This window comes from Paenibacillus sp. FSL H3-0286, assembly GCF_045040705.1.
In the GTDB taxonomy this organism is placed as follows: domain Bacteria; phylum Bacillota; class Bacilli; order Paenibacillales; family Paenibacillaceae; genus Paenibacillus_AQ; species Paenibacillus_AQ odorifer.
In genome coordinates this window covers 5988449-6219134 of record NZ_CP150285.1, presented here as the reverse complement: position 1 = coordinate 6219134, position 230686 = coordinate 5988449, and the positions used below count along the sequence as shown (strand labels likewise).

General features: G+C 44.6%; 183 protein-coding genes, 16 tRNA genes, 2 rRNA genes, 1 pseudogene, 1 riboswitch and 1 other annotated feature (2 of these 204 cut by a window edge). Of the genes and pseudogenes, 149 read left to right on the top strand and 53 right to left on the bottom strand.

Annotated elements, in window-relative coordinates:
* Window positions 1–110 carry the 5' portion of a hypothetical protein gene (locus MHB37_RS27730; RefSeq protein WP_076128684.1) on the bottom strand. The gene continues 268 nt to the left of window position 1, outside the view, so 110 of the gene's 378 nt are visible here — the first part of the coding sequence; it begins with the start codon at window positions 108–110; its stop codon lies off the left edge, out of view.
* 219 nt (window positions 111–329) lie between these two features.
* Window positions 330–497, bottom strand: coding sequence for a DUF1328 domain-containing protein (locus MHB37_RS27725; RefSeq protein WP_036680225.1), 168 nt, complete (start codon window positions 495–497; stop codon window positions 330–332).
* Window positions 498–686: 189 nt separating this feature from the next.
* Between MHB37_RS27725 and MHB37_RS27720 the strand changes: the two genes are divergently transcribed.
* The 9 genes from MHB37_RS27720 (at window position 687) to MHB37_RS27680 (ending at window position 11166) form a co-directional block, all read left to right on the top strand.
* On the top strand, window positions 687–1193 hold the full coding sequence (locus MHB37_RS27720) for a DUF948 domain-containing protein (protein WP_405168722.1): 507 nt from the start codon (window positions 687–689) through the stop codon (window positions 1191–1193).
* A gap of 59 nt (window positions 1194–1252) precedes the next feature.
* Window positions 1253–1777: a hypothetical protein gene (locus MHB37_RS27715; protein WP_076128682.1), complete on the top strand. Its 525-nt coding sequence runs from the start codon at window positions 1253–1255 to the stop codon at window positions 1775–1777.
* A 237-nt stretch (window positions 1778–2014) separates the two neighbouring features.
* Window positions 2015–3181 carry a SpoIIE family protein phosphatase gene (locus MHB37_RS27710; protein WP_076128679.1) on the top strand — a complete coding sequence of 389 codons (1167 nt, stop codon included), beginning with the start codon at window positions 2015–2017 and terminating at the stop codon, window positions 3179–3181.
* 2 nt (window positions 3182–3183) lie between these two features.
* On the top strand, window positions 3184–6852 hold the full coding sequence (locus MHB37_RS27705) for a response regulator (RefSeq protein ID WP_076304797.1): 3669 nt from the start codon (window positions 3184–3186) through the stop codon (window positions 6850–6852).
* Window positions 6853–6931: 79 nt separating this feature from the next.
* A complete protein-coding gene (locus MHB37_RS27700; RefSeq protein WP_051491113.1) occupies window positions 6932–7798 on the top strand; it encodes a protein-glutamate O-methyltransferase CheR in 867 nt (288 codons plus the stop codon).
* Window positions 7799–7819: 21 nt separating this feature from the next.
* Window positions 7820–9490, top strand: coding sequence for a response regulator (locus tag MHB37_RS27695; protein WP_076224272.1), 1671 nt, complete (start codon window positions 7820–7822; stop codon window positions 9488–9490).
* A gap of 96 nt (window positions 9491–9586) precedes the next feature.
* Window positions 9587–9925 carry an STAS domain-containing protein gene (locus tag MHB37_RS27690; protein WP_076128675.1) on the top strand — a complete coding sequence of 113 codons (339 nt, stop codon included), beginning with the start codon at window positions 9587–9589 and terminating at the stop codon, window positions 9923–9925.
* Window positions 9926–9943: 18 nt separating this feature from the next.
* Window positions 9944–10399, top strand: coding sequence for an anti-sigma B factor RsbW (gene rsbW, locus MHB37_RS27685; protein ID WP_036680217.1), 456 nt, complete (start codon window positions 9944–9946; stop codon window positions 10397–10399).
* Window positions 10396–11166: a sigma-70 family RNA polymerase sigma factor gene (locus MHB37_RS27680; protein ID WP_076128673.1), complete on the top strand. Its 771-nt coding sequence runs from the start codon at window positions 10396–10398 to the stop codon at window positions 11164–11166. Before rsbW ends, MHB37_RS27680 begins: the two co-directional genes overlap by 4 nt.
* 189 nt (window positions 11167–11355) lie before the next feature.
* Here the strand turns inward: MHB37_RS27680 and MHB37_RS27675 are convergent, their stop codons facing one another.
* The 3 genes from MHB37_RS27675 to MHB37_RS27665 form a co-directional block, all read right to left on the bottom strand.
* Window positions 11356–11688, bottom strand: a complete 333-nt coding sequence (locus MHB37_RS27675; RefSeq protein WP_036680215.1) for a DUF5665 domain-containing protein — start codon at window positions 11686–11688, stop codon at window positions 11356–11358.
* Between the two features lie 148 nt (window positions 11689–11836).
* Window positions 11837–12334, bottom strand: a complete 498-nt coding sequence (locus MHB37_RS27670) for a YtxH domain-containing protein (RefSeq protein WP_076128671.1) — start codon at window positions 12332–12334, stop codon at window positions 11837–11839.
* Window positions 12335–12587: 253 nt separating this feature from the next.
* Window positions 12588–14354 (bottom strand): glycoside hydrolase family 13 protein, encoded by a 1767-nt coding sequence (locus MHB37_RS27665; RefSeq protein ID WP_305953701.1) that lies wholly within the window; start codon window positions 14352–14354, stop codon window positions 12588–12590.
* A gap of 446 nt (window positions 14355–14800) precedes the next feature.
* Between MHB37_RS27665 and MHB37_RS27660 the strand changes: the two genes are divergently transcribed.
* From MHB37_RS27660 to MHB37_RS27645, 4 genes are all read left to right on the top strand, one after another.
* Window positions 14801–16150 carry a maltose ABC transporter substrate-binding protein gene (locus MHB37_RS27660; protein WP_256716551.1) on the top strand — a complete coding sequence of 450 codons (1350 nt, stop codon included), beginning with the start codon at window positions 14801–14803 and terminating at the stop codon, window positions 16148–16150.
* An 18-nt stretch (window positions 16151–16168) separates the two neighbouring features.
* Window positions 16169–17476, top strand: coding sequence for a carbohydrate ABC transporter permease (locus MHB37_RS27655; RefSeq protein WP_076128669.1), 1308 nt, complete (start codon window positions 16169–16171; stop codon window positions 17474–17476).
* Window positions 17473–18309, top strand: a complete 837-nt coding sequence (locus MHB37_RS27650; protein ID WP_076128667.1) for a sugar ABC transporter permease — start codon at window positions 17473–17475, stop codon at window positions 18307–18309. Before MHB37_RS27655 ends, MHB37_RS27650 begins: the two co-directional genes overlap by 4 nt.
* Before the next feature lie 306 nt (window positions 18310–18615).
* Window positions 18616–19620, top strand: a complete 1005-nt coding sequence (locus MHB37_RS27645) for an asparaginase (protein WP_341143556.1) — start codon at window positions 18616–18618, stop codon at window positions 19618–19620.
* Between the two features lie 131 nt (window positions 19621–19751).
* Here the strand turns inward: MHB37_RS27645 and MHB37_RS27640 are convergent, their stop codons facing one another.
* The gene (locus MHB37_RS27640) at window positions 19752–19976 is read right to left on the bottom strand and encodes a DUF1128 domain-containing protein (protein ID WP_036680203.1); all 225 of its coding nucleotides are present in this window, start codon (window positions 19974–19976) and stop codon (window positions 19752–19754) included.
* 143 nt (window positions 19977–20119) lie between these two features.
* Here MHB37_RS27640 and yyaC point away from each other — a divergent pair, with 143 nt between their 5' ends.
* From yyaC to MHB37_RS27605, 7 genes are all read left to right on the top strand, one after another.
* Window positions 20120–20644: a spore protease YyaC gene (yyaC, locus tag MHB37_RS27635; RefSeq protein ID WP_248549634.1), complete on the top strand. Its 525-nt coding sequence runs from the start codon at window positions 20120–20122 to the stop codon at window positions 20642–20644.
* 106 nt (window positions 20645–20750) lie between these two features.
* A complete protein-coding gene (locus tag MHB37_RS27630) occupies window positions 20751–21557 on the top strand; it encodes an alpha/beta fold hydrolase (protein ID WP_076220034.1) in 807 nt (268 codons plus the stop codon).
* A gap of 194 nt (window positions 21558–21751) precedes the next feature.
* Window positions 21752–22423: a DUF6483 family protein gene (locus MHB37_RS27625; protein WP_076282738.1), complete on the top strand. Its 672-nt coding sequence runs from the start codon at window positions 21752–21754 to the stop codon at window positions 22421–22423.
* On the top strand, window positions 22423–23241 hold the full coding sequence (locus MHB37_RS27620; RefSeq protein WP_256717064.1) for a PhzF family phenazine biosynthesis protein: 819 nt from the start codon (window positions 22423–22425) through the stop codon (window positions 23239–23241). The genes MHB37_RS27625 and MHB37_RS27620 overlap by 1 nt, the downstream gene beginning before the upstream one ends.
* An 88-nt stretch (window positions 23242–23329) precedes the next feature.
* Entirely contained in the window at window positions 23330–24520 is a 1191-nt protein-coding gene (locus MHB37_RS27615; RefSeq protein ID WP_076303094.1) for an SAM-dependent methyltransferase, read from the top strand.
* A 961-nt stretch (window positions 24521–25481) separates the two neighbouring features.
* Complete coding sequence (locus MHB37_RS27610) at window positions 25482–26054, top strand: hypothetical protein (protein ID WP_405168721.1); 573 nt, start codon at window positions 25482–25484, stop codon at window positions 26052–26054.
* A 29-nt stretch (window positions 26055–26083) separates the two neighbouring features.
* The gene (locus MHB37_RS27605) at window positions 26084–28063 is read left to right on the top strand and encodes an O-antigen ligase family protein (RefSeq protein ID WP_405168720.1); all 1980 of its coding nucleotides are present in this window, start codon (window positions 26084–26086) and stop codon (window positions 28061–28063) included.
* Here the strand turns inward: MHB37_RS27605 and MHB37_RS27600 are convergent.
* Both MHB37_RS27600 and MHB37_RS27595 read right to left on the bottom strand, forming a co-directional pair.
* Complete coding sequence (locus tag MHB37_RS27600) at window positions 28052–28708, bottom strand: SdpI family protein (RefSeq protein ID WP_052097330.1); 657 nt, start codon at window positions 28706–28708, stop codon at window positions 28052–28054. The genes MHB37_RS27605 and MHB37_RS27600 overlap by 12 nt on opposite strands.
* A complete protein-coding gene (locus tag MHB37_RS27595) occupies window positions 28708–29046 on the bottom strand; it encodes an autorepressor SdpR family transcription factor (RefSeq protein WP_076179758.1) in 339 nt (112 codons plus the stop codon). The genes MHB37_RS27600 and MHB37_RS27595 overlap by 1 nt, the downstream gene beginning before the upstream one ends.
* A 216-nt stretch (window positions 29047–29262) precedes the next feature.
* Here MHB37_RS27595 and MHB37_RS27590 point away from each other — a divergent pair, with 216 nt between their 5' ends.
* The 18 genes from MHB37_RS27590 (at window position 29263) to MHB37_RS27505 (ending at window position 44767) form a co-directional block, all read left to right on the top strand.
* Window positions 29263–30021 carry a glucose 1-dehydrogenase gene (locus MHB37_RS27590; protein ID WP_076128654.1) on the top strand — a complete coding sequence of 253 codons (759 nt, stop codon included), beginning with the start codon at window positions 29263–29265 and terminating at the stop codon, window positions 30019–30021.
* Window positions 30022–30371: 350 nt separating this feature from the next.
* Window positions 30372–30986 (top strand): DedA family protein, encoded by a 615-nt coding sequence (locus tag MHB37_RS27585; protein WP_036680184.1) that lies wholly within the window; start codon window positions 30372–30374, stop codon window positions 30984–30986.
* On the top strand, window positions 30983–31549 hold the full coding sequence (locus tag MHB37_RS27580) for a thioredoxin family protein (RefSeq protein WP_076128653.1): 567 nt from the start codon (window positions 30983–30985) through the stop codon (window positions 31547–31549). The genes MHB37_RS27585 and MHB37_RS27580 overlap by 4 nt, the downstream gene beginning before the upstream one ends.
* Before the next feature lie 4 nt (window positions 31550–31553).
* Window positions 31554–32183, top strand: coding sequence for an MBL fold metallo-hydrolase (locus MHB37_RS27575; protein WP_076128651.1), 630 nt, complete (start codon window positions 31554–31556; stop codon window positions 32181–32183).
* A gap of 546 nt (window positions 32184–32729) precedes the next feature.
* A complete protein-coding gene (gene sigY, locus MHB37_RS27570; protein WP_076179762.1) occupies window positions 32730–33275 on the top strand; it encodes an RNA polymerase sigma factor SigY in 546 nt (181 codons plus the stop codon).
* Complete coding sequence (locus tag MHB37_RS27565; RefSeq protein ID WP_076136947.1) at window positions 33262–33591, top strand: YxlC family protein; 330 nt, start codon at window positions 33262–33264, stop codon at window positions 33589–33591. Before sigY ends, MHB37_RS27565 begins: the two co-directional genes overlap by 14 nt.
* Window positions 33588–33803, top strand: a complete 216-nt coding sequence (locus MHB37_RS27560; protein WP_036680176.1) for a hypothetical protein — start codon at window positions 33588–33590, stop codon at window positions 33801–33803. The genes MHB37_RS27565 and MHB37_RS27560 overlap by 4 nt, the downstream gene beginning before the upstream one ends.
* A gap of 52 nt (window positions 33804–33855) precedes the next feature.
* The gene (locus MHB37_RS27555) at window positions 33856–34047 is read left to right on the top strand and encodes a PLDc N-terminal domain-containing protein (protein WP_036680175.1); all 192 of its coding nucleotides are present in this window, start codon (window positions 33856–33858) and stop codon (window positions 34045–34047) included.
* Complete coding sequence (locus MHB37_RS27550; RefSeq protein ID WP_076128642.1) at window positions 34047–34961, top strand: ABC transporter ATP-binding protein; 915 nt, start codon at window positions 34047–34049, stop codon at window positions 34959–34961. Before MHB37_RS27555 ends, MHB37_RS27550 begins: the two co-directional genes overlap by 1 nt.
* Window positions 34958–35728, top strand: a complete 771-nt coding sequence (locus tag MHB37_RS27545) for an ABC transporter permease subunit (RefSeq protein ID WP_076128640.1) — start codon at window positions 34958–34960, stop codon at window positions 35726–35728. The genes MHB37_RS27550 and MHB37_RS27545 overlap by 4 nt, the downstream gene beginning before the upstream one ends.
* 147 nt (window positions 35729–35875) lie before the next feature.
* Window positions 35876–36259, top strand: a complete 384-nt coding sequence (locus MHB37_RS27540; protein ID WP_036680170.1) for a hypothetical protein — start codon at window positions 35876–35878, stop codon at window positions 36257–36259.
* A 249-nt stretch (window positions 36260–36508) separates the two neighbouring features.
* Window positions 36509–36796 carry an Asp-tRNA(Asn)/Glu-tRNA(Gln) amidotransferase subunit GatC gene (gene gatC, locus MHB37_RS27535; protein WP_036680166.1) on the top strand — a complete coding sequence of 96 codons (288 nt, stop codon included), beginning with the start codon at window positions 36509–36511 and terminating at the stop codon, window positions 36794–36796.
* 27 nt (window positions 36797–36823) lie between these two features.
* Window positions 36824–38281: an Asp-tRNA(Asn)/Glu-tRNA(Gln) amidotransferase subunit GatA gene (gatA, locus tag MHB37_RS27530; protein ID WP_076128638.1), complete on the top strand. Its 1458-nt coding sequence runs from the start codon at window positions 36824–36826 to the stop codon at window positions 38279–38281.
* 11 nt (window positions 38282–38292) lie between these two features.
* Entirely contained in the window at window positions 38293–39738 is a 1446-nt protein-coding gene (gene gatB / locus MHB37_RS27525) for an Asp-tRNA(Asn)/Glu-tRNA(Gln) amidotransferase subunit GatB (protein WP_076179766.1), read from the top strand.
* A 122-nt stretch (window positions 39739–39860) separates the two neighbouring features.
* On the top strand, window positions 39861–40331 hold the full coding sequence (locus MHB37_RS27520; protein ID WP_076146333.1) for an N-acetyltransferase: 471 nt from the start codon (window positions 39861–39863) through the stop codon (window positions 40329–40331).
* A gap of 45 nt (window positions 40332–40376) precedes the next feature.
* The gene (locus MHB37_RS27515; protein ID WP_248549640.1) at window positions 40377–42278 is read left to right on the top strand and encodes a DUF4097 family beta strand repeat-containing protein; all 1902 of its coding nucleotides are present in this window, start codon (window positions 40377–40379) and stop codon (window positions 42276–42278) included.
* A gap of 126 nt (window positions 42279–42404) precedes the next feature.
* The gene (gene perR / locus MHB37_RS27510; protein ID WP_036680160.1) at window positions 42405–42836 is read left to right on the top strand and encodes a peroxide-responsive transcriptional repressor PerR; all 432 of its coding nucleotides are present in this window, start codon (window positions 42405–42407) and stop codon (window positions 42834–42836) included.
* A 209-nt stretch (window positions 42837–43045) separates the two neighbouring features.
* On the top strand, window positions 43046–44767 hold the full coding sequence (locus MHB37_RS27505; protein ID WP_076193678.1) for a glycosyl hydrolase family 18 protein: 1722 nt from the start codon (window positions 43046–43048) through the stop codon (window positions 44765–44767).
* A gap of 117 nt (window positions 44768–44884) precedes the next feature.
* Here MHB37_RS27505 and MHB37_RS27500 read toward each other — a convergent pair whose 3' ends face one another.
* Entirely contained in the window at window positions 44885–45250 is a 366-nt protein-coding gene (locus MHB37_RS27500) for a DUF2614 family zinc ribbon-containing protein (RefSeq protein ID WP_036680151.1), read from the bottom strand.
* Between the two features lie 127 nt (window positions 45251–45377).
* Here MHB37_RS27500 and MHB37_RS27495 point away from each other — a divergent pair, with 127 nt between their 5' ends.
* From MHB37_RS27495 to MHB37_RS27405, 19 genes are all read left to right on the top strand, one after another.
* Window positions 45378–46256 (top strand): nucleotidyltransferase-like protein, encoded by an 879-nt coding sequence (locus MHB37_RS27495; RefSeq protein ID WP_076128632.1) that lies wholly within the window; start codon window positions 45378–45380, stop codon window positions 46254–46256.
* A gap of 425 nt (window positions 46257–46681) precedes the next feature.
* Window positions 46682–48239 (top strand): 16S ribosomal RNA (locus MHB37_RS27490).
* 262 nt (window positions 48240–48501) lie between these two features.
* Window positions 48502–51428: ribosomal RNA gene (locus MHB37_RS27485) — 23S ribosomal RNA — on the top strand.
* Together the 16S and 23S rRNA genes with 16 tRNA genes alongside form the textbook arrangement of a ribosomal RNA operon.
* A gap of 60 nt (window positions 51429–51488) precedes the next feature.
* Window positions 51489–51564, top strand: a tRNA-Asn gene (locus MHB37_RS27480).
* Window positions 51565–51567: 3 nt separating this feature from the next.
* Window positions 51568–51660 (top strand) — tRNA-Ser (locus MHB37_RS27475).
* An 18-nt stretch (window positions 51661–51678) separates the two neighbouring features.
* Window positions 51679–51753 (top strand) — tRNA-Glu (locus MHB37_RS27470).
* A 55-nt stretch (window positions 51754–51808) separates the two neighbouring features.
* A tRNA-Val gene (locus tag MHB37_RS27465) sits at window positions 51809–51884 on the top strand.
* A 17-nt stretch (window positions 51885–51901) separates the two neighbouring features.
* A tRNA-Met gene (locus MHB37_RS27460) sits at window positions 51902–51978 on the top strand.
* A 25-nt stretch (window positions 51979–52003) separates the two neighbouring features.
* Window positions 52004–52081, top strand: a tRNA-Asp gene (locus tag MHB37_RS27455).
* A gap of 10 nt (window positions 52082–52091) precedes the next feature.
* Window positions 52092–52167: transfer RNA gene (locus tag MHB37_RS27450), tRNA-Phe, on the top strand.
* Between the two features lie 28 nt (window positions 52168–52195).
* Window positions 52196–52271: transfer RNA gene (locus MHB37_RS27445), tRNA-Thr, on the top strand.
* Window positions 52272–52276: 5 nt separating this feature from the next.
* Window positions 52277–52362 (top strand) — tRNA-Tyr (locus MHB37_RS27440).
* A gap of 6 nt (window positions 52363–52368) precedes the next feature.
* Window positions 52369–52442: transfer RNA gene (locus tag MHB37_RS27435), tRNA-Trp, on the top strand.
* Window positions 52443–52465: 23 nt separating this feature from the next.
* Window positions 52466–52541, top strand: a tRNA-His gene (locus tag MHB37_RS27430).
* 43 nt (window positions 52542–52584) lie between these two features.
* Window positions 52585–52660, top strand: a tRNA-His gene (locus MHB37_RS27425).
* A 19-nt stretch (window positions 52661–52679) separates the two neighbouring features.
* Window positions 52680–52754, top strand: a tRNA-Gln gene (locus tag MHB37_RS27420).
* Window positions 52755–52760: 6 nt separating this feature from the next.
* Window positions 52761–52835, top strand: a tRNA-Gly gene (locus tag MHB37_RS27415).
* Window positions 52836–52844: 9 nt separating this feature from the next.
* Window positions 52845–52918, top strand: a tRNA-Cys gene (locus MHB37_RS27410).
* Window positions 52919–52932: 14 nt separating this feature from the next.
* A tRNA-Leu gene (locus tag MHB37_RS27405) sits at window positions 52933–53011 on the top strand.
* Between the two features lie 135 nt (window positions 53012–53146).
* On the opposite strand, the gene MHB37_RS27400 is transcribed toward MHB37_RS27405, so the two are convergent.
* Entirely contained in the window at window positions 53147–53902 is a 756-nt protein-coding gene (locus tag MHB37_RS27400; RefSeq protein ID WP_076130295.1) for an AraC family transcriptional regulator, read from the bottom strand.
* A gap of 327 nt (window positions 53903–54229) precedes the next feature.
* On the opposite strand from MHB37_RS27400, the gene MHB37_RS27395 reads away from it, so the two are divergent.
* The 9 genes from MHB37_RS27395 (at window position 54230) to MHB37_RS27355 (ending at window position 64203) form a co-directional block, all read left to right on the top strand.
* Complete coding sequence (locus tag MHB37_RS27395) at window positions 54230–55369, top strand: BMP family ABC transporter substrate-binding protein (RefSeq protein ID WP_076184828.1); 1140 nt, start codon at window positions 54230–54232, stop codon at window positions 55367–55369.
* A 124-nt stretch (window positions 55370–55493) separates the two neighbouring features.
* A complete protein-coding gene (locus MHB37_RS27390; RefSeq protein WP_076130297.1) occupies window positions 55494–57056 on the top strand; it encodes an ABC transporter ATP-binding protein in 1563 nt (520 codons plus the stop codon).
* A complete protein-coding gene (locus MHB37_RS27385) occupies window positions 57049–58095 on the top strand; it encodes an ABC transporter permease (protein ID WP_405168719.1) in 1047 nt (348 codons plus the stop codon). Before MHB37_RS27390 ends, MHB37_RS27385 begins: the two co-directional genes overlap by 8 nt.
* On the top strand, window positions 58092–59030 hold the full coding sequence (locus tag MHB37_RS27380) for an ABC transporter permease (protein WP_036685567.1): 939 nt from the start codon (window positions 58092–58094) through the stop codon (window positions 59028–59030). The genes MHB37_RS27385 and MHB37_RS27380 overlap by 4 nt, the downstream gene beginning before the upstream one ends.
* 40 nt (window positions 59031–59070) lie before the next feature.
* Window positions 59071–60027, top strand: coding sequence for a nucleoside hydrolase (locus MHB37_RS27375; RefSeq protein ID WP_076184827.1), 957 nt, complete (start codon window positions 59071–59073; stop codon window positions 60025–60027).
* 3 nt (window positions 60028–60030) lie between these two features.
* Window positions 60031–61428 carry an ADP-ribosylglycohydrolase family protein gene (locus MHB37_RS27370; RefSeq protein ID WP_339244969.1) on the top strand — a complete coding sequence of 466 codons (1398 nt, stop codon included), beginning with the start codon at window positions 60031–60033 and terminating at the stop codon, window positions 61426–61428.
* Window positions 61429–61913: 485 nt separating this feature from the next.
* Entirely contained in the window at window positions 61914–62675 is a 762-nt protein-coding gene (locus tag MHB37_RS27365; RefSeq protein WP_405169626.1) for a methionine ABC transporter ATP-binding protein, read from the top strand.
* On the top strand, window positions 62668–63330 hold the full coding sequence (locus MHB37_RS27360) for a methionine ABC transporter permease (protein WP_036685560.1): 663 nt from the start codon (window positions 62668–62670) through the stop codon (window positions 63328–63330). Before MHB37_RS27365 ends, MHB37_RS27360 begins: the two co-directional genes overlap by 8 nt.
* Window positions 63331–63372: 42 nt before the next feature.
* Complete coding sequence (locus MHB37_RS27355) at window positions 63373–64203, top strand: MetQ/NlpA family ABC transporter substrate-binding protein (protein ID WP_076308850.1); 831 nt, start codon at window positions 63373–63375, stop codon at window positions 64201–64203.
* Between the two features lie 88 nt (window positions 64204–64291).
* On the opposite strand, the gene MHB37_RS27350 is transcribed toward MHB37_RS27355, so the two are convergent.
* From MHB37_RS27350 to MHB37_RS27335, 4 genes are all read right to left on the bottom strand, one after another.
* Window positions 64292–66826 (bottom strand): ABC transporter permease, encoded by a 2535-nt coding sequence (locus MHB37_RS27350; protein ID WP_248549725.1) that lies wholly within the window; start codon window positions 66824–66826, stop codon window positions 64292–64294.
* Window positions 66823–67521 (bottom strand): ABC transporter ATP-binding protein, encoded by a 699-nt coding sequence (locus MHB37_RS27345; RefSeq protein WP_248549724.1) that lies wholly within the window; start codon window positions 67519–67521, stop codon window positions 66823–66825. The genes MHB37_RS27350 and MHB37_RS27345 overlap by 4 nt, the downstream gene beginning before the upstream one ends.
* Window positions 67522–67623: 102 nt before the next feature.
* Window positions 67624–68661, bottom strand: coding sequence for a sensor histidine kinase KdpD (locus MHB37_RS27340; protein ID WP_076130303.1), 1038 nt, complete (start codon window positions 68659–68661; stop codon window positions 67624–67626).
* Complete coding sequence (locus MHB37_RS27335; RefSeq protein WP_076130304.1) at window positions 68658–69341, bottom strand: response regulator transcription factor; 684 nt, start codon at window positions 69339–69341, stop codon at window positions 68658–68660. The genes MHB37_RS27340 and MHB37_RS27335 overlap by 4 nt, the downstream gene beginning before the upstream one ends.
* A 348-nt stretch (window positions 69342–69689) precedes the next feature.
* Between MHB37_RS27335 and MHB37_RS27330 the strand changes: the two genes are divergently transcribed.
* The 13 genes from MHB37_RS27330 to MHB37_RS27270 all read left to right on the top strand — a co-directional run bounded on the left by MHB37_RS27330 (window position 69690) and on the right by MHB37_RS27270 (window position 85384).
* Window positions 69690–70355 (top strand): ABC transporter ATP-binding protein, encoded by a 666-nt coding sequence (locus tag MHB37_RS27330; protein WP_076130305.1) that lies wholly within the window; start codon window positions 69690–69692, stop codon window positions 70353–70355.
* 11 nt (window positions 70356–70366) lie between these two features.
* On the top strand, window positions 70367–72868 hold the full coding sequence (locus MHB37_RS27325; RefSeq protein WP_405168718.1) for an ABC transporter permease: 2502 nt from the start codon (window positions 70367–70369) through the stop codon (window positions 72866–72868).
* Between the two features lie 22 nt (window positions 72869–72890).
* The gene (locus MHB37_RS27320; protein WP_405168717.1) at window positions 72891–75404 is read left to right on the top strand and encodes an ABC transporter permease; all 2514 of its coding nucleotides are present in this window, start codon (window positions 72891–72893) and stop codon (window positions 75402–75404) included.
* A gap of 269 nt (window positions 75405–75673) precedes the next feature.
* Window positions 75674–75979, top strand: coding sequence for a LiaF transmembrane domain-containing protein (locus MHB37_RS27315; RefSeq protein ID WP_076130307.1), 306 nt, complete (start codon window positions 75674–75676; stop codon window positions 75977–75979).
* A 44-nt stretch (window positions 75980–76023) separates the two neighbouring features.
* Window positions 76024–76701, top strand: coding sequence for a PspA/IM30 family protein (locus tag MHB37_RS27310; RefSeq protein ID WP_036685541.1), 678 nt, complete (start codon window positions 76024–76026; stop codon window positions 76699–76701).
* Window positions 76702–76705: 4 nt separating this feature from the next.
* The gene (locus MHB37_RS27305) at window positions 76706–77173 is read left to right on the top strand and encodes a PspC domain-containing protein (RefSeq protein WP_036685653.1); all 468 of its coding nucleotides are present in this window, start codon (window positions 76706–76708) and stop codon (window positions 77171–77173) included.
* 3 nt (window positions 77174–77176) lie between these two features.
* Window positions 77177–77881 (top strand): PspA/IM30 family protein, encoded by a 705-nt coding sequence (locus MHB37_RS27300; protein WP_036685540.1) that lies wholly within the window; start codon window positions 77177–77179, stop codon window positions 77879–77881.
* Window positions 77882–78078: 197 nt separating this feature from the next.
* On the top strand, window positions 78079–78726 hold the full coding sequence (gene liaF, locus MHB37_RS27295; RefSeq protein WP_036685537.1) for a cell wall-active antibiotics response protein LiaF: 648 nt from the start codon (window positions 78079–78081) through the stop codon (window positions 78724–78726).
* Window positions 78727–78757: 31 nt separating this feature from the next.
* Complete coding sequence (locus MHB37_RS27290; RefSeq protein ID WP_076130326.1) at window positions 78758–79792, top strand: sensor histidine kinase; 1035 nt, start codon at window positions 78758–78760, stop codon at window positions 79790–79792.
* An 18-nt stretch (window positions 79793–79810) separates the two neighbouring features.
* A complete protein-coding gene (locus MHB37_RS27285; RefSeq protein ID WP_036685532.1) occupies window positions 79811–80464 on the top strand; it encodes a response regulator transcription factor in 654 nt (217 codons plus the stop codon).
* Between the two features lie 193 nt (window positions 80465–80657).
* Window positions 80658–81473, top strand: coding sequence for a YwmB family TATA-box binding protein (locus MHB37_RS27280; RefSeq protein WP_405168716.1), 816 nt, complete (start codon window positions 80658–80660; stop codon window positions 81471–81473).
* Window positions 81474–81678: 205 nt separating this feature from the next.
* Window positions 81679–83229, top strand: coding sequence for a glucose-6-phosphate dehydrogenase (zwf, locus tag MHB37_RS27275; RefSeq protein WP_036685526.1), 1551 nt, complete (start codon window positions 81679–81681; stop codon window positions 83227–83229).
* 556 nt (window positions 83230–83785) lie between these two features.
* Window positions 83786–85384 carry a peptide chain release factor 3 gene (locus MHB37_RS27270; RefSeq protein WP_076184819.1) on the top strand — a complete coding sequence of 533 codons (1599 nt, stop codon included), beginning with the start codon at window positions 83786–83788 and terminating at the stop codon, window positions 85382–85384.
* Window positions 85385–85484: 100 nt separating this feature from the next.
* On the opposite strand, the gene MHB37_RS27265 is transcribed toward MHB37_RS27270, so the two are convergent.
* Window positions 85485–85721, bottom strand: coding sequence for a small acid-soluble spore protein SspI (locus MHB37_RS27265; RefSeq protein ID WP_076130310.1), 237 nt, complete (start codon window positions 85719–85721; stop codon window positions 85485–85487).
* A 234-nt stretch (window positions 85722–85955) separates the two neighbouring features.
* Here MHB37_RS27265 and MHB37_RS27260 point away from each other — a divergent pair, with 234 nt between their 5' ends.
* Both MHB37_RS27260 and MHB37_RS27255 read left to right on the top strand, forming a co-directional pair.
* The gene (locus MHB37_RS27260; RefSeq protein ID WP_036685517.1) at window positions 85956–86615 is read left to right on the top strand and encodes a TrkA family potassium uptake protein; all 660 of its coding nucleotides are present in this window, start codon (window positions 85956–85958) and stop codon (window positions 86613–86615) included.
* A gap of 41 nt (window positions 86616–86656) precedes the next feature.
* Window positions 86657–87442: an RNA methyltransferase gene (locus MHB37_RS27255; RefSeq protein ID WP_076184818.1), complete on the top strand. Its 786-nt coding sequence runs from the start codon at window positions 86657–86659 to the stop codon at window positions 87440–87442.
* A gap of 220 nt (window positions 87443–87662) precedes the next feature.
* Here MHB37_RS27255 and MHB37_RS27250 read toward each other — a convergent pair whose 3' ends face one another.
* The 7 genes from MHB37_RS27250 to MHB37_RS27220 form a co-directional block, all read right to left on the bottom strand.
* On the bottom strand, window positions 87663–88217 hold the full coding sequence (locus MHB37_RS27250; RefSeq protein WP_081383349.1) for a class I SAM-dependent methyltransferase: 555 nt from the start codon (window positions 88215–88217) through the stop codon (window positions 87663–87665).
* Between the two features lie 6 nt (window positions 88218–88223).
* Window positions 88224–89321, bottom strand: a complete 1098-nt coding sequence (locus tag MHB37_RS27245) for a sensor histidine kinase (protein ID WP_405168715.1) — start codon at window positions 89319–89321, stop codon at window positions 88224–88226.
* Window positions 89314–89994 (bottom strand): response regulator transcription factor, encoded by a 681-nt coding sequence (locus MHB37_RS27240; protein ID WP_339244948.1) that lies wholly within the window; start codon window positions 89992–89994, stop codon window positions 89314–89316. Before MHB37_RS27240 ends, MHB37_RS27245 begins: the two co-directional genes overlap by 8 nt.
* A gap of 31 nt (window positions 89995–90025) precedes the next feature.
* On the bottom strand, window positions 90026–90589 hold the full coding sequence (locus MHB37_RS27235; protein WP_076194087.1) for a class I SAM-dependent methyltransferase: 564 nt from the start codon (window positions 90587–90589) through the stop codon (window positions 90026–90028).
* Between the two features lie 30 nt (window positions 90590–90619).
* Window positions 90620–91117 (bottom strand): DedA family protein, encoded by a 498-nt coding sequence (locus MHB37_RS27230; RefSeq protein ID WP_076130315.1) that lies wholly within the window; start codon window positions 91115–91117, stop codon window positions 90620–90622.
* Window positions 91118–91396: 279 nt separating this feature from the next.
* Window positions 91397–92194 (bottom strand): sulfite exporter TauE/SafE family protein, encoded by a 798-nt coding sequence (locus MHB37_RS27225; RefSeq protein WP_076194090.1) that lies wholly within the window; start codon window positions 92192–92194, stop codon window positions 91397–91399.
* 44 nt (window positions 92195–92238) lie between these two features.
* Window positions 92239–93852, bottom strand: a complete 1614-nt coding sequence (locus MHB37_RS27220) for a carboxylesterase family protein (RefSeq protein ID WP_076194093.1) — start codon at window positions 93850–93852, stop codon at window positions 92239–92241.
* Between the two features lie 135 nt (window positions 93853–93987).
* Between MHB37_RS27220 and MHB37_RS27215 the strand changes: the two genes are divergently transcribed.
* Window positions 93988–94899: a LysR family transcriptional regulator gene (locus MHB37_RS27215; RefSeq protein WP_076194098.1), complete on the top strand. Its 912-nt coding sequence runs from the start codon at window positions 93988–93990 to the stop codon at window positions 94897–94899.
* Window positions 94900–94919: 20 nt separating this feature from the next.
* Here the strand turns inward: MHB37_RS27215 and MHB37_RS27210 are convergent, their stop codons facing one another.
* Together MHB37_RS27210 and MHB37_RS27205 are read right to left on the bottom strand one after the other, a co-directional pair.
* The gene (locus tag MHB37_RS27210) at window positions 94920–95513 is read right to left on the bottom strand and encodes a YdeI family protein (protein WP_076098816.1); all 594 of its coding nucleotides are present in this window, start codon (window positions 95511–95513) and stop codon (window positions 94920–94922) included.
* Between the two features lie 88 nt (window positions 95514–95601).
* A complete protein-coding gene (locus MHB37_RS27205; protein WP_076184812.1) occupies window positions 95602–96570 on the bottom strand; it encodes a LacI family DNA-binding transcriptional regulator in 969 nt (322 codons plus the stop codon).
* 112 nt (window positions 96571–96682) lie between these two features.
* Between MHB37_RS27205 and MHB37_RS27200 the strand changes: the two genes are divergently transcribed.
* The 8 genes from MHB37_RS27200 (at window position 96683) to MHB37_RS27165 (ending at window position 112339) form a co-directional block, all read left to right on the top strand.
* Window positions 96683–98095 (top strand): glycoside hydrolase family 1 protein, encoded by a 1413-nt coding sequence (locus MHB37_RS27200; RefSeq protein ID WP_076281970.1) that lies wholly within the window; start codon window positions 96683–96685, stop codon window positions 98093–98095.
* 281 nt (window positions 98096–98376) lie between these two features.
* Window positions 98377–100221, top strand: coding sequence for a beta-glucoside-specific PTS transporter subunit IIABC (locus MHB37_RS27195; RefSeq protein ID WP_405168714.1), 1845 nt, complete (start codon window positions 98377–98379; stop codon window positions 100219–100221).
* Between the two features lie 129 nt (window positions 100222–100350).
* Entirely contained in the window at window positions 100351–101190 is an 840-nt protein-coding gene (gene licT, locus MHB37_RS27190; protein ID WP_341164371.1) for a BglG family transcription antiterminator LicT, read from the top strand.
* A gap of 149 nt (window positions 101191–101339) precedes the next feature.
* Window positions 101340–102362 (top strand): ABC transporter substrate-binding protein, encoded by a 1023-nt coding sequence (locus MHB37_RS27185; protein ID WP_076277177.1) that lies wholly within the window; start codon window positions 101340–101342, stop codon window positions 102360–102362.
* A gap of 8 nt (window positions 102363–102370) precedes the next feature.
* Window positions 102371–104428 (top strand): iron ABC transporter permease, encoded by a 2058-nt coding sequence (locus tag MHB37_RS27180; protein WP_405168713.1) that lies wholly within the window; start codon window positions 102371–102373, stop codon window positions 104426–104428.
* Window positions 104429–104973: 545 nt separating this feature from the next.
* A complete protein-coding gene (locus tag MHB37_RS27175; protein WP_405168712.1) occupies window positions 104974–107046 on the top strand; it encodes a peptidoglycan D,D-transpeptidase FtsI family protein in 2073 nt (690 codons plus the stop codon).
* Between the two features lie 179 nt (window positions 107047–107225).
* Window positions 107226–109895: a copper amine oxidase N-terminal domain-containing protein gene (locus tag MHB37_RS27170; RefSeq protein ID WP_405168711.1), complete on the top strand. Its 2670-nt coding sequence runs from the start codon at window positions 107226–107228 to the stop codon at window positions 109893–109895.
* Between the two features lie 197 nt (window positions 109896–110092).
* Window positions 110093–112339 carry an AraC family transcriptional regulator gene (locus tag MHB37_RS27165; protein ID WP_076130455.1) on the top strand — a complete coding sequence of 749 codons (2247 nt, stop codon included), beginning with the start codon at window positions 110093–110095 and terminating at the stop codon, window positions 112337–112339.
* A gap of 64 nt (window positions 112340–112403) precedes the next feature.
* On the opposite strand, the gene MHB37_RS27160 is transcribed toward MHB37_RS27165, so the two are convergent.
* The gene (locus MHB37_RS27160) at window positions 112404–113288 is read right to left on the bottom strand and encodes a carbohydrate ABC transporter permease (RefSeq protein WP_076130456.1); all 885 of its coding nucleotides are present in this window, start codon (window positions 113286–113288) and stop codon (window positions 112404–112406) included.
* A 383-nt stretch (window positions 113289–113671) separates the two neighbouring features.
* Here MHB37_RS27160 and MHB37_RS27155 point away from each other — a divergent pair, with 383 nt between their 5' ends.
* The 9 genes from MHB37_RS27155 to MHB37_RS27115 all read left to right on the top strand — a co-directional run bounded on the left by MHB37_RS27155 (window position 113672) and on the right by MHB37_RS27115 (window position 131084).
* Window positions 113672–114529: an ABC transporter permease gene (locus MHB37_RS27155; RefSeq protein ID WP_370511181.1), complete on the top strand. Its 858-nt coding sequence runs from the start codon at window positions 113672–113674 to the stop codon at window positions 114527–114529.
* 88 nt (window positions 114530–114617) lie between these two features.
* Window positions 114618–116174, top strand: coding sequence for an extracellular solute-binding protein (locus MHB37_RS27150; RefSeq protein ID WP_076130457.1), 1557 nt, complete (start codon window positions 114618–114620; stop codon window positions 116172–116174).
* A gap of 94 nt (window positions 116175–116268) precedes the next feature.
* Window positions 116269–117426, top strand: a complete 1158-nt coding sequence (locus tag MHB37_RS27145) for a glycoside hydrolase family 88 protein (RefSeq protein WP_340392820.1) — start codon at window positions 116269–116271, stop codon at window positions 117424–117426.
* Between the two features lie 5 nt (window positions 117427–117431).
* Complete coding sequence (locus MHB37_RS27140; protein ID WP_076130458.1) at window positions 117432–118802, top strand: glycoside hydrolase family 28 protein; 1371 nt, start codon at window positions 117432–117434, stop codon at window positions 118800–118802.
* A 74-nt stretch (window positions 118803–118876) separates the two neighbouring features.
* Window positions 118877–120463, top strand: a complete 1587-nt coding sequence (locus MHB37_RS27135; RefSeq protein ID WP_339244935.1) for a glycoside hydrolase family 43 protein — start codon at window positions 118877–118879, stop codon at window positions 120461–120463.
* A gap of 80 nt (window positions 120464–120543) precedes the next feature.
* Window positions 120544–127920 carry a pectinesterase family protein gene (locus MHB37_RS27130; RefSeq protein WP_405168710.1) on the top strand — a complete coding sequence of 2459 codons (7377 nt, stop codon included), beginning with the start codon at window positions 120544–120546 and terminating at the stop codon, window positions 127918–127920.
* A 208-nt stretch (window positions 127921–128128) separates the two neighbouring features.
* On the top strand, window positions 128129–129055 hold the full coding sequence (locus MHB37_RS27125; RefSeq protein ID WP_076130480.1) for an EamA family transporter: 927 nt from the start codon (window positions 128129–128131) through the stop codon (window positions 129053–129055).
* A gap of 162 nt (window positions 129056–129217) precedes the next feature.
* On the top strand, window positions 129218–130006 hold the full coding sequence (locus MHB37_RS27120) for an isocitrate lyase/phosphoenolpyruvate mutase family protein (protein WP_076130461.1): 789 nt from the start codon (window positions 129218–129220) through the stop codon (window positions 130004–130006).
* Window positions 130007–130013: 7 nt separating this feature from the next.
* Window positions 130014–131084 (top strand): bifunctional transcriptional activator/DNA repair enzyme AdaA, encoded by a 1071-nt coding sequence (locus MHB37_RS27115; RefSeq protein ID WP_076130462.1) that lies wholly within the window; start codon window positions 130014–130016, stop codon window positions 131082–131084.
* Window positions 131085–131121: 37 nt separating this feature from the next.
* On the opposite strand, the gene MHB37_RS27110 is transcribed toward MHB37_RS27115, so the two are convergent.
* Together MHB37_RS27110 and MHB37_RS27105 are read right to left on the bottom strand one after the other, a co-directional pair.
* A complete protein-coding gene (locus tag MHB37_RS27110) occupies window positions 131122–131787 on the bottom strand; it encodes a TetR/AcrR family transcriptional regulator (protein WP_076194117.1) in 666 nt (221 codons plus the stop codon).
* The gene (locus tag MHB37_RS27105) at window positions 131780–132982 is read right to left on the bottom strand and encodes an MFS transporter (RefSeq protein ID WP_339244927.1); all 1203 of its coding nucleotides are present in this window, start codon (window positions 132980–132982) and stop codon (window positions 131780–131782) included. Before MHB37_RS27105 ends, MHB37_RS27110 begins: the two co-directional genes overlap by 8 nt.
* 261 nt (window positions 132983–133243) lie before the next feature.
* Here MHB37_RS27105 and MHB37_RS27100 point away from each other — a divergent pair, with 261 nt between their 5' ends.
* From MHB37_RS27100 to MHB37_RS27050, 11 genes are all read left to right on the top strand, one after another.
* Window positions 133244–134782, top strand: a complete 1539-nt coding sequence (locus tag MHB37_RS27100; RefSeq protein ID WP_076194119.1) for a response regulator — start codon at window positions 133244–133246, stop codon at window positions 134780–134782.
* Window positions 134783–134801: 19 nt separating this feature from the next.
* A complete protein-coding gene (locus tag MHB37_RS27095; protein ID WP_405168709.1) occupies window positions 134802–136604 on the top strand; it encodes a sensor histidine kinase in 1803 nt (600 codons plus the stop codon).
* Window positions 136605–136621: 17 nt separating this feature from the next.
* Window positions 136622–138157, top strand: a complete 1536-nt coding sequence (locus MHB37_RS27090; protein ID WP_076194120.1) for a response regulator — start codon at window positions 136622–136624, stop codon at window positions 138155–138157.
* Between the two features lie 115 nt (window positions 138158–138272).
* On the top strand, window positions 138273–139979 hold the full coding sequence (locus MHB37_RS27085; protein WP_405168708.1) for a sugar ABC transporter substrate-binding protein: 1707 nt from the start codon (window positions 138273–138275) through the stop codon (window positions 139977–139979).
* A gap of 87 nt (window positions 139980–140066) precedes the next feature.
* Window positions 140067–141035, top strand: a complete 969-nt coding sequence (locus tag MHB37_RS27080) for a sugar ABC transporter permease (RefSeq protein WP_076130468.1) — start codon at window positions 140067–140069, stop codon at window positions 141033–141035.
* Window positions 141036–141094: 59 nt separating this feature from the next.
* Window positions 141095–141997: a carbohydrate ABC transporter permease gene (locus MHB37_RS27075; RefSeq protein ID WP_139329891.1), complete on the top strand. Its 903-nt coding sequence runs from the start codon at window positions 141095–141097 to the stop codon at window positions 141995–141997.
* Window positions 141998–142044: 47 nt separating this feature from the next.
* Window positions 142045–143577 (top strand): glycoside hydrolase family 43 protein, encoded by a 1533-nt coding sequence (locus tag MHB37_RS27070; protein WP_339244919.1) that lies wholly within the window; start codon window positions 142045–142047, stop codon window positions 143575–143577.
* A 44-nt stretch (window positions 143578–143621) separates the two neighbouring features.
* Window positions 143622–144641 (top strand): endo-1,4-beta-xylanase, encoded by a 1020-nt coding sequence (locus MHB37_RS27065; RefSeq protein ID WP_254848999.1) that lies wholly within the window; start codon window positions 143622–143624, stop codon window positions 144639–144641.
* Window positions 144642–144723: 82 nt separating this feature from the next.
* A complete protein-coding gene (locus MHB37_RS27060) occupies window positions 144724–146778 on the top strand; it encodes an alpha-glucuronidase family glycosyl hydrolase (RefSeq protein WP_340033651.1) in 2055 nt (684 codons plus the stop codon).
* A 24-nt stretch (window positions 146779–146802) separates the two neighbouring features.
* Window positions 146803–147597: a Nif3-like dinuclear metal center hexameric protein gene (locus MHB37_RS27055; RefSeq protein WP_370510796.1), complete on the top strand. Its 795-nt coding sequence runs from the start codon at window positions 146803–146805 to the stop codon at window positions 147595–147597.
* A gap of 84 nt (window positions 147598–147681) precedes the next feature.
* Entirely contained in the window at window positions 147682–147855 is a 174-nt protein-coding gene (locus MHB37_RS27050) for a hypothetical protein (protein WP_169744809.1), read from the top strand.
* A 77-nt stretch (window positions 147856–147932) separates the two neighbouring features.
* Here MHB37_RS27050 and MHB37_RS27045 read toward each other — a convergent pair.
* Window positions 147933–148043 (bottom strand): annotated as a pseudogene (locus tag MHB37_RS27045) (glyoxalase); the annotation flags it as partial.
* A gap of 246 nt (window positions 148044–148289) precedes the next feature.
* A riboswitch (cyclic di-AMP (ydaO/yuaA leader) is annotated at window positions 148290–148476 on the top strand.
* 105 nt (window positions 148477–148581) lie between these two features.
* Between MHB37_RS27045 and MHB37_RS27040 the strand changes: the two are divergent.
* The 4 genes from MHB37_RS27040 (at window position 148582) to MHB37_RS27025 (ending at window position 153214) form a co-directional block, all read left to right on the top strand.
* Window positions 148582–149391 carry an alpha/beta fold hydrolase gene (locus MHB37_RS27040; protein WP_076130474.1) on the top strand — a complete coding sequence of 270 codons (810 nt, stop codon included), beginning with the start codon at window positions 148582–148584 and terminating at the stop codon, window positions 149389–149391.
* Between the two features lie 514 nt (window positions 149392–149905).
* Window positions 149906–150970 (top strand): selenide, water dikinase SelD, encoded by a 1065-nt coding sequence (selD, locus tag MHB37_RS27035; protein ID WP_405168707.1) that lies wholly within the window; start codon window positions 149906–149908, stop codon window positions 150968–150970.
* A 58-nt stretch (window positions 150971–151028) separates the two neighbouring features.
* Complete coding sequence (mnmH, locus tag MHB37_RS27030; RefSeq protein WP_340392805.1) at window positions 151029–152066, top strand: tRNA 2-selenouridine(34) synthase MnmH; 1038 nt, start codon at window positions 151029–151031, stop codon at window positions 152064–152066.
* Between the two features lie 35 nt (window positions 152067–152101).
* The gene (locus MHB37_RS27025) at window positions 152102–153214 is read left to right on the top strand and encodes a cysteine desulfurase family protein (protein WP_076221014.1); all 1113 of its coding nucleotides are present in this window, start codon (window positions 152102–152104) and stop codon (window positions 153212–153214) included.
* 559 nt (window positions 153215–153773) lie between these two features.
* Here MHB37_RS27025 and MHB37_RS27020 read toward each other — a convergent pair.
* Complete coding sequence (locus MHB37_RS27020; RefSeq protein WP_405168706.1) at window positions 153774–155705, bottom strand: exosporium glycoprotein BclB-related protein; 1932 nt, start codon at window positions 155703–155705, stop codon at window positions 153774–153776.
* Between the two features lie 200 nt (window positions 155706–155905).
* On the bottom strand, window positions 155906–156898 hold the full coding sequence (locus tag MHB37_RS27015) for a LacI family DNA-binding transcriptional regulator (protein ID WP_076128039.1): 993 nt from the start codon (window positions 156896–156898) through the stop codon (window positions 155906–155908).
* A gap of 372 nt (window positions 156899–157270) precedes the next feature.
* On the opposite strand from MHB37_RS27015, the gene gtfA reads away from it, so the two are divergent.
* Entirely contained in the window at window positions 157271–158713 is a 1443-nt protein-coding gene (gene gtfA / locus MHB37_RS27010; RefSeq protein WP_405168705.1) for a sucrose phosphorylase, read from the top strand.
* Window positions 158714–158799: 86 nt separating this feature from the next.
* Here the strand turns inward: gtfA and MHB37_RS27005 are convergent, their stop codons facing one another.
* Window positions 158800–161034 (bottom strand): AraC family transcriptional regulator, encoded by a 2235-nt coding sequence (locus MHB37_RS27005; protein WP_076128035.1) that lies wholly within the window; start codon window positions 161032–161034, stop codon window positions 158800–158802.
* Between the two features lie 503 nt (window positions 161035–161537).
* Here MHB37_RS27005 and MHB37_RS27000 point away from each other — a divergent pair.
* The 3 genes from MHB37_RS27000 (at window position 161538) to MHB37_RS26990 (ending at window position 164997) form a co-directional block, all read left to right on the top strand.
* The gene (locus tag MHB37_RS27000; RefSeq protein ID WP_094903677.1) at window positions 161538–162413 is read left to right on the top strand and encodes a sugar ABC transporter permease; all 876 of its coding nucleotides are present in this window, start codon (window positions 161538–161540) and stop codon (window positions 162411–162413) included.
* Window positions 162414–162424: 11 nt separating this feature from the next.
* Window positions 162425–163318 (top strand): carbohydrate ABC transporter permease, encoded by an 894-nt coding sequence (locus MHB37_RS26995; protein ID WP_036685379.1) that lies wholly within the window; start codon window positions 162425–162427, stop codon window positions 163316–163318.
* A gap of 68 nt (window positions 163319–163386) precedes the next feature.
* Window positions 163387–164997, top strand: a complete 1611-nt coding sequence (locus tag MHB37_RS26990; RefSeq protein ID WP_341088817.1) for an extracellular solute-binding protein — start codon at window positions 163387–163389, stop codon at window positions 164995–164997.
* Between the two features lie 77 nt (window positions 164998–165074).
* Here the strand turns inward: MHB37_RS26990 and MHB37_RS26985 are convergent, their stop codons facing one another.
* Complete coding sequence (locus MHB37_RS26985; RefSeq protein ID WP_076194140.1) at window positions 165075–165956, bottom strand: AraC family transcriptional regulator; 882 nt, start codon at window positions 165954–165956, stop codon at window positions 165075–165077.
* 159 nt (window positions 165957–166115) lie between these two features.
* Here MHB37_RS26985 and MHB37_RS26980 point away from each other — a divergent pair, with 159 nt between their 5' ends.
* The 3 genes from MHB37_RS26980 (at window position 166116) to MHB37_RS26970 (ending at window position 171046) form a co-directional block, all read left to right on the top strand.
* Complete coding sequence (locus tag MHB37_RS26980; RefSeq protein WP_405169625.1) at window positions 166116–167516, top strand: MATE family efflux transporter; 1401 nt, start codon at window positions 166116–166118, stop codon at window positions 167514–167516.
* 1671 nt (window positions 167517–169187) lie between these two features.
* The gene (locus tag MHB37_RS26975; RefSeq protein ID WP_175619988.1) at window positions 169188–169904 is read left to right on the top strand and encodes a hypothetical protein; all 717 of its coding nucleotides are present in this window, start codon (window positions 169188–169190) and stop codon (window positions 169902–169904) included.
* A 131-nt stretch (window positions 169905–170035) separates the two neighbouring features.
* Window positions 170036–171046 (top strand): ketoacyl-ACP synthase III, encoded by a 1011-nt coding sequence (locus MHB37_RS26970; RefSeq protein WP_076128027.1) that lies wholly within the window; start codon window positions 170036–170038, stop codon window positions 171044–171046.
* Window positions 171047–171165: 119 nt separating this feature from the next.
* Here MHB37_RS26970 and MHB37_RS26965 read toward each other — a convergent pair whose 3' ends face one another.
* Window positions 171166–172185 (bottom strand): LacI family DNA-binding transcriptional regulator, encoded by a 1020-nt coding sequence (locus MHB37_RS26965; RefSeq protein ID WP_076128026.1) that lies wholly within the window; start codon window positions 172183–172185, stop codon window positions 171166–171168.
* A 306-nt stretch (window positions 172186–172491) separates the two neighbouring features.
* On the opposite strand from MHB37_RS26965, the gene MHB37_RS26960 reads away from it, so the two are divergent.
* Together MHB37_RS26960 and MHB37_RS26955 are read left to right on the top strand one after the other, a co-directional pair.
* On the top strand, window positions 172492–173850 hold the full coding sequence (locus MHB37_RS26960; RefSeq protein ID WP_405168704.1) for an S-layer homology domain-containing protein: 1359 nt from the start codon (window positions 172492–172494) through the stop codon (window positions 173848–173850).
* Entirely contained in the window at window positions 173841–177692 is a 3852-nt protein-coding gene (locus MHB37_RS26955; protein WP_405168703.1) for a carbohydrate binding domain-containing protein, read from the top strand. The genes MHB37_RS26960 and MHB37_RS26955 overlap by 10 nt, the downstream gene beginning before the upstream one ends.
* A 74-nt stretch (window positions 177693–177766) precedes the next feature.
* On the opposite strand, the gene MHB37_RS26950 is transcribed toward MHB37_RS26955, so the two are convergent.
* Window positions 177767–178324, bottom strand: a complete 558-nt coding sequence (locus tag MHB37_RS26950; RefSeq protein WP_036685364.1) for a GbsR/MarR family transcriptional regulator — start codon at window positions 178322–178324, stop codon at window positions 177767–177769.
* A 256-nt stretch (window positions 178325–178580) separates the two neighbouring features.
* Here MHB37_RS26950 and MHB37_RS26945 point away from each other — a divergent pair, with 256 nt between their 5' ends.
* The 8 genes from MHB37_RS26945 to MHB37_RS26910 all read left to right on the top strand — a co-directional run bounded on the left by MHB37_RS26945 (window position 178581) and on the right by MHB37_RS26910 (window position 187109).
* Entirely contained in the window at window positions 178581–179774 is a 1194-nt protein-coding gene (locus MHB37_RS26945) for a glycine betaine/L-proline ABC transporter ATP-binding protein (protein ID WP_405168702.1), read from the top strand.
* Window positions 179774–180607 carry a proline/glycine betaine ABC transporter permease gene (locus tag MHB37_RS26940; RefSeq protein ID WP_076099393.1) on the top strand — a complete coding sequence of 278 codons (834 nt, stop codon included), beginning with the start codon at window positions 179774–179776 and terminating at the stop codon, window positions 180605–180607. The genes MHB37_RS26945 and MHB37_RS26940 overlap by 1 nt, the downstream gene beginning before the upstream one ends.
* A gap of 13 nt (window positions 180608–180620) precedes the next feature.
* Complete coding sequence (locus MHB37_RS26935) at window positions 180621–181490, top strand: glycine betaine ABC transporter substrate-binding protein (RefSeq protein ID WP_038573223.1); 870 nt, start codon at window positions 180621–180623, stop codon at window positions 181488–181490.
* A 287-nt stretch (window positions 181491–181777) separates the two neighbouring features.
* Window positions 181778–182389 (top strand): TVP38/TMEM64 family protein, encoded by a 612-nt coding sequence (locus MHB37_RS26930; RefSeq protein WP_076099392.1) that lies wholly within the window; start codon window positions 181778–181780, stop codon window positions 182387–182389.
* A gap of 154 nt (window positions 182390–182543) precedes the next feature.
* Window positions 182544–183623 (top strand): sporulation protein YunB, encoded by a 1080-nt coding sequence (gene yunB, locus MHB37_RS26925; protein ID WP_076184782.1) that lies wholly within the window; start codon window positions 182544–182546, stop codon window positions 183621–183623.
* A gap of 69 nt (window positions 183624–183692) precedes the next feature.
* Window positions 183693–185177, top strand: a complete 1485-nt coding sequence (locus tag MHB37_RS26920; RefSeq protein ID WP_405168701.1) for a hypothetical protein — start codon at window positions 183693–183695, stop codon at window positions 185175–185177.
* A complete protein-coding gene (locus MHB37_RS26915; protein WP_076184780.1) occupies window positions 185174–186379 on the top strand; it encodes a hypothetical protein in 1206 nt (401 codons plus the stop codon). The genes MHB37_RS26920 and MHB37_RS26915 overlap by 4 nt, the downstream gene beginning before the upstream one ends.
* Window positions 186372–187109: a glycosyltransferase gene (locus MHB37_RS26910; RefSeq protein ID WP_076193397.1), complete on the top strand. Its 738-nt coding sequence runs from the start codon at window positions 186372–186374 to the stop codon at window positions 187107–187109. The genes MHB37_RS26915 and MHB37_RS26910 overlap by 8 nt, the downstream gene beginning before the upstream one ends.
* 25 nt (window positions 187110–187134) lie before the next feature.
* Here the strand turns inward: MHB37_RS26910 and MHB37_RS26905 are convergent, their stop codons facing one another.
* The 5 genes from MHB37_RS26905 to MHB37_RS26885 all read right to left on the bottom strand — a co-directional run bounded on the left by MHB37_RS26905 (window position 187135) and on the right by MHB37_RS26885 (window position 194501).
* A complete protein-coding gene (locus MHB37_RS26905) occupies window positions 187135–189084 on the bottom strand; it encodes a glycosyltransferase (RefSeq protein WP_405168700.1) in 1950 nt (649 codons plus the stop codon).
* A 15-nt stretch (window positions 189085–189099) separates the two neighbouring features.
* Window positions 189100–190521: a glycosyltransferase gene (locus tag MHB37_RS26900; protein ID WP_076184777.1), complete on the bottom strand. Its 1422-nt coding sequence runs from the start codon at window positions 190519–190521 to the stop codon at window positions 189100–189102.
* A complete protein-coding gene (locus MHB37_RS26895; protein WP_076184776.1) occupies window positions 190518–192563 on the bottom strand; it encodes a TPR domain-containing glycosyltransferase in 2046 nt (681 codons plus the stop codon). The genes MHB37_RS26900 and MHB37_RS26895 overlap by 4 nt, the downstream gene beginning before the upstream one ends.
* Before the next feature lie 113 nt (window positions 192564–192676).
* Complete coding sequence (locus MHB37_RS26890) at window positions 192677–194134, bottom strand: DUF6385 domain-containing protein (RefSeq protein WP_280753715.1); 1458 nt, start codon at window positions 194132–194134, stop codon at window positions 192677–192679.
* A 28-nt stretch (window positions 194135–194162) separates the two neighbouring features.
* Window positions 194163–194501 carry a DUF6385 domain-containing protein gene (locus MHB37_RS26885; RefSeq protein ID WP_076128014.1) on the bottom strand — a complete coding sequence of 113 codons (339 nt, stop codon included), beginning with the start codon at window positions 194499–194501 and terminating at the stop codon, window positions 194163–194165.
* 383 nt (window positions 194502–194884) lie between these two features.
* Between MHB37_RS26885 and MHB37_RS26880 the strand changes: the two genes are divergently transcribed.
* The 4 genes from MHB37_RS26880 (at window position 194885) to MHB37_RS26865 (ending at window position 200094) form a co-directional block, all read left to right on the top strand.
* Complete coding sequence (locus tag MHB37_RS26880) at window positions 194885–195421, top strand: hypothetical protein (RefSeq protein ID WP_036685336.1); 537 nt, start codon at window positions 194885–194887, stop codon at window positions 195419–195421.
* A gap of 18 nt (window positions 195422–195439) precedes the next feature.
* Window positions 195440–196021, top strand: a complete 582-nt coding sequence (locus MHB37_RS26875) for a hypothetical protein (protein ID WP_036685335.1) — start codon at window positions 195440–195442, stop codon at window positions 196019–196021.
* 155 nt (window positions 196022–196176) lie between these two features.
* Window positions 196177–196845 (top strand): alpha/beta hydrolase, encoded by a 669-nt coding sequence (locus MHB37_RS26870; protein WP_405168699.1) that lies wholly within the window; start codon window positions 196177–196179, stop codon window positions 196843–196845.
* A gap of 243 nt (window positions 196846–197088) precedes the next feature.
* Window positions 197089–200094 (top strand): carbohydrate binding domain-containing protein, encoded by a 3006-nt coding sequence (locus MHB37_RS26865; RefSeq protein ID WP_076099382.1) that lies wholly within the window; start codon window positions 197089–197091, stop codon window positions 200092–200094.
* A 484-nt stretch (window positions 200095–200578) separates the two neighbouring features.
* Here MHB37_RS26865 and MHB37_RS26860 read toward each other — a convergent pair whose 3' ends face one another.
* The gene (locus MHB37_RS26860) at window positions 200579–201607 is read right to left on the bottom strand and encodes a LacI family DNA-binding transcriptional regulator (RefSeq protein ID WP_076099381.1); all 1029 of its coding nucleotides are present in this window, start codon (window positions 201605–201607) and stop codon (window positions 200579–200581) included.
* 122 nt (window positions 201608–201729) lie between these two features.
* Here MHB37_RS26860 and MHB37_RS26855 point away from each other — a divergent pair, with 122 nt between their 5' ends.
* A complete protein-coding gene (locus tag MHB37_RS26855) occupies window positions 201730–203430 on the top strand; it encodes a glycoside hydrolase family 13 protein (protein WP_340033640.1) in 1701 nt (566 codons plus the stop codon).
* Window positions 203431–203468: 38 nt separating this feature from the next.
* Here MHB37_RS26855 and MHB37_RS26850 read toward each other — a convergent pair whose 3' ends face one another.
* Window positions 203469–204569 carry a M23 family metallopeptidase gene (locus MHB37_RS26850; protein WP_076220521.1) on the bottom strand — a complete coding sequence of 367 codons (1101 nt, stop codon included), beginning with the start codon at window positions 204567–204569 and terminating at the stop codon, window positions 203469–203471.
* A gap of 254 nt (window positions 204570–204823) precedes the next feature.
* On the opposite strand from MHB37_RS26850, the gene lipA reads away from it, so the two are divergent.
* Both lipA and MHB37_RS26840 read left to right on the top strand, forming a co-directional pair.
* Window positions 204824–205729 (top strand): lipoyl synthase, encoded by a 906-nt coding sequence (lipA, locus tag MHB37_RS26845; RefSeq protein WP_036685320.1) that lies wholly within the window; start codon window positions 204824–204826, stop codon window positions 205727–205729.
* Window positions 205730–205965: 236 nt separating this feature from the next.
* Complete coding sequence (locus MHB37_RS26840) at window positions 205966–206658, top strand: YutD family protein (RefSeq protein ID WP_405168698.1); 693 nt, start codon at window positions 205966–205968, stop codon at window positions 206656–206658.
* A 763-nt stretch (window positions 206659–207421) separates the two neighbouring features.
* On the opposite strand, the gene MHB37_RS26835 is transcribed toward MHB37_RS26840, so the two are convergent.
* From MHB37_RS26835 to ylbJ, 4 genes are all read right to left on the bottom strand, one after another.
* Window positions 207422–208861: a S41 family peptidase gene (locus tag MHB37_RS26835; protein ID WP_076128004.1), complete on the bottom strand. Its 1440-nt coding sequence runs from the start codon at window positions 208859–208861 to the stop codon at window positions 207422–207424.
* 81 nt (window positions 208862–208942) lie between these two features.
* Window positions 208943–210127, bottom strand: a complete 1185-nt coding sequence (locus MHB37_RS26830; protein ID WP_076279682.1) for a copper amine oxidase N-terminal domain-containing protein — start codon at window positions 210125–210127, stop codon at window positions 208943–208945.
* Between the two features lie 146 nt (window positions 210128–210273).
* The gene (locus MHB37_RS26825; RefSeq protein ID WP_036685317.1) at window positions 210274–211077 is read right to left on the bottom strand and encodes an NAD kinase; all 804 of its coding nucleotides are present in this window, start codon (window positions 211075–211077) and stop codon (window positions 210274–210276) included.
* A 74-nt stretch (window positions 211078–211151) separates the two neighbouring features.
* The gene (gene ylbJ, locus MHB37_RS26820) at window positions 211152–212414 is read right to left on the bottom strand and encodes a sporulation integral membrane protein YlbJ (RefSeq protein WP_036685315.1); all 1263 of its coding nucleotides are present in this window, start codon (window positions 212412–212414) and stop codon (window positions 211152–211154) included.
* A gap of 412 nt (window positions 212415–212826) precedes the next feature.
* Between ylbJ and MHB37_RS26815 the strand changes: the two genes are divergently transcribed.
* Together MHB37_RS26815 and MHB37_RS26810 are read left to right on the top strand one after the other, a co-directional pair.
* Complete coding sequence (locus MHB37_RS26815) at window positions 212827–213210, top strand: globin (protein WP_076134176.1); 384 nt, start codon at window positions 212827–212829, stop codon at window positions 213208–213210.
* Between the two features lie 36 nt (window positions 213211–213246).
* The gene (locus MHB37_RS26810; RefSeq protein ID WP_036685310.1) at window positions 213247–213963 is read left to right on the top strand and encodes a DUF2225 domain-containing protein; all 717 of its coding nucleotides are present in this window, start codon (window positions 213247–213249) and stop codon (window positions 213961–213963) included.
* 78 nt (window positions 213964–214041) lie between these two features.
* Here MHB37_RS26810 and MHB37_RS26805 read toward each other — a convergent pair whose 3' ends face one another.
* Together MHB37_RS26805 and MHB37_RS26800 are read right to left on the bottom strand one after the other, a co-directional pair.
* Window positions 214042–214272, bottom strand: coding sequence for a hypothetical protein (locus MHB37_RS26805; RefSeq protein ID WP_036685307.1), 231 nt, complete (start codon window positions 214270–214272; stop codon window positions 214042–214044).
* Entirely contained in the window at window positions 214269–214460 is a 192-nt protein-coding gene (locus MHB37_RS26800; RefSeq protein WP_036685305.1) for a YycC family protein, read from the bottom strand. Before MHB37_RS26800 ends, MHB37_RS26805 begins: the two co-directional genes overlap by 4 nt.
* Window positions 214461–214578: 118 nt before the next feature.
* On the opposite strand from MHB37_RS26800, the gene MHB37_RS26795 reads away from it, so the two are divergent.
* Both MHB37_RS26795 and MHB37_RS26790 read left to right on the top strand, forming a co-directional pair.
* Window positions 214579–216378 (top strand): M3 family oligoendopeptidase, encoded by a 1800-nt coding sequence (locus tag MHB37_RS26795; RefSeq protein ID WP_036685300.1) that lies wholly within the window; start codon window positions 214579–214581, stop codon window positions 216376–216378.
* A gap of 361 nt (window positions 216379–216739) precedes the next feature.
* The gene (locus MHB37_RS26790) at window positions 216740–217150 is read left to right on the top strand and encodes an O-methyltransferase (protein WP_405168697.1); all 411 of its coding nucleotides are present in this window, start codon (window positions 216740–216742) and stop codon (window positions 217148–217150) included.
* A 153-nt stretch (window positions 217151–217303) separates the two neighbouring features.
* Here the strand turns inward: MHB37_RS26790 and MHB37_RS26785 are convergent, their stop codons facing one another.
* A complete protein-coding gene (locus MHB37_RS26785; protein WP_036685295.1) occupies window positions 217304–217534 on the bottom strand; it encodes an alpha/beta-type small acid-soluble spore protein in 231 nt (76 codons plus the stop codon).
* Between the two features lie 201 nt (window positions 217535–217735).
* Window positions 217736–218710, bottom strand: coding sequence for an aldose 1-epimerase (locus MHB37_RS26780; protein WP_076184767.1), 975 nt, complete (start codon window positions 218708–218710; stop codon window positions 217736–217738).
* 134 nt (window positions 218711–218844) lie between these two features.
* Window positions 218845–219084 (top strand) — a binding site (T-box leader).
* A 63-nt stretch (window positions 219085–219147) separates the two neighbouring features.
* Between MHB37_RS26780 and trpS the strand changes: the two genes are divergently transcribed.
* The gene (gene trpS / locus MHB37_RS26775) at window positions 219148–220134 is read left to right on the top strand and encodes a tryptophan--tRNA ligase (RefSeq protein ID WP_036685592.1); all 987 of its coding nucleotides are present in this window, start codon (window positions 219148–219150) and stop codon (window positions 220132–220134) included.
* 2 nt (window positions 220135–220136) lie between these two features.
* On the opposite strand, the gene MHB37_RS26770 is transcribed toward trpS, so the two are convergent.
* Together MHB37_RS26770 and MHB37_RS26765 are read right to left on the bottom strand one after the other, a co-directional pair.
* On the bottom strand, window positions 220137–220325 hold the full coding sequence (locus MHB37_RS26770) for a hypothetical protein (protein WP_036685291.1): 189 nt from the start codon (window positions 220323–220325) through the stop codon (window positions 220137–220139).
* 105 nt (window positions 220326–220430) lie between these two features.
* Window positions 220431–221432, bottom strand: coding sequence for a metal-dependent hydrolase (locus MHB37_RS26765; protein ID WP_036685288.1), 1002 nt, complete (start codon window positions 221430–221432; stop codon window positions 220431–220433).
* A 232-nt stretch (window positions 221433–221664) separates the two neighbouring features.
* Between MHB37_RS26765 and cyoE the strand changes: the two genes are divergently transcribed.
* Window positions 221665–222597: a heme o synthase gene (gene cyoE / locus MHB37_RS26760; RefSeq protein ID WP_036685285.1), complete on the top strand. Its 933-nt coding sequence runs from the start codon at window positions 221665–221667 to the stop codon at window positions 222595–222597.
* A gap of 23 nt (window positions 222598–222620) precedes the next feature.
* A complete protein-coding gene (locus MHB37_RS26755; protein ID WP_036685589.1) occupies window positions 222621–223238 on the top strand; it encodes an SCO family protein in 618 nt (205 codons plus the stop codon).
* 95 nt (window positions 223239–223333) lie between these two features.
* On the opposite strand, the gene MHB37_RS26750 is transcribed toward MHB37_RS26755, so the two are convergent.
* Window positions 223334–223681 (bottom strand): DNA primase, encoded by a 348-nt coding sequence (locus tag MHB37_RS26750; protein ID WP_036685586.1) that lies wholly within the window; start codon window positions 223679–223681, stop codon window positions 223334–223336.
* Window positions 223682–223814: 133 nt separating this feature from the next.
* Window positions 223815–225002: an MFS transporter gene (locus tag MHB37_RS26745; protein WP_076127992.1), complete on the bottom strand. Its 1188-nt coding sequence runs from the start codon at window positions 225000–225002 to the stop codon at window positions 223815–223817.
* Between the two features lie 270 nt (window positions 225003–225272).
* On the opposite strand from MHB37_RS26745, the gene MHB37_RS26740 reads away from it, so the two are divergent.
* The 4 genes from MHB37_RS26740 to MHB37_RS26725 all read left to right on the top strand — a co-directional run.
* On the top strand, window positions 225273–225710 hold the full coding sequence (locus tag MHB37_RS26740; RefSeq protein ID WP_076127990.1) for a hypothetical protein: 438 nt from the start codon (window positions 225273–225275) through the stop codon (window positions 225708–225710).
* A gap of 63 nt (window positions 225711–225773) precedes the next feature.
* Window positions 225774–226919 (top strand): transglutaminase domain-containing protein, encoded by a 1146-nt coding sequence (locus MHB37_RS26735; RefSeq protein ID WP_076281937.1) that lies wholly within the window; start codon window positions 225774–225776, stop codon window positions 226917–226919.
* Between the two features lie 173 nt (window positions 226920–227092).
* Window positions 227093–229168 (top strand): penicillin-binding protein 2, encoded by a 2076-nt coding sequence (locus MHB37_RS26730; RefSeq protein WP_254848804.1) that lies wholly within the window; start codon window positions 227093–227095, stop codon window positions 229166–229168.
* A 31-nt stretch (window positions 229169–229199) separates the two neighbouring features.
* Window positions 229200–230686 carry the 5' portion of a penicillin-binding protein 2 gene (locus tag MHB37_RS26725; protein ID WP_076308837.1) on the top strand. Its footprint extends 619 nt past the window's final position, so 1487 of the gene's 2106 nt are visible here — the first part of the coding sequence; the start codon lies at window positions 229200–229202; its stop codon lies beyond the right edge, outside the window.

The window sequence follows — 230686 nt, the reverse complement described above, 5'->3', positions numbered from 1 at the left end:
GTTACGGTTGCAGGAGCCGTAGTAGTTCCTGTTACTTCAGCTGCTGAAGCTGTAGCTGCAATGGAAGCCATAAGTCCTAAGGCTACTGTAAGGCTGGCGATTTTTTTCATGTTTGGTTCCTCCTGTGGGGGTTGGATGTATTTTTTTCCAAAAGCGCTGTTTGTTAATAAGCTAGTAAACGTAATTGATGCGTGATGAACCACCCATTCAACATTTCTTATTTTCTCAAGTGACATCTGTGCAGGAATGACCTATACTTTCTGCATGATGAATAAGATATATGGATAGATATGGGAGGGATACAACAGTCACACCATTAATAAGAGGGGCTACATAGATCTGCCTCTGCGTCCCGTGAAGAGAGAAATTACAAACAGAACCAGGAAGACGAAGAACAGGATCTTAGCAAGACCAGCAGCGGCAGCTACTAGGTTGAAGAAACCAAAGATTCCGGCGATTACTGCGACTACAAGTAGTATTGCGGACCATTTTAACATTACATATCACCTATCCTTTTTTGATTAATGTAGTCATTGTATAAACGGGGACTTTGATTTTGAAACAAAAGGGAAGAGGGACTCTTGACAACGCTCGACAAGATGTTTCGGCTTATGGGACCAGGGGTAACTATGCAGTATACAAGGCTGATTAGCCGATATTTATGAGATATGGAAGGGGTTATGAATATGATCATTGAACTTAGTGTAGCACTCGTCGCAATTGCATTCGCAGTACTTGTTTTCTTTTTAATTAAAACTTTAAAGTCGGCAAAGGATTCACTCGACAAAGTCAGCCAAACCTTGGTGGAAGTACAGAAGACGATGGATGAGCTTACTTATGAAGTGAAAACGACGGTCAGACACGCAAATGAAATCACTGCCGATGTACAGCATAAGATTCAGAAGATTGACCCAGTCATCGATTCTGTCAAGAATCTGGGTGATGTTATGAATGAGCTAACCTTAACAGTCAAACAAGTGTCAGTCACAGTGATCGAGAAATATCGTAAATCGCGTGAGCTGAAGGAGAGAAGTAAGGAAGTCTCTATTAAAGAAGCTCCGCTAACTCCTGCTGAAGAACGTACTGTTAACTCCTATGATGCCATTTATGCTGAGAAGTCACCGGGAAAAATAGCTACAGTGCTAAAAGGTGTAGACGTAGCTGCAACTCTTTGGAAGAAATTTCGTCATTAAGCATAAGATAGTAAGGCTTCTGTAATCGGTGGCTGCAGATAAGAAAGGTGGGACACAACATGAACATGATGATCCTTTTATTTGGTCTTCTTTTCCCATACTTTGATGCGTCTCCACAGTTGGTGCCTATCTCTACTTTTATTGAACAACCTAAGTCGGTTCTCGCATTTGAACATGCTTCAGAATCCAGCCCATATATAAATCGCTTTGATTCTCTGCAAGGTGTCGCTTTATACACCACAAAGGAAGAACTGCTTCTGACCAAAGGCAATCCGCTTGCGGTGACAAATGATCCATTGCTAGAGACAGTGGAGTACCATTACGCAGATGTGACAGTGGGTGTGGGCGAGGGTGTTGTACTTTATGTACATGTTGCACCTCCGCAAGCACAGCAGTTCGGTTTACATGTAGATGGCGTAGAAATCGATCCTTTAACAGATAATCTGCAAGATACTCTGGGCAAACCGTATTTTATAGCCGAAGATGGGGATGTATACCTGAGAGGGAATAACGCACTCAAAATATATCGAAATTTGGCGGGTGAATTTGAAGGAATTGATTTATTTGATAGTATTTCTTCCTAATCTGTTTCATATTTGAGCAAATTGGTTAATAAACATAGGCTGTCTTTAGAATAGAGTAACCTCCAGCCCCACTAGGTATAGTGGGGCTGGAGGTTACTTTGCTGAATACGTAAATTGATCCTATGACTATATTTACATATTATGAAAATAGAAATAACACTGTGAAATAGCGTATGATATAGTTAGTAGGTTTGCAGAATTTTACGGTCGTAATACTAATCGTGTGAGGTGAAGATGATGAGAATCTTAATCGTGGATGACAATCCGACTAATGTTATCATTATCCGTGAAATCCTGAAAAAAGAAGATTACCGAAATTTCGTAACCGCATCCTCAGCCAAAGAGATGCTGGAACGGCTTGGAATCGGTTCGGGGAGTGAAGATGGACGTCCCCGGATGTCAGATATTGATCTGATTTTACTGGATATGATGATGCCAGAAATGGATGGGATCGAAGCATGTCGTGTTGTGCAGCAATACGAACATCTTAAGGATATTCCAATAATAATGGTTACAGCTGTAGGCGATTCTAAGAAATTGGCCGAAGCGCTGGATGCAGGTGCAGTAGATTATGTTACGAAACCTATTAATAAAGTGGAGCTAATGGCCCGGATTCGGCTTGCTCTGCGGTTAAAACGTGAGAAAGATTGGCATAAGGAACGGGATCAGCGGATTCAGGAGGAATTGAGACTGGCTGCACTCGTGCAGAATGCTGTACTCAGCCTACCCCTGCAGGAAGAGAATTTCGAGGTGCATGCTATCTATCAGCCTTCCTCTGAATTGGCGGGTGATTTATATGCCTGGTATCCCCTTGGAGATGGCCGATATGGCGTAATCCTCCTGGACATTATGGGACACGGTATATCGTCCTCTCTTTTTTGCATGTTCCTTGCGTCAGTATTAAAGGATACGGTAACTACCTATGTAGAGCCGGAAAAGGTAATTCAGGAACTCAATCGAAGGTTTAACCAACTTTATATTGAGAAAAAGCTGATTCAATATTATTTTACGACGATTTATCTTGTGATCGACACTCGTATAAAGCGTATTGACTACGTTAACGCCGGGCATCCACCTGCGCTATTTTTTGAGGGCGCAGCTAAGACTCCGGTCTTGCTGGAAAGTAATTGTCACCCTGTAGGCCTGTTTGAACGGATTGATATTCAGCCTCAGAGCTTGACCTACGAAGATGAAGGGCATTTGGTTCTCTATACAGATGGTCTGCTGGAGCTGGTTGAGGGTGAACAGGAAGAGCAGCTGAAGTTTATGATTAAGCATTTAAATGTTGAGCATGAATGGAAGGAAGAAACTATACGGGCTGCTTTTTTCAATGCTGATGTTCCTAAAGAGCGTGACGATGACAAATGTATAGTGTGGATCTCACTGAAGAAGGGAACAGAATGAGGATGAAAATAAAGGCTAAACTCTTAATTGGTTTTAGTGCGATGCTGGCGATTATGCTGGCACTTACTATGATTGGATACGATCGTTTGGATTATATGAATGGTCAGCTTGAGGGTTACCAGGATAGATATATGAAGGGGCGCTCTTCTTCAGGTATGCGTGGAGAAGTGAATGATATGGCGCGCATATTAACGACGACCATGTTAAGTGCGGATACATCAACGGTAGAATCACAAAAAAAAGAGATTGATAAAAAAATAGCTAAGGCGAATGAGCACTACGACAAAATAAAAGAATCAATGACTAGCGCTGAAGAGATGCAGATCGTTAATCAAATTGATGATTCTTATACGATCTATCTAAATTATCAGGAAAAAATATTGAAGCTGCTATCAGCTGGTTATTTCCAGAATGCCAGCACGTATTCTAACACAGAGGGACAAGCGATTCAGAATGCCGTGTTAAACGCTCTGAACAGTCTCTCTGATTATAATGCCTTTATCATGAATGAAGAGAGCGCGAAAGCCAAAGAATCCTATCAAAGTTCTACCCAGATGGTCATCTTAATGATGATTGTAGGTCTATTACTTGGACTTGGAGTTGTTCTATGGATCATTCCAAGCATTACGCGGGGACTTAATGTCGTTTCGATGATGATTACCAGCTTTGGCAACGGCAGAATCCGGGCCATAAGGCGCATAAAGGTTACTTCGAAAGATGAGATTGGTGAGGTTGCCCTTGTCTTTAAGAAAATGGCGTTAGATCTTGAAGAGAAACAGCAAATGGAACAGGCTTATGCACAGGCACAGAATGATCAATCCTGGCTGAATGCAAATGTTGCTCAGGTGACAGAACTTCTCCGGGGGGTTAGCTCATTGGATCAGGTCTCACAGACCTTTATCAACGAGTTCACCCCTGTGCTCGGAGCCCAGTTTGGAGCTGTGTATTTGAAGGATGCTAACCGTCCCGATTTTTTACGAAGCAGTGGTTATTATGCAGTAGATAACGATAAGAAACCAAAGGAAGGTTTTTTGATTGGAGAAGGGCTTGTAGGACAAAGTGCGCTTGATATGCACCCAATCAGATTGGAGCGGGCTCCTGAAGATTATATCTCCGTGAAATCCGGCTTTGTGGATTCACAGCCAGGATATATTTCCATTCATCCGCTTATTTTTGAAGACGAGCTGCTCGGTGTAGTAGAATTCGCTTCATTCCAGCCATTTAGCAGTCTGAAAAATGATTTGCTGCAACAACTTGCGAATAATTTAAGCATTATTTTCAATAATATTAGTCGTCGTCTGATTGTAGAGAAATTACTGCGTGAGTCACAAGCACTTACGGAAGAACTGCAATGTCAGTCAGAGGAGCTGCAGACTCAGCAAGAAGAACTGCGTCGTTCCAATGAGAACTTGGAAGAGCAGACGGACGCACTTAAGCGTTCAGAAGAACTGCTGCAACGTCAACAGGAGGAATTGGAACATTACAATACGGAACTCGTCGCCAAGACTCGTGCACTAGAGGAACAAGTGCAGGAGGTCGAGGAGAAAAAAGATGAAATTGAGCATGCTAAGGTTCAGCTAGAGAAACAGGCTATGCAATTATCCGTGACTAGTAAGTATAAATCGGAATTTATGGCGAACATGTCCCATGAATTGCGGACGCCGCTCAACAGTCTGCTGATCTTGTCCCAGCTGCTTACCGAGAACAAGGATGGTAATTTAACGGAGAAGCAGGTTGAATTTGCCCATACGATTTATATGTCAGGTGCTGACCTGCTTAAGATGATTGATGAAATTTTAGACCTGTCCAAGGTTGATGCAGGAAAAATGGAACTGAATCATGAAGAAATTAAACTGACTGAGCTGAAAAGTTTTGTGAAGCAGAATTTTGCTCCGCAGGCGATCAAAAAAGGACTCTCCTTACGGATAGCCTTTAACGAGCCGCTGCCAGATAGCGTAATTGCCGATAGTCACCGGTTGAAGCAGGTTTTAAGAAACCTGCTTTCCAATGCCTTTAAATTTACAACCGAAGGTTTTATCGAGTTTTCAGTTAGCCCGGCAGATAGTAATCTCTTGCCACTAAATCTGCCGAGTGATAATGAATATATTGCTATTGCTGTGAAGGACAGTGGCATTGGTATTCCGGCTGACAAAACAGATATTGTATTCGAAGCCTTCCAGCAAGTAGATGGAACTACCAGCCGTAAATATGGAGGCACGGGCCTGGGATTGTCGATCAGCCGTGAATTGGTTCGTATAATGGGTGGAGCTATTGTGCTCGAATCCCGTGAGGGACAAGGCAGTACCTTCACTTTGTATTTGCCGGTGAAGGCAAATTACAGTAAACAACCTGCAGAAATAGAAGCTGCTGTGTCCAAAGAGGATTCAACATATGATGAATATATTGGAGACATGCTTCCAACCTTAGTGCCAGCAGCCGTTAATGTACCCCTTCCACAACTGACGATTGAGGATGACCGTGACAATTTGACGGCGAATGACAAAGTCCTGCTTATTATTGAAGATGATGAAAGCTTTGCGAAAATCTTGCTAGACATGGCTCGTGGTCGCAGATTTAAAGGCTTAGTAGCCCTTCAAGGCGATATTGGACTACAGATGGCAAAAACTTATTTGCCAGATGCGATCATTCTCGATATACAGCTGCCCGTAATGGACGGCTGGACCATCCTTAGAGAGCTGAAAAGTGCATCTCAGACCCGTCATATTCCTGTTCATGTTATCTCTGTGAACGATGAAGTGAAGCAAGGGTTGATGATGGGAGCTATGGCGTATCTTAGAAAACCATCTTCAAGAGAAGCATTGGAGCGGGCTTTCTCACAAATTGAGAACTATACGTCCAGCACAGTGAAGTACCTTCTGATTGTTGAAGATGATGAGATTCAACGTCGTTCCATTATGGAATTGATCGGTCACGATGATGTAGCTATCACCGCGGTATCAACCGGCAATGAGGCACTGATGGAGCTGCGCAAGCAGAGATATGATTGTATGGTTCTGGATCTTATGCTTGGGGATATGAACGGCTTTGAATTGCTGGATCAGATTCGTGATGATGAAGAATTAAATGATCTTCCTATTATTATTTATACAGGTAAGGATTTAGATAGCAAAGAGGAGACACAGCTCCGCAAGTATGCTGAATCCATAATTATTAAGGATGTTCGTTCTCCGGAACGACTACTGGATGAGACAACGTTGTTTTTGCACCGGGTAGAAGCCAATCTTCCGGAAGATAAACGTAAAATTTTGCAGAAGCTGCATAACAAAGAAGAGTTATTCGAAGGGAAGAAAATACTGCTCGTCGATGATGATATTCGTAATGTTTTTGCACTCTCTAGTGTACTGGAAGAATACCACATGGAAGTGAAGTTTGCGGAGAATGGACGTGAAGCGCTGGAAATGCTGGTAGAGCAAGAAGATTTTGATCTCGTGCTTATGGATATGATGATGCCGGAAATGGACGGATATGAAGCTATGCGCCGAATCCGTGAAATGCCGCAATATCAGAAACTGCCTATTATTGCGCTTACCGCCAAAGCAATGAAAGAGGATCGCGCCAAATGTATTGAAGCGGGAGCTTCTGATTATATGAAGAAACCGATCGCAACAGGTCAACTTCTTTCGTTAATGCGTGTCTGGTTGTATTCGTAAACTCAAATTTGGGGTAATACCTTTTTAAGAACTAACATGACTAGAATTACGGTGTGTTAATAAGGGAGTCGGGATAACAATGAAAGCGATAGAACACGGATATGAGGAGCAGCCCGTTATGGTAGGAAGTGACGAGTTGGAGCAAATTGAGATCGAGCTGCTCCTTGATGGAGTACACCGTTTATATGGATATGATTTCCGGAATTATGCGTTGCCTTCTTTGAAGCGACGTATCTGGCATCATGTGCATGCGGAGAATGTACACAGCATATCCGCGCTGCAAGAAAAGGTGCTGCATGATCGTGCCTGTTTTGAACGATTTGTCTATAGTCTCTCCATTCCGGTTACCGAAATGTTTAGGGACCCGGGGTTATTTTTAACGTTTCGCCAGAAGGTAGTTCCGTTGTTGAGGACTTATCCCTATATTCGTATCTGGCATGCTGGATGCTCCACTGGTGAAGAAGTATACTCTATGGCCATCCTGCTTCATGAAGAAGGGCTTTACGATAAGGCTCGGATTTATGCCACAGATATGAATGAGCGTTCTTTACAGCAGGCTAAGGAAGGCGTCTATGATATTAGCAGAATGAAGCAATACACTAAGAATTATTTGGAGGCGGGAGGTACCCGGGCATTCTCTGAATACTATACAGCGAAGTATAACTCGGTTATTTTACAGCCATATTTACGCAAAAACATTATATTCGCTGAGCATAACTTGGCTACAGATACTTCTTTTAATGAGTTTAATGTTATTTTCTGCCGCAATGTGATGATCTATTTCAATGATGAGCTGCGGGATCATGTTCACGGCTTGTTTCATGAAAGTTTAAGTCGTTTTGGAATACTTGTTCTAGGCTCTAAAGAATCCATTCACTTTACGAAGTACAGCGATTGTTATGAGTCTTTGGACAGAGTAGAAAAAATATACCGTAACATAAAATAACGCATGAAGGAGGGTGGTCCTATGGGGTTTCAAGAACCAATTCATATACTACTAGTAGATGACCGTCCTGAAAATCTGCTGGCGCTGGAGGCGGTACTTGAAAGCCAGCATTATGAGCTAGTCAAAGCCACCTCCGGCGAAGAAGCGCTGCGGTGTTTGTTAAGGTATGATTTTGCTGTCATCGTACTGGACGTGCAGATGCCAGGTATGGATGGGATCGAGACCGCAAAGTTGATTAAAGCCAGAGAAAAAACAAAGGAAATTCCGATTATCTTTATCTCTGCGAATAGTAAGGAAGCGGAGCATTTATTCGCGGGCTATTCTGCAGGGGCTATTGATTATATGGTCAAGCCCTTCATTCCACAAATTCTGAAGTCTAAGATACAAGGTTTTGTCGAGATGTATATTACGAGCAAGAAGCATCAGACTCAGACCATGCTGCTGCAGCAAAAGACGAAAGAACTGGAAATCATAAATAGTGAGCTCGTAAAGGCTAAGGAAGAGGCGGAGATCGCCTCCAAAGCGAAGTCGGAATTTCTGGCTATGATGAGTCATGAGATTCGTACACCAATGAATGGCGTAGTGGGTATGATTGATTTATTAATGGAGACTGACCTTGCTCCTGAGCAGAAGGAGTATTCCGAGATCATTCGGAAAAGTGCAGACACGTTGATTACGGTGATAAACGATATTCTTGATTTCACCAAAATGGAATCCGGTAAAATGGAAATCGAAGAGCAGCTGTTCGAACTTCGCACATGTATTCAAGAGGTGTTCAGCCTCTTTTCGGTGGAAGCGGGAAAAAAGAACTTGGAGCTCGCTTATTTTATCGATCAGAAGTTGCCTAGACTTTTATATGGAGATATGGCCCGTTTACGCCAAGTATTAATTAATCTGATTGCTAACGCAGTTAAATTTACGAATCAAGGCGGTGTCTATTTAGTCGCTTCCATCAAAGAAACATCTGGGAACAAGGTAGAAGTCGAGTTCACGATCATGGATACTGGGATTGGTATTTCTCCAGAGAAATGCGACCGATTGTTCCAACCGTTCTCACAGCTGGATTCTTCAATGACACGGAAATACGGTGGGACAGGGCTTGGTTTAGCCATATGTAAATCCCTTGTAGGCATGATGGGCGGAGAAATACGGGTAGAATCCATGGAGCAAAAAGGAGCTACCTTTATTTTTACGATACAAGCATCCGTACCTGGAGAAGATTTGACAGGAGGTTATCAAGAAGAGGAATCGCCTCATCTTCTTCTTAATCAGGAGAGCAGAAGCCGAATCCTTGTTGTAGATGACCATCCTATCAATCAGCGTCTGATGGTTAGCATGCTAGATAAGCTTGGCTATGAAGCTGATATGGCTGAGGACGGGAAACAGGCTGTGCAAATGGCGCTTAAGCAGCCCTATGATTTTATCTTTATGGATCTCCAAATGCCAGTAATGGATGGCCTGGAGGCAACCGCTCAAATCCGTCGAGAAGGCGGTCCGGCGGCTGAGAAGACTATTATTATTGCAATGACTGCGAATGTCATGGATGGCATCCAGAATCGCTGTAAAGCCTCAGGAATGGATGACTATATCAGCAAGCCACTTAAGATGAGTAGTATTAAGCAGATTATCTCTCGGTATTCTAGCAGCGATAATCGGATGGTTGAACCAGATACATCTATTTTTCAGGCGTAACCCAAGATTTACTAGTTTATATTTTAATGTTATTTGTTTCAAAGGTAGGACTATGAGGTTATTAATATAGAAAATATTTATCAGGAGAGATCGTCTATGAACACGCATAAAAGTAATAAGTTTCACGCTAAGACAGAGACAAAAGAAAGTGTATGTACGGTTTTCCTGAATGGTGAACTTGATCTATCCGTGGCTTCCGATTTCCGTTTGGTAATGGAGCCGCTTGTAGGTGATACGAAGCATGATTTAGTAATAAATCTTAAAGAATTAAAATACATCGATAGCACGGGTATTGGTATTCTACTTTCGATCCTGAAATCAAGACAAGGTATGGACGTTAAGTTTATGGTTGAGGATGTTCCTCCCCAAATTCAGAAGCTGTTTGACATGACTGGTATTACCAAGTTTTTTGCCTCCCAAGAGAATTCCCACTAGGAAAGGATAGAACAAAGAATGAGTGATGATGTGCAAAAAGTAATTCTTCAGCTGCCGGCTAGCGCAGAGTATGTGGATATTGTTAGGTTGAATTTATATGGTATTGCTTCAAAAATGGGCTTCACCTACGAAGATATTGAAGATATGAAGGTAGCTGTATCAGAGGCGTGTAACAACTCAGTATTGTACGCCTATGGACAACAAGACGGAATGGTTGATGTAATCTTTGAGGTGGGTGAAAGTGCCCTATCCATTACAGTCAAAGACGAGGGGGAGAGCTTTGACGGTTTGGAAGACTCGTCCAGTGAGCGTATGACACTGCATGATAAAGAGTTAAGTGACGTTCAGGTCGGCGGTTTAGGGTTCTACTTAATGCAAGCGTTGATGGATGACGTGAGCGTCGTAAGTGAGGCCGGAAGAGGGACGGTAGTAACTTTGAAGAAGCACCTTAACTTTAGCGAGGAAAAGGTATGAGTGATAAGGTGACTCCCCCCGAGTCCATGAATGAAGCAGTCACCCAAATTTGGGAATATCAGCAGACTAAGGATAATGAACGCGCAACAGTGCTGATTAAGAAATATGAGCCTATGGTAAAAATGGCTGCTGGAAAAATTTCTCGCAACCGCCCCGACTTGTATGAGGATTTATATCAGGTCGGGCAAATGGCGCTCATCCGGTTATTACAGCAATATGATATTAGCCTTGGAATCCCTTTTGAGCCCTATGCGATGAAAAGCATGATTGGACATATGAAGAATTTCCTACGTGATAAATCTTGGTACATACAGGTACCTAGACGGATTAAAGAAAAGGGAGCACTTGTTCAACACGCGATTGACGAACTAACAGTGAAGCTGGAACGTTCGCCTGCGGTGGATGAGATTGCTCATTATCTTGATTTGTCTGTTGAAGAAACTGTAGAAGTACTGGCGGGCAGAGAATGTTATCATTACGTCTCCCTAGACTCGCCCCTTTCTCAAGAGGAGACAGGAGCCACACTAGGCGAGCTGATCAGCTCTGACGCAAATGATTACGAGACCGTAGAGAAACGTATGGATTTGCAACAAGCACTAGGTCAATTGAAGGAACAGGAGCAGCAGGTGCTGCTGTTAGCGTTCCAAGATGGACAATCCCAGCGGGCGATCGCCCAGAAGCTGGGGGTATCACAGATGAGCGTTTCACGCATACAGAAGCGGGCCACTGAGAAGTTAAAGCAGATTATGGCCAACTCTTCCTATTGAGTTCCTGTATGGGTAATATACATTTTCGACGATAAGGACATGCCTCTCTCCGCTGACTGGAGACCCGCATGTCCTTTATTTGTATACTGTTGTAGACTTATTCCCCCGCTTGTCCGTCCAACCTAGAGGATTAGACGGACAAGCGGGGGAAGCGGTCGATAGTTGGGGAATAGATTGATAGTCTTGCGGTTAGCTATTAGCATCAATGTATTTTTTAATTTCGCCAAGATACTCTCCGATTACTGGAACATTAAGAAAAAGACTAAGAATGTAGCCTAATAAACCAAGGACTACAAATGTTCCGAGAGACAGTCCAAGTCCCCGAGATATACCGGCCATCAGGTTTGTGATGATTCTTTTTTTCGGATCTGAATAGTTGTCGAGAATGTCTTTGAATTCTGATTTTTCCAGTGAGTGAGCGATCTTATCAAGACGACTGTTTAAGCGTTTCACTTCATGTCGCAACTCGAAAGGATGTTCATCAATTTCATAAGGTTTTGTTTGGTTATTTGAATCTGCCATGCGCCATCCCTGCTTTCTATAGCCCGAACGGGCATTAATTAAATGTCTAGTTGTATCTGCTGATGTGAATAAAGGTGTAACTAAACAACAGCCAGCTGCGGTCAGCTGGCTGTTGTTTGTTAAAGTGATAGCTGTATGATGCCGCAGATTAGTAATTGGATTTATAGGAGGATTTTACATCCTCTTTCGCATCCTTAGCCTGATTGGCAACCTCTTTAGAGGATGCTTTAGCTTCATCAGCTACGTCTTTAGAGGCGTCTTTAACATCCGAGCTTACATTGCTTGAGGCTTCACTTACAGTGTCACCAATTTTACTTCCAGCCTCTTGAAGAGTGGCGGCAATTTGTTGTTTGCTGTCACTGACAGTGGTATAGATATCAGAAGCTTTATCTGACACCGTACTAGCCAAATCGGTTGCTTTTTCGCCAACTGTTGTCGCAATAGCTTTGGTTTTGTCAGTTACGGCACCAGCAACTTCTTTGGTCTTGTCTGTAGCTTGAGAAAGTTTATCTGACAGATCACTGCGCATTTCACGACCAGGCTTTGGTGCAAATAGCAGGGCTGCTGCGGCACCAATTAAGCTACCAATAAAGATACCTTTTAATAAGCTGCTTCCGTTCTCTACTTCATGTTCTACGTTACTCATCACCAATCACTCCTTATAATTTATCTTACTTCGTATATAAACTTTGGCGTATGGGCTGAAACAGTTGAAGAGCAAGGGAGAGATTACGGGAGTTTAAGGGAGGATACGGTAACCTAGAGGGCTTTAGGTCATATAAACCGCCTTTTTAAGGCTTTATCAAGATTTGTTTATGCGCAAAAAGAAGGGCGAAGACAGGCTGTGATATGCAGCATATGTCTCCATCCTTCCACGATTGAATTTATAATGTTACGGATTAATCATTAACGGCTTGGAGTACCGCATAGCCGAATTCAGGCAGATTCAGATGCAGCTGGGATGTGGAGGTTTCAGTCCGCTTCTGCGTCTTTAGATTTACCCATATCGTGTCTGCTCCGGTTACAGGAATGATGACTTCGGCCATAACATCTTCATTGTTCAATACGATTATGAACCGGCTTTGTTTGTCCCACCGCTCATATACAAGCAGCTTTGGATAACCCGGAATCTCCAGCGCTTTAAATCCACTGCTCCGGAATGCGGGATGAGATTTACGAAGGCTGATCGTCCAGCGATAGTATTCGAACAATTCTTGATTCTGTTTCTGGGAGTCCCACTCCATACATTTTCGGTTGTCCGGATCGTATCCGCCATCCATGCCGATTTCATCGCCATAATAAACACAGGGTGCTCCTTGAAAGGTCATCTGGAACAAAACGGCCAGCTTTAACTTCCTGATGTCACCGCCACAAAGTGTCAGGAAACGAACTGTATCATGGCTGTCTAGCAGATTAAAGGCGGCTTCCGTAATTTGCTGCGGATAATTCGCTAGCATAGTAGCAACCGACTGAGAGAATTGTGCAGCATTGATCTGTCCGTGAGCGAAAAAATTAATTTGAATATTCGTTAACGGGTAATTCATAACGGCGTCAAATTGATCGCCAAGCAGCCACGGCAAGGAATCATGCATGATTTCTCCTACGAGATAGGCTTCTGGATTAATGCTTTTGATCGTACTGCAGAATTGCCGCCAGAACGAATGGGAGACTTCATTTGCGACATCAAGCCGCCAGCCGTCTATACCGATTTCCTCGATCCAATAGCGGCCTGCATTCAGTAGATATTCTATGACTTCAGGATTCTCAGTGTTGAATTTAGGCATGATAGGCTCAAATGCAAAGGTGTCATAGGTGGGAATTCCGTCGATGACCTGTGGCGGCCACTCGCGTACATGGAACCAATCCGCATAACGCGAAGATTGCCCGTTCGCGAGCAGATCAACAAATGGCGGGAAGGTATGGCCGCAATGATTAAAGACACCGTCCAGGATGACACGGATGCCTTTAGAATGACAGGAGTCCACAAGCTCTTTCAGCAATGTATTAGTGCCAAAATGAGGATCGACCAAGTAATAATCTTTTGTATCGTATTTATGATTGGTGGTTGCCGCAAATAAAGGATTAAAATATATAGCATTGATGCCCAATTCACAGAGATAATCCAAATGATCTAGTACACCCTGTAAGTCTCCTCCGAAGAAATTCCGAGGACTCGGCGTGCCGCCCCATTCTAGTACATCTGTCGGATCGTTGGTGGGATCCCCATTTGCGAAACGCTCCGGGAATATTTGATAAAATACTGCATCTTTCACCCATGATGGAGGAGAGTGCACATCTTCACGATTCAAAAATGGAAAGTCGAACAAGCCCTCATATACAACAGCAGGTGGCTCTGGATAAAAACCTTTTTCCAAAAAATAAAGAACTTCGTCTTTGTCATAAAGCGCAAAGTAATACGCGAGTCTGCGGTAAACGGGACGGACGGAGGCTTGCCAGTAATCGAACAAGCCGTCAGAAGCGAGGCGCTGCATTGGAATGACCTCATGCGTTGTGTCCCAGCCAAATTTATCTCCACAGAAAAGATCGATCTGTGATACGTTGTCCCGCTTAGTTCTTATGCGAATATGAAGTGTAGACTCATCGTAGGCATATGACCAATTTTGTCCCATACGGTGATAAACGGCTTCCGGTTGAATCATACTCATTTTCCATCCTTTCGGGCATGTAAACGCAAAAAAGGGCCAACCTCATGATTTTCAGAGGTTGAACCCTTGGCGGTTTCATTGCCTTTAAATTTGTCTGCATCTTACCATAACCCTCAAGAGTAAAGCAAGAGGTTATTTCACAATAATTTACAATATGGAATATTTAGTATGTGGTAGGGATAAAGAGAAAATAAAAGAAAAGATAAGATAAACTTTGTTAAACCGTATTTTTTGGACTTATACTCTGATTGCAATCAAAATTATGGATATTATAGAATGAGGGCGAACGAACTTGATTTTTCATAACACGCATTCAAATTAAAGGCACTGTTACCTGGAAAGGTACAACCTCGGCACTTTGTGCAAATGAGGTTGTACCTTTTTTATATGCTTTTTTTCAATGCGGGTTAGGTTTAATCACTCATGAACGAAGGGGAGATGAGCAAATGAAGAAGAGTAAACGTTCCAAAATGCAAGCGGTAACATTTAGTTTAGTCCTATGCCTGCTGTTAACTTTGACGGTCACCGCATGCGGTTCAGGCAATGGGAACTCCGCATCAAAGCCGAATTCGAGTCCAAATTCCGCAGTGAACGAGCCGGGGGGAACCACAAATGAGACAAATACTTCCGGAGAGAATACCAACGATGAGGAAATGAAACCAGAAGCAGGGGCCAAACTGATGGTCTGGGAAGCCAAGGAGCAGCTTGAGTACATGAAGCAGGTTGCTGCTGATTTCGAAAAAGAATATGGTGTTCCCGTCACAGTTGAGGAAATGGCAGGTGGTGATCAAGGCGCAAGACTGGCGACGGATGGTCCGTCTAAACTTGCTGCAGATGTGTTGACTCTGCCCCATGACCAGATCGGGCAAGCCGTAAAAGCAGGGCTGCTTTTGCCAAATGATGTTTTTGAGGAAGAAACCAAATCAACGATGGTGGCAACAGCCGTTCAGGCGTCGTCTTATGATGGCATTCTTTACGGTTATCCTAAATCGGTAGAAACCTATGCGCTGTTCTACAACAAGGACCTGATTCCTGACGCTCCTAAAACGTGGGATGATGTGATTGCTTTTGCAGATACGTATAACAATCCGAAGGAAAACAAATTTGCAATCATGTGGGAATTCGTCGGATATTACAGCTATCCGTTTATTGGCAGCTTCGGCGGATATATTTACGGAGACAACAATACGAATTTCAAGGATATTGGATTGAACAATGAAGGCACTATCAAAGGGTTTACGTTTCTGCAGAGCCTCAAAAAAATTCTGCCTTTGAATGCAGGAGATATCACTTATGACGTGAAAACACAGTTGTTCCAAGAAGGTAAGCTGGCGATGAATATCGACGGGCCGTGGTCCATAGCGGCGTTTAAGGAAAATGTTAACCTGGGTGTGGCGCCTCTTCCAAAGGGACCTGACGGTCAAGACAGTCTTTCTTTCTCCGGGGTCAAATCGTATTATGTCAACTCATATACGGAATATCCGGTCGCAGGCCGTTTGTTCGCACATTTTGCAAGCAATAAGGAGAATCAGCTTAAGAATTTTGAGATGACGGGAGCGATTCCTGCGAGTATAGAGGCTGGAGAAGCGCCGGAAATCAAAGATGACCCTATTATTGGCGGATTCTTCGAGCAATTCCAAAATTCCGTTCCAATGCCTTCCGTTTCAGAAATTAAATCGGTCTGGGAACCCCTAAAAGCAGCGTTTGTGTCCCTGTGGAACGACTCAAATCTTGATGTTAAACAGACGCTGGATCAGACTGTAACCACGATTCAGGCCGATCTGGAGTCGAAGTAAAGGGCAGGTGATTTAACCATGAGGAAAAAAACAGGCGCAGCGCTACTCTCGGCTATTATTCCGGGACTGGGCCAGTTCTACAACCGGCAGTGGCTGAAAGGATTGGTATTCCTGCTGGTGGGGTCTGCTGGAATCTACTATATTGCTCATGATCTGATGGGACATTTGCATGGCTTAATTACGCTTGGTGAATTTCCAAGCCGTATGGTCAAGGTAGGCAAATTAACCCGGATGGTGGAAGGCGACCACTCCATTTTTATGATGATCAATGGTCTAATGGCATTGCTGGCGCTGCTCTTTTATACAGCATTTCATTTACTGAACATCAGAGATGCATTCCTAGTTGGAGCTGCACGGGACCGGAAAGAGCCCATTCATTCATTCGCTGAATCGCTCAGAGCTATGGGGCGGAGGAATTTTGCCTATCTTGTCCTCGCGATTCCCTTTGTGGCCGTGGTTTTTCTGACGATATTACCACTTGTTTTTTCGGTGCTACTAGCGTTTACAAACTATGCCGACCCGATTTTACCGCCAGCACATCTGGTAGACTGGGTGGGTTTCGGTAATTTTAATAAAATGCTTAGTCTGGATGTCTGGAGTTCCACCTTTGGTGGAGTGCTGACTTGGACCTTGATCTGGGCGGTTATTGCTACTGCGACGACTTACATTGGAGGTGTGCTTATTGCAGTACTTATTCACCAGCCCCGTGTCCGCTGCAAAAAGCTTTGGCGCACACTTCTGATCGTTCCTTTCGCTATTCCCAATATGATTTCTCTGCTCGTCATGCGCAATATGTTCAATAATCAATTCGGACCGATCAATAGTTATTTAAGAGCCTTGGGACTGGAGGGTGTGGCCTGGCTAACCAATCCTTTCTGGGCTAAGGTCACTGTAATCCTGGCTAATATGTGGATCGGCATTCCGGTGACCATGATTCTGGCCTTTGGGGTGCTGACAACAATTCCGAAGGATATGTATGAAGCGGCAGAAGTAGACGGTGCTGGGTCATTTTATAAATTCCGCATGATTACGCTGCCCATGGTATTGTTCGCAACCGCACCTATCCTGATTATGCAGTTTGCCGGCAACATTAACAGCTTTAATGTCATTTATCTAATGACTAACGGAGAACCGGTTAATCCTAACTACCAGTACGCGGGCCACACTGACCTGCTGGTGACTTGGCTTTATAAACTGGCGCTGAACCAGTCACAGTACAGCTTTGCTTCTGTCATCGGGATTGTCATCTTCCTGATGGTCGCGACATTCTCCATCTGGAGCTACCGGCGGACGCGATCCTTTAAAGAGGAGGATATGATTGCATGAAGCTAAGACTGACGGAAGCGTTAAAAACGTTTGGAAGCCATTTATTGCTGATTGTGCTCAGTTTTATTAGTCTTTTCCCAGCTTTCTGGATTATTATGTCTTCTTTCAAAACAGGAAACAGTTTGTTCAGTGACTCATTGATTCCTAAGAATTTCACCTTTGTTCATTACAAGGAACTGTTTGAGCAAACTAAATATTTGCTATGGTTCATGAATACGCTAAAGATTGCGGCGTTGTCTACGCTGCTCGGCACCTTTTTGCTGCTGCTGACTTCGTACGCCATTTCTCGTTATCGATTTACGGGCAGAAAAACTACACTAACCACGCTCCTAGTTCTGCAGATGTTTCCGGGATTTATGGCTATGATTGCAGTTTACGTGCTGCTGAACACACTTGGGCTACTGAATTCTCATTGGGCACTTGTGCTCGTGTACAGCAGCGGTGCTATTATCACGAATGTTTTTGTGGCTAAAGGTTTTTTTGATACGATTCCTAAAAGCTTGGAAGATGCTGCGCGAATGGATGGGGCGAGTCATATGAAAGTATTTCTTTCTATCATGATCCCGTTATCTAAGCCGATGCTCACCTATGCCAGCCTTATGATTTTCAACGGCTGCTTTGTGGATTTTATATTCGCCGACCTTGTATTGCGCACGGAGGATACAAGAACGCTCGCCGTTGGGCTTTACCGGATGGTGAACCAAAGTAACTCAACCGAGTTTACGTTGTTCGCTGCCGGAGCGGTATTGGTCGCTCTCCCAGTCACGCTGCTGTTCATTTTCCTACAGCGTTTCTTGGTGGATGGCCTGACCGCAGGTGCAAGCAAAGGATAAGACGAACTGCGCTACCCTTGTGAGGCTACGCTGAATTCCATAAAAACCGCTTTCTACTCAGAGATCAAGGTTCTGAGAAGGAAGCGGTTTTTTATATTTTATCCGGTTTCTAAAATCTTCTTGGTGGGGACAGGATTGAAGAATAATGAAAATAGGAGTAGAATTCCTCATGGAACCAACACTTAAGGGAGTTTGTGGAGTACTCAAAAATCCCGGAGCACGGGGTTATTTTCTAGCATTTATTAAATGTGAATACTAATAAGTCCTTGTGAGTTATAGAGCATCTAGTTAAAGAGGAGAGAAATCATGGAAACCGTATTAGTACGAGAGTATCGGGCGGATTTGCTGGAATGTGTCCATAGTGGGCATATTGCCATCGTAGGAGAGAACGGAAATTTAAAGGGGTATGCAGGTGATCCGGAATTTGTATCGTTCACCCGTTCAGCTGCTAAACCCCTTCAGGCTATTCCAGGCGTACGTGGGGGGATTGTGGAGCATTACGGCTTTACACCCGCAGAGGTTGCCCTGATGACCGCCTCTCATCGGGGAGAGAGCTACCATGTAGCTGCGCTAGAGAGCATATCCTCCAAGATTGGCATCGATGAGCAACAAATGATCTGTGCAACGAGTTACCCGCTGGATTATTCCAGTAGGGAGAACGCCATTCGTGGTGCGGGCAAAAGAAAGTTCTATCATAACTGTGCGGGCAAGCACATGGGTATCTTATCTTACAGTAAGCTCAAAGGTTTGCCGCTTGAAGAATACTCACAGCCGGAGCAAACGGTGCAGCGTGAGATTATCGACACCATTGCTTATATGGCCGGTGTGGCCCCAGACAGTATCGGTTTAGGTACGGACGGATGCGGGCTGCCGGTATTTGCTCTGCCTCTGACCGCCTTGGCGACGGCCTATTTGAAATTAGCCAATCCGGATTTGATTGCAGATGAAGCTACTCGCAAAGCGGTTACTACTATTACAACGGCAATGAATGCTTATCCGGAGATGGTTTCTGGATCTGGTCGCCTTGATTCTATTCTTTTGGAAGATGATAATATTATTGCTAAGGGTGGATTTAAGGGTGTCTATTGCTTTGGCTTACGCCATGAGCGACTGGGGATTGCCTTCAAGATTCTGGACGGATCGGAAGAAGAGTGGGGACTTATTGTACAGGGAATTTTAAATCAAATTGGTTATAGTCAGAAAAATACCTTGGAAAAGCTGCGCAATGCATTTTCAGGCGTGATTTACAATGACGGGGGTACACGAGTAGGCCATGCGGATACCGAGTTCAAGCTTAATTTCATAAAGTAGGATCATATAAAAAGAGCCCTTCGACTACGAATCCATCTTCTGGATACGCAGCAAAGGGCTTTTTTCTACGAGAAGCGGTAGTCATCTTTAAAGGACGGCAACATCGGTTCTTCTTGTAATAGGGAGACCTATTATTTATGACGTAGACGGCCGAGTTCGGAGACGAGTGCTTCCACCTGAGAAATACTTAGTCTGTCGCTGCCCATGGCTACCTCATAAACATCATAGATATCTTCATAATGATCTACTGAAAAAGCGGAGGCTTGCATCGCCGCGGCACTGGCCATTTTTAATTTGTTTTTGATAGCCTCGATCATATACTCAACATTTTCCTGACTAGGCTTTGTTAAATCCATTAGGTTAAAACATCCTCTCTGTATACTGATTCATGTATTTTACCATGTTTGGCAGCTTGACCACCATTTTTTTGTCGGGTTCCCTGAAATCATGTTAAATTAAAGGCATGAGATCAAAAATATCATCGAAGGGAGGAAATGTATTGGCAATCAGAGAACAGGGAAGCGGAAAACGCATTAAAATGGACGATGCTGGATTAGTGTCCTTTTTCATGGAAATAGCTGCTCTGCATTCCGCCGAGGAAGTCACGTTCCTGTGCATTGGAACAGATCGATCTACAGGAGATGCACTCGGTCCGCTGACGGGCAGCAAACTTGTGGAACATGGCTTCCGACATGTAATCGGTACGTTGCCGTCTCCTTGCGATGCAGATAACTTGGTGGCCAGAGTGGCTGAGATTCCCTCCGGGCATATTGTAGTTGCGGTAGATGCTTGTCTGGGTCCTCCGATCGCGCTTGGATATTACTTCGTTTCGAGTGAGCCACTGCAGCCTGCACAATCGGTGGGGGCAAATCTTCCAGCCGTAGGTCACTATAGTTTGGCGGCCGTTGTAGATATGAATGGCCCGAAACCCTATAGAACGTTGCAGACCACTCCACTGCATAGAGTGATGGTTATGGCAGAACATATCGCTATAGCGGCAGCAAAAGGATTCGGACTCCAGTAGTACCCATTGGGCACTTAAAAATAAGTTGTCCGTTTCAAGGCGGGCTGTTTTGCTTAATAATAGATATTAGACATTATCTTAGTATTCTAGAAAGAGGGAAGCAGCCATGGAAAGAGTTCGTTGTGACGGAAGCAATATATGCTACAGTGATCAGGGGAAAGGCGAAGTTATTGTATTGCTGCATGGCTTTTGTGGAAGCGCTGAATATTGGGAACAAGTCATTCCTGTCTTAAGCAGCGGCTACCGAGTGATTGCTCCCGATTTACGTGGTCACGGAGCTTCGGAAGCTCCATTAGGACCTTATAGTATTGAACAAATGGCAGATGATGTTCTGGGTCTGTTAGATTCGCTGGAGATTGCTGAATGCATCATGCTTGGTCATTCGCTTGGCGGATATATTACGCTATCGTTTGCTCAGCGTTATGCTTCTCGATTGAAAGGCTTTGGATTAATTCATTCTACTGCTTATCCAGATAGTGAAGAAGCTAAGGAAAAACGACTGAAGAGTGTCAGCGCGATTCAAAATGAAGGGATTACTCCTTTCGTAGACAGCTTCGTACCAGGATTGTTTGCTGAAGCAACCGCTTCTGTATCCCCACAGTTGCTGGAGCGCGCTAAAGAAATCGGCTACAAAACGCCTCCACAAGGAGCGGCAGGAGCTGCACTGGCGATGCGTGAGCGTCCAGATCGACGGGATGTAATTACGGCCACTACGTTGCCGGTATTGCTTGTTGCTGGCGAGCAGGATGGATTGATTCCTGCTGAACGAACTTTTACTGCGGATAAACCGAATATAACGCAAGCAACGATATCGGGTGCAGGCCACATGAGTCTTTTTGAAGCTCCTGAACGATTAGCCGAGATCATAAAGGATTTTGTTCAGGCTTCCGTTTTAGACAATAGCCGCGTATAAAAAATCATCTACAAAGAGGCAGCACGGCGCCATTATGGCGTGTGCTGCCTCTTTTTTTAAGGGCTATCTAATGATCTGGTATTTTCCTTAACTGGCATAGAATTCGGCAATGGTTTAAGATAAATCAATAGAATAACTTAAGTGGTCTGAGTCCTGAATTTTTTGCTACCACAGTACGGAAAAGGAGGAATTGCATGTTTCGAAGAGACTATATTGTCCGGATGATCGAAGATATGACGGCGATGGTTGCCAAGGTATTTTCTCTAAAGCAGGAACGGAAGACGACAGAAGCTTTATGGGAAATCGATGAGCTGTTGAACCGGCATTTTCCGCTGAATTCACGTCTTTTAAATTCACTATCTGTAGAAGATATCATAGATATGTTTCGTTTCGGCGGTGTGGTTGAGTCCGATAAGCTTCAAGGTCTGGCCAAACTGCTGAAGGAAGAAGGCAGCATTTATGCGGCAAATGGCGATAAGGATGCAGCATTATTTAGAAGTATGAGAGCTTTACACTTATATTTGTACGCGGATCTTCATGGAGCAGACAGGGAGCTGCTGCATATGACTCAGGAAATTGATGAACTCTTGCAGGATGTGCAGGCCTATCGTCTCCCGTCTAAAACGGAGCGGCTACTGTTGGAGTATATGGAGTCGGTAGGACGATATAGTAAAGCGGAGGACAGCCTCTACCGGCTGTGGGAGCAAGGAGAAGATGTTGTAATAGAAGGGGATAAGCTGTACAATCGGCTGCTGCTCAAATCATCTGCAGAATTGGAACAAGGTGCCCTTCCTCTGGAGGAAGTAGAGCAGGGGTTAAAAGAGTGGGGCAGGGTAACAGGGATACGAAAGGAAGCAGGAACCTGATGAATACGATGAATATCCCTTTATATATTATCGATGCTTTTGCAGAACAGGCTTATTCAGGCAATCCTGCGGCGGTATGTTTACTGGAGCATCCCGTCGATGAAGGTTATATGCAGAAGACAGCAGCGGAAATGAACTTGTCAGAGACAGCTTTTCTCTGGCCAGAGGAAGATGGATATCGCTTGCGATGGTTTACACCTAAAGTTGAGGTCAAGCTGTGTGGGCATGGGACTCTAGCAAGTGCGCATGTACTATGGGAGAGCGGATTGCTAGCGCCTGACATGGAAGCAAGGTTCTATACACGCAGTGGGTTGCTCAGAGCTTCTCGTTCAGGAGATTTGATCTCACTGTACTTCCCGCCTTATCAGCTTCAACCCTCTCCTGTAATTTCAGGTCTCGCAGCAGCGCTTGGTATTGCAGAAGCCAATGTGGTGGAAACTATGCGATATGCTGACAATGTACTTGTACGACTGGATCAGGAAGCCCGGGTTCGCGAACTCAGCCCTGACTTCGGAGCTTTATCCGGGCTTGAAGGGAGAGGTTTCGCGGTTACCGCAGAAAGCTCTATCGAAGGTATTGATTGTATATCACGTTTTTTTGCGCCGAAGGTAGGAGTGAATGAGGATCCGGTAACAGGCTCAGCGCATACTGCACTGGCACCCTTTTGGGCGGATAGACTCAATCGTACGCAGTTGACCGCTTATCAAGCTTCGAAACGTGGAGGTTTGCTTCAGTTAGAGGTAAGTAAAGACGAGATTAAGTTGTCTGGGCGAGCATTAACTATAGTTAGTGGTGAGCTGCATGTTAAGCCCTGCTAGAACAAGGAACGCCCCTTGTTAACACGTGATATAATGAACGATGATGGTTAGGAGACATAGATTCTCCATTTTTAATCCCGAAAGTGAGATGTGCGTTGTGGAATCTTTAACAGCTCTAATTGAACAACTAATTAATGACCGTACTTTGATTACGGCTACCCTAAGTCAAGTACGTTATAAAGGCGAAAATTGTACCAAAGTGCAGGTTAAACCTGTTGAACTAAAGGGGAAGCTGCATTATCAGTTTGCGTCCTATATTGGTACAAAGGTAGAACATCGCAACGTACCCGCTGAGTTAGCGGCGGAAGAAATATCTCTTTTATTTAGAGAAACGTATCGGCAAGGTTTGTTGTGTACAGTAGAAGCCGATTATCAGGTGCTTATTAGTAAGAAATTCAAAGTATCAATCCTAACCAAGTCTCCAAGTAAAAAGGAAGAGCCGGATCTAGCTCACAACCGTCGCAAACGTTATGTGCTGGAGGATGGAGAGCCTGTGCCATTTCTGGTGGAGCTTGGAATCATGAATAAAGAAGGTAAAGTGCTGGCCAAAAGATATGATAAGTTTCGGCAGATCAATCGTTTTCTGGAGATGGTAGAGGACGTGCTTGCCGATCTGCCAACAGGCCGACCGTTGACGATTGTGGATTTTGGCTGTGGAAAATCATATTTGACCTTTGCGCTGTATCACTATCTGACCGTTCGCAAGAAGCGGGAGCTTAATATCATTGGGTTAGATTTAAAAGCAGATGTGATTGAGCATTGTAACGAACTTGCTGCCAAAATCGGTTATGATCACTTGAAGTTCTTCGTGGGTGACATTGCCGAGTATAATGAGCTGGAGCAGGTGGACATGGTGATCACACTTCATGCTTGTGACACAGCTACCGATGCTGCCCTTGAAAAAGCAGTACGTTGGGGAGCGTCTGTTATTTTGTCCGTGCCTTGCTGCCAGCATGAATTATTCGCACAAATCGAAAATGAAGTAATGAGCCCTATGCTTTCGCATGGCATATTGAAAGAGCGTTTTTCCGCCTTGGCTACAGACGCCATTCGCGCCAAATTGCTCGACATGATGGGTTATAGCAGCCAGCTGCTGGAATTCATCGATCTGGAGAATACACCGAAGAACATTTTGATTCGTGCCGTTAAGAGCTCAGCCGGGGACAACTCCGTCAAATGGCGCGAATACACCGCATTCCGCGATTTTCTGGGAGCAAAACCCTACCTCGAACGCGTATGCGCGGATCTGCTTCCTACTGAGAGTTCGGTAGAAGGGTAGAGGATATTAAGGTAGAAAGCGTAGGACGTTGCAGTGAGTGCGATCTAATGGCGAGTTGGTTTAGTTGTACTTTGTGCAATTAAATATGCTCTGAAGCTGCGTTTTAGTGATTTAGTTGCACTTTGTACACTTAAAAACGAACAATACTCCGCATATGGCGGGATTCTCGAAAAACAGTTGCACAAAGTACAATTAAAGTGGAAGTAAGCAGCGAGAGCACGGGAATAGCTGCACTTTTTACAATTATATAGCTTTTTTGGATGGGAATTCAGATAGTACAGCTAGTGCGATCTAATGGTTAGGATGGTGCAGTGAGTGCGATCTAATGACGAGTTGGTTTAGTTGTACTTTGTGCAACTGGATATGCTCTGAAGCTGCGTTTTAGTGATTTAGTTGCACTTTGTACACTTAAAAACGAACAATACCCCGCATATGGCGGGATTCTTGAAAAACAGTTGCACAAAGTACAATTAAAGTGGAAGTAAGCAGCGAGAGCACGGGAATAGCTGCACTTTTTACAACTATATAGTTTTTTTGATTAGAATTCGGATAGTGCAGCTAGTGCGATCTAATGGTTAGGATGTTGCAGTGAGTGCGATCTAAAGGTTAGGACGGTACGGCTAGTGCGGTCTAATGGTGAGTTGATTTAGTTGTACTTTGTGCAACTGGATATGCTCTGAAGCTGCGTTTTAGTGATTTAGTTGCACTTTGTACACTTAAAAACGAACAATACCCCGCATATGGCGGGATTCTTGAAAAACAGTTGCACAAAATACAATTAAAGTGGAAGTAAGCGGCGAGAGCACGGGAATAGCTGCACTTTTTACAATTATATAGCTTTTTATGGGAATTAGGGCGGTACGGCTCCTTTGTGGAGAGGTATCGTCTTTTTGCGTTCTAGTCTTGTATAAGGGAAATGTGGAAAGGATAGAGATAAATTAACGAATACAGGGGTATCTAAATGTGGCGTTTTAAAAAAGACCGGAGTCTGGAATCATCAATCGCATATATGTGTGGAGCCTTAGTGATAGCGGCTGGGGTGGGTGCTTGTTTGTTGCGGGGATTGTTTTTTACTGAGGAGATGTATCCCTTTCTAACTTTATGGTTTGTATTGTGTTGTACGTGCTCGCTTTATTATCTTGTTGGGGTTGGCGCATGGAGAAAAAGTGGGGGAGGTGCAGTAAGTGGTATTACGGGAGTCAATGGAGTTAGTGAAGGTAGTGAAGGTAGCGGAGAAAATAAAGCGTTAAGAATATTATTAAGCGTCCCTTTAATTATTCTATCACTTTATGTGATTCATTGGTTGCGCGGGCCGCTTTCCTCCCAGGGAACTATGAATGAAACGCTGCGGTGGGGCTTGTATGCTAGCTTTGCATTATTGGTTTGTTTTTGTGCGGTGAACCGGGTGGGGCGGCGGATTGTAAATGTAACTTGGTCTATGGCGGGTATGTTTTTGAGCATGAGCGCTTTGTTGGCTGTTTGTGGAGTGGTAAAGTTGCCTTTCGCTGTGGCCACAGCAATTCATCGGAAGTGAGTGCCACAGGGGTTAGGTTAGCAGGATTGATGGAATATCCGAATGCTTTTGGTGCTGTTATGGCTGTTTTTCTTCTGCTGGAACGGCTATTTGCTGTTGCTGTTTATTACGGGGAGCCAAAAAAGAGCGTGAATATGTTGGGAGCAAGAAGTGTTGGGCTGGGGATGGAGTGCGCAGAAGCAGAACGGAGGAGCAAAGGGGCAGGAGGCGTGGAAGCGAAGCAGGGAAAAGCGGGAAGCACGACCGCCGCGCTGCTGCGCTTGCTGCCGCTGTTCCCGTACACCGCCGCGCTGCTCCTCAGCGAGTCGCGCGGCGCATGGCTGACGGCGGCTTGCGCCTGCGCCGCCGTCTTGCTCTGGAAGCGGCAGCTAATCGCGCCGCTTCTTGCTGCTGGCGCCGCGCCCGTGGCCGCCGCGGCGCTACTCTACCGCCAACTGGCCCGTGCCGGGTTGGCGGTAGAGCCTGTGCCCGGCCTGCTGTTGCTGGCCGGGCTTTGGGCCGGCGCGCTGCTAGCCGGCCTGTGGCTGTGCCGCCGCCAGCGCAGCGCGGCGGGCACTGCCCGAGCCGCTATGCTGGCATTGGCGGCGGCGGGTTGGACGGCGGCGGGGATCGCCGTCCTCCTGCACGTGCGCGAGCGGATTACCGGACCGTCATCGACGGTATCCGCGCGCGGGCTGTTCTACCGCGACGCCTGGCGGCTAGCGGCAGAGGCACCTTGGCTGGGACGTGGGGGTGAGACTTGGCGGCATGCCTACCTTGCCGCCCAATCTCGCCCTTATGTAGGCAGCCAGGTGCATAATGGATACCTTGACATCCTGTTGAACTTAGGATTCGTTGGTCTTGCAGCCATACTCCTTATGCTGTTGGCAACAGGCTGGCTGCTGGCTACTAAATCGCCGCGGTTGCTGCCGCCGTTTCTGGTCATCGTCTTACACAGCGTCGTCGATTTTGACTGGAGCTACGGATTATTTTGGCTGCTGCTATTCTGGCTGCCAGCGCTTGCTCTGGCTGAGGATAAGCAGAAACATCAATCTGCGCCAACCCACCCTCAGTCTGAGACCAAGCTGCCAATTCAATCCACATCTACGAATCCGCTCACCAATGTCTCTACACCAGCGAATCCGCTAATTGCTCAATCTTCATCTACGAACCCGCTCACCAATGTCTCTACACTAGCGAATCCGCTAATTGCTCAATCTTCATCTACGAATCCGCTCACCAATGTCTCTGCACCAGCGAATCCGCTAATTGTTCAATCTTCATCTACGAATCCGCTCACCAATGTCACTACACCAGCGAATCCGCTAATCGCTAACTCCACACCAGCGAATCCGCTGATCACTCACTCTACACCTACGAATCCGCTAATCGCTTACCCCACACCCAAGAAATCGCCCCAAATCCGCCTTCGCCAACTAATCGGAACTACGGTATGTTGTTTTTCGCTTCTGCTGGGGGTGCTATCTTTTCACGCCGCTCAAGGAGAGAAGTTCTATCGACAAGCGATTATGTCGGTGGATCCTTCGGTGAAGGTAGAGTTGCTACAGCAATCGCTGGGTTGGAATCCCCGGTCACCTCGAACGGTTATAGCATTATCTAGGCTGCTCTCGGGTGAACAGAGCGTGAGTCTGCTTCGGCAGAGTTTGTTGTATTCTCCCGAGAATGCCAGCTTAAGCTGGGAGCTGGCTGAACGATGGATGAGCAGTGACCATCCGGGGGCAGCGTTATATTGGATAGACCAGAGCTTTAGGCTGGATAAGTACAACAATGCCAAGTGGGTGAAGGCGATTGAAGGGATGCTTCTTATGGGGCAAAAAAAGCTTGCAGAAGGAAATCGAAAGGAAGGCCTAGTCTGCGTCGCCTCTGGGAATGAACTTCTTCTGGAATATAGAAGGTTGGCAGAAGAGGAGGCTAATAAAGGAGGGCAACATAATGATCGTGAGTTCCAAATGACAGAACAAGCCGACGACTTGAGTCGACGGCTTAGTATGCTGGCTTTACGATTTTAGCGGACGTGAAATCATCCAGGAGTAGAGAATGGGCACGATAATTGCAAGTACGAGTGCCGTAATAATAAGAAGCTGAGACAAGGCTCCGCTCAAAAAGGCTCCTGCAAAAATAAGTAGGCCACCGATCATCCACATTATCCCGGATAGACGATGTGTTTTTCGCCATACCTCAGGGTTGGCGAGCGTCCAGGCTGTACGAACCCCAAACAAGTAATTATCTTTTACCTGTGGCATGTAGTTGCCAAGAGCAATAAACATTATTCCAACAGCGCCTATGGCGATCTTCCCAACATTTATATCTTTACCTAGACCGTAAGCAATCGACAGCACCAGCATTAGATTAAAAAGCATCCCAATAGCAAGTCTGCTCATGGCATAGGCATTTTCGAATTTTTTGTAATTGTCCCGCTTAGGGTCGATGCTGCGTGTGAACTGCATGATCAGCGGGAGCACAATGCCTAAGATTCCGAACACAAAAATAGCTATATTTTTGTCCCAGTATCTGTTGACCTTACCCGTAATTCCAAATTGTGCCGGTAACTCCTGCGGAAGCTTGCTGTAATTGATCAGAGCGTAGGCTAATGTAGCTAAACCTAATATTACGATGAGGGTATCCTGCCATCTCCATTTGAAATCTTTCATCATTAATCCGCCTCCTTTTTGGAATCGATATCCTGATGTTGCTGCTTTCCGTCCAGTGATTTACTCTCCGTCTCCGTTTGCTTACCTGTCCCAGTGAGCTCCAATAACCAACCGAGAACCTCTTCGAGGACTGTTGTGTTTAGCGAGTACATAATAAATTGTCCTTTTCGCTCATCCTGTACAAGATCGGCATGCTTCAGCGCATTCAGATGGTGAGAAATGCTTGGCTTAGACATGTTGAAAAAATCTGCGATTTCACCTGCGGTTCGATCTTTCTCCCTTAGTAACCGAATGATTTGGCGACGGGTAGGGTCAGCTAGTGCTTTGAAGGATTCATTCATATTCCACCCTGCCTTTCGATATTTAAATAATTATCTAAATATATAATAACTCTTTGTTTTAATAGCTGTCAATGCAGTATTCACTTAGCAATAGCGTGTGTAAAAGTGTCACCGAATCTTTAAAATTAAGGACCGTTCAAAGCCTCCTCCTGTTCATACTAACGAAGGGCATGCATTCCTTGATGCACCGAACATACGATGCAGAGGAGCGGATATATGATACTAACCAATAAAGTAGCAGTAGTTACGGGTGCAGGATCGGGGATTGGAGAAGCGATTGCTCTGCTTTTTGCCCGACAGGGTGCTAAAGTGATTGCTGCGGACATCCATCTGGCGAATGTAGAAGCGGTAGCCAAAAAGGCGGAAAAGGGTGAGGGACACGGAGTCGTCTACCCTGTAAAGGCCGATGTCTCGAAGGAAGAGGACACACAGCGAATGATTGATGCCGCAACCACACAGTTCGGAGGCCTTCATATCCTTGTTAATAATGCCGGAATTATGGATAAAATGACGCCAGCGCACGAGATCACTGATGACTTATGGGAGCAGGTGCTTGCGGTCAACGTAACCGGTCCGATGAGAGCCATTCGTAAGGTTTTGCCGATTTTTATGGCGCAGGAAAGCGGATGTATCATCAATGTAGCCTCTATTGGCGGCTTAGCGGGCTCGCGGGCGGGAGTGGCTTATACTTCCTCTAAGCATGCTGTAATCGGGATGACCAAAAATATAGGATTTCAATACGCTAAGCTTGGAATTCGCTGTAATGCCATAGCGCCGGGCGGGGTAAAGACAAATATTGATCTGTCTGATCCAAGTCCTTTTGGGAGTCAAAAAGCGGGCGAAGGTATGGCGTCGATGCCACGGACAGGGGAGAGCAGTGAGATTGCTTCAGTAGCTTTATTTTTAGCTTCAGATGCTGCAAGCTTTTTGAATGGATCGGTGATAACGGCGGATGCCGGCTGGATGGCTTATTGATTGAGCGCAGATAAAAAGGTGTTCATTTTCCCTTTATTGGTGGAATTTGTTCACCTTTTTTGTTTATGCCTATTACTCAAACTCTTTTTAAGTATGGATTGGAAGATGGAAGCTGCTTGCCGCGTAAGTAGAAGTGATAAGGTTGCTTGTGCTAGAATAGGCTAAGAGAAACTGGAAAATATAGCAGAGCGGCAAAGCTTTTAAAAATATAAGAAAGTATAAGATTAGTATCTATGCTTTTATGTTCTTATATTTCACTCGCTTAAACGCTTAGTGTCTTATAAAGATGCCAAAGGCGATTAGCTTGATACATGTAGCCATATTCTGCGGAAAAGGGAGGAGGAGCACGTTTGCATTTTATTTCTGATCTGATCTCGACATTATTTGAATGGATTCAGAGTCTTGGTTATTTTGGGATTATGATCGGACTGATGATTGAAGTTATTCCTAGTGAAATTGTATTGGCTTTCGGTGGTTTCTTGGTATGGAGTGGAGATATTAATTTTTTCGGCGCAGTATTGTTTGGTACGATAGGCGGAGTGATTGCCCAGATCTTTGTATATTGGATTGGCCGTTATGGGGGCAGGCCTGTACTGGAGAAATACGGGAAATATATTCTTATCCAAAAAAAGCATATTGATCATTCGGAAGAGTGGTTCAATAAATATGGGACAGGCGTAATCTTTACGGCACGCTTTATTCCCGTTGTTCGCCATGCCATTTCCGTTCCAGCGGGGATTTCTCGTATGCCTTTAGGTAAGTTCACTTTATTGACTACACTTGCTGTTATTCCATGGAGTGCTTTGTTCGTATATCTCGGTATGACATTGGGGAATAAGTGGGAAGATATTGACGAGGTAGCAGCTAAGTATACCAACGAAATTATTCTCGTAGCGTTAGCACTAATCATCATTTATTTTGTGTATAAGTGGTTTAAATCCAAGAAGAGGGGGACTGCAAAATGAAACCGAATGTAGCTCATAAATTTGGAAAAGGTCTTACACCGCGCCAATTTGTAGAAAGCATGACGAAGAACCAGCAGGCTTTTGAATCCTGGTATGAGAAGTTTTCTTGGGAAGATGAGAGTGACAAGGAATTTTTTGAAAGCCTGAACCATCGTGATGATTTGCGGGTACTTATCCTTGCCGCTGATTGGTGTGGAGATGTAGTTCGTAATGTCCCTGCGGTATTCCGTATTTTGGAGACTGCCGGAATGAAGACAGAGGTATTCATTTTGGAGGAGAACCAGGAGCTTATGGATGAATTCTTGACCATGGGCGGAAGATCTGTTCCGATTGTGATCTTTGCAGATACCGGCGGATATGTGCTTGGACATTGGGGTCCTCGTCCAGAGCATGTGCAGAGCCTAATGAGAGAGTTCAAACGTGAGAATCCTGATCGCGAGGCCGCTGATTACGACAGCAAAATCGCAGAAGTACGTAAGGCTATGGGGCAAGCTTATGGGGAAGGAACGGAATCACAGGCAGTTATCGCAAAAGAGCTGCGTAGTCTGATTTCCGGATTCTAGACCAATGCTAAATATACGTTCGTTTAATTTAGGTCCTCTTCAGACCAATGCCTACTTGCTGACAGGTGCAGATCCAACGAAGGGTATCATTATTGATCCCGGTATGAATCCTGCGGCATTAGTGCGGAGTATTGAAGGGATGGAGATCGAGGCTATTTTGCTGACGCATGCGCACTTTGACCATATGGGCGGCGTAGACGAAATTCGTAAAGCTAAGAAATGCCCTGTTTATTTACATCCACTAGAGAGTGAATGGCTCAGCAGCCCTAAGCTAAATGGTTCATTGATGTGGCCTGATGTTTCATCTCCTTTAACTACAGATCCTGCAGAATATGATCTGGCAGAAGGACAAGTTCTGCAATTCATCGGACATACCTTCCGCGTGTACCATACACCTGGGCACTCTCCGGGCAGTGTCAGCTTCCTATGCGGGAATGATTTATTCTCTGGAGATGTGCTGTTTAAGATGGGAGTTGGGCGCACCGATTTGCCTGGTGGCAGGGAACGTGATTTGTTCGATTCTATTCGTGGCAAGCTGTACAAAATGGATGATGAAGTGAAGGTTTATCCAGGTCATGGCTCCCGAACAACCATCGGTTTTGAAAAAGTTCGTAACCCTTATATCCCTCAATAAACAATCATTCTAGTAGAACTGACAAGAATCGAGGAATTTTTGATAGACAAAGGGATACAAAAGGACTACAATATTGTTAATTAAATGTAACATTAACCTCGCGAAGCACGCAGACTGCGGAATTAATCCCGGTTTGCGTTCTTTTTTTTGTCTACATATAGGTTTAAAAGCATGGGGGGAAATAGATTGGAGAAGAATATATATTACCCGTTGGATTACGGATGGTATGACTCCAAGGAGAAATGGACTAGTTTTTGCAGCAGTAAATGCCGATGTTTTTCAGAATGTTCTGGAAAGGGCGGTTTTTGTACTTCCATAGAACGCAGGGACATACAATCTGAGAATAAGGATGGGAGAATACCAGTGAATTCAGGAGACGAGCCTAGAAGAAAGCCTCTTTTTTGGCATTTCCCTGCTGAAGCAGGATTGCTTCAGCCATGGCGGCGTAAGCTCTGGGAGCTCAAAAAATAAAATTAAAGCGCATTGAACGAATCACTATACATAATCGTATTACAAATAAGAACGAAATCCTGAATGGAGGGGCAGATGAGCGATCAGGCGCTGGAGAAAATCAGACGGGCACAGCAGGGAGATACTTCAGCACTGTCTTCACTGCTGCGAGAACATTATACTTTTCTGTTCAAATATCTACTCAAAGTGACTATGGATCCGTTGCTGGCAGAGGATCTTGTACAGGACACGATGGTCAGATGTATGGAAAAAATCAATACCTATAACGGTTCTTCTTCGTTCTCCTCTTGGTTAATTACGATAGCCACCAGAATATTTATCGATCGAAAGCGGCGCTGGAAACGTGAGGCAGAATGGAAGAAACGGGAACAGCAGGCGCAGGGCACCCGTTCGATTCGTTGGCGGTTTGAGAGCAGGGGGGAAGAATGGAGTGAAGTACTTGATTCCATTTCCAAGCTACCCTCTGCTCAGAGGGTAGCTGTGCTGCTGAAGCATTATTATGGCTATAGCTATGAAGAAATCGGTGTGATCATGCAAATTCCTTCTGGCACGGTCAAATCGCGTGTGTCCCTTGGTCTTAACCAATTGCGAAAGGAGCTGAATGAGGATGGAGAAGGATAAGGAGCCAGAACTGTATTTGCACAAGCTTACTGAAGAGCTTGAACGTTTGGATGCGCAATATGATGACATCACCCCACCTTCGTTACAGGAACTGGAGTGGTTAATGGCTGATGCAGCTGTGCAGAGAAAGAGAAGGGAACGCAAAGAACTACTGTTATTCTGGGGGGTCTCATTGATCCTGATCTGCGCATTTTTATCCATTCTCACTTCTGCGCCAATGATCTATTGGATTATTCAGGCGATCATTCCTATTGTAGGACTGGGTGGCTTAGGGATCGCCAGGATCAGAAGAAATAGAGAAGGTGTACAAGAATGAATGAGCTGCAGGATGTGCCTCTTTGGTTGTGGTTTGGCATAGCAGTAGCGTTAATGCTGCAGGGGACCTTACTGTTCCGGGACGCAAGACGGCGAGGGAAAAAAGCTTGGTTCTGGGGATTATGGGCGATTACTACAGTTCCGTCACCCGCATTAGTCTACTTACTTGTTGTTATTCTTCCTGATCGACGTAGACGGAAGAAGCAGTTGTGAAGCTTTAGTAAAAAGCTCGTTCCTTTCATCTTATTACAAGGAGTGGTACTTCATGGAAGAGGTAAAATGGGGTTTAATCATGCCGTTAATTATTCTGCAGGCTTTGCTTGCTATTATTGGTCTGATATCTCTGGCCAAAGCGGATAACGTTCGTGGTCCAAAATGGATGTGGATTATTATCATTATTTGCGGAAATATATTAGGCAGCGTAGCTTATTTCACAATAGGAAGGAAAGATGTCTGATGTCACTCCTTCAAGTTAAGAATTTGCGCAAAAGCTATGGGGCGCATATTTCCGTAAATGATATAAGCTTTGAAATTGAGAAAGAACGGTGCGTCGCTTTACTGGGGCCTAACGGTGCTGGGAAAACGACCACACTTCGTATGCTGGCAGGGCTGCTAGAACCCACCTCTGGAATGATTTCATTTGAGGGGAGCCGTCCTGGAGCCGAATATCGCAGAGGATTAGGATATGTGCCACAGTCCCCAGCTTTTTATGGTTGGATGACTGGACATGAATATGTTGTTTTCGCTGCAAAGCTTAGTGGAATGGGAACTAAAGACGCAACCAGCAGGGCATTGGAATCGCTCGAGCGTGTAGGGCTTAAAGGTGATGCTCGTCGCCGGATTGGTGGATACTCCGGTGGGATGAAGCAGCGGCTGGGTCTGGCTCAGGCGCTTGTGCACCGGCCTCGTCTGCTGTTGCTTGATGAGCCTGTATCTGCACTTGATCCGATTGGCCGCAGAGAAGTAATGGGACTGCTGCGGGAGATACGTGAAGAGACAACTGTAGTTTTTTCTACACATGTGCTGCATGATGCAGAAGAAATTTGCGATGATATTATTTTAATGAATCAGGGCTTGATTGCTGAGAAGGGGTCTTTATCACAGCTGCGTACACAATACAGCCTTCCTGTTATTCGTTTACGTACAGAGAAGCAAGAAAAAGCTATTCAGTGGCTGGAGTCTCTTGCTGCCAAACCGTTTGTACTAGAGACTCAGTTGTTCGGAGATCAGGCAATTTTTAATGTGAACGATGTAGACATGGCCCGATGGACGATTCTGCAAGAAGCGGCGCAGCTCGAAATTCCATTACTGCAATTTGAAGCGGGTTCTTCCACGTTAGAGGATTTATTTATGAAGGTGGTGGGAGTATGAGAAGCGCCTGGGTCCTTTATCGCAAAGAAATGCTCGAAATGGCTCGCAGTTATAAGTTAATCTGGATACCTGTCGTTTTTATCCTATTAGGTATTATGCAGCCGTTAACTACTTATTATTTGCCGGAAATATTAAAAGCTTCAGGTGATGTTCCCCCAGGTCTGCTAGAGGGGTATGAAATACCGAGTGCCGCAGCTGTGATGGCGCAATCTCTGGGACAGTACGGAACGATCGGAATGTTAGTATTGGCGCTTGGCGCGATGAATGTTTTAGCCGGTGAGCGCTATAGCGGAACTATGGAATTAATTCTGGTAAGGCCGGTTTCTCCAGCCGCAATAGTGTTCGCTAAATGGGCAGCGCAGCTGACCCTGTTGATCGTTGCTCTAGGATTAGGTGCAGCGGGGGCGGCTTACTACACGGAGCAGTTGATTGGTTCACTATCTTGGGGAGATGTCATCGCAGCTTCTGGAGTATATGGATTGTGGCTGTTATGTGCTGTCTCAGCTACGTTGTTGTTTAGTGGATTTTTAAAATCTCCAGTTGCCGCCTTTTTAGCATTGGCGCTAATGGCAGGATTATCATTAGGCCAAAGCTTATTACCTTCATGGTTTGAATGGGCACCTGCGGGGCTTTCCGGGTTATCGGCTGGAATTCTTATGGCTGGAGAAGGCTTCAGGGTTGGACCCTATCTTTCAGCAGCTATTTTGATCTTGATTTGTTTAGTGGGTGCTGCACTTTTGACAAGGAAGAATAACTTACCCGCTTGAACCATAAGTTATATTTTTATTAAATATAGTATATTTTCATAGAATTTGTAGGATCGGCCAGCCTTCAACTAGACAGTTCTATCTTTTTTTAGTAGACTGTTGAAACAAGCAAAATCTTGAAAGATTTTGGGGTTAGGAGGTAGGGCGATGCTGCGTTTAGGAGAGAAGATTGTCATTGTTGCGGACGCTTTCGAGCAGAGTCTTCCTATCGGGGAATACGGCTACCTAATTGCTTACGACCGCAATCCCGATAATGCGTTTGACTATGTTATTCGTGTACCAGAGGCTAATAGGAACTTTTATGTTCCGGCTGAGGACATTGAGGCGGAAGAACATTTATTAGTAGCTGAGGCTGAGAGAGCAACGCATGAAGCGTTGATTGATTATGCTTTGTCCACGTACAATGAGAAGCTGTTCCATCATTTGATGAACGGTGAAGATATGGATATAGAAGAGACGGAATCAACGTCAAGCGAAAGCATGTCCCAAGCGGATTTCATCAAACAAGTGAATCTTCGAGCTTGGATTTAAGGAAGGCCGGCGCAAGCCGGCTTTTTTGTTTTGTCATACCGCTGCTAAATGCTGTGAAATCACTGACTGTCAAAACCCTTCTCTATGAATATACTAACGATACGCTCCTTTAAAATGTGTAGGAATCCCCTTCACTTTGATAAAGGAGCGTTTGTTTTACAGCCCATCATTGAATTGTCCAAGCTTCTACAATATAATTAAAAACGTTATCCGGGCGCTTTAGCCCTTTAAACAGGAGGGATTTTTCTTATGAGCATTACCGTTAAAGATGTGCAGCATGTGGCCAAGCTGGCTCGTCTGCAGCTGAGCCCGGAAGAAGAGGCAACCTTTACAGAACAAATGAATGCTATTTTACAATATGCCGAGAAATTAAATGAGCTAGATACGGAGAATGTAAAGCCGACCACGCATGTGCTGCAAGTCAGCAATGTAATGCGGGAGGATGTTGTGAAGGATAGCCTTACGCAAGAGGAAGCACTTCTTAACGCTCCAGATGATGAAGACGGACATTTCAAGGTTCCAGCTGTTTTGGAATAACTACATAATTAGAAAGGGGGAAGAATCTTGAGCCTGTTTCAAAATCGATTGCCTGAAGTACACCGCATGTTAACTGCTAAAGAGGTATCGGTCAGTGAACTGACTGAAGAATCGCTGGCGATTATCGCTGAGCGGGATAAGAACGTAAATGCATTTTTGACCTTGAATGAGGAGGGCGCTCGTAGCACTGCACGCGCTTTGGACGACAAACTGGCATCCGGAGCAGCACGTGGGTTGCTGTTTGGTCTTCCTGCCGGAATCAAGGATAATATTGTAACTAAAGGCCTGCGCACAACTTGTGCCAGCCAATTTTTGAGCGACTTCCAGCCGATTTATAACGCTACTGTAGCTTCTAAACTGCAGCAGGCAGATGCCGTAACGATCGGTAAATTAAATATGGATGAATTCGCAATGGGCGGATCTAATGAGAACTCAAGCTTTGGTCCTGTACGCAATCCTTGGGATTTAGAGCGTGTGCCCGGCGGTTCCAGTGGCGGATCTGCAGCAGCAGTAGCTGCGGGCGAAGTGTTCTTCTCACTAGGTTCGGATACTGGGGGTTCCATCCGCCAGCCAGCTTCCTATTGTGGTGTTGTAGGTCTCAAACCTACTTACGGTCTTGTATCACGTTACGGGCTGGTAGCCTTTGCCTCCTCACTAGATCAGATTGGACCATTAACACGTAATGTAGAGGATTCTGCCTATGTGCTTCAAGCAATTGCTGGTTATGATGCCCAAGACTCTACTTCGGCTAAAGTAGAAATTCCTGATTATTTGAGTTCACTTACTGGTGATGTTTCCGGACTTCGCATTGCTGTTCCTAAGGAATACCTGGGAGCAGGTGTCGATGCTTCTGTGCGTGAGACAGTTTTGTCTGCACTTAAAGTGCTGGAAGGAATGGGTGCTGTCTGGGAGGAAGTTTCATTACCACATACGGAATACGCAGTAGCAGCTTATTATTTGCTGTCCTCTTCGGAAGCTTCATCTAACCTCGCGCGTTTTGACGGTGTGCGTTATGGCGCACGTGTAGATGAAGGCGGAGGATTGCTTGATCTATATCTTAATTCCCGCAGCCGCGGCTTTGGCCCTGAGGTTAAACGTCGTATTATGTTGGGTACTTATGCACTCAGCTCCGGGTATTACGATGCTTACTATTTAAAAGCACAAAAGGTGCGTACTTTGATTAAACAGGACTTCGACGACATTTTTAAAAAATATGATGTGGTCATCGGCCCAACAGCACCAACGACAGCATTCAAATTGGGTTCACAGACTGAAGATCCGCTGACCATGTATCTGAACGATATTCTCACGATTCCTGTAAGCTTGGCGGGTATTCCGGCCGTGAGTGTTCCTTGTGGTTTTGCGGAAGGCATGCCTGTAGGTCTGCAAATTATCGGTAAGGAATTTGACGAGAGCACGATTCTGCGTGTCGCTCATGCTTTTGAACAAAATACAGATCATCACAAGCAGCGTCCACAGCTGTAGTAAAGGAGGGAATGGGATTACTTATGTCTAAATACGAAACGGTCATCGGCTTGGAAGTTCACGTAGAGCTTCATACCAACTCCAAAATCTTTTGCGGATGCTCCACTGAATTTGGAGCCCCACCTAACACTCATACCTGTCCTGTCTGCTTGGGTCACCCCGGCGTATTGCCAGTGCTCAACAAACAAGCGGTAGAATACGCTATGAAAGCAGCGATGGCGCTGAATTGCACCATTGGTGATGTTAGCAAATTCGACCGCAAAAACTATTTTTACCCGGATTCACCAAAAGCTTATCAGATTTCACAATTTGATCAGCCTATCGGCCTGAACGGTTGGATCGACATTGAAGTTAACGGAGAGACCAAACGGATCGGCATTACTCGTCTTCATTTGGAAGAGGATGCAGGTAAGCTTACGCACGTAGATGGCGGTTTTGCCTCGTTAGTCGATTTTAACCGGGTGGGAACACCGCTTATCGAAATCGTATCCGAACCTGATCTGCGCTCCCCTGAGGAAGCTCGTGCTTATCTGGAGAAAATCCGTGCGATTATGCAGTATTGTGACGTATCCGATGTCAAGATGGAAGAAGGATCGATGCGCTGTGACGCGAACATCAGTCTACGCCCAGAAGGACAAGAGGAATTCGGCATTAGAGCAGAGCTTAAGAACATGAACTCCTTCCGCGGTGTATTGCGTGGACTGGAGTATGAACAATATCGTCAGGCTGAGATCCTGGATGATGGTGGAGTTGTTGTGCAGGAGACTCGCCGCTGGGATGAAGCACAAGGGAAAACATTATCGATGCGCGGGAAAGAAGAAGCGCATGATTATCGTTACTTCCCGGACCCGGACTTGATCGTTCTGCATATTGATGATGCTTGGAAAGAATCCATTCGTTCAACGATTCCAGAACTTCCGGATGCTCGGAAAGCACGTTATAGCGGGGAACTGGGCCTGACAGCTTATGATGCAGGCGTCATTACATCCTCTAAACTGTTAGCGGACTTTTTCGAAGGGTGTCTTGCCTATACGCAGGATGCCAAGGCTGTAGCTAACTGGATTATGGGTGACTTGCTTGCCTATTTGAATGGTAATAATCTGGAGTTGTCGCAGGTACAAATTACACCACAAGGGCTAGGCGAGATGATCGGGCTGATTGCAGCCGGAACCATCAGCAGCAAAATCGCTAAAACAGTATTTAAAGAAATGCTAGAGAGCGGTAAACTGCCAGCTGTTATCGTTGAGGAAAAAGGTCTGGTGCAGATCAGCGATGAAGGTGCCATTAAAGGGATAGTGGAAGCAGTCGTAGCCGCCAATCCGCAATCAGTGGAAGATTATAAAGCGGGTAAACAGAAAGCAATCGGCTTCCTGGTCGGACAAGTCATGAAAGAAAGTAAAGGTAAGGCGAATCCGGGTCTTGCTAATAAACTTCTCATCGAGGTATTGAGCAGCTAAACGCTTGTCGTCTGTAAAAGGACGCCAGCGGCGTTTATAATTGGGGTAATATACTTATGTAATAAGCTAAGGGCTTGTCGGCAACGGCAGGCCCTTAGCGGCATATAAGGGGACTGGTTAGGATGAATACAATTAACAAGCTAAATCTGCAGGATGAAAGCACCGTTAATGAATTATGGAGTCTTCAGCATAAGGCCTATAGACTGGAAGCTGAACTTATAGGCTTTCGTGAAATACCACCTCTGATGGAGACGAGAGAAATGCTCAGCAGCTCTAAAGAGGGTTTTTATGGCTGCTTCGATAAAGATGAGGAACTAATGGGTGCTGTTGCTGTAGAGGAAGAATCTCCTGGAAAATTGACGATTACACGAATGATGGTGGGGCCGGACTTTTTTCGTAGAGGTATCGCTAGCCATCTTTTGGAATATGTATTTGAGCATTTTGCAGGGATGGAGCAATTCATTGTGTCGACAGGCAAAAAGAATACACCTGCCGTTTCGTTGTACAGTAAACATGGTTTTCTGCCTACCGGTGTGGAGGAAGTCGCTCCAGGAGTTGAATTGATTGAATTTCATCGGAGTGGTTCTCTTTGAAAAAAGATATTCATAGACAACTATTTACGAAAGGAGGAGTCCAAAATGAAACATGACTCTGCAATGCTCCCAGAGCAGGAAGAACTGCAAGGTTCTGTTGATATAGAGACTAAGGAAAATGAGATACAGAAGAGGATTATTCCTCCGCGTCCGAAGCGGCGCCACCGCAAACGTAAATTTATTGCTGGACTGCTGGCAGCACTCATCCCTGGGACGGGGCATTTGTATTTTGGGCTTCTCCGAAAAGGGATCACCTTCATCTTTCTAATTCTTTTGGATATCTCAGCTTTATTGTATTTCTCATCCATCGGGATGCAGATCAATGTTCCACTGCTTATTTTACTTGCGCTCATTATTCCAGTGATCTATTTTTATAACGTGTATGACGTATTGCAATCAGCGGACAGGCTTCTTCGCTTCCCAGAGGATCATGATCTTGATATTTCTGTGACCAAAGCAAACGAGGCTCCTAAACGTCGTAGTATCGTCAGCGAGCCTGGGATATCCTTTGGACTCTTATTGCTCTTAGGGGGCGCCCTGCTTATTCTGTTCCGGCAGAAACCAACATGGCTCCAGTTCTTTATTGAACATTATGCCGAAATGGCCGTGTCTGTCATTTTAGTATGCGGTGGCTTATTTATAGGAGCTAGAGAAATTGCCAGAGCAGTTGTGCAGCGTAAAGACAATGAACCTCGCAAGCGGCGCGTGGGAAGATATACGGCTTCTGTATTACTGATAGCTATTTCTGTTCCTTTGTTTTTGGATTGGAGAGAGGGAACTGACTATATGCTTCTGCTCTTGAAGTGGTGGCCAGTCATCCCGGTGTTATGGGGGATTGAGTTCCTGCTGATGTTTATCTTCTCTAACCGTTCAGCTAAGGGAACCAGAATCAGATTGGATTTACGTGGGCTTTTATCTGCTATATTGCTAGCTGCGAGTGTATTTATTGTTGCAGAGCAAGAACATTATTTATATCTATGGAAAAATGTCAGTCTAAACCTGACGGCAGCAGCAGTGGACTATGGTGAGGCTAAAGGCAGCAAATATCAGAAAGCCCCGCTAATTGTTCCGGTGGAATTAAATACAGCAAAAATATCTATTGATAGTATTAATGGTGATATTTTATTACACCGTGCTCCAGTGGATGATATTCAAATTACAACGACAGTTTGGGTAGATCAGTTGGATGGGCCGATGGCTGAAGCTATATCAGAACAGTCCTTTGTGGACGTTGTTGAAGGGCCCAACATAAAAATCACCTCGAATAGCAAGGCCTATGGAGAATCTGGTAAACGCCAGCCACGCATGGATCTAGACATTTACTTGCCGGAGGATCGCCGCTTTAACCTCGATGTTCGCACTATGAATGGCGGGATCACGTTGCAGAATGTAGAAGCCATTGAAGACATTTCTCTGGAAACGGGGAATGGAGAGCTGATCCTTCATCGTATCTTTGGTAATGTTAAGGGAAAAACACTGAATGGAGCTGTCCGTGCCAGATCTGTTCAAGGTAGCGTTGATTTAACAACGAGCGGAGGCAATATGAATGCTTGGGATGTTACCGGTGCTTTGAAATTATCGACGGCTGTCGGCAATATTAGTGCGATCGGAAATAGCAATGATATCGATATTACTACCAAAAACGGTAATTTAGAGGTGGATGGAGCCAGATCCAAGCTACATGCCGAATCTCTAAATGGTACCATTGATGTTCGCTCTTCTGATGTCGCTGGAGATTGGGACATTTATAGCGCAGTTGGTGACATTCAATTGTATTTACCGATGTTAAGCAACTATACAGTGAATGGTTCCAGTGGATATGGTGATATTACTTCAGATTTGCCTGAACTTACAATTGATAAGAAAAAAGTATCAGGTGAAGTGGGAACCGGCGAGTTCAAGCTTCATGTTGAAGGAAATAGCAATCTAAATGTTAGGAAATATTGAAAAAAGTAATTTTTCTTATATAATAATAAATATAATGTATAGACTTCGTTGACAATATTGAAAAATCGGTCTTACAATCTTAAGAAGTATTTCTTTTATTTTTAAATTCAAAAGGCGGTGACAGTAATGGGGAGTGGAGTACAACATGCACTGGAACAATTAAAGACAACAGGTGTCCGTATAACGCCCCAGCGTCATGCGATTCTTACGTATTTGATGGAAGCAATGAATCATCCTACAGCTGACGATATATACCGGGCGCTAGAGCCGAAATTTCCGAGCATGAGCGTAGCAACTGTATATAATAATCTCAAGATGTTTATGGAAGCCGGCATGGTTCGCGAGTTGACCTACGGAGATAGTTCCAGTCGTTTTGATGCCAATGTATCTGATCATTATCATGTCATCTGTCAGCTATGCGGTAAGATTGAAGATTTTAGTTATCCTTCGCTTCATGATGTAGAGATACATGCAGAGCAGGAAACGGGCTTCAAAATTACGGGTTTGCGTATGGAATTGCATGGAGTTTGCAAATGTTGCAGAGAGAAGCAACAATAAGACAGAATACTACTGACTTAAGGGCGTATAGCCAAGCTACACAATAAACGTGTGAAATCCGAAAGCGGAGGACTCACGTTTTTATTTTTTTCAAAATAACAAAATATAGTGAAAATGACTAACTTATACTGGTTATCCGGAACCAAGTGGATGTTATAATCGTATTGTTAGACTTAACTTAAAATCATCTAATATTTGGAGGATATATTTTGGACAGAAGATATAGACAGAAACGCGTCAAAAAGCGCGGAGGTCTTTTCCGACGCTTTTTTGGACTTTTGCTCATTGCGGCAGCAGCTTATTGGGTTGTGTTTTTTGTATTGCCAAATCGCCAGCACATCGATCCAGACTGGAAAGGCCTAGAACATCCTATCTTCGTAAAAGGAGAGCTAACAGGATATTCCGCCTCAGGGACCGGTGATAGCATGCTTTTACCTCTACCATTACTGCAGGAACATGTGGACTCATCTATTCGTTATGAAGAAAAGACTAAATCGGTCATCCTATCAACGGAAAGTGAACTTCTATATATGCAAGAGGATAAAACCGATGCTAGTCTGAACAATCGTCCGCTGCAGCTGCGGCTGGCACCTGAAGTTAAGGAAAAGATAACTTATCTTCCTGCGGATGTTTTAGAAGACCTGTATGGGTTTGAGATTCAAGAGGATACGACTACCGGGGCTGTGCTGTTAATGACAGCAGGGGAGACTGTACCGCTGGGGAAAGTGAAAGGTGAAGCAGGTGATAAGACAGTCGCTCTTCGCAGCGAAGCGTCGATTCACGCACCCATCGTGGCCGATATGTCCCCAGGTGCCATCGTGAGTATTTGGAATAAGGAAAATGAGGACTGGCTGTATGTGCAGTTAAGCAGCGGTTATGCGGGTTATACCAAGGCCAGTGATATTATCTCAGACGGTCAAAAGACAGTGGAACCCAAAAGCACCACTCCCTCACGGGCAGAACGAAGCTGGAAAGGGAAGTCAGTGAATTTGTATTGGGAAGCTGTTTATCAACGCAAACCTGACCCAAGTACATTCGGTGAGCTTCCGGGCGTTAACGTGGCTAGCCCGACTTGGTTCAGTATCATAGATGGTGACGGGAATGTGCGCAGTCAGGCTGATAGTGCGTATGTGCAGTGGGCCCATGAGCGCGGTTTGGAAGTATGGGGGCTGCTCAGCAATAGCTTTGAACCAGACATAACCACTGAGGCATTGTCGAGCTATGAGAAGCGGATGAACGCGATCGTACAGATCCTCGAGTATTCAGATTTATACAAGCTGGATGGAATTAATATTGACTTTGAGAATGTATATACGAAAGACGGGGAGAATGTTACACAATTTATGCGAGAGCTAAAACCTATGGCTCAAGCCAAAAACTTAATCGTCTCCATAGACGTAACCCCTAAATCTAACAGTGAGATGTGGTCAGCATTCCTTGATCGTAGAGCTCTTAATTCAGTAGTTGATTATCTTATTGTTATGGCTTATGACGAGCATTGGGCTGCTAGTCCTGTTGCGGGCTCTGTTGCGTCTCTGCCGTGGGTAGAAAGCTCGTTAAGCCGGATTATAGAGGAAGACGATGTGCCGCCTGAGAAGCTGATTCTAGGGATTCCACTGTACACTAGAATCTGGACTGAGGCCCAGGTGGATGGCAAGACCAAAGTAAGCTCTAAATCGGTTAGTATGAATGCCGTTGAAAAAATTATTAAAGAGAAGAAGCTGACCCCAACCTTTGATAAGGCAGCAGGGCAGAATTACGTTGAGTATAAGGAAGATGGCGCTCTTAAAAAAATATGGATCGAAGACAAAGTTTCTTTAAAAGCTAGAGTTGAGCTTGCTAAGTCTTTAGGGCTTGGTGGCATTGGTTCATGGAATCGCAGCTTTAGTAATCCGTCTGCGTGGGAGGCATTACAAGGGATTCATAAGTAATTATTATTTCATTCATAATAAACAAAGGGGCTCCCAATATAGGGGCCCCTTTGTTGTATTAAGCAAATGTTTGATTGCATTATAAATCGCTAGTAATAAGCTTCTGTAAGATGTGTTTTATTGATTAAGCTGCTGACTCTTAAGTTGTTCCGCAGTAATATTGGCCTCAGCTGGATCCATAGTAAGGATGGTATGGCAGAACATACAGCGGTCTGTTTTGCCCAGCATTTTGGTCAGCTTGTGACATTCAGGGCATTCCAGTTGGACTGCGCTAGTTGACAGCATCCCAGCCCAGAAATAGATTGCAAGACTTGCCATCATTGAGATTAAACCGATTACAAGACCGATTCCAGCGAATACTTTTCCAGTTGAGCCCCAAAACACGATGCCCGCTGTACCCAAAACCATAAGTCCCATTCCGAGCATTGTGAGCAGTAATCCCCATGTGCGAAAAGCGTTGATCTTAGCCGTTTTAAACTTCATGAGTGTTTGCTCCTAACTAAATATAGTTGGGTTGTCCAGAAGGAACTGTCTTTCATATGTAGAATAATAATTATAACTGAATTATAACTGACTGGACGCAAAATCGCCAAATTTAATGGAGGGAAGCATGGAACTGTCCAATGTAACTTTGTTGAGTGGAGAAACGTTTGATGAGAATGTTTTAGGAGCGGTCGTTTTGCGGCAGAATGGGGATATTCCGTTTCAAAGCGCACTTCTTCAAGATTTTGATATGGTAGTGTTAGTATTGCATGAAGAACAGGATAGAGAGCATATTGTTCGCCATACCATTGCCGGTGACCAACGGACCCAGTCAGTCCATATTGGCCTTTTTGCTTTGGAGCAGGCTGTTATGGCAGGGGATAATAACGAACTTCTTATCAGTTTGATGAGGGGGGAAGTGATCTGGGACCCCAAGGGAATACTAGAGGAAATGCGACGTGAGATACTGCAATTTGAAGGACCGATCAAGGAACGGGTCGCATTTATGGAGTTTGCTCGCTTTTTGCATATGTATGTGAAATCCAAGCGCTATATAGAGGCTGGCTTTATTATGGATGCTTACAACTGTGTATTGATAGCCTTATACCATTGGGCAAGAATAGAAGTGAGTGAAGTGGGTGCTTTCCCCGAGCCAGCTATTTGGGAGCAGGTTAAAAGCATGAATACCTCTGTTCATAAACTTTATGAGGAGTTAACGGTCAGTACTGAGACCTTAGAGCAACGTGTGGAGCTTGTGCTTCTTGCATGTGAATTTGGGATTATGTCCAAAATGACGGACTGTTGTCTATTGCTCTTTAATATTTTGAATAGCCGTAAGGAAGCATGGAGCATTAAAGAATTACTGCAGCATTCAGGTCTGAGTCAATTAGAGTCTGAACTACCCCTTGTTTTACGAAAGCTGGTTTCTCGTTCGCTAATCCGAGAGATTACATCTTGGGCTGATGTTCACGAGGGAGAAGGGCATGCGATCCGCTATACATTATAGAGATAAATTAGATACAGTAGAAGATGTTTAATTATAGAGAGATGAGCAAGGATAGGGAGAGGCTGAGCACTCTCTTTTTTGTTTGTTTACTAATATGAAACGCTCATATTTATTCGGAAAAATTAATGGTTGACTCTTTCCTTGTTCATGTGTTAAATTATAACTCGTCCCTCTGACACAGAGATGTGCTTTCGAAAACATTCGAAAGACAACCGAAAAAAGAAATTAAAAAAAAGGTTGACTAAAACGAGGACGCTGTGATATATTATAAAGGTCGCTGCTGAACAACACATCGACGAAATAACAGCTTGATCTTTGAAAACTGAACAACGAGTGAGTAGGAAATCACGTAAGTGAAATCCAAAATTAGAGAATTAATTTTCTCGTCAGATGTTTCAAAATGAGCATATCGCTCTTTTCAATACTAATTGGAGAGTTTGATCCTGGCTCAGGACGAACGCTGGCGGCGTGCCTAATACATGCAAGTCGAGCGGAGTCACTTTGAAAGCTTGCTTTCAAAGTGACTTAGCGGCGGACGGGTGAGTAACACGTAGGCAACCTGCCCTTCAGACTGGGATAACTACCGGAAACGGTAGCTAATACCGGATAATTTCTTTTTTCTCCTGAGAGAAGAATGAAAGACGGAGCAATCTGTCACTGAGGGATGGGCCTGCGGCGCATTAGCTAGTTGGTGGGGTAACGGCCCACCAAGGCGACGATGCGTAGCCGACCTGAGAGGGTGAACGGCCACACTGGGACTGAGACACGGCCCAGACTCCTACGGGAGGCAGCAGTAGGGAATCTTCCGCAATGGGCGAAAGCCTGACGGAGCAACGCCGCGTGAGTGATGAAGGTTTTCGGATCGTAAAGCTCTGTTGCCAGGGAAGAACGTCCGGTAGAGTAACTGCTACCGGAGTGACGGTACCTGAGAAGAAAGCCCCGGCTAACTACGTGCCAGCAGCCGCGGTAATACGTAGGGGGCAAGCGTTGTCCGGAATTATTGGGCGTAAAGCGCGCGCAGGCGGCTATTTAAGTCTGGTGTTTAAACCTTGGGCTCAACCTGAGGTCGCACTGGAAACTGGGTGGCTTGAGTACAGAAGAGGAAAGTGGAATTCCACGTGTAGCGGTGAAATGCGTAGATATGTGGAGGAACACCAGTGGCGAAGGCGACTTTCTGGGCTGTAACTGACGCTGAGGCGCGAAAGCGTGGGGAGCAAACAGGATTAGATACCCTGGTAGTCCACGCCGTAAACGATGAGTGCTAGGTGTTAGGGGTTTCGATACCCTTGGTGCCGAAGTTAACACAGTAAGCACTCCGCCTGGGGAGTACGGTCGCAAGACTGAAACTCAAAGGAATTGACGGGGACCCGCACAAGCAGTGGAGTATGTGGTTTAATTCGAAGCAACGCGAAGAACCTTACCAGGTCTTGACATCCCTCTGAATCTGCTAGAGATAGCAGCGGCCTTCGGGACAGAGGAGACAGGTGGTGCATGGTTGTCGTCAGCTCGTGTCGTGAGATGTTGGGTTAAGTCCCGCAACGAGCGCAACCCTTAACTTTAGTTGCCAGCAAGTAATGTTGGGCACTCTAGAGTGACTGCCGGTGACAAACCGGAGGAAGGTGGGGATGACGTCAAATCATCATGCCCCTTATGACCTGGGCTACACACGTACTACAATGGCCGGTACAACGGGAAGCGAAGCCGCGAGGTGGAGCCAATCCCATCAAAGCCGGTCTCAGTTCGGATTGCAGGCTGCAACTCGCCTGCATGAAGTCGGAATTGCTAGTAATCGCGGATCAGCATGCCGCGGTGAATACGTTCCCGGGTCTTGTACACACCGCCCGTCACACCACGAGAGTTTACAACACCCGAAGTCGGTGGGGTAACCCGCAAGGGAGCCAGCCGCCGAAGGTGGGGTAGATGATTGGGGTGAAGTCGTAACAAGGTAGCCGTATCGGAAGGTGCGGCTGGATCACCTCCTTTCTATGGAGAATCGTTCTCTGCAATGAGGACATTCAAATCGGAAGTTTAACTTCCAAAACTCAGGTTTAGGCCTGTTACTCACTCGTTGCTCAGTTTTGAGAGTTTAAGCTCTCAAGTAAGACTTGATCCTTGAAAACTGGATACCGAAACGAATTTGCGTTTTAGAACATCTTTTAGCAACTTGTGCAAACAAGTAAATGTTATTAGTGAGATGATTCCAAAGAGAATGTCATCGTATGATATTTTCCTGCGGAAAAATCAAGGTTAAGCTAATAAGAGCACACGGAGGATGCCTAGGCGCCAGGAGCCGACGAAGGACGTGGCGAACAACGAAACTGCCTCGGGGAGCTGTAAGCAAGCTTTGATCCGGGGGTGTCCGAATGGGGAAACCCAGCTGTGGTAATTCGCAGTTACTCATTTCTGAATACATAGGAAATGTAGAGGCAGACCAGGGGAACTGAAACATCTAAGTACCCTGAGGAAGAGAAAACAATAGTGATTCCGTCAGTAGCGGCGAGCGAACGCGGAACAGCCTAAACCTAAGAGCTTGCTCTTAGGGGTTGTGGGACGTCTCACATGGAGTTACAAAGGAATATGGTAGGTGAAGAGGTCTGGAAAGGCCCGCGATAGAGGTAAAAGCCCTGTAACCTAAACTGTGTTCTCTCCGAGACGGATCCCGAGTAGTGCGGGGCACGTGAAACCCCGTATGAATCCAGCAGGACCATCTGCTAAGGCTAAATACTACCTGGCGACCGATAGTGAAACAGTACCGTGAGGGAAAGGTGAAAAGCACCCCGGAAGGGGAGTGAAATAGAACCTGAAACCGTGTGCTTACAAAAAGTCAGAGCCCTATTAATGGGTGATGGCGTGCCTTTTGTAGAATGAACCGGCGAGTTACGTTTAACATGCAAGGTTAAGCCGAGAAGGTGGAGCCGCAGCGAAAGCGAGTCTGAATAGGGCGAATTAGTATGTGGACGTAGACCCGAAACCGTGTGATCTACCCCTGTCCAGGGTGAAGGTGCGGTAACACGCACTGGAGGCCCGAACCCACGTACGTTGAAAAGTGCGGGGATGAGGTGGGGGTAGCGGAGAAATTCCAATCGAACTCGGAGATAGCTGGTTCTCCCCGAAATAGCTTTAGGGCTAGCCTCGGTATAAGAGTAGTGGAGGTAGAGCACTGATTGGGTGCGGGGTCCGCAAGGATTACCAAGCTCAGTCAAACTCCGAATGCCATATACTTATTGCCGGGAGTCAGACAGTGAGTGCTAAGATCCATTGTCAAAAGGGAAACAGCCCAGACCATCAGCTAAGGTCCCCAAGTGTGTGTTAAGTGGGAAAGGATGTGGAGTTGCACAGACAACCAGGATGTTGGCTTAGAAGCAGCCACCATTGAAAGAGTGCGTAATAGCTCACTGGTCGAGTGACTCTGCGCCGAAAATGTAACGGGGCTAAACACACCACCGAAGCTATGGCTAGATACGTATGTATCTGGGGTAGGGGAGCGTTGTGTAGGGGTTGAAGGTGTACTGAAAAGAGCGCTGGACACTACACAAGTGAGAATGCCGGTATGAGTAACGAAAAGATCAGTGAGAATCTGATCCGCCGAAAGCCCAAGGTTTCCTGAGGAAGGCTCGTCCGCTCAGGGTAAGTCGGGACCTAAGGCGAGGCCGAAAGGCGTAGTCGAAGGACAACAGTTTGAAATTACTGTACCACCGTAATCCGCTATGAGCGATGGGGTGACGCAGGAGGGTAGTGACGCGGACTGATGGATGTCCGTCTAAGCAGTGAGGCTGATGTGTAGGCAAATCCGCACATCGATAAGGCTGGGCTGTGATGGGGAGCGAAAATTGTAGTAGCGAAGGTCATGATCTCACACTGCCAAGAAAAGCCTCTAGCCAGGAGAAGGTGCCCGTACCGCAAACCGACACAGGTAGGCGAGAAGAGAATTCTAAGGCGCGCGGAAGAACTCTCGTTAAGGAACTCGGCAAAATGACCCCGTAACTTCGGGAGAAGGGGTGCCCCGGTAGTGTGAATAGCACGAGGGGGCCGCAGTGAAAAGGCCCAAGCGACTGTTTAGCAAAAACACAGGTCTGTGCGAAGCCGCAAGGCGAAGTATACGGGCTGACGCCTGCCCGGTGCTGGAAGGTTAAGGGGAGTGGTTAGGGGTAACCCGAAGCTATGAACCGAAGCCCCAGTAAACGGCGGCCGTAACTATAACGGTCCTAAGGTAGCGAAATTCCTTGTCAGGTAAATTCTGACCCGCACGAATGGCGTAACGACTTGGGCGCTGTCTCAACGAGAGATCCGGTGAAATTTTAATACCTGTGAAGATGCAGGTTACCCGCGACAAGACGGAAAGACCCCATGGAGCTTTACTGCAGCTTGATATTGAATTTGGGTACGATCTGTACAGGATAGGTGGGAGCCGTAGAAATCGGAGCGCAAGCTTCGGTGGAGGCGCCGTTGGGATACCACCCTGATCGTATCTAGGTTCTAACCTAGTGCCCTTATCGGGTACGGGGACCGTGTCAGGCGGGCAGTTTGACTGGGGCGGTCGCCTCCTAAAGAGTAACGGAGGCGTTCCAAGGTTCCCTCAGAATGGTTGGAAATCATTCGCAGAGTGCAAAGGCATAAGGGAGCTTGACTGCGAGACCTACAAGTCGAGCAGGGACGAAAGTCGGACTTAGTGATCCGGTGGTACCGCATGGAAGGGCCATCGCTCAACGGATAAAAGCTACCCTGGGGATAACAGGCTTATCTCCCCCAAGAGTCCACATCGACGGGGAGGTTTGGCACCTCGATGTCGGCTCATCGCATCCTGGGGCTGAAGTAGGTCCCAAGGGTTGGGCTGTTCGCCCATTAAAGCGGTACGCGAGCTGGGTTCAGAACGTCGTGAGACAGTTCGGTCCCTATCTGTCGTGGGCGCAGGAAATTTGAGAGGAGCTGTCCTTAGTACGAGAGGACCGGGATGGACGTACCGCTGGTGCACCAGTTGTTCCGCCAGGAGCATGGCTGGGTAGCTACGTACGGACGGGATAAGCGCTGAAAGCATCTAAGCGTGAAGCCCCCCTCAAGATGAGATTTCCCAATTAGTAAGACCCCTTGAAGACGACGAGGTAGATAGGTTGGAGGTGGAAGTGCAGCAATGCATGGAGCTGACCAATACTAATCGGTCGAGGGCTTATCCTATACTTAGAATGCAAATTCGTTTCGGATTCAGTTTTCAGGCATCAAGCCTGGTATGAATATTCCCTGATAGCTCAGTTGGTAGAGCACTCGACTGTTAATCGAGTTGTCACAGGTTCGAGTCCTGTTCGGGGAGCCATATGGAGAGGTGTCCGAGTTTGGCCGAAGGAGCACGATTGGAAATCGTGTAGGCGCCACAAGCGTCTCGAGGGTTCGAATCCCTCTCTCTCCGCCACAAATTTTTAATTAGTATGGCCCGTTGGTCAAGGGGTTAAGACACCTCCCTTTCACGGAGGTAACATGGGTTCGAATCCCATACGGGTCACCAAATTTTCACTTGATTTATCCTAGTGGACTTTGGTACAATAACAATTGTTGTTTATGGAGGCTTAGCTCAGCTGGGAGAGCATCTGCCTTACAAGCAGAGGGTCGGGGGTTCGATCCCCTCAGCCTCCACCATAACACTTTCTTACTGACGCGGGGTGGAGCAGCCCGGTAGCTCGTCGGGCTCATAACCCGAAGGCCGCAGGTTCAAATCCTGCCCCCGCAACCAATTAACTTAAGCAATTATATCTTTTGGAACCGTGGTGTAGTTGGCCTAACATGCCTGCCTGTCACGCAGGAGATCGCGGGTTCGAATCCCGTCGGTTCCGCCATTTTCATCATGGCTCGGTAGCTCAGTCGGTAGAGCAGAGGACTGAAAATCCTCGTGTCGGCGGTTCGATTCCGTCCCGAGCCACCATTTATCATCACAAAAGAATGAGTGCCATGCCGGTGTAGCTCAATTGGTAGAGCAACTGACTTGTAATCAGTAGGTTGGGGGTTCAAGTCCTCTCGCCGGCACCATCCTTGGAGGATTAGCGAAGTGGCCAAACGCATCAGACTGTAAATCTGCTCACGTGAGTGTTCGGTGGTTCGAATCCATCATCCTCCACCAGTTTTTAGGGGCATAGTTTAAAGGTAGAACAACGGTCTCCAAAACCGTTGGTGTGGGTTCAATTCCTGCTGCCCCTGCCAAGTTCTTTCTAAAGTTTAATATGGCGGCCGTGGCGAAGGGGTTAACGCACCGGATTGTGGTTCCGGCATTCGTGGGTTCGAGACCCATCGGCCGCCCCATTTACTTTAAAATGAATAATGGCAACAATATCAACTTAATATGGCGACTGTGGCGAAGGGGTTAACGCACCGGATTGTGGTTCCGGCATTCGTGGGTTCGAGACCCATCAGTCGCCCCATTTTACTTTAAAATGTTATTGGGGATTAGCCAAGCGGTAAGGCAACGGACTTTGACTCCGTCACTCATAGGTTCGAATCCTATATCCCCAGCCATTTTATGCGGACGTGGCTCAGCGGTAGAGCATCGCCTTGCCAAGGCGAGGGTCGCGGGTTCGATTCCCGTCGTCCGCTCCAAGTTTTCATGGCGCCATAGCCAAGTGGTAAGGCAAAGCTCTGCAAAAGCTTTATCCCCAGTTCAAATCTGGGTGGCGCCTCCATTTAGTTCATATGTGCCGGCGTGGCGGAATGGCAGACGCGCTCGACTCAAAATCGAGTGGGAAACCGTGGAGGTTCGAGTCCTCTCGCCGGTATCTTAAAAAGGTTTGTAAGATTGCTTATAAAAGCATTCTTACAAACCTTTTTTCTTTATGTTCTTGGGTTTACAGCATTAAGCCGTTGAAATAGAGAAACTCTCTATTCAACGGCTTTTTTAATCTGATTAGTGATTAACCTGATTGATTATTAATGCGGAATGCTCGCGGAGTAAGACCTATTTCTCGTTTGAACATATTGCAGAATTGGGCATCGTTCACAAAACCTGCAGCAGCGGATACTTCAGAGATTTGCATCTGAGTATGACGTAATAGAGATTTTGCATAATCCAGGCGTTTTAACAGCAAATACCGCAGGGGTGAAGACCCGAAACGTTCTTTAAATAGATGGCGAAAACGATCGTAACTATATCCGGACATTTCTGATAGTGTTTCGACGGACAATTTATGGCGATAATGCTCATTCATATAATTAAGGACATATTGTACTCGATCTTCTGTTGGGGATTGATATCCAGAGGCACTAAGAAGCCTCATAAGATGGACGGTAATCTCGCTCATTTGTAGGTTTAGAAGCTCAGAGAATCCGTCTTGCTTGCGTGTAAACTCTGCTTTCATTCGCAGCAGGATTTGAAGAACGGTCTGATCTTTATCATCTTCATATACGCCGAGCAGATTACTCATATTAGGGTGTTCCGAGTGGAAGCCTACAAATAATACATTTGCATCCTCACGGTGGTGCTCGTCATGTTTATGATTGGGTGGCACAAGCGCGAAAGAAGAGGAGCGAAAATGGTAACTTCGTGGGCCAACATTGGTTGTCCCTACCCCCTGTAAATAATAGACTAGTTCGTAGCATTCATGCTGGTGTGGAGGGATATAAGTATTTAGCTCATGTGTGGCACTTACAATATATAGAACACGATCCATGATGATCCTCCAATACTTATGTTTTAGCCGAATCGTACAAAACTATGACCGAAATCATATAATTATTTTTAATAATATTTGTTATGATCGTATCAATAAATCCGAAAGTTCGCAACCTGACTGGCCATCTCGTTCGGAAATAAAGCGGATTATTAATAATAATGGTATTTTTATTGCTATTTTTGAGCCTAAACGTTAAATTTATTACTTTTAATGATACTTTATTTGGAAAAAAGAGAATTTCCATTTAAACCGTGAATTATACAATGGGTGAAGATGGGATTCTGCGGATTACTAACCAACTAAAATTAGGGGTGGAATAGAGTAATGAATAAAAAAGTTCTTTCTTTGTTGTTATTAATGGTGATGGTTCTGGTCACAGCATGTGGGAATAACACGTCCAATAACGGTTCTTCTGCGAATACTGGATCAAACGCTGCTGAGGGTGGAGAAACAGGTGCAGGGGATAAACTCAAGGTTGTATTGCTGATTCCGGGGACACTTGGGGATAAATCATTTTTTGATTCCGCTAATAACGGCTTGCAAAAGGTTAAGGATGAACTTGGTGCAGTAACAAAGGTTGTTGAAATGGGCGTTGATAAAACGAAATGGGAGCCTACATTTAACGATATCGCTTCCGAGGATTGGGATGTAATTATTTCTGGCGGTTCTGAAATTACAGAGATGTTTAATGCAACGGCAGAATTGTATCCAGACAAAAAATTCATTAATTATGATACCGACATCGATGAAGCACCAGATAACATGTACAACATGTCTTATGCGACAAATGAAGTATCTTTCTTGGCAGGTGCCGTAGCAGCATTAGCTACACAATCGGATATGCCGAATGCTACCCCTGAGAATGTGATTGGGTTTGTGGGCGGTATGGATATTCCGGGGATTAATGCTTTCTTGGTCGGTTACATTCAAGGTGCTCAGTACGTTGATCCTGATGTAAAAGTGGCTGTGTCGTACGCTGGTGATTTTGTTAACCCGGCAAAAGGTAAGGAGCTGTCTCTAATTCAATATAACTCCGGTGTGGATGTTATTTTTAACGTGGCTGGGGGTACAGGTCTTGGGATCTTTGACGCAGCTAAAGAGAAGAAAAAATATGCAATCGGTGTAGACTCCGATCAGGCAATGTTGATTAACGATACAGATAGTGAAAAAGCAAATCTAATCGTTACTTCATCTATTAAAAAGATTGATACGGCTATTCTAGGTGCAGTGAAGAGATTGCAAGAGGGTACGCTAGAAATGGGCAAACGTGATGTATTGAGCTTTGTAGATGATGGTGTAGGTATTGCTGAGAATGATATTTATAAAAATGTATTCCCGGCTGATCTTCAGGCCAAGGTTGAAGAAGTGAAGCAAAAGCTGATCAATAAAGAAATTAAAGTGGATAATGCGATGGGGATGGAAACCGCAGAGGTAGAAGCTATTCGTAACGCAGTTAAGCCTTAAGCCTTAAGCTTTAAACCTTAAGATCAGCTCTATAGAGATAAACCTACAGTTGGAGATTCTTCTAGTCAGGGGAATTCCAGCTGTATATTTTTGCAGACCTCCAAGTTGAAAGGCGTTGAGACCTATGTACACAGCTCTGCTGGAAATGCGGGGAATTACCAAGGTATATCCCAATGGCGTCGTTGCAAATAAAGACGTGCATTTTTCTTTACGTGAGGGAGAAATACATGCGATTGCAGGTGAGAACGGTGCAGGTAAATCGACTTTAATGAAGATTATGTTCGGCATGGAAGAGCCAAGTGAAGGCGAGATCTATATCAAGGGTGAAAAAGTAAAGCTGCAATCCGCTCAGGACGCCATTGATAGAGGCATCGGCATGGTCCACCAGCATTTCATGTTGGTACCTTCTTTTACGGTGGCAGAGAATATGGTGCTGGGTATGGAGCCGCGCAGAGGAGTTGGCATCAATTATGCCGAGGCTGTGCGCATGACGGAAGAGACCGCAAGGAAATACAATCTGGCCGTGGATCCAAAGGCAAAAGTAGAGGATCTTACAGTTGGGATGAAGCAAAAGGTTGAGATTCTTAAGGCGCTGCTGCGTGGTGCGAAAATTCTGGTGCTTGATGAGCCAACTGCGGTGTTGACTCCACAGGAAACAGAGGAATTGTTCCGCGAGCTTAAGCAATTAAGGGAACAGGGCCATACGATAGTTTTTATTTCGCACAAATTAAAGGAAGTCAAAGCGATTTGCGACAGAATTACGATTATGCGCAGCGGCCGTAGTGAAGGTGTTTTTCAAACACAGGATGTGACAGAACAGGAAATCTCGCGGTTAATGGTCGGCAGAGATGTCGTGCTGAAATATGACAAAGAGATTCTGGCTGTTAGTGAGCCAGTACTAACGGTGCAGGGACTCGGTGTGAATGATGCAGATGGCAAAGCATTATTGTCGGATATCAATTTTGCGGTACGTGGTGGGCAGATCGTTGGGATTGCTGGTGTAGAAGGCAACGGGCAGACACAGCTCATTGAAGCTCTTACAGGTAGCTTGAGAGGTGTCTCAAGTCAGGGTTCTGTACTAGTGAAGGGAAAGGATATCCGTGAATCGGATATTTTGGATATTCGTAAGCTAGGCGTTTCCTATATACCGGAGGATCGGATGCGGCAAGGGATCGCTAGTGAGGCAAGCATAGCTGATAATCTGCTATCTACTCAGTATCGTACAAAAGCAATGAATAAAGGTCTTTTTTTGAATGGCTCACGAATTGCCAAGCTAGCAGTATCCCTTGTAGAGGAATTTAAAGTCCGCTGTTCAGGACCTTCTCAGCCCATAGGAATGTTGTCAGGTGGTAACATGCAGAAGGTAGTCGTAGCTAGAGAGTGTTCGACTGAACCGCAGCTGCTTATTGCAGAACAGCCGACACGGGGTGTGGATATAGGCGCAGCCCAGTTCATACATCAAAAGTTGTTGGAATTACGTTCAGACGATTGCGCGATTTTGCTAGTGTCGGCAGATTTGAATGAGATCTTGGAGATCAGCGATAGTCTGTTAGTAATGTACGAGGGTAAGATTGTTGCCTTTTTCGAGGAGCCATCTAAGGTTAGTGAGGAAGAATTAGGTCTTTATATGCTGGGGATTCATCGACAGGACGAGGAGCACATCGGGAGGGCCGTAAATCATGTTTAAAGTTAAATATTTTGAGTACATTCGGACATCGGCGGTAATCGTTATTGCACTCGCTATTGCCTTTCTGATCATCTCTTTGGTCAGTAATCAGCCTGTGAAGACGATTGGTATATTCCTATTAGAGCCGTTATCCAGTAAAGGTCATATTGGTAATGTGATTGAGATGGCGATTCCGCTCATGTTCACTGGGTTGGCAGTATCCTTGTTGTTTCGAGCCAATATGTTCAACCTGGGAGGTGAAGGGATTTTCTATTTCTCCGGTGTTGTAACTTCCGTATTGGCTATTCATTTAACGCTGGACGGCTGGCTGCATCCGATGGTAGCTATTGCTGCAGGTTCAATTGTAGGAGCGTTGCTCTCGGCAATACCTGGTATTCTGAAGGCAAAATGGAATGCTAATGAGTTGGTTACATCCTTAATGTTCAATAATATTTTGTTCGGAGTAGGGCTATACCTACTGAACTATCATCTGCGTGATGCTAAAGCTTTTGCCAATGTATCCTACAAATTCGAGAAAACGGCACTGCTGAGTAAAATGGTCTCGGGCACCCGTATTCATACCGGTCTTATTATCGTTATCGTGCTTATTATTGCAGCTCATCTATTCCTATACAAAACGAAATGGGGATATGAGCTGCGCATGACAGGCATCAACCGGGACTTTGCCCGTTATTCCGGTATGAAGACAGCCAAGGTTATTATTCTCGTCCACTTGATTGCAGGTTTTATCGCAGGTATGGGGGGTTCCGTAGAAGTGCTGGGGATGTATAACCGTTTCCAATGGACGTCACTGCCTGGTTATGGTTTGGATGGTGCCCTTGTAGCGATGTTAGCCAAAAATAATCCGCTGTCCGTAATCGGCTCTGCATTGTTCCTAGCGTACATTCGAATTGGGGCTGACATGATGGCGCGTCTGTCTGATGTACCTTCAGAGATGATCTCAATCATACAGGCAATTATCATTCTTCTGATTTCGGCTGAGCAATTTCTGAAATTCTGGAAAAATCGGATGCTCTTGAAGGAGGCGAAGGAAGCGTGAATAGTTTGTTTGATGTGATTTTTACAACTGACTTTGCGTTCTCTGTCCTTCGCGTGACGACTCCGATTCTGTTCGCCGCGCTCGGCGCACTCATCTCCAACCGTGCAGGGATCATTAACATTGGGATGGAGGGCATCATGCTTGTTGCCGCTTTAGCGGGTGTCATCATAAGCAGCTATACACATAGCGCATGGGTAGGTCTGCTTGGGGCGGTGCTGTCTGGAACATTGATCGCTGGAATATTAGCTTTTTTCACCCTGAAATTCAAAACACATATCATTCTCGGGGGTGTGGCCATTAATATGTTCGCTTCGGGAGGCACTGTGTTTATCCTCTATCTGCTTAGTGGCGACAAGGGTTCTTCCACTTCTCTGGCGAGTAAAGTTCTGCCTAGTGTCCAGATTCCTTTGTTGAAGGATATCCCGGTGCTTGGACCTATTTTATCGGGGCATCACATTCTGACGTATGTTTCTATATTGGCTGTGTTTGTTGTCTACTATCTATTAAACCGTACACCGCTTGGACTGCGCATTCGTTCAGTGGGTGAAAATCCACATGCGGCTCAATCCGTGGGTGTAAGTGTTGTGAAAATACAGTATATGGCTTTGCTGCTTAGCGGATTTTTTGCCGGTTTAGGCGGTGCTTATATGTCGATGGGGTATTTGTCACTGTTTACCCGCGATATGATCGCTGGCCGGGGCTGGATTGCCATTGCCGCTGAGTCGATGGGAAGAAGTACGACCGTAGGCACGGCGCTGACCTCTTTATTATTTGGTACTGCAGATGCATTGTCGAATGCGCTACAGGTGTTAAAGATTCCTGCGGAGCTAATCGCCACTCTTCCTTATGTAGCCACAGTAATTGGACTTGTGATCTACGCAGTATCTGAGACACGAAAAAAGAATAAAAAACTTAAAAGTCCGCTAGTTAAATAGCGATTGAAATGATTGATACACAGACAAGGAGTGAGTAACTATGCCAACACCTATTATTATTGACTGCGATCCAGGGCATGATGACGCAATAGCGATACTGCTTGCCATAGCAAATTCGGAGAAGTTAGATCTGCGCGGGATTACAACGGTTGGTGGAAACCAAATTTTAGATAAAATCACGGAAAACGCCCTGAAGGTGATCAGCTTCGTGAATGCTGACATTCCTGTAGCTAAAGGGGCTGCTGGCCCACTGTTCGGCAAGCTTGTTACAGGTGAGGAAGCGCATGGAGAATCGGGCATGGATGGGCCGCTTTTGCCTCCAAGTAAATTCCGCCCTGTAGAGCAGGGTGCTGTGGAGTTTATGCTGAATATCATCCGTTCTTCAGAGGAGAAGATTACGCTCGTGCCGATGGCTCCTTTAACAAATATCGCACTGCTAATCACGGCTTATCCAGAGATTAAAGACAGAATTGAAAAAATCTCACTGATGGGGGGAGGTATCTCTTATGGGAATGTCACCTCTACTGCGGAGTTTAATATCTATGTAGATCCTGAAGCAGCCCGTATTGTGTTTGAGTCGGGGATTCCGATCACAATGAGTGGTCTGGATGTGACCGATAAGGCTGCTATTTTTGAAGATGAGATCCTAGCATTGAAAGAGCGGGGACCAGTGTCTACAATGGTCGGAGAATTGCTGGATTTCTATTCGATTTACGGTAAAAAAATGGGCTATGTCGGCAGTGCGCTGCATGATCCATGTGCTGTTGCCTGGCTGCTGCATCCGGAACTATTTGAATCTGAGCATCTATATGTAACGGTGGAGACCGAAGGCAAGCTGACGCGGGGAATGACAGTTGCAGACAGACGGAAAAAGACGGATCGTCCAGCGAATGTACAAGTATTGGTGGGCGTTGACCGGGAAGCATTTATGAAGCTGATCTTTGATTCACTGGAAAAGCTTGATCAAGAGCTGCTGCTAGCGGCTGAAGGGAAGTAGCCTATGGCAGGATGGGAGAGACTTCAAGAGACCGTGCAGTTTGAAATTGCTCAGCGTGGAGAAGAAGGTTGCGAGATTGATGGGTTCGCGGATAAGCTAGCGGCTGCTGGTGCCGATGAGCTCAAGCTGATGCAGGTATACAATGAGCTAATGGAGCTTACGATTAGTGAGGATTTTCCGTATCAAGAGCCATCCTCTCTGGAGGAGATTCGTCAACTACGTCCAGAAGGTCCACGTAAGCTTGAGGCGGACTGGAGCGAGGCAGAATGGAGAGATAAGTTCTATGGAGCCTGGCTCGGTAGAAGTGTCGGCTGCGCACTCGGGAAACCGCTGGAGTATTGGGACTATCTCTATGGGAAAGATGGCCGTTCGGGCTGGGAGAATATTGAGCTATGGTTTCAGGGTGCGGACGCCTGGCCAATTACTGGCTATACGCCTGGGCATTCACGGGCAGAGGCTGAATATGGTCTTGGCTTAAGTGAATGGACATATGCGAGTACCCGCGAGACGATCAAGTATATGGAAAGCGATGACGATATTCGCTACACTGTCCTGGGTCTTATGCTGCTGGAGCAGAAGGGTCTGAACTGGGATTCTTGGGATATCGGAAAGCTGTGGCATACACATTTAACATATAGTCAGGTGTGCACGGCGGAGACACAGTCATATATGAATTTTGCGCAGGAGACCTCTCATCTGCATGGCGAGAAGCCTGCGGATTGGCTGGTGCGGCAGGAAAGAGTGCGGATGCACTTAAACCCTTACCGCGAGTGGATTGGTGCCGCTATACGCGCAGATGGACTGGCTTATGGCGCAGCAGGTTATCCTGAGCTTGCGGCAGAACTAGGCTGGCGCGACGCTTCATTTTCACATGTGAAAAATGGTATCTACGGTGAGATGTTGAATGCGGCGATGATATCGGCAGCTTTTGCAGAGAAGGATAATGAACGGATCCTAGAGATAGGCCTTAGTGAGATTCCGCGTACCAGTCGTTTGGCCAGTGATGTTTTGCGGGGGATAGATATTGCGCAGAAGGCCAAAAGTGAGCGGGAGTTGGTTCGTAACATTTGGGATACTTTTAGCCACTATGATGCAGTCCATACAAATAATAATGCTGCTCTTGTAGCTGCGTCGCTTGTTTATGGCGGGAATGACTTTGAAAAAACAGTTGTCACTTCCGTATATGGTGGAATGGATACAGACTGTAACGGGGCTACTGTGGGCTCAATTATGGGAGCGAAGCTTGGAGCAAGTAAGTTGCCGGCTTCATGGATCGAACCGCTTCACGATAAGTTATATGCCGATCTGCCCGGATTTCATCCGATAGCGATTTCGGAATGTGCGGAACGCAGCTACCAAGTGTTCTTGAAGATTCGCAGAGAGCTTGGCGAAAAGGCATAAAAGATTTAGCGAGTATGGGACTCGATAGATCAGGGATTCAGGGATTACTATATGAATTATGGGATGTCTTAAGCTATTGGCTTAGACATCTTTTTTTGTGTAACAGCAGGTCTTTAATCACACTCCAACGAACCAAATGTAGCTTTAACTGCATTTCATACACTTAAAAAAACCAAATATGGCTATATTAACAGTGGAGCGTTTAGTGGTGGGGCAATAGGAGAATCATGATTTCAAGAGGGAAGGATTATCTTTGCTAACCCTTTTTATTTTATTAATAAATGTGTAAAAAGAGCCCGGTATAAAGGGGTTTTAGGTTTTCATCAACCTTCCTGGTATATCATTTAAAGAAAAATGATGACACAGCAGAAGAAATGTCTTATTATTTAAGGAGATTTTTAATAAAACAGATTTTAGAAAATTGTAATACAATGTCTCACTTGATGGAGGTTCATTATATAAGGGAAAGGAAGGGGGAGCTTCTAATACTGTCGCTGAGTCGGGTAAGTAAAGGGTACAAGCTGAAGGAAGGCATCTATCAGGCTGTAGATGAGGTATCGCTGGAGGTAAAGCAGGGATCCATTCATGGGATCATTGGTGAGAGTGGTGCGGGGAAATCTACGCTGCTGCGACTGATGAATCTTCTGGAACAGCCGGATGAGGGAACGGTTACCGTAGATGGCCACAACCTGACCGAAATGCCTAGTAAAGCACTGCGTAAAGCAAGGCAAAAGATTGGAATGATCTTTCAACAATTTAATCTTGTTTATAACGTCACTGTAGAGCGGAATGTTTCGATCCCGCTGGAGCTGGCAGATGTCCCAAAGCATGAACGAATGAAGCGTGTGAAGGAGTGTCTGGATTTTGTTGGACTGGCAGATAAGGCAAAACAATATCCGGCACAGCTCAGCGGAGGACAACGTCAGCGTGTTGCGATTGCCCGCGCGCTAGCGAACAGTCCGGGAATATTACTGTGTGACGAGCCAACGTCCTCCCTGGACCCTGGAACCACTACAGATATCTTGAACGTGCTGAAGCATGTGAATTCAAGTCTTGGAGTAACGGTTGTCATTGTTACGCATGAGATGGATGTTGTCAAAAGCATATGTACTCATGTATCGGTGATGGAAAAAGGGCGCATTGTAGATTCGTTCTCTCGTAAAGACGGTGAATTCCGTCCAGCGGCAGCCAGTACCGGGACATACCGCGATCAGATTCTTGGTAAAGCGGGGGAAGATCATGTTTGATAGTGTACTTCAATATCAGGCACAGATGTGGGATTCGATTGGTGAAACCTTTGTGATGGTTGGTATTTCTGTTGGAGCGGCAGTGCTGCTGGGGCTTCCACTGGGTACCTTGTTGTTTTTTTTCCGAAAAGGGCAGCTTTATGAGAATACAACATTGTCTCTGGTGCTCAACAGTATCGTTAATATTATCCGCTCTTTTCCGTTCCTGCTGCTGGTCGTTGCGCTAATTCCAGTCACTCGTTTCCTGGTCGGGACCGCCATTGGTACGATTGCAGCAGCGGTTCCATTATCTATAATCGCTATTGCCTATTATGCTCGGTTAGTGGAGCAGTCGTTGCTGGAGGTTCCTAAAGGGGTCATTGAAGCAGCATTATCGATGGGAGCCTCGAAGCTGGGCTTGATCTTTAAATTTCTGTATGTGGAAGCTCGTTCGGGTCTAGTCCTTGGACTTACTACTTCTACAATTAGCTTTATCTCCTTCTCGACCGTGATGGGAGTTGTTGGTGGGGGAGGGGTTGGTGATTTCGCTATCCGTTATGGTTATCAGCGTTTTGAGACGGAAGTGATGATCTATGCCATTCTAGTGATGATTGTATTAGTCCAATTGGTTCAGTTCACCGGGGGGACTATCGCAAGGCTGTTGGATAAGCGGTAATACAAAATAGTTCAATATATAAACTGGGGGTTAGTAGTACTAATGAAAAAATCAATGATACTTGTGCTTACATTAATGGTATTGGTCGTAGCGGGTTGTGGCTCTAATAAAGCAGCCGAGAACAATACTGCAAAAGGTAGTAATGATGAGTTAACCAAATTAAAGATCGCTACACTGATCCCACCTATGACAGAAATTCTGGATATTGTGAAGCCGCTCCTGAAGGAAGATGGCATTGATCTGGAGATCGTTGTTCTCTCTGATAATGTGCAGCCTAATGAGGCGTTGGCTAATAAAGAAGTAGACGCTAACTTTTTCCAACACGTTCCTTATATGAAGCAATATAATGAAAGCAAAGGCTCTAATCTGGTAGAGGTACAGCCTGTTTATGACGCTATTTATGGCGGATACTCCAAACGTTATAAGACTATAGCTGATCTTCCTGAAGGGGCTACGCTTGTAATGGCTAATGATCCATCTAACATCGGCCGTTCATTGCAAATGTTCGCTGCAGCTGATCTTATTAAGCTAAAAGAAGGCGTAGGCATTCAAGCCACACAAGCAGACATTACTGAAAATCCAAAAAAATTCAAGTTTGAAGAAGTCGATCTCTTAATGCTGGCCCGTATGCTTGATGATGGCGATCTGGTAGCCATGACTCCGGCTTATGCGAGCCCACTAGGATTGACACCGAAGAAAGATGCACTGATTACGGAAGGCGAAGATTCCGAATTCACAATTACTTTGGTGGCACGTGAAGATAACAAGGACTCTGACGCCATTCAAAAGCTGGCTAAACGGATCAGCGGTCCTGAAGTGAAAAAGTTCCTTGAGGATAATTACGCGGATATTGCGTTGCCTGCGTTTAAATAAGCTGAATATGGATCTATAAAAAAGGGCAGCCCGGCGATATTTACCGGGCTGCCCTTTTTGTAATAGGAGTATTTAGGTGTGTCTTACATTACTCGGCTTCTCTCAGCCGTTCCACAATGGATGCTTGGGATAACGTTTTATAGGCTCTCAGTGTCACTGTGTAAGCGAGAATTAACAAAATAGGAACGGTGAGGATAAACGGCAGCCAACTCATCTGAAATACCATAAAGGCCATATTATCCGTGATGTTTTTGGAAAGGTTATAGGTCAGCAATACACCTAATGTTGAGGTTATGAGGACGGTTAGCAAAACGGTGTAGAATCCTTCAAGGATCAGCATACGTTTTAGCTGCTTTTTGGTCATGCCAATACTCTCCAGCATGGCAAGTTCATTCCGGCGGGAGACTACCCCGGTGAGTACAGTGTTGATATAATTCAGCACCCCGATTAGAGCAATGACCAGGCTAAGCCCATACCCGACGGTTTGAAAAATGCGAATGAATCCACCGAGCTCATCCTTGTAATCCTCCCTTGATTTTAAAGTTAATTCATCAGTTGAATCTGTTAAAGCTTTGACCACTTGTTCTACCTGGTCCAGCTTAGTCGGATCGACATGTAGTGTGGCTGAAACGATATTGGCTGGATCTGTACCCTTCGGCATTTCCTTCTGCAGCTCCGAAGCAGGGAGGAAGATGTTGTAACCTAACATAGAGTAAGATTTTGTTGTGGCAGCATATACTGCATCATGTTTTACTACTGCCATCACTTCATAAGATTTATCCGACTTCTCGAAAGTGACTGTATCTCCAGGATGATAATAGGTGCGGTAGCTATCTTCTTCTATAAACATGGCCTCAGATATGACCGCATATTTTCCTGAAGCAAACTTCTGCCTGTTAAACTCCCCTTCAATAATATCCTTGTCCACAAGATCATACCAGCCCGGATCTAATCCATATAAATGATTGTAGACCATCCCCCCCTTATCTAAAGTGGAGAGAAGATAAGGATGTGGGTCAGCAGCTGCCATTGGCTCCAAAATAGCCCGGACAGCATCATCGACAGGAGATGGAACATATCTGTGGTAAACCTTATCAACAGTTTCTACACCGTCAATTTTACTTAGATTGTTGGCGAATTCCTCTGAAAGCTTATATGGATCACCGTCTCGAGGTCCTGTAATACTGACTAGCACTTCATTCTGAACCACAAAATCACCGGAGATAAAGGCACGCAGATATTTATTCACATCCAGTGAGGAAATTACTGTAAAAATGGTACTGAACAAGATGATACTCAAGGAGAGTGAAGAGAGCATCAGGATCAGCTTCTTTTTGCTTCTGAACAGGTTGGAGAACGCCATGTTGTGAAGTTTTGCGCCATGTTTTGATTTTTTGGCATTCCGTTTTCCACCGCTGCTGACTCCGGCAAATTTTACAGCCTCTACCGGCGAGGTTCGCGAAGCCATTCGGCCCGGTTTGCTTGCGGCGATCCATACTGTCATAAACGAGAATGCTGCTGCACCAATAAATATCCACGGGCTAGCAGAATAGACATTATCAGTAGAACCGTTTAAAAATGAGGAGGCCATAGGGAGAATCAGCAGACCTAGCAGATACCCGAACCCCAATCCAAAAGGCAATGCGACGAGATAAAGTGACCGGGCCTGAATGGAGATGATCTTTTTCAGTTGTCGGGGTGTGGTACCGATGGTCTTTAGCAGCCCGTAAAATTTGACATCCCGCACGACGGAAATAAAAAAGATATTGTAGATTAGTAAATAGCCGCTCAGCATGGTGATAAGAATGACAACTGCATAAGGAATGATATTCAGTAGATTATCGGAGAGAGAAACACTTGTATAAGCCGGATTGACACCATAAGGTACATCCAGGCCGGTGTCCGTCAAAATCTTTTGTACCTTCTGTTCAATATTATAAGAATTATTAAACATCACCCCTAGACCTGCGGTGTTCACATAAGAACCCGTTGCCTCAGAGATGTCCGGGTCAATATGGGAAATGTTCTTCTGTGTAAATGCTTCGGATACAAAAGCCAATCCTGACATCGCCAAATTTTGATCGGTTTCGTAATATCCGGAGAGCTTAAAGTCTTGGCTTATGACTTTTTCACCAATGTCTATATCCAGCTTCACAGTCTGGCCTAACTCATGTTTTGCTCCTAGCAAGTCAAGCGCCCAAGTATTTAGGACGATTTCATTCTCTTGGGAGGGCAGTCCGCCGGCTATAAAGTTGATAAAACCGTGTTTGGCATAATTCTCGTCAATTCGAAGGACCTCTACCCGGTGATTCTTGAACAGACTGGTGCTTATATCGCCAACCTTAAGGAAGACGCCATACTCTTTGATGGATGGTTGATTCTTCAGCTTCTCCAACTCGGCAGGATTCAGATATTTGAAGCTTCCATGATAATCGCTGCCGGTAGTCTGCATTTGTGCGCGTTGCATCGATTTGTTAATACTGAGCGCCAAGGTAAACACGCTGGTGATCAAAAGCGTAGTCAGTACGATGGCACAGATGATAGTGAAATTGCGAGCACGGTTGGCTTTGAGGCTTTTTTTGGCTAAAGTAGCAATGGTCTTATGGTTATTCGTGCTGATCATGGCTGGCTCACTCCGGAGCTACGGAGTGAGCCAGTGAAAATGACGCCATCTTCAATACGGATAATACGGTCAGCAGTTTGAGCAATTTGTTCATTGTGTGTGATCATCACAATGGTTTGGTTGAATTTTTCACTCATCTGTTTAAGTAAAATCAGCACTTCTTGGCTTGTTTTGCTGTCCAGATTACCTGTAGGTTCATCTGCTAAGATGATTGAAGGTTTGGTCGCCAATGCTCTGGCTATTGCCACCCGTTGCTGCTGTCCGCCAGACAGATTAGAAGGTAGAGTATTCATCTTTTCCTGCAAGCCTAAAGTGCGGATGATTAGATCAAGATAAGTTTCGTCAATTTTGCCACCGTCCAGTTCAATGGGCAGCACAATATTCTCCCGCACATTTAGTATGGGTACCAAATTGTAATTCTGAAAAACAAACCCCACCGATCTGCGCCGAAAAATGGTCAGCTTCTCATCACTCATCGCAAAAATATCATTCCCGTCCACGTAAACCTTGCCCTCTGTTGCCCGATCTAATCCACCAAGCATATGAAGAAGGGTGCTTTTGCCGCTGCCGCTAGTGCCGACAATGGCGACAAACTCCCCTTTATCCACTGACAGTGATATACCGTCCAAAGCCTTAACGCTTGCGCCAACCTTTCCATAGTGTTTTTTTAAATTTTCAGTCTGTAGAATCGGCATAACTCTTCCCCTCCAATGAGATCTGTTTGTCCATGATTTAAGGGTAGCAAATCAATCTGACAGGAGAGTGTCTGAATTCTGACCATAATGACACATTCTATTTCAGCGCTGGGGCAGGTAAACAGAGAAGGTTGTACCTTTTCCAGTTTCAGAAATGACGTTGATATGGCCGCCTTGCGCCGTGATAATCTCTCTGGACAAAAACAACCCGATGCCGACCCCCTCGAATTCACGCGCTTGCTTTCCTCGGTAAAACCGCTTAAAGATGTGAGGGATTTCTTCGCTGGGGATTCCAAGTCCAGTATCGGTAAGGTGGAGACAGGTGAACATCTCGTTGCTTTCAGCAAGAACGGAAATTTGTCCGTTATGTGGTGTGTACTTCACAGCATTCTCGAGCAGGTTGAATAGTGCTTCACTTGTCCATTTGACATCGTGGCAGGCTAAGATGTGTGTCCCGCAGTCAATATTGATCGTAATTTGTTTGTTTTCCGCTTGTGCATAAATCTGGGATAAAGCCTGCGTCAGAGTTTGTATGAGCGGTTTCGCCTCAATCTGCTGTAGGGAGATCATTCCTGTTTCCAAACGTGATAATTTGATTAGAGACTGAATCAGCCAATCCAACTTATCTGACTGCGCTTTAATATGCTGTATGTAGTGCCGGACATTCTCATTTAGTCCGGGCATCTCTTCGAGCAACTGACTGAATACCATGATATTAGAGAGGGGGGTCTTGGTTTGATGGGAGATATCCGAGATCAGCTCTTTTATTTTGTTTTTCTCTGTTTGGATATTTCGTTCATTCGCCTTAGCCATCCCTATATACCGCTTTAGTTTATGTTCCATCGAAGACAGAGCGGTTTCTTCATAGTTAGTGAGTGGCGGCAGGTCATGTATAGCCCGTTCAATCGCAGTATCCAAGGTCTGTATATAGATTGCGATCTGGCGGTTCCATAACCAGACCCATACGGCTCCTGTCGCTAATATACAGATGATAAATAGAGAAGTCAGTTGGAGCAGAGTGGGGTCGAACCCGTACAGAAACATTATACTGCCGATAAAACAGGCCACTAGTATAAGGATGATCAGTAAAAAGAGCCTATGAATTTGCTTGAAATTAGCAGGTGGGCTATTGGTTTTCATGGTTTTTGCCCTTCAGTCCACATGTATCCAAGTCCGTAAATGGTCTTGATATATTTGGGTGCTGCCGGGTCATCCTCAAGTTTAGCACGCAGCCGTTTGATGGCTACTGTCAATGCGTTTTCATCCACAAATTCGGCATCCTTGCTCCAGATCTTGTCTATCAGCTGTTCTCGGGTCAAAATATTGCCCGTATTCGTCACCAGCAGCCGCAACAGTTTTTGCTCAGTTTTGCTCAGCTGGAGCGATTGTTTATTTTTGCTGTACTCCAGTTTCTCAAAATCGAGTTCTAACGGACCCAATGTTATTTTTCCAGTCCCTAGCGATTCCGTTCTTCTGAGCACTGCCATTACTCTGGCGCGAAGCACCATTAGGCTGAATGGTTTAGTGATATAGTCATCGCCCCCCAATGCAAAACCGGTGATAATGTCGGACTCCATATCATTGGCGGTTAGGAAAATAATGGGTACGCGTGAGGTCTTGCGAAGTTGCTCGCAATAGTCCAGCCCACTTCCGTCTGGCAGATTGATGTCCAGAATGATGAGATCAATAGGGTTAACTGCGAAAATATGCTCCGCCGCGGCAATATCGTAGGCTTGATGGATCATGACATTGTTTTGAGAAAGAGTGAGAGCGATCCCTTTATTTAAACTACGGTCGTCCTCAACGATCAGTATGTTCATAGTAATTCTCCTTTGTTTCTTATTTGATCATTATACATTCTCGGGATTTATTCGAAAGCGAGATTTTTATTTAGTAGACAGTTGAAAGTGGACTTTTCTTTATAATCTTTAAAAATGTTTTATTGTATATTAAATGTAATTTTCTAGAACAAATAGTTAGTATAGTCCTCAAAAAAAACATTGTAAACGAATTTTTTTATATAAAATAGTAAATTAATGGAATAAAGTGGATCTTGGAAAAAATGTCGAAGCACACACTATTTATTCTAGTTATTGGTATTGCAAGAAATTTCACGACGGTATGACACATGAAGAATCAGATATTCTAAAGAAATAGAGGGGTTGTGCATGAGTATATTAAAAGCTAACGACTTGAGAAAGTATTACGGTAGTGAACCAAACCCTGTCAAAGCGTTGGATGGCATAACAATGAGTGTGGAGCAAGGTGAATTTGTGGCTATCGTTGGGACTTCCGGCAGCGGTAAGTCTACGCTACTGCATATGCTCGGGGGCCTTGATAATCCTACCTCTGGCACCGTAGAAGTGAATGGGAAAGAACTGTCAAAGATGAACAGTGATCAGCTTACGATTTTTAGACGTAAAAATATCGGGTTCATTTTTCAAAATTATAATCTAATGCCGATACTTAATGTCTACGAGAATATCGTTCTGCCGATTGAACTTGATGGAAACAAGGTGGATAAGGAGTATGTGAACATCATTGTAAGGATGTTAGGACTGAAGGAGAAGCTGAATAATTTACCCAACAATTTGTCTGGGGGCCAACAACAGCGTGTAGCAATTGCAAGGGCTTTAGCGATGAAGCCCGCTATTATCCTTGCCGATGAGCCCACTGGAAATTTGGATAGTCAAACAAGTGAAGAGGTAATCAAGCTGCTGGAAATGACTAGTCACCAACTAAATCAAACAATCATTATGATTACACATAACAACGAAATTTCCTTGCGTGCTGATCGGATTCTCCGTATGGAGGATGGGAAAATCGTGGATTAGAGAGGGAAAAAATGTATAGAAATCATTCTTCATCCGTCATCCGAAAATTATTTCGGAGATACTATAAGGCAAACAAAACCAGAAATATTATATTGGCATGCGCCATCATTCTTACGACCATTCTGATTACAGCAGCTTGCAGCACATTTTACAGTTACTTGAAATTATCTAAACATCAAGAAATGAAAGAAACCGGGACAAGTGCTAATGTTATTTTGAGTCGTCCAACACAGAATCAATTAGATTTATTAAGTAAATTTGATATTTTAAAGCCTGAAATGAATATTCAAACCAAAATGGGATCACTTGTCAATAATAAGGGACAGGCTGGGATTGATATACAGATGATCAGTTCTACAAATTGGGAGGAATATAGCGGATCACTTGTAGATAATATGCAGGGTACCTATCCTGCTAAAGGCAATGAAATCATGATGTCAACATGGCTGTTGAATAGGTTGGGATACTCAAAGCCGCAGACTGGAATGGAGGTTTCATTGTCTGTTGCTATCAGTGATATTTCAAAAAACGGCGACGCAGAGGTTCAGAGCCTTCCCTTTACTCTGTCTGGATTCTATGAGGACACGGCAAATATCAATTCTGAAAACAATCGAATTGTCTTTTTTTCAGAAACATTTTTAAGAGAACATCCGCAGGAAGTGCCGAATCTTGTAGGGTTATTATTTAAAGATACCAGACATTATCACGATAAAATCGAGCAGATTCGAGCCTCCATTGATTTGGATGGAAATCAGCAGTTGATTCCTTCATATGACGGTAAATTGAATATGAATGTCAAGGATTCACTGGTTGCAGTAATAATGGTTTTATTTTTTATGTTTGATGGATACCTTATTATTTTCAACGTTGCGTATATCTCTATTACTCGAGACGTACGATTTTATGGGCTGCTGAAAATGCTGGGAATGACTAGTGCGCAAATCAAGCAAATTGTCTATTACAGTGTTGCTAAAGTAGCCTTTTTTGCCCTGCCTGTGGGGATGCTGTTGGGATGGGGGCTTTCATTTTACGTAGTGCCGCTTGCCTTATCTTCGTATGAGGGTTTCTCATCCATAGATAGGCAAGTCAACTTATGGGTGTTGCTCTTGGCCCTATTTTTCTCAGCGTTAACTCTATTTTTAAGCTATAGAGCACCTGCAAAGAAGGCAGGGAGAATTTCTCCGATTGAAGCGTCGAAACATACTGATACACAATCCGGAAAACAAAATTCAAGAGGTAGACATGGCGCGAAAATACCGTATATGTCGTTAAAAAATATACTCCGTAGTAAAAAAAGATTGCTTTTTGTTGTGTTAACGCTCTTCTTAGGCAGCACTGCACTTGTGGTGCTTTCCACATTTCTAAAATCCTTCAGTGCGGAGGAATACATCAATGCAGAGGTTAAATACGACATTGCTATGTATAACCAAATGACCAGAGCCAGTTTTAATCCAACAGAGGAGCAGCACTTTACTCCTGAGTTGTTGTCGCAAATTTCCGCAGTAAACGGGATCCGTGAACTCGAACGAACGACGGTAGTATCTATTTTCCAGCATTATTCAGATAGTACTCATGGTGAGTGGCTGCGAAATTACAATGAATTTCGTGCAGGTGTGAATGAGGAACTCAGAGATAAAAAACATTATGAGGAAGATCCTAAAACTAACTTTTGGGGTTTATTGATCGGCATTGATGATAAAAAACTGGAGGAGTATAACCGTACTGCTAAGAACCCGATTAATTTAAGCGACTTTTCCAAAGGGAAGATAGCATTGGTAACTGATATTAATGGGAATGGCATTCCAATAGGTGTACAGATACCCTTTACGGTAATTGACAACAACAAGAGCTATAAGGTGAAAATTGGCGGTCAAATGACGTTTGAACGTGATGCTATGAATAGTGGTGCTGCTCCATGGCTAATTGTGTCAAATAATGTTATCAACAAATATCATTCTGATGATGTGATTTACTCTATTAAGATTAATGCGCAAAAAGGAAAAGAACAGGATGTGTTGAATGAGGTCAAACTCCTTACAAGCGGAGACAGCAGCATTTCACGCACCTCAAAAATTGAACAGGCAAAAGCGTTTGCTGACTTAAAGCAGTCTTTTTCCAATCTTTCTATTGTTATCATTATCATTTTAAGCAGCATCGGTGTTTTGAATTTTATTAACACTATATTAGTAAGCATTGTATCCAGAAAACAGGAGTTTGCTGTTCTAGCATCTATTGGCGCGACGAAGAAGCAGATTAAATGGCTGATCACCTTTGAAGGAATCTGGTTTGCTCTAATTGCTTTTGTTCTTACATTAATAGTGGGTAGTGGCATTAGTTATCTGGTCTTTAATATATTGCATGAATATATAGGCTATGGAGTGTTTAGATATCCGGTTACCTCTTTAATCATATATTCGGGGGTTGTCTTGTTGATCTGTTCTATAATTCCTGGTTTGTTGTACAAATCTATTTCCCGTTCAAGTGTTATTGAACAGCTAAGACAAGCGGAATAATAATGCAAGGGAGGTGGGAACTTTGAAACACAATAGTGGAAAAACTATGAAAAAATTGGCAAAGCGCTCTCTTAAATCTAGCAAAAATTATTTTGCTATTCTGGCAATAGCCTTGGCTGCGATTATGTTCACCAGTGTATTTACTATTGCAGGGAGTTTGTTAGAGTCAATGAAAGACAACAAGATGAGAATCGCGGGGAGCAATGCTCATGGTGGATTTCATCAAATGTCTATGCCTGAGTATAAAAGAGTCTCTTCAGATTCAATGATTAAGGACATCTCCTATTCGGTTCTTATCGGTGATGCACAGGGGGCTGCCTTTTCTAAGTTACCTACAGAAGTGAGGTATGGTGAGGAAAAGTATGCAAAATGGGCGTATAGCTTACCACAGCTTGGAAACATGCCACAGCAAAAGAAGGACATAAGTGTAAGCACCTTGGTATTGGATGCGCTGGGTCTTCCCCATACATTAGGTCAATCCATTTCATTAACCTTCAAAACAGATAAAAAAACAATAACAGATACCTTTACCGTTTGTGGAATTTGGGATGGAAATCCGCTCTCTTGGCGTCAAAATATTTGGCTTTCTCGTGAATATGCAGATTTAATAGCTCCTGTGGCAACTGAACCATGGAACAACCGTCCCAATGTGTACTCAGGCTATATCAACAGTCAATTTTGGTTTTCGAATACGTGGGATATTGAAACGAAATCTGAACAACTTGCCAGCAGAAGTGATTTTGATGGTCAAATAACTGTTAACGCTTCTTATGATATTCTAGGATCTGAACCTCAAAATATACTTCTAGGTTTCCTTGTAATCACAGTGATTTTCTTAGCTGGATATTTGTTAATCTACAATATATTCTATATTTCAATTGCACAAGAAATTAAATCTTATGGTTTATTAAAAGTCATTGGGACAACCTCAAAACAAATCAAAAGAATGGTTCGTTATAAGGCAATATATCTTGCTTGTATCGGTATTCCTTTTGGACTAGTGATAGGTTGGACGATCGGTCGTTTTCTTGTTCCGGCTATTATCGATATTTTTGGTGAAGATATGCGCGTCGTAACAAGTGTACACCCGCTTATTTTTGCTATTGCCGCTATATTCAGCCTCTGCACAGTGTTATTAAGTTGCTTAGGGCCAGCAAAGGTTGCATCAAGGGTTTCTCCAATAGAAGCTCTAAGTTATGTTGAAGGAAAACAGGCGGGAGAACTAAGAAGAAAAAAGAAAAAAGCTCAACCAATAACATCCGTTCGTCTAGCAATGGCTAATTTAAAGAGGAACCCCCGAAAAGTGATCATCGTCACGCTTTCTTTTACACTTAGTTTGGTTATTCTTAATAGTACTTATGGTCTTGTGCATTCTTTTGATTTTAATAAGTTCATTGAGTTTCAGTCTGTTTCGGACTTTACGGTTGCTGATACTTCTATCATAAATAATTCGCCTCCATTTGATACTTCCGGTGTAAGCAATGAGTTCATAAAACAAGTAGAGTCATTGGACGGGCTTGAAAATAGCGGTAATGTTTATGTACTCCCTTTAACACAAAATTTAAGTGATCAGGTAATGTCTGCGCTGAAAAGAGAAGTCGGCTTGATGAATGAAAAGGACCAAGAGGAATTTCTGAGTTCTCAGGAAATGGTGAAACGGAGATCAATAGTGAATACATTTGGTTTCAGTGAGTGGCCGGCACAGATGATTCAAGTAAAGGAAGGAGCTTTGGATCAAAAACGCTGGGAGAACGGAGAGGGAATCTATGTTACTAACTGTAAGAAATTCCTAGATGGTACAAGCAGCATTTATCATCCGGGAGATAAAGTTAAAGTGAGTTTTGGAAACGGAAAGGAAAAGGAATATGAAGTGCTAGCCATTGTTGATTTTCCGGGAGCTATTCACTCAGTGGCATATTATGATATAGGATTAGAGTATTTGTTGCCTTCGGATGAACTGCTTGCCCATGCAGATTCTATGCTGCCAATGTATACAATCTTTAACGTAGATGATGAACATTTAACTCAGACAGAAAAATGGCTGGAGGACTATTGCTTACATACGGATACCGGATTGGATTTCTATTCGAAGAATACTTCTAGAGAAACCTTTCGTAGTTTAATCTTTATGTATGAGGTGGTAGGAGGTGCATTTTGTATTCTGCTAGGTGTTATTGGGATTCTGAATTTCATAAATTCCATGCAAACTTCTATTTTAACCAGAAAACGAGAAATTGCCATGCTGCAATCAATAGCCATGACGGATAAGCAGGTAAAAGAAATGCTTATCTTTGAGGGGGGCGGGTATGCCTTCCTAGGGCTGATGTTTTCGATTGTGCTAGGAAGCTTGGCAAATACTACCCTAGTACCCGCAATGGGAGCAGAACTTGATTATTTTACTTGGACTTTTACATTAACCCCTATTTTACTTAGTATAATCCCCTTTATGCTGGTCTCTATTGTAGTACCCGTTTTGTGTTACCACAGCATATCTAAGAAGACTATTATTGAAAGATTACGGAGCGAGGTTTTTTGATAAAGAGCCGCATAGTTAACCCTAAAGGAAAGTTCAAAAGGGCATCACCTATATAGGGTGGTGTCCTTTTAATTTTTGATGGGTGCATTCCCATTTATATGTGCAAAGGTTGGTTATGAGCTACAACTAGCCCAACAGTGGTCTGTAGTCGTACAGCTACCTCGACTAAGGTCCAGTACGAAAAACCGTCGTTGGTCTGTTTTGAAAGTCTGCGATTTACCCTAGAATAAGGCTATAAGGTTAAGGACAACGAAAGGCGGTGAGAAAAAATGCAAAGAAGACAAGGAAACGGATTAGCGGTTGTACTGATTGTGATTGGTGCGGTTATGCTGCTCGGCATTGCGCTTCCTCTGATCCACGGAATGTTCAGATTACTATTCCCGGTATTGCTGGTTGTTCTCGGGTACTACGGGATTAAGAGCGGACGCAAGATTATCGGTTGGGTGCTGATGTTCATTGGTGTGATGTCCCTGATCGCGAAGCTTTCCTGGATCATTGGACCACTTCTAGGAGTGGCGTTGATCGTCTGGGGCGTATCAGCATTAAAGGGCAGAAGTAACAAGGGTACTTATTAAGAAGCAATGTACTTAAACAAGAAGCAGGGAGGGAGCAGGAGATCATGAGTGTTTTTCGTCGCATGAGGGATATTACTGTAGCTAATCTAAACGAACGTCTGGAGCAAAGCCAAGATCCCGTGAAACTAATTGATCAATTTCTACATTCAACCCGTGAGGAAATCAGTGAAGCTGAAAGGCTGTACCAGCAATATGCTTCCCACACGAAGCAATTGCAGCAGCAAGTGAACCAAGCAACTGCCATGAGAAACAAACGTGAAGAGCAGGCGTTGTTGGCACTTAAAGCAGGCGAGGATCATCTCGCGAAGCTGGCTTTACAAGAAAAGATCATTCACGAGGAAAAACTGGAGCAATATAGCGGGCTGCTAGAACAGAGCAAGCAATCCTTGTTTGAACTTGAAGCACAGCTGAATGAGCTGAAAATAGAGTATCAAACGGTGTACAGCAAACGTCAGTATTATTCGGCACGAATGGAGTCGCTGCGATTGCAGCAACGGATGAATCAAAGAGCCAGTGCTTATGGCAACGGTGGTGATGTTCCCAAAATGTTCGGTCGTCTGGAAGATCAGATGTCGGATTGGGAATTAGAAGCAAAGAGCTTGCGTGATTTGCGGCGCATGGGACAGGAATATGCGGTGCAAGCGGGTGAGACCGTAGCGACCGTACTCGAAAGAGAAATGGCTCGCCTAAAGGAGAAACTGAACAATGGTGGAAAGGAGTAGCGCTATGAGTCGATTGTATCGTTCAACAAGAGATAAAGTGATGACGGGTCTTGCAGGTGGATTATCTGAGACACTCGGTATTGATTCCACGTTATTCCGGATTCTATTACTGGTCAGCATTCCGTTTACAGGTGGTGCGGTGATTCCGGTATACTTCATTGCAGCAATGGTCATTCCTAAGGAACCGACGCATTATAATCCATTTGGACCAGGGCCTGGGGCACCGGGTGGCCCATACGGCGGACCCTACTCAGGCAGACCGGAACATGGACACGGACCACAAGCTACTGGCGGATATGGACCTTATGGACGCCAGCCAAATTACAATCCTAATTTTGAGAAGAACAACGCTTATTCCGCACCGGACTCCGGTTTGGATGCGATGATGAAGGATATTGAGAAGAAGGCTTTGCAAAAAGAAGTAGAAGAACTCAAACAAAAACTGTCTAAATATGAGAAAGGGGAATTGTAAATCATGGGAGTATTTCAAAGAATTAAAGATATGACAAAAGCGTCGGTAAATGACTTGTTGGATAAGGTAGAGGACCCAATCGTAATGCTTAACCAATATCTGCGCGATATGGAGGCTGAAATTCACGAAGCAGAAGTAACAGTTGCTAAACAAATGGCTAACGAACGCCGTATGAAGCAACGTGTGGAAGAAGCAGCAAAAATGTCTGCACAACGTGGATCACAAGCTGAACTGGCACTGAAAAATGGCCAAGAAGAAGTAACTCGCAAGCTGTTGGAAGAAAAAATCTACTTTGACCAAAAGCAAGTGGAATACAGTGATCTTCACGCACAAGCTGAAGTACACGCTAAGGAATTAGTGCAACAACTGCATGACATGAAGGATGAGTTCTACAAGCTGCGCAACAAACGTAATGAGCTTGTATCCCGTGCTCAAATGGCTAAAGCTAAAAAACAAATGTCGCAAATCAGCAGCGTACATTCCATTGAAAGTGGCAGTGCATCACTCGGATTCCACCGGATGGAAGAGAAAATTATGCAGCTTGAGGCTGAAGCAGATGTAATGCGTGCACCTTACAGCCCATCCGCTGCTTATAGCAAACCCGTTGATGTTGAGAAGCAACTGAAAGTGGATGAGCAATTGGCACTACTGAAAAACAAGCTGAATGATACACCCGCGGCTCCTTCTCTAAACAAAAAAGAACAATAAATCCTGTTCCTAAAACTTGGACGGATATGATATGCTGGACAAGAAGAAGCCATACGGTATGGATCTCCATACCGATATGGCTTTTATAGCGGCTAGCTATAATATTTAACGGTGATAATATTCCTCATCATAGTGACGGATATCTAACCGATAGTATAAAATGAGTTTTGCTTCGCAAAACTTTTAGGAGGTGCGAAATGGATAAACGAAACCGTTTGATTGCCATCGGACTGATTGCTGTTGGCTGCATGATGATTTTTGGTAGATGGCTCGGCTTTTTCTCCATTGTCGCGCTTCTGTTCCTGCTGCTGGGAGTCTACCGTACGACATCAGGCAAAGTAAAGCAGGGCTATAAACTGCTCGGGATAGGTGCTGTATTGCTTTTGCTGGACCATTTGGTGCTCGTGCTGGGGATTTGTTTAATCTCACTTGGGATGTTTTTTACCAAATCCAAAAGAGTACAGCGTAAGGAAGGGTTTATGCAGAAACAGAACTTTTCATCCAGATTTGACTGGGACCGCTCACCTTGGGTGATGCACAGCCTTAGCTCTTGGCATGTACTGGGTGAGGCCGATGTGGATCTTTCATTAGCTATGGCGGATCATAAGGAAACGGTCATGCTGTTTCAAGGGATTTTTGGCGATATGGACATTAACCTGTCCGATGATTACGGCGTGGAAATTGAAGCTTTTGTGCTCTTTGGGTCCATTGAATTCGGCAACCAGCGAGATACAGGGATGTTGAACCGTCTGAATTGGAAATCAGCTAATTATGACAGCAGTGAATACAAAGTGAAATTTAGTGTTTCTTATTTAATGGGAGATCTAGATGTACGATTATCTTGAAAAGCTTGATAGAGAAGGGAGAGTCCCCCGCATGGAAAAAAAGAACAAAAACATGATATCACGCAGCATGGGTGAGGGGGCTCTGTTCTCTTTGGTCATGCTGCTTGTGATAATGTATGTCATGTATACATATGGCTATTTGAAGCCTTTTGAAAGCTGGAAATTTGGCGTGCGGACAGCCGTCACTCTAATTCTTCTGCCTATGGGCTTTGGGATTGGTTATGGCTTTTATCAGAGCTTTCGTGTGAAGCGGCAGTTGGAACGTCTTAGGCAGACCCTCGTATTATGGGAAAAGGGAAATTTGACGCTGTCCATGCCGGATCTAGGTGATGATGAGCTGGGAAGGCTTGGAGAACAGCTTGGCCGGATTAGCGGCAAATGGGAGAATCAAGTGACGACGCTGCAGCGGTTGTCCACGAATAACGCGAAGCTTGCGGAGCAGGCGCGGGTATCTGCTATTATGGAGGAACGGCAGCGGCTTGCGCGTGAACTGCACGACGCTGTTTCCCAGCAGCTATTTGCAATCTCCATGACTGCCACGGCGGTAGGCCGGACCTTGGAGAAGGATTTCGATAAAGCCCAGCGGCAAATTGCGCTTATAGAAGAAATGTCTGCCGTAGCCCAATCGGAGATGAGGGCATTGCTGCTGCATTTGAGACCTGTTTATTTGGAAGGAAAGGGCCTCGAACAAGGTCTACAGGAATTGATCAAGGAGCTTAAGATCAAGGTTCCAATCGAAATTGTATTTGAAATGGACCCTGATGTGCAGCTGTTAAAAGGGGTAGAGAATCACTTGTTCCGTATCGTCCAAGAGGCGATTTCTAATACACTTCGTCATGCGAAGGCAGAAAAAATGGAAATCCGGCTGCATAGACGGGGAGATACAGTTCGCTTGACGTTGCGTGATGATGGGATCGGCTTTGAGATGGACGACACCAAACAAGCTTCCTATGGTTTGTCGAACATGCAGGAGCGGATTAATGAAATCGGAGGCTCCATTCAGTTCATTACCGCTCCGGGTAAAGGGATGCGTATTGAGATTACCGTTCCGTTAGTCAATGAATAATAGGAGGAAAGAGTAACCATGGAGATGGAGGAAGCAATTAAAGTACTACTCGTAGATGATCATGAAATGGTACGGATCGGACTAGCAGCTGTTTTAGGTACCGAGGATGGAATTGAGGTCGTAGGTGAAGCTGGAAGTGGAGAAGAAGGCATTCGGCTGGCTCAGGAGTACAATCCCGATGTGGTCTTAATGGATCTCGTAATGGATGGTATGGATGGCATAGAAACGACTAAACAGCTGATGAAGCAGTACCCAGAGATCAAAGTTATTGTTCTTACAAGCTATTTGGACGATGAAAAGATGTATCCTGTTATTGAAGCGGGCGCTTTTAGTTACCTGCTGAAGACTTCGCGGGCTAGTGAAGTGGCGGATGCGATCCGCGCTGCGGCAAGAGGACAGTCCGTGCTTGAGTCACAGGTGGCCTCTAAAATGATGAACCGTTTTAGAAACAATGCAAAAGGAGAATCACCTGCTTATAAAGAGCTTACGGAGCGCGAGATGGAAGTATTACGTCTGTTGGCGCAAGGTAAATCCAATCAGGATATTGCCGATCAACTAATTATTGGAATCAAAACTGTGAAATTTCATGTGACGAATATTCTCGCGAAGCTGGGCGTGGAAGACCGGACCCAAGCAGCAATTTATGCATATAAAAATGGACTAGCTGAATAACAATAAAGGACTGAAGCCTCTGCTTCAGTCCTTTTTATTGTACAAGAAAGTGTGTTTTGGGGCTCCCGCAAAGTACTTGAGTACGCATCGAAGTATAAACCCTCACTTGGTGGGGATATTTCAGGTATAGAATCTCCTAATTCGAACATACTGTCTAGTAGATTGCTAGAGAGGTTCGAAGGGAGAATGACATATGCGGAAGATGAAGCTGAACAACGGAACAAAAAAAAGGACTTTTTTTATAATGATAATCGTGTGCTGCGCTGCGGCTCTGCTAGTTAATCTGCAAAGTGTTAAAGCGAATTCAACCGTTCTTGATGAGGGCGTTAACCAAGCTTCAACAGGAGCCGAACTGAATCATGCTCTTGTGAGTTTAATTGATCTCGGAAAAGAAACAACCGTTTCTGAATCACCGCTGCGTTTAGTGTTAAAGTGGCAGGGAGAAAGCAGCAATTACGCGGATCTGTCTGCCGAAGTTGCTAAGCTAAGCACAAGTCTCGGATTGAATGTACCGTCAGGTACTGAGGAAGATGGACATATGACGTATCATACAGTAGCTGTAAAACCATATGAATCGCGGCTCTCCTTATTTTGGAGTGAGCTTAGCGAAGGCAACAGTTATGTGATTGTAACGTTAGAAGCGGCTGATCTGCAAAATGAAGCCAGCTTTCAAGCGGCTGCTCGTGAAGTAAGTATGATTCTTGAACAGAATAAAATTAAGGTGGAATGGAATGTATCCCTTCAAGGAAGCGCGCAAGAACAGGGAGCACCTGAAAAAGTTCTAACACAGACGGAGTCATTGATGCATGACCGGTTTGAAGCTGTGACCGGAGGAGAAAGCTACAAGGATATCTCAACGGTTAGCCGTACGTATTCGATTCCTAATTTGAATCGTTCTGTGATGAGTGGAAATCAGTCAGTTTCTGCCCAAATCGCAGTGCATCATGAAGATCAGAAGGGGACAAACCGCGTAACTATAGGCTTTCCTTTAATAACCATCGAATATTGACATTTTTCTCTTATATAAGCGCAGATATAGTTAATAATAAGAAATATTAATTGAAATTTGCGAAATCCCGAGAGTATTTGTCAGGAATGTGATAGCATCCTTTTTAGGAATATGCTAAAATGACATAACGTCGTTATTCACCTTATGTTAGTACCGACGCTGAGCATGTCAATAAACTATATTACATACAGAAAGATGAGGAGCCATGGCTGAAAATCAAACCCTTGATGCACTGCACACACCCGGTGCTGTCTTTTTTATCTTTGGGGCAACCGGAGACTTAGCCCGGCGTAAGCTTTTCCCGGCGATTTACAGCTTGTACCGTGAAGGTAAGCTGGCACAAGATTTTGCGGTAATTGGCGTGGCGCGGCGCCCGCGTACTCAGGAAGAATTTAGAAGTGATGTGAAGGAATCCATCCTTGAATTCTGCCGTTACAAAGCGGGAGAAGAAAGCGAATGGAATGAGTTTGTTCAGCATTTCGAATACAAATCTCTGGACATTAACAATATTGATGGTTTCCGCGAGTTAAGAGCACAAACTGAAGTTCTTGAAGAGAAATTCAGTATTCCGGGCAATCGGATGTTCTATCTTGCGCTGGCGCCTGAATTGTTCGGCAGTGTCTCCTTCAATCTTAAAGCTGGCGGGATGCTGGATAGTACGGGTTGGAATCGCCTCGTAATTGAGAAGCCTTTTGGTTATAATCTAGAGTCGGCTGAACAGCTGAACGAACAGATTCGTCAGGTCTTCAAAGAAGAGGAAATTTACCGGATTGACCACTATCTTGGTAAAGAAATGGTACAGAATATCGAAGTGATTCGTTTTGCTAATGCTTTTTTCGAACCGCTCTGGAATAATAAACATATTGCCAATATTCAAATTACACTTGGCGAAACCGTAGGTGTAGAAGAACGCGGTGGTTACTATGACCATGCGGGAGCCTTACGGGACATGGGCCAGAATCATATACTGCAACTGCTGACTATGATTGCTATGGAACCACCAAGCCGTCTGCTCGCAGAAGATATTCGTGATGAGAAAGTGAAGGTACTTCGTTCCCTTCGTCCTTATGCGACATCTGATGAGGTGCGTGAGAATGTCGTAAGAGCACAATATATTCAAGGCTTACACCAAGGCAAAACCCTTCCTGCTTACCGTCAGGAAGATAAGGTTGACCCTGAGTCGAATACAGAGACGTATTTTGCTGCCCGTGTATTTGTAGATAACTTCCGCTGGGCTGGAGTTCCTTTCTACATCCGTACAGGTAAACGTCTCCCAGTGAAGACGACGGAAGTGGTAGTTGAGTTCAAAGGTATGCCAACCAACGTTTATTTGGGACAAAAGCATAAACTTGAGCCTAACCTCCTTGTAATCCGTGTGAACCCAATGGAAGGCATTTATGTAAAGATTAATGCCAAGAAACCGGGTTCAGAGTCTGAGATTCAACCGCTGGCAATGGACTTCTGTCAGAGCTGCCTGGTTGGAATCAATTCTCCTGAAGCATATGAGCGCTTGCTACATGATGCCGCACGCGGCGATTCCACTTATTTCACTCGTTGGGATGAGGTATCCTCGGCATGGTCATTCGTGGATCGTATTGCGAAAGCATGGAGCGAAGAGTCTAGCGACTTATCTTCTTATCCTGCTGGCTCTTGGGGTCCAGTGGAAGCAGATGAACTGCTTGCTAAAGAAGGTTTCCATTGGTGGCCTGTAAACGGCCAAGATGAAGATAATGTGGTTTGGCTGAAGAATAACTAAACCTTGAGTTAATGCTATCTCCCTGCAGAGGATGCAGGGAGATTTTTTGTAATGCTAAGATCTAAAAGATCGGACTTCAGACGGTGTTTGGGGGATCTGGGCATTGTTCTAATAACTGCACTTTGTACAATTAAAATCGCTTATCTCGTTGTGATTAGTCTTTTAGATGTATTTTCTGCAACTATAATCACCGGATAAGGCGGAAAAGCGTGCACAACTTATTTTTAATTGCATCAAATGCAACTAAAGGCTAATGAAAATGCTAATACTTCAAGTAAGTGTAGGAAATACATCTATTTTCTTGAGCGATGATATGTGGGGATCATAATCCAGACCATTTGGGAGATATTTTGCGGCACGCGCTTTTTAGTAGATAATGTCTGCCGGATTTTGATATACTTTAGAGGATGCTTTCACTTGAAGCGGACTGGAGCTAGACCTAAGAGCTATTCATTCAGAAATGAAGGGGTATGAACAATGAGCAGAGCACCGATTTGATGAACCCCAGTGTAATTGAAGCAGAAGCAGGAATTTTATATATGAAGGGATATGTGTAATGAACAAAGCAATAGATCAGAAGCTGCAAAAGGAAGTGGATAGACGCAGAACCTTTGCGATCATTTCCCACCCGGATGCGGGTAAAACAACTTTAACGGAGAAACTGCTGTTATTCGGTGGCGCGATCCGTCTGGCGGGAACGGTTAAGGCCCGTAAAGCGAATAAACATGCGACGAGTGACTGGATGGAAATTGAGAAGCAGCGGGGGATTTCTGTAACGTCTTCCGTGATGCAGTTTGATTATTTGAATCATCGCGTGAACATTTTGGATACACCGGGTCACCAAGACTTCAGTGAGGACACCTACCGTACCCTAACTGCAGCGGATAGTGCGGTCATGCTTATTGATGTGGCAAAAGGTGTGGAAGCCCAAACCACCAAACTGTTTCAGGTATGTGCTAAACGGGGCATTCCGATCTTTACCTTTATTAACAAGCTGGACCGTGAAGGACGTAGCCCGTTTGATCTGATGGAAGAGCTGGAGCAGGTTCTTGGTATTCGTTCTGTGCCAATGAACTGGCCGATCGGTAGCGGACGTGAGCTATGCGGCGTGTATGACCGGATGAAAAATCAGGTAGAGCTGTTCCAAGGTGACGATCACTCCGTAATCAAGGTTCAAAAGGTTGACGGATACCGTGATCCAATCATTCGTGAAATGGCTGGAGAGTATCTGCATGATCAACTGTGTCAGGATCTGGAGCTGCTGGATGTAGCAGGCGATGCTTTTGACTATGAAAAAGTATTAAGTGGTGAACTCACACCTGTGTTCTTTGGCAGTGCGATCAACAATTTTGGCGTACAGACTTTCCTCGATAATTTCTTGGATCTGGCACCGAAGCCTGAACCACGCCGCAGTACTATAGGGGTAGTAGAACCAACGAATGAGAAATTCACTGGTTATGTGTTCAAAATTCAAGCGAACATGAACCCGGCTCACCGTGACCGGATTGCTTTCCTGCGTATTGTGTCCGGGAAATTCGAACGGGGTATGAGCGTGAAGCATGTACGTGCCGGTAAAGATATCAAGCTGGCGCAACCACAGCAATTTTTGGCGCAGGACCGCGATATCGTAGAGGAAGCTTATCCGGGAGATATCATCGGTCTGTTTGATCCAGGTATTTTTAGAATTGGTGATACCTTGAGCCAAGCAGGAGATATGGAATTCGATGAGCTGCCAACGTTCTCACCAGAGATTTTTGCTAAAGTGAGTATTAAAAATGCATTGAAATCGAAGCAGTTCCAGAAGGGTGTCGATCAGCTGACTGAAGAGGGCATGATCCAGGTGTTCCGCACGGTCAACTTTGACGATATTTTGCTTGGCGTAGTTGGACAACTGCAGTTTGAAGTGTTTGAGTACCGCATGAAGGGTGAATATGGTGTGGATGTTCAGTTGCAGAGAATGCCGTACCAGTTTGCACGTTGGATCGTAGATGAAACTAAGCCGGATGCGAGCAAATTCAGAATCAACTCAACGTTGGTGACGGATAAGAAGGGCAATTTTGTCGTGTTGTTCGAGAACGAATATGCTATGCGGACAGCGATGGATAAGAACCCGACAGCTAAATTCCTGGAAATGGCTCCAAAAGCATTACTATAATTAGGACGCTATAACTTTCTGAATGTAATAATAAAACCTCCGCCTCCATAGGTGAAGTTACACCATGGTGAGCGGAGGTTTTTGACTAGTTGCGGTCAGTTTACGATGTGATATCCCCAGGGGTAATAGTCTCCAGGTGATCATGTAGCATGGTAACCAACCTATCTTGCTTAGCGGGATCTAAATCCTTCCAGATCATTTCGAACACGGCGCCAAGTCCCGGGAGTGCTGCCTCCGGACCGTCCACAGAGCCTTCAATCATATGACGTAAATCCTCTTCAGATTGACCGTGCACTTTATGAATAATCGCCTGGCGCAAGTCAATGGTAACGGGCATAATGTACCTCCTTTTTTGAAAATATAGTGATATTGACCTCGTTATAATGTGCCCTGCAAAGGTGCTGGAAATTCAAGTTTTTGTCCAAATATAAGATAGTATAAGTTTGACACATATATATCATCCTTATATTCCTACGAGAAACGGTTGTCATCCATAAGGACGGCAATGACGTTTCTTCTTGGCTTATGCTATACTGTTTGAGATATAGAATGCTACGGGAGGTACATAGACATGGCCAAAAAACAATATGCCGTCATCGGTATGGGGCGTTTCGGATCTAGTGTTGCTAAGGCGCTCAGCGGCATGGGGTTTGATGTACTTGCGATTGATGCTGACGAGCAGCGAACACAGGAAATTTCAAGTATTGTAACTCATGCCGTATCTGCAGATTCCACGGATGAGGAGGCGCTGCGTGCCCTTGGTATTCGCAATTTTGATGTGGTGGTTGTAGCCATTGGCGAGGACATACAAGCTAGCATCCTGACAACACTTATCCTAAAAGACCTGGGTGTGCCTGCAATTCTGGCAAAAGCCAAAGGTGAACTGCACGGCAAAGTATTAAGCAAAATTGGTGCGGACAAGGTGATTTATCCTGAACGGGATATGGGAATGCGGGTTGCGCATCATCTTGCTTCGCCTAATATATTGGATTATATTGAGCTGTCGCCGGACTACAGTATTCTGGATATGAAGGTATCCGGACCGATGCTCGGAAAAAATCTACAGGAGCTCGACATCCGCGCAAGATTTGGCTGCAACGTAATGGCCATCCGCCAAGGTGAAGAAATGAACATCTCTCCCCGTGCAGAGGATCGCCTGATCGATGGCGATATCCTTGTTATTGTTGGGCATAAGGATAATTTGACGAAGCTGGAGATGGCGTATCAGTAGGAACAAAGAATAAATGGCAAGGCAGAAGAAAGGAAGACTTTATGGAAATCATGTCTCCGCAAAATACGCGGGTTAAAGAGTGGGCCGGGTTACAGGAGAAAAAGCATCGTGACAAGGCTCGTAAATATATCGTAGAGGGCGTTCATCTGGTTCAAGAAGCACTGCTGGCTGAAGCAGATGTGGAATGCCTTGCTTATGACCTCGACAAAGGAATGCCTGCTGAACTTAAGGGGCTGCTTCAGGCTGTTCAGGGAATGGAAGTGATTGGCGTTTCGGCGGCGATCATCTCAAAATGCAGCAGCACCAATACGCCGCAGCCGGTGTTCGCCATCGTGCGGAAGGAACAGCAGGCAGTAGAAGCTATCCTAGCGAAGAAGGATAGCCTTGTGGTTGTGCTGGACGGCGTGCAGGATCCGGGCAATGTCGGCACCATCATCCGCAGTGCGGATGCAGCGGGAGCAGACGGAGTGATCCTCGGACAAGGCTGTGCCGACCTCTATAATCCGAAGACCATCCGTTCCACGATGGGCTCGATGTTCCATCTTCCGGTGGTGGAGGGAGATTTAAGTGAGATTTTGCCACAGGCCCGGGAAAATGGGGCGCTGCTGGTGAGCACTTCGCTGCAGGGCGAAGAATCGTGCTATGAGCACAATTTCCACGGCAGCCAGTGGCTGCTGATTGGCAGCGAAGGAAAAGGCATCTCGCCGGAAACGGCGCGACTCGTGGACAAGAGTATCATCATCCCGATGGCAGGCCGCGCGGAATCGCTGAACGCCGCAATGGCGGCGACGATTTTGCTGTTTGAGGGCATGAGACAGCGGGGATAAATTGTCACCGTTTGTAACGTGGTGTGAGTTGTAAGTCATCTTGTCACCGTTTGTAACGTAGTTTTCTCACACTAAATCCAGTCCTGATGATCAAGATAATCTTGATCATCAGGACTTTTTTATAATCCTGCAACAGTATTGGCTGCACATAAGCCTGGCCATTTCCATTCTCAATAATTATACATTCTTTAGAAATTACTGTTTTCCGAATATTCATGTGTCATTCTTTTTTACGACAAATATATACGAATGTTGGAGGGAAAGTGTAAGGCACAAATTCAATTTTCTCAATAAGTAGTTGTTTAGCCCATCTTTTTTTCATGTGCAGCGAGTGCTGATATGCAACTAAAATTCCGCCTGGTTTAAGTGACTTAACAATCTGATGTAGGATTTTGTCACGCATTTCAATTGAAAAATTAAAAAATGGTAATCCGCAAATTATGCAATCTAACTCACGGATGCCTTCCTGATTCAATTTCTTGAGTAAGTAGCTGGCGTTGGAATGGAAAATGCATTCCGGATAAATTGCTTTTAAGTGTTCTCTCATTTTTTTATTCCGCTCAAACAAAAGCACTTTTGTAGAATTCGTTAATTGTGATGTCATGAGATGTGTAATAGCACCTGTACCAGCTCCAAGCTCTGCAACGGCATTTACATTATGCCATTGTACAGACTGGACTATTTTATTGGCTAATAATTGCGAACTGGGTAGAATATTTCCTACCCGCTTTGGATCTTTGAGGAAGCCTTGTAAGAAAAGTAAGTATTCAGACATAATCAATTAGCAATCCTCTCCGAAAGGCAATCTCAGTTGGAATGTGAAGACGTCATGAGTGTGTTTAAGCGTTAAAGTACCCTTGTGCAACTCAGCAATATTCCTAGCTATCGAAAGACCAAGTCCTGCCCCGGTTTGAATTCCCTGGCTTTTTCTTGAGTGGTCAACCTTATAAAATCGGTCAAATAGACGGTTTTCTTGATCCTGTGAGAGGGGAGTTCCTTTATTTTCAATCTCAATGGTACAGTGTTCAGAATCAGTTGTAATTCGTATGCTAATGCTTCCCGGGCTGATGGAATATTTTAAGGCGTTCATAAGTAGATTATCTATGGCTCTGGCTATTTTCTCACTGTCGATTAAGGTGAGGATTGGGCTCTTATCTATATCTTTTATAAGATGCACATTGTTTTCTTGAGCGATTGGTTCGAATTCGAACAACAATTGATTCAAAAGCTGCGAAAAATCGATTCTCTCCAGATTTAAACGGGAATCCACCGAATTAAGTCGGGTATATTCAAACAAATCATCAAGGAGTTTCTTCAAATGAAGCGCCTTGTTATAGGTGTTTTGAATAAAACGTGTGTATTCTTTTTTATCTTGGTACGATTCTGTACGTAAAAGCTCAATATACCCGATAATACTTGTAAGAGGGGTGCGTAAGTCGTGTGAAATCCCCGTGATCATCTCCATCTTGGATTTTTCTATTTCGCGTTCCTTGATGATCTGTTGCTCTAAGCGCTCTGCCATCCGGTTGATGTTCAAAGCCACCAGTCCTAGTTCATCTTGGCGCACAACTTTTACCCGATAACTCAAATTACCTTCGGATATAATCTGAAGTCCTTGTTCCAGCGCAATTAAATCTTTGACGATTCGCCGGGTCAATGTAAAAAATGTAATAACGAAAATAATGAAAAACATCGGAGTAAGAAGGTAGGCAAGAAAATTGAACACCCAATCCAATTTTGTTGCATTTCCAAAATGAAAGAACAAGATGCTAAGTGAGGTATTTATCGCAATGGTAATTATGAAACTCAACACCATCCTGATTAAGATATTGGATTGAATGCGTTTATTTATTTGTAGATCTTGTATGATTTTAATCAACTTTGTAACCAACTCCCCAGACTGTCTTAATATACAGAGGTTCTCTTGGATTTTCCTCTAATTTTTCTCTTAAGTTACGAATATGAACCATTACGGTATTGTCAGAATATCCGTAAGGCTCTTTCCATACACTCTCGTAAATTTGCTCCGAACTATAAACTTGCCCAGGCCGGCTTGCAAGCAGGGTTAAAATCGCAAACTCTAGTGGAGTTAATGAAACTTCAATTCCATTTAACTTTACGAAATGTTTATTTTTATCTATGATCAGGTTTTTAATTATAAGCAGAGAGTTGAATTCTTCCTTTCCAATTAAGGACTGACGCCGTAACTGAGCTTTTACACGGGCCAGTAGTTCCAGTGGATTAAACGGTTTGATCATGTAATCGTCTGCCCCGGTAGTTAGACCCGTGATTTTATCAATGTCCTCTTGCTTGGCTGAGAGCATAATAATTGGGATATTTGATATTTCCCTAATTTTGAGACAGGCTGTGATACCGTCCATTTGAGGCATCATGACATCCAGGATAACCAGTTGAATGGATGTTGTTTGTATTGTACTCAACGCCTCTTGACCATCTGCAGCTTCAAGCACTTGGTAACCTTCATTTCTTAAGTAAACATGAATCACATCTCGAATTTCAGAATCATCATCTGCAACAAGAATTGTATTCAATGGACGCTGCCCCTCTTCTATATTTATTTTATTATGTTTCCCTTTTACGACAGACGTAGACGAAAGCGGGAGGGAAATTAAATGGCACATATTTTATTGTATCAATATTAAAATATTCGGAGAGTTGCTTCTTCATTTGAAGTGAATACTGAAAGGCAATAAATAATCCCTCAGGTTTAAGGGATTGGTAGATCTGTTCAACCAATGTATTTCTTAATTCGGGCTCAAAATTGAAAAAGGGCAGCCCACTAAAAATACAATCTAACTGATGAATATGTGAACCTTTAATTGTTTCTACTAAACTAGCAGCATTATGATAACAAGAAAAGTCCGGATAGCTTGTCTTCAGGTTATGCCTCATGGTTTTATCCATCTCAAATAGTAACACTTTCGTTGTACTAGTTACCTTAGTATTGATTACACGGGTGATTGCACCTGTACCTGATCCAAGTTCAGCGACTGCTTTAACTTCATGCCAAGGGGCTTGGTTAACCATGCTGTGTGCCAGAAACCGGGAACTCGGGGTAACACTGCCTACCTGTTTTGGATCCTGAATAAAACTTCTTAAAAATAAGAGTTTTTCATTGAAGCTCATTCGGAATTCCTCCATAATTTTAGAATTGATTTAGATGTTTATTAATTTTGATAGGATGTGATCTCCAAAGTACGTTCCTACAAAAAAGAACAGTAAGGTCCAACTTAAAGCACTGGGATATGAAATAAGGGCAAATCGTTTATAGCTTGTACCGCTGAGCCCGATCAACATGGGAATGATGTAACGTACAACTGGAATAAACATGCCGATATACATAGCTGTACGCCCACGTTTTTTTAGAATCTGCTCTGCTTTTTTAAAATGTCTATTAGCTTCAAATTTGCACTTCAGCTTTTGCCCAAAGAATTTACCTGCAAAGTAGGCAACCGTAAAGGCCGTTAATAGCCCTGATAAAATGCAGAAATAAGTCATCCAGGAATTGATAATCCCCATGTGGCTTAGGGTAGCTCCAGTGAGGATTGTAATTTCATTAGGGATTGGAATTCCAAAAGGGCCTAACGTGAAAGCAAGATAAAAAATCAGATATCCATACTGATTGATTAGCTCTAAGACGGTATTACTGGCCAATATGCCACCTCCTTCGCTTACTTCAATACAGAAATCTTAACTAAAAAAACTGAGGAATTAGGTGGGGGAATTCTAAAGAAATCCTGAAGAGACTTAAAATTCGATAGGATTGGCCAAGTCTCTTATTTATAGGGGGCTAAATTATGATAGAAGAAGGGATCCGTTTCTGCCTTGCAATTTGAAATGTCGCTGATATCAAGGAATCAGTCCCACAGTCACAATAAAAAAGTCCTGAGGATCAAGAAACTCTTGATCCATCAGGACTTTTTACATAATGACCTACCCTTTCATCATCAAACGAAGCGAAACGATGATGAGAAAAACGGCTAATAGCTTTAAAAGCAGCTTGGCAGGAAGGCGTTTTGCCAGGCGTGCGCCAATTTGACCGCCGATAATTGCGCCAGGTGCTAGGGCTAACACCATAAACCATTCAACATTCAATAAAAAGGCATGTGTTGTGGTGCTTACGATAGCTGACAGGAAAATTTGAAGCATAGAAGTTGCAACAGCGATATGGGGGGCAAAGTTGAGAAGTAAGGTCATTGTCGGAACCATAAGACTCCCGCCGCCAATCCCAAATAGGCTTGCTACAAAGCCAACAAGAAAACTGATGATTATGCCGGTAGGCATATGATAAGCATATTCGAAATGAGCACCGCTATTATCGGAAAAGCTTCGCTTCACGGTTGGTTTGAAAGGCCAATGGATGGGTTTATTCGGCTTGAACAAGAGCAATAAAGCGACAAGGATTAAGAAAATACCGAAGCTTACGAAAAACATTCTCCCGCCCATTTGCTTGGTAAAGAGTGCACCTATTACTGAACCCGGAATCGAAACGGCGGCAAAGGTGAGCGCTGCTTGATAATCGATTCTCTTCTGCTTTGCGTACACATAAGTACTTGAGATGGAGTTGAAAAGCAGCATCGCCATTGATGTTCCAGCCAGATGTGAAGGCTCCATATCAGGAAAAAGGAAAGCCAACGCAGGCACAACGATGAACCCGCCGCCAAGTCCGACCAATGAACCGGAAATGCCAGCTGCTAGCCCGATGACTAAGAGCAGTAAGTAAGTTAGCACAACAGCATGTTCCTTCCTCTACGTGAATTCTACAATCATTTATCTTACCAGAAAAAACGTCCCGCAAATAAATTGTTTTTTAGCCAATTGCGCTGTTCTGCTGCTAAACGGGGATCATTGTCCATTTGGGACAGGATATCTTTTTTTACAAGTTTGCAGACGGATTGAACAATAGTTTGATCCTGGCTAGCATCTAACCAGAGAATTTCCGCAGACCGGGGATTAGGGGTGTATCGTTGCCAAGCAGGTTGTCCCTCAGCATTAGGATTACCGGTATATAGGAAATGCCGTAAATAGTCCCTCATTAGGGAAGAGAGCATGTTACGCCCAGGCTCGTTATGCTCGGAAATTACATCCGCAGGAAATCTTTCCTGGACACCGGAAAAGTCACCTGTATAGAAGGGGATGTCTGCACCATGCGGGGCACCCATAAGAAAACGGATATAAGGATCGATCACTCCGTCTCTTAACCCCCAGGCGAAGCGGTAAGCATAGATGGGCATCTCCGGAATCGCACTTAATAATATCTCTGTAGTCTGCTCTACATTAAATTCTGCATACAGATCGCTCCCATATTGGACTGCAGCTTCATAGAGCTTCTTTTCTTCCAGATTTCCGGCTAACTCTTCCTTTTGCACTAGGGAGAAGAAATGAGTATCCCATAAAGTGAACTCGGAGAATTCGCTGGCAGTGCTGCCAAGGATGATCGGCAGGGAAGGGTGATCGCGGTTATTTAGATTGTCGAAGCCACCAATAGGAATGACCGTGCCATCTTCGATCAAATGGGGAAAAGCAGCCATCTGAAGCCCCGTCTCACGAATGATTTCGACAAAGTGAAAGGCATTCTGACGATATAGGAAGGCGGAAATCTTATCCGCAGATTGTGTGGAAATCCATACTCTTGCCTCACCTTGAGTGCTGACCATTCCTGTTTTTATTAATAACTCTGTTAAAATGTCATCTGCTTTTTCTTCGCTTTGCTCCGTAACAGCCGTTGTTAAACCTCCGCTCATAATAAAAAGCTTATGAAAGAGCCCTCTGCCCAGCGGTGAAAGGTAAGCAGCTAATGCATTTCTTGCACCTGCAGACTGGCCCCCTAATGTTATGTTCCCTGGATTTCCCCCAAAGCAAACAATGTTATTGCGCAGCCACTTTAGCGCATGAAGAACATCGAGGAGACCGTAATTTCCTGAGTCATCCAAGGGGTCCCCGGTTCGGAGTGAGGGATGCCGGAAAAATCCCATTGCTCCTAAACGGTAATTCACTGTAACCACTATACTATTTGTCTTACACGCCAATTCTCCAGCTTGAAAATCCCGTCCCGAACCCCCAATATTTCCGCCGCCGTGGAGGAAGACGAATACGGGTAAGCCTGCCTCGGCATGATCCGGTCGCCAAATATTCAAAAAGAGGCAATCTTCACTGCCGCCAGGTTCCCCTTGAATGAATTGGACACTGCTATTATTAAAATGGCATGCAGGCAATACACCTGTCCAAGGTTCTATCTCACGCGGTGCTTTCCATCTGAGCTTATCTATGGGAGGTTCCGCATAAGGAATCCCTAACCATGCGATCGCCCCAAGTGTTGGCAGACGTATGCCTTTAAGCTGACCGCTGGAGACTGTAATAATTTCTTCCATGGGTTCTCGTGTGCTCATTTATAGTTCCCCTTTCTCCTGCAGATTCTTATGTATTTTTAATTCTCTTTATTATAGTGTTCTGCTATGATGATGAAAAATATATTATTATATATAAAATACATAACTCTAAGGTTATAGAAGAGGGTGGGTTCGTTGGATTTACTTTCGCTTCGGTACTTTCAAACGGTTGCAAAGCTTGAGAATATGACCCAAGCAGCCGAAATACTCCAAATCTCACAGCCTGCTATAAGTAAAATGATCAAAAATCTTGAGGGCGAATTAAACGTCAAATTGTTTGATCGCACAGGAAAATACATTCGATTAAATGAATATGGAAAGCGGTTTCTTGTGAAAGTTGATTTAGCCCTACAAACGTTAGAGGAGGGGAAAACAGAGCTATTGGACTTGTCTGAGCGACCGACAGGAACTGTAGTGATTTTTATCCAAGCGGGTTCCTATTTGCTTCCGGATATGATCACATTATTTCGTCAGAAATACCCGGAAGCTCAATTCAAGCTATTGCAGCAGGATCAGGAGATCTCACGTTATCCGGCTTTTGATTTGTGTATTTCTTCTACTCCGCTCAAGATTCCAGGAACAGTGTCGACACCGGTATTAACGGAAGAAATCCTGCTGGCGGTTCCTAATGAGCACAGGCTCGCAACCCGTAAAAGTGTACGTCTGAATGAACTCGCGGAAGACGGTTTTATTAGTTTGAAAATAGGCAAGCAGCTGCGCGACACGACGGATTCTCTATGTCACGCCGCCGGATTTGCTCCGCGTATCATTTATGAATGCGATGAGCCTTCGATGGTACGCAGTCTAGTCCGTTCGGGACTAGGGGTTTCTTTTATCCCCGCTGTAACTTGGGGGGGGTCTCAAGGATCCTCTGTCGTGCTTCTTCCCATTGAAGAACCCATAAGTACCCGCACCATTGAAATCTCATGGTATACCAACCGGTACATGACTAATGTCGCTAAAAAGTTCAAGGCCTTTGTTGAGGATTATTACAAGCAGTTAGAAGAAGACAAATTAAAAAATGAGTCAACTAACCCTAAGGCTTAATTGACTCATTGTCAGCAACGCTAATCATTTAATCCCTTGCCCTCAAGGATTTGCGGGATGAATTTTTCAATTCGGGATACGCGGGTTTTGGATTGTTTGGCTTGAGAAAAATGATAAATATATGCGTTTTGCCGTCCAGGCGTTAGGGCTTCAAAAGCAGTTTTCAAGCCAGGAAGTTCAGCGAATTTAGTCTGAAGCTCTTCAGGAATGAGGTAATCCTCTTTCTTTTTTAATTCGACTTCCAAACCCGCTTTTTCAACTTCTATGGCATTTTGAATGTAGGCTTTCAGAACAGCTTCCATTTCAACGATTTGTTGCACATTCGTAAACCGAATTTGGCGCGCTGCCTGCACATTTTCTGTTTGTTGAATTAGAATCCCATTGGGATCCTGTAACAAGGCACCTTTGTGAAAGAGAAGCGCACAATATTCTTTAAATCCATGAATTAATACTATGTTTTTATCATCAAATGTGTAACATGGATGCATCCACTTATAATCTTCGGTCAGCCCGCAATCAAGCACGATCGTTCTCAACTGCTCATATTCTTCCCGCCATTGTTTCGCTTTACTTAAGAATTTATCAACCCTAGGATTCAATACATTATTTGTCATAAAAAACACCCATTTTCATCATAATTTTCAATACAATTTTACTTTTTTTTATGGAATGTACAGTCGTAATCTTCTGGGAATGGGCAACCTATGTTGTCTCCCGTTCGATCAGTTGGAACGATAGGGGCTGCAGCTCCATATCCAGTCCAAGCAGGGTTGGAGCCAGCAGAAGAAAGGCGTTCTCCGCCTGTCCCGCAATCGGATTCCGAACAGTGGTAATTCCGAGTGTCTGTGACAGCTCCGAATTATCAAAACCAATGATGGCTAGATCACGGGGCACATCCAGCTGCTGTCTACGTGCTTCGCTCAGAACGCCCACCGCCACCAAATCATTGGAGCACAGAATAGCATCCGGCTGATCGGGTTGTCCAATTAGGGTTCGCACCAATTGCTCTCCGTCACGGATTCCATAAATCGTGGAGTAATACCATTTCTCAACGATGGGAAGATTATATTTGGTCATGATTTGCTCATAAGCTAGTCGTCTACTTTGGGTATTTATGCTGCTTGGGCGGCCAAAAGCATTAGCGATACGCGTATAACCCCGCTCTATCAAATGCTCTAGAGCGAGTGCATATCCATCATATTGGTTCATGGCAACTGACGGTATTTCAGGATGGTCCATGCGTTGCCAAGACACAATCGGGCCGTATTTGCAGTAGGAAGTTATGACATTTTTATCGTTAACAGCGGTCAGAATAAGCAGAGCGTCGACTCTTTTTTGTTTGAGATCCTCGAAGGCCTGAAGTTCCTTTTGCTTATCACCGCCGGTGGTATAAATAATCGTCTGATACCCGTAACGGCCGGAAATTTCGACGAAGCTGTTCATGAAGCACAAAATAAGCTCGTTGAGGTCTAAGGTAATCATGCCGATTTGCTGGGTTTGGCCTTTGGATAAAGATATGGCATTCCGATTGGGAACATAGTCCGTCTCTTTCATAATGGCGAGAATTTTCTCCCTAGTTTCCTTGCTGACATGGGGAGAATCGTTCAGGACTCGGGATACCGTAGCTTTGGAAAAGCCCGACAGCTTAGCAATTTCGTCAAGTGTGGACATCGGCTTATCTCCTTTGCAAGATTAATCCTTGACATGTAACGCGTTCCAAGGTTTAGGATTCGGATTAGAGCAGTAAACCTATACTATCACAATAGCAAAGGCGGGAAGAAATATGAACTTACAATTTCCAGAAGGATTCCTATGGGGTGGGGCTGTAGCCGCTAACCAGCTTGAAGGGGCATATCAGGATGATGGCAAAGGCTGGTCTACCCAAGATGTCATGCCGCATGGCATTAAGTCTGCGCCTACAGAAGTTCCTACCGACGATAACATGAAGTTGATTGGTATCGATTTCTATCACCGATATAAAGAAGATATTAAGCTGTTTGCGGAAATGGGCTTTAAAGTATTCCGGACGTCTATTGCCTGGTCCCGGATTTTCCCGAAAGGGGACGAGCTGGAGCCGAATGAACAGGGCTTGCAGTTCTACGACGACCTGTTCGACGAGTGTCATAAATACGGCATCGAACCGCTAGTTACGATCTCCCATTATGAGACCCCGCTGCATTTGGCACGAGAGTATGATGGATGGGTTAACCGTAAGATGGTGGAATTTTACGAGCGTTATGTGAGAACGATCTTTAATCGTTACAAGAACAAGGTCAAATACTGGCTGACCTTTAATGAGATCAATTCTATCCTAGAGTTCCCATTTATGAGTGGCGGAATCAATACTCCATTGGAAAAATTGAGTAAGCAGGATCTGTATCAGGCCATTCACCATGAGTTCATTGCAAGTGCTTTGGCGGTAAAAATCGGTCATGAGATCAATCCTGATTTCAAAATAGGCTGCATGGTGCTGAGCATGCCAATTTATCCGCTCACTCCGCATCCGGACGACTTGATCAAGGCGATGCAAAGTGATCACAAAAATATGTTTTTTGCGGATGTTCATAGCAGAGGTTATTATCCAGGCTATATGAAACGGTTCTTTAAGGAAAATGGAATTCACATTCATTTCGAGTCAGGGGACGAAGAAATTCTGAAGCATACCGTGGATTTCATATCGTTCAGTTACTATATGAGCACATGTGAAACAGCCGATCCTGAGAAACAGATCAGAGGAGAAGGAAACCTGCTGGGCGGGGTACCGAATCCGTATCTGGAAGCGAGCGAATGGGGTTGGCAGATCGATCCGCAGGGCTTGCGTTATGTGATGAATATGTTCTATGACCGATACCAAAAACCGCTGTTTATCGTGGAAAATGGCCTTGGCGCCGTCGATCAGCTGGTTGTAGACGGGAACGGTGAGAAGATCGTAAACGATGATTACCGGATCAATTATTTGCAAGATCATTTGGTTCAAGTAGCGGAAGCTATTGCTGATGGCGTGGAAGTTATGGGATACACAAGCTGGGGCTGCATCGACTTGGTTAGCGCAACAAGCGCCGAGCTGAAGAAACGTTATGGTTTCATTTATGTAGATCGTCATGATGATGGTTCAGGTACACTGGACAGATACCGTAAGAAGTCCTTCCACTGGTACAAAGAAGTAATTGAATCCAACGGACAAAGCCTGTTCTAAAAAAAAAGTCCTGATAATCAAGTTATTCTTGATTTATCAGGGCTTTTTTTGTTATCCAATATTATACAGGCTCTGGTTTATTGTTGACATCATTAATTGAACATGTTAATTTGTAAATAATAAATTAATCGGATATCAGGATTGCTACTGCATAGCAGGCAAAACCTAAGTTTCATTTATGATTACGGGGATAATCTCTCTCGTACATAGATGTGATTTAGGTTTTTTTGTGTTCCCTGATATCGGTGATTAATTGATCTGTTACAAAGGGGTGTATAAAAATGAGTTATGAACAGCTAAGTAAAGACATTATTCAATCTGTCGGTGGGGAGAAAAATATTAACAATGTGATTCATTGTGCCACGCGACTAAGATTCACACTTAACGATGAGCAAAAAGCTGATAAAGAAAATTTGGGAAAAATGAAAGGGATTATTGGGGTAGTTAGCAAAGGGGGACAGTTTCAAGTTATAGTGGGTACCCATGTTGCTGATGTGTATAAAGAAATTGCCAAATCCATATCCCCTAACAGTGACTCTGGCGAGAACAAGGTAAAGAAACCTATAGGGACTCTGATTTTTGATGTTATTTCTAGAAGCTTTTCGCCTCTGATTGGTGCTTTAGCAGGTGCGGGTATGTTGAAAGCGCTATTAACCGTACTTGCTTCGTTACATGTTCTAAGTGCGGATAGTGAAACTTACAAAGTATTAGCCGGCGCTAGTAATGCTGTGTTTTATTTTCTACCCATTTTCTTAGGAATTACGTTATCGATTAGGCTGGGTGTTAATGCTTATGTGGGTGGCAGTATCGGTGCGGCTTTACTTGAACCTAATATTACGGGATTATCAAGTGTTGAATCTCCACATTTTTTAGGTATTCCTTTAGTAATTTCGGACTATTCATCAAGCGTGTTTCCGATTTTTATCGCCATCTGTATATACGCTTTATTGGATAAGCAGCTAAGAAAGTTTATACACAAGGATTTGCAGATGTTCTTGGTCCCTATGCTATGTTTGATTGTGATTGTTCCGTTAACTATTTTGGCTTTCGGACCGTTTGGCGTGAATGTAGGGAATTTAATTGGAGACGCTATTTTGTTCCTCAGTACGAAAAGCGGTATTGTTACAGGGGCAATTGTGGGAATAGCTTGGACGTATTTGACTGTACTCGGATTGCACTGGGGACTTGTGCCAATTATTCTTGAGAACATTGCTAAGGGTGGAGATCCAATATATGCAATGGCCGGCATGGCCATCTTCGCGCAGCTGGGTGTAGCGTTGGGTATCTTCCTGAAAACAAAGGACAAACAGTTGAAAACATTGGCCGGCAGTACATTTATACCAGGCGCGCTTTCCGGTGTAACAGAACCTATTATTTACGGTTTGCTGACTCGTTACAAACGGACTTTCATTTATGTAACCATTGCCGGCGGTGTAGGTGGAGCACTTAGTGGTCTTTTCAAAGTGAAGATGGAAGTCTTCGCATTTGTGAGCGTATTAAGTCTTCCCGCATTCTCTCCGCTGGTCGTTCAAGCGATTATAGCAGGTGTGACCATTGTATTGGCTATGGTAATTACCATGGTATTTGGTTATGAAGATAAAAAGAAAGTGAATATTGTAGAAGAAAAAACGAATACTGAAAAAAGCGAGGTTATCCTCCCTCACGCCGTTAAAAGTTCAACCGTTGTAAGCCCTCTGGCTGGTAACGTAATCCCGTTAACCTCAGTAAATGATGCTGCCTTTGCTTCTGAAGCAATGGGCAAGGGGATTGCAATTGAACCCACAGAAGGTAAGCTTTATTCTCCGGTAAGTGGAGTTGTATCCACTATTTTCAGAACAGGTCATTGTATTGCGGTAGTATCGGATGAGGGTGTTGAGGTCTTGATTCATATCGGTATAGAAACCGTGAAGCTAAAAGGTAAATACTTTGATGTGAAGGTGCAAGAAGGAGCAACCGTTAAACAGGGTGATCTATTGATTGAGTTTGATTTTGAACAAATAAAAAATGAAGGTTATCAATGCACAACACCGATAATTATTACCAATACGGCTAATTATAGTGATGTGATTGGTACCAATAAAACAGTTATTACACCGGGTGAAGATTTGCTGACTGTTGTAGTGTGATCTATTGAAGAGTCATAAGGTATGAATGGAATCGATCTCTTAGTACTGCTACTTAGAGATCGATTTTTTATTATAGAATACTATAAAAAAGTGCTAGCTTCGTAAGATGAAAAGGTAAGGAGCTGTAATATGCGGATCGAAAAAGTGTTAAACAACAATGTTGTTACTGTCATAGATGACCAAAATTTTGAACTAGTAGTTATGGGAAGAGGACTGGCCTTTAAGAAAAAACGTGGAGACTTTTTAGAAGAAGATAAAATTGAAAAGATATTCACTTTAAGTAATCAAAAACTTTCAGATAAGCTAAAAACGCTGCTTTCCGAGATTCCAATCGAGCACATGGAGCTCTCAGAAGAGATTATTAACTTCGCCAAACTGCAGCTCGGTAAAATGCTGGATGACAGTATTTATGTTAGTCTGACAGATCATATCAGTTTTGCGCTGGAGAGATTCTCAAAAGGGATGAAGATTAAAAACGCCATGCTTTGGGAAATCAAAAAATTCTATAAAGAAGAATATGAAGTTGGGAAAGCTGCGCTTCAAATTATACATTCCAAGCTCGGAGTCAGACTTCCCGAAGATGAGGCCGGACATATTGCGCTCCATCTGGTGAATGCAGAACTAAATGAAGAGATGCCTAACATGGTGAATATCACCAAGATCATGAACGACATCCTAAATATCGTGAAGCGCCATTTCAGGCTAGAGTACGAAGAGGAGTCCCTTGCTTATTACCGTTTTATCACTCATTTGAAATTTTTTGCACAACGTCTCATCAACGGTACTCCACCTCCTGATAATGAGAATGGCTTATTTATTTTGGTAAAGCAGCAGTATAAGGAAGCTTTCGCAAGCGTTGAGAAAATTAAAATCTATATTGATAAAACATATAATCGGGAGTTAACAAATGATGAAATGCTGTATCTGACCATACACATTGAAAGAATTACAAACCAGATCATGGAGTAGGGACGGTTAAGCCTTAAATTTTAACTTTGACTTTCGGGAGAATCGCGTATAAGATTACTAATATGTTTTCTGTGATAATCATTATCAATAGATTGATAACTGTTATCATAGAATAAACTTCGAACGTTGAATCCAGGGGGATAAAGTAAATGCACAAAAAGTTAATTAGTTTATTTATGGTTGTTGCTATCATATTGGTCGTATCAGGCTGTGGTACTAACCAAAAGAACAATTCAACATCGAACGCGGGAGCAACTGATAAACCAGCTGCTGAAAACGCGGGCAGTGAATCTACAAGCGGTCCTATTGTTTTAAAGGATTCTAAAGGTGAGATTACGCTGGACAAACCTGCGCAAAGAGTTGTGGTATTGGAATGGACCTTTACGGAGGATGTTATTGCACTGGGAGTGCAGCCAGTAGGTAACGCAGATAACGAAAACTATAAGCTGTATGTGACTTCTGAAGCACCACTTGATGCAAACGTGACTGATGTTGGTTCCCGTGACGAGCCAGATCTGGAGACAATTGCTTCATTAAAGCCTGATCTGATTATTGCCAATACGGGTGGGCATGAAGGAATTTATGATCAACTTAAAAGTATCGCTCCAACACTGATTTTCGGCTTGTATCCGAATGAAGGAGAAGGTAATCAGTACACGCTGATGGAAGATACTTTCAAAACGATTGCAGCGGCAGTAGGTAAAACAGCAGAAGCCGATAAGGTTCTTGCTGATTTGGATGCACATTATGCAGATGCAAAGGCAAAGCTGGCTGATGCAGGCAAAGAAGGCTTGAACTATGTACTGACACAAGCATACAGCTACCAGAATGCAGCAACGATGCGTCTTTTTACAGATAATTCACTTGCGGTACAAACTTTGGATCGGATCGGTCTGAAAAACGACTGGAAACCTGAAAATTTCGAAGTTTACGGATTCAGCACCTCTACAGTTGAAGCATTGCCTGCGGTTCAGGATACAAATCTGATCTATATCGTCCAAGAGGATGATAATATTTTCACGAAAGAACTGAAGGATAATTCCGTTTGGAATGGCCTTAACTTTGTGAAAGAGAATCGCACCTTCGGATTGAGCAGTACTACTTGGGTGTTCGGCGGTCCGATCTCCTCCAAAGTTATCGTGGATGAAGTTGTAAATACATTAACGAAATGAGTGCGGTTATGAACGAAAAGAGTAGCAAAGAAGCCTCTATCGGCATGAACTGGCGGATCATTGGAATATTTGGGGGCGGCTTTGCCGTCCTCTTCATTCTGTTCGTTTTAAGTTTGGGCTTTGGGGAAGCCAAGATCCCTGCAGCTACTGTAATAGATGGCTTGCTGAATCGCCAAGATATAATTGAACATAATCTGCTCTGGGATATCCGCATGCCACGTACAGTTATTGGTCTGCTGGCCGGGGCTGCTCTGGCTGTGGCTGGGGCATTATTGCAAACTATAACGAAGAACCCGCTTGCTTCCTCAGATACACTTGGGATTAATGCCGGGGCATACTTTATGGTCGTGCTTGGTATGGTAGCTTTTCCTGCTTTGCAGCATGAGTTTCCATTTTTGTTGGCAGTTGCAGGGGGACTGCTTGCTGCTTTAGCCGCTTATTTATTGAGTGGAGGCAAGGCGGCCACACCTGTTCGGCTGGCTTTGTCAGGTATGATCGTCTCCATGGTGCTCGGAGCGTTTACATCGGCCATACATATTTTTAAAAGAACAGAAACACAAAATCTGTTTTTATGGGGTTCAGGTTCCCTAATCCAGTTGGATTGGGACGGTGTTATATATGCCTGGCCTTTTGTCGTAGTGCTGCTATTGGCAGCGATATTTGCCGGCAGACAATTTGATGCGCTGGAGCTCGATGAGTCAACGGCCCGTTCACTTGGACAGCGAGTAGGGTTAATTCGGGCGACGGGGCTTGGCCTATCGGTATTAATGGCTGCGGTTGTAGTCAGCGTGGTCGGCCCGATTGGCTTCGTCGGCTTAGTGGCTCCCCATCTTGTCCGGCTTAGTGGAATTCGCAAGCATCGCCTGCTCATTCCTGCAAGCGCGTTGTGGGGAGCCTTGCTCATCACGGCAGCGGATACGCTAGCGCGTGTAGTGCGAAGCAGTGTGGGTGAAATGCCTGTTGGTGCAGTTATGGCGATTATTGGAGCCCCGTGGCTCATTTGGCTGGTACTCACCAAGATGAAAAATATATCGGGCTCAGGCGCTGGCCAATCATCGATGAGTATCGGTGGGGCGGGACTGCGTCTGCGCTTTGTGCCGACGGCTATAGTTATGACTGTGCTGCTGATTGCTATTATCCTGGTAAGCTTATCATTTGGGGGAACAAAAATACCGATCAGCGAATTGCTGAGCAGTCTGTTCCATAGGGGGGATCAATCCTATTCCGTCCTGCTGAATTTACGGCTTCCCCGTACACTCGTAGCGGCTGCAGGAGGGATCGCACTTGCAATCAGTGGTGTACTGATTCAGAGTGCTGTTCGAAATCCACTGGCAGATGCCTCTATTATTGGTGTGACCTCAGGGGCTGGCTTTGGTGCTTTGGCCGTAATGACCGTTTGGCCAGCATTGACGGTATTTGCAGTTCCGCTTGCCGCAATCGTGGGTGGGGCACTGGCTGCAGCTTTTGTCTTTTTTATGGCCTGGCGCAGGTCCTTGAATCCATCGGTTCTGATCTTGCTTGGAATTGCAGTTTCTGCTATTGCCTCTGCCGGAATCCAGGTCATGATCGTCAAAGGAAGTTTATGGAGCAGTAGCTCCTTAATTTGGTTAACGGGTTCGACTTATGGACGAAGCTGGAATCAATTTTACATCCTATTTGCATTCCTGCTTGTACTTGTTCCGATTGCATACTATTTGGGCCGAAAATGCGATTTGTTGGCATTTGGTGACGAGAGTTCAACAGGATTGGGCTTGCCGGTTCGAGGAACGCGGCTTTGGGCTATGATTATCGGCGTTTTGCTTGCAGCGGGAGCCGTTGCAAGTGTGGGAACAATTGGCTTTCTCGGACTCATGGCGCCGCATGCGGTGCGGATGATGATTGGTCATCATACGAGACGCTCGATTGTTTTGTCAGGATTACTTGGCGGCTTGATGCTCGTCATTGCCGATACGCTCGGAAGAACCATAATGGCGCCGAAAGAAATCCCTTCAGGCCTTATTATTATGCTGATTGGGGCTCCGTATTTCTTGTTTTTAATGTACCGGTCACAGGTTAGAAAAGTGTAGATTTTGTTATAAGAAAAAATCAGAGGGTGCCCCATCAGCCGTAAAATGGCTGCTGGGCACCCCCTGATTAATTAGAGCTTGCTCCATCAAGAACGCCTCAAACATCGTTTCATCTGTTTAAAATTCCCCTTCCTTACGCTACAGCTATCGGACACAGATGACCTTAAACGCAGCTTTATTTCGCATTTGAAGTGACAACGGACCGCATAGTCGCTATTGGCATGAAAAGCACCCGATTTGCCCTTCTTCCTATGAAATAACGTCATTGGAGTCCGAAACCAAGCTCCAAAGGCTAAAAATGCGCATATAACGTCATCTGAGTCCGTAGGCCTCAACGAATGATGACAATTTATTGGTGCAGGCCACCAACGCCCATAAACAAAAAGCAGCGATTCTCCCATACCGGGGAAAGCTGCTTTTTTAATTGGATATTATCGATTTGTGAACAATTATTTAACTATTATTCTTAATTTTGTATATTTCCATTTGCTAGTTTATACTTTAATCTTATGCTGTAGAATTTTGGAAATAAGGAGTGGGATTATGTGAGGCTCTTCGACAGAAAAGGTGTACAAGACGACAGCAAAACTATTAACAACTCTGGCGAATTAAGAATCAACATTTTTTTCTTTAGCACTTTTATTATTTTTTGTGTGATTATCCTACGCCTTGCGGTCTTGCAATTTGTCGAAGGACCTACGTTATCTGAAGCTGAGGCTAATCGGGATACGAAAATAGTGGCATTATCGGCATTGAGAGGGAATATCCTCGCTGCTGATGGTGAGAAATTGGCATACTCAACGCCCGTTCAATCTTTGTACCTTACTTTGGATAAGGAATATACCGCAACAAAAACAGATAAAACTACGAAAAAAGTTACCTTAACTGCTGAGGCAAATAATAAATCAAAGGCGCTCGCCAGCAAGTTAGCAGAAGCCTTCGAAACTTATGGTGATCCTAATGAGAAAAAACTAACCACAGAAGAGATCCTTGAGTCTATGGATTTATATTCAAAAAAACTCTCTGGTTATGTAGCGAGAAGAATTAAATCAGGTTTAACTAAGAAAGAAATCGCTTATTTTTTAGAACACAAAAACGAATATCCAAACCTTGAAGTGATAGAGGAAAGCAGCAGGCATTATGATACCGATACGGTGGCTGTACAAGCTGTTGGCTACGTGAAATTTTCCAAATCCTCTACTAGTTTAGATCTTTATAAGGATGTACTTCAGGCGATGAAAAATAATCAGCACCCTGGACTTAACTATAAAGAGGATGAGCTAGTAGGCTTTGATGGCTTGGAGCTGCAATACCAGAAGGAGCTTCGGGGACAGAATGGTTATAAGGAAGTTTCTGTAGATCCGCAGAATATGGCAGAAAAAATTGTGAGTATTGAACCCCCGGTCAAAGGAAGCACTATCTGGACGACCCTTAATAAAAAAATTCAGCTGAAGACCGAAGAAGCCATTAAAGATCAGATTCAGTGGTTGCATTCACACACCGTTCAGGGAGAAACACATCCTGATGCTCTAACAGGTTACGCTGTAGCCATGGAAGTGGATACAGGTAATGTTATTGCTATGGCAAGTATGCCTGACTATGATACCAACAGCTGGGCTACGGGTTCGATCTCTCCAGAGGTGTATAAAAAAATTGAAAAGCATTACCAAAATGGAACAATAACTCCATACTCATCGGGAAGATCAGGGCATAATTTTGAATCTACTGTGCTGCTCGGTTCGACCATAAAACCATTGAGTGTGTTAATTGGCTTAAAAGAGGGCTTTATAAGTACTTCTTCTACCTATCAAGATAAAGGGATCACCTCATTTGGTAGAGAAGGACATGAGACTAATGTAAGGAACTCATCCAATCATGTATACGGCTCTTTGTATCCTTATACAGCCATTGAAAAATCTTCAAACGTATATATGGTTGATATGATCGGGAAAAAATTGTATGACAAATACAAGTCTAAGGGCATTGGGGTATGGGACACATATATGAAAGAATTCGGTCTAGGTGTTCCAACAGGGATAGGTTTACCAAGGGAATACTTGGGTGATCTGAATTATAAAGCTGAAGCTAAAGCGGGTTCAGTTCAGTCGGCACTTGTTTATGCTTCTTTTGGGCAGCAGGGACGTTATACCGTTCTTCAGTTGGCGCAATATGCGGCTACACTAGCCAATGAAGGGCAACGAATCAAACCACAGCTAGTAAGCAAGATCACGGACTCCAAAGGTAAAGTTATCAAAGAATTCAAACGGGAAGTGCTTGATGAAGTGACTACTTTCGATAAATCCTATTGGCGGGAAATAAAGAAAGGGATGAACAGTGACGTTAAAGGTGCCTTCGGTGATTTCCCCTATGATTTTGCACGTAAAACAGGGACTTCACAACAGACGGATAGTAAAAACATAAACCGTGATAACGGAGTATTTATAGCTTTTGCACCACGTGAAAATCCAAAGCTTGCTGTAGCTGTAGTTATTCCTGAAGGCGGATTTGGATCTAGCAGTGCAGCACCTGTAGCGAGAAAGATTTTTGATGCTTATGATTGGGAGTACGGATTGGATGGAATTCCGAAGAAAAATGTGGATAAAAGTATCAGCGAATAACACAAAGGAGAGAGCGCACACTGCGCTTTCTTTTTCTTTTTACAGAGCGGTTTGTGGCGGATCGAAGGAACGGGTTCCAGATTAAAATATTGTAACCATAATGCGTGAAACTTTTATCCTAGTAGGAGCGTCAAAAGGTTAGGAAAAAAATGTATTCGTCATTCCAGGAGGGTGAATCTGTGAAGAAGTTATGGATTTCTATTTTAGTGGGCTTATTAGTTTTGCCGATGATGTTTCAATCTTCAGTGAAAGCTGCTACTGCGCCCATCAGTATTTTTATTGATGGGGTTCGATTGTCCACAGATCAAGCACCGGTGATGGTAAATGGACGGACGATGGTACCCCTACGGGCAATCTTTGAAGCCTTTAATGCCACCATCAAGTGGAATCAGAAAACACAAACTGTAACTGCAACTAAAGATGATACAACGATTATGTTAAAGATTGGCTCAAAGACAGCCACGATTAACAATAAAGCTGTAACTCTAGATGTGCCGGGTCAGAATTTGAAAGGAAGAACGATGGTTCCTACACGGTTTGTAAGTGAGTCATTGGGTCATGATGTGGGTTGGAATCCAAGTACCAAAGTGGTGACCATAACGACTTCCGGCGGTAAAACTGGAACTGTAAATCCGGCATCGAATGTACAGTTAAAGGATGTAAGTGATAACGGTGACGGCCGTGATCTCCAGGTCAGCTTCACCCAATCTTCTAATGAAGCTCTTGTGGATCATTACCGGGTAATGATTGTAAAGGCTTGGAGCACTTTTAATATCTCATCTGCACAAAAGGTTACATCCGCCAATTATTCTACTGTTTTAGCTACAGGCACTAATCCTACGATTAGAATGACCGCAAATTCAAGGGATGTGGATGGTGACCTCATTAAAGGTAATCAAACCTATGTAGCTTATGTTTTCGCAGTGGGCAAAGGCAATAATACCAGCGCTCTCTCGTATAGTTCTTCGACTATATCGCTTAATACTAATACCGTAGTCGTTGCCCCAAGTAATGTACAAGTAAGTGATGTGAGCGATTATAGTGATGGCCGCGATTTAGCCGTAAGCTTTAATAAGGTATCGGATGAATCCAAGGTGAGTTCTTACCGGATATTTGTAGTCAAAGCTACTAATTATTCTTCTTTTAATTTGGCGGCAGCAAATGCTGTTAGCAGTTCAAATTACACACAGGTCAACAAAACAGGTTCCAATATCACCCAGATCTTATCGTCTGGAGCGAGGGATGTAGATGGAGCCCTCATTAAGACGGGAGTTGGTTACCGTGTGTTTGTTATGGGTGTAGATAGTGGCAGTAATACAGCCAATAATTTATTGTCTGCTGCTTCATCTGCGATTACGCTGTCCTCGGTCAATGTCTCTAATTTAAGTGTAAGCGACGTTAGTGACTTTGGAGATGGCCGTGATTTAAAAGTATCCTTTAACCACGCTACAGATGAAACGTATATTAGCCAGTACCGAATTCTAGTTGTGCCTACAGCTTATTCCAACAACTTTAGTTTATCTGAGGCGAATAATGTCTCCAGCTCTTACTACACAACGGTGAGCACAACAGGATCTAGCACCAGTCAAGTGTTAGCCTCGTCAGCAAGAGACGTGCGTGGTAATTTGATTAAGAATGGAACACCTTACAGAGTGTATGTGTTAACGATTGGAAGCGGGAAGAATTTGGGCACCAACATTCTCTCAACGGAGTCAACATTAATTACGTTGGCTGTTGACTACAATGTGAGTGCTGTCTACAATTTGGATGTAAGCGACGTAAATGACTATGATGATGGCCGGGATTTAAGAGTATCCTTTGACCACGCTACGAATGAAACGTATATTAGCCAGTATCGCATCCTGGTTGTACCTACTTCCTATTACAGCAGCTTTAGTTTATCTGACGCCAATAATGTGTACAGTTCCAACTACACAGTAGTGAGCACAACAGGATCCAGCACCAATCAAGTGTTAACCTCGTCATCAAGGGACGTGCGCGGTAACCTGATAAAGAGTGGAATCAATTACAGAGTATATGTTTTAACCGTCGGAAGCGGGAATTACTCGGGCAGCAATGTTCTTTCTTCTGGTTCACCTTTAATTACGTTGAATGTAGATTACAAATTGGCTCCTATTTCGAGCTTGGATGTAAGGGACGTTAATGATTACGAAGACGGCAGGGATTTAAAAGTATCCTTTAACCATGCCACAGATGAAACGTACATTAGCCAGTATCGAATCCTGATTGTACCTACTTCCTATTACAGCAGCTTTAGTTTAACCCAGGCAAATGCGGTTTCTAGCTCCAATTACACAGCGGTAGGCACTTCAGGAAATAACACCAGTCAAGTCTTGGATTCTTCAGCCAGAGACGTAAACGGAAATTTAATAAAGAGTGGAATCAGTTACAGAGTGTATGTGTTAACGATTGGCAGCGGCAAGTACTCAGGCACTAATGTGTTGTCCTCAGAGTCGAATGCCATAACTTTATCCACTAAGCTGCCGGTAACCTCTGTCACCAATGTAACGTACAGTGTGGATGAGGGTAAAATACTAGTAAGTTTCAACCGTTCCTCTAACGAGTCTAACATTTCGGAATATCGAATTCTGGTGGTTCCGTCTAAACAAGGTTTTGGTTCAGCGGAAGCAATTGAGGTGAAATCCTCGTATTATACGTCGATAACGCCTAACGGAACGAATCCTACAATTGTAGCCTCGAGAAGAGATGTTAATGGTGCATTAATTGTTAAAGGTGTTAAATATAAAGTATATGTTCTTGCGGTAGCCAATAATAATGGCGTGCAGAGTGGTGGTCTTTCGGATTCAACGGAAGAGATTGAAATATAAGGATAGTGAATAAAGGCATTATAATATAAGGCAAAAACCTTCATTGAGCACTGGGCTTGATGAAGCGCTTTTTGCTTTGTTTTTTTGTTTTCTATTTTTTATAAAAATAGGGTTGCGATTATACACATTTAAAACATTTGGTTTAACCTATTGGAAGCGCTATAATTGAAAATAATTACATGCTTAAGGAGTCTATCATGAAAAGAGGCAGGATATTCTACAAGATTTTTGTTCCTATTCTGGTGCTGGGAATTGGCCTGGTTATTAGCTTCGGTGGCTATATTTATCTGACGACGATTAATTCGGTAAATGAAAGAGTAGCGGATGATAAACAGAGTTTAATTACTCAAATTAAAAACACCCTGGAACAGAAAATTCAGACCATTGAATACGCTTTTAATACTTACAGTACCACCAGTTCCTTCAGGGAGGTCGTGCAAAATCCGATCACCGAGCAGGATTTTGAGAAGTATCGCGAGATTAATTCCCAGCTTAACTACATTGCCAGCATGGGGATGGATTTTGTTAATTATTCTCTAATCAGTTTGGAGCAGAAATGGCAGATTTCCAATGGTAAGCTTTCACATTTAACGGAAGAAGAGAGCAGGACACTTTATGAGAGCTATATTAATAACCGTAGCCGGGGGTTGTTTTGGGTTAAGACGGATAAGGGTATCCGCTTTGTAAATACCCTGCCGGTATTCTCACAGACCAAACAGGCGATTGCCTTATCTGATATATCCCTTCAGACCTTGCAGAGCACCCTTCAGACCGAAGGAAACACACCGGTGTTTATTCTTAACCGGGAGGGTGAGCTTTTATATGAGTCGGAAACTGGAAAGTCCCTGCTGACTAATAATCAACTTAGCCATATCACTAATGTTGCCGGAGGCGGGGGGCAATTGGGGACGATTGCCATGGAGCGGGCTGATCACCAATCGATAAAAGCTATTTATGCTAAATCTTCTTATAATAATTGGATTTACGTAACTATTTTGGATAAATCAGAAATTTCTGATGCACTAAAGACAACCCGATTCGGGATTGTGATGATGGTACTGCTTATTACGTTGTTGATTGCGGTAGTCGCTTATGTGATCTCTTTGTATTTCACCAAGCCATTCCGGCAGATTCAGCGCCGATTATTGCCTGCCAATGCGGAGCTAGAGCCTAAGAATGAGGTAGACTGGATTATTAATTCGATTGATACCATCTTATCGGAGAAAGAAAGCCTAGAGGGTCTGATTGAGTCTGAGATGCCTAAGTTGGAAACTCAGTTTATTCTAAATCTGTTTCGTAGCCGGATATCCCAAGAAGAGCTTAATCTGGGTTTGCCTCGTTTCGGTTATGAGCTGTCACAGAATTCGGTGTACGCAACGCTGCTAATACAGCTGGATAACTATGGGGAACGGCAGGCTAGTGATAAGGATCTTCTGCTTGTAGCGGTTAACAAACTGGTGGAAGAGCTGATTCCGCAGGAGAGGCGGATGATTCCTATCTTATTAAATGACCGTACACAAGCGACTATCCTGATCTTTGAGGGAGCGAATGAACAGGAGAACCGGAGAATAGCACTGGACTATGCCAAGACAATTATTCGAACAGCTAGAGAGATCCTGAAACTATCCATTAGCGTTGGAATCAGCAATTTTTATGATAATTTATTGTTTAGTAGGGAAGCTTGCGAGATGAGTAAGCAGGCGCTGCATCATCGTTTAAATCTGGGCAAAGAGTCTATCATCTTCTATGAGGATATATCGAAGGTGATCTCGGGTCCAGTTCTACTGCATTATCCGTCTGAGTTTGAGTCCCAGTTATTTGACGCGATTCGGATTGGAGATGAAGAACAAGTCTCCTGTTCTCTGTATCCATTACTCGGGGAAATGATGAAGCACAGTAAGAACCCTTTGAATTTCGAAGTCACATTAATACGTTTCGTCAACAATCTGATTCAGCTGGAGCAGCTGCTGGGTGTAGAGGTTCTGCTGACAGAGGACAATTCTACGTTGTATCACCGATTGTTAGACATCCGTAATCCGGAAGAGATCGAACGCATTTTGGTCAAAGAAGTTATCCATCCGATGGTGACCAGCGTTAAGGAGAAGACAGACCGTCAGTTCCGCCTCTTATCCGATAAAATTGCGGTGATTGTCCGCTCGGAATTTGATCAGGACTTAACGCTAGAATTAATTGGTGATCGCCTCCATTACAGTCCGAACTATTTAAGCAGTATTTTCAAAAAAGAGTACGGGATGACGTTTAGCGAGTATCTAATGAACTATCGTCTGGAAATGGCTAAGAAGTGGCTGGTGGAAACGGATATGACCATTAAAGAGATTGCTGAAAGGCTGCAGTACCATAATCCACAGAACTTTATTCGATCCTTCCGTAAAAAAGAACATGTAACACCAGGTGCATACCGAACCCAGAAACAGGAGAAGTAAGGCGCTGAACACAAACAGCCAGCCCCGGGAGACCGGGGCTGGCTGTTTGTGCAGCTGCAATGTTTTAGCCTTTTACAGAACCCAGCAGGGCTCCTTTGGTGAAGTGTTTTTGTACGAAAGGATAGGCGAGCAGCATTGGAACGGTTGCGACTACGATAACCGCCATTTTGATGGTTTGAGCAGGTGGGATAATATCAACAGAAGCATTATCTCCCTGCATCCCGCTGGCGACGATAACAATTTGGCGCAGCAGGACTTGAATAGGCCACTTAGTGGAGTCTGTCATATATAAAATTGCACTCATATAAGTGTTCCAGTAAGCTACCCCGTAGAACAAGGAGAGGGTCGCGATAGATGGCATCGCCAGCGGAAGCATGATTTTGAAAAATACACCAAAATCATTAGAGCCGTCAATCTTGGCTGATTCCTCTAGCCCTTCCGGCAGCGCCTGGAAGAAGTTACGCATGATGATCAGGTTAAAAGCATTGATCGCAACAGGCATGATCATGGACCAGTAGGAATCGATTAATCCGAAATATTTAACTACCAGGAAAGTAGGGATCATTCCCCCGCTGAAGAGCATGGAGAACACGATTACGAAATTGATGAAATCTCTTCCGTATAGATATTTTCTAGATAATCCATAAGCCATTAAAGAGGTAAGAACCATACTGACAACTGTACCCACTAAGGTTACACCGATGGATACGCCAAGCCCTTTAAAAATAGTAGGCGTTGACAGTATATAACGGTAAGCATCCAAAGAGAATGTCGTCGGGAACAGGATGAAGCTTTTTTCTACTACCTCCTGTGTTGAAGCAAAGGAACTGGCAAACACATTGACAAAGGGTAAAAGACAGGCTAGGGCAATGAGTGTAAGCAGTGTGGTATTTACAATAGTAAACAGCCGGCTACCCATATTTTCTTTTTTAAAAGATGATTGCGACATGCAGATATCCTCCTTGTAATCGTTTCATTGAAACTTTAACAGGGGTCTGTTATTCCGTATATAATCATTAGCTTGGGCTTTGTTTTGGGAGGAAAAAGCGTGATAAGGCATAGATGATCTTTATGTATTGTAGTAATCACTATAAGATGCACGGGCCTGGAAAACCTTATAGCTGTAGGGTTCTTGGAGTATCAGTATCTGATGATTATATACGTAATGGACGAATGATCGTAATCTGGGAATCGTAAAGAAACGCGATCAAGGAGGCCGATCAGGTGAAAGAGGCAAACGTCACCATGCTGAACACGAAAGTTAATCCAGTAAGAAAAAAGCGAACGGGGCCTAGCTGGCTGAGTTTAAAAAGAAACAAGTTATTGTATCTGATGATACTCCCGGGATTTTTGTATTTTGTTATTTTTAAGTACCTGCCTATGGGCGGTCTTATCATTGCATTTCAGGACTATCAGCCGTTTCTGGGTATAGCGGATAGCCCGTGGGTAGGGTTTAAGCATTTCGTCCGATTGTTTACAGAACCTACCTTCTTTATGCTATTGAGTAATACACTTATCCTGTTTGCATTAAACATTGTTATTTTCTTCCCACTACCTATTATAGTGGCGCTGATGCTTAACGAAGTTCAGCACAAGTTATTTAAGAGCACCATTCAAACGATTATTTATATCCCCCATTTCATGTCATGGGTTATCATCGTCTCCATTTCCTATGTATTTATGAATGTGGATGGAGGGGTGCTGAATGAGATGTTGGCGGCCCTTGGGATGCAGAAGATCAGCTTTTTGACTTCTCCTGAGTGGTTGCGTACCGTGTATATCGGACAGATCATTTGGAAAGAAATTGGTTGGTCAACCATTATTTATTTGGCAGCCATTACCGTAGTGGATACGCAGTTATATGAAGCAGCTGAGATGGATGGAGCGGCAAGATTGCGCAAAACATGGCATATCACCCTGCCGGCAATTCGCCCAATCATTATTACCTTGCTTATTCTGAAGATTGGCCACACGCTGGATCTGGGCTTTGAGCATATGTACTTGCTGATCAATTCCTTGAACCGCGAAGTTGGAGAAATTTTCGATACCTATATCTATACAGCTGGTTTAAAGAACGGACAATTGAGTTTCAGTACCACAGTAGGTCTGTTCAAGGGTGTGGTTGGCTTGATTCTCGTTATGCTGTCGAACAAGTTAGCCAAAAAAATCGGCGAAGATGGTGTTTACTAGGCTTCACAGTATGCTGAATTCTTACCTCTGCCTTAAGGGCAGAGGTGGAAGATACAACACAAATACATTAGTAAAAGGGGTAATGTTGATGAATCGCAATTACAAAAAAATTGCAGCCTTAATGTTGTGTAGCGGGTTAGTACTCACTGCATGCGGAGGAGGCAATAACGCGAAGGAGTCAAATTCTTCAAATGAGGGAACGAATTCAACGGCTAAAACAACTGCTGCACCTGCAGATGTGCTAGATGCTAAAGCAAAGATTAGCTGGCTGAACATTTTACAAACGTCTACAACACCAACGGGTCCTATTCTGGACAAAATTGAAGAATTGACGAATACAGAGATTGAATTCTCATGGATTCCGGATCCTTCCAAAGAAGAACGTATTAATACTTCATTAGCATCGAATTCCCTAGCAGACATCGTTACCCTGACTATTCTTGATAACTCTTCTGTACGTAATGCACTGAAGGCCGGCATGTTCTGGGAAGTAAGTCCTTATCTTGATGAGTTCCCGAATTTGGCTAAAATTTCACAGGATACACGTACATCGGCATCGATTGCAGGTAAGCTGTACGGGGTTCCTTTCCAGAAGTCCTTGGCTAGAAACGGCGTTGTTCTCCGTAAAGATTGGCTGGATAAGCTTGGACTGCAGGTTCCAAAAACAACAGATGAGTTGATGGAAGTTGCGAAAGCGTTTACCGAAAAAGACCCTGATGGTAATGGCAAAAAGGATACCACAGGCTTCATGGACCGCAGCGATCTTGTATATGGAGCATTTAAGACATTGGGCTCATACTTTGGAACACCGAACTATTGGAGTGTAGATGATGCGGGTAAAATGACACCGGAGTTCGATACAGAGGCTTATGTCAAGACCATGGATTATATGAAGACTCTTTATGATGGTGGTTATATCAATCAGGATTTCGCTGTGACGGCTAAAACAGATCAGCAGCAGAATTTTGCGCAAGGAAAGGCTGGAATTTATGTGGGTGCCTTGTTTGACAGCAAGAACCTGCTGAATCTGTCTAAAGGCATACAGGATGGTATGGATTTGGTTATGGTTAACGATATCACTTCCACCGGTAATGAAGCGGATCGCGCCATCTGGGCTGGTAATAACGGAATTGGGGGACTGTTGTCTTTCCCGAAATCCGAAGTCAAGGATGAAAATGAGTTAAGACGGATCTTGAAATTTGTTAATGATCTTATGAATGAAGATGTCTATGGCTTGATGACTTATGGTATTAAGGATGTCCACTATACAATCGATGGAGAACAAGCGGTTACGATTAAGGATACAGATCTCTGGAAGCAAGAAGTTCAGCCATTTTCGGCATCTCGTCCATTAGAGAATGGATTCATTATCCATGATGCTGATCCACTCAAAGTTGAAGCTGATAAGCTGATCGTTGAGAATGCTAAATATGCTGTACTGAATCCTGCTTACTCTCTGGAATCTGAGACCTATTCTACTCAAGGATCTGAGTTGCAGAAGATTATGACAGATGCCACTTATAAATATATCCTAGGCAAAATTGATTTGGACGGATTTAAAGCTGAGGTTGAAAAGTGGAAGAAATCCGGCGGCAGCAAAATCATTACTGAATATGAAGCTGCTTATAAAGCTGTAAATCCTTAAGAAGTACTACAGACTATATTCTAAGAAAATAGTAGAGGGGTCCTAAATGGGGAGGCTGCGTTTAGGACCATATCTATTCAAACAGGAGGAAAAAATGAAAGACAACAATGCACTTAGGAGTATGGGCTGGGGTGTTCGAATGGCAGATTCGATTATGGAGCGAACGCCAAGATTATATGAGGATAACGGATATCATGGAAAATGGTCTTATGATTATGGAGTCATCTTGAAGGGTTTTGAGCTGCTGTGGAGACAGACCGGGCAGGTTAAATATTATCAATTCATCAAAGATAATATGGATTATTTTATTGAGGAAGACGGCTCTGTGAAGGGATATCGCCTGAGCGAACATAATATTGATCACTTAAATAACGGAAAGATCCTATTTGTGCTCCATAAAGAAACTGGGTTAGCGAAATATAAAATGGCTGCAGATTTATTAAGAAAGCAGATAACAACGCATCCTCGAACCTCAGAAGGTGCGTTTTGGCATAAGAATGTATATCCTTATCAGATTTGGCTGGATGGCTTGTATATGGGCTCTCCTTTCTATCTGGAGTATTTACTTGAGTATGAAGGCGGCAAGGGTTTGGACGATGTGACCCGGCAATTTATTCTGTGCGAGCGTCATACCAAGGATGCTGAGACGGGTCTCCTGTTTCACGCATGGGATGAAAAGCGGGTACAGCCGTGGTGCGATCCTGAAACGGGGTTGTCTCCGAACTTTTGGGGGCGTTCGCTGGGGTGGTATGTGATGGCGCTAGTGGATGTACTCGGCATGCTCCCTAAGGAACACGCGGATTATGAGATCGTGGCACGTATACTGACAGATACGCTGACAGCGCTTCGTCAGGTTCAGGATGCGGATGCTGGAGTATGGTATCAGGTTGTAAACATGGGCGGCCGTAAAGGCAATTATTTGGAGGCTTCCGCCTCTAGCATGATCACCTATGCAATGGCTAAGGGCATTCGGATTGGTGTACTCGATGATAGTTGGTTCGAGACTCTTGACCGTGCTTATCAAGGTCTTATTGCTGAATTTGTGCTGGAAACCAAAAATGGCTGGGTTAACCTGAATAAAAACTGCCAGGTCGCTGGACTCGGTGGTGAGGACCGGAGAGATGGTACTTACGCCTATTATATCAGTGAACCGATCGTAACCAATGATCAGAAGGGGCTTGGCGCATTTCTCCTGGCTTGTGGAGAATATGAATATTTGCAGCGTCCCGCCGTGACGAAAGGAAGCGAGTGAAGCACATGTCTATCTACAATATAAATGACTACGGAGCGCATCCTAATAGTGCAGAGCCTTCAACGGAAGCGATAGCCAGTGCCATTCATGCGGCAAGCGAGGCAGGGGGAGGAACAGTTTATGTTCCTTCCGGGCACTATCAGACGGGTGCTATCTTCATGAAAAGCAATATTGAGCTGAAGCTCAGTCCTGGAGCTGTGCTTAGCTTCAGCTCTGATCCTAACGATTATCCGGTGGTGGATTCCCGTTGGGAGGGTGTGAAGCAGAACGTCCATGCTTCATGTATTTTTGGAATAAATCTAGAGAATGTATCGGTTACAGGTGCAGGCAAGCTGGATGGAAGGGGCGCACCTTGGTGGGATAAACATCGGAATTCTCCTGATTCACTGCTGTATCCCCGCCCGAAGCTTATCAGCTTCGACAACTGCCGTAGAGTCACGCTCAGAGATCTGACACTCGTGAACTCCCCAAGCTGGACTGTGAATCCTATCTGTTGCCATGATGTTACGATTGATAATCTGTCGATCTATAATCCGGCGGATTCGCCTAATACAGACGGTATTGACCCAGAATCCTGTGTGAATGTCCGCATCAGCAACTGCAATATCGATGTGGGTGATGACTGCATCGCCATTAAAGCAGGGACGGAGGATACGAAGGAGCGGGTTGCCTGCGAGAATATCACGATAACTAACTGCACGATGATTCATGGTCATGGCGGTGTGGTGCTGGGAAGCGAAATGAGCGGAGATATCCGTAATATCGTGATCAGCAATTGCGTGTTCAAGCAGACGGACCGCGGCATTCGGCTGAAGTCCAGACGCGGGCGCGGAGGTGTTGTCGAAGATATTCGTGTCAGCAATATCGTGATGGAGGACGTGATCTGTCCGTTTATTCTTAATCTTTATTATTTCTGCGGACCACGTGGTAAGGACAAATATGTATGGGATAAGAATCCTTATCCGGTGACGGAGGAGACCCCCTGCTTCCGACGGATTCATTTTGCTAATATTACTGCTCGGAATGTTCACGCGGCTGCAGGTTTTCTTTACGGCCTTGCGGAGCAATACATTTCAGAAATTACCTTTTCCGATATTGATATTTCCATGGCAGAGAATGCAATCCCTGGTCGTCCAGCCATGATGTCAGGAATCCAGGATATGAACAACCGTGGGTTTTATCTGGGCAACGTAAGAGATATCCGCTTCCGCCAAGTGACGATCGAGAATCATGAAGGACCGGCTTTTTATATTGAAAATGGAGAAACGGTAGATATCACCGGCTGCCAATCGAGAAACACCCGTAAAGTGGAAGAATTAGTGCAGCAGGTAACCGTTATCCCGTCACAGGAAGATCTAAGTGAGCAGACAGACTGATAATTGACAGGATAGACCGCAGATTTGCTTAGGGTGAAGGGTGCGGATGTATGGAAATAGGAAGGAGTATGAAGATGATTACAGATAATATTCAGACTGGAGTTATTCACAATCCCATATTAAAAGGCTTCAATCCTGACCCTTGTATTGTAAGAGCGGGGGAGATGTACTATATTGCTGTTTCTTCTTTTGAATGGCTGCCCGGTGTGAGGGTGTATCAATCAGCGGACTTAGCAGACTGGGAGCATTGCACAGATATTCTGACTCATCAGGTAGATCTGCGGGGAAATCCGAAAAATTGCAGTATCTGGGCTCCACAGCTTAGTTATTATGACGGTTTGTTTTATCTGATTTATACCGATGTTAAGAGCACCAAACGGCCTTTTAAAGACTGTCATAACTATCTGATCACTGCGGAGGGTATTGAGGGACCTTGGTCTGAACCGGTATACCTAAACAGCAGCGGGTTCGATCCATCTCTGTACCATGATGAGGATGGGCGCAAATGGCTGCTGAATGAGCTGTGGGATTACCGGATTACGGAAGGCAATAAGTCCTGCGGGATTGTAATTCAGGAGTACGATCCAGAGCAGTGCCAATTAATAGGTGAACCTGTGAAAATCTTTGATTGCACGCCGCTGAAGAAGACGGAAGCGCCGCATATTTACAAGCGGGGAGGTTATTACTACTTAATTACGGCAGAAGGCGGCACTGGATCGGGGCATGCCGTAACCGTAGCGCGCTCCAAGGCGCTGCTTGGTCCGTATGAGGTGGATCCGCTCAATCCGATGTTGACCTCACGGGATAATCCCGAGCTGCCGCTTCAATGTGCAGGCCATGGAAGTCTGGTAGAGACACCAGAAGGTGAATGGTATATGGCCCATTTGTGTACGCGACCCCTTGAAGGCGAATACGCCATACTGGGGAGAGAGACTGCCGTTCAGCAGGTGCACTGGAATGAGGAGGGCTGGTTAAGACTAACCTCAGGCGGAAATACACCACAGCTCAAGGTACCAGCACCTAAAGGAACACAGTTCCTGAACCAAGTGCGGACGCTTGAATTTGAGGATGATTTTAACGGCCCAGAATTGAAAAAGAACTGGAATACATTGCGGATTCCTATGAATGAAAGCTGGTGTTCCCTTGCTGAAAGACCGGGCTGGTTAAGAATCAGGGCCGGGGAGTCCGTGCAGAGTCTGTTTGAGCATCATATTCTGGCTATTCGCCAGACGGATATAAGCTTCCGCGCTGAAACAGCGCTTGAATATGAACCGAATACTTATCTGCAGATGGCAGGACTACTGTTATACCTGAATGAGGATAACTATCTTTATGCGTATATCAGCCATGAAGAAGGACGTGGCAAGGTGCTGCGGTTAATGCGCTGTCAGCGCGATGAATTCACTGCGGAGCCTGTAATGATTGAACTAAATGCAAGGGAGACAGTGCGGATCGCGGTTGAGGTGCAGGAAGTGACTGGGCAATTTGTTTATCTTAAGGGTGACGATACGGAGTGGAAGCCACTTGGCGATCCGCAGAATATCAGCTTTTTGTCGGGAGGCTTCACTGGGAACTTTGTTGGCATTGCGGCGCATGATATGCAGCAGTTCGGTGGCAGCAGTGCTGATTTCGCATATTTCCGTTATCAGGGCAAGGAATAATACACACGGCTTTACTAAGGAAGGGGTTGCTCTGAGGACAGGGCCCCCTTCTTATTCCAATAGATATTAGGAGGTCTTGTATGAAGAGAAAATGGTTATCCGGGGCGCTGGTTGCGAGTCTTCTTGCAACATGTATGCCATTTGGTGGTGTCGAGGCCGCTTCTTTGGAAGCGCTTCCTGCTTTTCCGGGCGCGGAAGGCGGCGGCAAATATGTAACCGGCGGAAGAGCTCAACCTGTGTATGAAGTAACGACGTTGGCTGATTATGGTATCAAGGAAACTCCGATCCCCGGCTCCTTCCGCGATGCGGTAAGCCAAAGTAATCGGACCATTGTTTTTCGAGTGGGGGGAACCATCCATCTGAAGGAATCCCTCAAGATTACCGGCTCAAATCTGACGATTGCCGGGCAAACGGCTCCAGGTGACGGAATTACAATTGCCGACTACACAACCTCTGTTGAAGCTGACAATATTATTATGCGCTATATGCGTTTCCGGTTAGGCGACCGGGTAGCTAGTGAAGATGATGCTTTTGGATCAAGGTACCATAAGGATCTCATTATCGATCATAGCTCATTCAGCTGGTCGGTGGATGAAGTGGTCAGTCTGTATGATAACGAGAATACTACTGTGCAATGGTCGATATCCGCTGAAAGCATGCTGATGACGACACACCAAAAGGGACGTCACGGCTACGGAGGAATCTGGGGTGGCAAAAATGCCAGTTTCCTTCACAATCTGATTGCTCATAGCACCAGCCGCAACCCCCGTTTGCCGACGGTGACCAAATTGGTGGACCTGACGGAAATGTCTAATAACGTTATCTATAACTGGGGATTCGCTTCGACCTATGGTGGGGGAGCAGAAGATTATCGATATAATATCACTAACAATTATTATAAAAATGGTCCAAACACCTACACCAGTGTAAAAAATCAATTGTTTGGGGAAGTGTCACCAGAAACCCGGTTGTTTATAGATGGGAACATCATGGATGGTAATCCGAAGGTTACTGAAGACAACTGGAAGGGTGTGCAAAAGTATTCGGATATCTCTAAGCTTACGGAGCCGGCAAAGATGCCTAACCCCTATGCGGCAGTGTCGGCGGAAGAAGCCTACGCAAATGTAATGGCGGATGCCGGTGCCACTTTGCCAAGGCGTGATGCTTACGATGCGCGGGTCATTAATGATGTGAAGAATCGCACTGGACAGCATATTAATTCACCTATTGAAATAGGCGGTTACCCAGACTATACAGAGACAGCTTCCAATGTAATCGACATGGATCATGACGGTATGGATGACAGCTGGGAGATTGCTAATGGACTAGACCCTACCGATTCTGAGGATGGTAAGAAGACGACGTTATCTGCGGAGGGCTATACGAATCTAGAAGTGTATCTGAATGATCTGATTGTTTTGGGAAAAGCAGGGAATGAGCATACAGACAATCCTGTAACCGCTATCAATTATCCTGTGAATAACCAAATCATAGAGTCAGGCAACAATGTGAAGGTTACAGCCTCTGCCAGTGATAGTGATGGTATTGCTAAGGTGGAATTTATCGTTAATGGTGTGAAGCAAGCCGAAGCTACCACAGCACCTTATAGTTTCGATTGGAACAATGTGCAGGATGGTACCTATTACCTCGTTGTTCAGGCTATAGACAATAAGGGTCTCAAGACACAATCTGATAACGTGGCTATTCATGTCAACACGTCTGGATCCGTTCTTCCTTGGACTTCGGTGGATATTGGCCATCCAGGGATAGCGGGAGTGACTACGCTTCATCCGGATAGCGGGAAGATTACGCTCAAATCGGCTGGACTTATCGGAGCAACATCAGAGAGCGAAACGGCTGTTGATAATTTTCATTTTGCTTATCAAACCCTGACAGGCAATGGTGAAATTATTGCTAGAATCGACTCCGTAACGGGAACTGACGATTATGCCAAAGCAGGTGTCATGATTCGTGATAATCTCAATGAGAACTCTAAAATGACAATGCTGGCAATCCCTTATGTCAAATATGGCAAGAAGGGAGTTATGATTACCCGCTCCACCACAGGAGCCAAGGTGGTAAAAACAGAACCGGACAGCTTCATCAATACACCTTATTGGGTGAAGCTGGTTCGTCTTGGTAATGAAGTGACAGGTCTGGTATCGCCGGATAAAGTAACATGGAGCAAGGTAGGCACGGTGAAGCTTGACCTGAATGATACGGTTTATTTTGGTCTTGCAGCCGATGCCGCTAAGGTAGATAACGAGGTTAATCGTTATAATGCATCTGTCTTCAGTGAGGTGGAGCTGAAACCGCTTAGTGATCAGTTTCCTACTGCGCCCCGTGGTCTTACAGCGACAGCAGGTGAGGAAAAAGTGAAGCTGAACTGGGAGGATGTTGGTTCTGCCAAGTCGTATAGTGTTAAACGTAGTGAGGTTTCAGGCGGTCCATACAAGACGATCAATACTGAAATTAAAGATAGCCTGTATACTGATTCCGGACTCAGCTCCGGAAAAACTTATTACTACGTGGTCAGTGCTGTGAATGAGCTTGGTGAAAGCTTTGATTCCGATGAGGCCAGCGCTACGGCTGAAGGTGAAGCAGGTAATGTGTATTATGTGGATGAAGACTTTGAACAGGTTGCTGTGGGTGTGACACCAGAGTATTATGATGTGACTCCAAATCCACAGACTGAAATTCAAAAGGTTATTGTATCTCCCACACCGTCTGACAGTAAGGGGAATACGTCAGATCAAGTGTTGAATGTGTTCGATGGTGCGAACGGCAGCGTGCAGTTTATCCGCAAATTCGCGCCAATTACGGGTGCACTCGTTATTGACACTGACTTTATGTTTGCGACAGAATCGGGAACCTCGGTGTTCCTGCAGGCCCAGAGTACAGATGGAAGCAAAACGGCATTCTCCATTGAGAGCAGAAAGCCAACGCTTCCTGAAGCTACAGGTAAATATACGCTAACCATGAGCAGGGGGAGCAGTCAGTATCATCAACTGATGAACTCTTATTCCCTAAAACAATGGTATAACCTGAAGCTAAAGGTGGATGTGAACAACGATAAAGTGGATGTATATATTGATGATCAGCCTGCGGGCTCTTTTCCGTTCACAACTACGAATTTCGCCAGCTATGGCATTGGGCGTATTTTGTCCAAGACTCCAGGCGGCGGCTCAGGAAATTATTACTTAGATAATTTAAAGATCTATGTTGAGCCGATTGAAACACCGCTTGGACTGACTGGACTTCCAGGAAACCAAGCAGCCCAGCTATCCTGGCCTGCTCTTGAAGGGGCAACTTCCTACAATATTAAGAGAAGTCTTAAGAGAGGGGGGCCTTATGAGACTATTGCCAACGCTATTACAGAGACATCATATATTGATACTGAAGTTACCAACGAAACTACCTATTATTATGTTATCTCGGCGATGGCGCCGACTGGTGAATCGGGAAATTCCAATGAAATTAGTATTACCCCATCCGCTTTGGCGGTGAAATTGCCTGCGCCAGAATCGTTCGCGGCTGTAAGCCGGAATACTCAGCTGGATCTCAGCTGGAATGCTGTGGAGAATGCAGCCAGCTACAGCATCAAGAAGTGGAATGAGACTTCAGGCAGCTATGAACTCGTGGCAAAAGAAATCGCCGGCACAACTTACCGCGTCGGAGGTCTGGCCAACGGGCAAACCTACCGTTACGTCGTATCTGCAACAAATGTGGCCGGAGAGGGAAAAGAATCAGCGCCTGTTGAAGCTACTCCGCAATCTCCTTTGGGAACGCCTGTGGTTTCCATTGAAGCTGGTGACAGTGTAATGAAACTCAGCTGGCCAGCGATTGAGGAAGCGAGCCAGTATATTGTCAAACGTGCCTCATCGGCGAAAGGTCCTTATGAAGTGCTCGGGTCTGATTTATCAGGCACAAGCTTTACTGATAGTGGGCTCGTAAACGGAACACCGTATTATTACAAAGTCAAAGCAATAAATGGTACCCGTAGTAGTCTAGATTCAGTTGTTGCCTCAGCGGTTCCATACAAGAATTCCGGCCAGCCGCAGGCTCCACAAGGAGTTAGTGCTGAGCCTGGCAACACTGATATCCATCTGACTTGGAATGTAGCTGATGGAGCTAGCAGCTATCAAATTCTACGCTCGGAGAGCGGTGGCAGCTATGCGGTCGTGGCCGAAGGCATCGAAGCAACCGATTATACCGATAAAGGCTTGATCAACGGAACTGCCTATCAATATGCGGTAATCGCCATCGGTGATAAGGGTGCCAGTCTTCCATCCGAGGTGGTCAAGGGAATTCCAGCTCCTGTCATTATTGTTGCTCAGAATGGGACAGGAGATTATAAAACGATTAATGACGCTATTCAAGCAGCACCTGATAATAGTGCCCTAACCACGATTATTAAAGTGAAGAACGGCACGTATAAGGAGAAGGTGCTTGTACCTTCTAGTAAGATGAATATTAGTATCATCGGTGAGAGCCGGGAAGGTACCGTACTTATTAACGGTGACTCCGCGAAAACCATTGGCTCAGATGGTAAAGAAATGGGCACCAGCGGCAGTTATACACTAAAGGCTGCTGCAACTGATTTCACACTGGAGAACATGACGGTTGAGAACAGTGCTGGGCGGGATGCCGGTCAGGCAGTCGCTTTATATGCTGAAGGAGACCGGGGAGTGTACAGAAATGTTAAGCTTCTAGGATATCAGGATACCCTGTTCGCAGATAAGGGAAGAGCTTATTTCGTTGACAGCCATATTGAAGGTACAGTGGACTTTATCTTCGGTAATTCCGCTGCTGTATTCGAGAATAATGTGATTCAAAGTGCGGGTGCTGGCTATGTTACTGCGCCTTCCACGGCAGCGGGTAAGCCTGGTTATGTGTTCATCAATAATCGACTAACTGCCAGTGAGGACGTTGCTGCTGGAACCGTTGATTTGGGCCGGCCATGGAGAGAATACGGCAGCTCTACCTTCATTAATACGGAGATGGGAGCTCATATTCGTGCTACTGGCTGGCATGAATGGTATGAAGGTCGTTCCAAAACTGCACGGTTCTCTGAGTTTTTAAGTTACGGAGAGGGTGCTAATGCAGCTTCACGTTACAGCTGGTCCAAACAATTAACAGCAGAAGAGGCGGCTGCCTATACGATTGAAGCTGTGCTTGGTGGAAGTGATGGCTGGAATCCACAGCAATCCAAGATTTTAGTGGGACAAGAGCAGATACCTGCGGTACATGTCTCTTCAATTACTTTAGCGGGTAAAGATGGAATTAGCAGCATTGAGTCGAAGGGCAGTGCCTTGCAGCTGCAAGCCTCTGTGCTTCCAGAAAATGCGACGAATCCTAAAGTTATCTGGACGGTAACTGAAGCAGATGGGGTAACCTCAACGGATAAAGCGGTTATTGATGAGAAGGGCTTGCTTACAGCTAGAAAGAACGGTAGCGTACAAGTAACTGCGCGAGCTATAGATGGAAGTGGAGTATCCGGAAGCCTAGAGATTAACATCAGCGGACAAGATGAGATTGCCCGTAATCTGCCCGCTGCAACGCTGAACGGACCGGTAACAGTGGTGGCAGGACAGGATTTCACTTACCGTGTAGGGCTTACAAATGTTACTACCTCCGTCTACAAGGAAGTGTATGCTGTAGACTTTACCATGGCTTATGACGTATCTGGTGTGGAATTCGTATCCGCTCAGACCTTGCCAGACGGATTCAGCATCACTCATATTAATGAGGACAGTCCAGGTCTAATAACAGTTAGTGTAGCTGGAACGGAGGCAGGTAATATCCTGACCGATGATGCGGAATTCTTAGAAATGATCTTCAAAGCGAAGAAGACAACCCGTGAAATCGCCGTGCCGCTTGGATTTATTTCTTTCCGAGGATCCAACACAGATGTTGAATTTGACATCCTGCATGAGGCACAGTCGGTTGTTCATGTCATTCCTATATCCGTCATGGAGATAAAAGTCTCCTCCAAAGATAATGTGAGCGAAATCAAGTCAGGGCAAACCCTGCAAATGGCAGCTGTAGTCCTGCCGGACCATGCATCCGATCCAGCAGTGAGCTGGTCAGTAGTGAATGAGGATGGATCAGCTACTGAGCGAGCAACTATTACGGATACCGGCTTGCTCACTGCAATTGCAGCAGGCACGGTAACCGTGAGAGCGACAGCTAAAGATGGCTCCGGTGTTGTAGGCACGATGTCCATTGAGATTAAGGCAGAATCGCAGGTTTCAGAATCGGGCGGTACTTCATCTTCAACGACAGTCAAACCAGTGAAACAACCGGAACCAACTGTGAACGCAGATGGAGTTACTCTTTCCGTGACAGCGGATGTGAATGGTAAAGCTATTGCAGAGGTATCCTCAGCGATTCTGCAACAAGCAATTGGCTCAATGCAGAATGGAGTATTGAGAATCACAGTGAAGCCATCCTCTGCCAGCTCGGTGGTTGAACTGACCTTGCCAGCTCGTGAGTTGGCTGGAGCGGGAGCAAAAGCAATTCAACTTTTAGAAATAGACATGGGATTGTCTACGTTCCGAATAAATGCTGACCTGCTTCTTGCGATGGCAGGATCTGACGCCGTAAGCGTTAAGCTTGTAGTTGGCAAAGTTGACGCGAAGACACTGTCGCTTCAGACAGATGTCGGGGATATTTATGAGTTTAAGTTCTTTGTTGATGGCAAACAGTTTGACAGCTTTGGGCGTGGACTGAAGGTTGAACGGGATTACAAACCAAAGACAACTTCAGGTGTAGAACAAATAGTAGTCTACCAAATCCGTGAAGACGGGACTGTGGAGGTGGTTAGAAACTCTCAGTTTAATCTGACAACTGGCAAGATCATCTTTAGACCAGACAATTCCAGCAGATTCGCAGTAGGATATGCGGAAAATTCCTTTAAGGATATCGCTGGACTAGGCTGGGCACAAAATAGCATTCAAGCCCTCGCCGCCAGAGACATCCTGAATGGCACCGGAGATCATAATTTCGGGCCACAGCTGAATGTAACTCGGGCACAGTTCCTAAAGATGCTGATGCTTGCATTAGAGCTAGAGGAAGGTAATGCGGCAAGTACATTTAAGGATGTTTCGCTGGATGCTTGGTACTACAGCTCCGTTGCTGCTGCTCAGCAGCTAGGAATTATTCAGGGCAGATCTGATGGAACCTTCGGTGCTAATGAAACAATTAGCCGTGAGGAAATGGCGTTGATGGCTTATCGTGCAGCACAGCTCGCTAAGCTTACGGTCGTGGAAGTGGACCAGCCAGTGAATTTCAATGATGCCGCTGATGTTTCAGCCTACGCTCGTGAGGCTGTACAATTCATGAGCGGAGCAAAGATTATTCAAGGTGTGGGCAAAGATAACTTTGCACCTAAAGCCAATACAACTCGTGCTCAGGCAGCTGTTATTGTCTATCGATTGTTCCAGCTAAATCCTTAAATTTCAAGTTGACACCCTGTGTGATTTATCATATTATGATTGGAGTTGTTATAAGTAAATAAACCAAACTCTATCCAGTGGATGGAGTGGCGGAACTTTGTCAAAGATGTATTCTTTGGTTTCAATCGCCCCTTGTCATTTCGATGACAAGGGGCTTTATTATGTTAATGAGCTTGCTCAAGAGAAAGGGAAGAGGTTTACGATGAATATGAAGTTATTCAAATATGCTTTACTAGTTTTTTTAGGCGCTTGTAGTTATGGCTCACTCTCTACGATCGTCAAACTTGGAATGAACGATGGCTTTAGAATGAAACAATTGGTAGGATCACAATACTTTTTTGGATGGTGTATGCTGCTCTTGCTGGTCTTATTATTTTCTCGAAAGAAATTAGGGCTAAAAACAGGCGGGAAATTATTAGCCGCTGGGATCACCATCAGTTTAACTGGCATTTTTTATGGCTTCGCCGTTGAACAATTACCTGCTTCGATTGCGATTGTACTGTTATTCCAATTTACTTGGATCGGTGTAATTCTGGAGGCGGTTGTAGATCGAAAACTTCCTAGTCGGGAAAAAGTGATTTCGATGGTTATCCTTCTAATTGGTACAGTATTAGCGGGGGGCATCCTTGAGCCGAGTATAGGTGGAATTACGACCACTGGTGTGATTTTTGGCTTAATGTCAGCCGTGTCGTTTGCTTTCTATATTTTTGTGAGTGGAAGAGTAGCTACGCAGGTGCCTGCCGTTAATAAAAGCTTGTATATGACCACTAGTGCAATGGTTATTATTATGACTGTTTTTTCGCCTTCGTTTTTATATGACGGTGCGATTACCGATGGGCTTTGGAAATACGGCCTACCTCTAGGTTTGTTGGGCATCGTAATTCCAGTTCTGTTCTTTTCGATCGGGGTTCCGAAGCTGGGTTCAGGTCTAGGCGCGATTTTAGGGGCAGCGGAGTTACCGGCAGCTGTAGTAGCCTCCGTGTTAGTTCTGCAAGAAGAGGTATCATTACTTCGCTGGATCGGGATTATCGTAGTTCTGATCGGGATCGCAGCTCCACAAATCCTACCGATGGGGACAGGGAAAAAGTCATCCAAACCATCACCGAAGCAATCACTCCGTAAGGTAGAACTTTAATCGGCAAACTGGCATCGATGGTATGATCTGATCCTGAGAGGATTAGATTATCTATCGGTGTTTTTTTTGTGAAAAAAAAGATTGGTGTTAATTTTTCTGGTATCGATAATGGATGTCTATTATATAGTGGTTCTATTCTTAACTAAATGGAGATGACCACTTATGAACACTAAAAACTATGACTATTTTAAAACGCTGCATGATCAAAAAAATCCACTGATCCTGTACAACTGCTGGGATGTAGCCTCGGCTAAAGCAATAGAGCAAGCTGGATCAAAGGCGCTAGCAACCAGCAGCTATTCCATGGCGGAAGCGTGGGGATATTCGGACGGTGAACAGCTTACATTTGAGCTTATGCTTTGGATGATATCAAAGATTGCCGAACGGGTAGCAGTTCCATTGACCGTAGACATCGAAGGTGGATATGCTATAGATGAGGATATTTTAGCGCATAACATGGAGCAGTTATTTCAATTAGATATCTGTGGTATCAATTTTGAAGATCAGATCGTAAATCATCCTAACAATGAACTATGGGAGACCAGCGAACAAAGCCGGAGGATCAAAACCATACAACAAGTAGCCTCCAAACTGCAAAAGCGCGTGTTTATTAACGCTAGAACGGATATCTTTTTCAAGGCTAAGGAACATTCGATGGATCTAGTGAATCAAGCTATAGAACGTACCTATGCTTATGCTGACGCTGGAGCGGATGGGATTTTTATACCGGGGCTCGCTGATCCAAGCTTGATTGAACAATTTGTTGAAAAATCGCCACTGCCTGTGAATATTATGGTTATGGACGGTATGCTTTCAAATCATGAATTACAAAATATTGGCGTGAAACGGATTAGCTATGGACCGCGTAGTTTCTTTCAGGCACAACATAACCTCCAAGAAAATGCCCGGCAAACGCTTGATGCCTCAGGACTTTATTTAGAAATGAGCTAACCACACTATGATAACTAATGAGCAGGATATCGATAAATATTATAAGATGCTGGTCGAGAAAAATTCGAATTATGAGGGCGTATTTTTTGTAGGAGTGAAAACAACGGGCATCATGTGTAGGCCAACTTGTCCGGCTAAAAAGCCATTAAAAGAAAATTGTGAGTTTTTTGCTACAGCCAAGGAAGCCTTATTAGCTTCATATAGACCTTGTAAAAGGTGTCAGCCGCTATCCAATCCAACAAAAATGTCTCCTGAAGTAAAGCTGCTTGTAGAAGCTATTGAGAGCAATCCGGAACGAAAATGGACAGATAAAGATTTTGATGAGCTGTCTATTAGTGCAAACACGGCACGCCGCCAATTTAAGAAACAATTTGGAATGACCTTTATCGAATATGCACGTTCTAGACGTTTAGGACTGGCATTCAAACATATTAGGAATGGGGATTCAATCATTAACGCACAACTGGAAAGCGGGTACGATTCGAGCAATGGATTTAGGGATGCTTTTTCACGAACGATGGGGACTGTCCCGAATCATTCCAAGCAGATTAAAGTGCTGTACTGTACTTGGATAGAAACGATATTGGGTTCTATGCTGGCCATCTCCGATGAAGAGAGTCTTTTACTGCTGGAATTTGTGGATCGCAAGGGACTTGAAAATGAAATCAAGAGATTACGCACTCGTTTAAATGCAACTATATTACCTGAAAAGGTAGCCGTCCTTCACCAAATTGAGGAGGAATTGAAGCTGTATTTCACCGGTGAACTTACGGAATTTACAACGCCGGTTCGTTATCTGGGCTCAGACTTTCAGCAAAAGGTGTGGAATGAACTCCGGAAAATACCTCTGGGACAGACAGCTTCTTATAAGGAGCTTGCAGAGAAAATCAACAATCCTTCTGCTTGCCGCGCTGTAGCAAGGGCGAATGGCACCAATCAACTCTCAATCTTGGTTCCATGTCATCGAGTGATAAATAGCAATGGTGAATTGGGGGGCTATGGAGGCGGGCTTGCCAGAAAAGAATGGTTAATCAAACATGAGTCTAACCGCTCCTTAAAGGAGAATAATTTTATTTAACTACTTCTCTCTATTACGGAGAAAGTGATGGGTCCCCTTACTTCAAGGCAGGAGATTCATCACTTTCTGTACTTAAATACTGAACTAACATGTCCACAAATCGGTTAGCAATTTGAATATCCTGAAGTTCGTTGTTGAAATCGTCTTTGGAAATCAGGCTCATTTTCTGCAATAAACCCATCATAGACGTGAAGATGAAATGAGCAGTGGATAAGGGTTCTGTATCAAATTTTAATGATCCATCTTTAACTCCGGCCTCCAGAGCATCCATTAAGAAATGTCGTTCTTTACCCCGCATCACAAAATTTCTGTAATTTTCTTTGAGTTCTTTACTGTAATCATAGGCTTCAAAATGCAAATCGAATAGAAGAATGAATTTGATGTAACCTGGGTGTTGCCGGGCATAATCAATCCAAGCATTAAGCATCGAAGCAAGCATTTGCTTACCATTCATTTCAATTGAAGAAGGTGCGCTTCTAACAAATTGCGTCATGCTCTCCAGAATTTCCATCTGGACCTCAAAAATCAGTTCGTTCATGGACTGGAAATGCTTATAAAAGGTAACCCGGCTTACACCAGCCACGTCGCAGACATCCTTAATATTAACTTTGAGAAAGCTTTGCTTCATAAAAAGATCCTTCGCCGCAGCAATCAATTCTTCCCGGTTTCTGTTTTTTAAATTCTGGTGCCAGTTCTCAGTGATGGGTTACACTCCTTTCTTGTTCTTTTTTTGGTTTTTGTAAGGTGATGAAAAAGGCAGATGCCAGGATAATTGCCCCAAAAATATAGGGGATATCCATGTGTTTGTCAAACATCAATCCCGCTAAAATGGGTCCAAGTATGTTTCCTATGCTGGTATACGTTGTATTTAATCCGGCAGCATATCCTTGCCGATCACCAGCTGAGTTGGCAATCAATGTACTTACTGTGGGTCGTAAAAAAGCATTAAAAGCAAAAAATAAACCGGATACAACTAATAAATAACCTAAATTGATCTTGAATATCATCAACAATAAGGTTATAGCGGTCATCACCAATGATATACGTATAAGCTTTATCTCGCCAAGTCTCTTAATCAGATGATCAAGCAGCCAGATCTGCACAATAATGCCTATAATAGCACCAACCGTAATAATGATTGAGATTTTCGTTGCATCAAAACCGTATTTTTGTTCCACAAAAAGGGCGTACACCGTTTCATAATTCATCAAACCAAATGTCATAATCAGAATGAGCAGCAGATAGCGGAAATAGGACGTCCGGAATGAATTTACGATTTGATTACGAATGGCTTCCCGAGGGGCCCATTTGTTAACGGATTTCCGTTTTTCCTTTGGGAGTGTCTCTGGCATATAAAAACAAAGTATCGTAGCGATAAGCCCAAGTCCACCCGCAAAAAAATAAGGCATCCGTATGCCAAACCCAGCGATAATGCCGCCTAACCCTGGACCAAGTACCATACCCAAATTCATGGAAGCCCCCAAGTACCCCATACCTTTAGCGCGGGTTTCATGGGTGGTGATATCAGCGACGTAGGCCATATTGGAAGGAACCATGATTCCGATACCTATACCCCCAATAAATCTTGCGATATAGAGTAGGGGTAATGTCGTAGAGACAGCAAATATCAGATCTGAAAGCACGGTTAAAAACATTCCGGAAATGATCATTGATTTTCTTCCCCATTTATCCGAAAGCTGTCCCCCTATAGGTGAAAAAATAAACTGTGCTGCTCCAAAAGCTGCAATAAGATATCCGGCAGCAGCTCCTGACGCATTAAACAGCTTCAGATACTCAGGTAGAATGGGAATAACCATACCTTGCCCTAATAAAGCGATAAATAGATTCAACATCAGAATGAAAAGTGGAAATCTAGCAGACTTAGATAAGCTGCTCATATCTTTGCCCTCCAATATGGTTTACACTATGTAATTCTTTACTCAATGTAAACCATGATAATGGAATGATGGGTCCTTGTAAAGGTGTATCTGAAATATAGGATACGTCGTTTTTTGTGCGTTTTTTCAAGTAAAAAAAGTACTGTTTTAAACAAAAGAAGGAAAATTTATGAATTCACATCATTATCCAAGTATGATAGCATGATCTATATATTTTGGTGTAAAGCGCGGGCTTATCTTAATAAGATTGGAGCGAACATCATGCTTAAGGTTCTGATCGTGGACGATGAACCCTGGGTTCTTGAGGGGCTAAGGACGATGATCGACTGGGAAAAATTCGGTTATGAAGTTTGTGGTGAAGCTCAAAACGGCACGGATGCGATGAGGCTTATCCAGGAGAATAAACCGGAACTGGTTCTTACGGATATTAATATGCCTGTAATTAACGGACTTGAGCTTATTACAAAGTTGAATGAGGTCATGGAGAAACCTCCTAAATTTGTGATTCTGTCTGGATATGATGACTTCAAGTATGCACGTACGGCATTGCGCCAGCGGGTAAATGAATATTTATTAAAACCCATTGATGATGAAGAAATAGAGGCTTTATTAAGCAGGATCACTCCAATAATCCAAAATGAAATCGCTTCCAATGAGGAGTTTGATAAAAAGCAATTTTTTATCGTAAATAATATCATCAACCGCCTGATCCAAGGGGAGTATAACGAAAATTTAGAGCTTCTAACCCGAAACACCTTGAAGCTTCAAGCGGATGCAGAGTTAATGTGTATTCTTATCGAACCGGCCTCCTCTATGAATCCATTCCAACCGCAGATAAGTGATTATTTTTCCGAGGAACACTTCTGCTTCTTTCAAGACGGATCGGGAAGAGCGGGGATCATTCTTCAGTCTGCTTCTATCGGCAATGAGAGCCTGGAGACTATCGTCAACCAGATGCATTCAGATCTCACTGAACAATCACAGGAGCTGGTCTTTTTAGCACTTAGCAGCAGAATGGTCGGGGTGAGCTCGATTCGAGAGATTTATAGGCAGGCACTTGAGGTATGGAAACGAAAAACGCATCAGCAGAAAAGAGGGGTCTTTTATTATAGTGAGCTTAGGAACCTGAAAAAGGAAGAACCTCATGAGGACCATTTCAGACAGCTGCTGCATAAGGTCCAAACGAATGATACGGAACAGATCCAGCCTTGTGTAAAAGAAGCGTTCACTGCTTTCGTTGAGAATCTGCTGACCCTTGAAGTTGTAAAAGCAAAAGTGGCCCATTTAGAGCTTACGATCTGTAGAATTATAGCTCAAATGAATGGAGACCCGGATACGATTATGATTAAGCTTCAGCAAGAATACGGAAATCTAGGTGAGCTTAGTGATTATTTTATATTAAGCCGTTATGTACAAAGTCTGTGTGAACGGGCTGCCGTCTATCTGTCTGAACTAGAGCAGCAGAATGAACAAAATACGATTTACAAGGTTATTCAGTATGTGGATCGGGAATTTCGGAATAAATTAAAGCTTCAGGATTTGGCACAACAATTTCATATTAATTCTACCTATTTGGGACAACTGTTCAGAAAGCAAACGGGTCAGGGTTTTAGTGAATACCTAAATGCCAAACGGATTGAAGAGGCAAAAAGTCTGCTGAAGCGAACACAGTTAAAGATATCGGATATAGCGGTGCAGGTGGGATTCTCTAACACTGATTATTTTATAGATAAGTTTAAGCTGCTTGTAGGGGTAGTACCATCCGTGTATAAAAATGAGAATAAGAACCAACAGCTCTAGGGGAAGCAAGGTGTTTCATATGGAGAGAAAAAAATTCAGATTTAGAAAAGTAGTGAATGATATTCCCTTAAATTATAAATTTTCCCTTATTTATATCATAGGTGTTCTTCTCCCTATCATTATTATTAACCTTGTTTTTTTGGATCGGATTTCCGATCTGATCAAATCGAGAGAGCAGCAGAATCTAGAGATATCCTTAGAAAGAGCCCGAAAGGATATTCATGACTTCATTGAAGGTGGGGTAGCTGTCAGCTATACGCTTTCTGCTGATAAGAACCTGTATGAATTGCTTGAGCGGACGTATGGGAACTCTATTGAATTCTATGACACTTTTGATGAACAGCTAAGAGGCCGCATGAATAGCTATATGCCGGTGAACAATCAGATTGAACGGATTACTGTATTCACGAACAATGATTCCATTGTTTCTGGCAGCAACTATCAGGTCATCAATGAAAAGGTTATGAATAGTGAATGGTATAAGCAGTCGAAGGCTGCGAATAAACATCTGTTTCTTGCCGCTTATCATATGAGTGACATCTCTAGTGTGATTTCTACAGCGCCTTATTTGAGTGTTATTGAGCGAATGGACGCTTACAGCTCATACAATAAATTTGAAAAGCTGCTTAGAATTGATTTGGATCTCAGTAAAATATATGACGTGATTATCAGAGAAAAAGATTACTTGAGTCTTTATCTGGTTAACGAGCAGGACGAGATTATTATGTCTGCCCAAAGCGGGTATCAAAGAGGCACCGCGGAACCTTATCCCGTGTTCAAGCTGCAGGATGATGAGCGCAAGGAGGACGTTCATATTGTACCCGTCGGCGGAGCTAGTTATATAAAGGGCTGGCGGATAATAGGAATTACACAAGGTGAGCGTATTGCCCAAGCGATAATGGAGATTCGGATTTATGCAGGGATTCTGGCGTCTATTGTCACGCTAATCACAACCGCTTTTTTATATGTGATGTTAAGATCCTATAATTATCGGGTGAAACGGTTGTCCAGACATATGCAGAAAGTATCCAATGAGAAATTTGAGCTGATTCGGATTGATGAAGGTCAGGATGAGATCGGGGGCTTGATCCGTAATTTTAACAGGATGACCACTACCATTAATTCCTTGATCAATGATGTATATAAACTGGAGATTCAAAAAAATAATCTGGAGATGGAAAGAGTAAGAGCTGAACTGAATTTCCTGCAAAGCCAGATGAATCCGCATTTTCTGTTTAATACGTTAAATGCCATTTTGGTGGTCTGTACTAAAAATAATTACTCGGATGTTACGGATATCATTAAGAGTTTATCGAAATTACTTAGACGGCTGCTGAGCTGGAAAGAGGATCTCGTTACCTTGGAAGAAGAAATGACTTTCATCGAGATGTATTTGAAAATTGAAAAATTCCGGTTCAGGGATAAATTCGACTATCAATTTGAGATCGATGAGCAGTCGCTTCAATATAAGATTCCCAAGCTAAGCATGCAGCCGCTCGTTGAGAATTCCTGCAAACATGGTCTACAGGCCATAGAGGGACTAGGTGTGATAAAAGTGAAGACGTTAGTGGAGGAGGGACGATTAAAAGTTACCGTCTCTGATAACGGTAAAGGGATAGAGCCAGAGAAGCTGCAAGAATTATTAGGTAATGTTCAAAATGAAGCGTCTTCGGGAACGAATATCGGAATCCGCAACGTGTACCGCCGATTAGAATTGTACTATGAAGATCAGGTCCGTTTTGATATCAGCAGCGTTCCGGATGAAGGGACCATTGTCACTTTTGACATTCCACTAAAACTCCTGGAACGGAAGAATAGCTAGAAAGTGAGGGACCCCCAATGAAATACAAAGTATTATTGATCGATGATGAGCCTAGTGCGCTTGAAGCGATGCAGCTGTGGATTGATTGGCAGGAGCTTGGCTTTGAGGTATGCGGAACCTCCAGCAATGGCAAAGAGGGGCTGGAGCTAATGAAACAGCTAGAGCCAGATCTTGTAATTACGGATGTTAATATGCCGCTAATGAATGGGCTGGAGATGGTCGCAGCTTGGCAACAAGCTGAGATTAAGGAGATCAAATTTGCCATACTAAGTGGTTATAGTGAGTTTGAATATGCCAAGACAGCTATACACTATGGAATTAATCATTATCTGATGAAGCCAGTGTTTCCGGAAGAGGCGGCAGAAGAATTGCTGGAGATATATCAGGAGCTGGAGCAGGAAGCTCAGAAGCGCAGTTTAAATCAAATAGCCTCCGCGGAGGAGGCTGTTTCTCTCCTGAAAGGAATGCTGCATGAGAAAGCTGAGCAGTCGAATCAGGAGGTACTTAACCGACTATCGAAAGGTAAAAGCGTTTGGAATATTTGTTTGATACAGACAGAGCCGGTTTTATATACGGAGATCAGAGAGCAAGCCTCAGCCCTCCTAACCGATAAAGATTCGATGTTTCTGATGGATCTGGAGAGTCATTGTTTTGGAATCGTATATGGATACAATTCATTGTCCACTGAGGGAGCTGTGATCGATCAGATTGCAACTCCTTTGCTGAATGAACACCCCAAACAAGCTTTATATATTGCAACAGGTGCTGGTGTAGGCTCCTTGCTTCAGATCGGGAACAGTTTCCGAATGGCGAAAGAAGCATTAATGTATTATTTTTATTATTCTGAAAATGTAGAGATCCTGACTTATCAGGAGATTAAGGATAGTCCCTTTAGTTATCATTATGATCAAATTCAACTGATGGATGACTTGATAAGACCGATTAACACCCTGGACTCCGCAGGCTTTAGCCAAGCTGTGAACTCGGCAGCCCGCAGTTTCCGGGAACAGCGCATCGCTCCAGAGGTTGTGAAGAAAATTGTTATTCATATGATGTATAAGATTATTGAGTTTACCTCGGAAGCCAGTGAAGTTCATGAGTCCTCCTTATCTAATCAAATTAGAATCCCCGCGATGTTAGACTCAATGATCACCTTGACGGACTTAATGCGTAATTTGCTATTCTGCGGCGAGGCCAGTATCGATATCCTTCTTAAGGAACAAAACCTAAAATCACAGGGGATTGTTCAGGAGATTAACAATTATATTGAAGAGCATTTTCGCGAATGTCTTACCATTAAGAGACTATCAGAGGTTTTTTTCCTGCACCCGGTATATCTGGGTCAATTATTGATCAAGAAGAACGGTATTAATTTCAATGAACAGCTGCATAACCTCCGAATAAAAGAGGCAGTACATTTACTTCAACAAAATAAATTAAAAAATAGTGAAATCGCTGAAAAAGTGGGCTATGGCAATTATAGTCAGTTCCTCAAGCAATTTGAAAAAAAACTGCATATGAGCCCTAACGAATTTAAAAACACTAATACCTAAACTTTTTGGGGGTACATCTTTAATTCTGGCGTATTTTCAGAAGATTATCACCTCTATAATTTAACTTGTAAGGGCTTACAACATTGTTACACCAACAAATATATGGAGGTGCTTTATGGGGGGCAAGTTAATATCCAAATGGAAACTTAGTCTGATTGCTGTGTTATCCCTAAGCTTTACCTTAGCAGGGTGCGGAGGAAATAACAGCAACAATACGACGGCTAAAGGGGAAGACAAACCAGCAGAAACAGCCACTTCAACTGCTGCAGGAACAGATTCTGATAAGATTGAACCTTTTGAAATTAGTATCTTTCTTGGAGAAGCAGGCCAGCAACCAACACCAGATAATAAAATTTACAAAATGATTAAAGAAAAAACAGGCGCATCCTTCAATTTCGAATTCTTAGCTGGGGATCTTAACCAGAAGTTAGGCGTAATGATTGCCGGTCAGGATTATCCGGATTTGATGACTTCCAATACTAAGCTGACAGGAGCGGAAGCTTTTATCCCGCTTGAAGATTTGATTGAACAATATGCTCCAAATTTGAAAGCGCATTACGCAGATTACTGGAACATGATGAAAGACCCGAATGATGGACATATTTATACGCTTCCGAATTATGGTGCGTATAACGGTAAAGTGAATACAACCTATTATGCAGGTCCTGCTTTCTGGATTCAGAAGGACATCCTGAAAGATGCTGGTTACCCACAGGTGAAGACCTTGGACGAGTATTTTGACCTCATTGTGAAATATAAAGAAAAAAATCCAACCATCGATGGAACGCCAACCATCGGATTCGAAATTCTTAACAACGACTGGAGAAACTGGGGGTTGTTTAACGCTCCTCAGCATCTGATCGGACACCCTAATGATGGCGGGGTAGTAGTTAATGATAACGTTGCAGAAATCTTCGCAGATAAAGACTATGCTAAGCAGTACTATCAAAAGCTTAATGAAATGAACCAATTGGGCGTTATCGACCAAGAAACATTTGTGCAAAACTACGATCAATATTTGGCGAAACTGTCTAGTGGAGCCGTTCTGGGAATGTTTGATCAGCACTGGAACTTTGGTTCAGCAGAAGATTCACTCCGGACACAAGGTAAAGATGAAAGAACTTATGTAGGACTTCCACTTGTGTTTGATACCAGCACTAAAGATTATTATCTGGATCGCCCAGCGCTGAACTTGAATAATGGCTTCGGGATCAGTATCAATGCCAAAAACCCTGAAAGAATTATTAAACTAATGGATACATTGATTCAAGAAGATTGGCAAAAAATCTTCACTTGGGGTATTGAAGGTGAAGATTATCAAGTGGAAAATGGCCGTTTTATAAGAAATGAAGAACAACGGAAGAACGCAGTTGATGCTACATGGAAGCTCAGCAACAAAGCAGATGCTTGGTATGCTACAGCTCCGAAATTGCAAGGATTCTTTGAGGATGGAAACTCAACAGATGCTGCGGCTCAACCAGAAGAATACCGGGCTGCACTCAAGCCGTATGACAAGGAAATCCTTGATGCTTATGGCTACAACAGTTATGTGGATTTCTTCAGCGAGCCTGAGCCGAACCCAGTAGCTTATCCAGCTTGGTCCATAGATCTTGTTGAAGGCTCAGATGCCAAAATTGCCGAAACGAAGCTGAATGAATTGCGAACCAAGTACCTGCCAAAAGCAATCTTGGCCAGTCCATCAGAATTCGATAAGGTTTGGAATGACTTTGTTGGAGAAATTGGTAAAGCGAATGTCAAAGCCTATGAAGACAAAATCAATGAACAGCTTAAATGGAGATTTGATACTTGGAGTGTTAAATAGTTAGAGCTTGCTTAAAAATCAGAAAGTGGTGGCTTATTAGGCCAACCACTTTCTGAAATATATGGATGATGTGGGGAGAAAACATATATGGATGAGATATTAACGGGGAAAAAAGTTAACCGGCATCCTAAAAGAAAAAAGAAGCAACCGATTACTATGACCTTGATTAAGAATCAGAAACAGCTGATTTGGATGTCGGTTCCATTAATGCTTTATATTATACTATTTGCTTATGTTCCCATCTGGGGATGGACGATGGCTTTCCAAGATTATAAACCAGCTAGAGCATTTAGTGAACAAACATGGGTGGGTTTAAAACACTTCAAGTTTCTTTTTACGGACGATAGCTTTTTGAGAGTACTGCGCAATACGTTGGCCATGGGCCTAATTAATCTAGTTCTAGGATTTGTGACTGCGATAATACTGGCATTGCTGCTTAATGAGATCAAAAATGTATTTTGGAAAAGAACCGTTCAGACCATATCCTACTTGCCTCACTTCCTCTCTTGGATTATTGTAACAGGCATTGTAGCTACTTCTCTTTCGGTTAATGACGGGATTATCAACATCGTGCTCATGAAATTGCATCTCATTGATTCACCGATCCTTTGGTTGAGTGAAGGGAAGTATTTCTGGGGTATTGTAGGTGCTTCACACGTCTGGAAAGAAGTCGGATGGAGTACTATCATCTACTTGGCGGCTATCGCCTCTATTGATCCGGCTTTATATGAAGCTGCTGAGATTGATGGAGCGAACCGGTATAAGAAAATGCGTCATGTAACTTTGCCGGGCATGAAAGCAACCATTGTAATCCTGTTAATAATGTCCGTAGGACATGTACTGGAAGCTGGATTTGAGGTTCAGTACTTGTTAGGAAACGGGCTTGTCGTAGATTGGTCGGAAACGATTGATATATTTGTATTGAAATATGGTATAGCGCAAGGGAATTATTCCTTAGCTACCGCGGGTGGTATTTTCAAAACAGTCGTAAGTGTAACGTTGCTGCTATTAGCTAACTGGACTGCGAAGCGGCTAGGGGAAGAGAGGCTGTTATAATCATGGAAAAAACTCAATTGATTCCTCAAAAATCTCCAAAAAGTAATGCTGGAAACCGGATGAAAAATCTGAGGTTCGAACCCGTAGTGTTCAGCACCTTCAATACTATATTTATGGTTTGTCTAGTTATTGTTACCTTGTATCCATTCCTGAATACTATAGCAGTCTCCTTTAATGCGGGGAATGATACCATCCGCGGCGGCATTTATTTATGGCCTAGAGAGTGGACCATACAGAACTACAAAGCGGTTTTTGCCTCAGGTACAATTTATAATGCTTTTTGGATTTCGGTAGCACGAACAGTGATATCTACGATCCTGAATCTATTTTTAACCACGATGCTTGCGTATACGTTAAGCCGGAAAGAATATGTTTTCCGCAAACATATTACCTTTATATTCGTCCTTACCATGTATTTTAGTGCGGGTCTGATTCCAAACTATTTCCTTATGAAGGATCTTCATTTGCTCAATTCGTTCTGGGTATATGTAATCCCGTCCATGGTAAGTGCATTTAATATGATCGTTATCCGTACTTATATTGGTACCTTACATGAAAGTCTTATGGAATCTGCAAGAATCGACGGTGCCGGGGAATTCAAGATCTTCATGAAAGTAGTCTTCCCTTTGTGTAAACCTGTTCTTGCTACCATCGCCCTTTTTGTTGCAGTAGGTGCGTGGAACCAATGGTTTGATGCGTTTATCTACACCTCTTCCCGCCAGAACTTGAGTACATTGCAATATGAATTAATGAAGCTGCTATCCTCTACTATGAACTCGAACAGTAACCCTAGTGTAAATAACGGGACAGGGATGACTCAGGAGTCGGTACATGCCATGGTTACACCAATCTCCATACGGGCAGCCGTTACGATCGTTGCTTCGGTTCCAATTTTGCTAGTTTATCCATTCATGCAGAAATATTTTGTGGTCGGTCTAAATGTAGGAAGCGTGAAGGAATAAGGAGCTTGCAATCACTATTAAGTAATAGGAAGGTTGTCTGTTAAATTATGACCCCATCTTCAATCACATACACGAATCCGATACTTCCAGGCTTCTATCCTGATCCAAGTATCACTCGGGCAGGGGATGACTACTATTTAGTTTGCAGCTCCTTTGAGTATTTCCCTGGCGTACCTATTTTTCATAGTCAGGATTTGATTCACTGGACACAAATAGGTCATGTGCTCAATCGTGTAAGTCAGCTGGATACTCGTAAAAGCAAGAGCTCTGGGGGGATATTTGCCCCAACGATCCGGTATCATGAAGGAACGTTTTACATGATAACGACCGAAGTACACGGGAAAGGAAATTTCTATGTTACGGCTACGGATCCTGCGGGTCCGTGGTCAGATCCGATTAGTATTCCTTATGGAGGAATTGATCCTTCTCTAATGTTTGATGAGGATGGAAAGGTATATGTAACCACCCAGCAGGGGGCAGATTATGACTCCCATGCCATCCAATATGAGATAGATATCGCTACGGGAGCAGCATTAACAGAACCAGTTGTCATCTGGACTGGGGATGGCGGACCTTGGACGGAAGGCCCTCATTTGTACAAAATAAATGGAATGTACTATATCATGACGGCTTCAGGAGGAACGGCTAAGGAACATCGGGAGATCATTGGCCGCAGCTCCTCTCCTTATGGACCGTTTGAACGATTGCCGCATCCGATATTGACGCACAGCGGTACTGACAATCCCATTCAGTATTTAGGGCATGCCGATTTGATTGAGGATCGTAACGGGGATTGGTGGGCCGTATTCCTTGGAGTAAGACTAGTAGATACAAAATTCACTGTGCTTGGAAGAGAGACTTTCCTTGCTCCCGTAAGCTGGACTGAAGACGGATGGCCGATGATCGATAATAATGAAGACACAGTTGGACTGGAAATGAAGGTTTCACGTGTACCTGGTCAATCGCCAAAACCTAAGACTAGTGGAAGATATGATTTTGATGATCAAGTATTGCCGCTGGGATTAGCCTTTCTGCGGAATCCGGCTGAGGGAAGCTGGTCCTTAAACGAAAGACAGGGATGGTTATCTCTTCGAGGACAATCTGCAGGTCTCAGTGAAGTAGGCCAAGTGGCTTTTGTAGGCAGAAGACAGCAGCATACTTCGGCAGAATGGAGCACGCTGCTTGAAATGCCTTCATCTATTGCTGATGTGGAAGCTGGACTTTGCGCCAGATTAGATGAGAATGCTCATTATGAAATTGGACTTGTTCAAAAAAACGGGCAAAAAGTGATTACAGCTCATGTGACTATGGATGGAGTAACCCATACAGCGGCAGAGGTTCCAACTACTGCCGAGCGAATTTATTTGAAAGTTAAGGCTGAGCTTACCGAATACAGCTTCCTTTATTCTTTGGATGGGCAGGAGTGGAATAAGCTATCAACAGCAGCAGCGTATCCATTATCTCCTCAAGCCGTAAAAGGAAATGGATTTACGGGTGTTCTTATCGGATTATATGCAACAGGTCATGGCAAGGTGGCTGAGGTGCCTGCCTACTTCGATTGGTTCGATTATCAGTCTTAATTATTCGAATACTGATATAAATGCGTTTGTCAGGAGGGAACTTGTTGAGACAAGCTAGTGATTACACAGAACCTGCACTAAAAACAATATTTGCTGAGGATTTCAAAATTGGCGCAGCCGTTAACCCGTTGACGATACAATCACAGGAGCATTTGCTCGCCTATCATTTCAATAGCATTACCGCTGAGAATGAGATGAAGTTTGAAAGTTTGCATCCGCTTGAAGACAGTTATAACTTTAAACTAGCAGATCAGTTGGTTGCCTTCGCCCGAAAACATCATATGGCTATGCGTGGGCATACTTTAGTCTGGCATAACCAGACTACGGACTGGTTGTTTGAGGATAAGAAGGGCGGGCCTGTAAGCAAAGAGACATTGCTTGCACGGCTCAAATCACATATTCAGACCGTGGTTAGGCGTTACAAGGAAGATATCTATGCTTGGGATGTTGTAAATGAAGTTATTGCAGATGAAGGAGAAGAACTTCTTCGCCAGTCAAAGTGGCTGGATATTGTCGGACCGGAGTTTATCGGCAAAGCTTTTGAATTCGCTCATGAAGCCGATCCTAAGGCTTTATTATTCTACAACGACTATAACGAGTCTAATCCTCTTAAGCGTGACAAAATCTATAAAATGGTGAAGTCGCTGCTGGAACAAGGAGTGCCGATCCATGGCGTCGGATTGCAAGCCCACTGGAATCTATACGATCCGGACTTAGATGAAATACGTGCTGCTATTGAGAAGTATGCATCTTTAGGGCTTCAGCTCCAATTGACAGAGCTGGATGTGTCCATGTTCCGTTTCGATGACAAACGAATGGATTTAAAGGTTGCACCTGCCGAACTGCTCGAGCTACAGGCAGAGCGCTATGAAGCGATGTTTGCTCTGTTGAAAGAATACCGCGACGTGATTAGCTCAGTCACTTTCTGGGGAGCAGCGGATGACTATACATGGCTGGACGGCTTCCCTGTTCGGGGACGGAAAAATTGGCCATTTCTATTCGATGAGCAGCATAATCCTAAGCCAGCGTATCACCAATTGCTTAACGCTGTCACCAAATCATAGAGCGGGTAACCTGCTCAAGCTTGCGAATCATGAACCCGTCCTTTTCAATCCAGGGCGGGTTATTTATACGGGAGGAATAAACATGACAAATACCGCTTATGAGGCTTGGCTCAATTATGGTCAGCTGAAATCAGGATCTCTATACAATCAATATATAGATTGGTGTGTTGAGTTGGTAGTAACGGAGGACAACGAGACGATTCAGGCGGCAGCCGCGGAATTCATACAGGGGATGACCTCTATGCTGGGCAAAGCGCCACTGCTCACAGCGAAACCTGAAGGACCGTGTATCGTTATAGGAACCTTCCAAGGGGGGAATCCATTAATTAGTAGAGTATTCGCAGGAGAACGAACCGATTCACTGGGTCCTGAAGGTTTCCTTATACGTACAAACGCTACTGAGCAATGTATCGCTGTCGGTGCTTCAACGCCTGTTGGAATATTGTATGGCGTATTCCATCTGTTACGGCTGATAGGAACAGAAAGCGAAATAGACGCTCTGAATTTGTCTATGAGTCCGGTGAACGGCCTGCGAATGATTAATCACTGGGATAATTTTGATGGCAGTATTGAACGTGGCTATGCTGGACGGTCCTTTTTTTACGAGTCCAATCAATTTCTTAACGATACAAAGCGGCTGCGTGATTATGCCAGATTGATGTCCTCTGTGGGGATCAACGCGATTTCGATTAACAATGTGAATGTTCATGAGCTTGAATCTCTATTTATAACGGAGCAATATTTGCCTGATATCGCGTTAATTGCAGGAATATTCCGCGTATACGGAATTAAGCTATTCCTCAGTGCTAACTTCGCCAGTCCGATACAGATCGGAGCATTAGAGACAGCTGATCCACTGGACCCAGCGGTGCGGCAATGGTGGAAAGATAAGGCGGGTGAGGTTTATCGAGTGATCCCTGATTTTGGCGGGTTTGTGGTCAAAGCAGATTCAGAAAATCGACCTGGACCATTCACTTACGGGCGTGACCATGCCGATGGCGCTAATATGCTGGGAGAAGCACTGGAGCCGTTTGGCGGAATCGTGATTTGGCGTTGTTTCGTATATAACTGCAAGCAGGATTGGCGTGACCGTAAGACAGATCGGGCCAGAGCAGCGTATGATCATTTCAAACCATTGGATGGCCGATTTAATGATAATGTAGTGCTGCAAATCAAGAACGGACCGATGGATTTTCAAGTTAGAGAACCGGTATCTCCGCTGTTTGGCGCACTGGAACATACCAATCATCTGATGGAGTTTCAGATTGCTCAAGAATATACAGGGCAGCAGCGGCATCTCTGTTATCTCGTTCCACAGTGGAAAGAAGTCCTTGATTTCAATACTTATGCCAAAGGGCAAACTACGCTTGTGAAACATATTGTGGACGGATCGGTGTGGGGAAATAAGTATAATGGTGTGGCTGCTGTAACTAATGTCGGGGATGACATGAACTGGACGGGGCATGGGTTAGCTCAAGCCAATCTGTATGGATATGGGAGATTAATTTGGAATCCGGAGCTGACGGCAAAAGAAATAGCTGAGGAATGGATTCGCCTTACCTTTGGCACTGATAAAGGTCTAGTGGCTGCTATTCGCGGGATGTTAATGGACTCATGGAGGATTTACGAATCTTACACAGCTCCATTAGGTGTGGGCTGGATGGTTAATCCGGATCATCATTATGGGCCGAATGTGGATGGATATGAATACGCCAAGTGGGGAACGTACCATTATGCGGATCATAAGGGCATTGGTGTGGATCGTTCAGTCAAATCGGGAACGGGGTATAGCGGACAGTATATGGGTCTTAACGCATCAAATTATGAGAATCTAGCGTCTTGTCCAGAAGAGCTGCTGCTGTTCTTCCATCATGTTCCATACACGCATGTTCTGCAATCGGGGCAAACGGTTATACAACATATCTACGATACTCATTTCGAGGGGGCAGAGCAGGCTGCACAGCTTCTAGCAACATGGGAATCACTTGAAGGCAGCATGGAGAGTGGATTGTATGTGCAAGTGAAGCAACGTCTTGAAGAGCAAGCAGAGCATGCGCAGGAATGGAGAGATCGGATCAATACGTATTTTTACCGCAAGAGCGGAATTGAGGATCTTAAAGGCAGAAAGATTTATTAGATTTCGATTCGAGGGATGATGATAGTGAGCCTCACGATTAGAGCGATTTTGAAAGATTTAATGGGAACTGTGGAACAGGTAGAAGGGACTGTGGATATTCTGAACCCAGGGGAACCGGAAACTGAAGTCACAGGGATTATTACGGCCTTCTCTGCCACACAAAATATTGTGGAGCAAGCAATAGCGTTAGGAGCCAATTTGCTGATCACGCATGAAGGTGTATTTTATAGCCATCATGCAGCGAGCGAGTGGTTAGAAGGTGATCCGGTTTATCATGCGAAAAAAAGTCTGATCGAACATTCCCCAATAGCTATTTTTCGTTATCATGATTATTGGCATCGGCAAGAGCCGGATGGGATTATGATGGGCTTGCTGCGAGAGCTGGATTGGTCAGACTATGTGGAAGAGCAGCAAGCGGCTGCTACGATTCTCACTATTCCTGCTATGACTGTAATGGAAGCTGCTCAGTATATTAAAAGTAAGCTAGGCATCTCTTATGTACGCGCTGCTGGTGACCTGTCTCTGTCCTGCAAACGCGTAGGGATATTAGTAGGTTACAGAGGAGGCGGGATGATGGCTATTCCGCTTTTTAATGATCACAATCTTGATTTAATTATCGCTGGAGAGGGACCAGAGTGGGAGACTCCGGAATATGTGCGGGATGCAGGGCACCAAGGCAGATCTAAAGCGCTCATCATGTTAGGTCATGCGGAGAGTGAAGCACCGGGGATGAAATATTTAGCTGAAATCTTAGCAGACAAATATCCCATGCTTCCTACCCGGTTCATTGCTGAACAACCCATCTATCAGATGGTTTAATCTGGGGAAATTAAGAGTACGGAATAAATAAACATATTATGGAGAAAATGAAGGGAAACAGGTCACTGAGAAAGGAGTGTTTCAATGGAAATTCCTTTGGAGGCTGATGAAGTATTAAGTCGCATCAAAAAGCTGCAAAGCGACGGAAGCTCGATCAGTAAAAAACAAGTGAAGCAAAGCGACCCAGAGCTTATGAGAAGTGCGCTGTTCTTTTTTCCAAGCTGGGAGCATGCATTGAAAAACGCCGATCTTTTGTAGCCATAGTATTGTAAAAGGAAGCTAAGTGGACAGGGGGAGATCTCTGATTCTGCTTAGCTTTTTTCTTTTTTATGAAATCATTCGTGCTGTTCATGTGAAATAATATTAACAAGCTTGCCAAACGGATCGGGGACATAGAAACGACGAACACCCCAAGGTACAGAAACTGGCCCAATATTGGTATTGAAGATTGTCGTTTCTTATTAAATAGGAAAGTACTGGTGAATCACCCCCTTTTTCGCTTGCTTCAGAGCTGTTTTTCTTAAGAAAACGAGTAAACAAGAGCAAAAGAAAGAGAAAATGAAGAGTATGCTTAATATGAAATGAAAAGCATTGCTTTCAACATTATTTTGACCAGAGCCCTCCTTTACAAGAAAACCTTACAAGAGTATGATTCATCTCAGAACTGAGAATTATCTTAAATTTACAATTACATAAGCAATCCGCTTAATTTCCGTTTCTGGAAAGCGGGGGAACCAACAACTGGCAGCCGATGTGAGAGTCGGCACTGGTTATGGGGTGAATCCTGTTCCGGGTGCATAATATGCATCCCTGCAGGTAGGGCAACTCTCACTGCCCGAATCCGACAGCTAACCTCGTAAGCGTATGGAGAGAGGATGAATGGCGTGTTTAGTGATGAATAGCCACAGAGAATCCCTCTGTGGTTTTTTGCTGCGTTTTTAAGCAGATATAGTCGTAGAATTTATTATGAAAGAGGTGTTACCTTTGCCTATCGCTAAACTGAACGGAACTTCGCTCTATTATGAAATCAATGGAACTGGCACTCCGGTTGTGTTTATCCATGGACATGGATTAACACACAGTATGTTCAAACCACAGCTGGAGTATTTTTCCGATAAATATAAAGTGATTTTGTGCGATTTACGGGGGAATGGCAAGTCTGGTAAACTGCTGGAGGCCCCACATGAGATTATTGAGACGCAATGTCTGGATCTGATTATGCTGTTGAATGACCTAGGTATCCGTGAAGCAGTTTTTGTAGGAATCGCCTATGGTGGCTTAGTCGTTCAGCATATTGCCAAACAATATCCTGAGCGTGTAAAAGCAATTGTGGTCGCGGATAGCTTTTGTAGGACTCACGGATCAACAATAGTAGGGAAAATACAAACTATGGCAGCATATTGCAGTTTACTAATGTATTATCTCCCAAGCGAGCTGGTGTTGCCTTCGATTCGGATGATGTACCGAGAGCGCTGGAGTCTGGCCTACAATGAGATTAGAAGAGGACTGCTGGACAAACGCCCCCGGGAGTTATATCGGCAAAGGCTGGCTACGAGCCATGTTGATTACACCAGATGTTTAAAGGCTTTTAAACGTCCTGCATTATGTATTGTGGGGGACTTTAATGAATTTGGAGTGAATTGTATGAAGGAAATGGTGTCTCAGCTGCCGCAGGCGCAGTTGGCGATTATTCCGAACGCATTAGATCCAAGTAATCTGTGCCAGCCGGAGCAATTCAATGCGATTCTTCAGCGTTTCTTAGAGAAGCAGCAGGGCAGTCAGCAGATTAGCTGATCTATTGGGAGACCTTCACAAGCGAAGCGTTTAAGTGAGAAAAAAGACGTCCCATAGCCAGGGAGCACGAGCTGGCTATGGGACGTCCTTTTGGGTTGAACTTTAGGGGAATTCTCCCTAAAGTGAAGGAGATTATGGCTCCTAGAACATGGATTAGGGAAAACTTCCCTAATAATAGGATGTTTTTAGGGAGGATTTCCCTAATATAATGGACATCCAACTAAAGGCTGGCTTATCAGTAGTAAAATCTACGAATGAGCCAGCCTTGTTATTTTACTAACCGATGGATGTTGAACATTTACAAGCATTTTGTACCTAGAACGCCACTTAATGACCCACCCTACCACAGCATCAAATATAGCTCACCCGACGTGGGAAAGAACGGTAGACCTAAGTAGTGATGGTAAGTGTATAGAGGAAGGCGTAACAAGCAGCACATCTGCTACTCTTGCATTTTGTACAATGCGATCTACTCGTGTAAGATTAAGATAATTCATACTAAAGGAGCTGAGTCATGATGTCTCAAGCTGAAACTATAAAACTGACTTCATTATCTTCAAAAGGGGGCTGCGGCTGCAAAATCGGTCCCGCTGATCTCATGCAGGTTATTCGCAGTCTGCCACCAACTGTTCCTAACCCGGATCTACTTGTAGGTCTGGACACTAGTGATGATGCAGGGGTGTACCGTTTAAGTGATGAATTAGCGTTAGTGCAAACTGTTGATTTTTTCACGCCGATCGTGGATGATCCCTATTCATTTGGTCAAATTGCAGCAGCCAATGCATTAAGCGATATTTATGCGATGGGTGGAAAGCCGCTTACGGTGCTTAATATTGTGGCCTTCCCTATTTCTGTTTTAGATAAAAGCATTCTCGGTGACATTTTGCGCGGTGCAGCGGATAAAGTACAGGAAGCAGGAGCTACTCTTGTGGGCGGACATTCCATCGACGATAAAGAGCCCAAATTCGGATTGGCCGTTACGGGCCTTGTGCATCCTGACAAAGTAAGAACGAATGCGGGCGCCAAGGTGGGAGACAAGCTGGTTCTAACGAAGCCTATCGGTGTGGGGATCTTAACAACTTCCATTAAAAAGGATCAGCTATCTCCTGAAGAAACCACACGCCTTACGACAGTAATGTCTACTTTGAATAAAAAAGCGGCTGAAATCATGGAGCCTTATGATGTACATGCTTGTACAGATGTTACCGGATTTGGGCTACTGGGACATGCCTCGGAAATGGCTAAAGGGAGCGGCACGGGCCTGATCATTCGTCAAGGCGATGTACCTATGCTGCCAAGAGTAAGAGAGCTTGCGGAACAGGGATTTGTTCCAGGAGGCACTAAGAATAACTTTGCCCATCTGGAAGGCAGCATTCTTTATCCGGAAGAGATGGACCAACTAAGCCGCTATATTCTATGTGACGCTGTGACTTCTGGCGGATTGCTGATCTCTGTGGCCCCTGAACAAAGCGAAGATTTGCTAAAAGAGTTAGTAGATGCAGGGGTAGAAGCGGCATTGATCGGAGAGGTAACGGAAGAGCATCCGGGTCAGATTACAGTTATAGCTGCTGTGGAATAACTGTTGTATATCAGCTTAGAGCAAATTATAAAGGTTAGCCACCAGAGGAGAGAGCATATTGTTTCAGGACATTACACTGGAAGAACTTAGAGTGTTAAAAAACAAGAAGCAGATCACCATTATTGATGTTAGATCTCCTTCTGAATATAAAGATGCAACGCTGCCGGATAGTTTGAATATTCCTTTTTTTGATGATCAGGAACGGGCTGAAGTAGGGACGTTGTATAAACAGACAAGTGTGCAGGCCGCGAAAGAACGTGGTTTGGAGATTGCTGCGGCAAAACTGCCTTCTTTTGTCAAAGAATTTGCAGCGATTCAAGGAGACAAAGCTGTATTCTGCTGGAGGGGAGGTATGCGCAGCCGTACAACTGCGACCGTACTCTCTTTAATGGATATTCATGCTTACCGGCTGATAGGCGGCTATAAGGCTTATCGTAAATGGGTGCTCGACGAATTGGAGTCCTATGAATGTAAGGCGAAGTCTTATGTGATTCACGGAAATACAGGCACAGGTAAAACCAATCTGTTACACCGCCTGAAAGCGCAAGGCTACCCCGTTCTGGATTTGGAAGGGATGGCAGGTCATCGCGGTTCTATTTTTGGTGAGATTGGCCTTCGTGCGAACAATCAAAAAACGTTCGATAGTCTTCTTTTAGAGGAGTTAATTAAGATCGGGGATTCTCCTTATGTACTATTTGAAGCGGAGAGCAAAAAGATTGGTAAGGTAGTAATGCCCCCATTTATGGCCGAGCAAAAAGAGAGCGGAACGCAGATCTGGATTGAGATGCCTTTGCATGCCAGAGTGGAGCAAATCCTTGAGGATTACCGGCCAGAAGAATACAAGGAGCAATGTATTTCTGCATTTCGGAGTATTAAATCCCGAATTCATATCCCTATTGCGGCAGAAATCGAGCGATGCTTGCAGGCAGATTTGTTCGGCGAAGCTGTGGCGCTGCTGTTAGAGTATTACTACGACCCTAGATACGATTATACGTCCACTCAGTATGAAGGCATTGAGAGAGTTACTTTTAAAGTGAATAATCTGGATGAAGCTGAGACTGCTGTGCGTTCTTTTTTTAAACATCAAGAAGTATAAGTTTCGCGTTATGGTTAAAGGGGGCTTTACTTAATATGATCTATTTAGATTACAACGCTACAACACCAGTAGATAAGGAAGTAGCAGAGGTTATGATCCCTTATCTTTACGGTCATTTTGGGAATCCTTCAAGCAGTCATTCTTTGGGGCGGGAAGCTAAACTCGGAATAGAGCAGGCAAGAACACAGGTGGCTGATTTCCTGAATTGTGCGCCGGGTGAGGTGCTTTTTACCAGTGGGGGTAGTGAGTCTAATAATACTGTCATTAAAGGAGTAGCCCAAACGTATCGCCATAAAGGTAATCACATTATCCTGTCTGCTATTGAGCATCCAGCGGTAATTAAACCTTGTCAGTACCTGGAGCAGATGGGATACAACCTGACTTATGTACCTGTTGACTCGTATGGAATGGTGCAGGTTGACGATGTGAAAAAGCAGCTCACGGACCAAACCATTCTGGTCTCCATCATGCACTCTAATAACGAAACGGGTACGATCCAGCCGATCAAGGAAATAGCTGAGGTCTGCCACCAACGGGGCATTCTTATTCATACAGATGCTTCACAATCTGCGGGAAAAGTAGACCTCGATGTAGCGGATTTGGGAGTGGATTTTCTAACGCTTGCAGGCCATAAATTATATGCGCCCAAAGGCATTGGAGCATTGTACATTCGGGACGGCATTCACATTGAGCCTTTGATACACGGTGCGGGCCATGAACAGGGGCGAAGAGCGGGGACAGAAAATACACCCTACATTATTGGCTTAGGAAAAGCCTGTGAGCTTGCTGCTGACTCTGATTCTAGAAAAAGAGTTAAGCAAGTTACGGAGTATTTCTATGGAAGACTGCAGGAGTCTTTTGGCGAAAAAATTCATTTGAATGGTCATAAACACAAGCGCTTGCCTAACACCCTTAACGTTAGTTTTCTTGGAGCAGTGGGTCATGAAATTATCGATTCCCTGGAAGCTGTGGCGGCTTCAACTGGCTCAGCGTGCCATTCCGGTGAAACGTTGATTTCGCCTGTTTTAAAGGCTATGCATGTGTCGGAGAACATTGGACGGGGGGCGGTTCGTTTTAGTGTGGGACGATATACGACTACAGCGGAAATCGATGAGGTCATCGATAAGTTGAAGGTGTATTTGTTATAAGCTGAAATCGTATTAGTTGTGAGGTTCGTTTTTGCAAACAGTGGCAAAGTGTGAATCCCAGGGAATGGACTATGAATCTCAGTGAACGGATTATGGCTCCCAGTGAATGGACTATGGCTCCCAGTGAATGGACTATGGCTCCCAGTGAATGGACTATGACTCTCAGTAAACGGAGTACGAATCTCACTAAACGGGCTATGGCTCCCAGTAAACGGACTATGATTCTCAGTGAACGGATTATGATTCTCAGTGAATGAACTATGGTTCCCAGTGAACGGATTCGCTATCGGACTCAGGTGCTCTTATTTGCAATATTTTCCTATTTTTGAGTTGCTATAGGACTCCATAGGCGTTATTAGTACAAAATAGACACTACTGAGCACCATTTCTGCCCAATAGCGCCTCTCAGGTCCGATAATCTCTCTAAACAGTGATAAATTAACGAATAGCGGCATCTGAGTCCGAAAGATCAAGAGTTGAATCCGCATATTACAAAAAAAGCATCTGCCACCTCCTTCAAAAGGAATCGCAGATGCTTTTTTAAAATTTGTTTTAGTGATTATACAATCGTAAAGCCAGCACTTGCATAACCAGTGACTGTATTTACAAGGGTGAGGCCTGTAGCGGTGGCTGAGAATACCATAAGCAAACGTGTCTGTGGAGTTACAGCAAAATTGATACCATTCGTAATTCCGCTGACAAAAGTTCCTAGATTTATAGTACCTGTGATAGGTGGGAGCGGTACTATTGCCCCTGGAATAGCAGTAAATGTATTATTTGGTGTGGTCGATTGGTACAACTGTGCTGTTACATTTATCGTAGTACCAAGCAGCGATAAAGCTATGGTATTACTGAAGTAAGCAGCAATGGAAGTTATTACTCCTGCTCGAGGAGTTGAGAATGCAAAGTTGATAAGCGGTCCAAGGAGAGTACCTGTCAAATCAATATTACCGCCAACAAGCGAAATGCCTGTGGCTGAACTTCCGAAGCCTACAAGACTTGTTGTTCCAACCAAACCACCCAAAACCGTGGTCATAATAATAGGTCCTCCGGATGCCAGAGGAATAATTGCACCGTTACCGGTTGCACCAGTGACTCCGGTAATGCCAGTAGCTCCAACCGCGCCGGGATCACCAGTCGCTCCAGTCGCCCCCGTAGCTCCGGCAATGCCGACTGCCCCCGGATCACCAGTCGCGCCCGTTGCACCCGTAGCTCCGGCAACGCCGACCGCCCCCGGATCACCCGTCACCCCTGTGGCACCCGTAGCTCCGGCAACGCCGACCGCCCCCGGATCACCCGTGGCACCCGTTACACCCGTAGCTCCGGCAACGCCGACCGCCCCCGGATCACCCGTCGCCCCTGTGGCCCCCGTAGCTCCGGCAACGCCGACCGCGCCCGGATCGCCAGTCGCGCCCGTTGCACCGGCAGGGCCCGCCAAGCCGGCAGCACCCGTCGAACCAGTCGCGCCCGTTGCTCCTACACCTGGACCTGCTGGTCCTTGCGCACCTGTTGGCCCTTGAATTCCTTGCACACCCTGTGGTCCTTGCGGTCCCACCGCGCCACCAGCGATTAACAAGTAATCTGGTGAACTCCCGGGTATTCCAGTAGGTCCGGAAACGGTAGCTATATAGGTGCTGCCATTGAAGGTTACTACTTGACCTGCTGGATAAGTAGGACTTTGTGCAGGATTAAAGATTACAATCCCTTGCAGCCCTACCCCTTGTGGTCCCTGAGGTCCTTGAAGTCCAGGCGTTCCTTGAGGGCCTTGTGGTCCTTGCGGTCCTTGGGGGCCTGTGGAGCCACCAGCAATTAATAAATAGTCTGGTGAACTTCCAGGTGTTCCCGTTGGTCCAGCAACAATAGCAATATAGGTACTGCCATTAAAGGTTACTACTTGACCTGCTGGATAAGTAGGGCTTAATGCAGGATTAAAAGCAACAATTCCTTGCAGCCCTGCCCCGGTGGTTCCCTTTACGCCCGGAACCCCTTGCGCTCCTTGCGGACCCTGAGGTCCCTGTGGCCCTTGAGGTCCAGTCGCACCTTTAATAGGCAATCCGATTGCTTGTGTAATAGAAGCTTGAATATGTCTGATCTGAATAATCAACTGATCTTTACAATTAGAGTCAATCTTCGTGGCGAGAATAAAAGATAATAACTCAGCTAACAACAGTTGAAGATTGGTGCCCACGCTTACGACAGAGAAGGGACTGACTTCGGTCGATACAATGGTTATCTCTACTACAGAAAGTAGCTCAGTTCTAAAAGGACTGCATAACTTAGAGGTATGCAAGAATTCCAATAGTTCTCTTAACACTCTTTGTAGATTGGCAATATGAAGTGTTGTGGGATTCGTAAGTACGGGGGGTACCACTGCAGAGAGATCAGTGACTATTTTTAATAGTGCGTTACACTCCCTCTTTCTAATAGGACTGCTGATCCTTCCATGCTTGTTTAGGATAGCATCGCCTTTAAATGGTCTGTAATCAGGCATATTTCTATATCTCCTCCTTGAACTTCTCCTGTTCATTCCTTTGAAAAATGGGAACCTGCCCAATCAGCATATTCTGAGAAGCGGAAGTTGTTACAAAAATCGCCCTAAAAGCCGTTATTCCTGAAAGTCGTTATTAATGAAGCAATACAAAAAAGGCAGGCCACCGCTAATTACGGTAGTCTACCTTTTTAATAGATACGTTAAGTAGTCTCTCCTTTAATGAGAGTTACGTCTACAGTAGTGTTGTTGATTAGCTCTCCGTCAGCACTTTCGATCATTTGCAGGAGAGTATTGGTCAGCATGACCCCGATCCGATCACTAGGTTGCATAATGGTAGTCAATTTAGGACTCTGAAGCATGCGGGTAAAGCTGTGGTAATCATAACCGATGATTTTCAGTTGCTCGGGCACTCGAATGCCTTGCTGTTCAGCATAAATGTATAAAGCATAAGCCACAATATCATTACTGCAAAATACTCCATCATATTCTCGAAGTTGGGCCGGAGAGATATTTTCGGTGACAAAGGACCAAAAATAATCAAAGGTAAGCTTGTTGTGCGCGCCTTCGATAATATCGTAAGTTACACCATGTTTCATACTTGTGATGACAAAAGCATCCCGACGACGATTCGCTAGAATATCCAGATCTAGCGGGCCGGAGATATGTAGCAACCGTTTACAGCCCAGCTGTATCAAATGTTCGGTAGCTAGCTCACCACCGCGGTAATTATCCGATCCCACACAAGGGATATTGGAGGAAATAAAACGGTCAAAAGAGACAATAGGGAAAGGGACCTTTTTATAGCTTTCAATATTCATGGTGTGGCTGCACATGATAATGCCATCTACTTGATTCTGGCGAAGCATGCTAATATAGTTGGCTTCCTTCTCAGGATCGTCAAGAGAATTGCATATTAGCAATTTATAGTTTTTTTCATTAGCACTCATTTCAACATACTTGATGAGATCGGAAAAGAAAGGGTGATTTGAATCTGGAACAATAATCCCAATAAAAAAGGATTGATTCTTCTGTAAGGCTCTGGCGATTTGATTAGGATGATAATCTAAGGCGTCCATCGCTTTTTCAACTTTTTTACGCGTCTCTTTGCTGATATATCCCCGGTTGTTCATTACTCTGGACACGGTAGCTACAGCAACGCCCGCCTCCTTGGCAACATCTTTAATACTTGCCATACCCTCATCCCCGTTTCATAAAATGCTCTAATCTATATTCTACAACTTTCTTGGATTGTTGACACTAATCGAGACTAACAATTGTAAAAGCATAGATAGTTTTTGATAGTTATAATAGGTATGTTATACGTTACCACAAATATTTAGATATAATATTAAAAATCAATCATTATACCCATATTTTATTGATTTAATTATATGAAAACGTTTGACATATTATTTGCGCATCTATAAAATTGGTTTTGAATAAACCTTCATCTAGGGAGGAACAAGATCGTTAGGAGAACGCTTTCATAAGTTGCGTTAGTTTGATGATTTCTCAGACCTTATGAAGCAAGGGTGTATAAATTGAAATAGAAGGAGAACGCCAATATGCAGATTAAAAATGAAGCTATGCTTATCACTTACGCAGATAGCATGGGAAACAATTTAAAAGAACTAAACGAAGTACTGGAGACACACTTGCAAGGAGTCGTGGGTGGGGTTCATTTATTGCCGTTTTACCCCTCTTCGGGCGACCGGGGATTTGCTTCGATGGATTATACGAAGGTTGATTCGGCTTTTGGCGACTGGGCGGAAATCGAAGAGATGAGCGAGAAGTTCTACATGATGTATGATTTCATGATCAATCACATTTCACAGCAGTCTCCATACTTTCAAGATTTCCTTGAGAAGAAGGATGCATCGCAGTACAAGGATTTATTTATTCGGTACAAGGATTTCTGGCCTAACGGTGAACCAACTGAGGTTGATGTGGATTTAATTTATAAACGTAAACCGCGGGCGCCATACGTAGAGGTTACCTTTAAAGATGGGACGAAGGAAAAGGTTTGGTGTACGTTTGATGAGCAGCAGATCGATCTGGACGTGACTACGGAAACTACGAAGAAATTTGTAAAAGACAATCTGACCTTCCTTGCTGATAAAGGAGCATCGATTATCCGGCTGGACGCTTTTGCCTATGCCAACAAAAAGATGGGTACCAACTGCTTTTTCGTAGAACCGGATATTTGGGAAATGTTGAATTTGTCTAAAGAAGTAGTGGAGCCTTATGGCGTAACTGTTCTTCCGGAAATCCATGAGCATTACAGCATTCAATTGAAGATTGCAGACAAGGATTATTATGTCTATGATTTCGCCCTGCCAATGTTGGTATTACATGCTCTATACAGTGGAAAAGTAAATCGGCTTGCGCATTGGCTGGAAATCTGTCCGAGAAAACAATTCACTACCCTGGATACACATGACGGCATTGGCGTAGTGGATGTTAAGGATCTGATGACCGACGAAGAAGCTGAGATGACCAGAGAAAGCCTATATAGCCAAGGAGCAAATGTTAAGAAAAAATATAGCTCTGCCGCTTATAATAATCTGGATATTTATCAAATTAACTGCACTTATTATTCTGCACTTGGCAATGATGATCAGGCATATCTTTTGGCCAGAGCTATTCAGTGCTTCGCCCCTGGTATTCCACAGATTTATTATGTAGGTCTATTCGCTGGCGAGAATGATATTGAGCTGCTCGAAAGCACAAAAGAAGGACGCAATATTAACCGCCATTATTATTCTAAAGATGAAATTGCTGCTGAGGTACAACGTCCTGTTGTTCAGAAGCTGTTCGCATTGTTGAAATTCAGAAATAGCTGTCCAGCTTTTAATGGTGAGATCAAGATTGAACAAGGTAGTGAGAATGAGCTGAACATCACTTGGAAAAATGAAAACAGTGTGGCGAAGCTTGAAGCTAATCTGTTGACCAAAGAATACACCATTGTTGCAGGTGAGAATGAAGCAAATATTGCGAAGGTATTTTAATATTTCCTTTGATATCGAAAGGTGTTCCAAAGGCCAATGTAATGGCTGCTGGAGCACCTTTCTTTTTGGGGGATAGGTGATTCATGTTATGAACTGTTTTTGGTCCGTCTGAATTCTATTGGTGTAAGGCTGAAGTTGCGTTTGAACATCCGGTGGAGATAAGAACTGCTGGTGAAGCCAGTTACTTCAGCAATATCCGATACCGATAAATCACTCTCTACAAGCAGGCGGCATACTTCCTTCATCCGTACCTCCATGATGACATCCACAATAGTGGTTAGGGTCTGCTGCTTATAAAGTCTGCTGACATAGATTGGAGACATATTAAGTTCATCGGCAATTTGGTTCAGACTTAAGCAAGGGTCCATGTAAGATTGCTGAATGGTTTGGTTAATTTGCCGGATTAGATCGCTTTGCTTGGAGCTGCGCTTATCCGCTTGGAATTCCTGAATATGATCAAAAAGCTGGTAAAAAGCTGCCTCAAATTCTTCTATTGTTTCATAATGTTCAAGCGAAGGCATCACCATCATCCCTTCGGTGGGGGTAGGACTAAGCTTCTTGATGTTATCGACAATTCGTTTAATCGTTAGCGTCACCCTTGAAACAGTAAGTTCCAGCACATGATAGGGATATTGCTCCATTTCACGTACCATTTCGGAGAAGTGACTGCGGGCTTCGTCTGTTCTGCCACTTGTGAGCGCATCGACCAGCTTTTTCTCGCTGTCAGCCGGGTAGGAGTAAAGATTGTTCTGAAGCTCGCTAATTCGCTCAGCATTGATCAGGCTGCCATGACCATAAAACAGTCTATGTTTGGAAGCTTCTCTGGCCTGACTGTACAGCCGGTTTAGTACATCTGGATTATCACTGATAGGGCTGTACACTAACGACAGTCCGATTTTTAAATAATCACAACAGGCCACACGGATCTGCCGCAGCAGCACTTCAATCAGCTCGGTATCCAGATGCTCAGTGGAGGTCATGCTGCTAAGCAACATGACCACACTATCGTCATTCATATCTACAGTTTCCACCTGATAAGTCTGTCCACAGATCTCTGAGGCAATATTCATGATGGCAAACTTGTACGGAAGGAGATAAGAGCCTCGTTCCTTTCGCAGAGCTTCGTACTCATCAATGCGTAGTAATACTAGCCGGTAGCCCTCGTTTAAATTAAAAGAAATACCCAGCTGTTGAACATCATTTTGCCGGCTGTTATGAGGAGATTTAATGCCAAGCACCAGATTGCGTAATGAGTTCTGCCTGATCGTAAACATACTGTTGCGTTTATCTGCCTCAAGGGTGTTCATTCGGCTTACGATCGAATCAATCGGCAGATAAAGCCGTTTGGACAGTACCCTAGAAATAACAAGACCGAACAATAAAATAATTAAAGAAATCAGAAGCGTAGTATTGCGGATATGATTGGTCTGTTCAGTAATTACCTCATAAGGAGTAATGCGCACATATTGCCAGCCAAGCGAATCGGGCGAAGTATAGGACACCAGTGATTTATTCCCTCTAAAAGGGGCAGTAAAATAGCCGGCAGAACGTGCTTTTACTTGATGCTCCAGCCAACTGTTTTCATCCCCGGAGAGCTTCTCCAATGTCAGCTTATTCCCCGACAGAAAACGGCCTTGGTCATCCAAAATGTAGGTACTGCCACTACCGGGTGTATTGCCGTTAGCCAGTTCTTTATTGATCCAAGCCGCGGATATGTTAACAATAACCGCAGAGTTAATAGAGCGGTCCCAATTGATCGCATCATAGCAAAGGTAAGTATAGACTGAGATGGTTTTTTTCTCAGGTTCATCTATGGAATAGGTTCGCGGAATCGGCGTAAATGTTTTGTAATCCTGATAATGATTCAGCATCTGAATAATTTCAGTGTCCACCAGTTCGCGGGTGGTGAATACGCCATTCTGGCCCTGTGCTGCCGAAATATAAACCGTGTCATTATTCGGATTATATACATAGATGGATTCAATATAAGGCATGGAATTTAAGTAGTTTCCGAGATCGGACATCGCCGCGGTTACCTCATAAATAGAGGGCTTGTTGTAGAACAACAGATGAGAAATCGTGCTGGTTCGATACAGTTGAAATGAAAGCGTTTGCGCGACTTCAGCCATGTTGACCACTTTTTTGCCAGTCTGGGTCAGATCCCTTAGATCGGAGCGAAAGGTTTGCGTCTTCTCGACGCCGATGTAGTACGTATAGTAAACAAAAGTAGAGATAAGAAGGGTTAACGATATGCATAGGGTTATGGTGGTGAGCAGCTTGCCATACAGTAGTCTTTTTCTCCGTAGATCATTATTCTTCATACCGTCCCCCCTGATCATCATATGACTTACTCGGACAAGACTCTGGATGAATTCATATTATGAAGTTCCTTTATTATAAGTCCCCAAGAGTGAACAGAACAGTGGAGCAACCTTAGAATCCTGCATTTTTCCAATCTGAAGGGAGTGAACAAATTAAATATTCGTGTACAAAACAGTCTTTTCTACAAGGATTATAAGGAGTTAGCGAAGCTTGAGAAGCTCAGTGGGTCTCCGAAGACTTTTACATAAACATCCTGATTGTTCAGTTCCTGTTTCGCCAGTTTGAGCAGTAAGGCTTGTAAGCTTCACTTCTGTGTTCAGAAGAATCCCCCTATAGTGGAATTATGCAGTTTCTATATTAAGGGGAGTGAGAGATCTTGAGCCAAACCTCATCCAAAGGAATTTCAAACGTCGAACTTGGCATCCAGGCTGATGGTAGAGCACGCTTACGAACGACAAGAAAGAAGAAAGGATTGTTGTATGAGCTGGTGCACAATCGGGTAATGTTTCTGATGCTGCTGCCCACCTTGATCTTTTTTCTGGTGAATTCCTATTTTCCAATGGTAGGCATCTATTATGCGTTCACTCAATTCGACTTCAACAGCAGCATGTTCAACTCCAAGTTTGTGGGATTACAGAATTTCGAGTTCCTCTGGAGATCCGGTACGCTGGTGAAGCTCACGATGAACACGATAGGATACAATATTGCTTTTATTGTACTAGGGAATGTGCTGGCAATTGTCTGTGCGATCCTGCTGAGTGAGCTCAATGGAAAATGGTTTAAAAAGATTAGCCAATCGGTAATGTTTCTGCCTTACTTTGTATCCTTTGTAATTCTCAGCGTAATTGTCTACAACTTGTTTAATTATGACAGCGGTTTCTTAAATACAATGCTTACCCAATTTGGCCTTGATCCGGTCGACGTTTACAGTAAACCTTGGGCATGGATCTTTCTGATCATTATCTTTTATCTATGGAAAAATCTTGGTTACAGTATGGTGATTTATCTGGCGGCGATTACGGGGATTAGTGACGAATATTATGAAGCGGCCAAAATTGATGGCGCTAATATTTTCCAACGGATTTGGTATATAACGGTGCCGATGCTGAAATCAACCTTTGTGGTGCTGCTGCTCTTTGCGCTCGGGAGTATTATGAAGGGCCAATTCGATCTTTTCTATCAATTAATAGGCAATAACGGGCTGCTCTACAATACGACGGATATCCTTGATACCTATGTATACCGTTCGCTTAAAGTAACCTTTGATGTGGGCATGGCAACGGCTGCCGGGGTCTATCAATCCTTGTTCGGCTTCGTCCTCATTATGACGGTCAACTACATTATCCGCAAAATAAACGATGACTACGCCCTGTTCTAGGAGGATAAGAAATGAAAATTCAAAAGGATAAATATACGCGAATGCTTCATTGGATTGCCTATGTGGTCATTATTGGCTTATCGATCGCTTGCCTGCTGCCCTTTTTGCTAATTATCTCTGCATCTTTGACCAGCAATGAGTCCATTATTCGCGATGGCTATCATCTGATTCCGGCACAGTTCTCACTGGAGGGCTACAAGACGGTATTCATCTTCCCGGATGAGGTGCTGCGGGCATATGCGGTCACAGTCAGCACAACTGCTATTGGAACGGTAATGGGACTTTTTTTCATGACTATGGCGGGTTATGTACTGGCGCGTAAAGATTTTAAATATCGAAATAGCTTTTCCTTCTATATATACTTTACGACTTTGTTTGGGGGAGGACTTGTCCCGTGGTACATCATGATTACGAAATACCTCGGTCTGCTGGATTCCTATGCGGTACTGGTGCTTCCAGGTCTGATGACGCCATTTTTGATCATTTTAATGAAAAACTTCATCAAATCAGCAGTTCCTGAGGAATTGTTCGATTCTGGCAAAATAGACGGGGCCGGTGATTTCCGGATTTACTGGCAGATTGTACTCAAGCTTTCCATGCCGGGCATCGCTACAGTCGGTTTGTTTCTGGCTTTGTATTACTGGAATGACTGGTTCACCTCTTCACTGTTCATCAATGATACGCATAAATATCAGCTGCAATTCTATCTGTACAATGTTATTAATTCAGCACAGTTTATCGCACAGATGGGGGCGGGAACCGGGGTGTCACTGGCTACGGAGGTCCCTGCTGAGTCTACCAAAATGGCGATGGCAATTGTCGTGACGGGACCTATTCTTTTTCTGTATCCGTTCGTTCAGCGTTATTTTGTTAAAGGCCTAACCATCGGCGCTGTAAAAGGTTAGAACCGCAACCTGCCCACTACCGGGTTAAGGTACAGTCGGCTAACATAGAAGCATAGTGAAAAGGGAGGATTCAGATGAATAAACAACGGGGCAAACGCATGTCTATTCTGCTTACGTCAGTACTGGGCTTGACGCTGCTGGCAGGCTGCGGGGGGAATTCTAATTCTGCAAACGGAGACAATGCGGCGGTAAAAGAGAGCAATAGCGGAGGAAACACAGCACAAAGTACGAACGCAGGGACTGAGGAGAAGACCGGACTGGACACTTCCAAAAAGGTCGAGCTGCAATTCTATATGCTAGGCGATGCGCCGAAGGACCTCTCAAGCATTGAAGCGGAAATTAACAAAATGGCTGAAGAGGATCTGAATGCAACCGTTAAATTCAACTATACAACCTGGACAGATTGGGATCAGAAATATAAGCTGCTGCTGTCGTCGGGTCAATCAATCGATCTGATCTTCACTGCGGACTGGACACAATATCAGGCTTATGCGAAAAAGGGAGCTTTTTTAGCTATTGATGATCTGCTGCCCAAAGCTGCCCCAGAACTCCAGCAATTCGTACCACAGGAAATGTGGGATGCTGTGAAGATTGATGGCAAGATTTACACCGTTCCAGCGACTTATAAGGAGTATGTAACGAACGGCTTCGTATGGCGTGAGGATCTGCGCAAGAAATACAATCTGCCTCAGCCGACAGATCTGGCTAGCTATGAAGAATACATGGAAGGAATCAAGAAAAATGAACCGCAGATGTCACCTGCTTCTTTTAACAGTGATGTAAGAGGTAACATTCATGATGTATATTCAACACTTACCGCACAGGTCGGCAGTCCGCTGCCTTATGGTATTGGTATTAAGTACGATGATCCTTCAAAAGCTTATCTGTATTGGGGCTCGGAGGAACATAAAGAAGAGCTGCTGACGATGAGACGCTGGCAGGAAAACGGATTGATTTCCAAAAACGTCCTGAACTTGAAGGATACCATCCAGGCTCCGATTATCGCGGGCAAGGCAGCAAGCATCTTCGGAGATAATCCGACTCGCTTCAACGATACGTTGATGAAGGTGAAAGCAGCACATCCGGATTGGGATCTAGGTTACTATCCTTATGGCAATACCATTGGTTATGCAACACCAGTTCATCCTATTCATAATGGTTTCGCCATTCCGAAGAGCAGCAAGAACCCTGAACGTGCACTGGCCTTCTATGAAAAAATGGTCATGGATAAACGTTATAATCAGCTGACACAATACGGTGTGGAAGGAAAGAACTATAAAATTGATGCGAACGGTTACTATGAACTTATTGGAGATGCTTCAACGAACGGTTTTACACGCGAGGGAATGAATGGCTGGGCCTGGCGGAATCCGGAGTTCATGCTATTTGATAAATCCTATGATGGCGTGAAGGAAATTTTCGCTGAGCTCGACAAAATTCAGAAGCCGGATATTTTCACCGGTTTTGCTGAGGATTATACCTCCTATCAGGCGGAAAAAGCAGCACTAGAGCAGGTGGAAAAGCAATACCTGTATCCATTGCAAGCTGGATTAGTAGAGGATGTTGATGCGGGTTTAGCCACCTTTATGGAAAAGGCTAAGCAAGCCGGCCTTGAAAAAATCCAGACCGAATATATCAAGCAATGGGATGCTTATGTGCAGGAGAAGGGTTTGAAATAATAAAAGTAGCAAGGGATGTTCCTTAAGCCTAATGGCAGGGAGCATCCCTTTTTTTGTGTTCTTTAACGTACTCAGATTTACGAGAAACGTTGACGGAATTCCCGTGGAGTGGTTCCTTCTATTCGAATAAAGCTGGAGCTGAAGTAAGGCGCCTGATTGAAGCCAACTTCCTCGGCTATACGGGCAATTGTGTAGCTGGTCTGCATCAGCAAAAGTTTACTTTGCTGAATCCGATAATGCAGCAGATATTCCATCGGCGCACAGCCGTATTCCTTCTTCATGCAACGAGCGATATATACAGGGTGAAAGCTTAGACTTTCCCCGAGCTGCTGCGCAGTGATATGCTCACGAAAATGGCTGCGTAAATAGGAGGCCGCTTGCTCTGCGCATATTTTGGAGGGCGAGGGGCGCTCATGGCTGAGGGAGGCGGATAACTGCTGTATAACCTCCTGAAACAACAGCTGCTGCTGAAATGGAGTATCACTTAAATGGGAATTAGGCACAAGCTGATTCAGCTGCGAGAGCAGCTCTTCCATCTTGGACGGCTGCAGCAGAGTTGTATATTGAGGCAAGCGTAAGCTAAACGGCCGGATATCAAATTCGTCAGATTGCAGGGGGTTCTCTATTTTGACGTTGTCTTTCTCAAGCGCAGCGGCCGTATCCTCGGTTATATTCCAGTCGCCCACCGTTTGAAAATGCAGCCAATAATAAGAGGTGGATTCCTTGCAGCTGTCCGTACTGAAATGATGGCTGTCTGGACGAAGCAAGAGCGCCTGACCCGCTTTTACTTGAAAAGGGAGACCGCCTTCACTCATATATAAACAGCCTTGTTTAACTACAAGCAAATCGAACACCCGGGTATTATGGCGGCTCATATGATAATGGCCGGGGGAGAAAGTATGGAATCCGCTCACAATGTAGTACAGCAACGGAGGAACGGTGAAGTTCAAGATGTTCATGTCAGAAGCTCCTTTTAGTGAGGTTGGAATAATGTAATAATTGGTTTGAAATCTGTACCATCATCCAAAGTATATCATCTATAATTTAGTCTGACATAATGAATAAAGATGTTATTTTTTAGGCTAAGTCTATAGGTATGGTTTACGAGGAGGGTTTGTATAGTGAAAAAAGAAAGACAGGGTTTTGGACTCTGGGTATTGGCTTGGCCTATATTTATAGAGGTATTTCTACAGACTCTGCTGGGTACGGTAGATACATTAATGGTCAGCCGTATCTCTGATGATGCAGTCGCCGTAGTCGGCATTTCCAATCAATTGTTCGGTGCATTGACCACACTTTTTACAACATTTGCGGGTGGAGCGGGGATTCTGATCGCACAGAGAATGGGCTCCAAACGTTTTGGTGAAGCGCGCACGATTGCTATTATGGGAGTATCGGTTAGCCTCGTGTTGGGGATTGTCGTGAGTATTGTGTTGTTTTTCTATGCGGGCCCTATTGGTGGGGTTCTAAATATAGCACCGGAACTATTATCACTTTCGAATGTCTATATCTCCTATGTCGGCGGTGGACTTTTTATGGTCGGGATGATCGCTTCCCTCGGTACCGCTATCCGGAACACAGGGAATACCAAAGGGCCGATGTACACAGGGATTATAATCAATGTCATCCATATAATTCTGAACTATATTTTTATATTTGGTGTATTCGGTCTGCCACAGCTAGGCCTTGCGGGCATCGCGATCTCCAGTATTGTCAGTAGACTGGTCGGAGTGATTATTCTCTATTCCTTATTCCGGCGTTCTTTCGAAATCAAGGTTAGACTTAGAGATTTCCGTATATTCAATGGGAAGCTGTTCAAGCAAATTCTGAAGATTGCCTGGCCGCTGGGGATCAATTCTTCCTGTTGGGTATTCTCCCAGCTTATTGTGTATTCCTTTCTGGCTGCACTTGGAGCCGAAGCGTTAGCAGCACGCACGTATCTTAACACCTTGGAGTCCTTTTGCTTCACGCTTGGTTATGCTTTTGCGCTGGCGGGGCAGATACAGATTGCTCATTTATTCGGAGCAGGCAAACTGAAAGAAGCTTATCGCAGTGCGTATCGTACACTCTTTATTGGTTTGAGCATTGTGTCAGCTAACATGTTGTTATTATTCTTGTTCGGAAAACAGCTGCTCGGTTATTTCACATCTGATCCGAAAATTATTGCGATCGGGGTTTCTTTGTTAGCTCTAAATCTATTGCTTCAGCCCTCCAAAATGCTGAATATGGCCCTCGGCAACGCGCTGAATGCCATCGGGGATACGCGTTATACGATGTATACTTCCATCGTGTCTATGTCCCTCATTGGCGTGGGCTGCTCCTATTGGTTAGGAATCAGCGTCGGCTGGGGACTCATAGGTATCTATTGTTGTATGATAGCCGACGAATTGGTGAGAGGTTTGCTTGTTTTGGCGCGCTGGAGGGGGCGAAAGGTTCTCCGCCAAGCGGACACCGGCTTGAGTGAAGAGAATGCTTCACTACATGGAGCGGGGAAAAGAAGCGCCTCGTTAACCACATAAGCGGGACTCTATAAGCCCAGCTTGATGGGCAATGGAGTGGTTTTAGAGTAGGACGTTGTTTGTGGAGTAGTGTTTTTGTTTCGGCAGTAGGGTGGTAGTAGTGCTGCAGTAATGCGATAGTAGGGCCATTGCGGGAGGCGGTAGTAAGGCGGTTGCGGGCGGTAGGTAGGGCGGTTGCGGGAGGGATGACGTTGTGCTTTCGGACTCAGATGCCGCTATTTGCTAATTTAGAGCCTTTTCCGGTTAGTTTCGGACTGAAGGGGCGCTATTCCTTGTAAAATGGCTCCTAATGGGGTCGTTTTGCACCAATAATGACTCTGGAGTCCGATAGCTTATGAAAAGAGACGTTTGTGCGGAAATAACGGCTCTGGAGTCCGAAAGCGACTTTGAAAGCCCAAGTAACACCGTGCACCCAAGCGACAACGAGCACTTCAAGTAACATAGAGCAACTCTGTGGCTTGAAAATTGATTAGTTTAGGGGCAGTAGGGCGTTGTGCTTTCGGACTCAGATGCAGCTATTTGCTAATTTAGAGCCTTTTCCGGATAGTTTCGGACTGGAGAGGCGCTATTCCTCGTAAAATGGCTCCTAATGGGGTCGTTTTGCACCAATAATGACTCTGGAGTCCGATAGCTTATGAAAAGAGACGTTTGTGCGGAAATAACGGCTCTGGAGTCCGAAAGCGACTTTGAAAGCCCAAGTAACACCGTGCACCCAAGCGACAACGAGCACTTCAAGTAACATATAGAGCAACTCTGTGGCTTGAAAATTGATTAGTTTAGGGGCAGTAGGGCGTTGTGCTTTCGGACTCAGATGCAGCTATTTGCTAATTTAGAGCCTTTTCCGGATAGTTTCGGACTGGAGAGGCGCTATTCCTCGTAAAATGGCTCCTAATGGGGTCGTTTTGCACCAATAGTGACTCTGGAGTCCGATAGCCCATGAAAAGAGGCGTTTGTGCGGAAATAACGGCTCTGAAGTCCGAAAGCGACTTTGAAAGTCCAAGTAACACCGTGCATCTCAAGCGACATTAAGCAGTTCAAGTAACATTAAGCATCTTGAGTAACGGCGAGCACTCTAGGTAATAATTGAGCATTCCAAGTAACGATGAGCACTCCAAGTAACAATGATCATCCCGATTAACATAGAGCAACTCTGTGACTTAAAAATTGATTAGTTTAGGGGCAGTAGGGCGGTTGCGGGAGGGAGGGCGTTATGCTTTCTGACTCAGATGCCGCTATTTGCTAATTTAGAGCCTTTTCCGGATAGTTTCGGACTGGAGAGGCGCTATTCCTCGTAAAATGGCTCATAATGGGGTGATTTTGCGTCAATAGTGACACTGGAGTCCGATAGCTTATGAAAAGAGACGTTTGTGCGGAAATAACGGCTCTGGAGTCCGAAAGCGACTTTGAAAGTCCAAGTAACACCGTGCACCCAAGCGACAACGAGCACTCCAAGTAACATCAAATTTGCTGATGCTTTTTTGAAAGAGGTTACCTCATGAGTAATTACTTCTGTGAGGGCCTCTTTTTTATGCGCGTATAAAGTTTAAGTTTGACGGTCCTCAAATTTGATTATTCATTCATATAGAGTTTGATTCTATGATATAAATGAGGTAGCCTTTATAGAATGGGTAGCCGTTATATAAATACATGTCAGTGAAGGGTTTGAGGGAAATGTTGTTGTCAAAATGGAGAGGGTTTTCGTTACTAGGGCTGCTCTTAATGCTTGTACTATTATCAGGCTGTTCTAAAGGAACAGCGCATGTCACAGTGAATAAGAATGGAAGCGTAGATTTTGCAGTGAATATGAAAGTGAATTCGCGGGCAGAAGCGTTGATTAGCGGAAAAATGGAAGATGCTCTGGTAAACAAACTTAAAGATCAGGGGATTGAGCTAGAGAAAAGCCAAGATGGAAAATCTACAGTCTATGAATTCATGAAATCTTATGCCTCTTTTGAGGAAATGAAAGCACTCTCTGGTGACTTGGATATTGTGGACCTGAAATTAGATACCAAAGATTATTGGTTTTATACCAAATATGATGTTGAGGCGAAGCCCAAATTAAATAGTTACATAGACACCATAATGGATAATATGGGATCGCTCAGCTTATCGAAGCCGATTATTCGGGCGTTTTTACAAAACATGGCTTTCGACTTTAAATTAACGTTACCTGTGGATTTATATGGAGACAATAATGCAAATGTGGAGGACGGCAGAACCCTTACTTGGAATGTTACACTAGCGGATACAGAGCCAATTCAAATGCAGGTTTATGTGCCTAATGTATGGAATATCGTGATTGTGCTTATCATTTTAGTGGTGGTTATTGTAACTGCGATTATATTGTTCGTCAGAAAAAGAAAGCAGCGTAATAGAAAACGTTTCTAAGTGGGTTCGTAAGGTTTAGGAAGTGCCGGGAAGCTAAGATGCTTTACCGGCCTTCTTTACTTTTTAGCAGGCACAGAGTTATAATTAGTACCAAGTACTAATATCAGATACTAAATGAAGAGGTGATTGGAATGACAGGTGCAAAAATTACCGCTATCGGAACCTATGTCCCAGCCAAAAGACTGACTAATGCCGATCTGGAGCAGATCGTAGATACAAATAATGAATGGATTGTACAACGGACCGGAATCCGTGAGCGCCGAATTAGTAGGCAGGATGAGTATACAAGTGATTTATGTGCAGCAGCTGTGCAGGATCTTATGACTCGTTATGGAAAAAGCGTTCAGGATGTCGATATGGTCCTGGTAGCTACGAGCACACCTGACTTTTCCTTTCCCTCAGTAGCTTCTTTGATTCAAAATCGTTTTAACATTCCACAGACTGCGGGTGCTATGGATTTGAGCGCAGCATGCGCGGGTTTTGTCTATGCACTGCATACTGCTCACAGTTATGTGGCTTCAGGAATGCATCGTAAGGTACTGGTTATTGGTGCGGATACGATCTCCAAGATTACGGATTATACTGACCGCAGTACATGTATTCTTTTTGGGGACGGAGCGGGAGCTGTACTTGTGGAAAGTGATGAGCAGTCGACGGGATTTTTGGGCTTCCAGCTGGCAAGTGATGGCGGTGGGGCACATCATGTGTACCGTACGGGGCTTGCCCATACTGTAAACAATATTGAGCTGGTAGATACACAAATGCTGGTACAGAACGGACGTGAAGTGTTTCGCTGGGCGGTCAGAACGGTTCCTTTAGGTGTGCAACAGCTGCTTGAAAAAGCGGAGGTAACTCTGGAGGAAGTAGACTGGTTTATTCCACACAGCGCTAATATGCGCATGATTGAGCCAATATGCGAGCGATTAAATTATCCGCTGGAGCAGGTGTTGCACAGTCTTGTGAATTTCGGCAATACTTCTGCTGCCACGATTCCTTTAGCACTCGATTTGGGCATCCGCGAGGGTAAAGTACAAAATGGACAAAAGATCCTGATGTATGGTTTTGGTGCCGGATTGACCCAGGCTGGACAATTGATTGAGTTGAATTTGGATCATCAGGTAGGGATACCTACTCCATATTAAGAGGTAGAATTTGGCGAGTTGATGTCCAATGAATGTTTATAACGAAACGTTTCGGTTAATCAAAAAAAGACAACGCCGTTTGCGGAAACCCGCTTACATTGGCTGTTGTCTTTTTTTGATTACTGAGTATTTAATTGACTGCCACAGGATTCACGTACAATAAGCACAGGCTCCACTACAAACGATCCACCGCCAGACTGATTGTTAATCAAGTCATAGAGCATATGAGCAGCGAGGATGCCAAGCCGTTCTTTGTTCTGGCGGATGGTCGACAGTTTTGGACTGGTATATTTACAGGCTTCAATGTCGTCACAACCGATAATTGCAATATCTTCAGGAACGCTGAGGCCGTGTTCTTTCAAAGCCCGGATGGCTCCCAGAGCCAGCAAATCAGAAGCCGCAAAAATGGCTTTTGGTAAATTTCCGGCTTGAATTAATTGCTGCATAGCCGTATAACCGCTGGGCTCAAAGAAATCGTCGCCATGAACAAACCACTGACGGTTCAAAGTGAGGCCGAAGCTTTCAATAGCTTTGACATATCCAGATTCCCGCAAGTTAGAAATATCTGAATCCGCTGCACTTCCGATAAATCCAAGCTCTCTATAGCCAAGTAGATAAAAATGCTCCACGACCTTGGAAGAAACCTGAAAGTTATCTGACATCACAAAGCCAGATTTTTTGCCCTTTAGCTCAAGGTCGACCCCGATACAAGGAATACTGCTCATATCCAGATCGCGGATGGTAGGCTCCATCTTTTGCCCGGAAATAATGACACATCCATCCACATTAAAATGAACAGATCGAGCGAAATAATCGCCGCTGCTGATGAATTTCTCGTTGGAAAAGAAAATGAGATCGTAGCCCAGAACGCCCATCTGCTTTTTAAAGGAATTTAGCACTTCTACGAAAAAGGGATGGGTAAATTCGACATTAAGCTCGCCAGCAAAAATAACCCCGATCAGATTCGACTTCTTAGTTGCGAGTGTCTTGGCGGAGTTGGAAGGTGAATATCCGGTTTGTTCGATGATCTCCAAAACTCTTTGCTTGGTTTTTTCGGAAACATCGCTGTAATTGTTCATAATTTTCGAAACAGTCGAGACAGAAACGCCGGCCATTTCGGCAATCATTTTGATATTCATAGTTAATAAAGCCACCCTCCGCTAAATAGTTGAAATTTGAGAAAAAGACTGTTCTAGAGCGGTTATTTGCGAGTTATTATGAATAGGGTGAATGAAAATTCAATTATTTTCAGTCTATTATTATTGCCGAAACAAGTCAAATATATATTTCACTATGCAGATTTATTCCAAAATAATCTATGTAAAAAAATTCAAAATTACATCTTTACAAAAATAGAAAACTAAGCAACAATAGCATTGTCGAAACCGATTTCGATTTTTCGCTTGAATTACGAATATTACGAAATTCGAGGAGTGATGTTTAGGATGAAAAGGAATTTCACAGCAGCACTTGCTGCTATGCTCCTTGTCACCGGGCTGCTATCACCGGTTGGGAGCATGAATGCTTCAGCGGCAGAGGCGTTAAAGGAAAACTCACCTGATTCAGCGGCAACGAAAGTGGAAAATGAACCAATCAATGGATTGAAAGCGTTTACCAATGTATCTCCAAGTCATTGGGCCGCAGGCCCATTACAGCGTTGGAGCGCAAATGGGATCATAAGCGGATATGACGACGGGTCGTTTCGTCCGGGTAAGGAAGTCACGAAGGCAGAATTCGCAGCTATTATGAATCGTATATTTAATTATCAGGAGCAATCGGATAAGGTTCCCGCTGATGTCCAGGCTACAGACTGGTATAAAAATGATATAGCCAAAGGGATTGCAGCTGGATATTTAAGCAGTGATCAGAAGAACAATATTTATCCTTCAAAAGCACTTTCGCGCGCTGAGGCGGCGTTAGCATTGGAGAAAGTGTTTCGTTTCAATGCAGACAAAAGCAGTACAGCAGCATTCACCGATCTGAACGGAGTCAGCGATGAAACCGCAAAAGCAATAGCTGTTCTATCGAGTGCAGGTTTTGTAAAAGGATATCCTGGAGGTTTGTTTAAGCCAGATGGTGGGATCACCCGTGCAGAGTTAGCTCAGTTGGCTGATCGAATGGTTTCGGGACTCCTCCTGAAATCAGGAGAGACTTCACTAGGAACAGTAAAGGGCAATGTAGTCATTAATCGGGCTGACGTGATTCTTAAAGACACGGTCATCCAAGGTAATCTTTATCTAACCGAGGGGATAGCTGAAGGGAATGCAAAGCTTGAAGGTGTAAAGGTAACAGGGACTACTTTTGTACGGGGAGGCGGCGAGCAAAGTATCGGCTTACACCATACTTCTCTTGGACTGCTTCAAGTAGCCAAGCCTAATGGTAAGGTTCGGGTTTATGCCAGCGGGTCAACAGCTGTGGGTACTGTGCATCTGCTATCTGGGGCAATCTTGGAAGAAAGCAGCGATCTTACCGGGGCAGGGTTTGGGGATGTTGAGATGGATGTCGTTCCTCACAATATTTCGCTTCGCGGAACATTTGCAGCGGTTCGTTCGGCAGACTCAGCAGTCAGCGGTTCTTTGTTAAGAATCCTTGGAACTGTCGGCAGCCTTATTCTGGGAAGTCCGGCCCAATTAACATTGGAGAACAATTCACAAGTGGCGGCACTAATCCTATCTGCGAGCGCTGGAGGTACAACAGTTCAAGGCAGCGGAAGCGTAACCACAATAGATAACAAAGCCGATGGAGTAACGATTGGCGGTGTAGCATTAAAAAAGGAAACACTGGCAAAACAACATTGCCAATAGCAAGCTCAGCGCCAAGCAGTTCGGGGAATGTAGGTCCAATATCGACACCAAACTCCACACCTGAAGCAACGGCGACACCTACGGCAACTGCTACGCCAATCGAAACACCAACACCAACACCAACACCAACACCAACACCAACAGCCACACCAACACCAACACCAACACCAACACCAACAGCCACACCGACACCGACACCAACAGCCACACCGACACCAACATCAACACCGACACTAACACCGACACCAACAGCCACACCGACACCAACAGCCACACCGACACCAACACCAACACCAACACCAACACCAACACCAACACCAACACCAACACCAACACCAACACCAACACCAACCACTGATCCGTGGACACTGGTGTGGGGGGATGAGTTTGATGATGGAGACATTGATGCCACAAAGTGGACCTATGACCTTGGAGATGGATCGCAATACAACAATCCAGGTTGGGGAAACAATGAGAAGCAGTGGTATACCAACGATGAGAAGAATGTAAAGGAACAGGACGGTAACCTGATCATTACGGCCCACAAAGAAGAAAAAGCCGGCAAACAATATACTTCTACACGGATTAAGACTAAAGGGTTGTTTAGTAAGAAATATGGGAAATTTGAAATTCGGGCCAAAGCACCTACTGGAAAAGGGTACTGGCCGGCGATCTGGATGCTGCCGGAGAACGATGTGTACGGGACTTGGGCTGCTTCCGGTGAGCTTGATATTATGGAAGGCTGGGGCAGTCGTCCAGACACGGTAGCGGGGACGATTCATTACGGCGGTATGGCGCCGAACAATGTATACTCCGGCAAAGAGTATGTATTTCCGGATAACGCTACGATTGAGCAGTTCCATACGTACTCTATTGAGTGGGAGCCGGGCGAAATTCGCTGGTATGTGGATGGTGAATTATATTCGACCAAAAATGACTGGTACAGCATCAGCAATGGGCAGCCTGCCAATAATGTGTATCCAGCGCCGTTTAATCAGAAGTTCCATTTGCTGATGAATCTGGCCGTAGGCGGTAACTTTGATGGTGATCCGACTAGCGAAACCGTATTTCCAAAATCGATGGAGATTGATTACGTTAGAGTCTACGAGCTGACAGGTCGTGAGTACCGCGAGCCTATTCCAGTTACACTGGAGAAGGAAGCCTATCCAGAAGGCTCCAAGCTTGCACTGGCAGACGGCAACATGGTCTATAACAACAATTATTCGGAGCAGGTGCCGGGGGATGACGGTATGGGAATCCCAAATACCGCACATTGGGCACTTTATAAAGAAGCAGGGGCTGAAGCTACGGTTTCTACCGTTCCTATTGGGGAGCGCAATTATGTGAAGGTAGATATCAGCAGTGGCGGCGGGAATTTTTATTCGATTCAACCCCAAGCTATCGTATCTATAGCTAAAGGCAGGTTCTATAAACTCAGCTTCGATGCCAAAACCGATATGTCCCGCAGTATGAGCGTTCGGTTAACAGGTGGAGAATCTCGTGGATTTGCAGCGTATTCTCCATCGTTTAAGGTAGATCTAACTTCAGCGATGACGCATTACGAAACGATGTTTCAAATGAAGGAGAACTCAGATATTGCTGCACGCGTCGAGTTCAACGTGGGTACCAATACTTCACCGGTATGGTTTGGTAATGTCAGATTAGAAGAGATTGAGAATATTCAATTCCCGCATGATAGTGTGAAGGAACCGCTGGCCAACGGTAATCATCTGTACAATGGTACTTTCGATATTGGCGAACCCAATCGGATGAGTTATTGGCATACGGAAGCAGCTGGTGGTGTCACGGTAGAATCAAGCGTTAATGACAATGGCCAGTTAAAGCTACAGATTGGCGGCAGTGAAAATGGTGAGGTTCGGTTACTTCAGAAGGGAATTCAGCTCATTCAAGGGCAGGACTACGAGGTTACCTTCAATGCTTCAGTATCCTCTGCACGCACAGGAACGGTCCAACTACTAGGAAAAGACGGCAGTGTACAGGCAGAACAACCGGTTAGCTTAAGCGAAGGTGAGCAAAAAATTAAAGCCACCTTTATCAATCTTAGAGGTGCAACCGATCATGAAGGACAATTCGTATTATTGTTAAACGGGGCAGCGGATACAGTCGTTCTGGATAACTTCCAGATGATACGTACTAGCTTCTATTTTGATCCATCGCTAATATATTACCCGCTCCTGAATGGTGAATTTAACTTTGGGTTTAGCGCCTGGGACCGCCTGTTGACAGAGCAGGGTGGTCAGAGCAGCGCTACGGTTGCAGATGGAGCAGCGAAATTTAGCATTACGAATACCGGCAGTCAGGCTTATTCTGTAATGTTGTTTCAGAACAACTTGAAAGCTGCTGCTGGAATGGATTATGTGGTTGAATTTGATGCCAGTTCAACCGTAATCCGCAAAATCGGGGTGAACGTAGAAAATGGTACGTATCAGGCCTCGTTCAGCAATATTCTGGAGGTAACGCCGGAGACGAATCATTACAGATTCGAATTCCGGCAAGGCAGCAAGGATACATTGTCTCTTAAATTCCTGCTTGGGAAGGTTGAGGGGATTAGTATTCCTCAAAACCATGATATTATCATTGACAATGTGAAATTTGAGATCAAAAATGCACCGGCCAAACCGCAGGAGCTGCTGAGCGACAGCAGTAATAACAGAGTTTCGCAGCCGATTGAGCTTACTTTTATCGACAATGCAAATTGGCGGAATCAAATCATGGCGGTAAAGGTTAACGGTACAACACTTAATGCAGAGCAGTACACTATTGAACCGGGAAAAATCACAATTGAAGCAGCAGTATTTCCGGCAGAAGGAAGTTATACCATTACTGTTGAGGCTGAACATTATGTTACTGCAACTGTCGCGCAGACTATTCTAGCTAATGATAACAATCTAGTCATCAATGGTTCGTTTGGCAGCGATAAGACGGGCTGGACTACATGGTCCGGAGAAGGTGGCGTCTCCGCGTTTAATGTGAAGGATGGCGTAGCTGAAATCCTGATTACGTCGGCCGGATGGGAAGCGTGGCATACACAATTTTTCCAAGAGGGTATTCCACTGGAGGGCGGAAAAACATATGAGGTGAGCTTCAAAGCAAAATCAACGGTTCCGCGCCAAATTGTGTTAGAATACTCCAATACTTCAGCTGCTTCCGCGCAAGCTAAGTTTGATATTCATGCGGATTGGGCTACTTATACAGCACAATTTACGGTGTCGAACAGCAACCCGCTGAAGCTTAATTATCTGATCGGCAAAACGCTGGGCGCTGATCCTGCGGCTAACAGTACACCGCATACGATTTCTTTTGACGATATTGTGGTCAGGGAGGTACAAGGGGGTCCACCAGTAACACCGCCAAGCGGTACCCTGGATAATGGAACCTTCGATGTAGATGCAACGGGCTGGAGCCAGTATTTTGACGGAATCGGAACTGCTTCTGTTCAAGAGGGGGAATTTGCTATCAACTTAACAGGTACCGGGCAAGCCCCTTATAGCGCACAGGTGGATTACGAAAATCTCAAGCTCGTTCAGGGAAAGACGTACACCTTGAAGTTTAAAGCTCGTTCTACAGTAAACCGCAATATTCAGGTAGCTGTGGAGCATAAGGGCGGGGACTACACCAAATATATGGAAGCTGAGCTTGTAGCCTTGACCCAGAATATGGACGAATACAGCTACACTTTTACCATGAATGGGGCAACAGACGCTGGTGTTCATCTGGTGTTTTTGCTAGGGCTTATAGATGGGAATAGTACGGAGACGAATAGTGAAATTAGCGCGGGCAGTACAATTTATTTAGATGATGTAAGCTTGATCGAAGGGTAAACGAGAAAAAACGGCAGTGTTTTCCTTTTTACAGGAGCACTGTCGTTTTTTTGTGTGTTTTTTGTGGGTTTGACTTAAGTTTCTTTAGGGATAAATTCAAAAATTTTGCCACTCTCAAAAGATTCTATTAGTTTCAGCAACCAGCGGTAGTAGTTAATGGATTCAGTTATTTTTTCTTCATCTGTATTTAAGAGCTGCATAAGTTTACTATCGTCACTATACTCTTTTTTCATATCGTTAATTTCTGCAAGTGATTTCGCTAGTGAGATCATATTACCTTCGACGGCTTTTCTCCATTTAATAGAGAAGTAATCACTGAAGTTCTGATGCCAGTCAGGCACAGTGGTGAACAAGTCTTTGCGCGTCCCTCTCCCCCATACTTTGTCGATCATTTTCAGATCTAGAAGGGTACGGACTCCCGTACTCATGGACGTTTTACTCATTCCCATTGTTTTACTGAGTTCATCCAGTGTCACTGGACCTTGATTGAAGTACATATAACCGTATAAATGTCCAATAGACAAGGTAATGCCATACAGATCCATGTTTTTGCCGATAGAATCGATCACACGTTCACGGGCTTTACTAATCTTCTCTATTTGTTCGGGCGTAAGCCCTTCTAAATCGTTCATGATGTCCCTCCTGAGGAATAGGTCGATAGACTGCAACCTTATACAATGTATTGTAATCAAATCCCCCTCCATAAGTAAAGAATTCATGAAGAAAGGAATTTGGCGTAAAACAGAGTATTCCATACATAAAGTTCATAAAGTTAAAACTGTACACTAAATTTTATCCGTATATGGTGTTTGCATGAATTTTCAATAGTCCGGTAAACTACTATAAGTGAACTAAACCCGGATAACATTTCGGGAGAAGGAGGACGGCATGGCTATTATAGAGGTGAAACAACTAACCAAAGTATTCGGTCATGATGCGGGGCGCGCGATTCCTTTATTAGAGCAAGGGATGTCGAAGGAAAAAATTGCTCAGGAATTGAAGTTGACAGTCGGAGTCAACAAAGCCGAATTCAGCATTGAAGAAGGAGAAATATTCGTCATTATGGGTTTGTCCGGCAGCGGTAAGTCGACGCTGGTTCGTTTGTTGAACCGCTTGATTGAGCCTACAGGGGGGCAAGTTCTTTTTAAAGGGAAAGATGTTGTGAAAATGAATCCGGAGCAGCTGCGCCAATTCAGACGGAAGAATATCGGCATGGTGTTTCAGAAGTTCGCATTATTTCCACATCGAAGCGTACTGGAGAATGCAGCATACGGGCTTGAAGTTCAGGGCGTAGATAAAAAGAAAAGAACTGAACTGGCAACAGAAGCCTTGCATCTGGTAGGTCTGAAAGGTTGGGAGAATCATCATCCTGATCAACTCAGTGGAGGGATGCAGCAGCGTGTTGGACTGGCACGGGGCCTTGCTAACGACCCGGATATCCTGCTTATGGATGAGGCATTTAGTGCACTGGATCCGCTTATTCGTAAAGACATGCAGCAAGAGCTGCTGGAATTACAGGCCAGAGTGAAGAAGACCATCGTGTTTATCACTCATGATCTAGACGAAGCTTTGCGGATTGGAGATCGGATCGCACTGATGAAGGACGGAGTCATTGTGCAAATTGGTACACCGGAAGAAATCCTCATCCAACCTGCCAATAAATATGTAGAGCGATTCGTGGAGGATGTGGACTTGTCCAAGGTGTTGACTGCAGCTCATGTAATGCGTCAGCCGGAAACAGTCAGACCTGAACGCGGGCCTCGGGTAGCGCTTCAATTAATGCGTGACAGTGGTATATTCAGTCTGTATGTAGTGGACAAGGAAAATAAGCTTCTGGGTGTTATTACAGCTGAGGATGCCCTTAAGGCACTGAATGATAATAAATCTATTCTGGAAGTAACGCGGAGAGAAATCCCACGTGTTCAACCGGAAACGCTACTCAATGATTTCTTTGAATTAATATCTGAGACACATTTGCCTGTAGCCGTCGTAGATGAAGCGGATAAATTGAAGGGTATTGTGATTAAAGGAGCCGTTCTTTCCGCACTCGCCGGCAACGCGGTACCGGAAGGAGGATTATAATGGACATTCCTAAACTGCCTTTGGGAAAGGCACTCGAGTGGTTGGAAAATTGGCTGACGACTTATTGTGGGCCCCTGTTTGACTTCATCCATTCGATTATCGGTGGTATGGTGGCTGGCATTGAAAATGCACTTACCTTCCTGCCAGCATTAGTACTTATCGTGCTTATTGCAGCTTTGTCTTATTGGATCGGTAAATGGCGCATGGCACTATTTGCGGTCATTGGGCTGCTTCTGATTGATAATCTTGGATTATGGGGACCTTCTATGCAGTCCTTGGCCCTTGTTCTAACCGCCTCGATATTGGCTGTAGTAATTGGTGTGCCGATTGGTATTTTATGTGCGCAGAGAAATACCGTTAGAAATATAGTTACGCCTATTTTGGACTTTATGCAGACGATGCCGGCTTTTGTATATTTATTGCCAGCAGTATCCTTTTTCTCATTGGGCGTAGTTCCAGGGGTTATTGCTTCGATTATTTTTGCAATTCCGCCAACGATTCGCTTGACCAATCTCGGAATTCGTCAGGTTTCGGAGGAACTGGTGGAGGCAGCAGATGCTTTCGGATCGACACCTACTCAGAAATTAGTTAAATTGCAGCTTCCAATCGCTTTACCAACAATTATGGCAGGTGTGAACCAGACCATTATGTTGTCACTGTCAATGGTTGTTATCTCATCGATGATTGGTGCACAGGGCGTGGGTGCCTATGTATACCGTGCGGTATCACAGGCTAAGACAGGAGACGGATTCGAAGCAGGGATTGCGATCGTTATTATCGCCATTCTGCTGGACCGTTTGACACAGAACGCACTAAAACCAAAACAAAGATAGGAGTTTTAAATAAATGAAGAAGAAAAATATAGGGGTATTCCTGTTAGTTATTATGATGATTGCTGTTATTGCTGGATGTTCTTCATCAAGTAAAGAGAAGGTAAAATTAGCATATGTAGCATGGGATTCGGAAATTGCGAGTACTTATGTAGTAAAGGAAGTACTTGAAACTAAGCTTGGAGCTACCGTTGAAATGCTGCAGGTAGATGCTGGTCCAATGTGGGCTGGGGTTGCAGACGGTAGTGCGGATGGAATGGTTGCAGCTTGGCTGCCAAGCACCCATGCGGCTTATTTAGAGAAGTACGGTGCAAAAATTGAAGATTTGGGTGCAAATCTAAATGGAACTAAGGTTGGCTTGGCTGTTCCGGCCTATATGGATATTAACTCTATTGAAGACTTGAAGAACAGTGATATGGCAGCAAAGCTGAACAATCGCATTATCGGCATTGAGCCAGGTGCCGGCATTATGACAACCACAGAAAAGGCTATCGCGGAATATGATCTTAGCGATTACACACTTCTTGAAAGCTCATCCGCAGCGATGGCTCAGGAACTGCAAAAGGCTTATGACAACAACGAGCCAATCGTTGTTACAGGCTGGACACCGCACTGGATGTTCGCCAATATGGATCTGAAATATCTGGAAGATCCAAAAGGGGTTTACGGTGCGGATGAACAGATCCACACGATGGTTCGCCAAGGTCTGAAAGATGACATGCCCAATGTCTACAAATTCCTGGATCAATTCGAATGGACAGCAGAAGATATGGCCAAAGTAATGATCGAGGTTCAGGGTGGGAAGTCCCCAGAAGAAGCCGCTAAAACTTGGGTGGAAAGCAATCCGGATAAAGTGAATGCTTGGGTTGCAGGTATAGAATTGTAAGTAGATTAAAAACTGTGTTATGATGTGAAGAATAAATGGAAACAAAAATGTAACTTGTACGCTAACTACTGTTCTTTACACATTACACTTCATAAGCAAGCTCATTCAATAAAACACCCCGTAAGGGGTGTTTTTCTTGGGAATATAAGCAAAGTATTACAAGCTCTTAGTGTACCCTGCTTATATTTCAATAAGAATGGATACCTAGTTTACACACTTAGACTTATGCTTTGTCAAAGTAAATCAGGAGGCAGCTGCTGCAAGGAGTCAAGAGAGGAGACTGCTTCATGACAGAGACCATAAATACCTGGATTGATTGGCTGCTGCAAACGCTGGGCCTTAGCGGGCCATCTATTTTATTCGTGACCATCCCGCTCGCACTTTTGCAGAGTATATTAGGATTTTTTCCATTCGTAATTTTGATCGTGCTGCATGTCTCTGTTTTTAACGTAATTGGAGGCATGCTGATCAGTTGGCTGGCCTGCAATCTGGGCGGAATACTGATGTATTTTCTCATTCGGCGATATCTGTATAACTGGTTTGACCGAAAATGGAGAAGCAAACTGAAGCGCTATGATAAATGGCAACGTTACTTGGATCGATATGGGATTTGGACACTGGTGCTATTGCGTACGATCCCGATTATTCCGAATAATGTAATCAATTTCATGTCTGCTGTTTCACCGATTAAAGCCTCATCTTTTATATGGGGAACCGTACTTGGTAATTTGTCTTATATATGGTTATTCGGTACGATCGGATCCACCCTAATTGTTCCGCGTGAAGAATGGAATGGTTATCTTACCTGGTATGCGGTGTTTATAGCTATTCTCATTGGCATCTTTATTCGGCGTCATTGGGACCATTTGCAGGAGGATAAGCGGAGCAGAATGCACTAATATCATCTTCCCAGTTCATGATCTAAAGGATGAAGAACGTTACTTCAGGCGCAGTTTGCCGGAGGGAACGTTCTTCTTTTTTGTCCTCTTAGCGAATACCTTAAATTAAGTGGAGGTGGCTTGACCTCTGCGTAAGGCGGGAGGGACTGTTGCAATGGGCAGATTGAAAAAATGGGGAAACCGAAGGCTGAGAATACCTGATCTAGGCCATTTTCGGCTGCCAAAAATAAATGGGGACACGAATCGGAGATTCTCAGCGAGAAGCTCCGCATTCAAGTCAAAACCCAGCCGGGCAGCGGTTAGGCCGCAGCGTACGCGCTTTGAAGCCAAACGTAGCAAAGGCCGCTTTAGATTATCCAGCCGGCCAGAGAGTAAGGTAACGGTTGCAGGCGGAAGAACACATAAGCCAAGAAGCCGACGTAAATTTTGGCTGATAGCATCCTTAGTAATACTTGTGCTGGTGCTGCAATCCTTGCGCTATGTGGAGCTGCATATGAAACCGCCCATCCTGCATTTAGCACAAATACGTGTGAAGCAAATCGCTACGGAATCGATTAATAAGGCGATTACCTCACAGGTTGCGAATGGAGGGAATGCGGAAGAGCTAATTGATTGGAAGACGGATAAGAACGGGAAAATATCAGGGTTCATGCTCAACTACGCGGAGCATATGCGTATTACTTCGCAAGCGGCACAGGTCATTCAGTCTACGCTGCAGGAATTGCATAATCGAACAGAATATATTCCGCTGGGGCAAGCGCTGGGCAGTCCCCTTATTGCTTCTTATGGACCCGATATTCCGATCAAGATTGAACCACAAGGTGCGGTTAAGGTTGAACTCAGCACCCGCCAGCAAAACGCTGGGATCAATATGATTCTGGTCGAGGTATACATTCATATTGTGACAGAGGTTGCAGTCGTCATTCCTTTTGATATGGAGCCGCAGGTAGTGGATACAGAAATTCCTGTGTCTTATCTGATGGTTGTTGGAGATGTACCTATGTATTATTACGATAATCAAGGTCAACCTGTGGGGGCGAACGGCAGCAGTGCTCCGGGAATTGCCATTCCTGCTCCAGCTGTAGGCGGGGATAAGAGTGGAGTAGTGGATCAGGGCAAGGATACCACCAGTAACAGTCAGAAAGATAACAGCTCGTCTCCAGCGGCAACCGATCCCGCGAGTACGGGTGCAGATCATACGGAAGAAGACAAAGGCGCGGGCGGAGGAAATTAAGGGGATATCACGCTTCAGCGCTCATAGACTATAGGTAGAACAGCTTTAATAAATGGAGCGTGAATCCTAATGTCGCAAGAATCTCTGAATGTGGAACGCTTGGCGGGAAGGTATGGGTTCTTGGAGCGCACGGGACTACTTCCACTGCCGAGTAAAGATGGACTTACCCTTGTAGTTGAGCTAAGCCGCCTGGAATGTGCCGCAGCTTGCTTACCCTTGCTGCTGCTCCATTCTGGAGAGTCTGTGCGCATTATTGCTGTGGCGATGACTCCTGATTTTCCTATGGAAACTTTAGCGGAACAGTTCTCACCGGAGCAGCCGATTCTCTTTCTTCCTTATGAAAAGGAGGAGTACATGCCTAACCAGGCTTTGGCACAGATCGAAACCAGTTTCGCGGTTTTGCTTGAAGATTCGATCATGGTATCGCCTGGCTGGCTAAGTGAGCTATTGTGGGTTCCTTTTGATGACGCTTCAGTTAAGGTGGTGGCCCCTCGCTCTTCAACCGAAAGAGGGGAAGGGAAGAAACGTCTTCACTTCGGCACCTATGATGAGTTTGCTGCTCATGTAAGCTACAATCTTGGCCGGCATCAAGGAGAATGGCGAGAGATGGATGTACTAACGGGTTCTTGCCTCCTGTTCTCTAAAGAGCTGCTTCAGCGTATCGGAGGGTTGGACACCTCGCTTCAAGTGCGGTCTCTTATGATTGCCGATTGGTGTCTTCGAGCGCGGCAGTCTGGAGCCAAGCTGGCGCTAAGTGATGCTGTGTATGTTCATGCTATACATTCACTTGATAGGGGCCAGAGAAGGATGAACGGACCAACACTTGCGGATGGCTGGCAGGCGTATAGTACAAAATGGGCACTGGAAGATGTCTTAGAAGCCGAAGAACATCTTGTACCGCAGAATGGATTCTTACAATCAACACAACCTGTTATTCCACTCGGTAAGGCAACCTTGCAAACGCCATTAGTGACGGCGATTGTTTATTGTGAAGAGGATGGGAATGGGGACCATCTTCCGCAGGAATGGGCAGCTACACAGGAGCAGCAGAGCTACAAGAATATTCGCTGGATCTGGATCAAGGACAGATGGATGAACACAGCTTCCGGCTTGCCAGTAAATGAACAGGATGTAGTGATTGCAGTTCGTGGTCAAGAGGCTTGGCTGCGGGCTTTGAAGAATGCATCTGCATTATTTGAGAGTGAGATAACTGTGTATTTATCAGACTCTATCAGGTATGAGAAATATTACGTTGAACGGGTAGTGAAGGCGATCACCCAAGGTTCCGCGGATCTGATCGTTAGTTTATCTACGGATATGGACGAAGAGGTGGGGCGGTTGCTTAGGGGGGACCCTTCGGGAATTGTTTTTCCATTAGAGCGAGTTGCTCATAAAGGCGGGAATGTGCCTGGAGTGATTACCTGTAAGGCGTCTACTTCGCACCAATTGCAGCTTCACCCTGAAGCTTCACTAACTATAGGTTATGTGGGGGATTTGTCCGAACCGCAGGGGAAGAAGGCAGATAGGAGCAGGGGCAAGGAGGCGCAGTCATGAAATATTTAATTCTGAGCAGAGGCTCCTGGGAGGAATACGAATATAAAAGACTGTTGGATCTTCTGCCCGAGCGGGAAGAGGTCTGTTTTGCCGGAAGAATGACTCTTGAGCAGCAGACTAACAGCCAGATCAAGCCGGTAATGATCGCGGATATTCATACTCTCAAGGCGAGGGAGTACACATTTCTGGTCTCTTCTCCCTATTGGCTACCAGAGGTTCTTTCTTTGCAAGCGGGATATATAGTGGCTTTATTAGAGCGCTGTCCGGAAGAAGAAAATAAGGTCTTATGGGATAAATACAGCGGCTTGCTTGGAGCAAAGGCCGATCTAGTAGGAACCCGGTCAGAACGGATCTATTTGGAGCAGAGCTTGTGCAGGGAGAATATTATTTATCTCGACGGGGATCAGCAGGAATCGTATGGAGTTGTATGTCAGCGCGAGCGGATTTATTTTCTGACAGATTATGAGATGTTGTGGAGTAAGGCGATTGAGAACTTATGGCAGGAGGAGCCCCTCCTTGCTACGGACTGGTTTAGGATTCAACTCCAGCTTAGGGCGGATTATTATACCTCGATGTGCGCCAAGCTGCCCAGCCAGCCTGTTGTACATTATTTGGCAGCATCTTATTTGTATTTGCTTGGGGACTCCACAGCGAATCGATATCTGGCGCAATCCTTTGAGTTAATGGTGCTGTATGAATATTTGGATTGCCTTATTTCACACTTCCGGTTTTTTTCTGCAATAGAAGCCAAGACAGGGAATTTGGAAACGGCGGTCCGCCAATTTGCGATTACAGCATTTACCGCAGAGGAGAAGCAAGCAGTAGAAAGGATGGAGGGCTGGCTCCATTCCGGGCAGGATGAACTGGTTCGCGCGGAGTTGTTCCACCTGAATGAGGATGAGGCAGCGGCAGTAAGAATTTTAAGTCCGCTAACTTCTCCCGAGGCAAAAGCGTTGCTGGTGCAAAATTATGTGCGGACTTTTCAATGGGAAAAGGCAATAGTGCTGCAACATGAGCAGGAAGAAAATGTGGATGAAGCCATGGAAGGCACCATACACTTGCTGTATGGCAGGCGGCACGAGGCCATTCGCAGCTTTTTAAATGCAGGAGGGCAAGACAATCAGGCATGGCCACTTTTGTCAGAGATGGCAGATCTCGAAGAGGCTGTAAGACGATTGAGAAGGAGAGTGGAGGATGAGTAGTCATAGAGGGCCACTCCGCAAAACATCAGGCAACCGTCTGACCGCTATTATGCAGGTTAGGAACGAAGCCGGAAGGTATTTAGAGCAGGTGCTGGAGGAATTAAGTGAGTTCGTGGATGATATTGTGATCGTGGATGATGGAAGTACAGATCATACGGCTCAGTTATGTCTCTCTTTTGCCAAAGTTAAGAAGCTCGTAACCCTGCAAAGCTCTTTGTTTAACCGTGAATGGGAGCTACGGCAAACATTGTGGGAGCTGGCGGTATCTACGAATCCGGATTGGCTGCTGTCTGTGGACGCCGATGAGTTCTATGAAGAGTCTGCTAAACGGGAGATGAGGCGACTCATCGATCAGGATGTGTATGACTGGGTATCCTTCCGATTATTTGATTTTTGGGGCGGCACCACACATTACCGTGAAGATGAGCATTGGAATATCCACACGAAGCATACCCGTACACTAGTCCGCTATTTGCCGAACTTTCATTATTTTTTTCCGAAAATGGATCATCATGTGCCAAGACTTCCGCTCTCTTATTCGGTATTGCCGGGGTTTCTTACCGAGCTGCGTGTGAAACATTATGGTTGGGCGATATCCCCTGAGGAGCTTCGGCGAAAATACTCGCGTTACCTGGAGCTTGATCCAGAGGGGCGCTGGGGTAGTCTGGAGCAGTACGAATCTATCCTTGATGAGCAGCCCCATCTGGTGGAATGGCAAGAGGAGCTTTGAAATCCGCATCTGATCTGCCAACCGGCTAAGTCCGGCTGGCAGATCTCAGAAGCAGCGCAGAAGGGATATGAGCTGATGGTATCCCTTGCGGATATACTTCTGCTGCGAGCTGCAGCTTGTAATAAGCGAGGCTCACGGCTGCGGTAGCCCCCCCGACTCTACGCAAAGCGGCTTCATCCTCTACATGAAGGATGGGCATCTCTCCACAGGAGTAGGCTATCGCAGCGTATAATTGCCACTCGGTACAGTCCGCAGGTGTATGATATTGAGGGTGCTTGCTGACATAAATAGAGCACCATTGTTTTTTTATGGAGGTGGGGGCTTCAAGTAATCCGTAGAGTAAGGGCTGCGGCAGACTGGACCAGTGTAAGGAAGATCCTTCCGAATGGCGATAAAGTGCTAATAAACTATTCCAAGCACCAGTCTGAAGCAGCAATTGTGCTGCATAGCTTAGATCCGAAAGATCAGCTTTAAGGCTATAATTCCCTGCTAAAATATGATGGATCGATAAAATCCCCGGTCTGTAAGGCAATAGACAGACAAGCCAGCGCATGGCAGACTCTGTATCTCCAATACGGCAAGAGAAAGCCCACAGATAGCCAAGTACAAAGGATCGGTTGGAAAGATGGGAAGGATCATGAAGCAGCTGTTCAAGCGGTGCGAGTGTCTGAAGATGTTCCGGTTGATTGTTTATTTCCAGAATCGCCTGCAATGCAGCCTGAACAGATGAGGGTAACTGGCTGGCTGTAGAAAGCTCAGCTTGCCATTCCGGATCGCGGGCATTGAGCGCTGCGGGCAGAAGATAAGTCAAAGTATCAGGAGATAAAGAGTGCAGATGGTTGTGGGTCAATGCTCGTAGTTGTGCCTTCTCTCCAGATAGAAGGCTTAGTGGGATGAGTTCTTTCCACGCCTCGTTATAATCAGGCTTATGTTGTATGGCAGCCTCGTAATGTCTCCACGCATCCGGATATTGGTATAACTTCTCACAGACTCTTCCGGCTAGTAGTTCTGTCCGATACGTTCCACTGCCTGAGGAAGAAGGGTATTTATGTGCTGTATTTCCGCTCTGAAGTGCGTTCTCCAAGAAATGCTTGGCTGAGCTGAGCTTCCCTTGTTCCAGTAACAGGAGGGCATAGCTTTCTAATAAATCAGTGAAATCGGGAAAAAGACCGCTCCCCGTACGAAAAACTTCCTCGGCTTCCTGCTTTCGGCCACATAGTTGTAAGGCGTACGCCGTCTTAAGGTAAATATCTGAGACATAACCGGAAGGGGCTGGAGCATCGGTGAGCAGCGGAAGGAGGATCTCTGCCGCTTCTTTATATTGACCCTGCTGATAATACTCTGCCCCTAACGCGTAACGAAGAAAAAGATGGTTCGGTTGAAGCCGCAGACCCCTGTTGATGAGTGCTAAATTGCGGTTATATTTATTTTTACGCATCAGTTCATCTTCTAAATATCCGTAGTGGAAAATACGCAAATCTGCATAAGTGATCTCCCCAGCTGGAAGCTCCCAAATGCTGCTGGCAATCTCCTCATGAATACTTCCACGAAAAATAATTCTTTTATCATTTTTGAATAATCGACAGACATGATCTGTAACAAAATCCGCTTCAGGTATTTCACCGACATAGTGGATAATGGGCAGCCAATACCCATGAATATACTCGGCACCAAGCAAGGGCTGGAGCAGCTCCTCACTCCAATGATCCACAGCCTCATCAGCATCCAGTACCAGAACCCAAGCGGAAGTTGCATACTCTAGGCTTATATTCCGCGCTTTGGAAAAATCATTTTCCCAAGGAATGTCGATAATCTTTGCACCGAACCTCTGAGCGATTTCTTTACTGTTATCCTCTGAGCCTGTATCCGCAATGATAATCTCAGACACTAGCCCGCGCACAGAGGATAAGCATTTCTCCAGATGGTTTGCCTCGTTCTTAATAATCATGCAAAGTGTGATATCCGGTGTGGTCATAGGAATACGTCCTTCCTAATCTGAAACTCTGGGCAGTGGAAGTGCGAGCCGCACTCTTTTAGCCGCTGGAGAATAGGGGGTTGAAGAAGTGAGGGAGGCAAGCAGACGATCCGCCAACAAAAGCTCCGAACGCCCTGGGTGATAGGCTGGGTTGAATAACGAGTCATTAGATGAGGACTGCCCTGTGGTCTTCATCAGCTGTTTTGCTGCCTCTTCACATCCCTCAATCCGCAATAAATCTAAGAGAAGTCCGCTTTTAGCGGCTGTGTATTCGGGTAGATGAGCGTGAAGCCAGCCCAAAATTTCATTTTCGCGCTCAGCACATTTTAAGGCTCGGATCAGTCGGGTTATAATGGGCGTTGGCTCGGGATGAAGCTGAGCAGCTTTGGTATAACAGACACAGGCCTCGGTCTCATCGCCTATTTCTTCGCATAACTGTCCCAGCAAATAAAATGTCAAATAAGATCCGAATCCGGACTCGGTATGGTAACCGGAAGGAGCTTCTCCAATGACTAAGGCTTGCAGCAATGCTGTTTTGGCCTCAACTAGGGCCCCCATTTGAAACAGCAGCACACCTTTGATATGAGCCAAGTCAGGATAATCCGGATGTAAGGTTATCCCTGAGTCGCAAGCTTCCAGCGCCGCGTTGAAATCTTTTAATTCTGCCAGGCAGCGGATTTGATATTTGTGCAGCAGATGAACATAACTTGTGTCGGGTGGAGCTTCGTTAAGTGATCTTTTGATATGCTCTAGAGCCGGTTGATATTCACCAAGCCGCATATATTCAACAGCCATATTGAAATGGTGGAAGGGGTCATTGGGATTTAACTTTAGCTGTTCCTTGAGCAGCTCAACATTTCGTTTGATCTTATCTTTTTTTGCTACTACGCCGTCTGCATAACCGTAATGATGGATGACTACGTTGCTTAAATGCATTGCTGCTTTGGGTGTAGCTTTTACGATCGTTTCTGCAATCTGTTCGTGGATGATGCCGCTGAAACGGTACTGCGGGCGGTTACGGAATAGCCGGATAATCGGATTAACAGTAATGGTCTGTGAAGCTGCGGTTAAACCTTTATGATTATGAATGCGCAGAAAAAAAGCTTCATACTCCAAATGCTCCGCACACAGCAACAGCTCCCCCTTACTTTTCGCATCCAGTTCCTCGTCTCCATCCAGAATGAGAATCCATTGTCCGTGGGCTTGCTGAAGACCCGCGTTGCGGGCAGCGGCAAAATCGCCATTCCAAGTATGGTGAACAACTTTAGCTCCAAAGCTTAGAGCAATTTGTAGCGTGGAGTCAGTAGAGCCAGTATCGACTACAATAATCTCATCGGCGATACCACGTACACTTTTTAAACATTGGTTTAGGTTATCTGCTTCGTTCTTAACGATCATGCATAGAGAAATCAGAGGTTTTTGGCTGGGCATGCTCATTTGGCTGTCCTCCCCTCACTCTGGCGGAAGCTCCACTGTGTATGCCACGGTGTACGATTTAGTAAAAAGATGGATTTATGGATGGCACCAATATCCGTTTGCAGTGGACCATGAACGTTAGCTGCATCCAAGCTGTTTAGTGCCTCCTCCATGCTATGCTTCGCTTGCTGAAGGTAACAGAGTGCTAAACCCACTCGGGCAGCCTCATGCTCAGGCATCTGCTCCAGCGCTTGTTGAAACCATTCACTGGCTTCCGTGTAATGCCCTTTGTCAAAGACCATCTCACCTATATAAAAAAGAACCTTCGCATCAGCGGCTTGATCGCTAACTAACCTGATAAAATGCTCACCTGCCGCATTCCTATTGCCTTCTTTATATAATGCTGCGGCTAATTCAGACCGAAAGGTAGGGAACAGCTTTACCAAAGCGTCGCTTAACTCGGGCTGGTGTAGTTTTACTGATTGTTCGATCAAATCTGAAATGAATGAGGAATGTAATGGTAATGAATCTACCTCTGCTTCAGCGGGATCTACCTTTTGTTGCTGGTGGCACTTCTGAATGTATTGCAGTCCGAAACGAAGTTCGTCTGGTACATAGGTTAGCAGGTCATTGTGGAATTCTCCAAAAAGCGACCAAGAGCAAATAGCCCAGAGGGTAGGCCACTTTTTCAGATATTCTAAATCATGGTTATCTTGCGTAGCTAAGGAGGTCATTTGTCTTATGGTTGTATAGGCGTCCTCTAGCTTGCCGGTGATCAGGAGTGAAGAGATCATCCAATTTGCCGTCTCTAATTCCAAGGGAAAAGTGTCTCGGGATAAGTTGGTGATGGTCTCATTAGCATTTATCGCAAATAAGCTGTCAATGATCGCAGCTCGTTGGGCAGCATTAGTTGGGGGGACGATTTGTATCAGCAAGCCGGCAATCTCCTCATCGGGTACAGCTAAGCGTTGAAAAGCAGAAGCTATTCCCTGCAAGGCAGGCCTATATAAAGAGTGGTGTTGAAGCGCACGGTGGTAGAATCTCGCAGCGTCCTCCTGAAGCTCAAGCCGCTCTGAGATTAAGCCTAGTCGATAAAGTGGGCGGAAGGTGTTCATCCCTTGCTCAGATACATATTTTTGACTAACCTGATCTCCAGAAATGGATACTGCACGCTGATAAGCTTGAAAAGCACGTTCTAACAAGCCTTGACTCTCCAAAGATTGGCCTAATAAAAAATGCAGGTCAGGGTAATCCTCATAACGCTCCAATTCAGGCAACAGCAAGGTATCTATGATATTCGTTTTTCCTTGAGTCAGATAAATTTTACAGAGATCTCTAATCATCGTAGGACGGTAGGAAGCTTCAAGTGGCACATGGTGAAGGGTCTGGCGAAGTAATGTCTCTGCTTCCAGAAGACGACCGTCCTGACAGCAGGTGACTGCTAAATTATACGAGTGAAAAGGATCTTCCGGTTGTTCGGCTAAAGCGAGTCGCAGCAGCTGCTCATTGCGTTTGATTTTATTTTTTCGTGCCATGATTTCCGGCAAATATCCGAAGTGTTCAATCTCAATATCACTATGCTCAATCGCCGAGATGTTATGTGATTTAAGGATTGCAGCGTCAATTCCTTCATGAATTCTTCCGCTATATCGATAACCCTGTCCATTTCGGAATAAACGAACCGCACTGTGCTTTACCTTATCTTCAGGCCGAACGCCAAGCCAATTATCAATTTGTACTGTAAAAGCCTGAGCTTGCGTGTTTTGCAGGAGGCTGCGAAGTTCCGGAAGTGGAGTTTGCAGGCGTTCATCGGCATCAAGGACTAGAATCCAATCGGTATCCGCCTGATCGAGACCTTCGTTACGTGCTGCAGCAAAGTTTTCTGTCCATTCCCGTTGGAATACTCTAGCCCCGTGCGCTTGGGAAATAGCTATGGATTCGTCAGTAGAGCCTGTATCTATGACTACAATCTCGTCAACACCTGCTACGCTTGTGAGACAGTGGGGCAGAAGATCAGCTTCATTGTTAACGATGAGGTGGACGCCAAGCGTAATATTGTTCACGTTGTTTCCTCCTTGTTACATATGTAGAAGTAGAAATCAGCTTTTGCTATCAAAAGAAAAAGCACATGGATATCCATGCACTCTTTCGTTACAACATATGATGGGCATCTGCATTACGTTCCCTGTGCGTTGAAACTTACATTGATTGTTGAGGCGGCTCCTGCATTCGTTGATTGATAGGATAAGCGTGTATATTTCAAGAATCTGGCCGGAACTATGACATCTATAGAACCTGCTGCTAAAGGATTATCTCCTGTGGTATCGACGAAATAGTTCGTTCCGTCAGCACTGATTTCTACTCGTGTGTTGACCGGGTTAGCTCCAGTGTTATTGATGAAAAAGGAATAGGTCCCCAATACGCTTGTAGTCACTGCTGGCAGTGGAGTATAGGCATTAGCAGTTGCAATACCCGTCGTCGTCTGTTCGATAAAGCTGCGTTGTGAAATAGAGGTCACACTGCTGAGCGTACCAGCGGTAATGGTGGCTCCAAGCACACTGGTAATGGTCCCGTTTAAGAGGTTGGTGACCGTACCTGCTGAGGACAGAGTACCCGCAGTGATCGTGGCTCCGAGCACGCTGGTAATGGTCCCGTTTAAGAGATTGGTTACTGTACCAGCCGAAGACAGAGTACCCGCAGTGATCGTGGCTCCGAGCACGCTGGTAATGGTCCCGTTTAAGAGATTGGTTACTGTACCTGCTGAGGACAAAGTACCAGCGGTGATTGTGGCTCCAAGCACGCTGGTAATGGTCCCGTTTAAGAGATTGGTTACTGTACCTGCGGAGGACAGAGTACCGGCTGTGATTGTGGCTCCAAGCACGCTGGTAATGGTCCCGTTTAAGAGATTGGTGACCGTACCTGCTGAGGATAGGGTACCAGCTGTGATCGTAGCCCCTAGCACACTAGTAATGGTCCCGTTAAGGATATTGGTGACCGTTCCTGCTGAGGACAAAGTACCCGCGGTAATAGTTGCGCCTAGTACACTAGTAATGGTACCAGCCGTAATCGTAGCTCCGAGCACGCTAGTAATCGTGCCTTCGAGAATGTTAGAAATGGTACCTGCGGAAGACAAAGTACCAGCTGTGATGGTAGCTCCAAGTACGCTAGTAATAGTCCCGTTAAGAATGTTGGTAACCGTACCTGCGGAGGACAAAGTACCCGCAGTGATGGTAGCCCCGAGTACGTTAGTAATGGTACCTGCGAGAATGTTAGTAATGGTACCTGCGGAAGACAAGGTACCAGCTGTGATGGTAGCTCCAAGTACGCTAGTAATGGTCCCGTTAAGAATGTTGGTAACCGTACCTGCGGAGGACAAAGTACCCGCAGTGATGGTAGCTCCGAGTACGCTAGTGATCGTCCCGTTAAGAATGTTAGTAACTGTTCCTGCTGATGACAAAGTACCCGCAGTGATGGTAGCTCCGAGTATATTGGAAATCGTACCATCTAGGATAATTGTCGTTAGATTTCCGCCTGGATCTGTAGTGAGCGGATGATCAATCAGCGAGGCATCCCGGCCAAAAATAAGCGTTCGTAGATTATCGGGATTAGCTTGAAAAGAGCTGTAGTTAGGCAAAGTTCCTCGTCCCTCTCTTATAAAATTGTTAACTCATACCTATAGACTGGGCTTGGACGTATACATCAATTTTGCCTAAACCCGTTGACTGTTGCGTGGAGGCGGATATCCGAGTCCACTTTAAAAATCTGCTTGGCACTAGCACCTTCATTTCTTTTGCAGCCACGATCTCTTCTGAATCTATAAAAGAATCAAAACTGTTCGGACTAATCTCCAAGCGGACGCTAACAGGGTGGTCTCCTTGGTTCATAACTGCGTAAGAGATCATCGTTTTGGTTCCGCTTTTTTGCCAAGGCAGAGGTGAAATGGAGCTGGACACGGGGAATCCGATAAATTGATGCTCGGAAAATAAAGGACTGATCGTCACCTTACGGCGGTTTCTTCGACCCTTTGGAGGTGGAAATGATTGCGGATTTCTAGAACAATTCCCCTGTTTTTTTGAGTGTTTTATTTTGCTGCGCTTTTTTAGTTCCAGACCGTTATGGATTTCATTCACCTCCTACGGGTTTTCTGGAACCCTATCCATAAAAGGACCCTAACCGTCGTTTGAGCCCTGAGCATCAATAAACCGCAGTTCAATAAGCCGCGAACCGTTAGGGACAATCCTTAGCCATTCGAATGGTGATAATAATATATGGTGAAAAATAAGAGGTGATTGGGCTGGGAAAGCAAAAATACGCACATTCCCAAACAACCTGTTACTTAGAGCGGCATAAAATAAGATAAGCTCAAGTACGGGGAGGATAGCGCATGCCAAACGATTCAGTCTTTAATCAGAGTAGCCAGCCACTCTTTACAGAACAAGTCAACACGTATGTTGCACCTGGTATAGATTCAGCTCCGGAGGGAGGAGCGGCTAAGGCGGGGCTATTGTTTGGAATCCCTTTTACTTCTACGGTAACGACTGCTGCACCGCTAGTTGTTCAGATTAGTAATCCGGCAGGCAGCGGACGTACATTGTATGTATCCCGTGTTGCAGCTAGCTCGGCAACAGCTGCTGTTACTTTATCTCTGCTTCGAAACGCTACGGTCACCGGGACTACCGTTACACCGATAAATTTTAATTTTGGAAGTGCGTTAACCAGTGTGATGACGGCCAGAACCTCGACTTCTGCCCCTACGGGAGGTCCGGCCACTCTAGTATCTTTATTACTGGCAGCGGGTCCCGTCATTGTTGATTTTACTGGACAAATCGTTGTTCCTCCCGGAAATTCCATAACCACGTCCATCACGATTGCATCGGGAACTTCAGCAGCGACAACATCTATCAGCTGGTGGGAATATTAGAAATGGGAGGGGATAATCATGCCTAATCAATATGTGTTTAACGACAATGATCAACCTCTTTTTGTGGATATGGTCAATACCTTCCAATCTCCGGATATCAGCGCGCCACCTGAAATAAGTGCTTCGAAGGCTGCGGTCTTGTATTCTACCAACACATCCGCGTCTAGTTTGGTCGTACTTAGTCTTATTTCTGCAATTACTTCTATTCGGATTAGTAATGCTGCTGGTAGCGGGAAAACCGTATATATCTCTCGTATTAGCGGCAGTATCGGCGGATCTTCTCTGCTATCGGCTATGTCTGGAAGCTTTACAATTGTAAAAGGAGGGACGTTAACCTCTCCTGCAACCTTGACACCAACCAATAATAATCTCGGAAGCGCGGCTACAAGTGCGATGACCGTTCAATCTTCAACAGCGGCAATTAGCGGGGGGACGACGCTTTACAATTATCAATTAGCTCCAGGCGCTTTCTCACAGAACTTTACGGGCAGCATCATCGTTCCGCCGGGGACTGCTATTTGTGCTAACGTAACTTCATCTAGCTCGGCTGTAGGCTTAACGATTACTTCTGCACTTGGTCTTCTTTGGTGGGAGCAATAGAGTTTATATTTTTTTTTGAAACTATAACGGTGGTAAACCTTGACATCATTTGGTTAAGGTTTTACATAGAAGGTTGGAATGAATAGAAAATAAAGGGGATTGGCATTATACAATAAAGTTGGAATTCAGTATGGAATGTGAAAAGAGGGACAATTATGGAAAGTTGTTTATTTATTCATGGCTTTACCGGAGGTGAGCATGAAATCTCTCCCTTGTCCCAGTTTATGGAGCAGCATAATTATCGTTCCAGAACATTTACCCTGAAGGGGCACGGGGGCAGCAGGAATGATCTACTGCATTCGGATCGACATGATTGGCAGCAAAGTGCTGAGGATGAATTAACAGAGCTGTTAAAGACAAATGACGGCGTTCATCTGATCGGTTTTTCAACCGGTGCTCTTATTGCTTCACATCTTTCCGTGCGCTATAAACCTTGGATTAAATCTCCCACTTTGTTGTCTACCCCTGTGTTTCCGCTGAATCCTGTAGAAATTATTAAGACCCTTGGGAGCTTTTCCATGCTAAAAACTTATATTAGTAAATTCAGTTCAACGCCTCCAAAAGCAACTCGAGAGTTCCAGCGATTGGTTCGTGAGAGCTTTTCTGTCTATCCGCATATTGAGACTCCAACCCTGATCGTGCAAGGAAAAAGAGATCATCTAGTGAAGACTAGAAGCGCCGATTACCTACGACATCATATGATCAAGGCGACCCAAAAACAGGTGCTGATGGTCGACAACAGTGGTCATATGGTGTGCCATTGTGAAGAGAAGGACCGAATTATGAATGAGGTCTTGCAGTTTATTCAGACGGCGGGACGCTGAACTCAAACAGTAAATATTCAACTCCAAGAGCTTCCTAAATAGGAGCTCTTTTTTTGTTGTGCATTTCAATTTTAAGGCTTGACAACGCGTCTGGTGTCATGGTAATTTTTAGTAGGGAAACCGGTTTCCCTAAAATTCGTTTGTTTCTATGCCAAAAACATCGCTGGAAAGGTCGTTTTTAATCCAAGAAGTAGGTTTTAGTGTGTTATGAATACGCTTTAATAAGAGAGGGAGATGCGCGCGATGAAACGTAAGTTATGGTACGTGCCCGTTCTGATTACATCTATTCTTCTTTCTACTGTGATTAATTTATTCGTCTTAGCGCCACAACAGGCAGATGCGGCCAGCATCGGTACGATTAACGAGAATGATACCATTTATCAGATTATGGTTGACCGGTTTAATGACGGGGACTCTTCCAACAATGCTACGGGAGCGGCAATTCGCTATGGCGAGAACTCTGAAGAAGATTTCCGTTATATGAAAGGCGGAGATTGGCAAGGAGTGATCGACAAGCTGTCTTATATTAAAAATATGGGCTACACCGCGATCTGGATTTCCCCAGTGGCGGAGCCGCAAATGACGAATCGGGAGAACAATGGCAGCGGTAAAAACACGGCGTATCACGGGTACAACGTTAAGGACCCTAACGCAGCCAATCCCTACTTTGGTACAAAGGAGAAGCTGAAGGAGTTAGTGGATTCCGCACATGCGGTTGGCATCAAGGTGGTTATAGACGTTGTGCCAAACCATATCGGGGATTATATGCTGGGTACCCAAGCCTACTATGATATCCCTAGTCTGCAGCCAGCAGCTCCTTTCAATAACCCGGCTTGGTATCACCATAATGGAGATATCAACTGGTCTTTGGCAGACGGAAGATATGATCAATGGGCACAGGATTACTTAGAAAATCATGATCTAGGCGGACTGGATGACATTGACTTCGATGTCCCTGCTGCTAAAAAGGCCATATTTGATTCGATTAAAGGCTGGTTTGACTATACAGGGGCAGATGGTGCGCGTGTAGACGCAGCCAAGCTGATGAAGCCGACTGATATTGGTGAATTGCAAAATTATCTGGGGGTTAATACCTTTGGCGAGAATTTTGACGGCAATGCTGAATTTGTCTCGCGCTGGGTCGGCAACAACAAGGAGTGGGGCATGCTTGATTTCCCAATGTTCTTCTCCGTTCTAAATAGCTTCGCATATGGGCAGTCTTTTGACTCCAATATTAAAAGCACCTTGGCACAGGATTCCTACTATAACGGAAATGCCAATCACATGGTTACCTTTATCGACAATCATGACCGCAATCGTTTTCTCACAGAAGCTGGAGGAAGCGTAGATAAGCTGCAGAACGCTTTGAGTTTTATTTTTACAGTGCGTGGAACACCCGTTGTCTTCCAAGGTACGGAACAGAACAAAGGCAATGGTAACGGGCAGATTATGACGGGAGGCATCGCCGATACCTGGAACCGCTGGTCAATGGTGAAACGGGATGCAAACGGCAATGTATTAGAGAATTATTTTAATGAGAATGCCAGCACCTACAAGCACGTAGCCAAACTTAATGAGATTCGGAAAAATAATCCGGCACTCCGTACAGGCACTCAACGTGAAATGTGGTCTGCACAGAACTTATATGCTTTTTCACGTCGTATTGACACTGGAACTAATCTGGGGCAGGAAGTTATCTCCGTATTCAGTAATAAATCCAGCGGCTCGCAGACCGTTACCATTCCACTGCGTGCAGAGAGCAGCTTGGCAGTCGGGACGGTTCTTTATAACCAGTTGAACACTTCGGATACGGTAACCGTACAATCGGGTGGAGCAACTGGCAAGCAGATCACTGTAACCGTGGGTGCAAATGCAGCCAAAATCTATGCCAAACAACAGCTTCCTACAGATACAGTTGCTCCAACTGTACCCACTAACGTGACCGCAACCGTTCAAAATGCATCCAGTGCTTTAGTAAGCTGGACCGCTTCCACCGACAATGTAGGTGTGACCGGATATGAAATTTATCGCAACGGCGTAAAAGTGGGTACATCCGCAACTACTTCATATACGGATAACGGATTATCTGCCAGTACTACGTATGACTATACGGTAAAAGCAATGGATGCAGCAGGCAATCTATCCCTCCTTAGCGCGATTGCTTCAGTGACAACACCAGCGGGGAACAGTGTCACTATTTACTATAAGCAGGGCTATACCTCGCCTTATATTCATTATCGTCCTGCAGGAGGAACTTGGACGACATCACCGGGTGTGGCGATACCTGTCTCTGATGTAGCAGGCTACAACAAAATAACGATTAATATTGGCTCAGCCAGCCAGCTTGAAGCTTGCTTTAACAATGGCAGCGGCACTTGGGACAGTAACGGGGGCAGCAACTATTTATTTAGTGCCGGCACCTGGACCTATACACCAACTGGCAATATTCAATCGGGTGGACCCGTGACGCCGACACCAACGGTAACGCCGACACCAACAACAACCGTAACGCCGACACCGACACCGACGGTAACACCAACGCCAACTCCGACGGTAACGCCGACACCGACACCAACCGTAACGCCAACACCGACGCCAACGGTAACGCCGACACCCACCGTAACGCCAACACCAACGGCAACACCTGTCGGCAGTACGGCAACGATCTATTATAAGAATGCGGCTTATAGCAGCTCTTATATCCATTATAAGCTCGATGGTTCAACGGTCTGGACGACGTCTCCAGGCGAGCAGCTTCAAGCTTCTGCTTTTACAGGATATAAGGCGGTTACGATTCAGTTGGACACGGCAGCTGGGCTGACCGCAGCCTTTAATAATGGCAGTGGCACATGGGATAACAATGGAGGCAATAACTATCATTTTGCTGCGGGCACCTGGAGTATGGTGAATGGTAACATCACCGCAGGAGAGCCACAAGCGGATAGTGTTACATTCCGAGCAACTGTTCCTGCGTCTACTCCTGTGAGTGGTCCCGTTTATCTCTCCGGTTCCTTCAATAGCTGGAATGCGGCAGATCCGAACTACCAACTGACGAAGGGTAGTGATGGTATTTACTCCATCACACTAAGTCTACCGGCGGGAACAGCAATTCAATACAAAGTTACACGAGGTGCTTGGACTAATGTGGAGGTGAATTCGAATGGATCGGATCTTTCCAATCGAACCCTTACGCCATCAGGCGGTGCACAAACCGTAAATCTGACGGTTCAGCGCTGGAAGGATCTATAAGCTTCATAATATCTACAGCTTAAACACACCAAGGAGCGGCTCCCGTTTGGGGCCGCTCCTTGGTAAGCAGTATGAAGCTTTTTAATTGCAGAAAGTACAATTAAACTTTCTGTTTGAAGCTGGTAGAAAGAATTAACTGTATTTTGTGCAGTAGAATTCAGGAAAAAGGCTGTTTTTTACCGATTTTATGAGTTTTGACTGTACAAAGTGCAATTAAATCGAATGTTACCCATCCTATAAGGATTTCTATTGCACAAAATGCAATTAAATCCGATGTAGCCATTTTAGCTACTCAAATTCGATCAAGCTAAAGCAGTTACTCCAGACAATCAAGCCGAATCAGCACGCAGCGCAATAAAGTTCAGTCAACTACACAAGCTCAATCAAGCTCAGTTAGTTACTCAAGACAATCAAACCGAAATAGCACTCAGCGCAATAATGTTCAGTCAGCTATACAAGCGCAACCAAGCTTCCCGCCTCTTCACTACGTTCCCGCCGGGAACTGCGATCTCATAGTTGACTCACGAGGAATGAGTTCTGGCTCGAGAAGCAAATGCCTAGAGGGTATGTTGTTATTACGAATGCGTTGCATCAGCAGCTCGCCTGAAGATACCCCCAGCTGGAAGGTGTCGATATTTAGCGAGGTTAGAGGAGGCGTAGTGTAACGGGACAGAGGATATTCATCAAATGCGGCAATGCCGAGCTGTGAGGGAACATGAATATCCAGTGATTTTGCAGCTTGAAGCACCCCGAAGGCAACATAGCTGTTCATGCATACTACGGAGTCTGGTCGATCTTCGCTCTGTAGAAGCTCAAGTGCAGCAAGATAGCTCTCATGTTCATCAGCCTTACAATTGATAATCCATTGCTGCTGATCGGCAAGATCTGCTTGCTGCAATGCTTGCAAATATCCACTCAGACGATGGGTATAAATCTTTTCCTGCTGCTGCCCGCCTATGAAGGCTATTTTGGAGTACCCCTGCTTTATTAAATGTGAGGTCAGCATGCTGCCGCCTGCTTCATTATCGAAATCAACCCAGCTTCCGGGAGTCATAATTTCGCCGATGGAGATGTAGGGAAACTCCAAGCGGTTTAGTTCTTCGCAAAGCTCTTCCGTTAGTACGGAGTTATTCGCTATGATTCCGTCGACACGTTTGCTGAATACAAGTCTATTTAGAAAATGTCCTTCCGGACTACTATGCTGTACATTGGAAATAGTCAGCTCGTATTTTAAAGGCGCAATTACACTTTCTATTCCACCGATGATGTTGTAGAAAAACTGGTTTAGAAATTCACTTTCCTTGGACATATCGACCAGGAGACCAATATTACAGCTGCTTTGTCTGGCTAATCCGGTAGCGATACTACTTGGTGTATAGTTCATCTGCTTCATAATTTCGCGAACTTTGTGTTTCGTTTCCTGTGATATTTTTGGGGAATCGTTTAATACTTTGGATACGGTAGATTTAGCCACATTGGCTGCTTTGGCAATATCAGAAATGGTTACTTTCATTGTCTTCCCCTCATAATCCGGAACGGTATTTGTAACCATAATAACACAAATTTAGCAGTCTCTCTAATCACAAAGAGTCTTATAGATTTAACGATAAAAGCATAAAAAGGAGTTTAGAAGTTATGCCTCATACATGGTTTTTATATCATACAAGTGAAGATCCGTTTGCCTATCCTATGGGTACGGGCATCTTGAAGCTCAGACTGTTCACGCAAGCTGGACAGCAATTATCCTGTACCGTCATCTACTCAGACCGTTATGATTCTCCGGGGCATGAAGTTCCTTTGCAGATGGAGCGGATTGGGTCGGCAGGTGTTTATGAGATACATGAAGCGGTCATTGAGACCCCTACTAAAAAATGCAGATATCTATTCCATGTAACTAATCCTGCTGGTGAATATGTCTGGTATGGAGAGAGAGGGGCGTCGGAGAACCGGGAACGTGCGGGTTCTTTTCAATATGCATATCTCCATCATTCTGAGGCGTTGAAGTTACCTTCATGGAGCATGGATGCAGTAACCTATCAAATCTATCCCAGCAGTTATAACGAAGGAACCTTACAAGGCATCTCTGACAAAATGCCCTACCTGCAACAGTTAGGAGTAAACGTTGTTTATATGACGCCTGTATTTGAGTCTCCTTCAGAACATAAATATAATACCTCCGATTACTATAAGGTTGATCCAGTATTTGGGGATACGGAAGGATTGAAGGCACTGGTCAGCCAGGCGCACAGGCATGGAATCAAAGTGATTTTAGATGCTGTGTTTAATCATTCGGGAGACCGCTTTTTCGCGTTTAAGGATGTGTTGGCAAAAGGAGAGCAATCTCCGTATAAAGATTGGTTCTTCATTCATTCCTTTCCGGTTACGCAGACCCCTGTACCCAATTATGAAACGTTTGCCAAAGCTGAAGCGCATATGCCAAAGCTGAACATGGACAATCCGGATACGGCGAATTACATGATTGAGGTTGCGAAGTATTGGGTGCGCGAGACAGGGATTGACGGCTGGCGTCTGGATGTGGCCAATGAAGTTAATCCGCGTTTTTGGTCCCGGTTTCGGCAAGAACTCAAATCTGAATATCCTGAAATCCTGCTGATCGGTGAGATTATGCATGCTTCTGGGCCATGGCTTAGAGGGGATCAGTTCGATGGAGGAATGAATTATGTGCTTCGTGATGCAGTGTTAGAATTTTTTGCGGAACAATCGACGGGGCCAGTTCGCTTTATGGAGCAATTGCTCCATCAGGAGGCGTTGTATAATGACCAGGCGAATTCGGCTATGTTTCAGTTGCTTGGCAGCCATGATACCCTGCGGTTTCTTACAGCGTGTAAAGAAGGTGGGCGTGGTTGGGACCGCTTGGGTACCGCTGTTGAACGTATGATGCTGGCTGTTTTTTTCCAGATGACCTATATCGGCATTCCAATGATCTATTACGGGGATGAGGTTGGGATGGAAGGGGCGACGGATCCCCACTGTAGAAAAGCTATGATATGGCAAGAACAAGCTCAGAATGCAGTGCTGCATAAGTGGTATCAACAGTTGATTTCTCTGAGAAAAAGTCATGAGGTTCTGCGCAAAGGCTCCTTCCGTCCTTGGTTTACTGATGAAGTTCGTAGTGTGCTTGGTTACATACGAGGTGTGGAGCACGAAAAGATAGGGCTGATTATCAATAATTCTCCAAACCCTTACCAACTAGAGCTTAGCCCATATCGAGCTGATAAGAACGAATTAACTGATTTATTGTCTGGAGTAATTTTTAAAAATAATAATAAGCTTACGGTCAGCATTGAACCATTCGGCTGTTTGATGTTGTATTAAAAAAGAAAAGGCCCCTCTCTAAGGAAAGGGACCTTATTCTAATTTACGGCACTTTTTTTGCTTCTTTTGTTCTTTAAGTCTCTATATTCCTGATTCTCCCATTGTTTCAGCAACGGAAACGGATCAAAAGCCCATTCGGTAATTCCGCGATCGCGGTAAATGCCAAAATGTAGATGCGGAGGAAATTTCCCTTGAGTTCCGGGATTGCCGTAACCCGAGCTGCCTACCCAGCCAATAATTTCACCGGGGGTGACTATATCTCCGCGAGAAATCGTTTTGTTATATCCAGATAGATGAGCGTAATAATGGTAACGGTTCTCAATATCGCGAATCCCGATTCTCCAGCCGCCGTACCGGTTCCAGCCTTTTGTCTCCACTAAGCCAAAGCAGGTGCTTCGGACTGGCACTCCTTGAGGTGCAAATAAATCTGTTCCTTCATGGATACGTGCTCCACCCCAGCTTCTTCCAGTGCCCCAAGTGCTACGATAAGAATAAAGGTTACTTAAGGGAAGCGGGAAGGCATTGCCGGATAGGTCCAGCCTTCCAAAATGTTCATATAACTTCGCGAACTGGGTAATGCGCTGCGAGGCGCGGCCATTGTGATAATACTCCCAGACCCCGATACTGAAATCACTAGCGGATTGTCCATACTTCAATAAGTGTCTAGCCATACTATACAGAACGTCCGCATCATTCTCTGGATCAGCAATCCCGTCTCCTGAGCCATCACTGCCAAAACCATCAAAGAAGCTAATGGAGTTCGGGGAAGTATCCCCTTGATCCGGATTGAGTGGACCAGCCCATACCGGTGCCGGGATCTTTATGGCTGTAAGGCGCGTGGAGACAGGCTGCCCTGAGGCTCCCTTTTTGGCGAGCGTGCGTTCATATTGATCAATGGCTGCGAACCTAAACCACGGGATACCAGTAGCTGCGCTCATTTGCTCATAAAGCTGTCTTCGGCCAGACCATTGCGCTTCTTTGCTAGCACTAGCGGGATCCCCGCTGCTCATCACCGGTTGGATTGTAGGCCGCGCTACAGCTGCTGAAACGGGAAGGTTTAAACCACCCCAGAGGATAGCGGCCGCGGACAGGCATAACAGGGTTCTCCGGTCTTTAATATTCTTAAATAGGGCCAGCAAGATAACAGCCTCCTTTTGTCCGGGCATTAAATTGAGTGTAGTCACTTCGGATGAAGCTTTTTTATAGATTGGTGCAAAATGCTACTTTTTATCCGTTCTTGTCTAAAGGTACCAGAAAAATCTCGCTGGAAACTCCAGATGACACACCCTGCATATTTCACAAAAACAGGCAATTGTAAATCGCACATGTTATAATATGAGGCAGCAACTTTCATCTGCAGCATCACATTCAGGAGGAAGCGGGGTTTATCATTTTGTCTAATAAAACAGCAAAGCAACCTAAACCGGATTGGATTAAGATTAAGCTAACTACCGGTGACAACTATCAGGAAATCAAAAGCATGATGCGTTCCAAAACTTTACATACCGTATGTGAAGAAGCTAGGTGTCCGAATATTTATGAATGCTGGGCAAACCGTACGGCTACCTTCATGATTTTAGGTGATATTTGTACACGCGCATGCCGTTTTTGTGCAGTGAATACAGGGATGCCTACAGAACTGGACCTGCAGGAGCCTGAACGTGTAGCTGAAGCTGCAGAGAAAATGAATCTTCGTCACTGTGTGGTGACTAGTGTGGCCCGCGATGATCTTGCGGATGGTGGCGCTCAGATTTTTGCTGAGACGGTAGCGGCGATTCGTAAACGCCTTCCGTTATGTAGTGTTGAAGTGCTTATTCCAGACTTTTTAGGAGACCGGAATAGTCTTGAGATTGTCATGAACAGTAATCCAGACATTCTTAATCATAATATTGAGACCGTGGAACGGATGTCAGATCGTGTACGGGCTAAAGCGAAGTACCCTCGTTCCTTGGAATTGCTGCGCAGAGCCAAGGAAATGAAACCCAATATTCCAACCAAATCGAGCATCATGCTTGGTGTCGGTGAAGAGTGGAATGAGATTTTACAAGCAATGGATGATTTGCGAGCCGTAAATTGTGATATATTGACTTTAGGACAATATTTGCAACCCACTCCAAAACACTTAAATGTGGAGAAATATTATCCACCGGAGGAATTTGCACTGTTGAAGGAAGAGGGAATGAAGCGTGGCTTCAGCCATGTGGAATCAGGCCCGCTAGTCCGCAGCTCTTATCATGCGCATGAGCAGGTGAAGTCTGCAGCTCAAGCTCGCGAGGAGCGTGCGGTTTCTTCTAGCTAATTATTGCTTTTCTGTGGTTTAATTCACGGAGAATGTTAGTAAGAGGAGGAAGAAGCGACAGCGTTCTGATATCTCTGCTCTTAGGTTACCCATAAAAATCGTTGATTTGCGTCATCGGAGGGGAATATTGGTGCTGTAGGAGCGGTTCTAGAACAGCGACCGAAAGCCCAATATTCCACATAGATGGCGGCATAATCAACGCCACGATACCCAAAGAAAGGCAGGCGACAAAAGGTTTGATCGTAATAGGCGGAAAAGGCTATGAACTTATGTTGGATCATAAGGATGGTTGGAATCCGGAGGCGTTTCGCGGGAGATATAGCGAGGTGCTGGAAAGATACGACTATATTATCGGTGACTGGGGTTACAGTCAGTTGCGTTTGAAAGGTTTTTACCGGGACAACCATCCTAAGGTGAATCGGGATACAGCGATTTCGGGTATGGTTGATTATATTAATGAATATTGCAATTTTGGCTGCGCTTATTTTGTGCTGCATAAATTGAAAGAAATACCACAGGAAGGCATGTTCAAGGATATTTTAATCAAAGAAATACCAGAGCCGAGTGATGAAGAGGCCTTGGAGCAAGAAGGGGAAGCTAGTGATGAAGCGGCTGCAGATAAAGAGTTCTCTGTTAAAGAAACATCCTCTAAGCAAGGCTCGAATCACTCATTGGCATTTAAAGAGATGACTTCTTCTAAGGACAATATGGTGAAGGATAGACCTGTGAGAGAACATCAGAGCCGAAATCACCGGGGCAAGGATTCACAGGGCAAGAAATCCAAAAAGGATTTCCAAGGCAGACCGCCACAAGGTCAGTCTCAGAAGCCCCAAAACACACCAAAACCTCAAAGCGCTCAAAACAACCAAAACAACCAAAACAACCAGAATAACCAGAGCAACCAAAACATAGAAAATTCACAACCTTAATGATGAAAGCTGAACCATAAGTAGAGTCCTTCTACGAATGAGCCAGCTTTTTTTCTTATAAAAAATAGCAGAGCAGCGTTTCTCCCGTTACTTGGAGATCGCTGCTCTGCTGTTGCTGTGCCGCTCGGTGTTGCTGTGTTGCTGTGTTGCTGTGCTGTTCAGTGTTGTTGTGTAGCTTAGTGTTGCTGTGCTGTTCAGTGTTGCTGTGCTGCTCAGTGTTGCTGTGTTGCTCGGTGTTGCTGTGCCGCTCGGCGTTGCTCAGTGCTGCTCTGTGGGCTCGGTGTTGCTGTACGTTCTTCAGTGTTGGCGGTGTGGCTCAGTGTTGCTGTGTGTTGCTTGGTGTTGTTGTGCGTTGCTCTGCTGCTCTACTGCTCTATGCTGTTAGTCGTTGGCTGCTTGACCCAGCAGTTTCATCATCCCCTAAGGCTTAAGGATCCAGATGCCGTTATTTACGAATTTTCAGCCTTTTGAGCGGGGTTTCGGACTCCAATGATGCTATTCGTTAGAAAGAGGCGTAATTATGGTGTTTTTCATACCAATAGCCACTATGGGGTCCGATAGCATAACAAATATGGATTAATATTGCGTTTAGGGTCATCCATGTCCGATAGGTGCTACAGATGTTTCGTAGGTGCAAATATTATCAAACTAAACAAAGAACAGGAGTTGTCCCAACGGCCATTTCATGGCTTATGTGAGACAACTCCTGTTTTTACTCATTGGTGCTTGATTCAGCAGCTTAATGATTAGTGAGATTAAGGATCTATTTTACAGATAATTTCAATTGTTTCTGTGTTGCATTGTAACTCCATACAAGCGCAGGGAACTTCTTCTTAAAGGCATTTAATTCAATGAAGGTCTCGCCGTTCTGAGAAAGCGCCTCTTTGGAGGACAATGTAAAGCCGGTCGCTTTACCTGCCCCGTTCGTTACGATGACTTTTTTGTTCTTGGCATCCCATGTGATGTCGCCTTCGATCAGTGCACCTAGTACGAGCGAAGAAGCATAAGTCTTATCTCCTTGCTTTATTAGACCTACATTACCAGCAAAAGCAACCCCGTTGACGTTCAAGATATGATGATCACCGGAAACCTCAATGCTTTTCATTCCTGCAATCTGTAGAGCGGTAATCAGCTGTGCAGTTTTGCCTTTAACCTCAATATCCGGTGCAAGCCCGATGTGATTAAAGTCTTCTTTATTTGGAGTTAGGTATTTCTGCGTAGTCAGCTTCAGCATGTCTCCATTAGACATTGGAAGCAGGCTCTGAATACGTGCTTTGCCGAAAGAACGAGTGCCTACGACGGTAGCGAGCTTATTGTCACGTAATGCGCCAGTAAGCGCCTCAGAAGCGCTGGCAGTGTACTCATTCGTTAGAATGACGACGGGTACGCCTATTTTGCTGCCGCTGGTAATCGTTACTGGAGTAAGTGCTCCGGTTTGATCAGAGGTATACATCATAATGCCTTTATCCATAAAATTGGAGGTAATGTTGTATGCCGAATCCATATAGCCGCCTAAGTTGTCACGCAAATCAAGCACCATCGATTTCATACCTGCTGCGCGCATCTTTTTCAGCATAGCGGCGAATTCTTCATCGGAATTCTGTGTGAAACCGCTCAGTGTGATGTAGGCTATCTTCTGTCCAACAATGGTTCCGGTAACGGAAGTTGAGCTGATTTCATTCCGGGTTACACGAAATGATTTAGACACTCCATTCCGGAGCACCTGCAGAGTGACCTTGGTGCCTGCGGCTCCGCTTAACTCGTCACCTTCAGTCTCTTCAACGGGGATTCCGTTAATTTTGACTATCGTATCGCCGCGTTTCAGACCTGCTTGTTCTGCAGGCGAACCGGGTGTTATGTCTTCGATGTAGAGCTCTGTTGCGGTATATTGCAATCTAACACCAATACCAACGTATTCCAGATCAACATCATGTTCAAATTGTGCCGCTTCCTCGGTATTGAAGTATTGGCTATAGGGATCATCCAGGGTGTTCACCATGCCATCAATGGCTCCACGAATCAAGGTATCCTTATCTACACCGGAGAGGTTATAGTTCTCCAGAATATTCATGACTTCATTGATAAGATCACGGTTATCTGTAGATGCCTGAGCGGCATCGGCAGCAGACACCACTGGAGCAAAAGTTAGGGATAAAGCCAGACAGCTGCCTAGAAGTGCACTTATTACTTTATTGGATTTCATGGAATCATACGCCCTTTTTATATAATTTATAAGATAAGAAAGTATACACTGCACGAATTAACTTTCTGTGACGTATGGTTGTTAGGATTTCACAAGTTTATAGTAAACGCTGTAGGTGTTATCAGTAGTCCATACCCCGTTATCCGACTTGGATAAAATGAAGATCGTGCCTTGCTCAAAAGTTTCCTCTTCACTGGCATCCTTCTCTTTGCTTTCTACATAAATAGCTGCTTCTTTGGCGCTAAAATAGTAGATACTCGAAACGCTTGGAGTATAAATGACGTCATATGAAGTAAAGAAATCTTCCAGATCTTCCTTAAGGGAAGTATCATATTCTTCTCCGTATGAAGTCATGGTGGAAAGAACAGCGGCCGAATTTTGTTCATTCATAGCTTGATAATATTTGGTGATATTACCTTTGATGGCATCCGCATCATTTTGAGGAATGTTAGCTGCTGTTTTTAGAGCTTGTTCACGAGTCAGCAGTATCACGGAGCTTTGGGATTCCACAGATGATATTTTCCAGCTTCCATTCTTGCGGACAAGTGTATACATGTATTCGTCCTCTGTATCTGGCGTATAGGCCCCACCTGTCCGGCGAGAGCTTTCCAGTGTATAGACAGTAGCGTCATTGCCTGAAATATCAATGATTTCCAAACTCTCAATAGTATTTTTTATGTCAAAAATCTCAAAGGATGCATTAAGATCCGCTACTGACTCCGCATTTGAGGATTCTGAATCCATAAGGGAATAGAAGCTAATCGCTTTTTCTTCATTGAAATACTTATTAGACAAACGGATTAATGCTGTAATCGCTGCTTCGTCCTTATCTTTGGATACTGGGGTGGTAATTTGCACGCTTCTGCTGGTTGAATTCCAGACGGCTGTGCCTCCGGTTGCCTCTGCGATAAAACGTAAAGGAATGTATGTAGTGCCAGCTGAGGAGACTGGTGCGGTGGTCAGTTTTTTCACGGTTCCGTTAACGGTTGCGCGGTTGCTGCCAATTTTCAGGCTGATCGCCAGATTTGAACTTTTACCTGTTACTGTTCCAGTCTTGGCATCCCAAAGCACCTGCAGTCCAAGCTTTTCGAAGATGACCCGGAAAGGGACAAGTACAGAATTGTTCGCTAAGTATGGGGTTCCTGCGGTAAAGGAAACCTTACTGCCGTTGATATAAACATCAATCGGTTTTGAAGCAGCAAAAGCCGGGACCGCCAGTATCAGGGCCAGAAGACTTATGCTCAAGAGGGATAATAATTTTTTCAACAGTACTCTCTCCTTTTATGTAACTCTTTGTAAAATAGCCTCATTATACCATTTGATTTCTCTCTATGTCTATCAATTGGTGTTAGTTTTGTCACACCAAAAATAGCCGGAGATATTGAAATCTCCAGCTTTTTGATCCCCTGATCTCAGACTAAGAAAGCTTCACGGACACGGTTCCAGAACGGAAACGGACGATACCTTGCGAAGCTGACTTTTTTGTCTGAAACTTGACAGCGTACTGAAATCAGGTCATCAACAGGAATGTTGTTATGATCTACGGTGAGCAGCAAACGCTGGTCTTTACATGAAAAAATGTCACAATGATGATGCTTCGGCAGTAGTAGCGGCGAGCCCATTGTCCGGAATACACGGTTGTTAATAGACGCGATTTCGGCAATCTGCAGCGCTTCTATTGAAGGGTGAACCATAGCGCCCCCAAGGCTTTTGTTATAAGCGGTGCTGCCAGAGGGAGTTGAAATACAAAGTCCATCGCCCCGGAACATTTCGAAGGTGACATCATTGATGTCGATTTGGATCATTATAGTTCCATCCACCCCTTTAAGGGTAAATTCGTTGAGGGCAATGTGAGACGAAGATCCCGATTTTTTGTGAATCTCCAGCTCTATTAATGGATATTTCACAATGCGCGGTTTCTGCGGCTCAGAATCACCGGTTCCGCACATATAATCGATTAAGGTGGGCAGCTCTTCTGCTTGCCAGTCCGCATAGAAGCCGAGGTGTCCTGTGTGCACACCTACAAAGGCTAAGTTGGGAATCTGATCGATAAAGGTATGAAAAGCGTGCAGCATTGTGCCGTCTCCACCTATCGAGATGACGATTTCCGGAGACTCGGCATCCAGTTGCAAATCCCGCTCCGCCGCCAGCTTGTGAAATTGCTCGGCAAGTTTGATTGACAGCTCATCACCGCGGTCCAGAACATAATATCTCAAGATGTACAAGCTCCTTTATATAATTCCGTCATACACCGATCATAATCAATCTTGCCCCGGAACACAATATGTAATCAACTTCGGCGCATCAATCGGAGCATTGCCATAAAGACAGGGATAAGCAGTGACACTAGAAGAGCAGCGGCCAGTATAAGACTCAGTAGAGCTAGGCTGGCAGTAACACCTGAGGCTGAAGGTGTAAAGGCGGTGGAGGCTGGCAGAGAGACCCAGGCAGAAGACAATCCTGATCCCATCACAGGCTTCCATAGCAGCACCACGAGACCTGCTGCGAGTACGGCATGTATTAGTCTCGCAGTTAAGAAAGGCAGATAACGCAGCCCGGTACCGTTCAAAATACTGGCGACTTGGGCATGTACAGATAATCCGCCCCAAGAGAGAATAAAGGCAGCTGCTGCGACCTTGAATTGAAGCGGGATGGAAGAAGCGGCTTCACCAGCAGAACGGGCACCTATGGTGACCTCGAATAATCCGCTGATCAAGGCCTGAGCTAATTCGGGAGGCCCTCCAACAAGGGAGACGAGAGATCCGGCCAGGCTAAATAGTGAGGGCAGGATTCCGGCACGGGCAAGCAGCTCCATTAGCACGTTGAAGAATACAACCAGACCCCCTACGACAATAATAAGCTGTAGCGAGGATTGGATCGCTCCTTTTAACAGCTCCCCGAAGCTACGTCCATCCTTGCGCCGGGCTTCGGACATCGCAAGGAGTGCGGCATGTATTCTGCCGAATCCTTGTTTTGCTGGAGCAGAGGGGACGTCAGAACTACTTTTTGTTGGGTCTTGGGTGGGGGTCTTTTGTTCCTTACGTCCATGAAATGACATTAGGAGACCAACCATTAAGCCACTTCCGTAGTGGGCTAGTGCCAATATTAGCCCCAAAGAAGCATCGCGAAAGAACCCAACGGATACCGCCCCTAATAGAAAAATAGGATCGGAGGAGGTTGTAAATGCTACAAGGCGTTCACCTTCGATTCTGCTGATCAGCTTCTGCTCCCGCAGCTTAGCGGTTAATTTGGCTCCAACGGGATATCCTGATACATATCCCATGGCCGCGACAAAACCACCGCTGCCTGGTATACCGAAGAGGGGACGCATCAGTGGATCAAGTAAAGCGCCGAAGAGATGGACAATGCCTAAGCCTAGCATGATTTCAGAAATGACGAAGAAGGGAAACAGTGAAGGGAAGAGCACGTCCCACCAGATGGCCAGGCCACGTAAGGCTGCGGCAAGAGATGCTTCAGGATGAAGTAACATAAGCAGCATACAACCTGCCAATATGAATCCCAGCAGCGGGCCGCCAATCTTTTTAAAAGTCATAATTAACGCCTCCTGGTCTATGGTTAGATGTATGCAAAAAGAGGGACAAACAGCACAAAAAAATGGAGAAAGCGGTTACAATTATCTGTGCTTTTTCGCAGGAATTATGATATTATGTAATAAATAAATGCACCCTCTGTTACACGATTAAATGGGATGGAGTGATGGCGATGAGCGTTATAGCCGGAGTTCTCGTTTGTGCTTTTGTATATGTAATCCGGGTCTCACTCGTCCCTCCTGGTGATGAGGAATTTAGGACCTACTAACCTTACTCTTCAGGCGCTGAACTATAGTTTAGCGCCTTTTTTCTGTAGTTTAGAGAGCACTTTCGACGGATATCCGTGTTATGCTTATCTTTGGTATAATAAAATAAGTAACGTTTCATTAATATGGAAGAAGGCTGGTAACCTCAATGAATCCAAATGAGAGTATATATGACAATCTAGGGGGGGCTGAAGCACTACATCGGTTGGTGGAAGTGTTCTATGCCAAGGTACAGCTTCATCCGCAGCTGGGACCCTTGTTCCCTGAAGATATTACTCCAGTTCTGGAGAAGCAATATCAATTCCTGACACAGTTTTTTGGCGGGGGTCCACTTTATTCGGAATTACATGGACATCCCATGATGAGAGCAAGGCATATGCATATTCCTATTACTCCAGAACGTGCTGAGGAGTGGTTACAATGTATGAAAGAGGCACTGGTGGAGACTGGAGTCGAAGAACCACTGCGTTCATTCGTGCTTAGCCGCCTTGCAGGTCCTGCACATCATTTTGTTAACATGCCCCAGGAATAACAAGGGACAGGTTGATCCTGAAAGGAATGAGAGTACTTGACAGAGTTAATACCCCTATATTCTATTAAGGTCAAGTGTTGCAACTGTGAAAATGAATTTTCAACCTCGCGGGTACGTCCTAGTCTAAAAAAGGCTATTCGACGTGATGCTGATTTCTGCGCGTATTATAAAAATGAGAATCCGGATTATTATGTTGTACGGGTCTGCCCCAATTGCGGGTTTGCCTCCACAGAAAATTCGGCTGACAAGCTGACGGAACGCCAGCGCAAGGCATTTAATGAACAGGTAGGGAAACGCTGGAAGAGCCGGGACTTTGGAGAGAAACGAGACTGGGAAACTGCGCTCGAGACCTATAAGCTGGCGCTTTTATGTGCTCAAAGTATTAACGATAAAGATCGGATTATCGCAAGTCTGCTGCATCATATTGCTTGGCTCTATCGCTATCAAGGGGAGACTGAGCAGGAGAAGCGTTTTTTACGCTATTCTTTGGACGAGTATGTTAAGGTCTATGAAATAGATGGCATTGCCGGCAATGATGCCCGGCTCATGTACCTGATCGGCGAACTTAATCGGCGGATCGGAGAATACTCAGTGGCTGTAATGTGGTTCTCCCGTCTGATCAATGATCAGAAGATCATGGATGCGGCGATGATTCGAGCGGCACGTGAGCAGTGGGTTATTTTACGGGAGCAAATGCGTGCTGAGGCTCTAGATGTTGAAGTTGATATCGAAGGCTTGTCTTCAAGTTCATAATGTTTGCGAACAACAAAAAGCGCAGAAGAGAATTAAATTCTCCTCTGCGCTTTGTAGAAAGAAAATGTTAGGATTTGCTTATCTGACAGCTCGATCGAACAAAAGGTAATCGCCGTCATTATCTATAACTGTAGGACTGGCGCTGCAGCAGGGGAAGACGAGCAGTTTTTTCTTGCCGTCACGAACGATTTGTAATTCTTTTGGCTTCATAGGCAGAAGCACATTCTCTGAGTTGCAGAATGGACAGTATTGCACATACATATCGCCTAGAATGATGTCATAAGGCCAGGTATGACTAAATGGAATCATTGTGAGTCCTTCCCAGAAGGAGTCTCTTCATTTTCTCCCTCAGTTTGTGGGGGATTTTCTTTTTTGGATAGCTCCGCTATTTTTTGTAGTAAAATATGTTGGGGCATATGCATCAAGTGTTCCAAAGGAACGCCTAGTTGCTTGGATAACGTAATGGCTGTTTCCGGTGAAATTTGTAGTGGCTTCATATGGATGCCCTCCTAAAGTTTATCGGCTATAAATGTTCAGATATCGTTATTCACTTTACCATGGTGTTAAGACAATTACAAAGAAAGTCAAATGAAAGCAAAGGAATGGTGAGTACACATGAAACAACCGTTATCACTGACTTGGGAACTTGATACTATTTTTCCGGGGGGTTCTTCGTCTGCAGAGTTAGAAGGGTTCTTGAGCAAGCTTGAAAAAGATATTTTATCCTTGCAAGGCTTTGTGAAGGATGCTGTGGCACCAACGGATGTTGCGTCTACAAAAGCATTGGATGAGGTTATAGCATTGCTTCAGAGCTGTTCAGGAAGACTTGTGGAGGTCACTTCCTTCGCAGACTGTCTAGGCGCTCAGAATCAGATGGACAAGGGTGCGGTAAGGCTGGCGGCCAAAGTGACAAGCATGCGCGCCGGATTCGAAGGGATCAGCTCGCAATTTAGCAATGTACTTCGTCAGACTACGGACAAGGTATGGGCTGAGTGGATGGCTCGTCCAGAGATTGCTCCTTTAACGTTCGTACTGAGCGAGAGCCGTGATTTGGCCCGTGAGAAGATGAGCCCTGAGCTGGAAAGCTTAGCGTTGGAATTAGCTGTTGACGGATATCATGGATGGAGCGGGCACTATGATACGATTGTTAGCTCGATCAAGATCCCATTTGAGGATGAAGAAGGAACAAAGCTGCTATCTGCTGGTCAAGCTTTTAATAAGCTGGATGATCCAGATCCAAAAGTGCGTCAAACGATGTTCCATAAATGGGAAGAGGCTTGGACTGAAGCGGCAGATAATTGCGCGGATACCTTAAATCACTTAGCAGGCTTCCGCCTGAAGCTCTATAAGGGCAGAGGCTGGGACGATGTTCTGAAAGATCCGCTCAGCATCAATCGTATGACACAGGACACCTTAAATACGATGTGGGACGTGATTACGAATAGCAAACCTGTACTTGTGTCCTACCTTCAGCGTAAAGCCAAGCTGCTGGGGCTGGATTCTCTCTCATGGGTCGATGTCGAAGCTCCTGTAGGCAAATCCTCCGGCAAGATCCCTTATGATCAAGCTGCGAAGGATATCGTCACACAGTTCCGTAAATTTAGTCCTAAGATGGCTGAGTTTGCAGAGCGTGCCTTTGATAATAACTGGATCGAGGTTGAGGATCGTAATGGCAAACGTCCTGGTGGATTCTGTACTTCCTTCCCTGAGAGTAAAGAATCACGGATATTCATGACTTACAGCGGCACACCTTCCAATGTTTCAACATTGGCTCATGAGCTGGGACATGCTTATCATTCCTACCTGCTTGATGATCAACCTGTATTTAATCAGAATTATGCAATGAACGTTGCAGAGACCGCTTCAACCTTCGCAGAAGTGATTGTATCTGATGCTCAGGTTAAAGCTGCGGGCAATGCAGAGGAGAAGCTGGCTCTGCTTGAAACGAAGATACAGAACAGTGTGGCATTCTTTATGAACATTCACGCTCGATTCTTGTTCGAGACTCGCTTTTATGAGAAACGTAAGGAAGGTCTTGTAAATGCTGAGGAACTGTCCGCTCTGATGGTGGAAGCACAGAAAGAAGCTTTCTGTGGTGTGCTTTCTGAATACCATCCTCACTTCTGGGCGTCGAAGCTGCATTTCTATATCACAGATGTACCTTTCTATAATTTCCCGTACACCGTTGGTTATATGTTCAGTACAGGCTTATATCGTCTGGCATTACAAGAGGGAGCTTCCTTTGCAGACAAATACGATAGCTTGTTGCAGGATACCGGCGTGATGACATTGGAGGATTTGGTGCTCAAACATTTGGGTGTGGATCTGACAAAACCGGATTTCTGGCAAGGAGCTACAGATCTGATCGTGGCTGATATTACCGAGTTCTTGGAGATGACAGAGCATTTAGCGTGAAATGTCTAAAATAAGACAAATTTCAGGACACAAAAAATAACGGAATTTCAGTGTGAACACGCAAAGACCCCGGTTAAGGGGTCTTTTTTTAATGCTTAAATGTCGAAAACCCCCGGTTTATAAAAATTAATATACGAATGATCCATGAATTTTGCGCATTACTAGGGATAATAACCCAATTTTGTAGAATAATGTTGTTTGACGTATTTAAGGGGTCTATAATGAGCCTTGAGCCTTATAAAAGGCTTGCATGGAAGACAAATGAGCTCAGCTCAAAAAGCTTAAGTAAGCGCTTACTAAGCCGATTTGTACGAAGTAAACTCGAAGTAGCTAAGCTCACAAAACTTTTAGGAGGAAAGATATGCTTAAGACAGAACAGCTATCATTAGCAAGACAGATGGATTTGGTGTTTAGGGAACTGCAAGAGGAATTGTCAGGACTATCTTCCGGTACGGTATTTGTGCAAATACGAAATAATACCATTGGCAAATTCGGCATACGTCATCATCCTTTAGCCGGTCGGGGGGGTGGATTCACAGAAGTGAAGGAAGGAATAACGGAGAGCCAGCAGTCTTCTTTTCGTCTAATGGCACTGGAGAGTCTGAAATACAAACGCCGTTGGACTTATGGTGAGATCAGCTATGAGTTCGCTATAAGACAGGGAAAGCTAATCGTAGATGCTACGCTGGAGTCTAATTATAATATGGCGAATCTGATGATTCGATCTCCCCGTAATGCTTACGCCGAGAGTGCTGATCAATTTTTAAGTTAAACGTTTTACATAAAAATTGTTTGCAGCTGGGATTATAGGCTATAAATTAGAAAAACCTCCCACAGCTTCTGGAAGAAGTGTGAGAGGTTTGAAAGCTAGTCGGCAATAGGCTTTTTAAGACCTCTGCCGGATAAAACACTTAAGATAACGATGTTACTGACGACCGGACAGTTGTTGTTCTGCCAGTTGTACTAGACGTTTAGTGATGTAACCTCCCAAAGAACCAGTTTCGCGGGAAGTGTAGTTCCCGTAATAACCGTCAGCTGGGATCGTTACTCCAAGCTCTTGTGCTGCTTCATATTTCAATTGTTGCAACGCTGCATTTGCTTGAGGAACTACAAGGTTATTGGAACGGCTGCTACGACCTTGACCTGCTTGACCCATGTGTGTCACCTCCTTCGCCCGTTGTGAAGATAGTATGAGCGCTAAGAGGCTAATTCATGCATGCTATCGAAAGGTTTTAAGGATGGTAATTATTAGTCGATTAAAAGTAAGGGTAGGAAAGCCTAAATAACTAAGCTCGCACAAAAAATCGGCCTTCTCTTACGTAAACGCAAGGGAAGACCGATATAATGTATATCTGCTTTAATTCTCGGGATAGATCATTTCCAGCATAGTGGACAGCTCAAGACTTTGACCTGGTTCTACCTTCAGCAAGCCCGTGAAGGAAGGGTCATCTGAAACGTTAGGAGCATCCGGGAGCCAGGTGTAAGGTTCGATGCACAGAAATTGATCGGCCGGTCCTTTGGTATACAGGACCCAGTGACGGAAATGATTCTCGTCAGCTGTATAACGAAGACCATAACCATCATCGCGTAATAGCAAGGCTTCTACGGGCTGCTTGTCACCAATACGTAGAGCAGTATCAAAATTAGTTCCCTGGAGGTTGATTCCAGAGTTTAGTGAATCTAGATCACCAAGTGGAATTAGATTGCCGCTAGGGAGCAATTCATCGTTTAGTTCATAAATGCTGTTTACGGGCAGCTTGAGATTCCAGCGTTCAGGTTCTCCATCGATCATAAACCAGGTGTGATAACCGATCCCAAAGGGAATACGGTGATCGCCGAGATTTGTAACCTTTAAAGTCTGGCTGAGCCGGGCATCCTGAAGCCTGAATGTCATTTCGAATTTGAGTGGAATGGGAAATTGCTCCATCCAGTGCGGATCATCTTCAGTAAGGAATTCAGTAGTGACTGCACAACCGTCCTCGTCTTCTTCAATATCGCTGACACACCAGGATTGAGTCCGGTGTAGACCATGGATATGATTGTCACCAGCGGTATTCTGGTCAAATTGATAACTTGTACCCTCGAATTGAAATTTTCCTTTACGAATTCTTCCGGGTGGAATTAAGAGCGGGATGCCAAAATGGTAAGGTTTTTGCATAAAGAAAGCTTGATCGCTTTCATCAGGCCGCCGCAGAATTTCCCGTTGTTCCTTTACATCAAACAATGAAATCACGTTGTTTCCTAGTCGCGGCAAAAGCGTGACTTCCAGTTCGCGGCTGTGCAAAATATAAGTATCATAACCGCCCCACTGCCCTTTGGTCACCTGTTTCATGAGATATGCTCCTTTATCGTAACTGTAATCGAATAGAACATGGATAACCTTATCATAACAGATTTATGCGGAAGTGGTTAAGTGATTTGACAACTTCTCTTTATGGTTCTATGATGAAGGCATTAAATTATGATGAGAATGTGATGACGGGGACAAGTAGACAGGAAATGCACCTTCAGAAAGCCGGTGGTTGATGCGAACCGGTAGGACACTCCTGATGAATGGACCCCTGAGCGCCGCGCTTGAACGGGAGCAAGATGCCCTAGTAGACCGGCCGGATCTTCCCCGTTAACGGAAGACTAAGGCTGTTTCCCTTTGACTATACAAAGGTTAAGCAGCGAATAAGGGTGGCACCACGGTCTCACGTCCCTTGCGGATGAGGCTTTTTTTGCGTTCTCGGAAATCGGAAATTACATCTAACGGAGGTCTATATTATGTTGAAAAAAGTAATGTCAGGCATACAACCGAGCGGTTCTCTAACTTTGGGTAACTATATCGGAGCGCTGAAAAATTTTGTGAAGCTGCAAGACGATCATCAATGTTTCTTTATGGTTGTCGATATGCATGCGATCACCGTTGCTCAAGATCCTGCGGCACTGCGTGAGCAGTCTGAAGCTGTAGCTGCACTCTTTATCGCGGCAGGAATTGATCCTGTGCGTTCGAATGTATATATGCAGTCTCATGTGCCTCAGCATGCGGAATTGGGCTGGATCATGACTACGCTAACGGCAATGGGCGAGCTTGAGCGTATGACACAGTTCAAAGATAAATCATCAGGTAAGGATTCAGTTGGCGCGGGCCTATTCGTATATCCTTCTTTAATGGCAGCAGATATTCTTGTTTATAATGCGGATCTTGTGCCAGTAGGTGAAGATCAGAAGCAGCACTTGGAGTTGACCCGTGATTTAGCGGGCCGATTCAATAACCGTTTTGGCGAATTCTTTACGATTCCTGAACCGTATATCCCTGAAGTGGGCGCACGCATTATGTCTCTGGATGATGGCACTAAAAAAATGAGCAAGAGCAGCCCGAATGCAGGCAGCTATATTGCCCTGTTGGATTCGCCGGATGTGATCCGTAAAAAAATCAGCCGCGCAACGACTGATTCTGGACGTGAAGTGATCTTTGATCCGGCTAACAAGCCAGAGATTAGTAACTTGATGAGTATTTACTCGGAATGTTCTGGGATGTCCCTCCAGCAAATTGCCGATCGTTATGAAGGACAAATGTATGGTGGCTTTAAGAAGGATCTTGGGGAAGTGGTTGTATCCACACTTGAGCCTTTGCAACAAAGATATCATGAAATTCGCAGTTCAGGTGCGATCACTGATATTCTTGCTGAAGGTGCTGAACGTGCACGTATTGTTGCAGCTGAGACGTTGAATGGCGTAAAAGAGCGGATGGGCTTTCTGCCAGCTCGTTAATCTTAGTCAGAGCTTAAGCTTTCCTGTTTGCGTCTAATTCTGGCTTTGAGGATAAATCCCCAGCCAATATTCATTACGCAAAGAAAACCAAGCAGAAGTGCCAGCCAGAAGCTATAGCTGATCGCGATTGAAGCGGCAGTGAGAATAAGAATAGAAGAACAAGCGAACCAAAGTGAGAGTCCTTTACCCATTAAGAGCCTTCCTTTCCGTGTCTGCTAAAATGAATCCCGGAGTATTATAAAATACTCCGGGATTTTTTGTGATTATAGAATAGATCTCTCAGTAAGTCTACAGTTTCATCGTAGAGAACCAGGGTCGATGGAAAATCGTTTGTCGAGCTTATCACTGCTAAGCCAGCCTACATAAGTATTTAAAGGTTTATATTGGTTATCCATAACTAATACAGCCACAAAAGGGTATTGTTTGCGGTGTAAATAACGAACGTCTCCCCAGCGCACCATATATCCTGAAGGAAGCTCCTCCACTTCGGCAACCGCATAAGAGGTGAAATATAGAAAGGACTGAATATCTGGATGCGACTTGGATATTTCCACAGCGGGATGATTCGAGCAGACCGCATGTTTGAACCATTCCAGGCGGTTGTTCAGTAGCTGTCCAACGTCATAGCTGCCGTCTTTTTTCACTTTAACTACGTTCCAGCGTTTAAGTGAAATTGTAGGGATTACAATATAACGTTCACCAGCATTATGGTGTATATCTTTAAGCTTGATGTTTCGTGTAAGGCGGGCATGAACAATTGTTCTCCAAATATAATAAAGAATGGTACAGGCATAAAGCGTAATAAATAAAGGTTTGGGCGGCACAATCCCAGTGATCCAGAGTAGAATAGCTGCGATATGGCTGCCAAAAATAAATGGATCGAAAATGTGGATGATATTCCAGGCAATCCATTTCTCAGTAAATGGACGGGCGGCCTGGGTTCCATAGGTGTTAAACAGATCAGAGAAGACGTGCACGCCTACGCCTATGAAACCCCAGAGTGCAACATGGCTTAAAGCTGCCAAATCAGTAAATCCAAACAGAGGCCCTAAGACTAGGGCAATCAGAGCGGGCCACAAAATTAGAAAAGGCAAGGAGTGTGTGATTCCCCGGTGATTACGAATATATATTGCATTGTCCTTTAGTCTTAATGCGGTATCGGCATCAGGAGCTTGTGAGCCTAAAATCGTAGCCAGCATAACGGCTCCGGCCAGTTTAGGGTCAGAAGCAACGACAGGATCTACGAATGAAAGTCCGGCTAACCCTATGCCCATAACTAAATGTGTAGCGGTGTCCATTGGTCAGTTCTCCTTTGTTGTTCGGAAGTACATTATTAATAATTACCCAAATACAGCTTAGGTTATTAACGGGCTGGAAATAAATATTGTCACGTAATTGTCAAATTCATGAACATACTGTGCCATGACTGTCAAAGTCTCCTCGGGTTTGATATGATAAAGTTAACAGCGAAGTCTATTTAGTGCTTCGGCTAGAACGTTAGAAGTTCGTTTAGAAGGAGGATCATTTGGTGTGGATAATCATATAACATTTCAAGCTTCTTCCGATTCTGCAGCTATGTCTGCAAAATCTCCACCGGAAGGTGCAAGTTGGCGTGATTTCATTACCGTAACAAAACCCGGTATTATCCGATCTAACCTCATCGCTGCCTTTGCAGGATATTGGCTGGCTTCAGGTTGGGATGTTCAATACGGCAGATTAGTTCTGACTCTGCTCGGTACAATGCTGGTTATGGCTTCGGCCTGTGTTTTTAATAACTATTTCGACCGTGACCTGGACATGAAGATGGAAAGAACGCGCGATCGGGGGCTTCCTACAGGACGACTGAAACCCAAAACCGTATTGCTGTATGCTATTGGGCTTGGAATTGCGGGCTTGATTGTGCTGTTTGCTTTTTCCGGAGTTTTAGCCGGTCTGTTCGGGATTGTAGGGATGTTCGTTTACGTTGTAGTATACACCCTTTGGTTGAAACGGACATCAACATGGAGCACTTCAGTAGGTGCGATCTCTGGAGCTATGCCACCGGTAATTGGCTATGTTGCAGTTACAGGAACAGTTGATCTAGGGGCTTGGCTGATGTTTGCGATGTTGTTTCTGTGGCAACCTCCCCATTTCTGGGCGCTCGGGATTAGACGTAAAGAAGAATATAGAGCCGCTGGATTTCCGCTGCTGCCTGTAGTCAAAGGAACACGTCGTACGAAGTTTCAAATGATTCCTTATGTAGCACTGTTGCTGCCTATTCCAGTGTTAATGTACGCCTACGACTATGCGGGCATTTTTTATCTGGTGATTTCAACAGCGCTGTCTCTGGCTTGGTTAATCATAACCTTGATGGGCTTTGCAGCAAAAGATGACGAAGTCTGGGCGAAGAAGAACTTCCTCTTCTCCATTAACTACCTAACGGTAAGTTTGATCGTACTTGTATTGAATACGATTCACGGTTAAGAAGAGGGAGGGTATTATTGTCCGTGCAGACCTTTAAGCGTTATAAATGGACCTGGATTCTATTATTGCTTGCTTTGGTAATGGCTGGTTATCTGGCAGTTAATTCTTTGAATTTAGGAAAAGAAAAACTGCCGGTAATCGGAGAAGTGCAGGACTTTTCACTTGAAAATGTGGATGGAGACCAGATTACTCTGGCTGATACACAAGGTAAGGCACGGCTGGTATACTTTTTTTTCACACAATGTCCGGATGTATGTCCTATAACTACGTTTCTGTTATCTCAGACGCAGAAAATTCTGGTCGACGATGGCAGCTTTGGAAAAGATACGGCGTTCGTCTCTATTTCTTTTGATCCAGAGAATGATACGCGTGAAGCCATTAAAAGCTTTGCGGACCGTTTCCAGGCAGATTATAAGGGTTGGTACTTCTTACGGGGGGATCAGGAAGTCATTCGTAAGCTGGCAACTGATTCTTTTAAAGTACTAATTGCAGGGAATAGTAAAGAAAATTTCGTACATGCCAATCGCATAGCATTGGTTGATCGAGACAATCGTCTCCGTGCATTGTATGACGCAGGGGATACGGATAACATAACGCCTGAATTTCTTGCCGATAGGCTGAATGAATTGGCTCGTGAATAGAACATAACCGCATAACAGAAACGCCTTTTTCGAATCCCATTTATTGAAGGATAACGAAAAAGGCGTTTTTAATTTCTTAGGCAATATATCGCGAATCAAAAAGGAATGGGTTCAGGGTAAATGATGAACTCTTCCAGACCCGCTTTTTCAAGCTGATTAATATTGTATTCATCTGGAGTGCCTTCCACTCCGGCATAACCCCGGCGCGTATAGATGTGACCGGCATCGGGAAAGGCATCGCGGAGAATCCCGCGTATTTTTTTGCCTGAACTGTCGTTATCCATATAAAGATATACTTCTCCATCTCCTACTTTTTGTCGCAGGGACTCGAGTTTGAGCGTATTTAATGTACCAAAGGTACAGAGGATTTCGACTTCCGGTACCAGCACGCGTCGTAATCTGCTGCGATCGTTTTTGCCTTCGACAATAATCGTAATGGACATTTGCTGACAATCACCTCCGGAAATGAAGTCTGAACTTACAGACTCATTATAGTTTACCGAAGGAGGAGCAGTTTTAACAACTGTTTCTACAGGAAAATCTTCATTCCCCGGGAAATGTCGTAAAAACAATAAATCATGCGGCCCGCCCATTCCATTTGGAAGAGTAGGTAGACAGCTTGGTTGAATTTTTTGGCGGAAGCAGTAATAGTGCAACCATCAGCAATAGAAAGGCAATGAAATAAGGCGAAACAACGGCTCTTAATTGTCCTGCGGCCACAGGGCCTGCGAATGCGCCTAGTGACATGGCTATCGACTGCATGGAGAAGGTGCGTCCCATACGTCCTGGTCCACCTAGACTAATAAAGAGCGATGCCATTGCAGGAAATAATATTCCTTTGGCTGCACCCAGCATAAAGAGAATAACGGAAGCGGGAATGCTGTGAAGTGAGGCGAGCGCAAAAAAACAAAGGGCCATACCTAGCAAGGCCACGGCTATTCTTCCTCCTGGGGAAAAGCGGTTCAGGAAGAACAAACTGAGTGTTACCAAAGCCCCTAAGCTAAGGAGCGATAAAAGAATGCCTGTGGAAACAATGCTATTACTTCCGGTCTGAGATAGAGGAAGTTCAAAAAACAGAACCCCTTGTGAACAAGAAACGAAAAAAGGCAGCAGATAATAACGTTTGGAAACTGGATTGGCATCGGATATAGGGACCGAAGGAAGATCCTGTTTTTTTAAAGGAGGTGCTGCAGAGTTTACAGGGCGTACTAAACGCCGGGCAGGCGCCGGTACACTGAAAAAAGCCATGATGCCTGTAGCGATAAGCAGCCATCCCAATGTGGTGAAGGTGCCGGAATAGCCAGCTTTAGCTACGATAAAGGCCCCCGCTGCCGGGGATACCACTGAAGCTAAGGTATGAACGATACCATGTCCGGACATATATTTCCCCTGCTCAGTAGCATCAGATGATAATGAAGCCAGCAAGGTCATGCACGCTGGAGAGAGGAAGGCGAGCGCGAACCCGCTTGCTGCTCGTAGCATCAGCAAATGCCACGGAAGCTGAGCATGAGCCTGCAGCAGTAGAATGGCTCCCGCAGTAACAAGGCTAAAGACGATGTAGCGGCGGCTGCCATTACGATCGACGAGTACGCCTGCGAGCAAATTGCCAGGAAGATGGGTTAACGAATACATGCCCATCATCCAGCCAATAAAGGCGGGTCCCGCACCAAGAGAGATGGCAAAGGGCGTTAGAATAGGATACTGTGCATGTAAATCAAAAAACGCCAGAAAAAGAAACAGGTACAGCCACAGCGCAGTTTTCACAGGGAAACACCTCCGAGAGCCACCTACAATAAAGATTAATGCAGGAAGGCGGATTTTAAGAAGATCAAATTTAAGCAACTACTTGTACTTTACGTGGGACAGAGAGGGCTTATACCGCTTTTTTAATTCCTATAAGCAGGTATACCTTTCTCTGGCTGTGGAACCATGAATTATGATGGGCATTCATGTATAATAATTAATATTGGCGTCATGTCTATAGAGGAGATAATCCTTAGGACGAAACTAGGTGATAGGGGTGTTGTGAGGTTGATGGATCCAGAGGTGTGGTCACAGTTTATTAGAGAGAATTGGTTAGTTATTGTTATTGCGCTCATCCTGTTGTTCGCGGTTGTTAATTTGGTCAAAACGATGTTGAAATGGGCGATTGTCATTATTATCGTTGTAGGTCTATTCATCTATAGTGGTGTGACAATGGACCAAATTGGTAACGCTGTGAATAAGGTGGCAGATGGAACGGTAAGTACGGTGAAGAAGGAAGCACAAGAGGTTATGCTTAAAGAGGCGCAGGATGCGAAGTACACTTCAAATGGTGACGGAACATTTACGATCACAACTCCGAATATTGAAGTGAAAGGTACTACTGGCGAAGATAAGGTAGAGGTTACTTTCCGCGGAGTTAGTCTTGGGAAGTGGAGTATTACTGATACCACACAAACATTTATCGAGGAAGCTCGGAAACATCAATAAACGGCTTCAGTTTAAATCATTATCAAAAACAAGCAAGCGGGCGACTGAAAGGGGAGATTGGATATGATAAACGGTTGGTTGACTAGTCTGAGTGATGCAAATATCATCTCCATCGCCCTCCTGCTGGTAGTAGTCTTTTCACTATTGCAAGGCTGGAGCAGAGGGTTCTCAAGTGCTACCGGAAGATTATTCGGTCTGCTGGGAACAGGACTGTATACAATAGCTTCTTTGGTGCTGGCCATTCCTGCTGCGGCTTATCTCAATCCTCATGTACAGACTTGGGCAGCAGGAATAAGTCTGCCTGATAAACAGCTGACCCAGTGGCAGCAAATTTATTATACGGCTGTGTCTGTGCTGGCGGAATCGCCGCTGGTGCGGTTTCTATTGTTGTTATTGCTCTCTTATATCTTAATTCGCATGCTTCTGGGATTGTTGTCTATGCTGCTCCCATTCCATCAGCTACGGCGCACCAAGACATTTAAGGACAGAAAGATTACGCAAGTAAGCCGTATGGGCGGAGCTATCATAGGATTAATTATAGGCTTGACTCGTGGTTTAATTATTGTGCTTGCTCTCTTCATTTGTGTTGGCCTAAATCCAGAAAGTCAATTTAGCCGTTATGTGGAATCTTCTCCGATCTACAGTCAAAGCGCTGCCGCTGTATTTGAGCCCTTTGTTGGGGAGACCGTGCAGAAAAAGCTGCCTATTCTGACGAAGACCGTTGCAGCTGAGATGAATGATATCCTGCGCAGAAAATATGAAGTTATTGATCATGACATTCCACAAGATATTGTGGGTGCGGCTGAAGATATTATTGGACAAGCGCAAGGAGACGAGAAGAAAGCCAGACTACTGTATGATTGGGTAGGAACACGAGTAACTTATGATTACGCCAAAGCGGAAAATTATGAAAAAAATAGAATTTGGCATGAACAGACCCCGCAGGATACCTTCGACACACGCATAGGGGTATGTATTGATTATGCCCGTCTTTACGCTGTAATGGCCCGCTCCCAAGGATTGCAGGTGCGCGTTGTAACGGGTCAAGGCTATGATGGTCGAGGCGGGTATGGCGCACATGCCTGGAATGAAGTTTATATAAGTGACCGGCAAGCTTGGATTCCATTGGATCCCACTTGGGCGAGCAGTGGAGATTGGTTTAATCCGAAGGATTTTGACGATACGCATATTAGGGAGAACGCACTCTGAGTGAGGGCGCCGCACTCCTTCCGTGTGGTACAATAAACTCATACCAACCGCTCTAACACAAATGCGAGTGCAATGCTCACAATCAGCTTCTTAGAAATCACCTTCATTATAAGAGCAATGTCGCTGGCTAAGGCAATTCAGACATTATTTTTATATAGAAGGGAAGAAAGCTGGTGAGCTTTGGGAAGCAGCTCCCGCCTGCGGACGGGAAATCTTCGAAACATTCTGTAGGTCTGAGATTGAATCTGTTTTTCTTTGGCACTTTTTTTATTTTTTGTATCATTATTGTGCGTCTTGCAGGTTTGCAGTTTACTGAGGGAGCTTTGCTGACAGAAGAAGAGATCAAACGGGATACGAAGTTTGTTCCGCTGGCAGCCATGCGAGGGATTATTTTTGCTGCCGGGGGTGAGCAGATAGCCTATTCTACACCTGTTGAGTCGCTCTATCTTACCCTAAATAAGGAATATACAGCTAAAACTACCGATAAAGTAACGGGTGAAACCTCACTAACGGAAAAAGCGAAAAATAAGTCTAATGACCTTGCAGCAAGATTAGTAGCGGAGTTTGAGAAATATGGAAGTGCAGATGCCCCTAAGTTAACGCAGCAGGACGTGCTGGATTTACTTGATCTGGACTTTAAAAAGTATCTGGGTTATGTACCGCGTCGTATAAAAGCAGGGCTAACTTCAGAAGAAATAGCTTATTTCATGGAACATAAGGATGAATATCCAGGTATTACCATTGTGGAAGAAAGTGTACGCCACTACGATAAAGATACGGTAGCTGTGCAGACGGTGGGTTTTGGTAAACCTTTTAAATCAACCGAAGACATAGCGATGTACAAAAATATTCGTAGTGCAATGAAAGACAATTCTTCACCGGGACTTATGTATAAAACGGAAGAATATGTAGGATTTGACGGTCTGGAAATGCAGTATCAACGCGAACTGCGCGGAGAAAATGGTTATCAGGTCATTTCGGTCACTCCTCAAAATATGGCGGAGAAGGTAGAACAGACCGTTCCCCCTGTAAAAGGCAATAACATTTGGATGACCATTAATAAGAATGTTCAGATGAAGACTGAACAGGCTATATTGGATCAGATTAAATGGCTGCATACCAATGCTGTTCAAGGCGAAACTCATCCTGATGCTTTAACAGGTTATGCAGTAGCAATGGAAGTAGAGACTGGGAATATTGTCGCTATGGCGAGTATGCCTGATTACGATTCGAATGTATGGACAAAGGACTCGCTGCCTACATCTGTCTGGAATAAAATTATGAATAATCATCTGAATGGTACAATTACCTCGAATTCTTCCGGGAGATCGGGTCATGATTTTAGCTCACTTGTATTCTTGGGATCGACCATTAAACCGTTAAGTGTATTAATTGGTTTAAATGAAGGGTTTTTTAACACCTCGAGCACCTATCCCGATGTGGGGATTACCTATTTCGGTAAGGATGATAAATCATCGGTTAGAAATTCATCAGGTCACGTCTATGGAAAACTGTATCCGGCTGATGCTATCAAGCAATCCTCTAACGTATTTATGGTAGATATGGTCGGAAAGCAACTATACAAGAAATACCTGGGGGATAAAGGTGTAGAGGTCTGGGACGAATATATGAAAAAGTTCGGACTGGGTGTGTCAACACAAAGCGGTCTTCCCGGTGAATCACCAGGTCAGATTAACTATACAGATTTCAAGGCTGCAGGGAGCTCACAGGCCGCGCTCGTCTACGCATCTTTTGGCCAGCAAGGCAGTTATACTACATTACAGCTTGCCCAGTATGCTACTACACTTGCAAATGAAGGTGTTCGAATTAAACCGCAGCTTGTAAGTAAGATTACTGATGCGCAAGGTAAGGTGGTTAAGGAATTTAAAAAAGAAGTGCTTAATAGCGTAACCTTTGATAAATCGTTCTGGAGAGAAATCAAACAGGGAATGAGCAGTAAAGTTAGTGCTTTTGACGATTTTCCTTATGATTTTGCCCGTAAGACAGGAACCTCTGAAAAAACGGATAGAAAAAATATAAACCGTGATAACGGGGTCTTTATTGCCTTTGCTCCACGTGAGAATCCGAAGCTGGCTGTAGCGGTTGTGATTCCGGAAGGCGGCTTTGGCTCCAATAGTGCAGCTCCGGTTGCCCGTAAGATTTTTGATGCTTATGATTGGGAATATGGGCTGGATGGGGTTCCGAAGAAGAATATTCCACCTGTGGCAGATCCCGTTCAAGAACAATAAGCTTAAATTAGAGAAAAAGGAGAGAAAAACTGTGAGTTTTTTCCGTAAGCAGGCCTCACCTCCTGACGAGACCAGCAGCAAAAGTTCCATTGGCCTGCGACTCAACGTGTTTTTCTTTAGCACGTTCGTTATATTTTGCGTAATCATCATCCGACTAGCTGTTCTGCAGTTCGTGGAAGGTCCAACTTTAACTGAGGTAGAGACGAGTAGAGATACTAAAAATGTACCGTTAGCTTCCATGAGAGGGGTTATATACGCTGCAGGTGGTGAGAAGCTAGCTTATTCCACACCTGTTCAATCGCTGTATATCACACTCAATAAAGAGTATACGGCTAAGGAAACAGATAAAGTCACCGGTAAAACAACGCTGACCCCAGAGGCTAAGGCCAAGTCTGATGCATTGGCAGCCAAGCTGGTAGCTGATTTCAATAAATATGGGGATCCAAATGCAGAGAAGATGACGGAGAAAGATGTAATTGATGCGTTGGATTTATATTTCCGTAAATCACTTGGCTTTATGGCACGGCGAATTAAGGCTGATCTGACTACTGAAGAAGTTGCTTATTTCATGGAACATAAAGGAGAATATCCGGGGCTTGAGATTGTCGAGGAGAGCATTCGTCATTACGATAAAGATACGGTTGCTGTACAGACGATTGGTTATATCAAACCCTTCAAATCCGCGAACAGTCTTAATATTTATAAAAACATTCTAAGTGCTATGAAAAACAATCCGGAGCCAGGGCTAACGTATAAGGATGATGAATTTGTTGGATTCGATGGGCTGGAGCTGAAATATCAGCGTGAGCTTCGCGGGCAAAACGGCTATCAGGAAATTTCCGTCAATCCACAGAATATGGCGGAGAAAATTGAGCGTGTCGTTCCGCCTGTCAAAGGAAATGACATCTGGACAACGATTAATAAGAACGTTCAGATGAAGACAGAACAGGCGATAACAGATCAGCTCAAATGGTTGCACTCTAATACCGTACAAGGCAGAACGCATCCGAATGCTTTAACGGGATATGCAGTAGCGATGGAAGTGGATACTGGCAATATTGTTGCTATGGCGAGTATGCCTGACTATGATACGAATGTTTGGACAACGGGTTCTTTATCTGCAGATGTCTGGAACAGTATTATGGATAACTATCAGAACGGCACGATAACTCCTATTTCTTCAGGAACCTCAGGGAACGGACTAAGATCTGTATTGCTTCTAGGTTCAACGATTAAACCTTTGAGTGTACTCGTGGGCCTGAATGAAGGGTTGTTTTCAACTTCTTCTTATTATCAGGATAGAGGTTTTGCGACTTTTGGTAAGTCTGGGCATGAAACGAAGGTAAGAAACTCTTCTAACCACGTATATGGTTCTTTGGATCCTGCTAGAGCCATTGAGAAATCCTCGAATGCATTTATGGTCGATATGGTCGGTAAAAGATTGTATGACAAATATAAAAGCAAGGGGATAGACATCTGGGATGTCTATATGAAAGAGTTCGGCCTTGGTGTATCTAC

Excerpts from the sequence above, each read along its gene's own strand:
- MHB37_RS27725 (WP_036680225.1), bottom strand. The coding sequence starts at position 497 with ATGTTAAAATGGTCCGCAATACTACTTGTAGTCGCAGTAATCGCCGGA.
- MHB37_RS27720 (WP_405168722.1), top strand. The coding sequence starts at position 687 with ATGATCATTGAACTTAGTGTAGCACTCGTCGCAATTGCATTCGCAGTA.
- MHB37_RS27715 (WP_076128682.1), top strand. The coding sequence starts at position 1,253 with ATGAACATGATGATCCTTTTATTTGGTCTTCTTTTCCCATACTTTGAT.
- MHB37_RS27710 (WP_076128679.1), top strand. The coding sequence starts at position 2,015 with ATGAGAATCTTAATCGTGGATGACAATCCGACTAATGTTATCATTATC.
- MHB37_RS27705 (WP_076304797.1), top strand. The coding sequence starts at position 3,184 with ATGAAAATAAAGGCTAAACTCTTAATTGGTTTTAGTGCGATGCTGGCG.
- MHB37_RS27700 (WP_051491113.1), top strand. The coding sequence starts at position 6,932 with ATGAAAGCGATAGAACACGGATATGAGGAGCAGCCCGTTATGGTAGGA.
- MHB37_RS27695 (WP_076224272.1), top strand. The coding sequence starts at position 7,820 with ATGGGGTTTCAAGAACCAATTCATATACTACTAGTAGATGACCGTCCT.
- MHB37_RS27690 (WP_076128675.1), top strand. The coding sequence starts at position 9,587 with ATGAACACGCATAAAAGTAATAAGTTTCACGCTAAGACAGAGACAAAA.
- rsbW (WP_036680217.1), top strand. The coding sequence starts at position 9,944 with ATGAGTGATGATGTGCAAAAAGTAATTCTTCAGCTGCCGGCTAGCGCA.
- MHB37_RS27680 (WP_076128673.1), top strand. The coding sequence starts at position 10,396 with ATGAGTGATAAGGTGACTCCCCCCGAGTCCATGAATGAAGCAGTCACC.
- MHB37_RS27675 (WP_036680215.1), bottom strand. The coding sequence starts at position 11,688 with ATGGCAGATTCAAATAACCAAACAAAACCTTATGAAATTGATGAACAT.
- MHB37_RS27670 (WP_076128671.1), bottom strand. The coding sequence starts at position 12,334 with ATGAGTAACGTAGAACATGAAGTAGAGAACGGAAGCAGCTTATTAAAA.
- MHB37_RS27665 (WP_305953701.1), bottom strand. The coding sequence starts at position 14,354 with ATGAGTATGATTCAACCGGAAGCCGTTTATCACCGTATGGGACAAAAT.
- MHB37_RS27660 (WP_256716551.1), top strand. The coding sequence starts at position 14,801 with ATGAAGAAGAGTAAACGTTCCAAAATGCAAGCGGTAACATTTAGTTTA.
- MHB37_RS27655 (WP_076128669.1), top strand. The coding sequence starts at position 16,169 with ATGAGGAAAAAAACAGGCGCAGCGCTACTCTCGGCTATTATTCCGGGA.
- MHB37_RS27650 (WP_076128667.1), top strand. The coding sequence starts at position 17,473 with ATGAAGCTAAGACTGACGGAAGCGTTAAAAACGTTTGGAAGCCATTTA.
- MHB37_RS27645 (WP_341143556.1), top strand. The coding sequence starts at position 18,616 with ATGGAAACCGTATTAGTACGAGAGTATCGGGCGGATTTGCTGGAATGT.
- MHB37_RS27640 (WP_036680203.1), bottom strand. The coding sequence starts at position 19,976 with ATGGATTTAACAAAGCCTAGTCAGGAAAATGTTGAGTATATGATCGAG.
- MHB37_RS27630 (WP_076220034.1), top strand. The coding sequence starts at position 20,751 with ATGGAAAGAGTTCGTTGTGACGGAAGCAATATATGCTACAGTGATCAG.
- MHB37_RS27625 (WP_076282738.1), top strand. The coding sequence starts at position 21,752 with ATGTTTCGAAGAGACTATATTGTCCGGATGATCGAAGATATGACGGCG.
- MHB37_RS27620 (WP_256717064.1), top strand. The coding sequence starts at position 22,423 with ATGAATACGATGAATATCCCTTTATATATTATCGATGCTTTTGCAGAA.
- MHB37_RS27615 (WP_076303094.1), top strand. The coding sequence starts at position 23,330 with ATGTGCGTTGTGGAATCTTTAACAGCTCTAATTGAACAACTAATTAAT.
- MHB37_RS27610 (WP_405168721.1), top strand. The coding sequence starts at position 25,482 with ATGTGGCGTTTTAAAAAAGACCGGAGTCTGGAATCATCAATCGCATAT.
- MHB37_RS27605 (WP_405168720.1), top strand. The coding sequence starts at position 26,084 with ATGGAATATCCGAATGCTTTTGGTGCTGTTATGGCTGTTTTTCTTCTG.
- MHB37_RS27600 (WP_052097330.1), bottom strand. The coding sequence starts at position 28,708 with ATGATGAAAGATTTCAAATGGAGATGGCAGGATACCCTCATCGTAATA.
- MHB37_RS27595 (WP_076179758.1), bottom strand. The coding sequence starts at position 29,046 with ATGAATGAATCCTTCAAAGCACTAGCTGACCCTACCCGTCGCCAAATC.
- MHB37_RS27590 (WP_076128654.1), top strand. The coding sequence starts at position 29,263 with ATGATACTAACCAATAAAGTAGCAGTAGTTACGGGTGCAGGATCGGGG.
- MHB37_RS27580 (WP_076128653.1), top strand. The coding sequence starts at position 30,983 with ATGAAACCGAATGTAGCTCATAAATTTGGAAAAGGTCTTACACCGCGC.
- MHB37_RS27575 (WP_076128651.1), top strand. The coding sequence starts at position 31,554 with ATGCTAAATATACGTTCGTTTAATTTAGGTCCTCTTCAGACCAATGCC.
- sigY (WP_076179762.1), top strand. The coding sequence starts at position 32,730 with ATGAGCGATCAGGCGCTGGAGAAAATCAGACGGGCACAGCAGGGAGAT.
- MHB37_RS27565 (WP_076136947.1), top strand. The coding sequence starts at position 33,262 with ATGGAGAAGGATAAGGAGCCAGAACTGTATTTGCACAAGCTTACTGAA.
- MHB37_RS27560 (WP_036680176.1), top strand. The coding sequence starts at position 33,588 with ATGAATGAGCTGCAGGATGTGCCTCTTTGGTTGTGGTTTGGCATAGCA.
- MHB37_RS27555 (WP_036680175.1), top strand. The coding sequence starts at position 33,856 with ATGGAAGAGGTAAAATGGGGTTTAATCATGCCGTTAATTATTCTGCAG.
- MHB37_RS27550 (WP_076128642.1), top strand. The coding sequence starts at position 34,047 with ATGTCACTCCTTCAAGTTAAGAATTTGCGCAAAAGCTATGGGGCGCAT.
- MHB37_RS27545 (WP_076128640.1), top strand. The coding sequence starts at position 34,958 with ATGAGAAGCGCCTGGGTCCTTTATCGCAAAGAAATGCTCGAAATGGCT.
- MHB37_RS27540 (WP_036680170.1), top strand. The coding sequence starts at position 35,876 with ATGCTGCGTTTAGGAGAGAAGATTGTCATTGTTGCGGACGCTTTCGAG.
- gatC (WP_036680166.1), top strand. The coding sequence starts at position 36,509 with ATGAGCATTACCGTTAAAGATGTGCAGCATGTGGCCAAGCTGGCTCGT.
- gatB (WP_076179766.1), top strand. The coding sequence starts at position 38,293 with ATGGGATTACTTATGTCTAAATACGAAACGGTCATCGGCTTGGAAGTT.
- MHB37_RS27520 (WP_076146333.1), top strand. The coding sequence starts at position 39,861 with ATGAATACAATTAACAAGCTAAATCTGCAGGATGAAAGCACCGTTAAT.
- MHB37_RS27515 (WP_248549640.1), top strand. The coding sequence starts at position 40,377 with ATGAAACATGACTCTGCAATGCTCCCAGAGCAGGAAGAACTGCAAGGT.
- perR (WP_036680160.1), top strand. The coding sequence starts at position 42,405 with ATGGGGAGTGGAGTACAACATGCACTGGAACAATTAAAGACAACAGGT.
- MHB37_RS27500 (WP_036680151.1), bottom strand. The coding sequence starts at position 45,250 with ATGAAGTTTAAAACGGCTAAGATCAACGCTTTTCGCACATGGGGATTA.
- MHB37_RS27495 (WP_076128632.1), top strand. The coding sequence starts at position 45,378 with ATGGAACTGTCCAATGTAACTTTGTTGAGTGGAGAAACGTTTGATGAG.
- MHB37_RS27400 (WP_076130295.1), bottom strand. The coding sequence starts at position 53,902 with ATGGATCGTGTTCTATATATTGTAAGTGCCACACATGAGCTAAATACT.
- MHB37_RS27395 (WP_076184828.1), top strand. The coding sequence starts at position 54,230 with ATGAATAAAAAAGTTCTTTCTTTGTTGTTATTAATGGTGATGGTTCTG.
- MHB37_RS27390 (WP_076130297.1), top strand. The coding sequence starts at position 55,494 with ATGTACACAGCTCTGCTGGAAATGCGGGGAATTACCAAGGTATATCCC.
- MHB37_RS27385 (WP_405168719.1), top strand. The coding sequence starts at position 57,049 with ATGTTTAAAGTTAAATATTTTGAGTACATTCGGACATCGGCGGTAATC.
- MHB37_RS27375 (WP_076184827.1), top strand. The coding sequence starts at position 59,071 with ATGCCAACACCTATTATTATTGACTGCGATCCAGGGCATGATGACGCA.
- MHB37_RS27370 (WP_339244969.1), top strand. The coding sequence starts at position 60,031 with ATGGCAGGATGGGAGAGACTTCAAGAGACCGTGCAGTTTGAAATTGCT.
- MHB37_RS27360 (WP_036685560.1), top strand. The coding sequence starts at position 62,668 with ATGTTTGATAGTGTACTTCAATATCAGGCACAGATGTGGGATTCGATT.
- MHB37_RS27355 (WP_076308850.1), top strand. The coding sequence starts at position 63,373 with ATGAAAAAATCAATGATACTTGTGCTTACATTAATGGTATTGGTCGTA.
- MHB37_RS27350 (WP_248549725.1), bottom strand. The coding sequence starts at position 66,826 with ATGATCAGCACGAATAACCATAAGACCATTGCTACTTTAGCCAAAAAA.
- MHB37_RS27345 (WP_248549724.1), bottom strand. The coding sequence starts at position 67,521 with ATGCCGATTCTACAGACTGAAAATTTAAAAAAACACTATGGAAAGGTT.
- MHB37_RS27340 (WP_076130303.1), bottom strand. The coding sequence starts at position 68,661 with ATGAAAACCAATAGCCCACCTGCTAATTTCAAGCAAATTCATAGGCTC.
- MHB37_RS27335 (WP_076130304.1), bottom strand. The coding sequence starts at position 69,341 with ATGAACATACTGATCGTTGAGGACGACCGTAGTTTAAATAAAGGGATC.
- MHB37_RS27330 (WP_076130305.1), top strand. The coding sequence starts at position 69,690 with ATGAGTATATTAAAAGCTAACGACTTGAGAAAGTATTACGGTAGTGAA.
- MHB37_RS27325 (WP_405168718.1), top strand. The coding sequence starts at position 70,367 with ATGTATAGAAATCATTCTTCATCCGTCATCCGAAAATTATTTCGGAGA.
- MHB37_RS27315 (WP_076130307.1), top strand. The coding sequence starts at position 75,674 with ATGCAAAGAAGACAAGGAAACGGATTAGCGGTTGTACTGATTGTGATT.
- MHB37_RS27310 (WP_036685541.1), top strand. The coding sequence starts at position 76,024 with ATGAGTGTTTTTCGTCGCATGAGGGATATTACTGTAGCTAATCTAAAC.
- MHB37_RS27305 (WP_036685653.1), top strand. The coding sequence starts at position 76,706 with ATGAGTCGATTGTATCGTTCAACAAGAGATAAAGTGATGACGGGTCTT.
- MHB37_RS27300 (WP_036685540.1), top strand. The coding sequence starts at position 77,177 with ATGGGAGTATTTCAAAGAATTAAAGATATGACAAAAGCGTCGGTAAAT.
- liaF (WP_036685537.1), top strand. The coding sequence starts at position 78,079 with ATGGATAAACGAAACCGTTTGATTGCCATCGGACTGATTGCTGTTGGC.
- MHB37_RS27290 (WP_076130326.1), top strand. The coding sequence starts at position 78,758 with ATGGAAAAAAAGAACAAAAACATGATATCACGCAGCATGGGTGAGGGG.
- MHB37_RS27285 (WP_036685532.1), top strand. The coding sequence starts at position 79,811 with ATGGAGATGGAGGAAGCAATTAAAGTACTACTCGTAGATGATCATGAA.
- MHB37_RS27280 (WP_405168716.1), top strand. The coding sequence starts at position 80,658 with ATGCGGAAGATGAAGCTGAACAACGGAACAAAAAAAAGGACTTTTTTT.
- zwf (WP_036685526.1), top strand. The coding sequence starts at position 81,679 with ATGGCTGAAAATCAAACCCTTGATGCACTGCACACACCCGGTGCTGTC.
- MHB37_RS27270 (WP_076184819.1), top strand. The coding sequence starts at position 83,786 with ATGAACAAAGCAATAGATCAGAAGCTGCAAAAGGAAGTGGATAGACGC.
- MHB37_RS27265 (WP_076130310.1), bottom strand. The coding sequence starts at position 85,721 with ATGCCCGTTACCATTGACTTGCGCCAGGCGATTATTCATAAAGTGCAC.
- MHB37_RS27260 (WP_036685517.1), top strand. The coding sequence starts at position 85,956 with ATGGCCAAAAAACAATATGCCGTCATCGGTATGGGGCGTTTCGGATCT.
- MHB37_RS27255 (WP_076184818.1), top strand. The coding sequence starts at position 86,657 with ATGGAAATCATGTCTCCGCAAAATACGCGGGTTAAAGAGTGGGCCGGG.
- MHB37_RS27250 (WP_081383349.1), bottom strand. The coding sequence starts at position 88,217 with ATGTCTGAATACTTACTTTTCTTACAAGGCTTCCTCAAAGATCCAAAG.
- MHB37_RS27235 (WP_076194087.1), bottom strand. The coding sequence starts at position 90,589 with ATGAGCTTCAATGAAAAACTCTTATTTTTAAGAAGTTTTATTCAGGAT.
- MHB37_RS27220 (WP_076194093.1), bottom strand. The coding sequence starts at position 93,852 with ATGAGCACACGAGAACCCATGGAAGAAATTATTACAGTCTCCAGCGGT.
- MHB37_RS27210 (WP_076098816.1), bottom strand. The coding sequence starts at position 95,513 with ATGACAAATAATGTATTGAATCCTAGGGTTGATAAATTCTTAAGTAAA.
- MHB37_RS27205 (WP_076184812.1), bottom strand. The coding sequence starts at position 96,570 with ATGTCCACACTTGACGAAATTGCTAAGCTGTCGGGCTTTTCCAAAGCT.
- MHB37_RS27200 (WP_076281970.1), top strand. The coding sequence starts at position 96,683 with ATGAACTTACAATTTCCAGAAGGATTCCTATGGGGTGGGGCTGTAGCC.
- MHB37_RS27195 (WP_405168714.1), top strand. The coding sequence starts at position 98,377 with ATGAGTTATGAACAGCTAAGTAAAGACATTATTCAATCTGTCGGTGGG.
- licT (WP_341164371.1), top strand. The coding sequence starts at position 100,351 with ATGCGGATCGAAAAAGTGTTAAACAACAATGTTGTTACTGTCATAGAT.
- MHB37_RS27185 (WP_076277177.1), top strand. The coding sequence starts at position 101,340 with ATGCACAAAAAGTTAATTAGTTTATTTATGGTTGTTGCTATCATATTG.
- MHB37_RS27180 (WP_405168713.1), top strand. The coding sequence starts at position 102,371 with ATGAACGAAAAGAGTAGCAAAGAAGCCTCTATCGGCATGAACTGGCGG.
- MHB37_RS27165 (WP_076130455.1), top strand. The coding sequence starts at position 110,093 with ATGAAAAGAGGCAGGATATTCTACAAGATTTTTGTTCCTATTCTGGTG.
- MHB37_RS27160 (WP_076130456.1), bottom strand. The coding sequence starts at position 113,288 with ATGTCGCAATCATCTTTTAAAAAAGAAAATATGGGTAGCCGGCTGTTT.
- MHB37_RS27155 (WP_370511181.1), top strand. The coding sequence starts at position 113,672 with ATGATACTCCCGGGATTTTTGTATTTTGTTATTTTTAAGTACCTGCCT.
- MHB37_RS27150 (WP_076130457.1), top strand. The coding sequence starts at position 114,618 with ATGAATCGCAATTACAAAAAAATTGCAGCCTTAATGTTGTGTAGCGGG.
- MHB37_RS27145 (WP_340392820.1), top strand. The coding sequence starts at position 116,269 with ATGAAAGACAACAATGCACTTAGGAGTATGGGCTGGGGTGTTCGAATG.
- MHB37_RS27140 (WP_076130458.1), top strand. The coding sequence starts at position 117,432 with ATGTCTATCTACAATATAAATGACTACGGAGCGCATCCTAATAGTGCA.
- MHB37_RS27135 (WP_339244935.1), top strand. The coding sequence starts at position 118,877 with ATGATTACAGATAATATTCAGACTGGAGTTATTCACAATCCCATATTA.
- MHB37_RS27130 (WP_405168710.1), top strand. The coding sequence starts at position 120,544 with ATGAAGAGAAAATGGTTATCCGGGGCGCTGGTTGCGAGTCTTCTTGCA.
- MHB37_RS27125 (WP_076130480.1), top strand. The coding sequence starts at position 128,129 with ATGAAGTTATTCAAATATGCTTTACTAGTTTTTTTAGGCGCTTGTAGT.
- MHB37_RS27120 (WP_076130461.1), top strand. The coding sequence starts at position 129,218 with ATGAACACTAAAAACTATGACTATTTTAAAACGCTGCATGATCAAAAA.
- MHB37_RS27115 (WP_076130462.1), top strand. The coding sequence starts at position 130,014 with ATGATAACTAATGAGCAGGATATCGATAAATATTATAAGATGCTGGTC.
- MHB37_RS27105 (WP_339244927.1), bottom strand. The coding sequence starts at position 132,982 with ATGAGCAGCTTATCTAAGTCTGCTAGATTTCCACTTTTCATTCTGATG.
- MHB37_RS27100 (WP_076194119.1), top strand. The coding sequence starts at position 133,244 with ATGCTTAAGGTTCTGATCGTGGACGATGAACCCTGGGTTCTTGAGGGG.
- MHB37_RS27095 (WP_405168709.1), top strand. The coding sequence starts at position 134,802 with ATGGAGAGAAAAAAATTCAGATTTAGAAAAGTAGTGAATGATATTCCC.
- MHB37_RS27090 (WP_076194120.1), top strand. The coding sequence starts at position 136,622 with ATGAAATACAAAGTATTATTGATCGATGATGAGCCTAGTGCGCTTGAA.
- MHB37_RS27085 (WP_405168708.1), top strand. The coding sequence starts at position 138,273 with ATGGGGGGCAAGTTAATATCCAAATGGAAACTTAGTCTGATTGCTGTG.
- MHB37_RS27080 (WP_076130468.1), top strand. The coding sequence starts at position 140,067 with ATGGATGAGATATTAACGGGGAAAAAAGTTAACCGGCATCCTAAAAGA.
- MHB37_RS27075 (WP_139329891.1), top strand. The coding sequence starts at position 141,095 with ATGAAAAATCTGAGGTTCGAACCCGTAGTGTTCAGCACCTTCAATACT.
- MHB37_RS27070 (WP_339244919.1), top strand. The coding sequence starts at position 142,045 with ATGACCCCATCTTCAATCACATACACGAATCCGATACTTCCAGGCTTC.
- MHB37_RS27060 (WP_340033651.1), top strand. The coding sequence starts at position 144,724 with ATGACAAATACCGCTTATGAGGCTTGGCTCAATTATGGTCAGCTGAAA.
- MHB37_RS27050 (WP_169744809.1), top strand. The coding sequence starts at position 147,682 with ATGGAAATTCCTTTGGAGGCTGATGAAGTATTAAGTCGCATCAAAAAG.
- selD (WP_405168707.1), top strand. The coding sequence starts at position 149,906 with ATGATGTCTCAAGCTGAAACTATAAAACTGACTTCATTATCTTCAAAA.
- MHB37_RS27025 (WP_076221014.1), top strand. The coding sequence starts at position 152,102 with ATGATCTATTTAGATTACAACGCTACAACACCAGTAGATAAGGAAGTA.
- MHB37_RS27020 (WP_405168706.1), bottom strand. The coding sequence starts at position 155,705 with ATGCCTGATTACAGACCATTTAAAGGCGATGCTATCCTAAACAAGCAT.
- MHB37_RS27015 (WP_076128039.1), bottom strand. The coding sequence starts at position 156,898 with ATGGCAAGTATTAAAGATGTTGCCAAGGAGGCGGGCGTTGCTGTAGCT.
- gtfA (WP_405168705.1), top strand. The coding sequence starts at position 157,271 with ATGCAGATTAAAAATGAAGCTATGCTTATCACTTACGCAGATAGCATG.
- MHB37_RS27005 (WP_076128035.1), bottom strand. The coding sequence starts at position 161,034 with ATGAAGAATAATGATCTACGGAGAAAAAGACTACTGTATGGCAAGCTG.
- MHB37_RS27000 (WP_094903677.1), top strand. The coding sequence starts at position 161,538 with ATGTTTCTGATGCTGCTGCCCACCTTGATCTTTTTTCTGGTGAATTCC.
- MHB37_RS26995 (WP_036685379.1), top strand. The coding sequence starts at position 162,425 with ATGAAAATTCAAAAGGATAAATATACGCGAATGCTTCATTGGATTGCC.
- MHB37_RS26985 (WP_076194140.1), bottom strand. The coding sequence starts at position 165,956 with ATGAACATCTTGAACTTCACCGTTCCTCCGTTGCTGTACTACATTGTG.
- MHB37_RS26975 (WP_175619988.1), top strand. The coding sequence starts at position 169,188 with ATGTTGTTGTCAAAATGGAGAGGGTTTTCGTTACTAGGGCTGCTCTTA.
- MHB37_RS26970 (WP_076128027.1), top strand. The coding sequence starts at position 170,036 with ATGACAGGTGCAAAAATTACCGCTATCGGAACCTATGTCCCAGCCAAA.
- MHB37_RS26965 (WP_076128026.1), bottom strand. The coding sequence starts at position 172,185 with ATGAATATCAAAATGATTGCCGAAATGGCCGGCGTTTCTGTCTCGACT.
- MHB37_RS26960 (WP_405168704.1), top strand. The coding sequence starts at position 172,492 with ATGAAAAGGAATTTCACAGCAGCACTTGCTGCTATGCTCCTTGTCACC.
- MHB37_RS26950 (WP_036685364.1), bottom strand. The coding sequence starts at position 178,324 with ATGAACGATTTAGAAGGGCTTACGCCCGAACAAATAGAGAAGATTAGT.
- MHB37_RS26945 (WP_405168702.1), top strand. The coding sequence starts at position 178,581 with ATGGCTATTATAGAGGTGAAACAACTAACCAAAGTATTCGGTCATGAT.
- MHB37_RS26940 (WP_076099393.1), top strand. The coding sequence starts at position 179,774 with ATGGACATTCCTAAACTGCCTTTGGGAAAGGCACTCGAGTGGTTGGAA.
- MHB37_RS26935 (WP_038573223.1), top strand. The coding sequence starts at position 180,621 with ATGAAGAAGAAAAATATAGGGGTATTCCTGTTAGTTATTATGATGATT.
- MHB37_RS26930 (WP_076099392.1), top strand. The coding sequence starts at position 181,778 with ATGACAGAGACCATAAATACCTGGATTGATTGGCTGCTGCAAACGCTG.
- yunB (WP_076184782.1), top strand. The coding sequence starts at position 182,544 with ATGGGCAGATTGAAAAAATGGGGAAACCGAAGGCTGAGAATACCTGAT.
- MHB37_RS26920 (WP_405168701.1), top strand. The coding sequence starts at position 183,693 with ATGTCGCAAGAATCTCTGAATGTGGAACGCTTGGCGGGAAGGTATGGG.
- MHB37_RS26915 (WP_076184780.1), top strand. The coding sequence starts at position 185,174 with ATGAAATATTTAATTCTGAGCAGAGGCTCCTGGGAGGAATACGAATAT.
- MHB37_RS26910 (WP_076193397.1), top strand. The coding sequence starts at position 186,372 with ATGAGTAGTCATAGAGGGCCACTCCGCAAAACATCAGGCAACCGTCTG.
- MHB37_RS26905 (WP_405168700.1), bottom strand. The coding sequence starts at position 189,084 with ATGACCACACCGGATATCACACTTTGCATGATTATTAAGAACGAGGCA.
- MHB37_RS26900 (WP_076184777.1), bottom strand. The coding sequence starts at position 190,521 with ATGAGCATGCCCAGCCAAAAACCTCTGATTTCTCTATGCATGATCGTT.
- MHB37_RS26880 (WP_036685336.1), top strand. The coding sequence starts at position 194,885 with ATGCCAAACGATTCAGTCTTTAATCAGAGTAGCCAGCCACTCTTTACA.
- MHB37_RS26875 (WP_036685335.1), top strand. The coding sequence starts at position 195,440 with ATGCCTAATCAATATGTGTTTAACGACAATGATCAACCTCTTTTTGTG.
- MHB37_RS26870 (WP_405168699.1), top strand. The coding sequence starts at position 196,177 with ATGGAAAGTTGTTTATTTATTCATGGCTTTACCGGAGGTGAGCATGAA.
- MHB37_RS26865 (WP_076099382.1), top strand. The coding sequence starts at position 197,089 with ATGAAACGTAAGTTATGGTACGTGCCCGTTCTGATTACATCTATTCTT.
- MHB37_RS26860 (WP_076099381.1), bottom strand. The coding sequence starts at position 201,607 with ATGAAAGTAACCATTTCTGATATTGCCAAAGCAGCCAATGTGGCTAAA.
- MHB37_RS26855 (WP_340033640.1), top strand. The coding sequence starts at position 201,730 with ATGCCTCATACATGGTTTTTATATCATACAAGTGAAGATCCGTTTGCC.
- MHB37_RS26835 (WP_076128004.1), bottom strand. The coding sequence starts at position 208,861 with ATGAAATCCAATAAAGTAATAAGTGCACTTCTAGGCAGCTGTCTGGCT.
- ylbJ (WP_036685315.1), bottom strand. The coding sequence starts at position 212,414 with ATGACTTTTAAAAAGATTGGCGGCCCGCTGCTGGGATTCATATTGGCA.
- MHB37_RS26815 (WP_076134176.1), top strand. The coding sequence starts at position 212,827 with ATGAATCCAAATGAGAGTATATATGACAATCTAGGGGGGGCTGAAGCA.
- MHB37_RS26805 (WP_036685307.1), bottom strand. The coding sequence starts at position 214,272 with ATGATTCCATTTAGTCATACCTGGCCTTATGACATCATTCTAGGCGAT.
- MHB37_RS26800 (WP_036685305.1), bottom strand. The coding sequence starts at position 214,460 with ATGAAGCCACTACAAATTTCACCGGAAACAGCCATTACGTTATCCAAG.
- MHB37_RS26795 (WP_036685300.1), top strand. The coding sequence starts at position 214,579 with ATGAAACAACCGTTATCACTGACTTGGGAACTTGATACTATTTTTCCG.
- MHB37_RS26790 (WP_405168697.1), top strand. The coding sequence starts at position 216,740 with ATGCTTAAGACAGAACAGCTATCATTAGCAAGACAGATGGATTTGGTG.
- MHB37_RS26785 (WP_036685295.1), bottom strand. The coding sequence starts at position 217,534 with ATGGGTCAAGCAGGTCAAGGTCGTAGCAGCCGTTCCAATAACCTTGTA.
- MHB37_RS26780 (WP_076184767.1), bottom strand. The coding sequence starts at position 218,710 with ATGAAACAGGTGACCAAAGGGCAGTGGGGCGGTTATGATACTTATATT.
- MHB37_RS26770 (WP_036685291.1), bottom strand. The coding sequence starts at position 220,325 with ATGGGTAAAGGACTCTCACTTTGGTTCGCTTGTTCTTCTATTCTTATT.
- MHB37_RS26765 (WP_036685288.1), bottom strand. The coding sequence starts at position 221,432 with ATGGACACCGCTACACATTTAGTTATGGGCATAGGGTTAGCCGGACTT.
- MHB37_RS26750 (WP_036685586.1), bottom strand. The coding sequence starts at position 223,681 with ATGTCCATTACGATTATTGTCGAAGGCAAAAACGATCGCAGCAGATTA.
- MHB37_RS26740 (WP_076127990.1), top strand. The coding sequence starts at position 225,273 with ATGGATCCAGAGGTGTGGTCACAGTTTATTAGAGAGAATTGGTTAGTT.
- MHB37_RS26735 (WP_076281937.1), top strand. The coding sequence starts at position 225,774 with ATGATAAACGGTTGGTTGACTAGTCTGAGTGATGCAAATATCATCTCC.